At 43.8% G+C, this 230,686-nt stretch carries 200 protein-coding genes and 5 pseudogenes (2 of these 205 running past the window's edge); 104 read left to right on the top strand and 101 right to left on the bottom strand.

The genetic code is table 11. The features are described 5' to 3' along the window. Together HRQ85_RS04085 and HRQ85_RS04080 are read left to right on the top strand one after the other, a co-directional pair. A protein-coding gene (locus HRQ85_RS04085; protein ID WP_172378775.1) for an IucA/IucC family protein crosses the window boundary here: on the top strand, positions 1 to 720 show its 3' portion. Its footprint begins 1,146 nt before the window's first position; the window shows 720 of its 1,866 coding nt (coding positions 1,147–1,866); its start codon lies beyond the left edge, outside the window; its stop codon occupies positions 718 to 720. After that, complete coding sequence (locus tag HRQ85_RS04080; protein ID WP_172378774.1) at positions 713 to 1,915, top strand: type III PLP-dependent enzyme; 1,203 nt, start codon at positions 713 to 715, stop codon at positions 1,913 to 1,915. Before HRQ85_RS04085 ends, HRQ85_RS04080 begins: the two co-directional genes overlap by 8 nt. A 169-nt stretch (positions 1,916 to 2,084) precedes the next feature. On the opposite strand, the gene HRQ85_RS04075 is transcribed toward HRQ85_RS04080, so the two are convergent. Further along, entirely contained in the window at positions 2,085 to 3,110 is a 1,026-nt protein-coding gene (locus HRQ85_RS04075) for a zinc-binding alcohol dehydrogenase family protein (RefSeq protein ID WP_172378773.1), read from the bottom strand. 156 nt (positions 3,111 to 3,266) lie between these two features. Continuing rightward, entirely contained in the window at positions 3,267 to 4,034 is a 768-nt protein-coding gene (locus HRQ85_RS04070; protein ID WP_172379340.1) for a glycine betaine ABC transporter substrate-binding protein, read from the bottom strand. Positions 4,035 to 4,302: 268 nt separating this feature from the next. On the opposite strand from HRQ85_RS04070, the gene HRQ85_RS04065 reads away from it, so the two are divergent. Continuing rightward, positions 4,303 to 5,241, top strand: a complete 939-nt coding sequence (locus HRQ85_RS04065) for a LysR family transcriptional regulator (protein ID WP_172378772.1) — start codon at positions 4,303 to 4,305, stop codon at positions 5,239 to 5,241. 142 nt (positions 5,242 to 5,383) lie between these two features. Here the strand turns inward: HRQ85_RS04065 and HRQ85_RS04060 are convergent, their stop codons facing one another. Both HRQ85_RS04060 and HRQ85_RS04055 read right to left on the bottom strand, forming a co-directional pair. Continuing rightward, the gene (locus tag HRQ85_RS04060; RefSeq protein ID WP_050620552.1) at positions 5,384 to 5,770 is read right to left on the bottom strand and encodes a hypothetical protein; all 387 of its coding nucleotides are present in this window, start codon (positions 5,768 to 5,770) and stop codon (positions 5,384 to 5,386) included. 167 nt (positions 5,771 to 5,937) lie between these two features. Further along, entirely contained in the window at positions 5,938 to 7,131 is a 1,194-nt protein-coding gene (locus HRQ85_RS04055) for a benzoate/H(+) symporter BenE family transporter (protein ID WP_172378771.1), read from the bottom strand. Between the two features lie 102 nt (positions 7,132 to 7,233). On the opposite strand from HRQ85_RS04055, the gene HRQ85_RS04050 reads away from it, so the two are divergent. Further along, positions 7,234 to 7,800: a helix-turn-helix domain-containing protein gene (locus HRQ85_RS04050; protein WP_172378770.1), complete on the top strand. Its 567-nt coding sequence runs from the start codon at positions 7,234 to 7,236 to the stop codon at positions 7,798 to 7,800. 78 nt (positions 7,801 to 7,878) lie between these two features. Here the strand turns inward: HRQ85_RS04050 and HRQ85_RS04045 are convergent, their stop codons facing one another. After that, positions 7,879 to 8,928, bottom strand: coding sequence for a cysteine synthase A (locus HRQ85_RS04045; protein WP_172379339.1), 1,050 nt, complete (start codon positions 8,926 to 8,928; stop codon positions 7,879 to 7,881). A 170-nt stretch (positions 8,929 to 9,098) separates the two neighbouring features. Between HRQ85_RS04045 and HRQ85_RS04040 the strand changes: the two genes are divergently transcribed. From HRQ85_RS04040 to HRQ85_RS26190, 3 genes and pseudogenes are all read left to right on the top strand, one after another. Next, positions 9,099 to 9,314, top strand: a complete 216-nt coding sequence (locus tag HRQ85_RS04040) for an acetyltransferase (RefSeq protein WP_172378769.1) — start codon at positions 9,099 to 9,101, stop codon at positions 9,312 to 9,314. A gap of 488 nt (positions 9,315 to 9,802) precedes the next feature. Then, complete coding sequence (locus tag HRQ85_RS04035) at positions 9,803 to 10,165, top strand: NirD/YgiW/YdeI family stress tolerance protein (protein ID WP_172378768.1); 363 nt, start codon at positions 9,803 to 9,805, stop codon at positions 10,163 to 10,165. 599 nt (positions 10,166 to 10,764) lie between these two features. Then, a pseudogene (locus tag HRQ85_RS26190) lies at positions 10,765 to 10,895 on the top strand (carboxypeptidase); the annotation flags it as partial. Between the two features lie 52 nt (positions 10,896 to 10,947). On the opposite strand, the gene HRQ85_RS04030 reads toward HRQ85_RS26190, so the two are convergent. The 9 genes from HRQ85_RS04030 to HRQ85_RS03990 form a co-directional block, all read right to left on the bottom strand. Further along, on the bottom strand, positions 10,948 to 11,400 hold the full coding sequence (locus HRQ85_RS04030; RefSeq protein WP_108194590.1) for a hypothetical protein: 453 nt from the start codon (positions 11,398 to 11,400) through the stop codon (positions 10,948 to 10,950). 155 nt (positions 11,401 to 11,555) lie between these two features. Next, positions 11,556 to 14,726, bottom strand: a complete 3,171-nt coding sequence (locus tag HRQ85_RS04025; protein WP_108194591.1) for a type III restriction-modification system endonuclease — start codon at positions 14,724 to 14,726, stop codon at positions 11,556 to 11,558. 10 nt (positions 14,727 to 14,736) lie between these two features. Further along, on the bottom strand, positions 14,737 to 16,572 hold the full coding sequence (locus HRQ85_RS04020) for a site-specific DNA-methyltransferase (protein WP_108194614.1): 1,836 nt from the start codon (positions 16,570 to 16,572) through the stop codon (positions 14,737 to 14,739). 44 nt (positions 16,573 to 16,616) lie between these two features. Next, the gene (locus tag HRQ85_RS04015) at positions 16,617 to 17,399 is read right to left on the bottom strand and encodes a hypothetical protein (protein ID WP_108194592.1); all 783 of its coding nucleotides are present in this window, start codon (positions 17,397 to 17,399) and stop codon (positions 16,617 to 16,619) included. 23 nt (positions 17,400 to 17,422) lie between these two features. Continuing rightward, positions 17,423 to 18,271 (bottom strand): DUF4391 domain-containing protein, encoded by an 849-nt coding sequence (locus tag HRQ85_RS04010; protein WP_172378767.1) that lies wholly within the window; start codon positions 18,269 to 18,271, stop codon positions 17,423 to 17,425. A gap of 10 nt (positions 18,272 to 18,281) precedes the next feature. Next, entirely contained in the window at positions 18,282 to 21,509 is a 3,228-nt protein-coding gene (locus HRQ85_RS04005; RefSeq protein WP_253918827.1) for a helicase-related protein, read from the bottom strand. A gap of 131 nt (positions 21,510 to 21,640) precedes the next feature. Further along, positions 21,641 to 21,877 carry an HTH-like domain-containing protein gene (locus tag HRQ85_RS04000; RefSeq protein WP_108194595.1) on the bottom strand — a complete coding sequence of 79 codons (237 nt, stop codon included), beginning with the start codon at positions 21,875 to 21,877 and terminating at the stop codon, positions 21,641 to 21,643. Positions 21,878 to 22,199: 322 nt separating this feature from the next. Beyond that, positions 22,200 to 22,478: a hypothetical protein gene (locus tag HRQ85_RS03995; protein ID WP_108194596.1), complete on the bottom strand. Its 279-nt coding sequence runs from the start codon at positions 22,476 to 22,478 to the stop codon at positions 22,200 to 22,202. Then, positions 22,471 to 23,154 carry a hypothetical protein gene (locus tag HRQ85_RS03990; RefSeq protein ID WP_108194597.1) on the bottom strand — a complete coding sequence of 228 codons (684 nt, stop codon included), beginning with the start codon at positions 23,152 to 23,154 and terminating at the stop codon, positions 22,471 to 22,473. Before HRQ85_RS03990 ends, HRQ85_RS03995 begins: the two co-directional genes overlap by 8 nt. Before the next feature lie 811 nt (positions 23,155 to 23,965). On the opposite strand from HRQ85_RS03990, the gene HRQ85_RS03985 reads away from it, so the two are divergent. The 3 genes from HRQ85_RS03985 to HRQ85_RS03975 are packed head-to-tail and all read left to right on the top strand — an operon-like array spanning position 23,966 to position 26,091. Then, the gene (locus tag HRQ85_RS03985) at positions 23,966 to 24,346 is read left to right on the top strand and encodes a hypothetical protein (RefSeq protein ID WP_108194598.1); all 381 of its coding nucleotides are present in this window, start codon (positions 23,966 to 23,968) and stop codon (positions 24,344 to 24,346) included. Position 24,347: 1 nt separating this feature from the next. Next, positions 24,348 to 24,785 (top strand): hypothetical protein, encoded by a 438-nt coding sequence (locus tag HRQ85_RS03980; protein ID WP_108194599.1) that lies wholly within the window; start codon positions 24,348 to 24,350, stop codon positions 24,783 to 24,785. Beyond that, complete coding sequence (locus HRQ85_RS03975) at positions 24,775 to 26,091, top strand: relaxase/mobilization nuclease domain-containing protein (RefSeq protein WP_172378766.1); 1,317 nt, start codon at positions 24,775 to 24,777, stop codon at positions 26,089 to 26,091. Before HRQ85_RS03980 ends, HRQ85_RS03975 begins: the two co-directional genes overlap by 11 nt. Before the next feature lie 291 nt (positions 26,092 to 26,382). Here the strand turns inward: HRQ85_RS03975 and HRQ85_RS03970 are convergent, their stop codons facing one another. The 6 genes from HRQ85_RS03970 to HRQ85_RS03945 form a co-directional block, all read right to left on the bottom strand. Continuing rightward, positions 26,383 to 27,207: an ADP-ribosylglycohydrolase family protein gene (locus HRQ85_RS03970; protein WP_108194601.1), complete on the bottom strand. Its 825-nt coding sequence runs from the start codon at positions 27,205 to 27,207 to the stop codon at positions 26,383 to 26,385. Next, positions 27,204 to 27,650: a hypothetical protein gene (locus HRQ85_RS03965; RefSeq protein ID WP_108194602.1), complete on the bottom strand. Its 447-nt coding sequence runs from the start codon at positions 27,648 to 27,650 to the stop codon at positions 27,204 to 27,206. Before HRQ85_RS03965 ends, HRQ85_RS03970 begins: the two co-directional genes overlap by 4 nt. 15 nt (positions 27,651 to 27,665) lie before the next feature. Further along, on the bottom strand, positions 27,666 to 28,052 hold the full coding sequence (locus HRQ85_RS03960; protein WP_108194603.1) for a hypothetical protein: 387 nt from the start codon (positions 28,050 to 28,052) through the stop codon (positions 27,666 to 27,668). A gap of 165 nt (positions 28,053 to 28,217) precedes the next feature. Next, positions 28,218 to 30,032 (bottom strand): recombinase family protein, encoded by a 1,815-nt coding sequence (locus HRQ85_RS03955; RefSeq protein ID WP_108194604.1) that lies wholly within the window; start codon positions 30,030 to 30,032, stop codon positions 28,218 to 28,220. Between the two features lie 173 nt (positions 30,033 to 30,205). Beyond that, the gene (locus HRQ85_RS03950) at positions 30,206 to 31,399 is read right to left on the bottom strand and encodes an acetate/propionate family kinase (RefSeq protein ID WP_172378765.1); all 1,194 of its coding nucleotides are present in this window, start codon (positions 31,397 to 31,399) and stop codon (positions 30,206 to 30,208) included. A gap of 731 nt (positions 31,400 to 32,130) precedes the next feature. Then, positions 32,131 to 34,200 carry a DEAD/DEAH box helicase gene (locus tag HRQ85_RS03945; protein WP_080582207.1) on the bottom strand — a complete coding sequence of 690 codons (2,070 nt, stop codon included), beginning with the start codon at positions 34,198 to 34,200 and terminating at the stop codon, positions 32,131 to 32,133. 308 nt (positions 34,201 to 34,508) lie between these two features. Between HRQ85_RS03945 and rnb the strand changes: the two genes are divergently transcribed. Next, complete coding sequence (gene rnb / locus HRQ85_RS03940; protein WP_172378764.1) at positions 34,509 to 36,515, top strand: exoribonuclease II; 2,007 nt, start codon at positions 34,509 to 34,511, stop codon at positions 36,513 to 36,515. 158 nt (positions 36,516 to 36,673) lie between these two features. Next, on the top strand, positions 36,674 to 37,504 hold the full coding sequence (locus HRQ85_RS03935; protein WP_172378763.1) for a helix-turn-helix domain-containing protein: 831 nt from the start codon (positions 36,674 to 36,676) through the stop codon (positions 37,502 to 37,504). Between the two features lie 201 nt (positions 37,505 to 37,705). Here HRQ85_RS03935 and HRQ85_RS03930 read toward each other — a convergent pair whose 3' ends face one another. Beyond that, entirely contained in the window at positions 37,706 to 38,068 is a 363-nt protein-coding gene (locus HRQ85_RS03930; RefSeq protein ID WP_172378762.1) for a DUF3024 domain-containing protein, read from the bottom strand. A 253-nt stretch (positions 38,069 to 38,321) separates the two neighbouring features. Between HRQ85_RS03930 and HRQ85_RS03925 the strand changes: the two genes are divergently transcribed. Beyond that, positions 38,322 to 39,137: a phosphate ABC transporter substrate-binding protein gene (locus tag HRQ85_RS03925; protein WP_019826410.1), complete on the top strand. Its 816-nt coding sequence runs from the start codon at positions 38,322 to 38,324 to the stop codon at positions 39,135 to 39,137. Between the two features lie 76 nt (positions 39,138 to 39,213). Here the strand turns inward: HRQ85_RS03925 and HRQ85_RS03920 are convergent, their stop codons facing one another. The 3 genes from HRQ85_RS03920 to HRQ85_RS03910 form a co-directional block, all read right to left on the bottom strand. Continuing rightward, the gene (locus tag HRQ85_RS03920) at positions 39,214 to 39,900 is read right to left on the bottom strand and encodes a MaoC family dehydratase (RefSeq protein WP_172378761.1); all 687 of its coding nucleotides are present in this window, start codon (positions 39,898 to 39,900) and stop codon (positions 39,214 to 39,216) included. 334 nt (positions 39,901 to 40,234) lie between these two features. Further along, positions 40,235 to 43,387, bottom strand: a complete 3,153-nt coding sequence (locus HRQ85_RS03915) for an efflux RND transporter permease subunit (RefSeq protein WP_050632928.1) — start codon at positions 43,385 to 43,387, stop codon at positions 40,235 to 40,237. An 11-nt stretch (positions 43,388 to 43,398) separates the two neighbouring features. Further along, positions 43,399 to 44,535, bottom strand: a complete 1,137-nt coding sequence (locus tag HRQ85_RS03910; protein ID WP_172378760.1) for an efflux RND transporter periplasmic adaptor subunit — start codon at positions 44,533 to 44,535, stop codon at positions 43,399 to 43,401. Positions 44,536 to 44,794: 259 nt separating this feature from the next. Between HRQ85_RS03910 and HRQ85_RS03905 the strand changes: the two genes are divergently transcribed. Further along, the gene (locus tag HRQ85_RS03905) at positions 44,795 to 45,238 is read left to right on the top strand and encodes a dCMP deaminase family protein (RefSeq protein ID WP_004737813.1); all 444 of its coding nucleotides are present in this window, start codon (positions 44,795 to 44,797) and stop codon (positions 45,236 to 45,238) included. A gap of 117 nt (positions 45,239 to 45,355) precedes the next feature. Here the strand turns inward: HRQ85_RS03905 and HRQ85_RS03900 are convergent, their stop codons facing one another. The 3 genes from HRQ85_RS03900 to pepT form a co-directional block, all read right to left on the bottom strand. Then, entirely contained in the window at positions 45,356 to 46,198 is an 843-nt protein-coding gene (locus HRQ85_RS03900; protein WP_019825095.1) for a mechanosensitive ion channel family protein, read from the bottom strand. Between the two features lie 135 nt (positions 46,199 to 46,333). Next, positions 46,334 to 46,801 (bottom strand): DM13 domain-containing protein, encoded by a 468-nt coding sequence (locus HRQ85_RS03895; protein ID WP_172378759.1) that lies wholly within the window; start codon positions 46,799 to 46,801, stop codon positions 46,334 to 46,336. Between the two features lie 76 nt (positions 46,802 to 46,877). Beyond that, on the bottom strand, positions 46,878 to 48,110 hold the full coding sequence (gene pepT / locus HRQ85_RS03890) for a peptidase T (RefSeq protein WP_172378758.1): 1,233 nt from the start codon (positions 48,108 to 48,110) through the stop codon (positions 46,878 to 46,880). A 348-nt stretch (positions 48,111 to 48,458) separates the two neighbouring features. Here pepT and HRQ85_RS03885 point away from each other — a divergent pair, with 348 nt between their 5' ends. The 3 genes from HRQ85_RS03885 to HRQ85_RS03875 all read left to right on the top strand — a co-directional run bounded on the left by HRQ85_RS03885 (position 48,459) and on the right by HRQ85_RS03875 (position 50,938). Further along, positions 48,459 to 48,605 carry a hypothetical protein gene (locus HRQ85_RS03885; RefSeq protein ID WP_172378757.1) on the top strand — a complete coding sequence of 49 codons (147 nt, stop codon included), beginning with the start codon at positions 48,459 to 48,461 and terminating at the stop codon, positions 48,603 to 48,605. A 371-nt stretch (positions 48,606 to 48,976) separates the two neighbouring features. Beyond that, on the top strand, positions 48,977 to 50,029 hold the full coding sequence (locus tag HRQ85_RS03880; protein ID WP_172378756.1) for an aldo/keto reductase: 1,053 nt from the start codon (positions 48,977 to 48,979) through the stop codon (positions 50,027 to 50,029). Positions 50,030 to 50,203: 174 nt separating this feature from the next. Next, complete coding sequence (locus HRQ85_RS03875; protein ID WP_017067486.1) at positions 50,204 to 50,938, top strand: RNA methyltransferase; 735 nt, start codon at positions 50,204 to 50,206, stop codon at positions 50,936 to 50,938. Positions 50,939 to 51,034: 96 nt separating this feature from the next. Here HRQ85_RS03875 and fdxA read toward each other — a convergent pair whose 3' ends face one another. After that, positions 51,035 to 51,358, bottom strand: a complete 324-nt coding sequence (gene fdxA / locus HRQ85_RS03870) for a ferredoxin FdxA (protein WP_010431058.1) — start codon at positions 51,356 to 51,358, stop codon at positions 51,035 to 51,037. A gap of 255 nt (positions 51,359 to 51,613) precedes the next feature. Here fdxA and HRQ85_RS03865 point away from each other — a divergent pair, with 255 nt between their 5' ends. Further along, the gene (locus HRQ85_RS03865) at positions 51,614 to 53,245 is read left to right on the top strand and encodes an NAD(P)/FAD-dependent oxidoreductase (RefSeq protein WP_048606003.1); all 1,632 of its coding nucleotides are present in this window, start codon (positions 51,614 to 51,616) and stop codon (positions 53,243 to 53,245) included. A gap of 81 nt (positions 53,246 to 53,326) precedes the next feature. Here the strand turns inward: HRQ85_RS03865 and bluB are convergent, their stop codons facing one another. After that, positions 53,327 to 53,995 carry a 5,6-dimethylbenzimidazole synthase gene (gene bluB, locus HRQ85_RS03860; RefSeq protein WP_172378755.1) on the bottom strand — a complete coding sequence of 223 codons (669 nt, stop codon included), beginning with the start codon at positions 53,993 to 53,995 and terminating at the stop codon, positions 53,327 to 53,329. 167 nt (positions 53,996 to 54,162) lie between these two features. Between bluB and HRQ85_RS03855 the strand changes: the two genes are divergently transcribed. The 3 genes from HRQ85_RS03855 to HRQ85_RS03845 all read left to right on the top strand — a co-directional run bounded on the left by HRQ85_RS03855 (position 54,163) and on the right by HRQ85_RS03845 (position 56,588). Beyond that, entirely contained in the window at positions 54,163 to 55,359 is a 1,197-nt protein-coding gene (locus HRQ85_RS03855; protein ID WP_172378754.1) for a DEAD/DEAH box helicase, read from the top strand. 133 nt (positions 55,360 to 55,492) lie between these two features. Further along, positions 55,493 to 55,894 carry a PPC domain-containing DNA-binding protein gene (locus HRQ85_RS03850; protein ID WP_050632918.1) on the top strand — a complete coding sequence of 134 codons (402 nt, stop codon included), beginning with the start codon at positions 55,493 to 55,495 and terminating at the stop codon, positions 55,892 to 55,894. Positions 55,895 to 55,964: 70 nt separating this feature from the next. Beyond that, positions 55,965 to 56,588, top strand: a complete 624-nt coding sequence (locus tag HRQ85_RS03845) for a 3'-5' exonuclease (protein ID WP_050632917.1) — start codon at positions 55,965 to 55,967, stop codon at positions 56,586 to 56,588. A gap of 72 nt (positions 56,589 to 56,660) precedes the next feature. Here the strand turns inward: HRQ85_RS03845 and HRQ85_RS03840 are convergent, their stop codons facing one another. Beyond that, positions 56,661 to 57,497, bottom strand: coding sequence for a DUF6279 family lipoprotein (locus tag HRQ85_RS03840; protein WP_172378753.1), 837 nt, complete (start codon positions 57,495 to 57,497; stop codon positions 56,661 to 56,663). Positions 57,498 to 57,800: 303 nt separating this feature from the next. On the opposite strand from HRQ85_RS03840, the gene HRQ85_RS03835 reads away from it, so the two are divergent. Continuing rightward, the gene (locus HRQ85_RS03835) at positions 57,801 to 57,974 is read left to right on the top strand and encodes a hypothetical protein (RefSeq protein WP_017064349.1); all 174 of its coding nucleotides are present in this window, start codon (positions 57,801 to 57,803) and stop codon (positions 57,972 to 57,974) included. A gap of 140 nt (positions 57,975 to 58,114) precedes the next feature. Here HRQ85_RS03835 and dbpA read toward each other — a convergent pair whose 3' ends face one another. The 4 genes and pseudogenes from dbpA to HRQ85_RS26185 form a co-directional block, all read right to left on the bottom strand. Further along, complete coding sequence (gene dbpA, locus HRQ85_RS03830) at positions 58,115 to 59,494, bottom strand: ATP-dependent RNA helicase DbpA (RefSeq protein ID WP_017064348.1); 1,380 nt, start codon at positions 59,492 to 59,494, stop codon at positions 58,115 to 58,117. 148 nt (positions 59,495 to 59,642) lie between these two features. After that, positions 59,643 to 60,551: an aldo/keto reductase gene (locus HRQ85_RS03825; RefSeq protein ID WP_172378752.1), complete on the bottom strand. Its 909-nt coding sequence runs from the start codon at positions 60,549 to 60,551 to the stop codon at positions 59,643 to 59,645. A 217-nt stretch (positions 60,552 to 60,768) separates the two neighbouring features. Next, positions 60,769 to 61,356, bottom strand: coding sequence for a hypothetical protein (locus HRQ85_RS03820; RefSeq protein WP_172378751.1), 588 nt, complete (start codon positions 61,354 to 61,356; stop codon positions 60,769 to 60,771). A gap of 210 nt (positions 61,357 to 61,566) precedes the next feature. Further along, positions 61,567 to 61,680 (bottom strand): annotated as a pseudogene (locus tag HRQ85_RS26185) (PstS family phosphate ABC transporter substrate-binding protein); the annotation flags it as partial. A 97-nt stretch (positions 61,681 to 61,777) separates the two neighbouring features. On the opposite strand from HRQ85_RS26185, the gene HRQ85_RS03815 reads away from it, so the two are divergent. Next, complete coding sequence (locus tag HRQ85_RS03815; RefSeq protein ID WP_172378750.1) at positions 61,778 to 63,625, top strand: M3 family metallopeptidase; 1,848 nt, start codon at positions 61,778 to 61,780, stop codon at positions 63,623 to 63,625. A gap of 91 nt (positions 63,626 to 63,716) precedes the next feature. On the opposite strand, the gene HRQ85_RS03810 is transcribed toward HRQ85_RS03815, so the two are convergent. The 3 genes and pseudogenes from HRQ85_RS03810 to HRQ85_RS03800 all read right to left on the bottom strand — a co-directional run. After that, positions 63,717 to 64,028, bottom strand: a complete 312-nt coding sequence (locus HRQ85_RS03810) for a hypothetical protein (protein WP_050646422.1) — start codon at positions 64,026 to 64,028, stop codon at positions 63,717 to 63,719. Between the two features lie 165 nt (positions 64,029 to 64,193). Further along, positions 64,194 to 65,228: a porin gene (locus tag HRQ85_RS03805; protein ID WP_172378749.1), complete on the bottom strand. Its 1,035-nt coding sequence runs from the start codon at positions 65,226 to 65,228 to the stop codon at positions 64,194 to 64,196. A gap of 158 nt (positions 65,229 to 65,386) precedes the next feature. Next, positions 65,387 to 65,485 (bottom strand): annotated as a pseudogene (locus HRQ85_RS03800) (DUF3187 family protein); the annotation flags it as partial. Positions 65,486 to 65,833: 348 nt separating this feature from the next. Here HRQ85_RS03800 and HRQ85_RS03795 point away from each other — a divergent pair. Then, entirely contained in the window at positions 65,834 to 66,628 is a 795-nt protein-coding gene (locus HRQ85_RS03795) for a response regulator transcription factor (RefSeq protein ID WP_048609708.1), read from the top strand. A gap of 87 nt (positions 66,629 to 66,715) precedes the next feature. On the opposite strand, the gene HRQ85_RS03790 is transcribed toward HRQ85_RS03795, so the two are convergent. After that, positions 66,716 to 67,549 (bottom strand): regulatory protein RecX, encoded by an 834-nt coding sequence (locus HRQ85_RS03790; RefSeq protein WP_172378747.1) that lies wholly within the window; start codon positions 67,547 to 67,549, stop codon positions 66,716 to 66,718. A gap of 191 nt (positions 67,550 to 67,740) precedes the next feature. Continuing rightward, positions 67,741 to 69,345: a mechanosensitive ion channel family protein gene (locus HRQ85_RS03785; protein WP_061038039.1), complete on the bottom strand. Its 1,605-nt coding sequence runs from the start codon at positions 69,343 to 69,345 to the stop codon at positions 67,741 to 67,743. Positions 69,346 to 69,597: 252 nt separating this feature from the next. Here HRQ85_RS03785 and HRQ85_RS03780 point away from each other — a divergent pair, with 252 nt between their 5' ends. Then, positions 69,598 to 69,846 carry a hypothetical protein gene (locus tag HRQ85_RS03780; RefSeq protein ID WP_017062732.1) on the top strand — a complete coding sequence of 83 codons (249 nt, stop codon included), beginning with the start codon at positions 69,598 to 69,600 and terminating at the stop codon, positions 69,844 to 69,846. Positions 69,847 to 70,385: 539 nt separating this feature from the next. On the opposite strand, the gene HRQ85_RS03775 is transcribed toward HRQ85_RS03780, so the two are convergent. Continuing rightward, on the bottom strand, positions 70,386 to 70,610 hold the full coding sequence (locus HRQ85_RS03775) for a hypothetical protein (RefSeq protein WP_253918826.1): 225 nt from the start codon (positions 70,608 to 70,610) through the stop codon (positions 70,386 to 70,388). A 159-nt stretch (positions 70,611 to 70,769) separates the two neighbouring features. On the opposite strand from HRQ85_RS03775, the gene HRQ85_RS03770 reads away from it, so the two are divergent. The 3 genes from HRQ85_RS03770 (at position 70,770) to HRQ85_RS03760 (ending at position 74,253) form a co-directional block, all read left to right on the top strand. Further along, positions 70,770 to 72,833 (top strand): protein-disulfide reductase DsbD family protein, encoded by a 2,064-nt coding sequence (locus HRQ85_RS03770; protein ID WP_172379337.1) that lies wholly within the window; start codon positions 70,770 to 70,772, stop codon positions 72,831 to 72,833. Positions 72,834 to 72,836: 3 nt separating this feature from the next. Then, positions 72,837 to 73,406, top strand: a complete 570-nt coding sequence (locus tag HRQ85_RS03765; RefSeq protein ID WP_172378746.1) for a protein disulfide oxidoreductase — start codon at positions 72,837 to 72,839, stop codon at positions 73,404 to 73,406. A 127-nt stretch (positions 73,407 to 73,533) separates the two neighbouring features. After that, entirely contained in the window at positions 73,534 to 74,253 is a 720-nt protein-coding gene (locus tag HRQ85_RS03760; protein ID WP_048610734.1) for a DsbA family protein, read from the top strand. A 315-nt stretch (positions 74,254 to 74,568) separates the two neighbouring features. Here HRQ85_RS03760 and HRQ85_RS03755 read toward each other — a convergent pair whose 3' ends face one another. Continuing rightward, positions 74,569 to 75,585: a succinylglutamate desuccinylase/aspartoacylase family protein gene (locus HRQ85_RS03755; protein ID WP_050647845.1), complete on the bottom strand. Its 1,017-nt coding sequence runs from the start codon at positions 75,583 to 75,585 to the stop codon at positions 74,569 to 74,571. A gap of 377 nt (positions 75,586 to 75,962) precedes the next feature. Between HRQ85_RS03755 and HRQ85_RS03750 the strand changes: the two genes are divergently transcribed. The 3 genes from HRQ85_RS03750 to HRQ85_RS03740 all read left to right on the top strand — a co-directional run bounded on the left by HRQ85_RS03750 (position 75,963) and on the right by HRQ85_RS03740 (position 78,646). Continuing rightward, a complete protein-coding gene (locus HRQ85_RS03750; RefSeq protein ID WP_172378745.1) occupies positions 75,963 to 76,916 on the top strand; it encodes a porin in 954 nt (317 codons plus the stop codon). Positions 76,917 to 77,069: 153 nt separating this feature from the next. Next, a complete protein-coding gene (locus tag HRQ85_RS03745) occupies positions 77,070 to 77,960 on the top strand; it encodes a DMT family transporter (RefSeq protein WP_172378744.1) in 891 nt (296 codons plus the stop codon). 68 nt (positions 77,961 to 78,028) lie between these two features. After that, the gene (locus HRQ85_RS03740) at positions 78,029 to 78,646 is read left to right on the top strand and encodes a glutaredoxin (RefSeq protein WP_172378743.1); all 618 of its coding nucleotides are present in this window, start codon (positions 78,029 to 78,031) and stop codon (positions 78,644 to 78,646) included. A gap of 153 nt (positions 78,647 to 78,799) precedes the next feature. On the opposite strand, the gene HRQ85_RS26375 is transcribed toward HRQ85_RS03740, so the two are convergent. From HRQ85_RS26375 to HRQ85_RS03730, 3 genes are all read right to left on the bottom strand, one after another. Beyond that, positions 78,800 to 78,934 carry a hypothetical protein gene (locus tag HRQ85_RS26375; RefSeq protein ID WP_010431176.1) on the bottom strand — a complete coding sequence of 45 codons (135 nt, stop codon included), beginning with the start codon at positions 78,932 to 78,934 and terminating at the stop codon, positions 78,800 to 78,802. A 285-nt stretch (positions 78,935 to 79,219) separates the two neighbouring features. Beyond that, positions 79,220 to 79,570 (bottom strand): hypothetical protein, encoded by a 351-nt coding sequence (locus HRQ85_RS03735; RefSeq protein WP_017057980.1) that lies wholly within the window; start codon positions 79,568 to 79,570, stop codon positions 79,220 to 79,222. A gap of 100 nt (positions 79,571 to 79,670) precedes the next feature. Next, positions 79,671 to 80,876, bottom strand: coding sequence for a multidrug effflux MFS transporter (locus tag HRQ85_RS03730; protein WP_172378742.1), 1,206 nt, complete (start codon positions 80,874 to 80,876; stop codon positions 79,671 to 79,673). Positions 80,877 to 80,984: 108 nt separating this feature from the next. Here HRQ85_RS03730 and HRQ85_RS03725 point away from each other — a divergent pair, with 108 nt between their 5' ends. Both HRQ85_RS03725 and HRQ85_RS03720 read left to right on the top strand, forming a co-directional pair. Next, a complete protein-coding gene (locus HRQ85_RS03725) occupies positions 80,985 to 81,881 on the top strand; it encodes a LysR family transcriptional regulator (RefSeq protein ID WP_048610723.1) in 897 nt (298 codons plus the stop codon). Positions 81,882 to 82,023: 142 nt separating this feature from the next. Further along, positions 82,024 to 83,868 carry a putative bifunctional diguanylate cyclase/phosphodiesterase gene (locus tag HRQ85_RS03720; protein ID WP_048614759.1) on the top strand — a complete coding sequence of 615 codons (1,845 nt, stop codon included), beginning with the start codon at positions 82,024 to 82,026 and terminating at the stop codon, positions 83,866 to 83,868. A 134-nt stretch (positions 83,869 to 84,002) separates the two neighbouring features. Here HRQ85_RS03720 and HRQ85_RS03715 read toward each other — a convergent pair whose 3' ends face one another. The 3 genes from HRQ85_RS03715 to HRQ85_RS03705 all read right to left on the bottom strand — a co-directional run bounded on the left by HRQ85_RS03715 (position 84,003) and on the right by HRQ85_RS03705 (position 86,647). Further along, positions 84,003 to 85,292: a peptidoglycan DD-metalloendopeptidase family protein gene (locus HRQ85_RS03715; RefSeq protein WP_172378741.1), complete on the bottom strand. Its 1,290-nt coding sequence runs from the start codon at positions 85,290 to 85,292 to the stop codon at positions 84,003 to 84,005. A gap of 277 nt (positions 85,293 to 85,569) precedes the next feature. Beyond that, positions 85,570 to 85,869 carry an isoamylase early set domain-containing protein gene (locus HRQ85_RS03710; RefSeq protein ID WP_009845720.1) on the bottom strand — a complete coding sequence of 100 codons (300 nt, stop codon included), beginning with the start codon at positions 85,867 to 85,869 and terminating at the stop codon, positions 85,570 to 85,572. Between the two features lie 124 nt (positions 85,870 to 85,993). Further along, a complete protein-coding gene (locus HRQ85_RS03705) occupies positions 85,994 to 86,647 on the bottom strand; it encodes a hypothetical protein (RefSeq protein ID WP_172378740.1) in 654 nt (217 codons plus the stop codon). Positions 86,648 to 86,679: 32 nt separating this feature from the next. Between HRQ85_RS03705 and HRQ85_RS03700 the strand changes: the two genes are divergently transcribed. The 4 genes from HRQ85_RS03700 to HRQ85_RS03685 all read left to right on the top strand — a co-directional run bounded on the left by HRQ85_RS03700 (position 86,680) and on the right by HRQ85_RS03685 (position 91,919). Next, positions 86,680 to 87,162: a GFA family protein gene (locus tag HRQ85_RS03700; RefSeq protein ID WP_170926836.1), complete on the top strand. Its 483-nt coding sequence runs from the start codon at positions 86,680 to 86,682 to the stop codon at positions 87,160 to 87,162. A gap of 175 nt (positions 87,163 to 87,337) precedes the next feature. Further along, positions 87,338 to 88,012, top strand: a complete 675-nt coding sequence (locus HRQ85_RS03695; protein ID WP_172378739.1) for a YoaK family protein — start codon at positions 87,338 to 87,340, stop codon at positions 88,010 to 88,012. Between the two features lie 228 nt (positions 88,013 to 88,240). Continuing rightward, a complete protein-coding gene (locus tag HRQ85_RS03690; RefSeq protein ID WP_048609722.1) occupies positions 88,241 to 89,611 on the top strand; it encodes a YjiH family protein in 1,371 nt (456 codons plus the stop codon). Positions 89,612 to 90,047: 436 nt separating this feature from the next. Continuing rightward, entirely contained in the window at positions 90,048 to 91,919 is a 1,872-nt protein-coding gene (locus HRQ85_RS03685) for a methyl-accepting chemotaxis protein (RefSeq protein WP_048610713.1), read from the top strand. Between the two features lie 145 nt (positions 91,920 to 92,064). Here HRQ85_RS03685 and HRQ85_RS03680 read toward each other — a convergent pair whose 3' ends face one another. Together HRQ85_RS03680 and HRQ85_RS03675 are read right to left on the bottom strand one after the other, a co-directional pair. Further along, positions 92,065 to 93,450, bottom strand: coding sequence for an alpha-amylase family glycosyl hydrolase (locus tag HRQ85_RS03680; RefSeq protein ID WP_172378738.1), 1,386 nt, complete (start codon positions 93,448 to 93,450; stop codon positions 92,065 to 92,067). Positions 93,451 to 93,856: 406 nt separating this feature from the next. Then, positions 93,857 to 94,756, bottom strand: a complete 900-nt coding sequence (locus HRQ85_RS03675; RefSeq protein WP_172378737.1) for a LysR family transcriptional regulator — start codon at positions 94,754 to 94,756, stop codon at positions 93,857 to 93,859. A gap of 108 nt (positions 94,757 to 94,864) precedes the next feature. On the opposite strand from HRQ85_RS03675, the gene HRQ85_RS26180 reads away from it, so the two are divergent. The 3 genes and pseudogenes from HRQ85_RS26180 (at position 94,865) to HRQ85_RS03665 (ending at position 96,305) form a co-directional block, all read left to right on the top strand. Further along, positions 94,865 to 95,383 (top strand): pirin family protein, encoded by a 519-nt coding sequence (locus HRQ85_RS26180; protein WP_301540141.1) that lies wholly within the window; start codon positions 94,865 to 94,867, stop codon positions 95,381 to 95,383. 45 nt (positions 95,384 to 95,428) lie between these two features. After that, positions 95,429 to 95,692 (top strand): annotated as a pseudogene (locus tag HRQ85_RS26175) (pirin family protein); the annotation flags it as partial. A 19-nt stretch (positions 95,693 to 95,711) separates the two neighbouring features. Continuing rightward, on the top strand, positions 95,712 to 96,305 hold the full coding sequence (locus tag HRQ85_RS03665; RefSeq protein WP_172378736.1) for an isochorismatase family protein: 594 nt from the start codon (positions 95,712 to 95,714) through the stop codon (positions 96,303 to 96,305). Between the two features lie 134 nt (positions 96,306 to 96,439). On the opposite strand, the gene ppiC is transcribed toward HRQ85_RS03665, so the two are convergent. Beyond that, on the bottom strand, positions 96,440 to 96,718 hold the full coding sequence (gene ppiC / locus HRQ85_RS03660) for a peptidylprolyl isomerase PpiC (RefSeq protein WP_017062750.1): 279 nt from the start codon (positions 96,716 to 96,718) through the stop codon (positions 96,440 to 96,442). 283 nt (positions 96,719 to 97,001) lie between these two features. Between ppiC and HRQ85_RS03655 the strand changes: the two genes are divergently transcribed. Then, positions 97,002 to 97,916 carry a chemotaxis protein gene (locus HRQ85_RS03655; RefSeq protein ID WP_017062751.1) on the top strand — a complete coding sequence of 305 codons (915 nt, stop codon included), beginning with the start codon at positions 97,002 to 97,004 and terminating at the stop codon, positions 97,914 to 97,916. Between the two features lie 94 nt (positions 97,917 to 98,010). On the opposite strand, the gene HRQ85_RS03650 is transcribed toward HRQ85_RS03655, so the two are convergent. The 4 genes from HRQ85_RS03650 to hutW all read right to left on the bottom strand — a co-directional run bounded on the left by HRQ85_RS03650 (position 98,011) and on the right by hutW (position 101,350). Continuing rightward, positions 98,011 to 98,571, bottom strand: coding sequence for an ATP:cob(I)alamin adenosyltransferase (locus HRQ85_RS03650; RefSeq protein ID WP_137001455.1), 561 nt, complete (start codon positions 98,569 to 98,571; stop codon positions 98,011 to 98,013). A gap of 113 nt (positions 98,572 to 98,684) precedes the next feature. After that, complete coding sequence (hutZ, locus tag HRQ85_RS03645; protein ID WP_004731858.1) at positions 98,685 to 99,215, bottom strand: heme utilization protein HutZ; 531 nt, start codon at positions 99,213 to 99,215, stop codon at positions 98,685 to 98,687. Between the two features lie 155 nt (positions 99,216 to 99,370). Further along, positions 99,371 to 99,892: a heme utilization cystosolic carrier protein HutX gene (hutX, locus tag HRQ85_RS03640; RefSeq protein WP_172378735.1), complete on the bottom strand. Its 522-nt coding sequence runs from the start codon at positions 99,890 to 99,892 to the stop codon at positions 99,371 to 99,373. Between the two features lie 48 nt (positions 99,893 to 99,940). Next, positions 99,941 to 101,350, bottom strand: a complete 1,410-nt coding sequence (gene hutW / locus HRQ85_RS03635) for a heme anaerobic degradation radical SAM methyltransferase ChuW/HutW (protein WP_172378734.1) — start codon at positions 101,348 to 101,350, stop codon at positions 99,941 to 99,943. Between the two features lie 161 nt (positions 101,351 to 101,511). On the opposite strand from hutW, the gene HRQ85_RS03630 reads away from it, so the two are divergent. The 6 genes from HRQ85_RS03630 to HRQ85_RS03605 all read left to right on the top strand — a co-directional run bounded on the left by HRQ85_RS03630 (position 101,512) and on the right by HRQ85_RS03605 (position 106,413). Beyond that, the gene (locus HRQ85_RS03630) at positions 101,512 to 102,318 is read left to right on the top strand and encodes an energy transducer TonB (protein WP_172378733.1); all 807 of its coding nucleotides are present in this window, start codon (positions 101,512 to 101,514) and stop codon (positions 102,316 to 102,318) included. Between the two features lie 2 nt (positions 102,319 to 102,320). Beyond that, a complete protein-coding gene (locus HRQ85_RS03625; protein WP_048610699.1) occupies positions 102,321 to 103,022 on the top strand; it encodes a MotA/TolQ/ExbB proton channel family protein in 702 nt (233 codons plus the stop codon). Beyond that, positions 103,019 to 103,432, top strand: a complete 414-nt coding sequence (locus HRQ85_RS03620; protein WP_019826831.1) for an ExbD/TolR family protein — start codon at positions 103,019 to 103,021, stop codon at positions 103,430 to 103,432. Before HRQ85_RS03625 ends, HRQ85_RS03620 begins: the two co-directional genes overlap by 4 nt. 149 nt (positions 103,433 to 103,581) lie before the next feature. Then, positions 103,582 to 104,469: a heme/hemin ABC transporter substrate-binding protein gene (locus HRQ85_RS03615; RefSeq protein WP_048614733.1), complete on the top strand. Its 888-nt coding sequence runs from the start codon at positions 103,582 to 103,584 to the stop codon at positions 104,467 to 104,469. Positions 104,470 to 104,593: 124 nt separating this feature from the next. Then, the gene (locus HRQ85_RS03610; RefSeq protein WP_172378732.1) at positions 104,594 to 105,631 is read left to right on the top strand and encodes a FecCD family ABC transporter permease; all 1,038 of its coding nucleotides are present in this window, start codon (positions 104,594 to 104,596) and stop codon (positions 105,629 to 105,631) included. Beyond that, entirely contained in the window at positions 105,631 to 106,413 is a 783-nt protein-coding gene (locus HRQ85_RS03605) for a heme ABC transporter ATP-binding protein (RefSeq protein ID WP_050620596.1), read from the top strand. The genes HRQ85_RS03610 and HRQ85_RS03605 overlap by 1 nt, the downstream gene beginning before the upstream one ends. 403 nt (positions 106,414 to 106,816) lie before the next feature. Here HRQ85_RS03605 and HRQ85_RS03600 read toward each other — a convergent pair whose 3' ends face one another. Then, positions 106,817 to 107,278, bottom strand: a complete 462-nt coding sequence (locus tag HRQ85_RS03600) for a TetR/AcrR family transcriptional regulator (protein ID WP_004731875.1) — start codon at positions 107,276 to 107,278, stop codon at positions 106,817 to 106,819. Between the two features lie 532 nt (positions 107,279 to 107,810). Between HRQ85_RS03600 and HRQ85_RS03595 the strand changes: the two genes are divergently transcribed. Further along, positions 107,811 to 108,110, top strand: a complete 300-nt coding sequence (locus HRQ85_RS03595; protein ID WP_017062761.1) for a YfcZ/YiiS family protein — start codon at positions 107,811 to 107,813, stop codon at positions 108,108 to 108,110. Positions 108,111 to 108,146: 36 nt separating this feature from the next. Here the strand turns inward: HRQ85_RS03595 and HRQ85_RS03590 are convergent, their stop codons facing one another. Then, the gene (locus tag HRQ85_RS03590; RefSeq protein ID WP_050643300.1) at positions 108,147 to 108,443 is read right to left on the bottom strand and encodes a YnjH family protein; all 297 of its coding nucleotides are present in this window, start codon (positions 108,441 to 108,443) and stop codon (positions 108,147 to 108,149) included. A gap of 103 nt (positions 108,444 to 108,546) precedes the next feature. Here HRQ85_RS03590 and HRQ85_RS03585 point away from each other — a divergent pair, with 103 nt between their 5' ends. Further along, complete coding sequence (locus tag HRQ85_RS03585; RefSeq protein WP_172378731.1) at positions 108,547 to 109,146, top strand: hypothetical protein; 600 nt, start codon at positions 108,547 to 108,549, stop codon at positions 109,144 to 109,146. 134 nt (positions 109,147 to 109,280) lie between these two features. Here HRQ85_RS03585 and HRQ85_RS03580 read toward each other — a convergent pair whose 3' ends face one another. Continuing rightward, positions 109,281 to 110,387: a 1-acyl-sn-glycerol-3-phosphate acyltransferase gene (locus tag HRQ85_RS03580; RefSeq protein WP_172378730.1), complete on the bottom strand. Its 1,107-nt coding sequence runs from the start codon at positions 110,385 to 110,387 to the stop codon at positions 109,281 to 109,283. A gap of 175 nt (positions 110,388 to 110,562) precedes the next feature. Here HRQ85_RS03580 and HRQ85_RS03575 point away from each other — a divergent pair, with 175 nt between their 5' ends. Then, positions 110,563 to 111,189 (top strand): AraC family transcriptional regulator, encoded by a 627-nt coding sequence (locus HRQ85_RS03575; RefSeq protein WP_172378729.1) that lies wholly within the window; start codon positions 110,563 to 110,565, stop codon positions 111,187 to 111,189. Between the two features lie 141 nt (positions 111,190 to 111,330). On the opposite strand, the gene HRQ85_RS03570 is transcribed toward HRQ85_RS03575, so the two are convergent. Together HRQ85_RS03570 and HRQ85_RS03565 are read right to left on the bottom strand one after the other, a co-directional pair. Next, on the bottom strand, positions 111,331 to 111,816 hold the full coding sequence (locus HRQ85_RS03570) for a hypothetical protein (protein WP_048609737.1): 486 nt from the start codon (positions 111,814 to 111,816) through the stop codon (positions 111,331 to 111,333). A gap of 27 nt (positions 111,817 to 111,843) precedes the next feature. Further along, positions 111,844 to 112,365: a nicotinate-nicotinamide nucleotide adenylyltransferase gene (locus HRQ85_RS03565; protein WP_017067428.1), complete on the bottom strand. Its 522-nt coding sequence runs from the start codon at positions 112,363 to 112,365 to the stop codon at positions 111,844 to 111,846. Positions 112,366 to 112,474: 109 nt separating this feature from the next. On the opposite strand from HRQ85_RS03565, the gene nadE reads away from it, so the two are divergent. Further along, entirely contained in the window at positions 112,475 to 113,305 is an 831-nt protein-coding gene (gene nadE, locus HRQ85_RS03560) for an ammonia-dependent NAD(+) synthetase (RefSeq protein ID WP_050650923.1), read from the top strand. A 100-nt stretch (positions 113,306 to 113,405) separates the two neighbouring features. Here nadE and HRQ85_RS03555 read toward each other — a convergent pair whose 3' ends face one another. Continuing rightward, positions 113,406 to 115,262 carry a hybrid-cluster NAD(P)-dependent oxidoreductase gene (locus HRQ85_RS03555; RefSeq protein WP_172378728.1) on the bottom strand — a complete coding sequence of 619 codons (1,857 nt, stop codon included), beginning with the start codon at positions 115,260 to 115,262 and terminating at the stop codon, positions 113,406 to 113,408. 218 nt (positions 115,263 to 115,480) lie between these two features. Between HRQ85_RS03555 and HRQ85_RS03550 the strand changes: the two genes are divergently transcribed. Both HRQ85_RS03550 and pyrC read left to right on the top strand, forming a co-directional pair. Then, positions 115,481 to 115,639 carry a YqaE/Pmp3 family membrane protein gene (locus HRQ85_RS03550; RefSeq protein ID WP_008215717.1) on the top strand — a complete coding sequence of 53 codons (159 nt, stop codon included), beginning with the start codon at positions 115,481 to 115,483 and terminating at the stop codon, positions 115,637 to 115,639. 192 nt (positions 115,640 to 115,831) lie between these two features. After that, positions 115,832 to 116,860: a dihydroorotase gene (pyrC, locus tag HRQ85_RS03545; RefSeq protein ID WP_048609740.1), complete on the top strand. Its 1,029-nt coding sequence runs from the start codon at positions 115,832 to 115,834 to the stop codon at positions 116,858 to 116,860. Between the two features lie 153 nt (positions 116,861 to 117,013). Here the strand turns inward: pyrC and HRQ85_RS03540 are convergent, their stop codons facing one another. Then, positions 117,014 to 117,919: a DUF808 domain-containing protein gene (locus HRQ85_RS03540; protein ID WP_172378727.1), complete on the bottom strand. Its 906-nt coding sequence runs from the start codon at positions 117,917 to 117,919 to the stop codon at positions 117,014 to 117,016. A gap of 174 nt (positions 117,920 to 118,093) precedes the next feature. Here HRQ85_RS03540 and HRQ85_RS03535 point away from each other — a divergent pair, with 174 nt between their 5' ends. After that, positions 118,094 to 119,020, top strand: a complete 927-nt coding sequence (locus HRQ85_RS03535) for a M14 family metallopeptidase (protein ID WP_172378726.1) — start codon at positions 118,094 to 118,096, stop codon at positions 119,018 to 119,020. A gap of 203 nt (positions 119,021 to 119,223) precedes the next feature. Here HRQ85_RS03535 and HRQ85_RS03530 read toward each other — a convergent pair whose 3' ends face one another. The 10 genes from HRQ85_RS03530 to xsc form a co-directional block, all read right to left on the bottom strand. Next, on the bottom strand, positions 119,224 to 120,831 hold the full coding sequence (locus tag HRQ85_RS03530; RefSeq protein ID WP_172378725.1) for a BCCT family transporter: 1,608 nt from the start codon (positions 120,829 to 120,831) through the stop codon (positions 119,224 to 119,226). Positions 120,832 to 121,317: 486 nt separating this feature from the next. Then, positions 121,318 to 121,890, bottom strand: coding sequence for a hypothetical protein (locus HRQ85_RS03525; RefSeq protein ID WP_172378724.1), 573 nt, complete (start codon positions 121,888 to 121,890; stop codon positions 121,318 to 121,320). 235 nt (positions 121,891 to 122,125) lie between these two features. After that, on the bottom strand, positions 122,126 to 123,046 hold the full coding sequence (locus HRQ85_RS03520; protein WP_009845767.1) for a cache domain-containing protein: 921 nt from the start codon (positions 123,044 to 123,046) through the stop codon (positions 122,126 to 122,128). Between the two features lie 11 nt (positions 123,047 to 123,057). Next, on the bottom strand, positions 123,058 to 124,398 hold the full coding sequence (locus tag HRQ85_RS03515) for a TRAP transporter large permease (protein WP_017057942.1): 1,341 nt from the start codon (positions 124,396 to 124,398) through the stop codon (positions 123,058 to 123,060). Between the two features lie 37 nt (positions 124,399 to 124,435). After that, on the bottom strand, positions 124,436 to 124,978 hold the full coding sequence (locus HRQ85_RS03510; protein WP_017097758.1) for a TRAP transporter small permease: 543 nt from the start codon (positions 124,976 to 124,978) through the stop codon (positions 124,436 to 124,438). Positions 124,979 to 125,142: 164 nt separating this feature from the next. After that, positions 125,143 to 126,144 carry a TRAP transporter substrate-binding protein gene (locus HRQ85_RS03505; protein WP_172378723.1) on the bottom strand — a complete coding sequence of 334 codons (1,002 nt, stop codon included), beginning with the start codon at positions 126,142 to 126,144 and terminating at the stop codon, positions 125,143 to 125,145. Between the two features lie 120 nt (positions 126,145 to 126,264). Continuing rightward, positions 126,265 to 127,731, bottom strand: a complete 1,467-nt coding sequence (locus HRQ85_RS03500; protein ID WP_172378722.1) for an NAD(P)/FAD-dependent oxidoreductase — start codon at positions 127,729 to 127,731, stop codon at positions 126,265 to 126,267. A 48-nt stretch (positions 127,732 to 127,779) separates the two neighbouring features. Next, positions 127,780 to 128,217 (bottom strand): nuclear transport factor 2 family protein, encoded by a 438-nt coding sequence (locus HRQ85_RS03495; RefSeq protein WP_017633372.1) that lies wholly within the window; start codon positions 128,215 to 128,217, stop codon positions 127,780 to 127,782. 262 nt (positions 128,218 to 128,479) lie between these two features. Then, on the bottom strand, positions 128,480 to 129,286 hold the full coding sequence (locus HRQ85_RS03490; RefSeq protein WP_172378721.1) for an FRG domain-containing protein: 807 nt from the start codon (positions 129,284 to 129,286) through the stop codon (positions 128,480 to 128,482). A gap of 429 nt (positions 129,287 to 129,715) precedes the next feature. Beyond that, a complete protein-coding gene (gene xsc / locus HRQ85_RS03485) occupies positions 129,716 to 131,527 on the bottom strand; it encodes a sulfoacetaldehyde acetyltransferase (protein WP_017057935.1) in 1,812 nt (603 codons plus the stop codon). A 262-nt stretch (positions 131,528 to 131,789) separates the two neighbouring features. Here xsc and HRQ85_RS03480 point away from each other — a divergent pair, with 262 nt between their 5' ends. Further along, entirely contained in the window at positions 131,790 to 132,773 is a 984-nt protein-coding gene (locus HRQ85_RS03480; RefSeq protein WP_172378720.1) for an AAA family ATPase, read from the top strand. 3 nt (positions 132,774 to 132,776) lie between these two features. Further along, positions 132,777 to 134,495 carry a cobaltochelatase CobT-related protein gene (locus HRQ85_RS03475; RefSeq protein WP_172378719.1) on the top strand — a complete coding sequence of 573 codons (1,719 nt, stop codon included), beginning with the start codon at positions 132,777 to 132,779 and terminating at the stop codon, positions 134,493 to 134,495. 84 nt (positions 134,496 to 134,579) lie between these two features. On the opposite strand, the gene HRQ85_RS03470 is transcribed toward HRQ85_RS03475, so the two are convergent. Both HRQ85_RS03470 and pta read right to left on the bottom strand, forming a co-directional pair. Further along, a complete protein-coding gene (locus HRQ85_RS03470; RefSeq protein WP_172378718.1) occupies positions 134,580 to 135,344 on the bottom strand; it encodes a sulfite exporter TauE/SafE family protein in 765 nt (254 codons plus the stop codon). A 71-nt stretch (positions 135,345 to 135,415) separates the two neighbouring features. Next, positions 135,416 to 136,489 carry a phosphate acetyltransferase gene (gene pta, locus HRQ85_RS03465; protein WP_172378717.1) on the bottom strand — a complete coding sequence of 358 codons (1,074 nt, stop codon included), beginning with the start codon at positions 136,487 to 136,489 and terminating at the stop codon, positions 135,416 to 135,418. Between the two features lie 154 nt (positions 136,490 to 136,643). Between pta and HRQ85_RS03460 the strand changes: the two genes are divergently transcribed. After that, positions 136,644 to 137,432 carry an IclR family transcriptional regulator gene (locus tag HRQ85_RS03460; RefSeq protein WP_017065657.1) on the top strand — a complete coding sequence of 263 codons (789 nt, stop codon included), beginning with the start codon at positions 136,644 to 136,646 and terminating at the stop codon, positions 137,430 to 137,432. A 216-nt stretch (positions 137,433 to 137,648) separates the two neighbouring features. After that, a complete protein-coding gene (locus tag HRQ85_RS03455; RefSeq protein WP_172378716.1) occupies positions 137,649 to 139,076 on the top strand; it encodes an NAD-dependent succinate-semialdehyde dehydrogenase in 1,428 nt (475 codons plus the stop codon). A gap of 209 nt (positions 139,077 to 139,285) precedes the next feature. Here HRQ85_RS03455 and HRQ85_RS03450 read toward each other — a convergent pair whose 3' ends face one another. Together HRQ85_RS03450 and HRQ85_RS03445 are read right to left on the bottom strand one after the other, a co-directional pair. After that, positions 139,286 to 141,469 (bottom strand): malate synthase G, encoded by a 2,184-nt coding sequence (locus HRQ85_RS03450; RefSeq protein ID WP_172378715.1) that lies wholly within the window; start codon positions 141,467 to 141,469, stop codon positions 139,286 to 139,288. A 155-nt stretch (positions 141,470 to 141,624) separates the two neighbouring features. Further along, complete coding sequence (locus HRQ85_RS03445; protein ID WP_172378714.1) at positions 141,625 to 142,578, bottom strand: LysR family transcriptional regulator; 954 nt, start codon at positions 142,576 to 142,578, stop codon at positions 141,625 to 141,627. Positions 142,579 to 142,719: 141 nt separating this feature from the next. Here HRQ85_RS03445 and HRQ85_RS03440 point away from each other — a divergent pair, with 141 nt between their 5' ends. Continuing rightward, entirely contained in the window at positions 142,720 to 144,318 is a 1,599-nt protein-coding gene (locus HRQ85_RS03440) for an isocitrate lyase (RefSeq protein ID WP_012600243.1), read from the top strand. A gap of 252 nt (positions 144,319 to 144,570) precedes the next feature. Then, the gene (locus HRQ85_RS03435) at positions 144,571 to 145,149 is read left to right on the top strand and encodes a hypothetical protein (RefSeq protein WP_172378713.1); all 579 of its coding nucleotides are present in this window, start codon (positions 144,571 to 144,573) and stop codon (positions 145,147 to 145,149) included. Positions 145,150 to 145,252: 103 nt separating this feature from the next. On the opposite strand, the gene HRQ85_RS03430 is transcribed toward HRQ85_RS03435, so the two are convergent. Continuing rightward, a complete protein-coding gene (locus HRQ85_RS03430) occupies positions 145,253 to 145,627 on the bottom strand; it encodes a cystatin domain-containing protein (RefSeq protein ID WP_050632865.1) in 375 nt (124 codons plus the stop codon). A gap of 666 nt (positions 145,628 to 146,293) precedes the next feature. On the opposite strand from HRQ85_RS03430, the gene HRQ85_RS03425 reads away from it, so the two are divergent. Continuing rightward, positions 146,294 to 147,523: an acyl-homoserine-lactone synthase gene (locus tag HRQ85_RS03425; RefSeq protein WP_172378712.1), complete on the top strand. Its 1,230-nt coding sequence runs from the start codon at positions 146,294 to 146,296 to the stop codon at positions 147,521 to 147,523. Next, positions 147,516 to 150,125, top strand: coding sequence for a quorum-sensing autoinducer 1 sensor kinase/phosphatase LuxN (gene luxN, locus HRQ85_RS03420; protein WP_172378711.1), 2,610 nt, complete (start codon positions 147,516 to 147,518; stop codon positions 150,123 to 150,125). Before HRQ85_RS03425 ends, luxN begins: the two co-directional genes overlap by 8 nt. Positions 150,126 to 150,240: 115 nt before the next feature. Here the strand turns inward: luxN and HRQ85_RS26170 are convergent, their stop codons facing one another. Together HRQ85_RS26170 and HRQ85_RS26165 are read right to left on the bottom strand one after the other, a co-directional pair. Further along, on the bottom strand, positions 150,241 to 150,516 hold the full coding sequence (locus HRQ85_RS26170) for a hypothetical protein (RefSeq protein WP_050633040.1): 276 nt from the start codon (positions 150,514 to 150,516) through the stop codon (positions 150,241 to 150,243). A 441-nt stretch (positions 150,517 to 150,957) separates the two neighbouring features. Further along, positions 150,958 to 151,293, bottom strand: a pseudogene (locus tag HRQ85_RS26165) (DUF1254 domain-containing protein); the annotation flags it as partial. Positions 151,294 to 151,421: 128 nt separating this feature from the next. On the opposite strand from HRQ85_RS26165, the gene HRQ85_RS03410 reads away from it, so the two are divergent. After that, entirely contained in the window at positions 151,422 to 152,348 is a 927-nt protein-coding gene (locus HRQ85_RS03410; RefSeq protein ID WP_172378710.1) for a LysR family transcriptional regulator, read from the top strand. A gap of 39 nt (positions 152,349 to 152,387) precedes the next feature. Here the strand turns inward: HRQ85_RS03410 and HRQ85_RS03405 are convergent, their stop codons facing one another. Beyond that, positions 152,388 to 153,314: a LysR family transcriptional regulator gene (locus tag HRQ85_RS03405; protein ID WP_050650941.1), complete on the bottom strand. Its 927-nt coding sequence runs from the start codon at positions 153,312 to 153,314 to the stop codon at positions 152,388 to 152,390. A gap of 129 nt (positions 153,315 to 153,443) precedes the next feature. Here HRQ85_RS03405 and HRQ85_RS03400 point away from each other — a divergent pair, with 129 nt between their 5' ends. Both HRQ85_RS03400 and HRQ85_RS03395 read left to right on the top strand, forming a co-directional pair. After that, positions 153,444 to 154,232: a hypothetical protein gene (locus HRQ85_RS03400; RefSeq protein WP_172378709.1), complete on the top strand. Its 789-nt coding sequence runs from the start codon at positions 153,444 to 153,446 to the stop codon at positions 154,230 to 154,232. 112 nt (positions 154,233 to 154,344) lie between these two features. After that, positions 154,345 to 155,856, top strand: coding sequence for a DUF1214 domain-containing protein (locus HRQ85_RS03395; protein WP_172378708.1), 1,512 nt, complete (start codon positions 154,345 to 154,347; stop codon positions 155,854 to 155,856). Between the two features lie 138 nt (positions 155,857 to 155,994). Here HRQ85_RS03395 and HRQ85_RS03390 read toward each other — a convergent pair whose 3' ends face one another. Further along, positions 155,995 to 156,633, bottom strand: coding sequence for an RpiB/LacA/LacB family sugar-phosphate isomerase (locus HRQ85_RS03390; protein ID WP_172378707.1), 639 nt, complete (start codon positions 156,631 to 156,633; stop codon positions 155,995 to 155,997). A gap of 53 nt (positions 156,634 to 156,686) precedes the next feature. Beyond that, positions 156,687 to 157,448, bottom strand: a complete 762-nt coding sequence (gene kduD, locus HRQ85_RS03385; RefSeq protein WP_172378706.1) for a 2-dehydro-3-deoxy-D-gluconate 5-dehydrogenase KduD — start codon at positions 157,446 to 157,448, stop codon at positions 156,687 to 156,689. Between the two features lie 318 nt (positions 157,449 to 157,766). Between kduD and HRQ85_RS03380 the strand changes: the two genes are divergently transcribed. The 3 genes from HRQ85_RS03380 to HRQ85_RS03370 all read left to right on the top strand — a co-directional run bounded on the left by HRQ85_RS03380 (position 157,767) and on the right by HRQ85_RS03370 (position 160,544). After that, positions 157,767 to 159,098, top strand: a complete 1,332-nt coding sequence (locus tag HRQ85_RS03380; protein WP_172378705.1) for an MFS transporter — start codon at positions 157,767 to 157,769, stop codon at positions 159,096 to 159,098. 143 nt (positions 159,099 to 159,241) lie between these two features. After that, a complete protein-coding gene (locus tag HRQ85_RS03375; RefSeq protein WP_172378704.1) occupies positions 159,242 to 160,123 on the top strand; it encodes a DMT family transporter in 882 nt (293 codons plus the stop codon). A 175-nt stretch (positions 160,124 to 160,298) separates the two neighbouring features. Then, positions 160,299 to 160,544 carry a hypothetical protein gene (locus tag HRQ85_RS03370; protein ID WP_050632849.1) on the top strand — a complete coding sequence of 82 codons (246 nt, stop codon included), beginning with the start codon at positions 160,299 to 160,301 and terminating at the stop codon, positions 160,542 to 160,544. A gap of 53 nt (positions 160,545 to 160,597) precedes the next feature. Here the strand turns inward: HRQ85_RS03370 and HRQ85_RS03365 are convergent, their stop codons facing one another. Next, complete coding sequence (locus HRQ85_RS03365) at positions 160,598 to 161,785, bottom strand: GGDEF domain-containing protein (RefSeq protein WP_172378703.1); 1,188 nt, start codon at positions 161,783 to 161,785, stop codon at positions 160,598 to 160,600. 305 nt (positions 161,786 to 162,090) lie between these two features. Here HRQ85_RS03365 and HRQ85_RS03360 point away from each other — a divergent pair, with 305 nt between their 5' ends. From HRQ85_RS03360 to HRQ85_RS03350, 3 genes are all read left to right on the top strand, one after another. After that, complete coding sequence (locus tag HRQ85_RS03360; protein ID WP_017059991.1) at positions 162,091 to 162,879, top strand: phytanoyl-CoA dioxygenase family protein; 789 nt, start codon at positions 162,091 to 162,093, stop codon at positions 162,877 to 162,879. Between the two features lie 20 nt (positions 162,880 to 162,899). Continuing rightward, complete coding sequence (locus HRQ85_RS03355; RefSeq protein ID WP_172378702.1) at positions 162,900 to 163,889, top strand: zinc-dependent alcohol dehydrogenase family protein; 990 nt, start codon at positions 162,900 to 162,902, stop codon at positions 163,887 to 163,889. A gap of 301 nt (positions 163,890 to 164,190) precedes the next feature. Then, the gene (locus HRQ85_RS03350) at positions 164,191 to 166,095 is read left to right on the top strand and encodes a bifunctional metallophosphatase/5'-nucleotidase (protein WP_172378701.1); all 1,905 of its coding nucleotides are present in this window, start codon (positions 164,191 to 164,193) and stop codon (positions 166,093 to 166,095) included. A 342-nt stretch (positions 166,096 to 166,437) separates the two neighbouring features. Here HRQ85_RS03350 and HRQ85_RS03345 read toward each other — a convergent pair whose 3' ends face one another. After that, positions 166,438 to 168,075, bottom strand: coding sequence for a hypothetical protein (locus tag HRQ85_RS03345; RefSeq protein WP_172378700.1), 1,638 nt, complete (start codon positions 168,073 to 168,075; stop codon positions 166,438 to 166,440). A 452-nt stretch (positions 168,076 to 168,527) separates the two neighbouring features. Between HRQ85_RS03345 and HRQ85_RS03340 the strand changes: the two genes are divergently transcribed. Genes HRQ85_RS03340 through HRQ85_RS03330 form a run of 3 tightly spaced genes read left to right on the top strand, consistent with a single transcriptional unit; the run spans position 168,528 to position 172,902 of the window. Continuing rightward, positions 168,528 to 169,226, top strand: coding sequence for an ABC transporter ATP-binding protein (locus tag HRQ85_RS03340; RefSeq protein ID WP_172378699.1), 699 nt, complete (start codon positions 168,528 to 168,530; stop codon positions 169,224 to 169,226). Positions 169,227 to 169,234: 8 nt separating this feature from the next. Then, the gene (locus HRQ85_RS03335) at positions 169,235 to 171,769 is read left to right on the top strand and encodes an ABC transporter permease (RefSeq protein ID WP_172378698.1); all 2,535 of its coding nucleotides are present in this window, start codon (positions 169,235 to 169,237) and stop codon (positions 171,767 to 171,769) included. After that, on the top strand, positions 171,769 to 172,902 hold the full coding sequence (locus HRQ85_RS03330; protein ID WP_172378697.1) for a lipocalin-like domain-containing protein: 1,134 nt from the start codon (positions 171,769 to 171,771) through the stop codon (positions 172,900 to 172,902). Before HRQ85_RS03335 ends, HRQ85_RS03330 begins: the two co-directional genes overlap by 1 nt. A gap of 204 nt (positions 172,903 to 173,106) precedes the next feature. Here HRQ85_RS03330 and HRQ85_RS03325 read toward each other — a convergent pair whose 3' ends face one another. Further along, positions 173,107 to 173,370 (bottom strand): hypothetical protein, encoded by a 264-nt coding sequence (locus HRQ85_RS03325; RefSeq protein WP_253918824.1) that lies wholly within the window; start codon positions 173,368 to 173,370, stop codon positions 173,107 to 173,109. 385 nt (positions 173,371 to 173,755) lie between these two features. Between HRQ85_RS03325 and secD the strand changes: the two genes are divergently transcribed. The 9 genes from secD (at position 173,756) to HRQ85_RS03280 (ending at position 183,518) form a co-directional block, all read left to right on the top strand. Then, complete coding sequence (gene secD, locus HRQ85_RS03320; protein ID WP_060980575.1) at positions 173,756 to 175,543, top strand: protein translocase subunit SecD; 1,788 nt, start codon at positions 173,756 to 173,758, stop codon at positions 175,541 to 175,543. After that, positions 175,543 to 176,445, top strand: coding sequence for a protein translocase subunit SecF (gene secF, locus HRQ85_RS03315; protein ID WP_172378695.1), 903 nt, complete (start codon positions 175,543 to 175,545; stop codon positions 176,443 to 176,445). The genes secD and secF overlap by 1 nt, the downstream gene beginning before the upstream one ends. Positions 176,446 to 176,748: 303 nt before the next feature. Continuing rightward, positions 176,749 to 177,840 carry a calcium:proton antiporter gene (locus tag HRQ85_RS03310; protein WP_050632839.1) on the top strand — a complete coding sequence of 364 codons (1,092 nt, stop codon included), beginning with the start codon at positions 176,749 to 176,751 and terminating at the stop codon, positions 177,838 to 177,840. Positions 177,841 to 177,897: 57 nt separating this feature from the next. Then, the gene (locus HRQ85_RS03305) at positions 177,898 to 178,554 is read left to right on the top strand and encodes a DedA family protein (RefSeq protein ID WP_050632838.1); all 657 of its coding nucleotides are present in this window, start codon (positions 177,898 to 177,900) and stop codon (positions 178,552 to 178,554) included. A gap of 45 nt (positions 178,555 to 178,599) precedes the next feature. After that, positions 178,600 to 179,991, top strand: a complete 1,392-nt coding sequence (locus HRQ85_RS03300) for a magnesium transporter (RefSeq protein WP_172378694.1) — start codon at positions 178,600 to 178,602, stop codon at positions 179,989 to 179,991. 36 nt (positions 179,992 to 180,027) lie between these two features. Beyond that, the gene (locus tag HRQ85_RS03295; RefSeq protein ID WP_172378693.1) at positions 180,028 to 180,678 is read left to right on the top strand and encodes a MarC family NAAT transporter; all 651 of its coding nucleotides are present in this window, start codon (positions 180,028 to 180,030) and stop codon (positions 180,676 to 180,678) included. Positions 180,679 to 180,834: 156 nt separating this feature from the next. Beyond that, entirely contained in the window at positions 180,835 to 181,512 is a 678-nt protein-coding gene (locus HRQ85_RS03290) for a hypothetical protein (RefSeq protein ID WP_172378692.1), read from the top strand. Between the two features lie 75 nt (positions 181,513 to 181,587). Continuing rightward, a complete protein-coding gene (locus HRQ85_RS03285; protein ID WP_172378691.1) occupies positions 181,588 to 182,289 on the top strand; it encodes a hypothetical protein in 702 nt (233 codons plus the stop codon). A 296-nt stretch (positions 182,290 to 182,585) separates the two neighbouring features. Then, positions 182,586 to 183,518, top strand: coding sequence for a LysR family transcriptional regulator (locus HRQ85_RS03280; RefSeq protein WP_017091760.1), 933 nt, complete (start codon positions 182,586 to 182,588; stop codon positions 183,516 to 183,518). Positions 183,519 to 183,653: 135 nt separating this feature from the next. On the opposite strand, the gene HRQ85_RS03275 is transcribed toward HRQ85_RS03280, so the two are convergent. Further along, the gene (locus tag HRQ85_RS03275) at positions 183,654 to 185,387 is read right to left on the bottom strand and encodes a mechanosensitive ion channel family protein (RefSeq protein ID WP_253918823.1); all 1,734 of its coding nucleotides are present in this window, start codon (positions 185,385 to 185,387) and stop codon (positions 183,654 to 183,656) included. Positions 185,388 to 185,676: 289 nt separating this feature from the next. Then, complete coding sequence (locus HRQ85_RS03270; protein WP_172378690.1) at positions 185,677 to 186,717, bottom strand: alpha/beta hydrolase; 1,041 nt, start codon at positions 186,715 to 186,717, stop codon at positions 185,677 to 185,679. 408 nt (positions 186,718 to 187,125) lie between these two features. Between HRQ85_RS03270 and HRQ85_RS03265 the strand changes: the two genes are divergently transcribed. The 3 genes from HRQ85_RS03265 (at position 187,126) to HRQ85_RS03255 (ending at position 189,558) form a co-directional block, all read left to right on the top strand. Further along, positions 187,126 to 188,964 carry an alkyl sulfatase dimerization domain-containing protein gene (locus HRQ85_RS03265; RefSeq protein WP_041473037.1) on the top strand — a complete coding sequence of 613 codons (1,839 nt, stop codon included), beginning with the start codon at positions 187,126 to 187,128 and terminating at the stop codon, positions 188,962 to 188,964. Between the two features lie 205 nt (positions 188,965 to 189,169). Continuing rightward, a complete protein-coding gene (locus tag HRQ85_RS03260) occupies positions 189,170 to 189,379 on the top strand; it encodes a hypothetical protein (RefSeq protein WP_172378689.1) in 210 nt (69 codons plus the stop codon). Beyond that, the gene (locus HRQ85_RS03255; protein WP_059017506.1) at positions 189,376 to 189,558 is read left to right on the top strand and encodes a hypothetical protein; all 183 of its coding nucleotides are present in this window, start codon (positions 189,376 to 189,378) and stop codon (positions 189,556 to 189,558) included. The genes HRQ85_RS03260 and HRQ85_RS03255 overlap by 4 nt, the downstream gene beginning before the upstream one ends. 100 nt (positions 189,559 to 189,658) lie before the next feature. Here the strand turns inward: HRQ85_RS03255 and HRQ85_RS03250 are convergent, their stop codons facing one another. Next, on the bottom strand, positions 189,659 to 190,447 hold the full coding sequence (locus HRQ85_RS03250) for an AraC family transcriptional regulator (RefSeq protein WP_012600208.1): 789 nt from the start codon (positions 190,445 to 190,447) through the stop codon (positions 189,659 to 189,661). A gap of 98 nt (positions 190,448 to 190,545) precedes the next feature. Here HRQ85_RS03250 and HRQ85_RS03245 point away from each other — a divergent pair, with 98 nt between their 5' ends. The 4 genes from HRQ85_RS03245 to HRQ85_RS03230 all read left to right on the top strand — a co-directional run bounded on the left by HRQ85_RS03245 (position 190,546) and on the right by HRQ85_RS03230 (position 194,678). Next, positions 190,546 to 191,439, top strand: a complete 894-nt coding sequence (locus HRQ85_RS03245) for a DMT family transporter (RefSeq protein ID WP_048610626.1) — start codon at positions 190,546 to 190,548, stop codon at positions 191,437 to 191,439. 194 nt (positions 191,440 to 191,633) lie between these two features. Next, the gene (locus HRQ85_RS03240; RefSeq protein ID WP_172378688.1) at positions 191,634 to 193,256 is read left to right on the top strand and encodes a peptide ABC transporter substrate-binding protein; all 1,623 of its coding nucleotides are present in this window, start codon (positions 191,634 to 191,636) and stop codon (positions 193,254 to 193,256) included. Between the two features lie 408 nt (positions 193,257 to 193,664). Beyond that, positions 193,665 to 194,168, top strand: a complete 504-nt coding sequence (locus HRQ85_RS03235) for an acyl-CoA thioesterase (RefSeq protein ID WP_019822926.1) — start codon at positions 193,665 to 193,667, stop codon at positions 194,166 to 194,168. Between the two features lie 237 nt (positions 194,169 to 194,405). Further along, positions 194,406 to 194,678, top strand: coding sequence for a hypothetical protein (locus HRQ85_RS03230; RefSeq protein ID WP_019822928.1), 273 nt, complete (start codon positions 194,406 to 194,408; stop codon positions 194,676 to 194,678). 561 nt (positions 194,679 to 195,239) lie between these two features. On the opposite strand, the gene malG is transcribed toward HRQ85_RS03230, so the two are convergent. The 3 genes from malG to malE all read right to left on the bottom strand — a co-directional run bounded on the left by malG (position 195,240) and on the right by malE (position 198,979). Next, on the bottom strand, positions 195,240 to 196,130 hold the full coding sequence (gene malG / locus HRQ85_RS03225; protein WP_048609790.1) for a maltose ABC transporter permease MalG: 891 nt from the start codon (positions 196,128 to 196,130) through the stop codon (positions 195,240 to 195,242). A gap of 11 nt (positions 196,131 to 196,141) precedes the next feature. Next, on the bottom strand, positions 196,142 to 197,713 hold the full coding sequence (gene malF, locus HRQ85_RS03220; RefSeq protein WP_172378687.1) for a maltose ABC transporter permease MalF: 1,572 nt from the start codon (positions 197,711 to 197,713) through the stop codon (positions 196,142 to 196,144). Positions 197,714 to 197,794: 81 nt separating this feature from the next. Next, complete coding sequence (gene malE, locus HRQ85_RS03215) at positions 197,795 to 198,979, bottom strand: maltose/maltodextrin ABC transporter substrate-binding protein MalE (RefSeq protein ID WP_050647783.1); 1,185 nt, start codon at positions 198,977 to 198,979, stop codon at positions 197,795 to 197,797. A gap of 664 nt (positions 198,980 to 199,643) precedes the next feature. Between malE and malK the strand changes: the two genes are divergently transcribed. Next, complete coding sequence (gene malK, locus HRQ85_RS03210; protein WP_048609791.1) at positions 199,644 to 200,756, top strand: maltose/maltodextrin ABC transporter ATP-binding protein MalK; 1,113 nt, start codon at positions 199,644 to 199,646, stop codon at positions 200,754 to 200,756. A gap of 239 nt (positions 200,757 to 200,995) precedes the next feature. Here malK and HRQ85_RS03205 read toward each other — a convergent pair whose 3' ends face one another. Both HRQ85_RS03205 and HRQ85_RS03200 read right to left on the bottom strand, forming a co-directional pair. Then, positions 200,996 to 201,196 (bottom strand): hypothetical protein, encoded by a 201-nt coding sequence (locus HRQ85_RS03205; RefSeq protein WP_010431457.1) that lies wholly within the window; start codon positions 201,194 to 201,196, stop codon positions 200,996 to 200,998. A 208-nt stretch (positions 201,197 to 201,404) separates the two neighbouring features. Further along, complete coding sequence (locus HRQ85_RS03200) at positions 201,405 to 203,321, bottom strand: methyl-accepting chemotaxis protein (RefSeq protein WP_172378686.1); 1,917 nt, start codon at positions 203,319 to 203,321, stop codon at positions 201,405 to 201,407. A 453-nt stretch (positions 203,322 to 203,774) separates the two neighbouring features. Here HRQ85_RS03200 and HRQ85_RS03195 point away from each other — a divergent pair, with 453 nt between their 5' ends. The 6 genes from HRQ85_RS03195 to HRQ85_RS03170 are packed head-to-tail and all read left to right on the top strand — an operon-like array spanning position 203,775 to position 210,735. Beyond that, a complete protein-coding gene (locus tag HRQ85_RS03195) occupies positions 203,775 to 204,731 on the top strand; it encodes an AAA family ATPase (RefSeq protein ID WP_172378685.1) in 957 nt (318 codons plus the stop codon). 10 nt (positions 204,732 to 204,741) lie between these two features. Next, positions 204,742 to 205,668 (top strand): DUF58 domain-containing protein, encoded by a 927-nt coding sequence (locus tag HRQ85_RS03190; RefSeq protein WP_172378684.1) that lies wholly within the window; start codon positions 204,742 to 204,744, stop codon positions 205,666 to 205,668. After that, positions 205,665 to 206,150 carry a DUF4381 domain-containing protein gene (locus HRQ85_RS03185; protein ID WP_172378683.1) on the top strand — a complete coding sequence of 162 codons (486 nt, stop codon included), beginning with the start codon at positions 205,665 to 205,667 and terminating at the stop codon, positions 206,148 to 206,150. Before HRQ85_RS03190 ends, HRQ85_RS03185 begins: the two co-directional genes overlap by 4 nt. Then, entirely contained in the window at positions 206,143 to 207,150 is a 1,008-nt protein-coding gene (locus HRQ85_RS03180; RefSeq protein WP_172378682.1) for a vWA domain-containing protein, read from the top strand. Before HRQ85_RS03185 ends, HRQ85_RS03180 begins: the two co-directional genes overlap by 8 nt. Beyond that, complete coding sequence (locus HRQ85_RS03175) at positions 207,143 to 209,053, top strand: vWA domain-containing protein (protein ID WP_172378681.1); 1,911 nt, start codon at positions 207,143 to 207,145, stop codon at positions 209,051 to 209,053. Before HRQ85_RS03180 ends, HRQ85_RS03175 begins: the two co-directional genes overlap by 8 nt. Positions 209,054 to 209,055: 2 nt before the next feature. After that, positions 209,056 to 210,735 carry a BatD family protein gene (locus HRQ85_RS03170; protein WP_172378680.1) on the top strand — a complete coding sequence of 560 codons (1,680 nt, stop codon included), beginning with the start codon at positions 209,056 to 209,058 and terminating at the stop codon, positions 210,733 to 210,735. A gap of 115 nt (positions 210,736 to 210,850) precedes the next feature. On the opposite strand, the gene HRQ85_RS03165 is transcribed toward HRQ85_RS03170, so the two are convergent. From HRQ85_RS03165 to HRQ85_RS03145, 5 genes are all read right to left on the bottom strand, one after another. Beyond that, entirely contained in the window at positions 210,851 to 212,995 is a 2,145-nt protein-coding gene (locus HRQ85_RS03165) for a sensor domain-containing diguanylate cyclase (protein WP_172378679.1), read from the bottom strand. A gap of 336 nt (positions 212,996 to 213,331) precedes the next feature. After that, positions 213,332 to 214,081, bottom strand: coding sequence for a phosphate ABC transporter ATP-binding protein PstB (pstB, locus tag HRQ85_RS03160; RefSeq protein WP_004732036.1), 750 nt, complete (start codon positions 214,079 to 214,081; stop codon positions 213,332 to 213,334). Between the two features lie 90 nt (positions 214,082 to 214,171). Next, complete coding sequence (gene pstA, locus HRQ85_RS03155) at positions 214,172 to 215,035, bottom strand: phosphate ABC transporter permease PstA (RefSeq protein WP_017064256.1); 864 nt, start codon at positions 215,033 to 215,035, stop codon at positions 214,172 to 214,174. Positions 215,036 to 215,050: 15 nt separating this feature from the next. Further along, entirely contained in the window at positions 215,051 to 215,980 is a 930-nt protein-coding gene (gene pstC / locus HRQ85_RS03150; RefSeq protein WP_017064255.1) for a phosphate ABC transporter permease subunit PstC, read from the bottom strand. 111 nt (positions 215,981 to 216,091) lie between these two features. Next, positions 216,092 to 216,913, bottom strand: a complete 822-nt coding sequence (locus HRQ85_RS03145; RefSeq protein ID WP_048609800.1) for a phosphate ABC transporter substrate-binding protein — start codon at positions 216,911 to 216,913, stop codon at positions 216,092 to 216,094. Between the two features lie 470 nt (positions 216,914 to 217,383). Here HRQ85_RS03145 and HRQ85_RS03140 point away from each other — a divergent pair, with 470 nt between their 5' ends. Then, positions 217,384 to 219,027, top strand: a complete 1,644-nt coding sequence (locus tag HRQ85_RS03140; protein ID WP_172378678.1) for a methyl-accepting chemotaxis protein — start codon at positions 217,384 to 217,386, stop codon at positions 219,025 to 219,027. 106 nt (positions 219,028 to 219,133) lie between these two features. On the opposite strand, the gene HRQ85_RS03135 is transcribed toward HRQ85_RS03140, so the two are convergent. Then, on the bottom strand, positions 219,134 to 220,027 hold the full coding sequence (locus HRQ85_RS03135) for a lipase secretion chaperone (RefSeq protein ID WP_172378677.1): 894 nt from the start codon (positions 220,025 to 220,027) through the stop codon (positions 219,134 to 219,136). Between the two features lie 38 nt (positions 220,028 to 220,065). Continuing rightward, positions 220,066 to 221,007 carry a lipase family alpha/beta hydrolase gene (locus tag HRQ85_RS03130; RefSeq protein ID WP_216655499.1) on the bottom strand — a complete coding sequence of 314 codons (942 nt, stop codon included), beginning with the start codon at positions 221,005 to 221,007 and terminating at the stop codon, positions 220,066 to 220,068. Positions 221,008 to 221,496: 489 nt separating this feature from the next. Between HRQ85_RS03130 and HRQ85_RS03125 the strand changes: the two genes are divergently transcribed. Next, the gene (locus tag HRQ85_RS03125; protein WP_172379335.1) at positions 221,497 to 222,744 is read left to right on the top strand and encodes an SGNH/GDSL hydrolase family protein; all 1,248 of its coding nucleotides are present in this window, start codon (positions 221,497 to 221,499) and stop codon (positions 222,742 to 222,744) included. 132 nt (positions 222,745 to 222,876) lie between these two features. On the opposite strand, the gene HRQ85_RS03120 is transcribed toward HRQ85_RS03125, so the two are convergent. Beyond that, positions 222,877 to 224,208 carry a DEAD/DEAH box helicase gene (locus tag HRQ85_RS03120; protein WP_048609810.1) on the bottom strand — a complete coding sequence of 444 codons (1,332 nt, stop codon included), beginning with the start codon at positions 224,206 to 224,208 and terminating at the stop codon, positions 222,877 to 222,879. Between the two features lie 361 nt (positions 224,209 to 224,569). Between HRQ85_RS03120 and HRQ85_RS03115 the strand changes: the two genes are divergently transcribed. Further along, positions 224,570 to 224,836 (top strand): Lpp/OprI family alanine-zipper lipoprotein, encoded by a 267-nt coding sequence (locus HRQ85_RS03115; RefSeq protein ID WP_017061882.1) that lies wholly within the window; start codon positions 224,570 to 224,572, stop codon positions 224,834 to 224,836. Between the two features lie 178 nt (positions 224,837 to 225,014). On the opposite strand, the gene HRQ85_RS03110 is transcribed toward HRQ85_RS03115, so the two are convergent. Beyond that, complete coding sequence (locus HRQ85_RS03110; protein ID WP_019821668.1) at positions 225,015 to 225,989, bottom strand: L,D-transpeptidase family protein; 975 nt, start codon at positions 225,987 to 225,989, stop codon at positions 225,015 to 225,017. Between the two features lie 346 nt (positions 225,990 to 226,335). On the opposite strand from HRQ85_RS03110, the gene deoD reads away from it, so the two are divergent. The 4 genes from deoD to HRQ85_RS03090 all read left to right on the top strand — a co-directional run. Further along, the gene (deoD, locus tag HRQ85_RS03105; RefSeq protein WP_172378676.1) at positions 226,336 to 227,046 is read left to right on the top strand and encodes a purine-nucleoside phosphorylase; all 711 of its coding nucleotides are present in this window, start codon (positions 226,336 to 226,338) and stop codon (positions 227,044 to 227,046) included. A gap of 82 nt (positions 227,047 to 227,128) precedes the next feature. Next, a complete protein-coding gene (locus HRQ85_RS03100) occupies positions 227,129 to 228,598 on the top strand; it encodes an IS1 family transposase (RefSeq protein WP_172378675.1) in 1,470 nt (489 codons plus the stop codon). A gap of 186 nt (positions 228,599 to 228,784) precedes the next feature. Further along, complete coding sequence (locus HRQ85_RS03095; RefSeq protein ID WP_172378674.1) at positions 228,785 to 230,254, top strand: hypothetical protein; 1,470 nt, start codon at positions 228,785 to 228,787, stop codon at positions 230,252 to 230,254. Beyond that, a protein-coding gene (locus tag HRQ85_RS03090; protein WP_172378673.1) for a GGDEF domain-containing protein crosses the window boundary here: on the top strand, positions 230,254 to 230,686 show its 5' portion. The gene runs 1,148 nt beyond the window's last position; the window shows 433 of its 1,581 coding nt (coding positions 1–433); the start codon lies at positions 230,254 to 230,256; its stop codon lies off the right edge, out of view. Before HRQ85_RS03095 ends, HRQ85_RS03090 begins: the two co-directional genes overlap by 1 nt.

Below are 230,686 nucleotides of genomic sequence, written 5' to 3'. Positions count from 1 at the left end.
CGAGAATCATTTGGTATTTTATATCGAGAGAATTTCAGTTTAAGTGAAACCGATATTTTGCAACCAACGTTAGCGGGTGCGCTCTTTGCTTACGACACTGACGGGAACAGTTGCATCGCCACTCAACTCAAACAAAAAGCGCAAACAACACAAAGCCAATATGCAAATATCGCCACGCTGTGGTTTGAACGCTATCTGCATTGTTTGATTCCTGGTGTCTTTAACTACTACTTCAAACACGGAGTTGCGTTTGAACCTCACCTACAAAACACGCTGATTGGTTTTGAAAAAGACATGCCATGCTGTGTATGGATTCGAGACTTAGAAGGCACTAAGCTGCTACCCGAATTTTGGCCATCAGAGACACTTCAGCAACTTTCAGAGCGTGCTCGTCAATCGGTGTACTACAGCCGTGAGCAAGGTTGGAACCGCATAGGTTACTGCACCTTCATTAACAATGTTAGTGAAGCTATTTTCTTTATCGCTGAGGGGGACTCGGCACTTGAGAATACGTTATGGGGAACTTTAAAAGACGCTATCGTCCGCTGGCAGTCGATCAATGGTCAGCAACCAGAACTGATGGCATTGATTAACGATGGCCACTTCCCAAGTAAAAATAACTTCACAACCCGTTTGATGCAAAATGCCGATAAAGAGTCTGGGTACACACTAGTTGCTGCACCTTGGCCGACTCACAAAAGAGGAGCTCAACATGCTTAATTCGCCTCAACTTCCTGAGAACATCCATCAAGAAATCCACCAATTGGCCAAGCAACAAACTCAACCATTATGTGCTTATCTTTATGATCTCGATGCATTGAAGCTGCACATTAAGCAGATGCGCCATGTATTACCAAAAAACGTAGAGTTATTTTATGCCGCGAAAGCGAATCCTTCAGAACCAATATTACGCACTTTAGCTCCTTATGTTGATGGTTTCGAAGCGGCATCAGGCGGAGAGCTTACACACCTCCACCAGCAACAACTCAATAAACCACTGATCTTTGGTGGCCCTGGGAAAATGCCAAGTGAATTAGAGCAAGCAATTGAACTCGATGTTGATGCGATTCATGTGGAGAGCCTCACTGAGCTACAACGCATTGGTGCTTTAACTCAGAGGTTGAATCGGCCCGCTTCGATCTTTTTGCGTATGAACATCGACATTGGTGACATCACACTGAGCAAATTAGCCATGGGGGGAAAACCCACTCCGTTTGGACTCGATGAGGGTGAACTCAATAACGCCTTGATGTATCTACGCGACTTTCCCTTGATAAAGCTAAAAGGCTTCCACTTCCACTTAATGTCGCATCAACTTGAAGTCGATCGCCACCTCGCCTTGATGCAACGTTATTTCCAAGTCGTCAAACAGTGGCAAAGAACATTCTCACTCGATGAGCTGATCATCAATCTAGGTGGAGGTATGGGAATCAATTACCAAGACCCGCATCAACACTTTCCTTGGATGGAGTTCTGCGACAAGTTGGAATTCTTGATTGCTAAAGAACATATACAAGACTGGAAGCTACGTTTTGAATGTGGCCGCTATATCACGGCACCGTGCGGCTATTACGTGATGGAGGTACTGGATATTAAGCAAAACCTTAGTGAGAACTTCGTGATTGCTCGTGGTGGAACACACCATTTCCGTACACCTGCTGCACAGAACCATGACCACCCTTTTGTTATCGTGAAAAGTAATCAACAACCCACCATTTCACATCCGATAAGCTATGCTACAGCCACACTAGTTGGACAACTTTGCACTCCAAAAGATGTGATGGCACGAAATCAACATATCGACCAGGTCGATATCGGTGACTATGTGGTGTTCACCCTAGCAGGCGCTTATGCTTGGAACATCTCGCATCAAAACTTCTTAATGCATGAACCTCCGGTGTTTCATTATTTCTAGGCACCCCGCTGTGCTCTATGATTTCTAACTGACGGTTTGAGTTGAACATCCATAGAGCCAGCTAAAGACACTAAATGAAAAAGGCGTTAGTAAACTCAGGTCTACTAACGCCTTTCTTATGTTTGTCTTAGCCCTTTTTCCAAACAACTACAGACTCAAACATCAAAGACTAGTATTTGATGGCTGTTTTACCAATCGAGGCACTGCTTTCAATACGTTGGTGTGCATCTTTGATTGTATCCACACTAAAGCCATTTAGGGTCGTGGTAAGCGTCGTTTTAATGCGGCCCGTATCAATCAGATTTGCGGCTTGGAATAGGATGTCTTGCTGCTTCTGGATATCTTCGGTGTTAAATAGTGAACGTGTGAACATCAGCTCCCAAATAAAGCCCGCTGATTTGCCTTGCAGCGCTGATAAGTCAATGCCACCGTCAAACTCTACGATCGAACTGATCATGCCTTGCGGTGCGATCAACTCAACCATCGCATCCCAGTGCCCTTTTGTATCAGCAACATTGAAGATGTAGTCGACATGTTGAATGCCTTGCTCTCGCACAGATTCGACAAGGTTACGGTGGTTCACCACATGATCCGCCCCCATATCTCTTACCCACTGCTCCGTTTCAGGTCTTGAAGCTGTAGCGATAACATTGAGGTTGGTGAGTTGCTTAGCCAGTTGAATAGTGATCGAGCCTACACCGCCCGCTCCACCAATGATCAGGATAGACTTTTTCTCTTCAGGACGAACACGCAGGCGGTCAAACAACGCTTCCCACGCCGTAAGTGTTGCTAATGGCATAACGGCTGCAGCTTCATCAGAAAGGCTCTTAGGCGCTTTAGCGGTAATACGGTAGTCCACAGCTTGGTATTCTGCGTTAGCACCCATGCGTGTTACGTCACCCGCATAGTACACACGGTCACCGACTTCGAAACCTTCAACGTCAGCACCTTTACCAACAATTTCACCGACTGCGTCATAGCCCAGCACTTTTGGCTGCTCAAGAGTTTTGTCTTTAGCATTACGAATACGAATTTTTGCGTCAGCAGGATTGATAGAAGTCGCGCTCACTTTTACCAGCAAATCATTATTTTTTAGTTCTGGCAGACTCGTTTCAAACTCAAATAAACTGTTTTGCTCTGTAATCGCAAGTGATTGAGTAAATCCGATCGCTTTCATTTTTGATGGTACTGACATTGTGCTTTCTCCTTGAATTAGACGAGTTAATCTTAGTCAATTCTCACCCTAGATAAACCGCCTAATATTTGAATGATTTTCAAATAATTTTTGATAATAGTGTTGCCGTTATCTGGGTAATGCAGACATCTCACAGCATTACCAACGGCTTAGAGGTTAAATCAGGCCTTTCTCAATCAACCAATCATGTGTGACTTGATCTTGTGGTTTACCTTCACGGCAAACTTTGTAATCCAGCTCTGCGATGATGTCGTTCGAGAAGCGCAGGGAATCCAACTTCTGAATCTGTTGTTCGCTGAACAGATGCTGCTTGTCGTCTCTCAAAAGAAGCACTGCTCTGTCCACAATTCCAAGTAGGCCTTTTGGTTCTTTGAACTCACGAATATCGTAACGATAGTGCAAGAACTGAGGTTTCCACAGTGGCACTACCACCCACTCTTTGTTTGCGACCGCACTTTCAAAGGCACTGAAACAATCGTCTTCACTGCCAGGAAAGAACTCGTAGCCGGCATCGCTCAGGCCATAATCTTTCACCATCTGGATAGAGAAGCGTGTGATACCAGCGCCGGGGTTGATGCCTTGGATGGTCGAGTTCATTTTCTCGATCACTTCAGCTTTTAGTAAATCAGAGACTTCAGAAACCGCCGCTTCAGGCACATAGTCTGGTACGCCCCACAAAGCATAAGGTTCATAATGAAGTCCAAGCTCGATAAGTGGCTCAACTTCTTCAACGCCCGCTTTGTAGATACCGTGACTTGATGGCAGCCACGCAGAAGAAAGCATATCCACTTCGCCTGTTTTCAGCTTTTCAAAGTTCTCCTGATGTGGAGAGAAAATACGCTCTACCTCAAAACCCATGGCTTTCAATACATTGGCAACCAATGATGCGGTCGTACGGTGGAACGACAAATCCGTTACACCCATTGTGATTTTCTTAGTCATCTTATCCCCCTAGATCGTAGGCTTCGTCCATACAGTGCGTACTGCGCTACGTTGTCGATATGGAAAAATGATAGTGATAAAATTACTAATGAAAAACAGCCTCATATTTGAATTATTATCAAATTAGTTTTGACAATTAAATGTTTGAAGCTAACTTAGAAGCGATAAGTAGAGATAACCCATTTGCAGATTGTGATGGGGAAATATCCCAACGCCATATTTAGAACATAATTCAATACAGGTAGATAATATGCTTCTTGAAGACTTACAGGTCATTTTGAAAGTGGCGGAGTTTCGCAGTATCACCGCAGCAGCCACCAACCTTGATATGCGTACAGCCACAGCGAGTGCAGCAGTAAAACGCGTTGAAGCAGCACTCGGTGCGGAGTTATTTATAAGAACCACGCGCCACCTAAGGCTCTCTTCTGCAGGCGAACGTTATTTACCGGAATGCGAACAAGCCTTAAAGATGTTGGAGCAAGCAAAGCTCAACATGCGCGAAGAGCTCGGTATTCTTGATGGTGAAATTCGAATAGCGCTTTCATCGGATCTAGGACGCAACCTAATCACACCTTGGTTAGATGAGTTCTTACTTGAATACCCAAAGGCGACGCTTCGCACTAGCATCAGCGATAGCAATATCGACTTCTACCGAGATTCCGTCGATATGGCGCTGCGTTACGGCTCCCCGACCGATGCGAACATGTATGGTTTCAAGATATGCGATGTGCCGAGGATATTGTGTGCGGCTCCTGAATACTTGGCTGAAATGGGCACACCAAAACACCCGAGTGACTTAGCACAACACAATGGTTTGCTTTACCAACTCCATGACATGTTGCAAGACGAGTGGGTGTTTAACGATGGTACTCAAGACCATAAAGTGAAACTAAAAGGAAATCGCGCTTCGAACGACGCAGACCTTGTAAGACGTTGGTGTATCGCGGGTAAAGGGGTGGCAATAAAATCTTGTTTAGACATGTCACCTCATCTGCTTTCAGGCGAAGTGGTTAAAGTTATGCCTGAATTTAAGCCGACCCCTACCGAGCTCTGGTTAGTGTGTCCAAGTCGCCAATCCATCACCCCTACTGTGCGTCTACTGAGAGATTTATTCAGAGAGAAGACCGCAGAGATCCTTTCGCAACTGAGCAAACAAGGCATTATAGAAAGCACAACATCTTTAGATTGAACGCCGCTTAAAGATAAGAAACAGAGAGACAAAAAAGGCGTTAGCGAACTTCAATTCGCTAACGCCTTTCATCATTAGAACATCATAGCCTCATGATGAACCTTAATAAGAGTACTTAGTTTAATACTCTTAATACAAAAGCTTAGTTTGACTCGTCTTCAACATCGCAGTCTGCACAGCACTGAAGAGCAATCTCATGTTCGAAGGTGATAGTGTCTTTACCTTCTTCTACTAGCTCTGCGATTTCGTCTGCCACTTCTTTTTCATCATCCGCTTCGATTCCGCTTGCTAGCTCTTCTTCTGAATAACCAAAGAAATTAAGCAGTAAGTACTCGCGAGCTTCTTCTTTCGTACAAACCACGTCTGCTGAAAGATCGGGTGTAACCTCGCCTTGTGCAAGTGTCGCTGTCACTTGTGCGATAGCATCGTCTTTCATCGCAGGCGTTAACCAACCAAGATCAGTACTTACTGTCGTTTTTTTACAGTCGAAGCAAGGCAATTGGTGAAAGTAGTATTGAAACGTAGTCATAGGAATATCTTCTTTAAATATTGTATAGCGAGATTATGCGCGTTTTGTAGCAAAATACTATCTCAATCACAACCAAAGGCTTGTTCAAGCAGAATATTTGTACCAAGTTTAGAGTTGCATGATGAGATTCAATAAACTCGAGCTTTGCGTAGGTAAACTTTCCATCATTAAGACTGAGCTTGTGAAGCTCTATTATCCCCATTCGTTCTGACTTTGTAATTGTGTAACCAGCAACAAAGTAAACCAATACAAAGCCCCCAGAACGCACTTCCGATACCCAATAAATTCGTACCAGAAGCTGTAAATAAGAACGTAAACAATGCAGGCTCTCGATAGTGGGTGTCTGCCATCGAAACAGCTAAACAATTCATCAAGGTCGGCATCACCGCTAAGCCAGCAACTGCAATGACAATCTCGGAGGGCACAGCGCTAAACAGCGACACAAATGACATCCCCATCACGCCAGCTAACAAGTAAAACCCGCCCATACAAATCCCCGCCATATAACGTGTCTTTGGATTACTATCCGCATTAGGGCCCATACAAATAGCGCCCGTAATCGCTGCAAGGTTATACGCAAAGCCACCAAACGGTGCGAAAATCAAACCTGTCACCCCGGTGGTGGTAATGATCTTCGATGAATCGACTTGGTATCCATTCGCTTTTAGAACCGCAAATCCCGGTAAGTTCTGTGAAGCCATCGTCACTATAAACAGTGGGATACCCGCACTGAACAACGAAAAGAACTCAAAATCGGGCGTGATGAACACTGGGGTCGTTAATCCCATAGTCACCTGACTGACATCGAGTTTGCCAAAACCCACACACATGACCAGTGCGATGATGAAAATGCTTGGGATCAGTAAATTTCCTAACCGCTCTTTCGCCAGAATAAATACAGCGAGCATGACCGCTACGACTTGTGCCTCTTCAATTAACGACGTGAACAAACCTAATCCGAATTGCAATAGAATCCCTGCGAGCATCGCAGAGGCAATCGATGTTGGGATCTGTTTTAGAACTTTCTCAAATATCCCCGCTAATCCAACTAACGTGATCAACATCGAACTGAACAAAAACACGGCCACAGCCTGATTCATTGTCAGCCCTTCAAGAGATGTGATTAACAACGCTGCTCCAGGCGTCGACCACGCTGTAACCACTGGCTTCTTGTAATGAAACGAGAGCAGCATTGTGGTTATCCCCATGCCAATCCCCAATGCCCAAAACCATGACGCCACTTGTTCTTCGGTTGCTCCAGCACTCATCGCGGCTTGGAAAATGATCGCCGCGGCGCTTGCATACCCAATAAATACAGCAATAAAGCCCGTACTAACGTGGGAAAATTTTAGCTTAGTCATGTTATTTTATTCCTATGTGCGTTATAACGTCCATAAGCTAAACCTAGCACTTGTGCGCTATAACGCACAAGCTATTTGTAGATAAAATCTTGTAGAAAAAGTATGCAAACAGAAATTAAAGTCGGTACTAACTTAAAACGCCTACGCCAAGAAAAGGGCTGGAGCCTAGATAAAGCAGCAAAAGCGACAGGCGTAAGTAAAGCAATGTTAGGTCAAATTGAACGTGGGGAGTCCAGCCCAACCGTCGCTAAGCTCTGGCAGATCGCATCTGGGTTTGAAGTGTCATTTTCCAGTTTCATCACAGAAAGTTCGAACAATGAGCTGACGAGTTTATTCAGAGATGCAAACGAGTTAAGGCGTGAAGAATATAACGTTGGTTTCTTCGTCAGCTTATTATTTCCTTTTGAAGAGGCACTTGGGTTTGAGATCTTCGAGCTAACCCTCGCCCCTGGCTATCAGCATGAATCCGACCCGCATAACACTGGTGTCACTGAACATATATTATGTATTTCCGGAGAGATGGCCGTGCTTTTTGATGGTGAATGGCAAACATTACAGGCAGGACAAGCCGTTCGCTTTAACGCTAACCAGAGCCATGGCTACAAAAATATCGGTGAAGGTAATGCCGTATTTAATAATGTTATTCACTACCCGAATAACAAGCAATAGTGCCAGACTTGGCGCTAACGGATGTTTAGCGCTCACGAAAGGGGTGGCAAACCACTGGCCAGTATTAACTTAGAACAACTATACGTTGACAACCATGCTGCCATCTTCTGCTTGATAACGAGCCCATAGTTGAGAAAGGTTTTCTTTATCAAGCTGTATCTCTTTTTCTTTCAGAAACGCTTCGTTGTGCAGCTTCGAATACGAGCGCTCAGCAAGGTCACAGCTAAATGTAACGATGGTTTTCCCTTTCCCCATTCTAGCCGCAGCGTATAGCGCACCTGCTGCGTTCAATGACGAACTGCTTCCTAGAAGAATACCGTCATGCTCCGCAACAAGTCGGGATATCGTCACCAAATCCTGATCGGGAAGCGTGATTGCACGATTGATTTTTGCCTGCCTGAAATTTTCAACCGTTCGCATGATCCCTATGCCTTCCGTGAACGAACTTCCCGTTGATTGATAGTGCCCATTACGTAGAAACGAATAAATGCCGGACCCCTCTGGGTCAACTAACCAAGTTTCGAGATTGGGTTGCTGCTCAGATAGATAATGTGAGTTTCCGGCAATGGTTCCACCCGTCCCCACCACAGAAACTAGAGCATCAATTTCCCCTTGAGTTTGCTGCCAAATTTCCGGTCCAGTATTTAAATAGTGCGCTCGATAATTACTGAGATTTTCGAACTGATCTGCCCACCAATAATTCTCATTTTCAACGCCTATCCGCTTGGCCGTGTGGTAAAAGTGTTCAGGGTTTGCAAACGGACAAGGGTCGACCAATAACAGCTCAGCGTTATAAAGCGAGATCATACGCTCTTTCTCTTGTGCCTGCCCTTTTGGCATCACCACCAACATTTTATAACCGAGGGATTTAGCGACTAGAGCAAGGCCGATCCCTGTATTTCCTGCGGTACCTTCAACGATTGTCATCCCTGGCTTAAGCTTGCCAGCTTCTACGGCATCCTTAACAAGCTGAAGAGCTGCTCTATCTTTAATCGAACCACCCGGATTCTGGTGTTCGCACTTAAGAAGAATCTCACAACCTGATATCTCTGAAAGACTGTTGATTCTAACAAGATCAGTATCGCCAATCAGTTCGCTGAGATTGTTTGCAATATGGGCAGATGACATCGCGACTCCGTTTATTTGTTGAGGATAGGTTTGTTCTTCGATTGGTTTGTCGATGACCATAAGCGTAGCTCTGAGACCTGCTTAGTCAAGAAGTGCCGGAATTGAAAACACTCTCATTTTCCAAATAACAATTATAATTAAGGGTGATCGATTAGATTGAGGGCAAAAAAATGTTTCTAAAAGAGAAAAAGAGCGGTGACCTCGTAGACGTAACTGAAATGACTAAATTAACCAACTTATTTCAAGACAGTATCGAAGGTCGGTTTCAAGCAGGTGAAGAACAGCAAGACCCTGAGATGTTTAAAAAATCCGAACTGATGTTTATGTCAGGGGAAGAGTTACCTCGATGCTGGACAGATCCAAACTACCGCTCAGGGGCTAAATAACCTTAGCTTTTCTAGAGCACCCGATGAGTCGCTATCGAAGCTCTGTTCTAAAACTGTTTGACGAACACCTTATAGGCTATCCCCCTGTTAAAACGTTCAGACGCATCTTTACTAGACACAAAAAAGCGAGCCACTTGCAACTTGGGCTCGCTTTTCGTTATCTGGTTTTCTTAGACTCTATTACAGATTATTCAGTTGGTGCTTGTAGCTTGGAAAGCGATTCCGCTCATAGTTCATTGCTGAACTAGGGTTGGATAACAAAGATCAAACACCCTAGAAGATGAATAATTTTCGTAATAAGTAAAATTCTTCGATTAATATTTTTATTAAAATGATTTTTAATATCAAATACTTAAAAACATTACATGTATCATGGTCCCACGTATTTTCAATATGAATAGATTATGAACGCTACTTTCATCCGCGATTAATACTCCCCCCTGCATAGTACACCCATCAAAACAAACTATGACTATTTAGAGGTTCTTATGAAAAACATACTTATTGCTACTACACTAGTTCTGACTTCAGGCTTCGCAACAGCAAACACTTTACCAACAACGGACGGATTTAATGGCCCGACGGCTAGTGCTCCTGTTACGGTTGCTCAAGTTCTAGAAGCAAGAGATGATACCCAGGTTCAGGTGACGGGTAACATTGTGCACTCTCTGGGAGACGACGAGTACAAGTTTACTGATGGTAAAAACGCAATTGTGATCGATGTGGATGATGAAGCTTGGGCTGGTTTGACGATCGCTCCGAATGATCAGATAACGATTATTGGCAACGTAGAAAAAGATAATTGGGAAGAGGCAACAATTGAAGTTGATAGAATTACAATTGGTAGCTAAATCGATTGAATACAGTGGTTTCTAAAGGACAACTGTCCCTCAAAGGAGCTCATGTGGCTCCTTTAACGTTTAGACCTGTAATAAATAGAACACTGTATTTACTTTGTGTTCTCGCTCATAGCTAAATTGCTATGCTCGTCTAACGCTAATTCAGAAAACGTTCACTTTCTCTAACAAAACCAGATTCTTAGGTTACAGACTGAATTTTGGTTCTACCGAGCCCTTTTTTGAGCTTGGAAACAAATGTAGAAGTGACTCACTTTGGGGCATAATTAAGTCAATTCTAGCCTCGTTGACTCGAAGATCTACTAGACGAAGAAAGCATCGTTCGGGATGATTTAACCAACATATAAAACAAAAAAAGCGAGCCACTTGGGCTCGCTTTTCATTATCTGATTTTCTTAGAATCTATTACAGAAGTTCTACTGACTGTTGAGCAATCACGAATTCTTCATTAGTTGGAAACCTATTAGTATCGCTTACTCCAAAACGCCTCTGAGCAGAACCTTGTTACGAACTTTAAAAGGCTGAAAGATTTCGGATAACGTCTGCTATTGCAAATAATTCAGATAGCCCATAGAGTAACGACCACCTGTATTTTGAACCCAATCTTTTCTTGGCTATCCGACAATATTTGGGGGAAAGACTCACTGTTAACAACAGATTAACTGGTGAGCTACTTAACCCTGCATACTTTAAAGCTCACCTAGAAAACCGATACCTTAGTTAAAAATTTCAAGGTATGCAGCGAATTTTATCCCGCTGTATGCCTTTAATCCACGTTAAGGGCTAACCACAGGTGAACTCTGTTGAAAACTTGTTACGATTCCCTGTAAGTTTTCCAATGACTTTTTCGTAAACATATCCTCGTTCTGTACATTGACCACAATAACCCCCCACTCTAAGAGCTTAGTCAATAGATCCACAGCACTGTGTGTGTTGGAGTCATTAAATCGATTTAATGAGTCAACTATGAGTACAGATCCTTGAGGTATTAGATTGCTTTTTACTCCATTAATAAAACGATCTAACTCGCCCGAAGAGCTATATTGTGCACGAAAAGCCGATACTCCTTGAGTATCGAGTTTAAAATCTTCATTAACTTCAAGCTGAAATGTATTTACTAAACGACTTTCTAGCGCCTGTGTCCGGTCAACATCTAGCACATCAGTTGGGCTTAAGTTTAATAATTTGTACCAAGAGAATATTTGAGGCTTTGGATTAACTTCTGTCATAACTTTACTCGCGAGATAATAGAAAGCACTAACTTTAACACTCGATTAACCAATAGCTAATTGAACCATTAACATTTTGCAATTCGGATCTACTATTCTAGTGAGCATCTGTGTTTCATGTGGTAGCCACCAAAATGACTACCACATATCCCTGCTTATTCTTCTAAATGCGTTGCAAAAGTATTATAGCTATCTGCCTTCACGAACTTAGCTGGATTATCTAAAGCTTTACCGTCCTTGCCTTGAGACAACGCTTTAAAGTGTTCAATGCCACAATCAATTTTAGCTTGCTCAGAAGCACGTAAATCGTCAGAAAAGATACTAGATTTAGTTTCAACTACAAAATAGAGCTGATCACCCATACCATCTTCTTTATCAATCAATACCGCCCAATCAGGGTTATAACTGCCTAATGGAGTATCAATCTTAAACCACGCTGGTAATTTGGCGTAAAGCTTAACGTCTGTTGATTCTTCAAGCTTTTCTGCAAACTCAAACTCTGTATCTGAATCACAAATAATGTAATCGTAAACAGATTTGTTCGCCTCAACCATATTTTTAAGATAACCAGTAAGCTCTTCTTCTTGGAACAACTCCTGAGCGTAGTAATCTTCATCTCCAATTCTGTGATATGAGATACCATCAACAATAGCTAAACGCATTTGCTTACGGATCACTTCACTAGCAAGTTCGATGAATCGCTGTGGGTTATTCTTGAATGCTTCTAACTTATCACCTAGTCCAAGCAGAATATCTACCACCGTCTTACGGGTTAGGTTCGTGTTTGATTCAAGATACGTTACTACGTCTGGAAGTTGGAAGTTTCGATTACGGTAGTATTGGATTTTTGACTCTTCATCAAAAGTCTCAAGTTCCGCTTCTGTTACCGCTACTTTCACTTTTTTATATTCAAACTTCGCACTAGCAACCGCAACTGACGCTCTGATTTCCTTGATGCACTTCTGCACAAGCTCACCAACGCTGAAATTCACTCGATAAGTCGTCTTATACTTAATTCTGTCCCAGAGTGCTTTAAAATCATCCCCAAGCACGATTTGCTTACCATTATCTTCACGAAGTGTTGCCGTTTTCTTCTCTTCATGTTTTTTAATGCTTAAGCCTTTAGCAACCTTAGTTAAAGTTGCAAGAATCGCATCAGAATGTTCTTGAACACTTTCAGGTAAACTAACCGTATTATCAACCAGATCAGTTTTAAGAGAATCTAAGATTTTGCCTTTCTTGTCGATATAACCTTTATCCGCTAAGTGCTGATAAATCTCTTCTGATTTTTTAGCACCAAGAAACTCTTTAGTGTCATGCTCATCAGAAATAACAATATTTGCAAATTGGTGTTTTTCAACTGCACCAAACTTGATCCCTTCCTCTTCTTCAATTTCTTTTTGAAGAGCAGCAACAAACTGATCATAAGACTCATTCGCCATTACAGTAAGAGTATTTACCTCAAAACCATACGGTACACGTTCACCCGACTGATCTACTGCTAAACGTAAACCACGCCCAATCTCCTGACGCTTCTTCATCACAGAGTTAGTTTCGTTCAACGTACAGATCTGGAATACGTTAGGATTATCCCAACCTTCTTTCAAAGCAGAGTGAGAGAAGATAAATCGAAGCTTTTCGTCCATAGATAAAAGCTTTTCTTTGTCTTTCATAATCAAGTTATAAGCAGATTCATCAGCAGCCGTTTTACCACCCTCGCCTTTCGCTGAAAGTCTAGATTCTGCAAATTGAAGATTACCTGACGCATCTTTTTTCTTATCTTGAGCAAAGTAGCCATTGTGAACTGAACTCGCTAGTTCCTTGAGTGCATGTTCATTTAAGGTTGGCTTACCTGCATCATTCTTATCCCAAATAGAAGGATATAAAACACGATACTTTGGCTTTCTGAGCTGTTGTGCAAACTCTTCTTCGAACCACTTGGCAAACTTACCCTGAATAGGTATTCCATCACTTGAATAGCCACGGTAATTCGCTACTTTATCAATGAAGAACAGGCTCAAAACCTTGATACCTTTCTGGCTCAAAATCTTGGAATGATCCATTACATCTACGCCAGTAGTAATTTTTCTATAGAATTTCAACTCTTTTTCAAGGTGTTCTTCAACGGTCTTAGATACTTGCAATCGCTTATAAGTATCTTGATCAACTTCACCTATGGATTGACTTTGTTCTATGATGTCATCACGACTCGTAAAGTCGATATACTCGCTACCTTCTTCGCAGTAAATGTCGTTGATTACATAACCTTCGTAAACAGTTCGTCCACCAGAAGCTTCAAATAAATCCGTTCCACTCTTAACTGTGATTGATTTACGTGCTTGTAGCTTTCCTGTTTTAGTTTGAGCGTCAATTTCAATTTTAGCTGTGATTGGTGATTTCTTATTATCAACACTAATCAGCTTGATATACGCTTGGTTATGATTGTCTTGAACTTCCAATGAAGCAACTTCAATCTGTTTAACCAGCTTACGCTCATACGCATCTATCGAATCGAGCTTATAAAGCATGTTGAAGTTTTCAGTCAACGTTGCTGAGTAACGGAAAGTGCAAAGCGGATTTAAACTCGCAATTGCTTTTTTACGGTTAGCTGTAGATGCCACTGATTGAGGTTCATCAATTAGAACAACAGGATTTGTTGCTTGGATAAACTCGATAGGCTTCATACCGTTTAGACGATCATCAGTTCGGTGAATCAGGTTAGCTTTCGTCTCTTTCTCTGGATCAGTGAAAGACTTACTGAAAGCATCAATGTTGATTACCATAATTTGAATATAATCATTCGTAGCGAAGTTTCTTACTTGCTCACGCTTTGAAGAATCATAGACAAAGTAATCATATCGAACGTTCTTATACTCTTTCCTGAAATGATCTTCAGTCATTTGCAGAGATTTATAAACACCTTCTTTAATCGCTACCGATGGTACAACGATGATGAATTTTGTTAATCCATAACGGTCGTTCAGCTCAAAAGCACTACGCAGGTAAACGTATGTTTTACCTGTACCAGTTTCCATCTCAATAGTAAAATCAAGGCTTGGAAGCGCTTGTTTCGTAGTTTCAGTCTGAGGTAAGCCATTAACTAACTGAACATTACGAGTATTCTCATATAACTCTTCTGGTAACAAGCTCAGCGCATTAGCAACACCAATACCATCATTTCTCTCAAACATATCTGCTTGAACAGCGTTTGATACAGAGAAGTTAGATTGAAACGTTTCTTGTCCTTCAAATACACCAACAACTGCGTTAATCGCATCTTTTTGGTGAGTAAGATCAGGGTTAAACTTTATCTTCATTTCAGACATAATTTATCCCCTAAATGCTTTTAACATCGTCAATGCCAGCTTGCTTCAAAATCTGAATAGCATTAGTTTTTACGTTGCTATCAGCAAATCCAGCATCTTTGAATACAACTTGAGTAGTTTCTGGATCTAGCTCTTCTTTCAGCTTGGCAATACCTTCTACAGTTTCACCAGTAATCTCATCATCTAAACAAACAATCAAAGCACCTGCACCGACAACAAAGACCTGCTTACCACTCACTGTTTCAGTCTCTACTGGTGTCGTTAGGTCATAGCCATACTTTAGGAATATTTCATACAGAACATCTTCGCTTGAACGATCAGCCTTGATTGATTCAGTTGCTTGTTGCAATACAAGCTCAAGGTTGTCAAAATCAGCATCCCAAGGACGAATATTTGTATCATCAAGCTTGAACTTCATTGGGTCATTGTAGCCTAGAGCTTTACTTGCTCTATGGATTCTTTCGTAAGTGAAATCTGAAATGTATTCAAAATCATTTTTTCCCGTTGGCTCAGGTAACTGAACAGTAATGAACCGTCTAGTTCCCTCATCTGTAATATTCTTTTCCATTACCGCGTGAGCCGTAGTTCCACTACCAGCAAAAAAGTCTAATACAATCGAGTCTTTATCTGCCCCAATGTCTAAAATTCTACTTATCAACGAAACAGGCTTTGGCGTGTCAAACACCTCTTTGGTCTCAGGGAACAGTTTTTTTAACTCCTGTTTAGCCGTTTGATTATGCCCTACCTCTTCATAAGTCCATAATGTTAAAGGGGTTACACCATTTTTAACTTCAGTAATAAATTTCTTTAATGAGGGGACATTATTACCATTAGAGCCGAACCAAATTCTATTATCTGCTACAAGCTCTGAATATTTATCCTTATTCACACTCCAACATCTTGATTCGGGTGGCGATACAACTCTTCCTGAAGGCGTTGTAATTTCATAATCATTATTACTAGCATACGTTTTAACGGACAAATCAGTAGCCTTCCATACTCCACGAGGATCATCGTCAGGATTCTTATATGCTGTGTTTTGTTTTTCGGTTCTAGCTAATAAATTAGGTCGCCATAATTCTTTGTTTTTTGCATAACACAGAATAAAATCGTGGTTGTCAGATAACCATTTAGCATCATTTTGAGGAGAGTATTTTTTTTGCCAAATAATATTATTTACAAAGTTATCCTCACCAAAGATTTCATCACAAATTTGCTTCAGATTACTTTGCTCGCCATCGTCAATAGAAATAAAAATAGCACCATCATCAGCTAAAAGATTTCTTGCAAGCTTGAGTCTAGGATACATCATTGATAACCAATCGGAATGGTAGCGACCGGACGTATCAGAATTTGTACTTAATTTTCTTCCCGACTCATCCAACTGTCCAGTTTGTTGGAAGTAATTATTTAAATTGCTATGAAAGTTATCTTTATACACAAAATCCTTACCAGTATTGTATGGTGGATCAATATAAATAAGTTTAATAGACTTATGATATGACTTTTGCAGAAGTTTTAGAGCTTCTAAATTATCAGCCTCAATAAAAATATTTTCTGATAGTAAAGAAGAATCAGCAACCTTAAAACAAGGTATTAAAGTTCCTGTAGAAGTTGTTTGAGCGATCTTTTTTGACTGATTCTTACCAGCCCAAGTAAAACTAAAACGCTCTTCGTTTGAGTCAACAAAACCAACATCTTCCTTAGAAAGTAAAGATTTCAAGATATCAAAGTCAATAGCCCCTTCGCTAAAGGCTTCAGGAAAAATATTTTTTATCTCATTAATATTACTTTCTAAAACATTCATACTAGATGCTTTTTCACTGTTCTTTGTAATTTTTTTCACTTTAACCCCACATAGCCTTTGACATCTCATACACCTTCCGAAAGTTATAAGTTGTTTAACTTATACTTTAAACTCGTGAGGTCACGGAACGTGTGACCCTCTAACAAAGGTGCTATCCACATACTTTTTCCGAAAGAAGTCCACGTTATACGCTGATTTTTTTTAATTTTTTCATTTGTTTTCTTAACGATGTCTTCCGAAAAATTCCATCGAGATAATATACAGTTACTATATCTAGAGTAAATCAGCAGTCTTTCATCAATTATCTTGCAATTTTCTCTATGAACAATAGCTTCAAGAACATCTTCATGAACAATATTTAGGTCATCAAGTTGAGTCTCATTTAATCCATAATACACCTGAGTCTCAATATCAGCAGTTAAATCCAAACCAATTTGATTACTATGTAGGTTAAATATTTTAAAATCTCTAGTATTAATTGCTCTATTAATATCATCTCCTCTAGGTAATCGTGATGATTTTACAGATATAGATAATGCAAAGCTAGGAACTGATGTAGGCTCTTGAGTCGTCTTAGCCCAATGATAAAGATTCTCCTTACTCGTTGCTACTACAACATCCCATCCGGGATCAGGTGCTTTAAAGTTATCAACTCTAATTTGATCATAAGCAATTGCAGCTAAACCTACATCACGTAGATGTTTACATACTGCGATAGTTGCAACATCACCCATAATTTTATCGTCTAATGCTTCAGAAATACCTCGCCTATTCATATTCGGCCTATCAATAGAGTTATCTAACTTTTTACAAGCCCACTCAATTGCAGCTAGCCTGTCATTTCCTATATTTTTATAAATTGGCATATAACTTACCTACTATTAAATATTCAAATTTGTAATTTCAATTTTTTAATATCATCTTTAATCATTTTGGACTTAACATTAAAAATCAATTTTTCTTTCATTTGGTGGCAAGAAGAAATTAAGCTTTTCATTCTCATTAATTCAGCCTCTAATTCTTTGATTTTTACAAGTACTGCTTTTCTATCTTCATTTTTACTGTAGTGGATATCAAACAACTTGTTTTCTGAAGTATATGTGCTTAATGAAATATATTCACCGGATATATCACTTATCTCCAGATTAAGTAGCATTGAGATGAAATCTTGATACAGCTCGTAATAGTTGACGCTTGATACATTTTTAAGCGTAAAATCGTTCAAAAACTCTTTTTGATTGTTCTTCAAGCTTGCAACAGTAAACCATTGGCTATTGTAAAAATGCTCTATAACCAGTTTTGAACTATCAGACTGATTGATTCGCTTATCCGCTAGGCTGATCGCTAACTGGCCGTCTAATTCAATCATTAAGATAACGGGATATGGGATTAGAGTGTGAAAGAGCTTCGCAGTGTTCTTCAACTTGCCAAGGTTTGAACTATCAGGTTTTAAAATGACTTTGAGAACGGCTACTTCAATATACTCAACCGTTTCAGTAACGTAAGTAGATATGTTCAACGTTTCAGGTTTAAGCGTATTAACCCACTCCACTAATTGAACAACCTCATTGACCAACTTCTTATCACTAGCTGATAGATCGTTGTTCACTAGAATCATCTTCTTGGTGATACGAGTACCAAGAAAGGTTGAATCAGGTAAGGCTAAGTGTTCATAAACAGCACCAAACAGGGCCTCATTATTTACCTCACAAGAGTGAAAATCAATAACATTGCTCATTGTAACGCCCCTATAGAATGACCATGTAACTAACAACTTCAAAATCATTGACGTTTTGAGTGCTTGATGCAGATAAGACCGTTCCACCTCTATTGAAGAGACTCGTTGCTCCAATCTCTTCACTCTTACCAGCAATGTTTTCTACCGCTTTAGCGAGAAGGTTCTGGTAATGCTTCATTTGTTTACCGTTTTTAGAACGTCTTGCAAACTGATTGTAAGCGTCTGTTGATTGGTCAATATTGGTTAACTCTGAACCTAGTTTTTTACACAGATCGAGGATTTGTTTTGACTGAGTAAACGAAAATAAAATTTCTTCTTCATCAGAAACATAGACCAGATAGTAAGGTGCAAGCGAATAGCTTTCTTCAACTTGAACTTTTCCTTTAATGTCTTTCAAACAAAAGATCACACCTGATTCAATCTCATCACCAAGACCTGAGAACTGACTTGATTCAGATTCAAATGCTTCTTTATTTATAACCACTGGCGCAAACAAGCCTATTGGCGATTGTTCCAATACACTAGTATTGTCATTATCTTTACTACTCAGCTCTTTATTGCTTAGGAAGCCCGACAAATCCATTCTAAAATCATTTAGTGTCAAATCAGTAATAGATACACCACCTGAAATTTCTTCAAGATCAACAACTGCATTTTGAAGTTGCTCAAGCTGTTTTCTACGATACTCTAAATCATTCATTCCTTTGTTAATCTTAGGATCTTGCTCTATAACGTTTTCTTCACCTGTTGCTGAAATATCAAGTAGTACCATTCGCCCACTAACTCTTGCTTCTAGGTTGATATACTCATCCAACTCCATGTTTGGCCAAAAGTTAACAAGCTGGATCACATCATTTACAGAACCTAAACGGTCTATACGTCCAAAACGCTGAATGATACGAACTGGATTCCAATGAATGTCATAGTTGATTAGGTAATCACAATCCTGAAGGTTCTGACCCTCAGAGATACAATCGGTAGCTATAAGAATATCGACTTCTTCTTTAAACTCTGGAAAGACTTTTTCACGCTCTTTTGATTTAGGTGAGAAATGAGTTAAAAGGCTATTCAGGTCAGTTTTGAACTTTTTACCATCCGTTCCACGCAAGGTCGTTTCAGTGCGTTGACCTGTAATAATGGCAGAGTGAAGACCCAACTCTTGAGAAGCCCAAGATGATAAGTTTTTGTATAGGTACTCTGCGGTATCAGCAAAAGCAGTAAAGATAATAACTTTTTTATTATTACCATTTATCGGGTTCTTACATTTCTCAAGATACGCTTCTTTCAACATAGAAAGTTTGGCATCACGCTCTGAGTTAATGCTTTTTGATTCTCGAACAATCTCTTGAAGGAATACTCTATCTGCTTCAAGATCTTGGGCGAAACGAATCAGATCCATATCTTGAATACGCACTTTGGTTTTATTACCAATTAGATATGGAGCGAGTTCTGGCGAGTTAAATTCTAGATCATCAATCTCTTCTATTGGCGGAGCAACAAACTCTTCTGTTAGTTCATCACTAACTATTTTTTTATTGATATGGGGCTTAATATTAGCGTTAAAATTATGAATTTTGTTTAGTAGTGTATCTACCTGAGTAAGCACTTTTTCTGATGTTAGCGTGAACGAATGGATTGAGCTTTCCATACGCTTAAGAAGATTGATACGGATAAGATGGATCAAGCTTTCTTCACGGTCTACTTGCTTAAATACACTTTTACCACCTTTAACCTCTTGGTCATATCGTCTCGCGTACTCTGCTTTCTTATCCATTCTCACGTATTTCATAGGTGAGTAGAACGCAAGTGATAACCTTCTAATGGTCTTATTCACTTCTTCCAGTGGTGGGAACTGGTCTTTAAGATCAATTGATGCTTTTAGGTTTACAGGTAATAGTCTGGTCGGGAACTTTCCGATATCAGCAGTACCATAATATTTTTCAATATGCTTACGAGAACGAGCTATTGTGTAAATATCCAGTAGTTTGAAATAATCGAAATTCATCGAGTCTAAAAGGTCTTTCGATGTTCGAATATCAGGATCTTGTTCAGCCCACTTAGAGAAGCGAGTTTGAGCTTGTCTTAGCGTCCCCTCAATACTGTTGATACCGTGATCATGTAAAGCTTGGTCATTCGCCTCAGAGATAAACGCTACTTGATTTTTCATATCATTTAGACGGTTATTTACGGGCGTAGCTGAGAGCATCAATACCTTCGTTTTTACCCCTGCTTGAATGATATCTTCAAGTAATCTCTGATAACGGTTTCGACCGTCTTTCTTAGGGTTGTTGTTTCTGAAGTTATGAGATTCATCTATTACTACAAGGTCGTAGTTACCCCAATTGATAGTCTCAAGATTGATATCGCCTGAGTAACCACCCGTTCTACTCATATCTGTATGGTTAAGAACATCGTAGTTAAAACGATCACTAGAAAGTAAGTTTCTTTTGTCGTTTTGCGTATAGATTAGCCAGTTATCACGTAGTTTCTTAGGACAAAGCACAAGAACCTTATCATTGCGAAGTTCGTAGTATTTGATTACAGCCAGGGCTTCAAATGTCTTACCTAAACCAACACTATCAGCGATGATACAACCATTGAAGTGCTCAAGTTTGTCGATTGCACCTAATACACCATCTTTCTGAAACTTATACAGCTTGTTCCAGACAGTCGTATCTTTAAAACCTGTTTTAGTTTTCAGGATCTTGTCTTCTTGCAGATCACCCACAAAATCTTTAAAAATATTATATAACGTAATGAAGTAGATAAACTGTGGTGTTTGATCAGTCGTGAATTTGGCAAGCTCCGCTTGTAGAAGTGCCTTTGCGTCTTTAACTTGTGCTTTGCTTCCCCAAACTCTATTAAAGAACCCTAAAAGCTCTTTAGCTTGATCTGCATTAGCAAGACTAATCATGTCAAAGCCATTCGACTCTGTTAATCCAATACCTTGACCATTGAATTGAGCACCGTTTATCGCTATTGATTCTGAATGTGAATTTACGTGCGTAATGTGCTGATGAACAGCTCCAGCTTGTTGCACTAAACGAACGGATGCCTTTTCCTCTAACCAATGAGCAAACTCTTGTGCTATTGCTTTTTGATTTAACTGGTTACGGAACTTGTTTTCTAATGCAGAACCATTCAGCGCACCGAAAGGCGATTCACTACCTAGTGAATCAAATGAATCAAACCCTTTAGCTTGAGAGAATAACAATCGTGCTGAATCTAACTGACTCAACGAATCTTTTAGATGTTCGAAAGCATAGATGGAGAAAAGCCCTGTCATTACAGACAGCTTATCGTTAGTTTGAATCGAATTGGAAAGCGTTTCTGATACTTTAGTTGTTACGTTATCAATTAGCATACTGACTATATCTTCCTTATATCTAAACCAGCAGCTTTAAGCCGTGAGGTAAGGTTTCTCATCTTACTAAACTCTGTACCATAGCTAGGTTTTATCCCTAACTCTTCACAAAATTCTCTTGCGGTAAGATTGCTTAGTTCATCAGCATATTTGATAGATTGTAGACAGAACTCAGTCATGTACTGATTACGAGGAGCTGAAGCGAGTGCCAGCTTGATTTCTTCTATAATTTCTTTGTTCATAACGTATCCAACACGGGTCAAAACAACTTCTAGCTATTTTAGCTAATTTTGCAAAAATAGCTATTGGATACTAACGATATACTCGTTTATTAAACGGCTACTAGCATAGAATGCGTATCACAAACAAAGGTAACGTATTTGAAGGCCTAATTTGGGGCAAAGTTAAACAACATCATATTTTTGGATATTTATATTCGCGAACAATACACTGTATTGCTCGCGAGTTTTCTAAATAGTGTCATGTTTGAAAATCCACTATAAGGCTTTTTGTATTCGACCTTGTTCTAGGTAGACCGACGCAAGCGTCGCACTTAACCCAACTTTAGTTTGCCTTTTCGTAGTCACATATATCCCCAAAAGGATTCTCTGGGTGAATATGATCGAGAATGAAAAATGCAATTGGTCTATTTCTGTGATCCAACATGTTGATATCATCTAACTTATAATGATGTCCAGTATACAAACAATAAACAAAATGTCTGAGCCTCGGCTGATTTTCAACCAGTTGTACAATTTCGTTCCAGTCGGAATCAGGATCTAGCCTGTTCAAACGCCTAGCTTTTGCACGCTCAACAAGCATTGCTTTCACTGAGTTATCCATAGTGCGCCTCTTCACTGCTTTCCGCTTCTTTGTCCAAGCGCTTAAACTCGTAGTGGGTCTCTGCACTGGAGTACTTTTTGAACACCTCAATAGGAACCTTCATTCTAAAGACAGTGCCTTTTCCCCCAGTGGTAACCCAGTTTTCCGCACTGCCTCCACTACTGAATCCACCTTTAACTACAAATACATCTCTGGTTATTTTAGCGCCTGAATCTCGATTCTGTGCAAAAGCGACTGAATACCCGAGGCAATAGATACCTTCATGTTTGGCTTCTAGATTACTAGGTAAACTCACTTCAATAGATATCAACGTTGAATTGAAACAGAACTCAAGTTCCTCGACCTCTGATTCAACTAAATCATTAAAAGCCCAATGTTTCGCTTTTTTATCCCAAACGCCACCTAGTTGATGACACTGTTCGATAAAATAACGATTAAAGGGTGTGGATACATGGATGAAGTCGCTCGCTTCTGCTATCCCCGTCTTTCCAGTTAAACAAAACTTCAACTCTTTGCCCCACTGACTTTCTGTCGATATGTCCTCAACATCAAGCATATACTCACCAAGTTCCAACTTTTTCGATAAGTTATCAATTTTCAACTTACACTTACGCCCTTCTACTTCTGCGGCGAACCAAACACGATTTTTTTTCTTTAAATTAAGTATCTTTAACATTTTATTTCTCCATTCTTCACAAGCGACTATCACCTGTTGTCATTTACAATAACGTTCACACAGCACCCCGTCAATACCTTAAGTTATTGTTTTTAAAAGGATTTTTGAAATTGGTATACGATATCAATCTACCTAAATCAGAGCAAATAATTGACTTTAAGCAAGCTCAGCACTCAGATCTTAAAGCTTTCAACATTGACTAAAACTTCATTTTTCTTTAACTGATAGCGTCTCAAATGATTGCCAAATACGTGACAATAATCACACTTAGTAATCTCTAGCTTGAGCTCTCGCGTGCGTGTGAGGAATACGGCCAATGCGGATGGTATTAAATGATATTGATTGTCATGTGCTGAAATATTGATAAATATAGATAATTTAGCAGTGACTTAAATGAATAATAAATTAGATAAAATATTTAACTTGACAAAAAATTCAAAAAACTTAACATAATAATTAGAATATTTAATAAAAATAATTAATAAAATCTCAATTATTTATAGTTTTGGATTTATTCATCATCGTATGATGATGGCCAAATAAAATGTTTTGATATCAATAAACATGATTGATTATTTTTTAAAATTAAAATCAATCGTAAGTTAAAAAACCTCCTCCCGTACATACTGAATTTTATTAACACTCTACCATTCAAATTATTATTGGAAGCGTCATATTCTAAAGCTCTTTTTTAAAACCAATAATACTCCTTACTTCCACAGCCTTAGATTAAAAATAAAATTTCAGTTAATAAACCAACAAATTTAATGCGATAATTAAGTACACATAGCCGTAGAATCACAGGATTAAAATGTTACTTAACTATTTAAATAAATATAACGACACTTCAACAGAATTAATACACAAGCACTGTGAAGAAGATAAAGTCAACTATAAATCAACAATGTATTACGCAGAAGTAATATATAAAGCTAATGGCGCATTTATATCAGAAGCCTTATTTGCCCCTAAAGGCTTAAAGAATGGCGATTACCTTTACTTTCAATCAGAAAGGAAAAGTGTGCCTGAATCATTTAATGCATTACAGTTGAACAAATCAAATATAACTCGAACGATTGGCCAGCAATATTTTGATACACACAAAATTATTATGTGTGTATCAAAATTAAAGTACATGCTCAAACCTTTCAGGTTCTGCGCTAATAACAATACAAAAAGGGATAAAAATTAACATGTTAAATAAATCAGGAAGACCTAAAAAAACAGAGTGGGAAAAACGCAACAAGAAGATCCAAATATCATTAACACAAAAAGAATGGGAATATATCTGTAAAAATGCTCAGAAAGCCAACCAAAAACAATTGGCAACGTATTTACGCACAGTTTTACTTTCATGTGTATCTACAGGAGGCATTAATTATAAAGTACAGAGCAAACAATCTATTCAGTATATGAAGCTGTTCATTAATGCGTTTAATAATCTTAATCAATCAACAAAACAGATAAATACCGCTTATCGAAACAATGTTTTGTCACGCAGAGATTTATTAATTCACGCCAACATCATTAATAAGCTAGAGAAAAGAACTGCGAATATCCAAGAGCAGGCTCAGCACTTTGAAGAATATGCAGCCATATTTGAGGATGGAGAGCACAACTATGACACATAACCCAAAAGAGCTTCGAGCGGGCTATGAAAAGACACTACTTTATATTTTCAGAGGTGACCGACATGAACATGAGTTTAATCCCGATGACATCGATCCTATCGCTGGTACCGTAGGTAGTTTACCCCGATGGGTAGACGGAGCATATGAACTAGAAGGGGTGTCTATCGCCTTTCAGAGTAGCCAAGAACTGCACACCGGTAAAGGTGAAAAACTCTACAAACATTTTGTCATCAGTTTAGCGCCAAACGAGCACCTCTCCTCACAAGAATGGGAAAAGGTCTGTCAAGAATACATGTCAAAGCTTGGCTACGATAAATGCCATTGGATAGCGTGTAAACATAGTGACAAGATTGAACATGTCCATATTTTAGCCTCCCGTGTCAAGCTTGAATTAGGAGGGCCATTAGTCTCAACCTACAAAGACTATGAAAAAGGTTGGCCTATCATGCGTCACTTTGAACAAGCTTATAACTTAACAAAAGTCGACAACCCCTATGAAGGTTTTGGACACAACTATACAAAACCTCAAATTAAGGCCGCTGGCGGTCGTATACAAGCCCAAAAATCCGACTCTGCCCATTCTATTCGCGTTGCTATTAAGCTGCTATACGCTCAACACGGAACGCCTAGAAGCATGACTCAGTTTGTGGGTATGCTCGCCAGCAAAGACATCGCAGTGAAAGCAACATTGAACAACGAAGGCGAGATAAGAGGTCTTTCATATTCGAACAAAGAAGGGCTGTGGCTATCCGGTACACGAATTAAAAAAACACAGTTAACATTCCAAGCATTACTGAAAAATGGCGTGAGCTACAAACCGAGCCGTGACGATTTTGCTTTAGGGCTTTCTCAGGACACTCCGCTATATGCGCAATTTAGTGTAAAAGTGTCAAAGAAAGAAGTTGAATGCATAAAAAGAGTAAACGCCCCCTTATTCGTCAGGAAGAGAAACAATAGCGCTTGGGCGGATTTTACGATGATGACATCTCGTAGAAAAAAAGAACAAGCGATTGCTGTGGCTAATATGCTGCTACTCATGAAAATGATTTTTGGGCTTGACGATGAATCGATTGAGTTTAGAGCGTACTTAGACAAACTCTCTCTTCTAACGTACCAACAAAATTTACTCCACTGCTCGTCTCATCAGCATGTCTATAAATCCAATCACAACTTTGATGCGATGAAACAAGAAGTCGATGAGCAAACAATGTCCTGGCGAAATCAGACGTTTAATGGTGAAAATGGAGCGAACCATTGTTCAAACTCCGCTTCCTACCAACAATGGATGCGACGTTACTCATTCTAGCCTCCGTATGGATAAATACAGCGCCAATCGACTATTAACGTCGGTGGCGTGGTATACCGCACAAAACAGCGAGTATGAAAAACGGACTCCCAAAAAAGATATAGCTGATGATAGTATTTCTTTTTAGTTCAAAATATAGAGACTTCACCCAGTCATAACGAAGCCATGACCAATAAATGTCATTGACTAAGCCAGCCGCTATATCGCTAGCAAACTCCGAGAAAAAGTGCCCCAAAATGACAAAAAACAATAACCCAGGTGATATCGGCATATTTAAATCTCCTCATCATTTCAAAATGGCAATAAATGAAATTGCTCATATTTCGCTTCAAATTGCTCTAAAGTCTCTAAAATTTTGGGTGTCTTTTTCCACAAAATTCGCTTTGCTTGTGTTTCCCATTCGGGTGGAATAGTCTCATATTGAGCTTTTATCAAGCCAGCCATTGAGGCCATCGTGTCAACATCACCTCCGATATAGTGCGTGCTTCGAATTGCCTTCACAAAAGTGGTCGCACTAAATAAAGCGATGAACATCGAAATAGGCACGGTATTAACTGCTGACGAATCAAAGCCTCCATTCATGCGAATTCCGAGTAGATCATGTGAAGGTTCAGGTGAAACGTAGTAATTCCAACGTTGATATAACTCCTGACTGATTTCATCCTTTGATATGCCTTGTCTGACCGCCCAAATAACCCACGCCATCGATTCTGCACCTGCTACGCCCTCATCATGCTGATGTGATACTTCCGCCGATTTACGTGCCATGTGTAACACGTCACTTTCGCTAGTCAGATAACCAAGGACACCAGCTCTTACCGCTGCACCATTGCCAAACGATTGGTATTCCGCATTCTCTCCGCTGAGCCAACTCGAAAACCCCGGACCGTAACCCGCACTAGGGTGTTGTTGCGCAAATCGTTTATAGTACAAAGAAAAATCATCACTCTCATCAAGCATCGCTTGAGCCGTCGCTGCTAGTAATACACTATCATCCGTTGCTCTTGCACAACCTGAAAAAATCTTGCTCATCGGTAAATTATATGTTTTTAGCTCAACTCCTCTCTGGCCTTCAAAACAGCTTCCCGCAATATCGCCGATTACACCTCCAATCATAATTTTTCTCCCGTGCTATCCAGTGTGAGCGTTACTTTGAACTCAATGTTGCTCAATACATCACCGCGAATATCTAACACAGACACGGGCTTTGAATCACATAGGTAATCAACCTGCCAACAAAGCAATAATTTGTAGTAAGGAACGAACCCCACTCTCAGCGTATCAAAAGTATGCTGAGGCTCCCGCATATCAATCGATTGGTGGATGGAGTCTTTGATAATCGCTTTAGCGTTAGTTGATAGCTTTTCAAATGTTGGATGAAATTCAACCGTAAGGCTGGCACCGCTTAAACGTGCAACCTGTTTGTTTTTCGCATGAACAAGAGTCGATAAAATGTGTTTGTTAATGTAGAAAAGAAGCTGTTGTTGTCTTGAAAACCGCAGTGATCGGGGACGTTGTTTGAAATAATTAGTTCTAGTTAGTTCAATAATGAAGTTCAATCGCACTCCTTATAACTAAGTTAAGGGGGAATCGATCTCGCACACTTGTCTATGAGTTGACAATAATCCGAACTCCTTTTCCTCTTCATCCAAACATAGGCAGATAGAAAACCCTGTGATAGAAGCATCCTCTCTTGATACCTCGACTACCCCGAAGACTAGTTGTACTTGCTGCACTCTATCCTTAAGCTTTAGATATCCAATGTGGCCATTCAAAGTTGTGTAGGACAGATACTTAACAATATGCTGTTTAGAAATACCTTTAGACTCCATCAGGTTGCGTAAACCTATCGAAAAAGAAATTTCAATTAATTTGTATTCAAACAAATATTGAGTCAGGACTTCATCATTAGCAGCATATTTAATGAGCTGAAATAATCTAGCAGAAGAAGCTTTATTCATGTGTACCTCAAATCAATGAGACAATACTACCCGCAATACATCGAAGATATGATTAATGAACGGATTAAGAAGGAAGAACGCAATAATAACACAAAAACCTCTTGCTGTCAACTGAATTGTATGCTAAGGGATATTTCATACTGATAAATCGAAATAATATAAGTATTAAATTACTCTTCCAGCTAAAGGAAGATGGGCATTTTTAGCGATCTTAAGCCACTTGGTGGGGTTAGCTTTCACTGCTTGCTGCAACTCAAAGTAGTATCGAATTTTTTCGCGAACATCTTGAGCTAAAGGTGGCGTTACATCCAATATTTCTTTAAGTTGTTCATCAAAAGTAAGGACTTTTGACAAAGAAATTGTTCTTGTCACATTAACGTCTTTAACATTTTCTTCTCTTGTATATAATCCGCTAACAGCATTTTCGTTCTCTACCAATTCACCGTTAAATCCAAAATCAACCTCTCCAACTGATTGCGCTTTGAATACCACTCTGATAAACCTAGGGCTATCTTCCAAATCATCGGTAGCCACAATATAGCTAACGAAATTACGAACAAATTGATTATACTTTTCTCGGTCTTCTGGTTTTTCAAGCTTTAATTCATTGACAACGGACATATCATAGTCCTGTTTAACAACAATCAATTGCTCATACCTACTACGTTCCATATCTATTTTATCGAGAATGGCCTTTATTTTACTTCTAAAAACAACTTGAATCCTTACATCGTCTTCATCAAGAAAAGCGCTTTCGACTGCTTTTTGTTGCTCTTCAAGATCAGTAATAGTAGCTTCTAATAAACTAATCTCTTTTTCCAGCATCGCGAAGCTTTGACTGTTAATCTTTGCATAATCTAACCCGGAAAGAGCAGCAATCAAACGCTTTTCAAGAACCTCGTAATTGAGGGCTCTTTGATTACAACCTCGATTGTCAATTTGTTTTCTACAACGAATCTTAATTTTTCCACGATTAGGTTTAAAATAGCTCATCGCTGTTCCGCATGTTGGGCAGTATAACAAGTTACTATATAGGTTTTTATAAGCCCCAGTTTGCCGACCTCCGGCTCTCTTAAATGATTTTTTTAACCGTAAAAATGTTGCTTCATCTATAATTGACGGATAATAATGTTTTTCTAGTGCCCCTAATGGTTTTTTTCTGATGACCCCATCTTCATCACGGACATGCTCTACTCTTTGAAAGGAGCCAACCAACTGTTCCATTTTTAAATACTTCTCAACGAGCTTTACTTGCCATTTTTTTCCAGAAAAGTTTAAGATACCTTCCTCATTTAGTGATTTTGCTATACGAAGGCACCCAATACCATTTAACTTCATATCTATCATTCGTTTCAAAACTGCTTCATGATTTGGAATCAATTCAAAAGACTTTTTATCATCAGATATCCTCATCCATGCAGGGCAAATTGATGTCCGTTTCTCACCTCCTTTTTTTTCCTCACCTCTCTTATATTCGAACCTGGCCTTAATTCGTTTTGATTTCTGGTCACTCTCTAAATGCGCTAAATGAATTGCTGCTGTCAGCAAAAGATCATGTTCAAGTTTTGTACTCTCATTATGATGAATAATAATGCCAAATTTGACTATAGCGACATCTACACCATAAGTTTTAAACTTGCTGAAGATCTCTCTTGCATCATCTGCTGGCAAACGACTAATTCTATCTATTGCTTCAACCACGAGTAAAGACCCCTTCTCGATCTCTCCTTTTCGTGATGCCTCTAAAAAAGCACCTAATCCAGCATTCTCTTCTGTATTTAGCCCTTTATACGCAGAGAGCCCTTTATCAATAATAAGGCTATCTGCAATATGATACGTGTAACCACCATTACGTCGATTGGTCTCATTTGTTGACTTTATAAAGTTCGTAGCGGATTCAATTTGCCTTCTCAAACCATCTCCTTTTGCTTGAGCTCCTTTACTAACGCGAGAGTATATATATGCTGTTCTAAACTTCATGTAGCCTCCATGCAATACTATTACAACAAAAAATACACTGTACTACGTATAGCCATAAACTAACTACAAATTAATTCCTATTTAGATAAGCCTACCTTAAAACGTTCTAGCCTAGGCAAAAAAAGGGCTGAACCCCTTACGAGGTTCAGCCCTTAGTTATAGATTATAATAAGTTACAGTAACTCTAACGATTGCTGTACTATTACCAACTCTTCATTGGTTGGGATAACCATTGCTACTGCGTCTAACATTTCAGACTTAGCGATGATGCCTTCAGCGCCAAAGCGAGCAGATTCGTTACCTGCTACATCTTCAACAAAACCAAGAATCTTAAGGTTGTTTAGGATTTCACGACGAATTGGTAGAGAGTTCTCGCCGATACCACCAGTGAAGATGATGCCGTCTAAAGAATCTAGCGTTGCAAGGTAAGAAGCAACGTATTTAGCTACGCGGTAAGTAAACACCTCAAACGCAAGCTTAGCGCCTTCGTGGCCCTCTTCCATTGCTTCTAAGATGCCACGAGCATCGCTCGTAAGACCAGACACGCCAAGGAAGCCAGACTCCTTGTTTAGAGAGTTAAATACTTGCTCTTGTGACCAGCCTTTCTTAAGTAGGTATTCGATGATGCCTGGGTCTAGGTCACCACAACGTGTGCCCATCATTAGACCAGAAAGTGGTGTGAAGCCCATTGAAGTATCAACACTGTTACCGTCTTTGATGGCACATACAGATGCGCCGTTACCTAGGTGAACAGAGATAAAGCTAGATTTTTCGATAGGCTTGTTAACCATCTTCGCTGCTTCACGGCTAACGAAGTAGTGGCTCGTACCGTGGAAACCGTAACGACGTACGCCGAAGTCTGTGTATAGCTCTTTTGCGATTGCACCAGTGAATGCACGTTGTGGCATTGTTTGGTGGAAAGCCGTATCAAATACAGCAAATTGAGGTAGAGAAGGGAAGGCTTCAATCGCAGCACGAATGCCGACAGCACCTGCAGGGTTATGAAGCGGAGCTAGATCAGATAGGCTTTCAATTTCGTTCGTTACTTCTTCAGTAATACGAACGGTTTGAGTGAACTTCTCACCACCGTGAACGATACGGTGACCGATAGCCACGATATCAGCAGTGAAGCCTAGATCTTCCATCAAGCCAACCAATTTGCCAATGGCAATTTTGTGGTGGTTATCTTCGCCTTGAATGGCAATTTCAGTTTTCTCGCCTTGATATTTCCAGCTCATACGAGCATCTTCAAGACCAAAACACTCCCCTAGGCCACTTAATACTGCTTCACCAGAAACAGAATCGATTACAGCAAATTTTAGGGATGAACTACCCGAGTTAATAACCAGAACAAACGAATTAGACATTGGATATGGATCCTGTTTCAGTACGAATTGGATGAAGTGTTTACTTCAATTTTAGTTAAGTCCATTATTCAATAATTTTTGAATCTTTCAACTTTTGTTTTGAAAAAATCACTAAATGAACACAATTAAGTTGATCTTAGTCATCAAATTATTTATTTCGAGAGCGAAATTAAAAAATAGTTGAATAAGAAAATTAATGAACAGGTGACGCAAACGAGTGCTCACGTTATTTTTAACTTGATTCAGTTAATTAGAGCGACTCGAACAAATGCAGGTAATCCGCTTAGAAAACAACCACCCTTCCCTTTCGTCTGCTTATCATTACCGATAACTTTTTGCTCGATTTCTCAATTGCTCAGTGTTTGCATCAAAAAGCTCACTGGAATTGAAAGTAGTGATTTGATTGCCTTCGAGCACAACTCTACAAATAGATGCACTGTAACGTCGCTTAGATAGCCTTCACTCTTTGTTTTAGCATCTTGTAGCACGTTCTTTCAGTATAGGCTTAGAACGCGATACAGCTAAGTTTAGGCACTAACATTAGTTCTAGGCGCGATGCCTAGTTACATGAACGAAGCATAGTTACAGGGACGAAGCTTGATTAAAGTAAGCTGGCTACGAATATCGAACCAACCAAAGCTTAAGTTCAAATAGCAGGCACAAAAAAGCCGAGCATTACGCTCGGCTTTTAAATTCAGTGTCTAGACTAAAGCGTCTAAGCGACAGGTTGATTAACCTTCGTTGCGCTCTGGACGACGACCACGGTTACCACCGCCATTGCCGTTACCATGGCCACGTTCGCCACGGAAGTTACCACGGTGATCGCCACCACGGTTACGGTCGAAACGACGTTCGCCATCACGTCCGCCAGCAGAGTTACCATCGCGAGCACCATCACGGTTGCCACGGTATCCACCACGACCGCCTTCACGGTTACCACCTTCGCGGTTGCCGCCTTCACGGTTACCACGGTAGCCGCCACCATCACGACCGCCACGGTTGCCACCACGGTTGCCATCACGACCGCCGCCGCCACGACGAGGCTCACGGAAGTCATTGAAATCAACAACTACAGCGCCAGCTTCTTTTTGACGAATGCGAAGTTTGCTTAGCTTACCAGCAGTTTCAGAGTTCATTGCTTTTGGCAGTTGAACGTAAGTAGAACCTTGGTCTAGCTTGATAGCACCGATAGAACCTTTAGTTAGGCCAAGTTCGTTTGCTAGTGCGCCAACGATGTCTTTAACCTGAACGCCTTGCTCACGGCCAACTTGTAGTTGGTAAGTATCCCAATCTTGAGTATTGAAGTTGCGACCACCACCGTCACGGCCGTTGTCACGATCTTCACGACGCTCTTTGCGACGGTTCTTATCACGCTCAATAGCAGCGATCATTGGGTCTTCGCCAACGTAGAATAGTGGGCTCTTACCTTGCTGACGCTTAAGAAGCATTGCAGCTAGAGTAGCAGCATCAACTTCTAGAGACTCTTGAAGAGTAGAGATAAGACCTGCAAAGTTTTCTAGTGCTTTGCTTTCTTTCTCAGTTTCAAGTTCAGCGCCAAGCTTAGCAACACGTGCAGCAGCAACTTGGTCACGTAGAGGAAGTTGGATTTCTTCCATTTGAGACTTAGTTACGCGCTCGATTGTGCGAAGCATACGAATTTGGTTAGTGCGAACTAGTAGGATCGCTTTACCTTTACGTCCAGCACGGCCAGTACGACCAATACGGTGGATGTAAGATTCAACATCGAATGGGATGTCGTAGTTGAATACGTGAGTGATACGTGGAACATCAAGACCACGAGCTACAACGTCAGTTGCAACTAGGATGTCGATAACACCTTGTTTGATGTGATCAACAGTACGCTCACGTAGAGACTGAGGAATATCACCGTGCAGTGCAGCAGCTTTGAAGCCACGTGCAGATAGCCAATCAGCTAGACGCTCAGTGTCTTGACGAGTACGTACGAATACGATTGACGCGTCAGTTTCTTCAGTTTCTAGAAGACGAGACATTGCTTCGTCTTTTTCTACGCCTTTAACAACCCAGAAGTTCTGCGCTACTTTATCAACTGTGTGGTTAGTACCAGCAACGTCAACTTTAGCCGGGTTACGTAGGTAACGGTCAACAATAGTCTTAACCATTGGAGGCATAGTTGCAGAGAAAAGTACACGTTGTGCAGATTCTGGAGCTTGCTCTAGGATCCAAGTAACGTCATCTACGAAGCCCATTTTCAGCATTTCATCTGCTTCATCAAGAACAAATGTGTGTGCTTCATCTAGGTGTAGACGGTCACGAGTTAGTAAGTCTTTAACACGACCTGGAGTACCAACAACAATGTGAGCACCGCGGCTTAGAGCACGCATTTGGTCAACAATTGAAGCACCACCGTAGATTTCAATAACTTTAAGACCTTTGATATCACGGCCAAGGTTTTTGATTTCCGCAGCAACTTGAATCGCTAGCTCACGAGTAGGAGCCATGATGATTGCTTGTGGTTTGTGTTGGTTCAGGTTGATTTTGTTAAGTAAAGGCAGAGAGAATGCTGCTGTTTTACCAGTACCAGTCTGTGCTTTACCTAGTGCGTCACGGCCTTCAAGAAGAAGAGGAATAGCTGCTGCTTGGATTGGAGTCGGAGAAACGAAACCCATGCTATCAAGAGCTGAAAGAATGTTATCGTTTAGGGCTAATTCATTAAATTGAATTACAGATTCGGACATTGGGATCCCACTATATATAAGTAAACAAAAGGTCCCGGGAGCTCTATCAATTCCAATACTGATCCAATCAGATACTGATTCCATTCAGAGTTACGAAGCAGTAATAAAACACTTCAAGCCATTAGGGACGTCTAAGGGAGGCGGATTATTCCCTAAATGCATAAAAAAAGCCAGAAAAAATTGAAATACATCACATATTTTTCGGTTTTCTATCAATACTGGCTATCATATCGTCAAAACTTGATGAATATCTCGTCAGGGCGATAGAGTTCGACCAAATTGATAGAGTTAAATAAGAGGGCAATTAATTTACGCTCTCTTCGGCTTTAAGTAGTAATCGGGCCTCGCAATGATTATAGTGTGCTCAATTGTTCTCGTTAGATAAAAGTCAAATGTTTCAAGATAATCCTCTACTCGCTCAGCTCAAGCAGCAAATCCAAGAAACACTCCCTAAAAAGGAAGGTACTATCAAAGCCACTGAAAAAGGCTTTGGTTTTCTCGAAGTTGATAGCAAAACAAGCTTCTTTATCCCACCTCCATACATGAAGAAATGTGTGCACGGTGACAAGGTGATTGCCATCATTCGCACAGAGAAAGAGCGCGAAGTAGCAGAGCCTGAGGAATTGGTTGAACAAGGTCTTACTCGCTTTATTGCGCGGGTTAAGCTTTTCAAAGGCCGATTGAACGTTGTTCCTGATCACCCGCAGCTCAAAAAACTGCAACTTAAAGCGAAAGCAATGAAGGGTCTAAACCCTGAAACGCTTAAAGAAGGTGACTGGGTTGTTGCTCATATCGTTCAACACCCATTAAAAGGTGACAATGGCTTCTTGGCTCAGATCTCTGAGAAAATCACCGACGCTGACGACAAGATTGCACCTTGGTGGGTAACGCTGGCACAAAACGATCTACCAAACAGCGAACCTGAAGGCATCGACAACTGGCTAATCAATGATGACGCCGATCTTGAACGTGTAGACATGACGCACGTCCCTTTTGTGACTATCGATGGCGAAAGCACAAAAGATATGGATGATGCGCTTTACGCGAAGAAGAAAGAGAACGGTGATTTTGAACTGACTATCGCAATTGCTGATCCAACGGCTTACATCTCTCCAGATGATGCGATGGATAAAGTGGCTCGCGAGCGCGGTTTCACTATCTACCTTCCTGGTCGCAACATCCCAATGTTACCTCGTGATCTTGCTGACAACCTATGTTCACTGATCGAGAACGAAGTTCGCCCTGCACTTTGCTGCACAGTAACGGTATCTAAAGATGGCGTTATCGGTGATGACATTAACTTCTTCGCTGCAAACATCAAATCTCATGCTCGTCTTGCTTACGACAACGTATCAGACTGGCTAGAGACAGGTGCATCAGAGAAATGGCAACCATCAGAAGAGATTGCTGCAATTGTTTCTGATCTTCACCAATTCGCTCAAGCACGTTCAGCATGGCGCTCAGCAAACGCTGTTGTGTTCCCAGATCGCCCTGACTACCGCTTTGAACTGAGCGAAGATAACGATGTGGTCGCTATCCACGCAGACATGCGTCGTAGCGCAAACAAGCTGGTTGAAGAATCAATGATCAGCGCGAACATCTGTGCGGGCCGAGTACTAAAAGAAAGCTTCAACCAAGGTGTGTTTAACTGCCACTCTGGTTTCAAGGCTGAGAAAATCTCTGACGTTCTTGAACTGGTAAACCCGCAAGCGGAAACGCCGTTCACTGAAGAGCAAATCGTTTCTCTAGAAGGTTTTGCTACTCTACGTCGTTGGTTAGGTTCTTTAGACAACAGCTACTACGACAACCGTATTCGTAAATTCCAAGCGTACAGCGAGATCAGCAATGAGCCTGCACCGCACTACGTGATGGGTTTAGATATTTACGCAACTTGGACTTCTCCAATTCGTAAATATGGCGACATGATTAACCACCGTATGCTGAAAGCACACATCCTAGGTAAAGCGCCAATTCAAACACCAGATGAAACCATTGGTGATGAACTTGCTCTGCACCGCCGTCACCACGGCATGGCTGAGCGTAATGTTGGCGATTGGTTGTATGCTCGCACTCTAGCCAATGCTCCAGCAGAAGAAACTCGTTTCCAAGCTGAGATTTTCGATATTAACCGTGCAGGTATGCGTGTACGTTTACTTGAAAATGGTGCTGCTGCATTTATCCCTGGATCTCTCATTCTTAATAATAAAGAAAGAATAGAGTGCAACGGTGATATGGGTACTGTATCTATCGATAAAGAAATGGTATACAAACTGGGAGACGTTTTAGAAGTAGTTCTCTCAGAAGTTAATCAGGAAAACCGTAACTTAGTAGCAAAACCTACTCAAGTATTTGCGGACTTGCCTAGCGAGCCTGAAACGACAAACGAAACCGAAGCTTAAAGGCTTTAACAGCTACGGCTTTCAAGGTCAAAAGCTTCAAAGGTTCACTTCTAAAGGCGCTAATTATTAGCGCCTTTTTTGTAAATGTCTCATGCTTAAACAATACTTAAAAAAAACAATCAATAAGCAATCAATTTACAACGTCAAAGAAGCTCACTATGTCATCAATCACAGTTACTCAGTTCAGAAACTTCATTCCCAGGAGACGAGAACGTTATCCTGCCTCTAAAAACGGTATCTTTATGGTATCGAAAGGCAGCATTTCTTTTGTGTTACCCAATGGTACTCAAGCCTCGTTGCAAGCCGGAGATTTCACCCTTTACAATTCTGGTCAGATTAAAGACATCACGGTTAACACTGAAAATGGCGAATTCAGTGCAACCTGCTTAGATTTTGATTTGGCTATCTTTCAGAAGTTCATTAATCAGTTCAGCGATTTAGAGTCCGCTCGAATCCCAGACAAGTACATTAAGTTCAATCAAACGGATACTGAGCTCTGTCAGTTGAAAGATCTCATCATGTCACTCGCCAACTCTTCTTCTCAGAATGACTACGCACTCACTCAATTAGGTTTAAGTTTGCTGTCTTTGATGGTGGAACAGTACCCTGCTCTATTGGCTATTATTGCTCGAGCTTCAAGGTTAACCGTGACCCAAAGAGTCATTCATTACATCGAGCAAAACATTGAAAACAATATCTCTTTGGATACGCTCGCCAATTACATGGGAATGTCACCGGCTACGCTTAAACGTCGCTTATCGGCTGAAGATCTGTCGTTCTCAAACTTATTAAAGATAAAACGTATTGCTCATGCGGCCACTCAGCTAAGAACATCGGATAAGTCGATCACTCAAATCGCGTATGAGTCCGGTTTTAAAAGTGCCGCTCACTTCAGTACAGCCTTTAAAACGTATCACGGAAAAACACCAAAAGACTTCCGATCGCTAGTGGCACAAGCACAACTGCAAAGCGTAAAGCCGCAAGTTTAAACAAAGCGATAGATTGATGTGAACGTCTTAGTTGGGAACGGGTGTAAACCAAGTGGCTTCAATATTAAGCCACTTGGGTGTGGGATGAGATCATTTGGCTTTGGGATTCAGTGGTTGAGTTTTGAAACTCATTGATTCAGCTTTGGGGTTCAGGGGTTTAGCTTTGATAACAGGCCACCAGCAAACGTGAAAACAGAGAGACTATGACCAGAAGTACGATTTAGGGTCTTTTTCTATTTCCGCCAAAATAGCATCAAGATCCTTCGATTTAGGCAGGTACGGATAAGGTCCCCAATTCACAGAGTCGGATTCGACATCCCCTTCAAGTGGCACCATCACTAACCAACAAGATAACGACTCATCAAAAGTTACACAGGCGATCTCGTTTGTATAATCGCTATGAGATGAGTCGAGCAGATAATGCGCCTGAGAAAACAGCACACCCCCCTCACACTCTTCATATAGGGATTTGCCTAGCTCGACAGGTAAACTGCGATTTCGAGATGTACAGAGCCTCTCAGCCCCAATTAAAAGACGATTCAGTTCGATATGAATGACGGACATAACACCCCTTGTAACTTCATAGAAACTTCTAAGTAGTGAATTCCTCTACTTAGCTTAGGACTCAACAAACATTTTAGCGAACAAGCGCAAACAAAATACCCGCCCTGCTCCCAGAAACGAATCCTGCTTTCGAAAACCCCAAAAGCTATCACTCATCAATCAAACAGCTATGCATCGAGCGTATGGAATTTCACAAAAGTGTCATATAACCGACCTATCATATGCGACAAATGTTATTAACTAGGAGTTGTTTATGTTACGAGTCGCGCTTGCCTCTCTTTTATCCTTAGCCCTGTCTTCTCATGCTGCTTTTGCACAAGAAACCACCATTTCGGGCTCCACTTCAGTATCACGAGTGATGGATGTATTAGCTGAGGAGTACAACAAGACTCACCCTGATAACTATATTGCGGTTCAGGGCATTGGTTCTACAGCAGGTATTACCATGGTTAATAAAGGTGTCTCTGACATCGGTATGAGTTCGCGTTATTTAACCGACCGCGAACAAGACGAGAAGTTGAAGGTATTTCCAATTGCCTTTGACGGCCTAGCTGTCGTAACTAACCGCTCAAACGCTGTAAGCAACGTTACACGTGAGCAGCTGTTCGATATCTACAAAGGCAAAATCACGAACTGGAAAGCTGTGGGTGGCGCAGATCAGCCTATCGCAGTTGTCACTCGCGAAGCGTCTTCTGGTTCCCGCTACAGCTTCGAAAGCTTGCTTGGTTTAACGAAAATCATTAATGACCGTCTAGTGTCTGACATCAACCCAAATAACTTGGTTGTAAACAGCAACAGCATGGTTAAAACGATTGTTAACCATAACCCGCACGCGATTGGTTTTATCTCTGTTGGTTCGATCGACCGTTCGATTAAAGCAATTACATTTGAAGGCGTAGAGCCAACATCTAAGAACATTGCTAACCACAGCTATGAATTGGCTCGCCCATTCTTGTTGCTGCACAAGACAGACTCAGTTTCTGACGAGAGCAAAGACTTCATCAAGTTCGTGAAGTCAAAGCAAGGGCAAGACCTTATCGAAGAGTACGGCTACACTCGCATTAAATAAGTGAGTGAGTTTTATCTTATGAAAAAAAAGAGAGAGCATTAAGCTCTCTCTTTTTTTTGGAATCTATAGAGTTCGTTTAGAAGTGAAGTTGAATCACGGAAACGATCACAGCGCCAGGACGACGAATACCTTCGATTTCTACGCGAATTTCGCGTTCAATCTCTAGGCCTTTCTTGATTGGTGTTACTTTTGTTAGCGTACTCTTAGCACGAACGTTACTGCCCGATTTAACAGGGTATGGGAAACGTACTTGGTTAAGACCAATGTTTACGACCATCTTCGCTGTTGGGAATTGAGACTTGTCAGGGTCAACACTGTCAGTCAATCGAGGAAGCAGAGATAAAGTTAAAAAACCATGTGCGATGGTTGTTTTGAACGGAGAGTCTGTTTCCGCTTTTTCAGGCTCAGTGTGAATCCACTGCATATCTTCAGTAACAAGGCCGAACTGGTTAATACGGTCTTGACTTACATTGATCCAGTCGCCAGTATGGATGACTTCACCGATCTGTTGACTAAGCTCATCAAACACAAGTTGTGCTTCTGGCTTAAGTAAGATCGGCTGTTCAACCGGCATCTCTGGTGCATCTTCATTGACAGCAGGTTTGTGGTGATCACGAACCCACGCAAAGAAATGACTATTTTGCGTACGATTAAGAAAGTCGCCCCAGTAATCTCTAAGAGCTGGAGACATCCATTGCATAAACTCTGAGTGTTGCGAAGACATGCTATCGCCTCGGTGTTTAAATAAATCAATGACTTTCATAAGAACCTCAATGCACAAAAAATTTCAATATAACTTCGTAATTTTGAAACACTTCACACTATTGTGCAAATGTTTTCGAGCATACAACCGTTAGCTGAACCTTGTTAAAATCATATTAAACATACACTTACCAATAAAACATCATTTTATTACAAAACCCAAATTAGAGTGTTAGCTCTATCACATAACAAACTTTTGCTTATATAAAAGGCGTTTTTATTCATCAGTGGAATAAAAAAAGGCTTAGCGCAATGCTAAGCCTTAGTTTTTACAAGGAATTAATTTCCCAAGGGTTGGTCTTGTAAGAGACGAATCTTACAAGACACTCAATCCCCTATTCGTCATCAAGCGGAACCAGCTTGGTATTACCACCGTGTGCTTTCTCACGCTTACGTTGCACGAATGCGTAGAAGCCAGGGATTAGGAACGTACCCGCCAGTAACACACATAACAGGCCGCCGATCAGTGAAATACCCAAAGAGTTCTGACTCACGTGACCTGCGCCCGCAGCAAAGATAAGCGGGAAGATACCTAAGATGAACGACCAAGACGTCATGTTCACAGCACGGAAACGTAACGTACCGCCCTTCACCGCCGCATCTTCAATCGGTGCGTCTTTCTCTTCACGCTCAACCTTTGCGAATTCCACAATCAAGATTGCGTTCTTCGCGGCCAAGGCTATCAAGAGAACCAAACCAATCTGTGCATATAGGTTCAACGGTGTGCCCGTTAGATTCAATGCTAAGAAGGAGCCTAAGGTTGCGACAGGTACCACGAGGATAATCGCAATCGGTATTGTCCAACTCTCGTATTGAGCCACCATAAACAAATAGATGAAGATCAGAGCCAGTGCGAAAGCAAAGATCGCTTGGTTACCTGCTAGTACTTCTTGGTAAGCCATGCCTGTCCATTCGTACTGATAACCCTGAGGCAATACTTCTGCAGCTACGCGTTCCATTGCCGCAATCGCATCACCACTTGAGTAACCTTCTGCAGGTTGACCTTGAATCACGGCACTGCGGTACATGTTGTAACGCCATGCTACATCTGGTTCGAAGATCTGGTCGTAAGTCACCAATGTGCTTAACGGGATCATCTCGCCATTAGACGAACGAACGTGGAATCGTTGTAGGTCGTCCATGCTGCTACGGTGTTCACTGTCAGCTTGCATGGTTACGCGGAAGTTCTTACCAAACATAGTGAAATCATTCACATACAGAGAACCTAGGTTACCTTGTAGTGTTTGGAAGATTTCCGACAACGGAATACCAAGTTGCTGCGCTTTCTCACGGTCAATGTCGACATAGTAGTGCGGTACATTGGCACGGAAGGTACTGAATGTATGTGAAATCTCAGGCTGTTTAGCGGCCTCAGCAATCACGTCATTCATAACCATCGCGAGATCAGTACGGCTACGACCTAATGTATCTTCAAGAACGAACTCAAAACCAGAAGCTGCACCCATACCCGGTACTGCTGGAGGTCCCATTGCAAATACAATCGCTTGAGGCAATTCTGTTGCTGCTCGACCGTTAATACGTTGTGAGATAGCTTGCGCTGAATGTTGACCGTCCAGTGCGTTACGCATATCCCAATCATGCAGTTTGATAAATAGCGACGCGCCATTCGAAGCAGAAGCGCCCGTCATGAATGCATAGCCATTAACCAGTGTTACGCCATCAACACCCGGCTCTTGCTCAACCATCTCTAGCAATTGCTCAGTCACATCTTCTGTACGAGACAGTGATGCCGCGTCAGGAAGCTGCACGTTAACCAGCAAGATGCCTTTATCTTCTTGAGGTACAAATGCCGTAGACGTAGTTTTCGCGAAGTAAGTTACCGCCGCTAGTGCCACAACAAAGAAGGTAAACAGTAGAACACCCTTTTTCACAAGGAAGCCTGCAATTTGACCGTACTTGTTGGTTACGGATTCAAGACCACGGTTAAACGCTTGGTACCAACGCGCTGTGTTACCACCGCCCTGTTTAAGAACCAATGAACACAATGCTGGTGATAGCGTTAGTGCGTTAATAGAAGAGATAACAACCGCAATACAGATAGTCAGAGCGAACTGACGATACATGATGCCGGTGATACCTGGCAGCATCGCTACTGGAATGAATACTGCTAACAGAACCAATGTAGAAGTAATGATCGGACCCGTTACTTCTTTCATCGCGATGAGCGTTGCTTTACGCGGCGAAATGGTTGGGTCTTTAGCCATCGTGGTATCAACGTTCTCGATAACCAAGATCGCATCATCTACTACGATACCAATCGCTAGTATCAAACCAAACAGGGTTACCGTGTTGATGGTGAAACCCGTCATCTGCATGATGGCAAACGTACCAATCAAAGATACCGGAATCGCAACCACAGGAATCAAGGTTGCACGCGCACTACCCAAGAACAGGTACGTTACCGCAATAACCAGCAAGATAGCTTCGATAAGTGTTTTGACTACGCCTTTAATCGACTCAGCAACGAAGAGTGTAGTGTCATAGCTCGCCTCATAAGCAACGCCTTCAGGGAAGTTTTTGCTTAGATTGTCCAGCATCGCCATTACCGCTTTACCACTTTCAAGTGCGTTAGCGTCTGATTGAAGTGACAACGTTACGATTGAAGCGTCTTGACCACGGTATTTACCATTGCCGTCGTAGAACTTTTTACCAAGCTCAACACGTGCGATATCTTTTAAGTAAACCGTTGAACCATCTTGGCTAGCGCGAAGCACAACATTTTCAAACTCATCAGCCGTTTCTAGTCGGCCTTTGGTTACCAAGTTGAACTGCACTTCTTGTGCGTTGTCGTAAGGTGCTGCACCAATACGGCCAGCCGCTACCTGAACGTTCTGTTCAGCCAAGGCGCGATTCACGTCAGAGGTGGTTATATTGAGGTTAGCCATTTTCTCAGGATCTAACCAAACACGCATCGCGTATTCACCACCACCCAATACGTTAACTTCACTGATGCCCTTCACACGAGCCAGCTGATCTTTAATGTTCAAGTTCACGTAGTTGATCAGGAATTGGTCATTGTACTCACCGTTTGGCGAATAGAAGTTCAATACCATCAACAGGTCTGGAGAACGCTTCTTAACCGTTACACCCACCATTCTTACTTCTTGTGGAAGCTTCGATTCGATCTGAGCAACTCGGTTCTGAACGTTGACCTGAGCCATATCTGGATCAGTACCAACATCAAAGGTCACGTTAAGGTTGTATGAACCATCGTTAGCACTTTTAGAAGACATGTAGATCATATCTTCTACGCCGTTAACCGACGTTTCTATGGGGTCGGCTATCGCCTGTTCCACCACTTCAGCACTTGCGCCCGTGTAGAATGCCGACACACTGACCGACGGTGGGCTTATTTTTGGATATTCAGCCACTGGCAATATAGCGAGAGAAATCGCACCCGCCAGCGTTAAGATTATGGATATAACAAGGGCGAACTTAGGCCTTTGAATAAAGAAACGACTTAACATAAATAGCCCCCTTACTCAGCTTGTTCAGCAGAAGCTTGAATACGAACAGACATGCCATTACGCACACGCTGTAGGCCTTGAGTGATGACCGCGTCGTTTTTCTCTAATCCAGAATGAACAATCACGCCACCTTCAATCTGACGGCCCATCTCGATGTTTCTGCGCTCAGCAACAGGTTCAGCTTCGCTTTCAACCAATACCATCACGAAGTCACCTTCGAGGTCGGTTTGCACTGCGCGACGAGGAATAGTCACAACATCAATAGATTGTTTCTCACGTAGATCAACGCGAACGTGTTGGCCTGGAAGTAGTTGCTGATTCGGGTTATCGGCAATCGCACGCATCGCGATCGTACCAGTATTGAGGTTTATACGGTTGCCTAAGAAGTCAAGCTGACCTAGGTGTTCGAACGCTTCACCGTTCTCAAGCATGATCTGAACTTCAACACCTGCAGAGTCGCTGCTGCCATCGCCTTCGATGCGGTCCATACCCAGCTCAATACGCTCACGCTCACTGATGCTGAACGATGCGTGGATTGGGTCTAGGCTAACCAACGTAGTCAATACACCTGAAGACGGTGAAACCAGATCACCCGTGCTCACATTGGTATCGCTAATACGGCCAGAGAACGGCGCGATGATTTTGGTATGAGAAAGCTGAACATTCGCAGCATTTAGCTGTGCTTGGCTTGCTTCAAGCTGTGCTTGAGAACCTAACAAGTTTGCGGTTAATGCATCAAATTCAGATTGAGAGATACTGCCTTTCGGGAGTAGATTTTTACCACGATTAAAATCAAGCTCAGCTTTTTTAAGGTTCGCGTTCGCTTGAGCAACAGACGCTTTTGCACTTGCTACTTCGGCTTCAAACGAAGAAGGTTCAATCGAGTAAAGCAATTGACCCTTTTCAACCATTTGGCCTTCATTGAAATGACGGCTTTGTAGATAGCCCGAAACTTGCGCTGTGATAGCCGTGTCTTCAACGGCTTCAATACGACCGATATACGACTTACTTTGCTGGTGAGAAACAACGCTAACATCCTGTACAGCTACGAGAGGTAGAGGCGCTTGCTTGGCATTTTGAGCATCTTGCCCACATCCAGCAAGAATAAGAGAGCTTGCAAGAGCCGTAAGGATCAACTTTTTACGCATGGTTATACCGTCACTTATTAGTATTTGAACAGCATAAAATTTACGTAACACACTCGTTACCATTGTCCGAGGAATATCAATTATAACTAGCTAAAGTGTATCAATATGTTAATTGAAACCAAGTGCTTATAAAGTAATTACAAACACGCTACAATTCCTAAGTAAATCAATCTCTCAGCTTTTGTTCTCTATGGATATTGTCTAACATAATGTATTGTCAGGCAGATAAGCATTCACATTTAATTGTTAAGGAATTTTCATGATTTCAAAATGGGCTAAACGTTTCTATCAAATGGCGGAATTGGTCGGTTCTTGGAGTAAAGATCCTTCAACTCAAGTCGGCGCCGTAATCACTAAGCACAACCGTATTGTTTCCGTTGGTTTTAATGGCTACCCACATGGCGTGTCTGATAGTGCGGATACTGATGACAGAGAGATGAAGTACCTCAAGACACTTCACGCTGAAGAAAATGCGATCTTATTCGCCAAGCGTGATTTGGACAGTTGTGAGATCTGGGTGACGCATTTCCCTTGTCCAAACTGTGCAGCAAAAATCATCCAAACAGGTATTTCAGCAGTACATTGCCCAGAGCAAAGTGAAGATTTCCTTTCTCGCTGGGGCGACAAGATTAAAGTTAGCCAAGATATGTTTGAGCAAGCTGGTGTACAAGTGGATTGGTTACCACTCGCTGATCTAGACTAAACTAATAGATAGCAAGAACAAAAAAGCCGAGAGTCGATAGTATCGCTCTCGGCTTTCTTATGTTTGGACGCTATAGTTTAGAGGCTATAGCTTGGTCACTGTAAACGGATGAGCAAACTAAGCGCTTGTTGGGAATGCTTCCGCGTACGCTTCCATAAAGTCTTTACGAATATCTTGCTCTAAATGAATCGCTTTTTCGGTCGGACAGAAGATCATAAAGTGCACTTCTTGCTCACCTGTCGAACTGCTTGTGATATGGATGTGAGGCTCAGAACCCGGAAGGTCAACACCGGCGTGCTTTTCAATCACACCGTTGTAACGGCGGGCAACATCGATAAACTCTTCACAGTGCTCTTCAATTTTCACAATAAGACCCGGCAGCATAGGGTATAGGTTTACAAAGTCTTTCACCGTCACGAAAAAGTTATGATAAACATAACGCTTCATGAAGTTGAGGTTCTTAACCGGGTAAGTGAAGAACATGCTATTAGGCAGCGTGGCTGTCTTGCCAGTGAAATGATATTGCCCATGATACAAATCGATTTCTTGAATCACAGTCGCCATCAAATTGTGTTCAATCACCTCACCGCTGATTTTACCCACTTCGATCCAGTCGCCGATTCTAAATGAACGAGAACTCGCACGTTGAATAGAACCGGTGAAACACAAAATGATCTCTTTAGATGCGACGACTATAGCAACAGCAATGGCCGTTACTGACAGCGCAAACTCGCTGATTTCGGATTTCCACAACACAAATAACGTTACAACAATAATCGCGAATGTGCCGTTTTTGGTTCGTGACATCCAGTTACGTTGGTCTTCGCTAAGGAAAGCAACATCACCTCTTATTTGAGATAAGGTGATTCGGCGAATGATTAATATAATAGTGATAATCAACGCACTAAAAATAAACTTATGAGCGAGTAGAAAATCAATTACTTGCCACAACTTTTCCATTACTTATTCCTTTAGCTTTATAACGACGAGCTTTACAACAATTAGCATTTTCACGATTAGCGGAGACTTCGCTATGAAAAAGCGCTCAATTGTTGAGCGCTCGATTTCATTCTGGTATTAGCCAAGCTAAGGCTATCATTTTATCTTGGCAGAAGTAATAAATTGACCAAAAGTTTCACACCAAATCACAACCGTATTAAACCGATTAAGATCAGTACCTTCGGGAAGCTCAACCATAAAGCGGTCGAATGTTTTTACATCTCCGACTCTCAGCAACTCATTCTTGCTGTCATTGAAAGCTTGCTCGGTTTCAATGAACTTAGGTGAAAGGTAAACCTTGTAATCAGGTCCCGGCGACAATTCACCTTCAAAAGCGATCGCACTTTCAGACACTGAAATGATGCCTTCTCCCCAGTGCAAGAAGTCACTGTCTTGTCGATCTTTAGTGAACTCACCCGTGTAGATAGCCTGCTCACTGATCGCTTCAACAGAACTTGAAGAAGGAGAATCTGGCTCAATCAAGATAGGTAATGCGTAGACACCCAGCCCAAAACCAAAAGCACCCACGGCTAAGTGGGTGCAAAGTAAAACTAACTTTTTCATCGCGTACTCCCTTATGCTTAAAGAGAGTATTATTGAATACTCTCAAAAATACAAAGAGATATAACGCTCTGATGTTCTATTTTTGGTAATGCGTCGCTGTACGTTGAGACAATTCAACAATCACTTTTACCGCTTGCTCCATGCCTTGAATGGTAATGAACTCATGAATACCGTGGAAGTTGTAGCCACCAGTAAAGATATTCGGACATGGTAGCCCCATGAAAGATAAACGAGCACCGTCTGTACCACCTCGGATAGGCTTGATCATTGGCTCAACATCGCACTCAATCATCGCTTGCTTCGCTAATTCAATAATATGTTGATGCGGTTCAACCATCTCTTTCATGTTGAAGTAGCTATCGGTTAGCACCAGCTCAACACGGCCTTTCTCAAGACGTTCATTCAGCTCATCGACTTTCTGTTGCATGAATGCCTTCCGCGCTTCTACACCCTCACGTTCAAAATCACGGATGATGTATCCCAGTTCAGAGCGAGCCACACCCATTTCCGCCGATTTCAGGTGGTAGAAGCCTTCATAACCTTCTGTGCACTCAGGTGTTTCTTGCGCAGGCATCATCAATTGGAATTGCGCGGCAATGTTCATCGAGTTCACCATTTTACCTTTTGCGGTACCCGGGTGAACGTTCACGCCATGACAGATAACATCAGCGCTCGTGGCATTGAAGTTCTCAAATTCCAACTCCCCAACTGGGCCACCATCGATAGTGTACGCCCACTCGGCGCCAAACTTTTCAACGTCAAACAGGTTCGCACCGCGGCCAATCTCTTCATCCGGCGTGAAACCAATGCAGATGTCACCGTGTTTGATGTCTGGATTCGCTTTTAGGTAAGCAATTACACTGATTATTTCAGCGATGCCTGCTTTGTTGTCGGCACCAAGTAAAGTCGTACCGTCAGTCGTAATCAGGTCGTGACCATGTAAAGAATCAAGATCTGGGTACTGGCTTGGGTTTAAGCTCTCGCCACTGTCACCTAATTCAATCGTTCCACCTCGGTAATCTTTAATCACTTGTGGTTTCACGTTGGCACCTGATGCGTCAGGAGCGGTATCCATGTGAGCCACAAAGCCAATCGCAGGCACTGGATAATCGACATTCGACGGCAGTTTCGCCATCAAGTATCCATTATCATCTAAAGACACATCAACTAAGTCTAATGCCACCAATTCTAACTTTAAGGCTTCAGCAAAGGTAATTTGACCCGGTGAACTTGGGCATTGCTGATTAGAAGGATCGGATTTGGTATCAAAAGTAACGTAATTCAGAAAACGTTCTACAAGCTTTTCCATAATTCATCTCACCATGGATTAAGTAATTGATTTACTGACTTAATTATTATGTCGATAAGTGATACATCGTTAAATAAATACGAGCACAGAGTCAGTAGCGAGGGTTTTCATCTTACGCCCCTGACCATGTATGTAATTGCTCTAAATCATTATTGTGCGAAATTAGATGCGCTTCCTATACTTGAAAACAGAGGGTTTCGTCAGTTCAACATTGCATACGGATGATAAGAGATCGCTTTGTACGCATTCTACGCCCTTCGCTCTCAGCCTAACAAAAGTACAAAGTGGATGATGATCACAATTTATCCTTGATGCAGAATCTGTCATACGTTACACGGAGACACAGTTATGACGATTAATAAATATTTCATTTTCTCTCCTCAAGCCTCTGAGGAAACGCTTCAACCAGTACTAACTGAGAAAGAAGTTCAAAGGCAGGAAGCTCTAAGACAGGCGCAAACCCAGGGTGGGTTAGACACAAACGCGACCTCGTAACTCAATGAATACCTAGCACTATCAAGACCCCTATAAAAAAGCTCTACGCTCTATCCTGTAGAGCTTTTTTTCTTTTTGATCTGTTCTCCTATCCCCCACTCCCAAAAAACTGAACATTAAACCTTCACTCATTGCTTGTTGTTCTTCACTTCTCGCTCACCGTTTGTCTCATAGTCTCTCGCGAATGTATTTTCACGCATTGCACACGCTAGCTTGCAGCGCTGAGAAATGACTCACTAAACTCCCCGATGCCATACCTTATCGTGTCATTTTATGCTAATAATTCATATTCGTTTTCATTCCTCACTCGCCCTCTTTTCAAAACTATAATGCGAGCACCAGAGAACCTAACCACAGGAACCCCGAATTCAATGGAATATTCAAAGCTAGGAAGTAGTCAAATTCCCGTTTCCCGTATCTGTCTTGGCAGCATGACTTGGGGGCTACAAAATACGCAACAACAAGCAGACCAACAGATCGAATACGCATTAAGCCAAGGTATTAACTTTATCGATACCGCAGAGATGTACTCGGTTCCACCTTCTCCAGATACCTACGGCAAAACAGAAGCAATCATTGGTAACTGGTTATCGCGTAACCCACAGCGTCGCCAAGAGTTGATCATCGCGAGCAAAATTGCCGGACCTGGACTTCCTTGGGTTCGAGATGGTGGACCGATAACCGGTGAAGCTGTGATCGCAGCCGTCGACGCATCATTAAAACGCCTACAAACAGACTATATCGACCTTTACCAACTTCATTGGCCAAATCGCACAACGCCTCACTTTGGTAAGCATTTTCCGAATCACATTCGATTCAGTGATATTGACCGAAAGCAACATGAAGCTGAGATGTTGGAAATCCTACAAGCACTGGCAACCTGCATTAAGGCGGGTAAAATTCGCCATGTCGGGCTTTCAGATGATTCTACTTGGGGCATTAACACATACCTCAAGCTGAGCGAGAAACACGATTTGCCACGTATGGTTTCGATTCAGAATGAATTTAGCTTGCTGCACGCAAAAGACTGGCCATATCTGATTGAGAACTGTGTGCATGAAGATGTCGCTTACCTGCCATGGTCACCTTTAGCTGCAGGCATGTTGAGTGGAAAGTACATTGATGGCGCAAGACCGGAAGGCAGCCGTTGGACTTACATGCAACGTAAAGGCATTTTCCGTGACACTGAATCTGCCAACGAAGCGGTTAAAGGCTATGTTGAAGTCGCGAATGCTCACGGTTTCACTCCAAGCCAACTGGCATTAGCTTGGTGTAATCAAGTTGATGGGGTGACGTCCACCATCATTGGTGCAACCACCATGGAGCAGCTAAAAGAGAACGTAGCCGCTTTCAGTAAACCGTTATCAGAAGAGATCCTGACTGATATCAACACAGTATTTAAACGCTACCCGGCTCCGTATTAGGCTGTCAGTTCAGCTTAACTTAGGTAAGTAATCCCATAAGAGCGCGCTATTTAGTGCGCTTTTCTTTTTTAAGTGAGTTGCTTTTGCTTTTTATGTAGATCGCATTGAGTCATCACGCTTTTGGTTCGCCAACCTTTGCTCTATAATGCGCGGGCTTATATCTAGGATAAAAACATGATTTCAAAAAACCAATTAAAACTCCTTCGTGCTTTGGGCCAAAAGAAACAACGTAAAGCCCACGGCCTGTTTCTAGTTCAAGGTGAAAAGAACGTTCTTGAGCTGTTCAATAGTGACTTAGTCGTGAAGAACGTCTTTGCTACCGCTGATTTCTTATCTGAAAATCATGCTTCACTGATTGAGTTTGATTGTGTTGAAGCCTCACTGGATGATCTAACCAAAGCGAGCACTTTGGTAAGCAACAACGCCGCGATTGCAGTTGTTGAGATCCCAACGTTTGAATTACCAGAAGCAACTGGGTTGATGATTGCACTTGATGGCGTTTCAGACCCTGGCAACCTAGGTACGATTATTCGCGTAGCGGACTGGTATGGCATCAAGCATATCGTTGCGAGCAGTGATTGCGCAGACCCATACAACCCTAAAACGATCAGCGCGACTATGGGCAGTTTTGGCCGAGTTCACGTAAGCCAAACTGACTTACCCGCTTACTTAGAGCAAGCGAACCTGCCTGTTTACGGTGCTTTCTTAGAAGGCGAAAGTGTTCATAAGACTGAGTTTACTGCTAACGGCATTTTGTTGATGGGCAGTGAGTCTCACGGCATCCGTGAACACGCGGCTAAATACGTGACGGATAAGATTACGATTCCAGCATTCGGTGGCGCAGAGTCATTAAATGTGGCGATGGCGACAGGTATCATCCTCGACAACATGCGTCGTCAGCATAGCTAGACCTCTAAGCTAACTAGCCAATCGACAGTGTTCAGATATTAAAAAAGGCGTATTGATTAAATCAGTACGCCTTTTTATTTGAGTTCTTTTCAACAATTACTTTTCTAACATTGCCAATTTATCAGCGACACCATTCCACTTTTCAGCGTCATCCATTGGTGCTTTTACTTCCGTTTGCACAGGCCAAATCTCAGCAAGCTCTGCGTTCACTTCGATAAAGATCTTTTGATCTTCTGGCAGCTCATCTTCTTGGAAGATCGCTTGAGCATCACATTCAGGTACACACAAGCCACAATCAATACATTCGATTGGGTTGATTACCATGAAATTTGGGCCTTCATGGAACGCATCTGCGGGGCACACTGCCACACAGTCTGTGTATTTACATTGAATACAATTATCGCCTACGACAAATGCCATGATGCTCTGCTCTATAAGTTAGTCAAAATTGAAGAATGGGGATAATACTCATCCCAAAGCAAAATTCAACATCATACGGCTCTAATATCGTGTCTATTTGCTCCATGTTTCCAAATTAGTATGACAGATAAATCAATTTCTCGTAAAATGCGCGCCATTGTGAGCTTATCGCTTCTTTGAGCATCAGCGTTTTCATCAAACTCTGTATTAAGAATACGATCTAGCTAAGACACCTATAAAAAACGAGACATCGAAATGATACGTTTAACCGAAATTAAACTCCCACTAGACCATGAAGAGTCTGCGATTCAAGACGCTATTGAAGCGAAACTTGGTATTAACTCTGATCAGGTACTCTCTTTTAATATCTTTAAACGTGGCTACGATGCTCGTAAGAAATCAAAGATCTTACTTATCTACACGCTTGACGTTCTCGTTGAAAACGAAGCTGAGTTGTTAGAACAATTCATTAGCGACCCGCACGTAAAAGTGACTCCTGATATGGAGTACAAGTTTGTTGCTAAAGCGGTTGAGAACCAAACTGAGCGCCCTGTGGTTATCGGTTTTGGCCCATGTGGTCTATTCGCTGGCCTAGTGCTTGCTCAAATGGGTTTCAACCCAATCATCGTTGAGCGTGGTAAAGAAGTTCGTGAGCGTACGAAAGATACCTTTGGTTTCTGGCGTAAGCGTACGCTGAACACTGAATCAAACGTGCAGTTTGGTGAAGGCGGCGCAGGTACATTCTCGGACGGTAAGCTATACAGCCAAGTTAAAGATCCAAAACACTACGGCCGTAAAGTAATTGAAGAGTTCGTTGCAGCGGGTGCACCAGAAGAAATTCTATACGTAAGTAAGCCACACATCGGTACCTTTAAACTGGTTACCATGATTGAAAAGATGCGCGCTTCTATCATTGAACTCGGCGGCGAAATCCGTTTCAGCACTCGTGTTGATGACGTTCATATGGAAGATGGCCAAATCACAGGCCTAACGCTTTCTAACGGTGAAGAAATCAAATCTCGTCACGTGGTATTGGCTGTTGGCCACAGTGCTCGTGACACGTTTGAAATGCTGTACGATCGTGGCGTTTACATGGAAGCGAAGCCTTTCTCTGTTGGTTTCCGTATCGAACACAAGCAATCAATGATCGATGAAGCTCGTTTCGGTAAGAACGCAGGCAACCCAATCCTAGGTGCTGCGGACTACAAACTGGTTCACCACTGTAAGAATGGCCGCACTGTATACAGCTTCTGTATGTGCCCAGGCGGTACTGTAGTAGCGGCAACGTCTGAAGAAGGCCGCGTAGTAACGAACGGCATGAGCCAATACTCTCGTGCAGAGCGTAACGCAAACAGCGCAATCGTTGTAGGTATCGACCCAGAACGTGATTACCCAGGTGATGCATTGGCTGGTATTCGTTTACAGCGTGAACTAGAAAGCGGCGCTTATGTTCTTGGTGGTGAAAACTACGATGCACCAGCTCAGAAAATCGGTGACTTCTTGAAAGGTCGCGACCCAAGTGCAATCGGCGAAGTACAACCGTCGTTCACGCCAGGTATCCACCTGACTGATATTTCAAAAGCGCTGCCTGATTTCGCTATCGAAGCGATTCGTGAAGCAATCCCAGCGTTCGAGAAGAAGATCAAAGGTTTCTCTACGCCAGACGGCCTACTAACCGGTGTTGAAACTCGTACGTCTTCTCCTGTATGCATCAAACGTGGCAAAGACTTCCAAAGCATCAACCTTAAGGGCTTCTTCCCCGCTGGTGAAGGTGCAGGCTACGCAGGCGGTATCCTGTCTGCTGGTATCGATGGCATTAAGGCTGCAGAAGCGCTAGCACTATCAATGGTAGAGCAGAACCAAGCTGAGAAGATTGAGATCGCTTAAGATCTCAGTTTAAAGCAGGTATCAAAAAGGGCTCAATGAGCCCTTTTTTAGATCTTAGTATCAGTCTTCCTAGCGTAGCTGTTACTTTTCATCAGTCTCTAACTGCCTAGGATTCCACTTACCTTCATGAATCGCTGAATTGACGTCTCTTCTTGGTAGCCAACCCATGGTTTCAAGTTCTGGTTTATCTTTGAAGTGATCAACGTAGCCAATACACAGATACGCCACAATATCGATGTTTTCCGGGATATCGAGGGCGTCTCGCAGTACTGAATCGTGAAGAATGCTCACCCAACCTAACCCAAGGTTTTCAGCTCTTGCTGCGAGCCATAAGTTTTGAACCGCACACACGGTGCTGTACAGATCCATCTCTTGTTTGATGGTTCTGCCTAAAACTACTTTTCCGGTTCGGTTTCGGTCGCAAGTCACACAGATTCCGATAGGCGATTCAACAATACCTTCAAGCTTTAATCGCTTATACATCGCCTGCTTTTCATCGGTGAACATTTCCGCTGATTCGGCATGCGCTTGATTAAAACCCGCTTTGATCTGTTGCTTGGTTTCGATATCACGGACAACGACAAAATCCCAAGGCTGCATAAAGCCAACACTGGGAGCATGGTGCGCTGCGGTTAGCACACGCATCAACACATCTTCAGGGATCTCTTCTGGTAGAAACTGCCCACGAACATCTCGGCGAGAAAAAATCGTTTTATATACTGCATCGCGTTCATTCGGCGTAATTTCCATACATCCCTGTCTTATCGTCGTCTTATTGAGTCAGTATTATCCAACTAAAGTGTCTATGTTACTAGCGGTACACAAGCAACATGGTAGAATGCCGCCATTAATCTTATCCTTGTATAAGATTGTTGAACCTTTCCATCGCTATTTAGCCAAATCATACCGAGAAACTTATGCCATTTTCCAAGCTTGGATTAAGCTCACCTATTGTTAAAGCCGTTGCAAAACAAGGCTATGAAAAGCCAACCTCTATTCAAGAAAAAGCAATTCCGATTGTACTTTCTGGTAAGAACCTTATTGCGGCAGCACAAACAGGTACAGGTAAAACTGCGAGCTTTGTTCTCCCTATCTTAGAAATGCTAAGCAAAGGTGAAACGCAGCGTAAAAAACGTATCCGCGCAGTTATCCTGACGCCAACGCGTGAGCTGGCAGTTCAGGTTGAACAGAACATCACTAAGTACGCGAAGTTCCTAAACCTAACATCACTAGCGATGTACGGTGGCGTGTCTTACCAACACCAGAAAGATCGTCTTATTGAAGGCGTCGATATTCTTGTGGCAACACCAGGTCGTTTGATCGACATGTACGGACAACGTGCCGTTCACTTTGATGAAGTGGAAGTACTGGTTCTAGATGAAGCTGACCGCATGCTAGACATGGGTTTCATTGAAGACATCAACAAGATCATCGCACGTCTACCACAAGACATCCAAAACCTGCTGTTCTCAGCAACGCTTTCAACGCCAGTACGCGCGCTAGCGAAAAGTGCTATCAGCGAAGCAGAAGAGATTTCGATTGCCAAGACTGATGCGTCTAAACCGAACATTGAGCAATGGTTAGTGACCGTAGATAAAGACCGTAAGTCAGCACTACTGAGCCACATGATTACCGAAGGTAACTGGGACCAAGCGCTTATCTTTATCGAAACCAAGCACGGTGCGGCTAAGTTGGTTGCTCAACTTGAGAAACGTGGTATTCAAGCGGAAGCTTTCCACAGTGGACGTAGCCAAGCAATTCGTGAAAAGATTCTGGCTGACTTTAAGAAAGGTCGCCTAAAATACTTAGTCGCAACGGGTGTTGCAGCTCGTGGTATCGATATCGACAACCTAAGCCGCGTAGTGAACTACGACATGCCTTTCCCAGCAGATGATTATGTTCACCGTATTGGTCGTACAGGCCGTGCTGATGCGTCTGGCGAAGCGATCTCTTTCCTATCGAAAGATAACTTCAAGAACCTGTGCATCATTGAAAAACGTCTTGGTCACTTGATTGAACGTCGCGTTGTTGAAGGTTTCGAACCACGCAAAGAAGTACCCATTTCGGTATTGAACTTCGTTCCTAAGAAGAAAAGAGAACAGCAACAAGACTAAGTAATTTCAGCGACAGAAAATGCAAAGTTGCATTAACCAAAAGAAAAGTCGCGTTAACCAAAATGAAAATAAAACGAAGCCCTATGTGGCTTCGTTTTGTTCTTTGAAATACATATAACGTTGAGGCAATAAGATGATCACTCCTATCGCAACGAGATTAACCCGCGGCCAAGACCTAAAGCTTGAGATCCAAAGGTTAGTGACCACACACAACATCTCTGCAGGCTCTATCGCATCTTGTGTCGGTTGTGTCTCTCAACTCAATATTCGTTTAGCTAATGCGAACAACACCAAGCTAATCACAGCTCCGTTCGAAATAGTCTCTGTAATGGCAACGCTAACCCCAAACCACCAGCATGTTCATATATCCGTTGCCGATGTGAATGGCAATGTAATTGGCGGTCATTTACTTGAAGGAACAATAATAGCAACCACCGCTGAATTGATTGTTCACCGCTACGATACTTTGACCTTCAACAGAGAGCATGACGATTCGACGGGTTACACTGAGCTTGTTATCGGCACTAGCAAATAACTGATTTAGCCATAGCAACACCAAACGCCCCATATAAAGCGATACTACCAAACAGCAATTAGGAAACACGATGGCTTCAAACTCCGCAGATTCCGTTATCGTTCTCGATTTCGAAACCACAGGCTTATCACCCAATATGGGCGACCGAGCGATTGAGATCGGTGCGGTAAAACTCGTTAACGGCGAAGTCGTCGACACCTTCCAACAACTCATGAATCCAGGATTTCGTGTGAGTGGCTTCATTGAAAGCTACACTGGCATTACTAACCGCATGCTGAACACCGCGGCCAGTTGCAGTGAAGTGATGGATGAGTTTGCAGACTTTATTCAAGACAGTCAGCTTGTTGCTCATAATGCATCGTTTGATAAACGCTTTCTCGACGCAGAATTAGACGATATTGGACGTGATTACAACGGACAGTTTGCATGCTCGATGTTGATTGCTCGCCGTCTCATCCAAGATGCTCCGACTCATAAACTCGGCGACCTTGTGCGTTTTAAGAATATCGACAACGACGGTACTTTCCACAGAGCGTTAGCCGATTCAGAAATGACAGCAAGGTTGTGGTTATTAATGATCGATGAGCTGCAGAGTGACCACGGTATTAAACAGCCGAGCTTCCAATTAATGCAGAAAATATCGAAGACAGCCAAAGGTTCAATTCCAAAACTACTGATGAGCAACAGGGGTTAGGTTCCGAAATTCACCTTAAACTTTGGTGAAAGGCTAGCTCGACAATAATCGCTAGCCTTTAAAAGAGACGCTTTACTCTTGCAATGACTTCAACGTTCCTTTGAGGCTTTCTAATTCATTCATAAAATACGCCCACTGCTTGTTACTGCTGGTCGCGGCGATATCTACTAAAAACTTGGCTGATGTTTCCATATTTTGGTTAAGCTGCTGCTCAAGTTCATCAGGATAATAAGCTTCATTGTTTAAAAGTAACTTCATAATAATTGGCTGAGCAATATGCAGGTCGCTCTTCTTTGCCATCAGCGTCGTTAGCTCTTCATAGATGTTGTTTTGATATTGTCGCCAGCTATTATTGGTGTTTACCCACTCTTGAGACCAAGCCACAATAATCTGTTTTTGTTCTTTCGACACCGAACCTAACCACCGTTCTGCACGCTCTTCTATTCTGCTTCGGTATCGCTCTCTCGAATCGGCATCGTTCAACGACAACCTTTCTTCATAATAGTCTTGCTGCTTTTCACGAAAGTTCTTTAAGAACTCCCTGTCTTGCTTAGGGCTAAGCTGCATACTCAAGGCGTAAACATCGGGAGCGAACTTATTGACGATTGAGCGAATATGCTCTTTCGTTTGTTCACTTTGACCCACAATAAAAGCGGGATTCATATCCGACCGATCTACGTTTTGAATCGCTTCTAATTGCGAGATATACAGAGGTAGCTGAGTTTCTTTATGCCATTTCTGTAATATATCTAATCGCTCTTCAAGCTCGGACTCTTGGCTATTTGAGAGGGAGACAAAATCTTCTATATAGCTAACAACAAACCAACCTATATTGTTATAGGCGAACTTGGTCCCGCACCCAGTAAATAGAAAACAGATCACTAAAACTAACCACCGGCACTTTCTCATTCTACCCTCTCACGACATTCAACAAAGCCACAAACCGATTAACTCATCTCTTTAAGGTTAGCCTAGTTCTTATAACGCTAATTCCAGCTCTTATAAAAGTAGCCTTAATAAACAGTGATCGTAAAAACTTTGAGATAAATTGAGAGCCAAACTTGCTAATCTAGCTATTTAGGCAAATGATTAAACTAAAAATAATTAATGGCAGTGATGTAACTTGATTTTATTACTCATTTGACGTGATACGAGCCCTATAAATGAGTTGGGTTGACGTATTTAAAATGATTGATATTTGGGAGGGAAGCTATGGCCGCTATTCCTGATCATCCAAGCGATTTAGAATATGAGCTTTGTTATTTTGACGATGGTTCAATAACCACAATCACGATATTGGTTCACAATCGACAGGAAGCGATGACTTGGTATCTTAGCGAAGGAAAACATATCAACGACCTTTATTCGATAAGACCCGATGAATAATGCTTTGGTATAGAGGACTAGGTCGATAAACCTAAGAGAAGAAACTTGAGTGGCATTTTGTGGAACACCCTTTACTGCAATGCCATTAATTAGCAATGTCGTTAATTAGACATATCGCAGCAAAGGGATTCAGTCTCGAATTACTTCAGGATTCGGGCGCGGAATTGACGACCCTTCATTTTACCTGATTCGATTTTGTTCAGTGCTTTCTTAGCCACAGATCTTTCTACCGCTACGTAAGCACGCATTGCGAACAGATTGATCTTACCTACTGATTTACCATCAATGCCGCCTTGGCCCGTCAGTGCACCAAGAATATCACCAGCACGAAGCTTAGCTTTCTTACCGCCATCAATCTGAATGGTAACCATGTTTGAGTAGTACGGCTTAGCAATTGGTTTTGCTGGCAGTTCAGATGGCTCGATTGGCATGTCCATGTACTCATCGATTTGAGCAACACGGTACATCTCTTTTTCGCTAAAGAAGCTAATCGCTACGCCTTTGCTTCCTGCACGGCCAGTACGACCAATGCGGTGAACGTGAACTTCAGGGTCGCGAGACAATTCAAAGTTGAACACAGCATCTAGGTTATCAACATCAAGACCACGAGCCGCAACGTCTGTCGCCACTAAAATCGAGATGGTTTTGTTTGAGAACTGAACCAAAGCTTGGTCACGTTCACGTTGCTCCATGTCGCCATGAAGTTCGATAACACTGAAACCACGGTGGCTTAGCTCATCGTTTACGTTCTGCACTTCTTTCTTCGTGTTACAGAACACAACCGCAGATTCTGGTTGGTGATGAAGTAACAGCAACTCTAGAGCGTCATCACGAGCTTCAGAACCTTCTAACTTGTAGAAGTGTTGTTGGATGCTTGAGTGATCGTGTGTTGATTCAACCTTCACCATTTCTGGGTTACGCATGATGCGGTCTGCAACAGATTTGATCTGTTTAGGGAAAGTAGCACTGAATAGCAGAGTTTGGCGTTCTTTTGGCGCCGCTTCAATCACAGCATCCAAAGCGTCTTGGAAGCCCATTTCTAGCATGCGGTCAGCTTCATCTAACACAAGTGTGTTCAGCTCAGACAGATCAATACGACCTTTCTCTAGGTGATCCAAAATACGACCAGGTGTGCCCACAAGAATGTGTGCGCCATGCTCTAGTGAACCAATCTGTGGGCCCATTGGCATACCGCCACATAGTGTCAGCACTTTAATGTTGTGAATACCACGAGCAAGAGTACGAATCTCTTTTGCTACTTGGTCTGCAAGCTCACGAGTCGGACATAACACTAAAGACTGAACACGGAAACGCTTAACGCGTAGGTTCTGCAGCACGCCTAAACCGAAAGCAGCTGTTTTACCTGAACCCGTTTTACCCTGACCGATAACGTCCTTGCCATTTAGGATAGTAGGAAGACTTAACGCTTGGATAGGCGTCATTTCAGTATAACCAAGAGAATCTAACGTGTTTAGAAGCTCTGGTTTAAGGGCGATTGAAGAGAATTTTGAAGTGCTCAATGGAAATATCCAACTGGTGAAAAACAGAGTGCATTATGAGTGTTTTTGAAAATTATTCCACCTTAATCACATTTTTGGAGAAACATGTTAGGCGAACACAAAAAAGCCAGCTTACTTAGCTGGCTTTGACCTCTAAACGAATTGCTTTCTATGGTACACCGTGACCTTTAGATGCCACCCATACGCGATACCACTGTTCGCGCGTCAGCTCGATTTTTAGTGCATCAACCGCAGTCTTCACACGCTCAATCTTACCTGAACCAATAATCGCGAGCGGATTCGATGGTAAACGACGAACCCAAGCGTAAATCACTTGATCAATGCTGTCTGCACCCACTTCTTGACGAATCGCCTCTAGTTCATCACGAACGCGAATTGCTTGCGCTGAATCGCCACTGAAGATGCTACCACCACCGAGACAAGACCATGCCATCGGACGAATACGGTTCATCTGCAGTTGATCTAGCGTGCCATCATGAGCCACTTCAAAGTTCAATGGGTTGATTTCAACTTGGTTGGTCACTAACGGCTTACCGAGTCGAGATTGAAGCAGTTCGAACTGACGCGGTGAAAAGTTAGAAACACCGAAATGCTTAACTTTGCCTACTTTGTGTAGCTCTGCGAACGCTTCTGCTACTTCATCTGCATCCATTAACACGTCAGGGCGGTGAATCAACAATACATCGATATCGTTAACACCTAAGCGCTCTAATGAGTTATTTACTGATTGGTAAATATGCTGCGCGCTGGTGTCATAGTGATTGATCTTACGATCTGGAGTGTGGTCACCACATAGGTTGATATCGCACTTGGTGACGATTTGAATATCATCACGAAGGCTTGGTTCAAGCGCTAACGCCTCACCAAACAACTTTTCACATTGGTAGTTACCGTAAATATCCGCGTGATCAACAGTTGTGATGCCAAGATCAATATGTTGCTTCAGGAAAGTCAGGCGTTGTTGCGGGGTCATGCCCCACTCTGCTGTACGCCAGTATCCTTGCACCAACTCAGAAAGTTCTGGGCCTTGTGGCGCTATCGTTACTCTTGCAACCATGGGTTGTCTCCTTTATCAATACTGAACGTATCCTAAGCTCGTTTTACCGAAGGCTCAACGTATAACAAATGGCAAAGGTAAACGCTTATTAAAAATGTGAGAGCCGCAGAAAAACGAACACTTAAATGAATTATAACTTGCTGTCTGCCCGTGAGCCGTTCTCCTGAAAGGCTTGTTTAGCCCAAGAAATAACGAAACTATCTATAAATTTGAGCAATTAAAAACGATTAAGTTCAACCGTTAAGTTGTCACCATCACTCTGTAACTGAACCCGAGGAGAAGTAGAGCTAGAAGAAGATAAGCTAGGCACATTCCACACACTCAGTTGCTCTGCTGAACCGTGAGGCGCGTTGATAAATTCGACCAGCTGTTTATCCACCTTATCGAAACCAACACCTTCATTTCGAGCTTGTTCAAGTTGAACAGTAACATCGAATTCATCTTCACCAATACGAATTGAACTGAGAGCAAAGCCATCTTGGCGAAGGTATGCCTGAAGCTTTGTGTAACTTAGGTGCGAATATGGCAGGTTTAAGCGAACTGTTTCAACGCTTGAGTCGCCCAACTCCAGTTCAACATACACATCCAAATCGTAATATTGGGTTAAGTCACTGCACAACAGAGTACCTTCAATCTCACCACAATCCATCAAGTCGATATCGTTAATATAGTTTTGAGAATTCGGTTGACTTGGACTGCTGTTAAATACTGTTCTTAGCCACCAGCTTTCGGTTGCTTGCGCTGAAAATGAAATAGCATTGAGGGACAGCATTAGAGGCAAGATTAGAACTTGAAAGATTTTCATCGACTGGGCTTATTTAGCGCTATATGAAGCGTCCATTATACGTGACCAATCGACAAACAACCGCTCGAGTCGCAAATTTTAGGCGAAAAAAAACGGGCATACATGCCCGCTAGATAAATTCATCACCGAATAACGTAATCCGTCACGTTGAGAACCATTACGAAAGAGAGAATATCACTCTCCCACAATAGTTACAACACACCATTCCTATTACTTATAGCCACCTTCAATCGCTGGCTCTTCAAGCGACAATCTCACTTTATTACGTTGAATAGCTTCTGGCGGTAAACTGATGAAACCGTATTGGTTCAACACGCCTTGATGATGAGGTAACTTCTATGCCGTTATACTTAACATCACAAAATACATTCAATGAATATGTCATAATGTTGAAATTACTGGTTAATTTTCAAGGAATGTCATGACTGCAACGAACTATCTCAACCAATTGAATCAAAAGTATCTTGCGACTCATAAAGCGAAAGAAGACTTCTTTTGGGATACATATATGGGGATCAGTGACGACCACGATGGCTCGACACTCGCGCAGACTCAGTGGACTGAGTTTCTAAGCTCTGCCGAACAGATTGCTGCTATCGAAACGCAACTAGCTGCTATCGACAAAATTCACGATCCCCTAGAAAAAGAGAGTACGCTAACAGGCTTGAATGGTTGGTTAGCGACCTTTAGATCTCACGCTATTGAGTCTGAGCAGTCACAGAAGCTTAAAGCCGAACTCATAAAGTTTGAGGCTGAACTGTTTGAGAAGAAACAGAATCATGTGATGACTTACGTAAATGAAACGGGTGATGAAACAGAAGGGTCACTGCCCGTTTTAGGTTCAGCCGTTAGAAGTAATGGTAATGAACAAGTTAGGCATTCTGCACATCAAGCACTATTAGATTTAGAGCAATGGCTGCTGGCTAACGGCTTTATTGAGCTGATCAAAAAACGTAACCAATTTGCTCAATCACTGGGGTTTAAAACCTTCTTTGATTACTCGGTGGTAAAAACCGAACAGATGACGACAGAACAACTGTTTACTATTCTGGATGACTTCGAAGCACGCACACGCGATAGTCATCAGCAAAGTCTAGCCAATTTGGCAGAGCAGAAAGGCGAGAATGCACTTCAAGCCCATAACTTTACCTACTCTTTTGCAGGTGACGTTATGAATGATCTTGATCCTTATGTTCCGTTCTCAAAGTCACTTCGACGCTGGATTGAATCTTTTGGTCGCCTCAACATCGAATACTCTCAAGCTACATTAAAATTGGATCTGCTTGACCGCAAAGGTAAGTACCCTAATGGCTTCTGCCATGGTCCTATCCCTTCTTTCTACGATCAAGACACATGGGTAGCAGCTCAAGTTAACTTCACGAGCAATGCAAAGCCCGATCAAGTTGGCAGCGGCTATGATGGCATCAACACGCTATTTCACGAGGGTGGTCATGCAGCACACTTTGCTAACGTAAAAATGAACGCACCATGTTTCTCTCAAGAGTTTGCACCAACCTCAATGGCTTATGCCGAAACGCAATCCATGTTCTGTGACAGCTTGTTGAACGATGCCGATTGGCTCAAACAATACGCGCTTAATGCAGATGGCCAAGCAGTACCTGACGAGTTAATCAAAGCCATCATCGATAACAAACAACCCTTCAGAGCTTATCAAGAACGCAGTATTTTAGTGGTTCCATATTTCGAGCGAGCACTTTACGAATTGGCGGATGAAGATCTGACACCGGAAAAGATCACTGCTCTTGCTCGTAGCAGTGAGAAAACGATTCTTGGATTAGCTTGTAGCCCTCGCCCATTAATGGCGATCCCGCATCTGTTGTCGGATGAAGCCTCTTGCGCGTATCAAGGTTACCTGCTGGCTCATATGGCGGTGTATCAAACCCGTGCGTATTTCACTGATAAGTTTGGTTACTTAACGGATAACCCAGAGATCGGCCCTTTGTTAGCTAAGCACTATTGGCACCAAGGAAACAGCGTGAATCATAATGGGACAATCGAAAGCCTGACTGGGGAAGGTTTTAATGCCAAATACCTCGCTGACGAGTGTAACTTATCGCCAGAGGAAGCTTGGGCTATTGAGGAGCAAAAAATCAAACAACTGTCGACAAGAGAACGTGCACCAGTCGCGGATTTGAATGCGAAGATATCGATCGTTGATGGTGCAACCGAGTTAGCAAATAATGACAAATCAAATCATCAGATGTGTGATGAGTTTGAGAAATTCATTGTTGGGCAATACGGTCGATAACGGGTTCTAAGCACCTGTAACCAAGGTTGAACCAAAACTCAAAGGAAAAAAGGACGATAATTTATCGTCCTTTTAGTATTCAGCTTTGGATTTATTCCGTTACACATGTCGAGCGAGTTTCAGTATCAAACTCAACATCAACAGAATCAGCACTTCGCAATGATTTTCGATGAATGCCAAATACTTGCCCCGTCAAAACAATATAAAACTTTTCTGTTTTGAGTAGACTCCAAGCTTCATCAAGAGATTCAGCATAAACCTTATTCTTGAGATCTTGTGGGCGAGTACCTGCGACTCTTCCATGTTTACGCGCCAATTCAAATAATCCATTACGATTCGGTTTACACGTAAACAGGGTATCATTTCCATAGATAACACCCTTGGCTGTAATGCTTTTAATCATTACATTTCTCCAGATAATAATTTCACTCGTAGCACTTGAGTGACAAACCACATATCAATCTGTGGATGCTTACACTGCAAAAAGAAGAGAACATGGTGTAACGACCGGGCAAGCTATTACACCATTACCATCAAATGTCTTAGAAGTTCTTAAGAGGTCAAGTTCTTAGAAGTAGTAGTAAGCCGCTGAAAATACGTGTGTTTCTTCGTCGTATTGTGCGCTAGTTGAACCAATGCGCGCACCATCGATGTCTTGCTTGATATCGATACCCATGTCAGCGTTGTCAGCGATACGGTACATTGCCGCGATGTTGATGTAAGAAGCATCTACATCTGCTTGGCCATCAAGTTCATTGTTGCTAAACGCGTAACCTGCTGCGATTGTTAGGTCTTCAGAAACTTTGTAACCACCTGAAACGTAGTAGCCTGTGTTCTTAGCAGAATCACTCTCTTCAATCCAAGAGTTCATACCCAGTTTAAGAGCACCAACCTTCACGTTACCTGTTACTGTGTAAACTTCGTAATCAGCATCGTCATCACGAGCTTCATAACCTGCGTATAGGTTGAATACCTCTTGCTCTAAACCGATGTAACCATTAATGCCTTTATCCGCATCATTATGATCATCACCTGTTTCAAAGTAAGAAATACCGTAAGCGATACCGCTTGTCGCACCTTGGAATTTAACAACATTGAAGCCGTCAGAAGCATCACCAGCAGAAGCGCCAAACTCGTAAGTGTTGTCGCCTGCGCCATCCACTTTATCTAGCGCTGTGTCGTTTTCCCAACCGAATGAAGCAATACCATAGCCAGTATCGAAACCTAACCATGCTTTATCTACATCTGTTGCTGGACCAGTATCAATACCGTTTGTCCAACCAGCTGTTGCTGCGTCATTCGCAGATACGTTGTTGTCTGTCGTGTAGTTCACCATTAAGTCAGTTTCGAAGTAACCAACAATACGGTTGTTACGGTAGTTAACTGCAAGAGTAAGGCCTGTTGCCCAGTCATCGTAGAACGCTTTAGAGCCAGTATCGTAGTAACCACCAACACCGAAAGAGCCTGATACTGAGAATTGATCTTTGTGCATTGAATCGAATGCAAACATGTCTTCGTTTTGGCTGTTTTGGCTGCTTGTGCTTACAGCGAAAGCTGAACTTGAAATGCTCGCAATCGCAAGTGCTACTAATGTCTTTTTCATGATAACCACTACCTATATATATTGATTCGGCCTTGTTAGTCCGGCCTTTTGGAGTGGCGCTATTGTTCAAAAAAACACGTTATTGATATACCGTAAATTTACTGAAAATTTTATAGCTTTGGTGAATTTCATGAAATAAGAATATATTAATGTGTCGTTTATATTGAAAAAAGTAATCCGAGTGTAAAACCTATATCGGTGCTGTTATCCATATTACGGATGTTCTCAATCATCAGCGCTTCGACTGCGAGTTTGTGTTGAAGTACATTTGAATGAATGGGTGACTGAGCGTACACAAACATTGGAGAATTATTTGCGCGTGTAGTCGGATGAAAAAAGCTCAACATCGAGACTGAAATAGACAGTAACGTCCTTAAACTTATCACAGTGTTTACTCGGTTATAGAAATGCCCGATTTTATTAAAAAACACCGTTCAATTAATGCAGTAGATGTACTGCTTATCACCCCTCCAGATAGAACCAAGAGTTATAAAAAACTTTAGATTAGAACCTATGATATATATAAGAATCTTATCTTGCACTGAGCGACTCGAACGAATATCTTCTGTGCATTGATGAAATGAATGTATCTATAAAGGAAAAATGTGTCTGCTTTAAAGCTAAGTTTTGAACAACTGTTAATGAAACAATCGACATCTCTCATTAATAGCGATCCAAAAAACTTTCAAACAACTTGGTCAGAAGCAAGCTTTGATGTACTCGATTGGTTTGGGATTGATCGTTTGACACTCTACCCTAATTCAATGGTCTTACTTGAAGAAGGAAAAACGTGTTCAGTTTCCAAAGCACACATTCCTCCTGTTAATATAAAAAGCTTAGTCGGCGGTAACTACCTTGATTACCTCAAGCTTTTAAAAACCAATGAAACCTACCTCGCTTTTACCAGCAACGAACTCGTTTCAAGCAAAAACTATGTGTTAAAGAAACTCTATAAAGAAGGGGGAAGATGGCACTGCATCATTCCTTTGCAGCTCTTTAACCAACGCTGGGGTGCATTGTCTTTTACTAACTTTCACGGCAACGATACTACCTTCAATCTCGAAGACATCCAGCGCTTAAAATTAGTCTGTGAACTTTGGCTCTGTTATTGGCAACATTCAACGTTAGCCAGAACACTAAAGCAAAACGAGAACTTACTAGAAGATGACAGTGAGAAGCTATTGTTGCTCACCAAAAAACAAACCAAAGTTCTGGCGCTGATTGCTCAAGGGTTTAGTGCAAAAGAGTGTGCTGATAAGCTTCACTTAAGCTCACGAACCATCGAGTCGCACAAATACCGCATGTTAGGTTTGCTGAATCTAAACAGCCACAATGACCTTATTCAGTTCGCCTTACGCAATGGTTTGGGGATTGCAGAGAACATACACACGACACGTTAGGACAAGTTGTTCGATGCCCTTCTGCTGTTTATATCTTAACGTTCGATGTTTCTTGAGCTCAACTTTTCTTAAATTCAATTACGCGCGCTACTCATTACCTTCACTCAGAGCAAATTTGATCTCGTCTGAAGAGAACCCCTTTCGACTTAGCATCGCGTAAGCCTTGGAGCGTTCTTTATGATCGTTTAGGTCATAAGACTTCTTCTGCAACTGTTCTAAACAAGAAAAATAGAAATCTAGCTGCTCTTCATTAATCAATCGGTCGATGAGCGATGACAGCTCACTGGTGTCGATTTGTCGTTGTCTAAGTTCTTGCTGAATGGCGGTCAGGCCCTTGCCTTTACGAGCGTACTTGAGCACCTCTTTTTCCAAATCGGCTTTCTCGGCCTTAAGTTGAATATTACTTTTCAGTTGATGTGCTTGTGGGTGCTGGTCAATCGCTACCTTAACTTGTTGATAGCTAAAGCCACGCTTTTGCAGTGTCGCAACCAGCTTTTCACGGCTCATGGTAAAGCTTGAGTAGTAATGGTTGATTCGGTCTATCAAGATGGTTTGTTCATCAATAGACTTTTCGAACGACACTTTATGGATTGCATCAGAAATCACTGAATCGCTCAGGCCCTTCTTCTTCAGTTTTTCGACAATGTATCGAGAACCGAATTCACCAGAAAAAGCTTGTTCCACGAATTGTTCTGCAAACACTTGGTCAGACTTGAGATACCCGAAGCCTTTCAATGTCCCTAAAGTTTCATCGATCCATTCTTGATTGTCGGTTTTCACTTTGAGCTTCGCAATCAACTCGCTTTCCGTCATGTCTCTCTGAGTTAAATGCCACATCGCAGAGTTCATAACGCTTTCAATTCGCGTCGCTTTTCTTACCGTTGTATTTCTACTATTCGTTTTTTTCTGTGAATCATCCATTCGCTTTCAAGTGTCCAAACTAAACCTGCCCCATCATAACTCAATTCTAAGGCGGTTGAGTGACATAAAAGAATGAAGCTAAACATAAGCGGCAGCCAATAAAAATGGACGCTTGTTCAGCGTCCATTTGATATCACATTAAGAATGTCGACTCTAAGCTGCGCTTAGCTTTGTCGTAATAGCTTTTTCGTTTAGTTCTCTTCGTGATTGTAAATATGTACATCTCGTTGAGGGAATGGAATCGTGATACCTTCTTCATCGAAGCGTTTCTTCACGGTTTCCGTTACATCCCAGTACACATCCCAATAGTCATCAGTCTTAACCCAAGGTCGTACTACGAAATCAACAGAAGACGTATTTAAGGTATGAAGCTTGATCATATGCTCTGGTTTTTTCAACACTAGAGGGTGTGCAAGAATGATGTCGTTCAATACCGCTTTCGCTTTATCGATATCATCTGAATAACCAATACCGAAAACCATATCAACACGTCTTACACGTTCTGCCGTGATGTTGTTGATCACGTCACCCCAAATCTTGTTGTTTGGGATCACCAAGCGTTGGTTATCAATGGTTTGAACAGTCGTCGATACTAAGCTCATGTCTTTTACCGTGCCTTGCACGCCTGCCACTTTAACCATGTCACCGACGTCATAAGGACGGTAGATCAAGATCATCAAACCCGATGCAAAGTTAGATAGTGTGTCTTGCAATGCGAAACCAATGATGACACCGGCTACACCGAAACCAGTAAGAAGAGGGGCTAGCTCTATCCCTATTTGAGACAGTGCGATAAGCAAACCAATAAACACGACCGCTTTAGATGCGATGGATACAAAGAAGTCCTGCATCAAAACACTGAAGTCCATTTTAGAGTGCGAGACACTCTTACGAACGGTCTTACGAGCCACGTTAGCAATAAGGCGAGTTACATACAAAATACCGAGAAACAGAGCGAGTTTAACGATAAAAGAAGGGGTATTTTCAAAAGCCCATGAACTGAACGAACGAAGCCAACCATCGAACAGTTCCAGTGCAACATCAACATCCAACACATCGGCGTTAATGTCACCTGTCGTCGCTAGCAAAACACGTTTGTATGAAGTCACATCCACGCCAAACGGCTCCATTAGCGTGATGGTTTCTTCTAAGCTCGCGACCATAACGCTAGTGCGCTCGCTGAAACGCTCAAGCTCCTTTTTAATGGTCGCTTTCTCTTCTTCATTCACAAAAGACAAACGCGCTTCTAGATCTTGTCGCTGTGTGTCTGTGTAAAGAATCGCATTTGTCAGGTATTTAGAACGAGCAATTAACGCCGTTTTAAGTTCACCTTCAGGAACAGCAACATCAACACCACGCTCTTTCGACCAATTTAAGGTCTTAGCGAGCTGCTGATAATAGACATCCATCATTCCGATTCGTTTTTGAATACGCAACTCAAGGCGTTTTTTAGCGTCACCCTCAGCGGAACGGTTTTCTTTACTCATTGAAACGATTTTAGTTTCATTCAACGACAGCAATTTTTGTAGCAGTTCAACCTGCTGAGCAAGAGTGACATCCAGCCCCTCTTTTTTATCTGACGATAGCTGTGAAAAAATCTCTTCGCGTAGGCCCTGGTTCTTACGCCTTAAGATATCTTCAAGAAAGGGTTTTTCAGCATCATGCGCCGTTTCTAATGTTGCTAGATCGAGCATTAACTGATCTTGTACTTCTGCGATTTTCTCAACGCTCTGCGCATAACTTCCAAATGCGACAAACGCCAACATTAACAATAGACAACGCCAAACCTTCATCATATTAATTCCTATTACTGTCTAAATTGACCCTATAAATAGTAGTAAAAAGAATATGGATAACAAGCATTTAAACGTATGTTATGTTAAAAATTCGCAAATTATCAGCCTGCTTCTAATATTTGAGAGTTCCAATCCCCTCTTATGACCTGTAGAGTACGCATCCAACAAAGAACAACAGCCAATATCTTCATTCGAGCACATGCACTAAAGCGCCCTAAATACGATGTTGGCTCACAGCAAGAGAGCATAAAAATGAACAACGAACTTGATATTATTGAGTCTCTAGAAGAACTAGAGCAATTCCTAATTTCAGTGGAAGCTGGCGGTTTAGGCCTTGAAGGCGTTGAAGGTGTAGGCATGGCAACCAATAATTCAGATGGTCGTCACTTCGTTGCTGTATTCAACAGCAGCCACAAAGTTCTGCTTGCTCGCTGGATCACCAAAGAAGTGTTTGATAACGGTAAAGACTTGGTACGTAACGGCCCTCGCCGCACTCACTAAGCCTTTCCAATAGCACCAATGATTAAAGCCCAACACGTTCAACGACGATCTGTTGGGCTTTTTTTATATCGCCTGTCCCATCCTGATAATGAATAAACCACGCGATACAAAATAAATTAGCGATAACTTTCAGTTGTTGTGAACTTTAGCTACAGCTCAATGTCGTATTCGCGTGAATTGGTGTTTATGCATCGTTTATCGTGTATCTGCCGTTTCCCGCGTTTATACATAGTTTCACTTTAACCATTTTATGACTTGTGGCGCGAAGAGAACTTATCTAAGCTAGCCACAATTCAACGAGCTCGCTTTAACGACTAACAAATTTGATTACTGACTAATTTGCTGAACACATCGCTACTTTTCTTATCCACACAGAACCGCCGACAAAAGCATTCGCTTTGGGCGCTCTTCCTTACCGGACTGGTTATCGTAACTTGTCTGGCGAGCACTCTGGCCGTAAAGAAAGTATCGTTATCTGCATCCGCTAATGGTCAATCAGTCCTAGTTGACGCGCAAACTCATACTGAAACCAGTAATCCTCAAACCGACATCGCTTCTTCAGAAAAAATGGCCACTCTATACGCCAGTGTTTTCGGCTTAGAAGCGTCAAAAATGCTAATGTCCCCCAATTCAAGTTCATGCAGCCTGAGTTCGAAAATGCTGACCTTTGCCGCCCCAAAAACCGGCTGGCTGATCCCATTCGTACTTATTATTGCTGTTGCATTTAACTTACCTCCCCACATATCGAGATTATCTAGAGACAATCATCGCTCTACTCGACCGACAAAACACAGATTGCATCTAAAGCACTGTATATTTAGAGAGTAAATAACCGGGCTACTACACCCTTTTATTTATTTTTTGGAGATACATTTGTGTACAACACACTACTAACTAAGTTTGTCGATTCATTGGCATTCTCTATGCGTACATGCGCGAAAACCTTAGTCACTGCCCTTTTGGTTATGACGTCATTTACCGCCTTGGCACAGACAACAGGCTGGCTTAGTGTGCCTGAGCATCCGCCTGTGAAGATGCGAATGATGTCGACGGGTGAACAGTCGGATGACGGCTCTAAGATCCAAACCGTGCTCGATGTCGTGCTCGACGGCGACTGGAAAACCTATTGGCGCAGCCCAGGCGAAGGTGGTATTCCGCCAAGCTGGGACTGGTCTGGTTCAACAAACATTGAGTCAGTAGAGTGGCACTGGCCGATACCTAAGTACTACGAGCAGCTTGACGTCATGACGTTAGGCTACAAAAAGCATGTCAGCTTTCCTGTCACGTTAACCCTGAAAGACAACACGAAGCCTGCAATATTCAGGGCGTCGTTTACCTTTCCGTCGTGTACCAATATCTGTGTGTTAACCGATTACGATATCGAACTGCCGATTGACCCACAAACCTTAGCGCTCGATGAAGAAGCGATGTTCTTGTTCAACCAAGGCATGAGCCAATCTCCAAGAGAAGCTAATCGCACTTCGGTCAATGGTCTATTTTGGGACAAGAGCAAGCAGCAACTGGTTACTCAGCTGACGAGTAAAGATGGCTGGGATAAGCCGATGGTGTTGATTGACGGGCAAGAAGTGAATGATGACTTCTTCTCTCAACCAAGCGTCCACATCACAGACAATACAATGACGGCCGTATTTGATGTGAGCAACTGGATAGGTGAAGTCGACTTAACGGATCGCACCGTTAGTGTCACCGTTTCAGACACTAATTTTGCCGAAGAGATGACGGCTCAAGTTGGCTCAGAACCGATCGCTTACCAAACAAGCAACAACGGCTTTCTAGCAATGATTGGCTTTGCTTTAATTGGTGGTTTGATCCTCAACATCATGCCATGTGTGTTACCAGTATTAGGAATGAAATTAAACAGCATCATTCAAAACCAAGGTGCATCTAATCGTCATATTCGACTCTCATTCTTAGCTTCTGCTTCAGGTGTCATTACATCATTTGCGCTGTTAGCCCTAGGTATGACCGCTCTAAAAATGGGTGGTAATGCGATTGGTTGGGGAATCCAATTCCAAAATGTTTGGTTCATCGGATTCATGCTGATCATCACTTTGCTGTTCTCAATTAACTTGCTTGGGTTATTCGAATTCAGACTACCATCAGGTTTAAACACTTGGATGGCAACCAAAGGCGATGACTCACATTCAGGCCACTTTGTTCAAGGTATGTTTGCGACGCTACTAGCAACGCCGTGTAGCGCGCCATTCCTAGGAACCGCTGTCGCGTATGCACTTGGAGCAAGCTATCAAGAGTTATGGGCTATCTTCATCGCGCTTGGTATCGGTATGAGTGCGCCTTGGTTGATCTTTGCACTATTCCCAAGCCTAACCAAATTGCTTCCAAAGCCTGGGGCGTGGATGTTCAAAGTTAAGCTGGTATTTGGCTTAATGATGTTCATTACCAGCCTTTGGCTAACAAGCCTTCTGAGTCCATTCATTGGTAAATTCCCAACTATCCTGCTGTCGCTATTTATCGTGATTTCGGTGCTGGTTTGGATTGGTATGAAACTGGGTCGCAAGGTACTGATTCCTATCATGGCAACCACAACCTTGGTGTTTGGTGCTGCATTGATCGTCGGTAGTGTCACCGCTGATAACTGGGCGACTCCGATTGTTGACGATCTCGCTTGGCAAAAGCTGGATGCGAAGCAAATCCCTCAGTTAGTTGATGAAGGCAAAACGGTGTTTGTTGATGTGACTGCTGATTGGTGTATCACCTGTAAAGCCAACAAGATCGGCGTCATCCTTCAAGACCCTGTCTACAGCCACCTACAGCAAGAAGACATTGTTTTGATGAAAGGTGATTGGACAACACCAAGTGAAAGTGTCACTCAATACTTACAAAGTAATGGGCGATTTGGTGTGCCATTTAATATCGTCTATGGTCCGAGCTATAAAAGCGGTATTCCACTGCCTGTCATTCTCAACAGTGACACTGTCGTTCAAGCCATCGATGCTGCGAGATAACTGATGAAGACTCCCAACAATGAAGAGAAATCTAGCACGACTGAAGACAACGCTGTAAAGGGTGAGGCCAAAAAGCCAAGTCGTCTTAAGAAGTGGGGAAAGGAACTGGTTTCAATGATATTGATCGTTGGCGTGGTTTCATTTGCCATGGACTTTTATCACAGCAGAAGCATGCCTCAAGGCGACGCGATTCCTATTGTGGGTCAGTCGCTCCAAGGCGAAGGTATTGATGTTATTGAGCTAAGCAAAAATGGTAAGCCAGTCATTGTCTATTTTTGGGCGACTTGGTGTGGTGCCTGCAAATTTGTAAGCCCAACCGTCAATAGCTTCAGCGATTCCCATCAGGTGGTTTCGGTCGCTCTATCGTCTGGTCCAGACGAACGTGTCCAGCGCTACTTGGATGCAAAAGAGTATGACTTCCCTGTTATCAATGATCTTTCTGGATCAATCAGCAGAAGTTGGGGCGTTAATGTCACTCCAAGCATCGTCATCATCAAAGACGGAAAGATTAGCAGTATCGCAACAGGCGTTACTTCTCCTATAGGGCTGTGGTTAAGAACCTACTTTGCCTAACTCGCTCACAAAGAAAAACAGAGCAAAGCTAAGTGAATAAACCGACTCAGCCAGTTTAACAAACAATATTAATGTGAGCGCAACCCAATAAGCGCTCACGATTATCACGAATTAGAGAAAAGACAATATGAAAAAGCATCTGATAAGCACACTGATTTTAGGCTCACTAATGAGTACTAATGCCTTCGCAGAATTAAACAAAGAACAAACTCAACAACTTGAAGAAATTAATCAATTCCTGAAGGAAAACCCATCGACGATCTCTGGATTGCATACCAGTTTAGAGCAGTACGTAGCAGGTCAAGAGCAAGCGAAGAAAGCCCAAGCGGAAAGCCATGATTGGTTATACAACAATGACGCTCATCCGATCCTTGGCAATCCAGATGGCAAATCGGTCATCGTTAATTTTACCGACTACAACTGTCCTTTCTGTAAGCGCTTAGAAAAAGGGTTAACTCAACTGACCTCTGAAAATAGCGACATTAAGGTCATCAATGTCTACCTATCATTTAAGCAGCAACAGGTTTCGGGTCTAAACACCAACGCAGCGCTATACGCGATGAAAGTATGGAAAGATAATCCAGAAGCGTTCCCAGAAGTAGACCGACTATTAATGGCGAAAAGCGGTAGCCACACAAAATCGTCACTGCAAGCTGTAGCCAAGAAGACAGGAACAGAAGCACAACTAGACACCACCACAGAACAAAGCAACACGCTAATGACCAACCACCAAACCTTTAGCGCATTGGGTTTAACTGGCACACCAACATTAATGATGAACGGGCAGGTCTTACCGGGATACGTGCCTTACGACCGATTAAAAGAGATCGTGGATGACGCTTTTTAATCGAGTGTAGATAGAGATAAAGATTCGAAAGAGAAGTAATAAAAAGCCGACTCGCGTAACTCGCAGTCGGCTTTTTGATGAGGTTAAGATAATGTTTTCAATATTATTTTTGAAATAGAAAAGCAGTCGAAGTGTCACTATCTTGCAATGGATTCTTAATCTAGCCTCGCTACTCTAAAAGCAGTTCTCTCGATGAGTCCAAGACGTGCTTACTCTAGACAACTGTCCTTTGGCCGAGCCTAGCTCGGTCTTTTTTTTACGTGTTTTAGATAGCAACACAGTGCATTAACACGGAAACGTCCAACCGACTGAGCCTTAACTTAGCAAGCGACAAACAAGCGCACCCGGCTCCCTTAACGCATCCACGTTATAGCTAAGGACACGTCCAGCAGACGGCGCGTGATAACGGCGACACTCATTACCAAAAGCGTCATATTGAATGGCCAATAAATCATCTTGTTCTACGCTCTGTAGAAGCTCAACCTGCGGCAATACAAAGCCACCAATATCAGCGCGGATAGAAACCACATCATTACCCTCTATCCAATCCATGCTCGGCAGTTGCATGTTCTCGGGATGATTTATTTCAATCTCGAACATTTCATAATAAGACAGCATGTTAAAAACACCGTCTACCGCTCGTTGAATCATGTCAGGCTGAGTAAATTTCCCCATCCCAACTTCCACCGTGATGCTCGGAATTCCACTTCGATTCCAAACTGTTTCTAAAATACCTGGGTCGCCAGGGTCATTCAGAACACAATCGGGCTGCATCAGCCTCGCCATCTCCAAACATTGTTCTATACGGTAATCAGCAAACACATAAAGTGGGTAGACTGCACCACGAGTCTGAGTGTGGAGATCAACGGCGAAGGTGGCATTATGCTTAAGCAAACGCTCCCACAAAGACGCAACAAAGCGCTCCGCTGCCAAGCCATTAGCATCACCCGGAAAGAGTCGATTAAGATTAGCAGGACAAGAGCCCGGATCCGAAGAGATGAAATCACGGCTATGGTTCAGCAAGCCAGACAAATTCACAGTAGGCACAATCGTTACCGTACCTTTGAGCGTTTTACCGACTAAGTCCCTGATAATTTGCTGTGCAGCCAACACTCCGTTTAGCTCATCACCGTGAATACCGGCGGTGATCATCAACTTAGGACCTTCTTGACTGCCTTTGAAAACAGAAACCGGCATGTTCTTAGGTTGCCCTAGCCCATCACTGGTGACTTGAAACCAAAACTGGTGCTCTCCAACGGGTAGGTCTTCAACATTCAAGGAGCCAATAACCTGCCTACCTTGTAAAACATCGCCTAAGTACTCTGTTTTCATCCAACGTCTCCATCTTGTTGAGCAGAATCTATTCTCTTCTAAGTTTTTGCATCATAGAGGATATCCTAACCAGTACAAGCAGTTAATCAGATTAACAAGCCCTCAAGCGCTACCAAAATTCATCACCATCGACATCCGTAAATCCAAGGTAAAACTTGTCAATGTGACCTTTGAAATACACGCAACTTGTATATCTATTCATAGAACACTTAATCGCATGAAATAAAAATGCAATAAAATCAACACTTAAAAAAGTTCCCCATTCACGAAAATGTAATTTTATGGAAATGAAAGCTTAATTTATCTGCTCTAAATTAGCTTCATATCGAAACGGAGAGCACATTGCTCACGGATTTTAAAATACAAGGTAAGTGATTATGAAAAAGGCAGTTCTAGCTTCTGCAGTGGTAGCGGCACTAGTTTCAGGTTCATCTCTAGCAGCAACAGTTTACAGCTCTGATGGTACTGAGCTTAAGATTGGTGGTCGTGCTGAAGCTCGCTTCAACATCTCTGACAATAATGAAAGTGCATCTGATAGCACTTTCAAAGATAAGTCACGAGCTCGTCTAAATATATCTGGTAAAACTCAAGTTTCTGATGAGCTATACGGTTTCGGTAAGTATGAAGCTGAATTTACTGGAGATACGGCAGTTGGTGTAAATGGCGAAAAAACAGATTCACTTACTAACCGTTATTTCTACGCTGGTCTTGGTACAAACTTTGGTGAGTTCTCTTACGGTAAGCAAGATTCTGCACAGGTAATGTTAACTGACATTACAGATACAATGGCTACATTTGGTGCAGATGCTGCTGATGCCGTTGATGGCAACAAAGATAAGCGTGAGAATAACTTCCTTTACTCTGGTGAGTTTGACGCGTTGACAGTACAAGCTAACTACATTGCCGCAAACGAAAAAGATGCAGATAGTTTTGGCCTCGCTGCTATGTACAACCTAGGCGCTTTTGACCTTGGTGCAGGTTATGTTTCTCAAAAGAATGGTAACTTCGATGACGATCAAATCAACCTTGTAGCTCAGTTCTCTATGGATGCGTTTACTGTTGGTGGCCTATACACTATGGCTTCAGTTGAAGATGACGATTACACAGGCTACGAGCTTTCAGCCATCTTCAAAGCAACTAAACAGCTATCATTAATTGGCGTATACAACTACGGTGAGTTAGATAAAGCAGATGAAGAAAAAGCAAACAACTTTGCTATCGAAGCTGTGTATAAATTCAACGGCCACATCCGTACATACGCAGGCTACAAATTTGAACAACTAGACGACCTAGATGACCAACTACAAGCTGGTATTCGCTACGACTTCTAATCTAAATCGACTTTAGATACAGACTAAAAGGTTGGGCAATAGCTCAACCTTTTTCATATTCAAATATTCTGACTAACTTCATCAATGCTTTTTCTGGTTAAGTGGTGCTAAATCCGTATCATAGGTGGACCACATCAAATAATTAGAAGCATCATGTCACAACACCATCCGATCCAAGGCGCTAGCTGGATGCTAACCGCAGGCCTAGCCTTTGCCGTTATTAACAGCCTAACTCAAATTGCTAGCATTCATTTCGGACTTACTTCTACCACCGTCGCCGTTATTCAATACGCCATCGCGTTGTTCGCTATTCTTCCTTATCTGAAAACGCTGGGCATTCGCCGTGCGCTAAAAACCGATAACCTCAAATTGCACATATTCCGTGTCTTCTTATCGGTTATTGGTATTCAACTTTGGATATGGGCACTGGCTTACCCAGTACCTATTTGGCAAGGCATTGCCCTTCTCATGACGTCGCCATTGTTCGCAACCATAGGCTCAGGGCTTTTCTTAAAAGAAAAAGTTGGGGCTGCTCGCTGGGGCGCGACCTTAGCAGGCTTCGTGGGTGCGATGGTGATTCTAGAGCCGTGGGCTGCAGATTTTAACTGGGCAACGTTATTACCAGTCGGTGCCGCTTTCTTCTGGGCATGCTACTCACTCATGGTGAAAAAGCTATCTTCGCAAGACAGCCCTTCAACCATGGTGGTGTACCTGCTGCTATTAATCACACCATTTAACATCCTGCTTGCCGCGCCAGACTGGCAGACGCCAAGCGGCGGTACAATTTGGGCTATCTTGATTGTTATCGGGGTTATGACGGCACTCGCTCAATGGGCGATTGTAAAAGCCTACTCGGTCGCTGATGCTTCGTTTGTGCAACCATTTGACCACGCCAAATTGCCGCTAAATGTTTTAGCCGGTTGGATTGTGTTTAGTTGGGTTCCACCGGGTCGTTTATGGCTAGGTGCTGCTATTATTATTGCGTCAGTTGCATTTATAACGCACTGGGAAACCAAAAAACCTTCAAAAGTGAAGAAAGTTTAAGGTTGGTGAAATAAATAGTTCGACTGTCCGTTCTATATGGATAAGAGAATTCAAACGAGGCCGTAACCATGAAGAAACCAGTCAAGATTACACTATACCGTTGGGCAGGCAGCTGGGGTCCATTTAAAGTTAATATCCCATGTGGGGAATGTACCCTTACCAAAGACATTCTGAAGGATACTTTTGAGAATGAATTGGCCGATGTCGATGTCGAATTGGAAGTGAAAGATTGGTTGTCTCACTGGTGGGAGCCGCTAAAACTAGGCTCTTGGCATGCTCCAATCCTTGTTGTTGAAGGCAAGGTTGTCAGCCAAGGTGAAGCGCTGAATCGCGGAGTCTTGGTTCAATCTGTGATTAAAGAGTGGACCAAACGAGACAGCCTAAAAGGCAACATCGTTTATGGTAAGGCGACCTGCCCATTCTGCGTCAAGGCGAAGAAAGTGCTGGATGAAGCGGGTGTCGAATACCAATACCACGATGTCGTAAAAGACAGCGCCGCTTTGTACCGTATGATTCCAGAGGTAAAAGCACACATTGGTGAGAAAACACCGGTCACCGTCCCGCAGATCTGGCTTGATGGTAAATACATCGGTGGTGCCGACAACTTAGAAGCGTGGATGAAAGAGAATGGCTTAGATAGCATCCCTAATAATGTGGTCGACTTATCCAATCAATCTGCTGGCTGAATTCATTAAAAGCCATTAGTCAGAAGCTTAATTAGTGTTTTTTGTGTCCATCCACAACAAAACAAAGCGATAACGTTCACCAATCGCTAAAACGAAAAAGGCCTTAAACTTCATCGAGTTTAAGGCCTTTTAAAATTCCGTTTTTAAAAATGCTTATTTAGCCATTTTCTTCATCATTCGCTTAAAGAACGATGGTTTCTTTGGCTTTGAAGTGCCGTACAATGCTTCGTGCATCATATTTTTTGCTGCCATTTGACCAAGGTATGCGTGGCCTAGTTCGTAATTCATGCTTATCTCCGCACATAATCAACTTTCTTTAGCGCGGATTTTACACTTAAAACGCCCAAAAACAAGATCTAAATCACACTTTAATGCAATATTAAGTATTGATTTGCAATTAGCTTAATTTTGTCTGTGTGCTAATCAGCATTGTATTTGTATATCAATAAGTTAACCTGAATTCCGATTTGAACTTAATGCTCCATTCCTAATAACAATCCAAGACATTAGTTTAGACACTGATAAAAAAAGCAGCTCAAGAGAGCTGCTTTCTAAAATACTTTACTGAGAAACCTAGCTGCGCTTCGGCTGTCTGTAAGTTTTACCGGCAATTTGGTATGTGTCTTTTTGCTTCAATTCAAACATTGTTTCAAAGAACCAAGCTGCAAATTTGATTAAGTCATCGCCTTCATTCATGACATGTTCGATGTACTCTTGCTCTTCGCCTTGTTCATTTTCTTGAAGCGTCACGTGGTAAATACGCTTTTCGCCTTCCACTTCAGCAAGTGCAAATTGACCAGTCAGTGATGCAGCAGCCTCAGCGACTTCTGTATCCTCATTGGATTTCAATAGCTCAAGCGCTTGAGGCAGGCCATCTAGTGCGCAGATAGCTTTTACCAGTACTTCAAATTCATTTTGCTGCATTTTGTTTTTACCTATTCAATGGACCGAAGCATTGTAGAAAACCATCAGCACAAATACAACGTATTAACGATGGTGCGTTAAACGATAGTGAATTTAGTGTTTAGCTATATTCCACTTCAACAGTATCGCCTTTGCTGTTCATTTTGGTTGAAGACCAAAGCACTCCGCCCATTGCTGCGCCAATAATGAGGTAGAACACGCCTAACTGTAGATGAGTCGTGACCCAACTCTCTACTAGATACCCACCCAATAAACCCGCTAAACACATCTGAATTGAGCCAGACAATGCCGACACTGCGCCCGCTTGTTTCTTATGAGGTTCTAATAACATGCTGATTGATAATGGGAACGAGATGCCTTGTGCTATCGCCAACCAAGTAAACGCCCAAACCAAGTTAAAGATGGATAACTCATGAGTAAGAAGCCAAGTTCCCGACGCCAAGATAATCAAAATTGCTAGGCTCATCAATTGGGGCGTACTAAACCTACGATTGAGTAAGTTTAAGGCGACACTACCTATCAGTAAGCCCGCCGAAGGAACAATCATCAATGAACCATATTCAGCGGCGGTCAATCCCAATTGCTCTTGCATTAAGAATGGAAACAACGACAGCGATACCAAACTTGCCATGTAGCTCATCCAGTTGTAACTGGCACTGGTCAACACTTGGCGATTGGTCAACAAGCGCCCGTAGTTCTTCACAACTTGGCAGGCATCAAAGCGGCTCTTTCCGTATGGTAGAGTTTCATGCAGAACAAAGTAACCCAGTGTGAATATCGCTAGTAGATACAATAAAACGAACAGGAATACCGCCTGCCAACCGAGGTGAAATGAAATCCAACCACCGAATACCGGCGCAATGATCGGCATGATCGACGCGGTGATCGATATATAAGACAACGCTTTGGTAAGCTGTGAACCATCATAGCTGTCACGAAGCACACTTCGTCCAAGAACCGAGGCACTACCCGCCCCTAAACCTTGCAGCAAGCGACCAACTTCTAGCGCCGTCATATTGTCAGAAAACACAACACAAATGACTGTACCAATCAAATAAACACCCTGACCTAACAAGAAGATAGGTCTTCTTCCCACCGCATCAGACATTGGTCCGTAAAATAGCTGAGACAAGCCAAAACCCACCAGAAACAGCGTGACGAGCAGCTGTACATCTACTTGAGTAGTACTTAAGTCAGAAGCAATTAACGGCAATGCTGGCAAGTAGATGCTCACACCTACCTGCCCCGTAGCAATAATCATCATTGCTAAGAGTAACGGCGTTTTTTTAAAGGTCGATTGGCTCAAAAAAATCCCTATTCGTTTGATATTTGTTCATTAGATGAGTTTACATTCAAAACCAATAATTGATAATTAGCTAAATTGGAATTTTATTAAGTCCCAACAGGAAATAATATGGATTGGATTCTTAACGTAAAAAGCTACGTCAGAGTAGTCGAAGAAGGCAGCTTCAATGGTGCAGCTCGAAAACTAAACACCACCAGCTCGGCGATCAGCAAAAGAGTCAACTGGCTAGAAGAACGTATTGGCACTCAACTGTTAAAGCGCACCACACGCTCAATTAGCCAAACCGAAGCCGGCGCACTCTTTTACCTGCGAGCCAAGGATCAGCTCGATAATTGGCAGTCCATAATTGATGAAACTCGCTCGGTTAACCAAACCCCAGCAGGCCTGTTAAAGATAGGCGCGACGATTGCGGTTGGATCTAAGTTTCTCGTGCAATACATGGACGACTTCTTAGAAAAGTATCCGGACATTAAGGTGCAGCTGATCACGACCACGCCAGGGCAATTGCCAGAACTGGGCTTGGATCTGGTAATCAGTCGCGAACTGGAACAGCTCAACTCGTTAAGCTTCAAGAAAACACCGCTGTTTGAACACAAAGCCAGCTTCTATGCAGCGCCAAGCTATTTAGCTAAACATGGTTACCCCACCAACGAGCAGGACTTAGAACAACACAACTCTTTAATTTGGGGAGAGCGCCCTACCCGAGAAGTCACACTTACCAAAGGGCAACGCATCACCCTCAATGGTAACTTTGCTACCACCAATCCAGAGGCTTTGTTTCATGCTGCGAAGCGAGGAATGGGCGTACTGTTAACCATCAAAGCGATGATCAAAGAGGATCTAAAACAAGGGACATTAGTTCCAGTATTGCCAAATATTACTGCCGACGAAGTGATGGTTTACGCGTACTACCCTAAGCTTGATTACTCACACACGCGAACCAAGCTCTTTTTGGACCATCTGAAAGATAGACTAGACAAAGAGCGTAGCACGCAAGCTCTGTGAAATAAGTCACATTTTAATTTGAAAAGTTATACGACACGGCCGATAATAAACTTGACGCATATAGATTGTACAAGTTCGCACATATACAAGATAATACGTATACCGCTTACACCGTGAATCTGGTTAACTAGGGATGGTGACTATGACTCAACATACGCACAACAGCATGATAGACACAGAGCGCATTGGCCGTTTGCTGAAATTGGAAGGTATCGACCTTTTAGAGTCAGCTGTGCTTACTTTACATCAGACCTTTGATACTCAATACACTAGCATCATTGAGAAGAAGCACTTCCCTGACCAAATCGTTCCCTTGGTGATCGCCCATTCTGACCATGTATTGCATGACAAAATCAATGCGCGCCATGGTCACATCTACCAACAAGCCGTCAATCAAAGACACCCAGATTGCTCGTTTGCTCAGTATGTAGTCCAGTCATTGCCAACATCGGCATTTAGGCAGGAAATCACCTCACAAAACTCCATCGCGATCCCGACTCGAACTCAAAGTGGCGAAGTGATGGGCGTGCTGTTTTCAACGTTTACCTCGCCTCTTAGTCCTGATCAGCAGCAAGACGTAATAAAGCATCATCAATTGTTCGCCGACATCATCATTCACACCTTACGTGAAATGTGGTTTAACGATCGCTCCGAACAACTTGTAAATCAGCTTAGTTATGAGGTGTCACACGACAGCCTAACCGGGTTGCTCAACCGAAGCTGTCTATCAGATACCTTAGAGTCTATTACTCAACAGAGCGTCACTCCGTTTACATTGGCTTTACTCGATATCAATAGCTTCAAAGCCATCAATGACATGCACGGCAATTATATTGGCGATAAAGTGCTTCAATTTGTCGCAGAAACCTTGCGTCGAACCTTACCCGAAAGCAACCTGACTTTCCGGACTGCTGGCAACGAGTTCGCCTTCATTACCTACCATTCCGATCCAATATCCGTTTGCGAACAAATATTGGCTAAGATTAAACAAGGTTACAGCAGTGTCGATATCAAGATCGATGTCAATCTCAGCATTGGTATTGCGCGCTCAGACGGAGACATCAAAGACATTGAGCAGATCATCTTCAACACCAGTTTAGCGCTTAAAGAGTGCAAACATAGCCAAGATACTCACATTCAATGTTATGACACCCATCTAAGGGTACGCTACCAAAGAAAGGCTGAGTTAGTCGCCGCTTTACGAAATGAGCTTGAAAACCCAATTTCAAATAATTATGTACCTAGTGGCAATGGTATGTACGTGGTTGTGCAGCCAATTGTCAGTCAAGGTGATACACAATGGGAATACTTCGAGGTACTGACTCGCTGGAAAACCGCCAGACACGGTGATATATCGCCTGTGGAATTCATTCAAGTGGCTGAAGAGTCTGGGCTGATTGTCGAGCTAGGTGAGCGTATTATTGAGTTAGTGTGTCGCGCTAAAACCACCTTAGAGCAAGGCTTAGGTTACAAGGTTAAGCTTGGGATAAACTGTTCCGCTCATGAGCTTACCGACTCGAAACGCTATATTTCCTACCTCACTCGAACCATTGAGGAACATCACTTTAAAGCTGAAGAGTTTGTTATTGAGTTAACCGAAACGGTGTTGTTATCTCCAACCCAAGAGACCAAATCGGCACTTAACTTTTTGAGAGGGCAAGGCTTCACCATTGCGCTCGACGATTTCGGTACGGGATACTCCAGTTTGAACTACATCCACAGCTACCCTATCGACTGCATTAAAATTGATGCCACCTTTATCCGTAACTTGCTGACTAGCTCAACATCGGAGAGCGTCGTTTGGTTGATTGTTCAGCTTGCTCATAGGCTCGATGTTTCACTAGTTGCGGAAGGCGTAGAGAAGCGAGAGCAATTGGAAAAGCTGCACGCTATGGGATGTGACAAGATACAAGGTTACCTCTACTCACCACCGATGCGGCCAGAAGCTATCGTCAGCCATATCACGCATTCAGAGCCCTTAGCTTAGACCGCTATCCTTGTTTTAACCTAGGATCAAAAAAACCGCGAAAACATGACTCTACTCGGAGTGATGCTCTCGCGGTTTTAGTTGGCTGCTTGGTGAGTAACAGCCTTATTCAGGGTTATCTCTAAACGATCTGGCTAGCTGTTATTAGCTTGGGCTAACGCGACCTTTAGCAAATTATCAGCTTCATCTCTTGCTGCTACAAACGTCGCTTTTTCCTTTTTAGGCACAGAATCTGCCATCGGGATATTTGCTGTCATTGCATTCACAGGACGACCACGTTCAATCAGCTCGTAGTGCAAGTGTGCGCCGGTCACTCGGCCAGTTTTGCCAGACAAACCAATACGCTGACCACGAGATACCGTTTGTCCTTTACGAACCAGAATCTTACTCAAATGTAGGTAACGTGTTTTGTACGTGCTGCCGTGCTGAATGACCACATAGTTACCCGCGTACGGGTGCTTACGCGTCATAATCACTTTACCATCACCCGTTGCTTGAACCGGCGTGCCAATTGGCGTCGCGAAGTCGGTACCGTTATGCGGTGAGACTCGGCCTGTCACGGGGTGTAAGCGCTTGGGGTTAAACTGAGAACTTTGGCGCCAGCTACTGCTCACAGGGTAACGTTGGAAAGCTCGTTGTAAGCTATCGCCATTGGCATCGTAATATTGACCATCAGTGTGCAAGTACGCTGATACAACGCGGTTACGATTCATGATCTTAATTGCTTCAATTTCACGTTTTCCGGTTGCAACACCATCAACATATTGCGCTTTTTGAAGCACTTCAAACTGATCGCCAGCGCGCAGATCTCGGCTAAAGTTCAGCTTGTCTTTAAGAAGAGTCACAATATGGTCAATCTCAAGACTGCTCAGGCCAACCTTGTTCGCCGACATAGAGAAGCTGCCTTGAATATCACCGACTAAAGGTTTTTGCTTCCATTCACCCGGAATAGAAATGTCTTCGAATTCGTAGCTGCCGTCATCAAGCAGTCGATAAACCACTTTGTCTGCGACGCTAAATTGAAGTTCCATTTTAGAAAGGTCGCCGGTCGCTTCATCACGCCAAAAGCGTAATGTATTACCAGGGCGAAGCGTATCTAAAGCAAGGAAGTTCAAATCGGTTTCCATCACGCTCATCATCGATTTATAAGAAAATCCAAGTTGCGTGAAGATACTACTCAAGTTATCGCCAGATTGAATTTGATACTCAAATGTCGGCGGCTCAATAACGGTAACAGAAGATGGTGACAGAATTGATTCAATAACGGTTGAGTCTGGTAGATCAAGTTCGATCGTTTTCGTCAGATTTGATTGCGAAGATTGCAGAGCAACTCCAATCGCTGCAATAAGCGGCAGTCCTAAAATAGCTACTTTTTTTACAGGTGAAAGCTCGGCAAACGGAGAGGAAAATATTTTTGAATACACGGTAAACAGGTCTTTCTACGATATAAAGGCATAGGATATGCTTTTCAAACGCATAAATCATCAATGCATTGTCATAATATGATGTGAATCTGCCCAACTTAACCTAAGTCATTGAGTTGCCGTAGATGAAGGGCCACTCAACAAGAAATAAAATTAACCGCTAAATTTAAAAATAAAAAAGCAGAAACGGCTAGTTTCTGCTTTCTATTGGTTGACGTTATCCCGTTTCGAATAATTAATAAACGAAGCGAATTAGTCGCTGATTTTAAGGCAAAGACTATGCGTTAACCGTCGACACTAAGCAGTTGTCTTCACCAAACTCATTTGGGATGTAACGGTCAGCGTTCGCATCGTTCACCCATTGTTGGTCATCAACTAGGTAGCGGAATTGAAACTCGCCATCTTTAGGTAGGCGAGTTTTAAACTTGTAAACCTTCCCTTTGGCTAGTTTTTTCATTGGGGTAGCTTTCCAATCAAGAAAGTCAGCAACGATGGATACAGAGTTCGCTTCCTGAGCTTCTAGCTCGAAGGTCACTTCAACTTCATCTTTCGTCTTAAAAAAACGTTTATTAATCATTCGCAAGCTCCATTTGTAAAAATAAGCGGACACAAAGCTAAGTGTGTCTAAATTTCATTCATCTAACTAAGATAATATGTAATTTGGCTCACATAAACAACAGATCCTTACATTCACGCAAACGTTATTGCTTACCAATTGATTGCGTATCAAAAGAAAAACTCATTAACACCTTTTCAGAAGGGGGTTCTGCAAATGATTGTTCCGCAGAATGCTGAGTAAAGCCGATAAAACCTTCCCCAGTGAGTTTATTCTGTGATTGCGAATCTGGCTGCTGAGCGACCTCCAATGTCTGAATTTGTATACGATCACCCAGTAAAAGTTGGTCGACTAACACCACACGGCTTCGTTGCTGGTCATGTTTAAACAGGCCTAGATAATAGAAAACACCGCTGCCTTGGTTAGATATCCACATCGGCGCGACAAAGAAACTCGCCTTGCCCAGCGTGGCGGCTGAAAGATTATTGGTGTCTACCGTTACCACACCGCGCTCAACACCTGAGTCATAGCGTCCAAACGCGATGGCTCTAGGCTCATCAACTTCATTGATAAAAGCGTAGGCGTTAGTTTCAGGAACTTTAATTGTCCATGGGTTGGTCGTCTTCAAATCAAAAACGGTTTCTACGACTGAGTCATAACTCACTTGAGAAGAAGGAAACTTCGCCAAGATCTCTTCATCACTTAAGCTAAAGCGATAAATACCCGCTACTATCACCACAACCAGCATGACAATTGGAATCAGTAGAATCAGAGGGATAGGTAAGATTTTCTTTTTCATGGGCAATTATATTCTTTTGTTTTCATCCAGTTGTGCAGACCATAAAGGGCTTTAGTATAATTATCAATACAGGGTTAACCAGAAGTGGAGCATGGATGGATATCAATCATATTAAAGATAGAAATATCAGAAGTTGCGAATGCCGCTGTGGAGCAGTCAACCTAGTATGCCGAGGCGAACCTCAACGTACATCTGTCTGCCATTGCTATGAGTGTCAGAAACGCACCGGAAGTGTGTTCGGCGTTCAGGCTCGGTTCCCAATAGAACAAGTTACACTCAGCGGTGAAGTGACCTCTTTTTCACGCATCAGCGATACGGGTAATGAAGTCACCTATCAGTTTTGTCCCAAGTGTGGCACCACCATGCTTTTGCAGTCGGTTGCCGCCGCCGATTTTTATATCGTCCCGCTCGGATTATTTAAAGAGCAAGACTTCCCACTGCCGAGCTTTTCGGTTTATGAAGAACGCAAACACGGTTGGGTTAAATTCGACCACCAAATGAGCCATTACAACTAATTCGTCATTGAGCGTAATCTTTATCTCGTTATTGACCGTTATCTTTATAGAGCAACAGTATTAAAACAAACTGCAATACTGTTGCCTAAGATCAAATATCAACGCTCCACAACGCTAGCGTATCTTTTGTCTAGCGTTATAATCTTGCTCCTCTATTTAACCCAGGGTGAACCACATGATTTCTAAGCTACCTCGCTGGGTTGAATACGGCGCCCTTTTGTTAGCCGGCCTTGCTGGCAGTGTTAATGCTATCGGCTTACTTGGCTTCCAACATCAAGCTATCTCCCATATCTCCGGCACCATGTCTTTGCTAGGCAGTAGCCTGCTTACACCGACCTCGGCTTCTGTTCACCTCCTATTGGTGATCATGAGCTTCATGTTAGGTGCGGCGTTCAGCGGGTTCTTTATTGAAAACCAAGCATTGAAGTTAGGACGCCGTTACGGTGTTGCGCTATGTATTGAGGGTGGATTGCTGTTCTTGGCGCTGTGGGCACTGTTGCAAGGCTACACTTCCGGCCAGTATTTCGCTTCAGCCGCGTGTGGTTTGCAGAACGCGATGATCTCCACTTACAGCGGGGCGATCATTCGAACAACACACATGAGCGGGATCATTACCGATCTGGGGATCATGATTGGCGCTCGCTTAAAGGGGATGCCTTTTGACCGTCGTAAAGCCAAACTGCTGATGTTCATTGTGGTTGGCTTCCTGTTTGGCGGTTTAAGTGGCGCTTGCCTGTTCCAACGCTTCGAAATCTTGGCATTGGCTTTCCCTGCCTCTTTTGCTTTCATTATTGCGTTTAGCTACTGGTTATACTTGACCTATCGAACTGAAACTCCAGTCAATTTATAAATATCTGGCAATATAACCTCAAACTACGTAACATCCGCAACACTTTATTCTAAACTCTTAATACGTTGCAGAATAACCAGCATGAATATTTAGCGATATTTGATGAATAGTATTGCAAGCAATATTAATACTGGGTAATCTTGCACCCAATGAGAAAATACGGACGTTTAGTGAATAAAAATGCCAAGGATGTGGCTTTTTTACGTGTAGAAATTCGAGAACAATAACATGTCTAACAACACGAATACTGCTCAAACAGAGAAATCTAAAGGCAGTTTCTGGGTTTTCTTAATCCCATCATTGATTGGTTTATTCCTTTTCATGGCGCCAATCAGCTATCAAGGTGATCTAACTATCCCTGTAGCTATCTTAGCCAAATCAATTCAAGCGGTTTTCGGTGAATATCTAGTCCCTATCATCACTGCGATCGTTGCTTTCATGTCTGTAGCTTCAGTTTTAAGCACCATTTTTAAGCCTACATTCATTACATCAAATTCATTTTTAAACGGCCTTTTCAACCCATCTCCACTGTGGTTGCTGGTTCGTTTAATTGGTGGTGCTGCAGCCGTTATGGCTTTTTTCCAAGTTGGCCCTGAGGTTATTTGGGAAGAAAACACCGGTGGTCTGGTTCTAGAAGGCCTGCTTCCGACACTGTTCTCAGTATTCATCTTTGCTGGTTTGCTACTTCCGCTTCTACTTAACTTTGGTCTACTAGAGCTGTTTGGCACGCTACTAAGTAAAATCATGCGTCCAATCTTCAACCTCCCAGGTCGTAGTGCGATTGACTGTATGGCTTCTTGGTTAGGCGACGGCAGCGTTGGTATCCTGCTTACAAGCAAACAGTACGAGAAGAAATTCTACACTCAGCGTGAAGCTGCGGTTGTTGGTACGACTTTCTCAGCAGTATCTATCACATTCAGTCTTGTGGTTATTGCTCAGGTAGAACTAGAGCACCTGTTCCTACCTTTCTACGCAGCAATCTGTTTAGCGGGTATTGTGGCAGCGGTAATCATCCCTCGCCTTCCACCACTAAGCATGAAGAAAGATACTTTCATTGATGGCAGCAAGCCTCACAAAGACGCTGACGCTATCCCAGCAGGTCACTCAACATTCTCTTGGGGCCTTGAGCTAGCAGTAAGCAAAGCATCACAAGTTAAGTCTGCTAAATCAGTATTTGCTGAAGGCATCCGTAACGCCGTGGATATGGTATTTGGCGTACTGCCTGTTGTTATGGGCCTAGGTACGATGGCGCTGGTTATTGCGGAATACACGTCTGTATTCTCATTCCTAGGTCAGCCTTTCATTCCATTCCTAGAACTACTTGGTGTTCCTGAAGCGGTTGCAGCATCTGAAACGATTGTTGTTGGTTTTGCGGACATGTTTATCCCAGCAATCCTTGCGGCTTCTATCGACAACGAGATGACTCGCTTTGTTATTGCAGCAATGTCGGTAACTCAGCTGATCTACATGTCTGAAGTAGGCGCTCTGCTTCTAGGCAGTAAGATTCCAGTGAACATCTTAGAACTGTTTATTATCTTTATTCTGCGTACGTTAATTACACTTCCAGTTATCGCTGGTGTAGCGCATCTAATATTCTAAATTAGATACTACTTATATAATTCAATAAAGATTCAGTTTATAAAGCCTCACTTTTGTGGGGCTTTTTATTAGCACAAAATATATACACAGTATTATTTGGAGTTCAATTAATTTATAAGTTCTGCATATCATTTGATTTCATATCGTTTATTCACCCCGCCTCTTGTTAATAGAAAACTGAACGCATAACTATCAAATTAATACATTCTTAATTCCCCCTTAAACTACGTCTAGCCCCATTCCCCAACTCATTGAACCAAATACTAAAAGTAACAAATATGTGATTTAGTGAATTTTGTATTGTTTAGGTTGTTGTATTTTTGTAGTCTATTTTGTGAAATTACATTCAAGTAAAATTCAATCGAGTCGATATATATAATTACAAAAACACGATTAACTTTAGTCTTCGCAAAGCCTGTGAGAAGGGGAAAACTCAATGAAATTTAGCCATAAGGTGGTTGCTGCATCATCAGCCTTGCTGCTAGTGACAGTATCATTGCTTTCAATACAACAACTTTACACTGTAAGAAGTGCAGTAGAAAACCACGTCAATGCGAGCCTAGAAGAGATGGTCTCGGGCGTGAAAAATACCGTCGTATCGGAGATGAACGCCAAGAAAGCGTTGGCTCAATCGACGACTGAAGTCATCGAGATCAACCCTGAAGATCGCGCTTACGTTAAAGAAATCCTAGAAAAGCCAAAGCTTAAAAACAGCTTCCTAGCGGTTGGTTTTGGTTATGAAGCAAACGGTTTCGTTATTGAAAATGATGATGGTTGGGATGCAGGTCCAGATTACGACCCGCGAATTCGTCCTTGGTACATTGATGCTAAATCCAAAAACAGTTTAGTTGTTACCGCTCCTTATGTGGATGCATCGAGTAAGAAAGTCATCATCTCTGTGGGGACGCCAGTTAAAGACAATGGACGCTTCACTGCAGGTATGTTCTACGACCTAGAACTGACGAACCTTGCTACCTTGGTCAACCAAGTGAACTTGTTTGATGCGGGTTACCTGTTCCTAGTAACAGCGGACGGCACCACGATTGCTCACCCGAATGCGAAAAACAACGGTGAAACGCTTTCGAGCTACATGCCTCAAGCGACTATTCGTGAAGGCTCTCAAGAAATTGAAGTCGACGGCAAAATGTTCCTAGTTAACTTCACCCACATCCCAAGTGAAGATTGGTACATCGGTGCCATCCTTGATGAAGAGATCGCTTTCCAAACGGTTGAAGAATTGAAGAACAGCTCAATGATCTACTCATTGATTGCGGTGATTCTAAGCATCATTGCTCTAACAGTTCTGATTCGTGTGTTAATGCGTCCACTGGATGCACTTAACCAAGCAATTCAAGACGTAGCAAGCGGACAAGGTGACTTAACTAAACGCCTAGATACCAACACAGACAAAGAGTTCTCTGATCTAGCGAAAGGCTTCAATACCTTTACCGAAAATCTGCAAAATCAGATCATTCAATCGAAAGCGATTGGTGTTGAGATTAAACGCGGTACTGAGATCACAGTGAAAGGTGCGGGCGAGTCAGCGAAAGCAATGAATACCCAGCTGCAAGAGCTTGAACAGTTAGCGACTGCAATGAACGAGATGGCGGTTACTGCAACTGAAGTTGCAAACAATGCTCAAGGCGCAGCAGCGGCAGCCCGTGAAGCAGACGAAGCAACGCTAGACGGCACATCTGTCGTAAGCGACACCACTCAAGCGATTGATAACCTTTCAGCACGTATCGACCAAGCGGTTGCCGAAGTACAAGTACTTGAATCAGCAACAGCCAACATCGAAACGATTCTAAAAGTAATCAACGATATTGCAGACCAAACCAACCTACTGGCATTGAATGCGGCTATTGAAGCGGCGCGTGCTGGTGAGTCAGGCCGTGGTTTCGCAGTCGTTGCCGATGAAGTTCGCACTCTGGCGCAACGTACTCAAGAATCGACTACTGAAATCCGCAACATGATCGAGCAGCTCCAAGCGGGTGCAAGCTCAGTATCGAACGCGATGAACCAAAGTAAAGACACAGCCACTGACGCCGTTGAACGCGCTCAGCAAGCGAACTCTTCACTTGACCGTATCCGTGACGCGATTCAACGCATCTCAGATATGAACATCCAGATTGCTTCAGCGGCAGAAGAGCAGAGCTTGGTAGCGGAAGAGATCAATAACAACACAGTTAAGATCAAAGACCTTTCAACACAAGTGTCCAACGCAGCTCAAGAAGCGAACACAGCAATGCAGGTTCAAACGGACAATGTTCGCCAACAAGACGAGCTATTGAACAAGTTTACGGTTTAATCGCTTTACCGTTGAACTAACACTCTGTTTAGTAACTAATAAACAGCTTCAAATAAAAAGCCCCGCTTACTGATTGCCAGTAGCGGGGCTTTCTTTTCAATCTTATCTTTCTAAACGATTAGACGTAACTCATAACAGATTCGATCTAGTTGGTCGTCAGCATCATGCACTGGTTAGGCTCAACCTTGATGGTTAACTCCTTACCAACACAGTCAAACACTTCTCCAGACAACAAGTCGGTCACTGCACCAGTCCAATTTAATGAGGCTGTCTTGCTTCGTTTCGACTTGTTAATCACCACAATGCCTTTATCACCACGGACAAACACCAACAAATCATCATTCGCTTCAACCACACGCATCGCTTCGCCATGAACATGGTTATGGAATTGAATCATGTTTTTCATGTAAGGCGCTTGCCAGTCGTTGAGCCAACGAGGCTGACCGCTCTTGTCCAGAATACCGCTGGTGCTCAGTTCACTGTAAACAAGCGGCACACCGCCGTCTCGACCAAGAATGAAAGCATGAGCCAATCGCTCATCCACTTCATCCATCACATGCTCCAAAAACACCTCGTTGTTTGGAATATCATGAGTTACCGCAAACGTGATGGCTCGCATATTCGACAGAGCTTGACCAAAACAGTAAGGGTTAATCAAAGACTTAAAGCTGCCCTGTTCTTCAAATGCTTTGAAGATGGTGTTGAACAACGGGAAATCGTACGCCCCTAAGCGAGTGTGTTTGAGATATGGCTCAAGGAACAGCTCATACTCTTCTTCTGTCGCACCGCCATCGGTAATGATCTCACCGAAGATGTGCATTTCTTCGCAGATGTCATCAGTCCACACCTTGCGTAGGTGTGCCAGTGTCATGTGCTTTGCCGCGTCAATACGAAATCCTTTCACACCAATGTCTTTCAGTGCTTTTAGGTAGGCTCTTTGTTGTGCCACCACATTATCGTTATCTAGCAGCGTTGGCAGGCCAGGATCGCTCGCGCCACCGGTAATACGCCCGTTTTGCACTTCCCACGTGTCTTTCCAGTTCTTGATACCAAACGCTTCCACGAAGTCGTTTTCATCGAATAAAGGCTCAGAAAGATCACCAAACAAACGTATGGATTCATAATAGTCAGCATCTTTTTGATAAGACGCCATGTCTTGCTGATTGGGATACGTTAGATCACCGCGGATACCCGATTCGTTGGCCATATGGTTAAACACGACGTCTACATAGGTACGAAGCCCGTGTTGCTTTAACGTGTTCACCATCGCAGTGAAGTCTTGCGTGTCACCAAGTTGATTATCGATCACACGATAATCTTGGGGTTGATAGCGCTGCCACCATTGGGTGCCAGAATTTCGGTCGCAACCTTTAGGGCCGCGCAGCGATTTCATCGCCGGTGATACTAAAACAGATTTATAACCCAACTCTTGGATCAGTGGGGCGTTCTTCATTACGTCAGCGTAGCACCAGTCAAAGGCATGCAATATGACATCTGTCGCTGGGTTGCTTAACATAGCTGAACTCTCCATGTTGTTCTCCTACCAAACTCGTTTACAGCTTTCTAGATAAATACAAAGGCTAAAAGGCAAAGCTGCATAAATTTCCTTAAGAATGGTATTTATTATATGAGTTACTCATTAAACCCCCTCATCCTCCCACCGATTAGTCACGGCGGATGGTTAAGGGCGTAGCGCCAATTATCGCATAACGTCTGGGATGAACACTCAACCGTAGTACTTTAAAACGCGTAAAAAAGTCACAAAAAAGAGCGTATAAGCTCTCATTTAAACTCCATTCGATGCATATGATACAACAGTTTTACGACAGAACTTCAGTTACATACTTTACAAGGGCATGGCCTTGAGGCGAGATATTCTTGATAAACGCCCAGAAACAAACATCGAACAATCCAAACAAAATGCAGAATCAAGCGCATTAACCTTCCCAAGGCGCATTTGGCGTCACTTTCTCCATCACAAAATCGACAAAGAGTCGGGTCGGTTTTGCCATGTATCGATGAAATTGATAGACCACAAACATGTCTGAGGTTGGTGTGTCATATTCAGTGAGCACTGGCACTAAGTGGCCATTTTTCAGGTATGGGGTCGCTAATGCAATTGGAATATAAGCGACGCCGAGCCCTTGCAATGCCGAGTCAATAATTAACCTGGCACCATTCGCCGCATAGAAACCAGTAACTTCGACATGATGAGCCTGTTCAGCTTTCGTAAAATGCCATCGGGTATGGGCTATTGAGTGGCCCATCACCAAACAATTAACCTTCTGAAGGTCCTCTGGCACTTTAATCTTCCTCGTCTTTGTCAGGAACTCTGGGCTAGCACAACAGATATTCTTCTTGGGACCTATCCTTCTCGCAATGAGTGAAGAGTCTTGCAGCGACCCCGAGCGAAACGCGATATCCATTCGCTCTTCCACCATGTTGACATAGTCATCTGAGGTATCGAGCTCGATACTGATATCCGGGTATTGATTTAAGAACTCGACGATCCAAGGTTGTACGTATTGAATCGCAAATTCTAATGGCGACGTGATACGAATTTTGCCTTTCGGCTCTAGCTGAGTTTGCTTGATCTGTTCATTAGCCTCTTCTAGAGCAGCAAGATGTTGTTGGCACGATTGGAAGTATTGGTGCCCTGCTTCTGTCATAGAAAGCTTACGAGTGCTTCTATGAAGGAGCTTAACGCCCAAGTCAGCTTCGAGCATCTGCACCTTCCTACTTACCGTCGTAGAAGGCATCTCCAAAACTTTACCTGCACCAGCAAAACTCCCGGCCTCTACAACGTCAATGAACACCTTGATGTCATTCAGATTCATCCTTATTACCCTCAATAATGGGATTAACAAAACCAAATATACCATCTAATCAAGTAATGATTCTTTTATTAATATTATTTTCAGCAATCAAATTTAAGGACTAACAAAATGATTAGACAAATACATGAAATCAGAAATGGTCGAAATCACGGCCCCGTAAAGAGCTATGTAAGTTCATCGAACCTCACAGATCTCAACCCTTTTGTGCTTTGGGACCACTTTAAAATGTCGAATGTGAAGGGAACCGCCGGTTTTGACTTTCACGGACATTCAGGCGTAGCGACCATAAGCTATCCACAGATTGGGGCTATTGCTCACAAAGACACCGGCGGCCATTCAGGCTTATTAGAAGCAGGAGGCATCCAAATCATGTCTGCAGGTTCAGGAGTGCTGCACAAAGAGACCGTTCATCCGGACAACAAAGTTGCGGATGCATTTCAGCTCTGGGTTGCCTTACCCGAAGACGAACATGAATTGGGGCCTGTCACTTATTCAACCCAGCAACAAGAGCAACTCCCAGTTATTGAAGAGGCTCATTCAACCACCAAAGTGCTTGTGGGACGATTTAACGGCAAACAAAGCAAGGCTCTCACTCCTGTTGATATGACGTATTTACACATCAACTAAGATGCCGAAAACACATGGCAATACGCAGGAGAACCATCACAGACAACAGCCTTTATTTTTGTACGCCATGGCTCTGTCAGAGTCGGAAGTAAAGACTTATCAGCGGGTGAGTTAGGTGTGTTTGATAAGAATACATCGCTAATCGCTGTCGCTGCATTAGAGAGTAATGCTGAGTTTGTGATCGTCTCGGGAACCCCATTAAAACAAGACTTCATTAGTAACGGAGCATCGTTACACAGCAGCACTAGCAACTTAATCGCAGGTGTTAGACGAATAAAACAACTGCAATCCCAGCAAGTAAACCAATAACTAAAAAAGGAAGTCCATTATGAATACTACAACATTCACTCCAGAAAACTCTGTGATGCTACTGATCGACCATCAAGTCGGCACCATGGGTTGGGTTGGCTCAGCTAACCTAGAAGAGATCAAAAACAACACGGTCGCATTAGCTCGTGCTGCACATGTGACCAAGATGCCGCTGATCCTAACATCGAGTATGGAAGATCAAGCACAAGGCCCTCTTTTTAATGAACTGATTAACGCAGTACCAGAAGCTTACGAGAATCGTATTCTTCGAGGAGGAGTTGTCGATAGCATGAAAGATGAAAACTTTGCGGCTGCGGTTAAAGCAACTGGGCGCAAAAATATCATCATTGCAGGGATCACCACGGATGTATGTGTTGTTTATCCAGCGATTACAGCCATAGCTGAAGGTTACAATGTACAGGTCGTGGTTGACGGGTCTGGATCTCCAACAACATTAGCTGATGAAACAGCACTAAGAAGAATGGAAAAACACGGTGTTACCCTAACTTCAACCAATCAGTTGATTGCAGAACTGGCGCAAGACTGGAGCACCGACTATGGTAGCAAGCTAATCCAAGTGTTATTCGAAGAGATCATCTCGAAACAACATTGATTCACTAAACTGCCGCTACATAACTTTGGTTGCCTTATAACGACCAAGTTACATAAGCGTTTAAAGTGCGTCAGATGGATACAAAAAAGGAGCGTATATACGCTCCTTTTATTCAATCTAACACATAATTATAACTAAGTTCTGTAAAGAACCTTCACGACGTGCCAGCCAAATTTTGTTTTCACAAGGTGGGGTACAAGCGTCTCGCCAGAGAAACAAACCTTATCAAACTGAGGCACCATTTGACCTTTTTTGAACTCACCTAGGTCGCCGCCCTTCTTACCAGATGGACAGGTTGAATGTTTCTTCGCTAGCGTTTGAAATTTAGCGCCCTTTTTAAGCTGCGTCATGATGTCTTCTGCTAGTTCTTTATGCTTCACCAAAATATGAAGCGCTGCTGCTGTTCTTGCCATGATAATTCTCAGTTTGTTGCGGCCAGTTTACCTACGACGATTGCTTAGAACATCGTGAATGAACTGACTGTTGTAAATCTGTTTGCCGCTAACGGCTTATCGACATAAATTCATCGACAGCCAGCGTTTAGCGTGATTTTAACCCAAGAACCGCTATTCTTCACTCTATAACCGAAAACAACTGCCTTAAAGGTCATTAAAACCGCATCGCGACTTGCTGCGGCTTCCATTTCCCTTTAAATTAATCCTTATAAATTAAGCGCGTATTAAGTAGGAGCCACTTATGGCCAAACCGATCAGTAAAGCGAGTCAGTCACAGGGAATGTTGATGTTCAAGTTATCCCTCACTCAAAGTTTTGCGATTGGCACGCTTAAGGTCAGAGAAATCGTCCCTTTTCAGCCGATGACTCAGATCCCCTACTCCCATCATCACGTGATTGGTACAGTGACTATCCGCGACCTTACGGTTCCAGTTATTGATATGTCCGCTGCGATTGGCTTCCGCCCGATAACACCCGCTGAATACCAAGATTGTGTACTCATCGTTACTGACTGTTTGAGAACAGTTGTGGCGTTCTTGGTTCGTTCGATTGATAAAATCATTGAATGCGACTGGAAGAGTATTGAGTCTCCACCCACGAGTGTGGGTCGCAATGTGTTTGTTACCGGTATTACACGTTTCGAAGACCGTATTGTGCAAATGCTCGACGTGGAACTGCTGCTTTCTAAGATCTACCCAGCTTATGAGAATGCGCACATCCCAATGCTGACCGATGTGGAAAGGGAACGCCTCAAAGCGTTGAACATCTTATTGGTGGATGACTCTTTGATTGCGCGTAAACAGTTATCAGATGCCTTAGACAGCATCAACATCCCTTACAGCATTTGTAACAACGGCTTAGATGCCATCGACCTGATGCGACGCCAAGCCAGCGCTGGCAATGCCATTGATCTTCTGGTGAGTGATATCGAGATGCCGGGATTAGATGGTTATGAGCTTGCATTTGAAGTGCAAAACGACAGCGCTTTAAGTCACGCTTACTGTATTTTGCATACCTCACTATCCAGTGAGATCTGTGTTGACCGTGCCAATCAGGTGGGGGCGCATGAAGCTCTTGAGAAGTTCAACGCGGGTGAATTAATCGAAGCTATGCTACGCGGTGCAAAAGTCTTAAACGGCGCCTCTACGGCTGCTTAGGCTCTGTTTTAGAAGCTAAACCTAGCATAGTGCTCAATGGTTTAGCTTCTTAGTCTCTTCTTTCTTCAAATCTTAATAAGAATAGAGCTAACCGTTAGTCTTTATTTTCTGGCATAGACTTTTTCGGCATAGAGTAGCTCTTACTCACAAATTCCACTTCCTCGACTTCATTGACATGATTGGTAAAAGAGGCCAATGCATAGAGAGTGTTCGCCACTAGGTTTGCGTATTTAAAAAGAATCGGGTCTGGCGATTTTTTACTTTCATGATGCTCAATACTCACCAAAGCTCGCACAACTTTCTTAGCCTGACAACGACACAAGTGAAGTTCACTAGACACTCGGTGTCCACCGGGTAAGACAAAACCTTTAAAACCACCTTCTAGCTGATCGCGGATACGATGATAGTCTTGCTTGAGCTCGACCAATTCAGACTCGGTGATGGCAAGCTTACCGCGCACAGAGCCATTCAAGTGATAGATGTTTGGCTGCAAGCGTTGCAGGATCTCACGAACCTGAGGCTCTAGCTCTAAAGACAACACCAATCCAACTCGGCAACAAAGTTCATCCGACAAAATCTCAAAATCACAGATAGGACTGTCTTCATAGATAAACGGATAACAAAACTCGTCCCAATCTCGACTTACTGGTTTCACGTACCGATCCTTACACATAAATAGTCATCAAACGTTAATATACCAAACTCTTTGATTTAGACATAAAAAAGCCCTCACATTGGAGGGCTCCTGAAGAAATCGGTTAAACGAGATTACTCGTTAGATACTTTTTTGTGGCCTTCTTGTAGGTGAACGAAGTCCACCAGATCGTCGCCTGACACTTGGTATGCCTGACCGAAGCCTTTAACGAATAGGCCGTTCTCTGCTTTAAGGTTGAATAGAGAGAAGTCTTGAAGTTGGCTCAAACCATCAATGATTTCACCAAAACGCTCTTGCATCTGGCCAATCACTTGAGTCCAAAGTTCCGTTTCACGCTCCACAACACTTGCTTGAGCATCAAACGTTAAACGCTTACGTGCGTAAAGCTGCTTCGAGCTCTCTTCGTCTTCAATCATCATCAAAGATACCTGAGGATTCGCTTTCAAGTTACGAGCATGACGAGCAATATCAGAAATTAGAACAAAGTAACCTTCTTGGTTCTGAACGAAAGGTGCGTAACTTACGTTCGGGCGACCTTCTTCATCAACCGTTGCAAGTTGAAGGGTACGGCGCTCTTGGCGAAACTCTTTAATTTCTGGACCTAAGCGACCTTGTAGACGTTCTTGTTTTACTTGCTGTTCCATGGGTAATTCCTTTCTTCACTTTCTCTGATTTATTATTTTTGCCCGAGGTTGAGCGATCATTAGCGAACTAAACGATCCTCGAGCATTGATGTCTTGTTTAAGCCAGTTAGCAACCCTATGTCAGATTGCTGCTGATTATTTACTATTGACTGTACTTAAGCTTGTTCTTTTAACGCTTTGAAGCGTTCTACTTGGTCGGCAATAAGCTCACGCTTTTCGTTACGGCCTAGGTAAATCTTAAAAATATTTTCGCCGGTTTCACTGAAGAAGCCGAAGTAATGACTTTCACGACCCATAAACGCCTTGCTCACCAAACCGATATGTTTAACGTTATCAAGTTTAAGGTGGCCATGAAGCTCGCCCTCTTTGCCCATCAGATTGTAGTAACCACGCGCTACTTTACCTTTCGGGAATGGCGCTTTAACTTCAAAGATAGAACCAAATGAGTGCACGATAGTAGTCACAGGGCCCCAACCCACTAAACCTTCTAGAATCTCTTGAGCACGGCTGCCATCTAGCATTACCGCCATGTCGTTTGGAAAAGCAGCAACCACTTCAACTTCTGAAACACCTAGCTTCTCAGCAATTACTGTTGGCAGTAGTTTTGGCTCTTCTTCTAAAATTAGAGCTACGCGTTGTTCTAGAGTTTCTGTCATTTCTAATGTTGTATCTGTCATTGAATATGTTCCGTATAAACGAGTAAGTTATAAACTAAAAATTCGATATTAAGCGTGCTTCAAACTAGCATGCGGGTGTACGCCCGAACCTGACGCTTTAGGCGCTGGATACATAGCTTGGAATTCAGCGTTAAGCACTTGAATTACACTCTGCGTTAGGCTTACCGCCCAAAAGCTGCCAGCAATAGTCAGGCTCAGATAATCTTCCGAAAGCTCAACTAAACCGTTCTTTTCCCAATGCGCGAACAGAGGTTTTAGGTAGTCGAACGTGTCTTGTCCCATAAAGCTCGGTAGCGTACTTCTTCTAACAACACCAGAATCGAAACCTGCCTTTAATGTTGAGAAGATAGGCTCTAATGAGCTTTGCTTCGTCATCATGGCGATAGGTAATTGACCTTGCTTTATAGACTCCATGTAGCTGTCTAAAGTTCGATGCTGCATCACACCATGACCGCCGATGTTGCCACCAGCCCCACAACCAATGGGTAAGACTTCGGCATAAGTTTTCGCTAAGCTGTTGTAAATGCTGCGTTCGCGGTTATCACGAGTCCAGTGGTTTACGCTCAGTTGCTTGACCTTATTTTTTGCCATGAACTCCACACCCGCCAAATACATGCTCGCCTTATCTGGCGTATTCGCAGGCGGTGGGATTTTTCCTTTCTCAACAAGATTAAGCATAGGTGCATTGCCCGTAACAATCAGTTGGTAGAGGTCAATGCCGTGCGCGCCAGTAGACATGTAGTCTTCTAAATCCTGTTGGAACACTTCCATAGATTGGTGTGGTAATCCGTATAGCAGATCAAGAACGATTGGCGCTTGTTCTGTACGGCTCAGTGAACTGATACGTTCTAGCACAACCTCTCGGTCATCTAGGCGCTTAGCACTACGTCGAACCTGAGTATTGAAACTTTGAATACCGAATGAGAAACGATTGAAGCCTCCTTCAAGCGCACGATCAAACATCTCGTCACCAAATCGATTGATGCGCCCTTCCAATGTCATCTCAACATCGTTTGCTAGTGGGAAATATTGACGAATCGCTTTACCCAGCTGCTCAACTTGCTGAGGCGACAAATCGGTGGGTGTTCCGCCACCAATATAGACAGCGTGAAATAGTCCAGACTGAGCCCAAGGCGTTTTGGCTTTCTGCTTTAGTTCGACCATCAGTGCATCGAAATACTCATCCACTAATTTACGGCTTGCGGCATTTTGGAAGAAATTGCAGAACGTACAACGCACACGACAGAAAGGAATGTGGATATACAAGCAACGCTTATCCTGTTTTTTCCCTTCACTCAACATCAATTCGTCAAAGAGTTCTAACTTCTTACTGGGGTCGACCGGAATTGAACTTCCTCCGGCGTGTGCAGAATGCTTTTTCGCAAACGCAAAACGAAGCGGATCAGGGCTAGAAACGCCCAAGATTGATTCGTCAAATTTATAAATATTAAGACTCATATAATCTCTCTAAACACTTACATAGCAAAGTCTGGAAGACTATTCGCTAAAAACTGAGAGAATCATAAATACACGTAAATGATAATGCAATTGATAATTGATCTTATTTAGATTCTAAGCAATAATCCGATACAGAATTTTGATTTGGTAAAGGATTGATTGTGAACGTTCCTAGATATGTTATTGCAGGCGGTGCATCGTTAGTGATTCATGCCGCGTTGTTGTTTGTCGCTCAAGAATCCAAAGTATTTGCGATGCCTGCAGGTAGCCAATCGAACACGGTATCGATCAACTTCACTCCTAAGAGCGTTCCTTCACAAGCTCAGCAAAAAACAATCACAGAGCCAGTTGAACCAGAACCAGTAAAAGAAACCGTCTCACAAGCCGAACCTAAACCAGTCGAACCAAAAACGGTTGAGCCAAAGCAAGCTAAGCCAACCCCAAAGAAAAAAGCGATCACCAATAAACCTCAACCAAAGAAAGTTGAGAAAAAAGTGATTGAGAAGAAGGTTGTCAAAAAAAAGCCTGTTCAAAAGAAACCAGTGACTGAGAAAAAGGTGGTCAAGAAAGAACGCCCAGAACCAGCACCACAACCAGAGAAGCTAGCCGACAAGAAAGTCGATAAGAATATGGACGAATCTGCCAACCAGCCTCAGGAAGTAAATCAAGGCGTATCAAACCAAGAGCCAGTTTTGGTCACTAAGCCTTCGTTCTCTGCGCGTCCTACCCCACCGAATTACCCTCGCCAAGCAAGACGTCGTGGCGTTGAAGGTGTCGCGACTTATGAGATCTGGCTAGACGCTGAAGGCAAACAAATTAAACAAGCATTAGTAAATTCATCAGGCGCACTAATGCTCGATAACGCCGCATTAGATGCCATTAAACAATGGAAATTCTCACCTCACACTGTCAATGGTCGAGCGATTGCTCACCGAGTACAAATACCTGTTCGTTTTAGGTTGGATTAATCATGCAACAAATCAGTTACTTACAAGATCAACTTGGCTTAATGACTTGGCCTCTTCTTATCTGTTCGGCATTAACAGCAATGATCATCGCTGAACGTGTCTTCCAAGTCATGCTCAGCATTGGTGTGGGCAAACGTGCTATTCGTCGTGAGCTTAACCAAATTTCACCAACCAACAGTAAAGAGATTGAAGCGCTTGCTCAGTCGATTTCAGGTAAACGCCCGCTACTGTACAAGGGTGTGTCAATGTTGCTTGCTCACCACTCTTTCTCAAAAGGGTTACGTGAAGATGCCGCTGGGATCTGGCTACAAGAAAAACGCCACCAGCTTCATGCAGGTTTAAGACTACTTGGTTTGATCGGCGTGATCAGCCCACTCATCGGCTTGCTTGGTACGGTACTTGGTCTTATTGAGATGTTTAAAGGCGTTGCCGCGACAACAGGCAGCATCACGCCTAATGATTTGGCAGACGGTCTTGGATTAGCAATGAGAACCACAGCAGCAGGTTTGATGATTGCGCTTCCTGCCATCTCTGGTGCTCAGCTGTTAGGCCTTTGGGCCGATCGAGTGCTAGCTCAGCTAGAACATACTCTGAACTATGTGAATGTGTGGCTAGAAGGCATGTCGATTCAAACCAATCAGTCTGATGATACTCAAGGCAAGCCTGTCAACAAATCTTCTATCGGTGATGTGAGCCAAGCATGATTAAAACGCCCCACTCATCGAACACACAGAGCCTAGCGCCGGACTTAACACCGCTGCTCGACATCATTTTTATCGTGATGGTTTTTCTGTTGCTTACGGCATCGGTAAAGCTGGAATCGCTAGAAGTTGAGCTGCCAAGTTCGGATGTCAAAAACGTTTCTGAAGTCCACAAGGATTCGATTAGCGTCAATATTTTAGACCGCGAACCCTACTGGGCAATTAACGGCCAAGAATACATCGACTGGGAAAACTTCAAGATTGCCCTGTTAGAAGAGACTGGTTCAACGGATAAAAAACCGATCATCATTGGCGCGGACAAAGCCGCCAACGTTGAAAACCTAGTGAAGTTGCTGTCATTCCTTCAAGAAAACGGAATACCAGCGACTCAACTGCTAACGGACGATGGTTAGAGCGACACTCAATTTTCACGAGGTTTGGCTTCTGGTTGATAAGACTAAACAACCAGAACTAAGCCTATCTATCGATTCGAACTCACAATGCGAACGGACTGCTCACTGAGTATCTTCGCGATACAAAAAGAAAATATAAAGAACTTATTATGAACAACTTAAACGTGCTCAATAAATTAAAGACCAAGACACATCTCCTTTCAGTTGCCGCTATGAGCTTGGCACTTAGCGCACCCGCAATGGCCAACGACGCTGAACAACCTCGAATCATCAGTGCCGGTAGTGCCGTTACTGAATTGGTTTTGGCATTAGGAGCTGAAGAGCAGCTAGTCGCTATTGATGTGACCAGCCACTTTCCTCAAGCAGACAACCTGCCAAAGATTGGTTATCACCGAAACCTGTCTGCGGAAGGCTTACTTGCCCTAGAACCGACCACGTTGATTGGCTCAGATGAAATGGGACCAGACAACGCGATTTCTCAATTAAAATCGGCAGGCGTCGATGTAGAGATCGTCAACACCGAAGCAAATGTTGAAGGGCTGTTAAAGCGTATTGACCAAATCGCCAAGATTACCCATACCGAAGCACACTCACAGCAAGTTAAAGCTGAAGTAAATCAAAAGATTGCTGCACTGAAAGCGAACCAAGTACCAAGTAACGAAGCGAAGAAAGTACTTTTCCTATTGCTGCACGAAGGTCGCCCTGCGAATGTTGCTGGCGGTGAGACTTCGCCAAATGCAATCATCGAGTTAGCTGGCGGTATCAACCCTGCAGCTCAAAGCCTAACGTCTTACAAGCCACTGTCGATGGAATCACTGGTAGAAATGCAGCCAGATGTGATTTTAGTCAGCGGTCGTAGCTACCAAAAAATGGGCGGTGCTGATGCCATCCTGAAATCGCTACCTATGTTAGCGGCGACTCCTGCGGGCATGAACAAGCAAATCATTACCGTTAATGGCAGTGCTTTGGTTGGCGGACTTGGCCTTGAAAGCCTTTCTGAAGCTAAACGATTAAACGCACTTATCTATCCGCTATAACTTATCTACCCGCTATAACGCGACTACCCTATTCTTACTGTTGCTAGTTCAATGCCCGTCACCAGCCTACTTTCGCAATGTTGGTGATGGATATTGAAGTTAGCGACGGACATTGAGGCCCTTTATGTTGTTACGATCCGTCCCACTGAAAACATCGATGTTAGGTCTAGGTGCTACCCTAGTCTTCGTCGCACTGTTTTCAATCACCGTTGGGCCAATGAACATTAGCTTGGCTGACAGCGCAGCGAGCTTACTTCAGCCAAACAATGATTTAGCCCCCCACATCAACTTAGTGATTCAAGAGATTCGCTTACCTAGAACCATTTTGTGTATGTTGATTGGTGCGATTCTCGCGTTATGTGGTTCTGTTATGCAGGGCTTATTTCGAAACCCGCTTGCTGAGCCTGGGATCATCGGTGTGTCTGCTGGTGCGGCGCTAGGTGCAGCACTGGCCATCGTACTTTTCTCTGAGCTATCACTTCAATATCCTGCTTTCATGAACTTTGCTGCGGTTCCTGTGTTCGCTTTTCTTGGCGGCGCTTTAACCACTCTATTGGTGTATAAGCTGGGCACGGGTAAATTCGGTACTTCTGTCACCATCATGTTGTTAGCGGGCGTGGCGATCAGTGCGCTATCCGGCGCTGGTATTGGCTTCTTGAACTTCATTGCTGATGACCAAATGCTGCGCGATCTTTCTTTGTGGTCGATGGGTTCATTGGCAGGCGCTAAGTGGTCAGGCATTTTGCTGGCTGCTGTCACGCTCTTTGGATTGTTTGTTGTCTTCTACCGCCAAGCGATGTCTCTAAATGCTCTATTACTGGGCGAGTCAGAAGCACAACACCTTGGTATCCCAGTTCAAAAGCTTAAACGAAAGCTGATTCTACTGACGGCTGCGGGCGTTGGTATCACGGTTAGTCTGTCTGGCATGATTGGTTTTATTGGATTGGTTATCCCACATTTAGGTCGCATGTTAGCTGGCCCTGACCACCGAGTTCTGTTGCCACTATCAGCGGTACTAGGCGCACTGCTGCTAACCGCCGCAGACATGTTCTCACGTGTGGTACTTGCTCCGGCAGAGCTACCTGTAGGTATTGTCACTGCGATTATCGGCGCCCCATTCTTCTTATATCTACTATTTCAACAGAAAGGGAGAATCCTTTAATGTTTCCTTCAGCTTTAAAAGCGACCGATATCGAAGTGAAGTTCGGCAGTAAAGTGATATTAGATGGCGTTTCTATTGAGATTGAAGCGGGAAAGGTAACCACACTGCTTGGGCCAAATGGCGCAGGTAAAAGCACGCTGCTTAAAGCTTTGTGCCAAGAGATATCAAGCAACGGCGATATCCAGTATTTTGGACACAGTAAAGATAAGTGGCCTTCTCACAAGTTAGCTAAGCACCTTGCTATGCTTCCTCAACACAGCACATTGACCTTCCCATTCTTGGCACATGAAGTTGTCGAGCTTGGTGGGATTCCCCTGCAAGAATCCAACAAGAAGCTGACCAGCATTGCTAGCCAAAAAATGGATGTTGCTGATGTGACTCACTTGAGTGAAAGGCTTTATCCTTCGCTATCAGGAGGTGAAAAGCAGCGAGTGCACTTGGCTCGAGTATTAACTCAGCTTCACCACTCTGGTGACCAATGTATTTTGATGCTTGATGAACCAACGTCTGCACTGGATCTTGCCCACCAGCACAACACCTTAAAGATTGCGAGAGAATTAGCCGATAACCACAATGCCGCGGTTATCGTGGTTTTGCATGATCTCAACTTAGCCGCACAATATTCCGATCGATTGGTGGTATTGAAAGATGGTAATTTGGTGTGTGATGGCAAGCCTTGGGATGCGCTGAAACCTTCGATGATAGAAGATGTGTATGGTTACAAAAGTATCGTAGAAAAACACCCAACCATGAGCTTCCCTCAGGTTCACCCCGCACAATAAATCCGATTAAGGAGCGACTCGTTTTGAGTATTCGTTCTTGATAACAATGACGTAATCCTAAGCCTCGATTTGTTCGGGGCTTTTTATTGGCTCACAGCCACTCTCTCGGCTTAAACTCAATTTTATTAAAACCACAAAAGCAAGCACCAAAGCGACTCACCTTGAGCATTTGAGGCTCTAGAAATGAACTCTACTTGTTAGGGTTACTTAGCTTTTAACACTGAAGAGAAAAACAAGCCGCGGGCGTAAGCATATAAAAAGAAAAGAAATAACATCATTCAGCATCAATCAACATCATTCAGCAAACAGCAACATCGGTGTGGGATTGAGAGAAAAACGCACAAGAAGTGAAACTGCAGGCACAAAAAAAGCCCCCGCAGGAGCTTCTTTTATTGAGTGCTGATTATTGGCTCATACGAATCAATGATTTACCAATCAACCACTCTAGTTCTTTACCGCTAGTATCGCCAAACTGAGTTTCAGTCAGCTTGTATAGACGATCAATACCGTTTGCAGCGAACTCATGTGCGCTCTCAGCAGTAACGATATGATGGAAAAGTAAACGTAAGATTGCTAGGAACTCAGCGTCTTCAAGTGCTGCAACCCAGCTTGCTGAAAATGCGTCAAGGCCATTTTCGAAGTCAATGTGTTCCATGAACATCTTGAAAATACGACCGTCTAGAGCAGCAGTAAAATCCGTTTTCTTTGGAAAGTGATGACTTATACCTGTACGAGAAACACCCGTTTGCTGACTCAACGTCGTGTATGACATCTTGTCGTAACCCAATCTTAGTAGCTGGTCTACAACGGCATCCATGATTTTCTGGATCGTGATTTCTGTATCTTCTTTACTACGCTTTGGCATATTCAGGCTCTTCTCTTTGTAAATCCATCTAACTCAATCAAATGAAGTCAGAATGAAAATCGTTATCAGCATTATGTGAGCAAGGTATTTTTTCGCAAGTATTTCCATTAAATACCAACAAATACTTTGTACGAACAATTTTACAGTGCTGCCTCTTTGGGCACTTTGTCTAATTATTCTTCGAAAGTCACCTTACCTCTCTAAGTGGTTAATCTAAAATAACAACTTAGAATATCAAATACCCAACAATAAATTCATTGTATAAATACCTATCAAGCAATAGATAGTCTTATAAAATTAGTTACGACGCAACTAACTGAATGATATTCTAACAAATTAATGACACTGCTTATCAACAAAACATGAGATAGATCACATACATATTTGGCGACGCGAATGTACACATTCATTTAACCCCTTCAACAAACAACATAGCATACCAGTACAAATTAGTTCAAAGATTTTAATTTTTGTAGATACAGTTCAAATTGCTCGTTAGAATAACCTCAGACTTTGTAAGAGGATTATTATTATGAGCCAAGATATTGGTAACAACGATGTATGTGAGGCTTGCGGCTGTGCAGGCGAAATCGGGTTCATCATTAAAGAAGGCGACGATGTTGCTGAAGTAACGGTTTACGGAAACTCAAAAGCACTTATTGAAGCTGAGTTTGCTAAGTACGTTGAACTTGCTAAACAAGTGTCTAGCAACGTTGAATTTGAAGCATCAGAGATGACTGAAGAAAGCACAGAGTTGCACGCTCGCTTTAAATTTGAAGTTAGCGCTGAGAAGATTATTTTTGAACTTAAGACTCGCTCTCTAGCGCGTTAATATAAGCATTTATATTCTTATTAAAAGACGAGTGAATTACTCGTCTTTTTTTAATTGAACCCAAGCCAGTGAACCATTTTGCTCAAAATCGTTTTCTGCAGCACACTGAATCACTACGCCCCCTACCTCTAACACCGCCCCAATGCTATAAGCCTTGTCATCGTAATAACAAACTCGTTGCTGTTGACCGCCTTGTGTCACCACCACCGCAGCTTTACCGGGCGTTGAAATTACTTTGTTCGCACTCGCAGACATTGAGCCAAACATTGAAGCGGCTATCAGAAAGACCTTAACAATTCGTATATTTACTCTAATCATTGATTTACCTGCCATCTTTGTTCCATTCCTCGTTAATCTACCGCCAAATGGGTAAAACACTATGCGAGATTAATTTTTCCATTATAGTGTAAGCGTCTATCGTAATAAGAAGCCTGTTATGCTCAGAATAATTGCACTTATTATTGGTTCCTTAACCATAACAAATGTCAGTGCTGAACCACTCGATCACTATCAAATATTGAACCATCTCGATAATTACGGAAACTTATATCTACGAAATAAGCCTTATACATCACTTCCAACGGGCTTGGTGGTAGATGGTAATCTCAATATAGAGAATACTGCGATCACACGCCTACCCAAAGGGTTAGAAGTGAACGGCAGCCTAAAAGGCTCTAACAGCCAACTCGCTCGAGTCCCGAGCGGGGTTAAGATAAAAGGTTACGTCGACTTGATTGGCAGCCAAATCACTAGTTGGCCAAGAGGTGTAAGAGTGGGCGGCTTTATCAACCTCACCGATACTCCACTGGAAAGGCTACCGAATGGCTTTAGAGTGAAAGGCGATCTGAGCGTGATCCGCACTCCTTTGACTGAGCTACCCAACGGGATCGTGGTTGATGGCGACTTATATATAGGCGGTTCTGGGATTACAACATTCCCCGAGACCATGACAGTCAAAGGCAACATCTATCTGGGCGGCAATATTGTAACCACATGGCCAACCAATCTAGAGCTCGGTGGCGCAGTCGCTCGCTAATTCAGGCTAAAGCTCTATTGCTCTAATACTCGGTCACAGCAGCAAGTAGCGATTCAGAAACAAAAAAAGGAGCCCAAGGCTCCTTTTTCAATTCAATCGAGTTGCTAATCAACTAGCAAGCTAACTAACGCGCGTTAACCAATGTTCTTCACTGGGTTCGCATAGCTATCGATCAAGTACTGACGCGCACCCTGTGGCAGGCTAGATAGTTTAGCGTCAAACTCTTGCTTAACGGCCGCTGTAATCGACTCGTCTTCTTTTTCTGCTGCCAGCAAGTTTACTGGGAACAGTTTGTAGTTATCGTGGATCTGACGATCGATCTCTTCAGCAAGCGCTTCAGGGGTATCAAAATCTTGGTCGATAACCTGACCGAAACCAACGTGAACGCGTCCTTTATTACCGATGATGCCTTGAATGATACTTTCGATATCTTCAAACTCACCCTTTTCGTAACTGCCGTTTACGTCTTTCTCGAAAAGCTCTATCGCTTTAGCTGTGTCACATGGGTCGTTCTCGTAAGAAATAGCCACAGGAACAATCTTCAATGACTTCACGTATTCAGGGAAAGCAATTTTTTGCTTACGTCCTTCAACGTGGAACATTTTCAAAATTGCTGGCTCAGTAAAATCGTTACCGTCTTTCGCACGACCTTCCTTTTGAGCGATCCAGATTGAGTTGCCTGTTTCTAGAGAGTGCTTAATGTAGGAAGACAACTGCCCTAGCGCTTTCATCATCTCACGCGGTCCTTTCAGAGAACGCTTTACGATGAAGCTCTTGTTTAAACGCATCAATTCAGTCGCACATGGCTTCTTCAACAGGTTGTCACCGATAGCGATACGACAAGTCTGATGATTATTTTGATGCAGAGCGTAATTTACTAACGCAGGATCCATAGCAATGTCACGATGGTTTGATACAAACAGATAAGCTTGGTTCGCATCCAGTGACTCGATACCAGTGTACGTCACACCGTTAGTGGTTTTCGCTAACGTATCGCGTAAGTACTTTTTCACTTCAATCTGAATGGATTCAACGCTAGTCAGCTTGCTCCATTTCATTTTTAAGTACACACGCAAAATCGGGCTCATTAATGCTTTGAACCAAGACGCATGGTTTGAAAAACGGTAGTGCAAGATTGCACTGATAAATTCTTCATCATTAATAAGACGGTTTAGTGCCGCTGGAATTTCATCATCGCCGTAAGGACGAATATCAACATATGGATCGGTTGGAGAGGTCATTTTTTAATTCATATAATAAAAAGCTGGCTCATTCTACGCGTTGTTTTGACTTCTCGCAGCTACAGAGCCCATACTTTTGACAAGGTCAGACCAGAAACATTGAAAATCCCCTGTTATTGTTGGCATTCTTTAAGATTAACGGTAATCTTGACGCCCCAAAATTAAGGTACTATCTATGAACTTCGCTATTGAATATACATCGGCTTACTTTTCACACTTGGTGATCACACCACGCAAGAAAGTACTTAAACATAGCCTTGTATCGGTTCAAAGTGGCTTGGTTTTGATTAAGTTAGGTAAACAAGAGTATGCCGTTGAACCAGGACAAAGCGTCTGGATTCCACACGACTGCCTAACGTCACTGACCTACTTTCCAAACACTCAGGTTAACCGTGTCGATTTTTCTGTTCGTTTAACGGATTCATTCCCAAGACAAGCGGGTTACATCACGCAAACTAACCTCTCTTCGGCACTACTAGAAAAGCTAGAGCAAACCAAAGCTCGTGCTTCCAATGCCAATAATACGGAACAAGCGTTTAAAGATATGCTTTCTGTCTTGAAGCAAGAAGTGTTGTCGTTTAAACCCCTGCTTTGCGAAAGTGCTCTTTCTCAGCGATTCAATCAATGGAACATTGATGATTCAAACCTACCACAAGAGCACACTCTGGTGATGGTGATGCGAGAAGCGAAGAAACGCATGCAGTCAGGCCAGAAACGTTCACTTGTGATTGATGACCTGTTCTCAGGTAAAGAAGAAGAGTTCGATCAACTGTGTATGCTTGTTTTTGGTGAAGATTTATAGCTTGGCAGTAAGTGAGTGTTGGTATTTAAACTCGCAAGCCAGATACTAAAAAGCCGCAAAAACTGAGTTTTTGCGGCTTTTTTAATTCTTACTATTTAGACGCAGATAGCAATCTATCTATGTCTCTATGTCACTACCTGTCTAGAATGGCAACTCAACCTGCATCATTAGGTCGGCGTCACGTGAGTCGTGCCAACGATAATCAAAGCGCATACGCGGCTGCCCTTCTACTTTCTCGCCAAAACCGATACTGAGTTGAAGACCATGATTCATCAACCACTCTTCAGTCGACATATCATACTGCTCATCTTCAAGGTCTTCTGGAAACCACATACCCAAGCCAACATAGTTTGACTCAATGCTTTGTGTCAGCAATGGCGAGTCTTTACTTTGAAGTACCCAATCAGACCAATAGTCCGGTGTGCTTTCAGGTTCATCATCGCTCAGCCCGCTGATTTCCATCATACGTTGGCCAAAAGACTCGATGCTGGTCGAGAAATCTAGACAGTTGTCATCTTCATCAGAAGTCAGCATAATTGAATCTAGGCTAAAAAAATCACACTCAGCATACGCTGGCATACTGCATGCTGCCATGATCAACGTCGCTGGTATCGCGCTCTTTAGCATAGTCCTCTGACCTCTTGATTAGTGAACTTACATTATCTGATACAGTCCACTATCTTGCAACATCTTTGTAACTGACTTTGTACTCAGTTTTGCCACATCGCTTCCACTTATCAGTGCATTACGTATGTCTGTGCTGCGAATTTTCACTTTTTCAGGGCAAGCCATTACAGACCACTGCTCGGTAATCTCATCTGATTTATAGAAAGATGAGAACTTAAAGAAGTTATCTGGGCCAATAACAAATGTCAGTTCAGCGTCACGATGTAACTTTTGAAGTTCACTGAGCACCGCGTAAGTCGTGACGCTTTCACCTGGGGTAAATAGGCTCTTTTCGATCAAAGAAAGCTCCACTTGATCCAGTGAAAGATCGCTAATAAATGCGTTAACTAACTGACATCTCGTATCAAAGTCTAGCATCTCTTTTCCCCAAGCATGGGCAATACTTGGAACGAGTAGAATTTTGTCAAAGTGAGCCAACGAATCAATCACACTTTTGTGCCCTAAGCTCGGTGGATTAAACGCACTACCGAAAATGGCTATTTTTTCCATTATTTATTACTGCCTTCTCTTTCTAAGCTTGTGCAAAGAGGTTTTTAAATCGGATGATTTAGGTATGATAACACTAGATTTTTAATTTGCTTGCAGGAAAGGAATACGAATGGAACAGTTAATTCGTGACGAAATGCGCGTACTACCTTCAATTGACCCTCACTTCGAAGTGACTCGTCGTGTGGACTTTATCAAAACGAAACTTCAGCAGTCAGGCTGCAAGTCTCTGATCCTTGGTATCAGTGGCGGTGTGGATTCGACAACTTGTGGCCGTTTAGCACAAATGGCCGTTGATAGCCTAAATGAAAACGCTGGTAGCAACGACTACCAATTCATCGCGGTTCGCCTGCCTTACGGTGAACAAAAAGATGAAGACGAAGCGCAACTTGCTCTCTCTTTCATTCAGCCTTCTCAATCTGTTTCTGTAAACATTAAAGCGGGTGTTGATGGGCTTCACGCTGCATCTCACGTTGCTCTAGAAGGCACTGGCCTGCTACCAACAGATTCAGCAAAAATCGACTTTGTGAAAGGCAATGTGAAAGCTCGCGCTCGCATGATCGCACAATACGAAATTGCCGGTTACGTTGGCGGTCTTGTAATCGGTACAGACCACTCAGCGGAAAACATCACGGGGTTCTACACCAAGCACGGTGACGGCGCATGTGATTTAGCACCGCTGTTCGGCCTGAACAAACGTCAAGTCCGTGAACTAGCAGCTACACTGGGCGCTCCAGAGCTACTGGTTAAGAAAGTACCAACTGCTGATCTAGAAGAGCTTGACCCACAGAAAGCCGATGAAGCAGCATTGAACCTTTCTTACGATCAGATCGATGATTTCCTTGAAGGCAAAGCCGTTTCTCAAGACGTATCCGATCGCTTAGTGAGTATCTACAAAGCAACACAGCACAAGCGTCAACCAATCCCAACGATCTACGATTAATTCGTTTTTGAATTAGTCTCAGAATCAAAAAGGCCGGAAGCTCATTCACGAACTTCCGGCCTTTTCTATTTAGTGCTTTTCCTTTTAAGCGAACGCGTCGTTAATCGACAACTTCGATATCGGTTTGAGGCACACTGCAACACGCCAGTATCTGACCCATATTGCGTTCATGTTCTTGCAATGCAGGCACATCCGGTTGGTGAACTTGCCCTGACTCAAGGGTCACTTTACAAGCGCCACAGAAACCAGCACGGCAACTTGAAGCGATAGACACACCCGCCGATTCAGCTTGCTCTAGCAGGGTTGATTGGTTATTACCTTCGAACAAGTAGCCATTAACACTTAACTGCAGTTGCTTCACCGCCTCTTCAGTAGACTGAGCAATACCAAACGCTTCTTGGTGGTAATGCTGAGGGTTCAGCCCCATTTGAATCAGCAATTTTTTGGCATTATCCATAAAGCCGTCAGGGCCACACACGAAGGCTTGGCGTTTGTGTAACTCTTCAATTTTGGCAACATGAGACACGCTCAAACGTCCTGATAAACCATCCCACTCTTTCGTTGGTTGGCTTAGGGAATAAATAACCTGTAAGCCTGAATGTTCGTTGGAAATTTGATCGATCTCCGCTTGATAAGGGATATCTTCTTCGCTGCTGCATTGGTGATAGAAAACCACATCATCAATCTGACCATGGTCGGCTAAATAACGAAGCATCGACAACATTGGCGTAATGCCGCTACCCGCAGACAAAAGCAGTAGTGGATGCTTAGGGTTTTCTTCTAAATAGAAAGCACCATCTGGATTTTGAGCAACAAGCGTGTCACCGACTTGGAAGTGATCATTGAGCCAATTTGAGATTTGACCATCGTCCACTCGCTTCACGGAAATCGCCAAACGACCTGCACGTGAAGGGCTCGAAGATAGCGTGTAACGACGAGACACTTTTTCGCCATCAATCACCATCTCAATCGGTAGATGCTGCCCCGGCTGATAGCTTGGTAATGAATGGTTCTCTTTCGCTGGCTCTAGCCAGAACGTCGTGAAGTCGCGAGCGATCTCTTCACGCTCGACGCAAGTTAAGTGCAGTGACTCTACCCAAGTGTCTTCGTAGTGTTCTTTCTCTTTGGTTTCAAGTACCTCAACCACGTCACCCGCTTTCACCAGACCTTCATTTTTTGCCACAAGGTTCTGACCAAAGAAAACTCCACCACGCTCGTTGGCTCTGAATGTAGAGAAGGTATTAAGAGGCTCTTTTGTCGCTCTGAATTCGCCGCTCTCAACATCGACTGTCGTCAGGATACAACGCTCACAAGGCTTCACCGCTTCGAATTCAACCTCACCAATTCGGATACGCTTCCAACCGTCTTCGGCAAAGGCTTCTGTATTTGAAACCACAAAGTTGGTGCGGAACTGATCCATTGAATGGGTTTCAGGGCTGCGGCGATTGAGCTCATCTAGAGAGGCTTGGCTGATCACCAACATTGGATAGCCGTCAGCGAAACTGACATTCTGACCAAGCTTTTCTCGAACACGATTGGATTGCTCACCACAGAATAGCAGTTCTACGCGAATACCAAGCACATCGCTAAACCAATCATCCGCCTCGTCGTTGGTGGTATACGCAGTGAAGCTATCTTTCCACACCGTTGCAGGCGCTTCTTGCATCTTGAAGTTTGTATATTTCAGGCGCAGCGGCTCTTTACCTTCATAAGTAAAAATCAAACCGTCTGGCTGCAAGCTTGAAGACACCTTGACCATTTTAGGGTACTTACGCGCCGTCACCATTGAACCGTCAGCCAACGCCAACATAAAACGTCTGTCGAAGGTAAGGCCCTGTTTTTCGACCCAAGCAGAAGAGAGTGCAATCCCGCCTACTGATTTAACCGGAAACACGTTGATTTGAGATAAGGAAGGAGCTTGCTCTAAAGCCTTTCGATCTATAGGTGACTGCGACATAACGATTCCAATGTTCTGTTGTTTGTCCCAATGCTAACAAATGGTTATAAATAGATAAACTGGCAGGCATTAAACACTTGATACTAAGCTAATATCTTGAGATGTTTAAATCACTGCCTTGTATACATTAAGACAGCAATGCATTAACACTCTCCATACGTTCTATAATGTGAACACGGTTATCGCATTGAACTTTCATTGAATAAAAAGGATTTATCATGAACAAACTCGTCATTATCATTTTATGTGTACTGCTTCCGCCTGTTGGCGTGTTCTTCGCTCGTGGTGCAGGTAAAGATTTGCTGATTAACATCGTCCTGACCTTCTTCTTCTGGGTTCCAGGAATGATTCACGGACTCTGGGTGGCGACTCGCTAACCCGTATCCAAAAATAAATACCGAATTAAAAACCCATAAAAACAAGCTCCTAGCCCTGAAGAGTTAAAAATAGGATGAAATCAAAGTGCTTTTCCACTATCATCCTGTCGCCTAAACGTAAGCGATTGCTTTCACAGATTTCGCCGAGTTTAGGCTCCAACTACATAACACTTCAAATGGTGGGAGCCTTCAATGACACAACTTACGATTACTCGTCCTGACGACTGGCACGTTCATCTACGCGATGGCGAAGTATTAAAAGATACAGTGCGCGATATCAGCCGCTACAATGGTCGAGCGTTAATCATGCCAAACACCATCCCACCGGTAACCGATACCGAAATGGCTTTAGCTTACCGTGAACGCATCATGGCAGAGCAGCCAAGCGAGCAATTCCAGCCTCTAATGGCACTTTACCTGACAGACAACACCACACCTGAAGAAATTCGCAAAGCGAAAGAGTCTGGTGCAGTAGTGGCAGCAAAGCTTTACCCAGCGGGCGCGACGACTAACTCTGATTCAGGCGTGACGTCAGCACAAAAGATTTACCACGTGTTAGAAGCAATGCAAGAAGTGGATATGTTGCTACTGGTTCATGGTGAAGTTACCACTCACGATGTTGATATCTTCGACCGCGAGAAGCAGTTCCTAGACACAGTGCTAGCTCCGATTGTGAACGACTTTCCTAACCTAAAGATTGTTCTTGAGCACATCACAACTGCTGACGCAGCAAACTTCGTTAAAAACGCGAACGACAACGTAGCGGCAACCATCACCGCTCACCACCTACTTTACAACCGCAACCACATGTTGGTTGGCGGCATTAAGCCACACTTCTACTGCCTTCCAATTCTGAAGCGCAACACTCACCAATTAGCGCTTATCGAAGCTGCAACGAGCGGCAGCAAGAAGTTCTTCTTGGGTACAGACTCTGCACCACACGCAAAAGGTGCTAAAGAGTCAGCATGTGGTTGTGCGGGTTCTTACACAGCGCACGCTGCCGTTGAACTGTACGCAGAAGTGTTCGACTTAGAAGGTAAGATTGAGAACCTAGAAGCTTTCGCGAGCCACAACGGCCCTGACTTCTACGGTATTCCACGTAACACGGACACCATTACTCTTGTTAAAGAAGAGTGGAACGTTGCTGAAACTATGCCTTTCGGTTCAGACATTGTTGTGCCAATCCGTGGCGGCGAGACGATTGCTTGGTCGGTAAAGTAAACGCTTAATCGGTAAATAAGCGCTTATATTGCAAAATAAGAGCGTGGTGTTAATTAAACACGACCCATTAGATTAAAAGGGGCACCATAATGATTATGGTGCCCCTTTTTCGTTTCGTGGAGATATGGTTTTATTAAGACCAATAATGAGCGATTACTTACCGCGAATTTTTCCAATCACCGTCCAAACTGCAACGACGAACAGTCCAGCTAAGACACCGATAACACCGTTCAATAGCGTTGGAACAACCGCTGTCGCAATCGTATGTCCACGAAAATCCATAATAATCGGCTCAATTAAGTGATGAATCGCAGGAACGTTGTGCACCACAATACCGCCACCAACCAAGAACATCGCGGCTGTGCCGACCACAGCAAGCGTCTTCATTAACTTGGGAGCAAACGCAACTAGCCCGTTACCCAATTGAGTTTTAATGCCACTGCCATTCGATGTTCGCTGCAGATAGAAGCCTAAATCATCCAACTTAACGATCCCTGCCACTAAGCCATAAACACCAATCGTCATCACAACTGCAATCAAACTCACGACAAGAATCTGAGTAACGATGCTTGTACCTGTCACGGTGCCCAGTGCTATCACGATGATTTCTGCGGATAATATGAAATCGGTACGAATCGCGCCTGCGACCTTTCTCTTCTCATATTCCTCTATGGATTCACCAGTACTTGTGTCCTCCCCCTTTTCATCATCTTGATGAGCATGAGGAAAGAGCTTCTCTAAGATTTTCTCTGCCCCTTCAAAACAAAGAAACAAGCCACCAATCAAAAGCAAAGGCATGATCAGCCAAGGAATGAAGGCACTGATCAATAATGCCGCGGGCACTAAAATCAGCTTGTTTTTAAATGAGCCTTTGGCAACCGCCCACACCACTGGGATCTCTCGTTCAGCAGAAACACCGGATACCTGCTGAGCGTTCAGCGCTAAATCATCCCCCAACACACCAGCGGTTTTTTTCGCTGCGACCTTAGACATGAGTGCGACATCATCCAACACGGTTGCAATGTCATCCAATAGCGTTAATAAACTTGCTCCAGCCATTTTATGGTCTCTTTTAAGGGATTAAACAATTGATAAAATGTAACACCATCAATCCACTCATCAAAGTTATGAGTCTGTAAAAAATAGAGTCACAAGTTGTGTTTTCTATTGCCGTCTCAGCTAGACAGGACTAGTCTGTCTTCATCTTTCGCGAACATAAAAGAAGAAGTATAGATGAAAAGTGAATACTCCTACCCAATTGGTAAGCCAGGACAAAAATGGCAAGAAGCAGAACGTCAAGCATGGTTCGCTCAAAGAACTGTTAAGCGAGAATACCAGCAAGAAGTCGTGCCAAAAATCCAAGCATTGGCAGACCGCTTTGACATCGAGCAATATGGTGCACTGAGCTACGATGAAGCTCGTTTCCCGCTTTTTGCAATCAAAAGCAAAAACTGGGACGCATCAAAACCGACGATCCTTGTAACGGGTGGTGTTCACGGTTACGAAACCAGTGGTGTGCATGGCGCGATCAAGTTCGCCGCAACTCAAGCAGAGAAATATGCAGCGCACTTCAACATTGTTGTTGCACCTTGTGTGAGCCCTTGGGGTTATGAAGTGATCAACCGTTGGAACCCAAATGCTGTCGATCCAAACCGCTCTTTCTACGACGGTACGCCAGCAGAAGAATCAGCAAACCTACGTGCATTAGTCGCTTCTTTACCAGAAGTGTTGGTTCACGTTGATCTACATGAAACGACGGATTCTGATGAAACAGAATTCCGACCAGCACTCGCAGCGCGTGATGGCATTGAGTACATCGAAGGTATGATCCCAGACGGTTTCTACACGGTTGGCGATACTGAAAATCCACAGCCTGAGTTCCAAGCGGCGGTAATTGCTTCAGTTGAAAAAGTAACGCACATTGCGCCAGCAGATGCAGACGGCAAGATCATTGGTTCTGAAGTTACCCAACATGGTGTGATTAACTACCCAATGAAGAAGCTTGGCTTATGTGGCGGTGTGACTGATTGTAAGTACGGTACAACCACAGAGGTTTACCCGGACAGCGACAAAGTGACAGACGAAGAGTGTAACGACGCTCAAGTTGCTGCGGTAGTTGGTGCTTTGGATTACGTAATTCAACACGAACTAAACGCGTAAGCTAATAGCTAATCCCTAAAGCTAAAAAAGAGCCACAAGTGACGATTCGCTTGTGGCTCTTTTTTTGTCTCTTTCTCTTACTTGTCATTTCTTCTCAGGCATAAAAAAGCTCCCTTACACACGGTGCAAGAGAGCTTTGAAATAACGCTTCCTCAGGAATAAGTCGTTAATTATCTACTGACTTACTCAGCGGCTTAGCTACTTTATTTCACTGTTTCGCTAACGCTTGCTTGTCCTTTGTCTACTTCAGTCAGTAGACCTTTCAACAAGCTGAAACAACCAATCAGAAGAATGATCGTAAACGGCAATGCAGCAATGATCGTGATCGATTGCAGTGCTTGGATAGATTGAGTACCACCAATCCACAACATCACCATTGCGATAGCGCCTGAGATAACCGCCCAAACCACTTTCTGTTTAACAGGAACTTCAAGCTTACCGCCCGCCGTCATGCCATCGATAACGATAGAACCTGAGTCTAGTGTTGTAACGAAGAACACGATGATCAGTGCTACAGCGATAACCGATAGAATGCTACCAAACGGGTAAGCGTCTAGCATGTAGAACAAGCTTAGAGATACGTCTGTGATGCCTTGGTCGAGGCCAAGTTGCCCCACATGACTGATCACTTGCTCGATAGCCACGCCACCAAAGATAGACATCCAAGCAGACGTTACCAGTGTTGGGATAATCAATACGCAAAGTAGGAATTCACGAACCGTACGGCCCTTAGAAATACGCGCTACGAACATACCGAAGAATGGTGCATACGCAACCCACCATGCCCAGTAGAACACTGTCCAGCCATGCAGCCATGTTGTGTCTTCACGGCCAGAGCTTTGGCTCAGTGCAATGATGTTTTTCGCATAACCCGTCACAGCCGTCGCGACAGAATCAAGCACAGTTGTGAAGTTCAAAACAGCGATCAGACCAAGGAATACGAACGCAATAACCATGTTCAGGTTACTTAGGAATTTAACACCACCGTCCATACCACGTAGCACAGAGATGATCGCTAAGCCCATGATCAGAACGATGATAGATTGCTGAAGGAAGATGTTGTTGTCCAAGCCAAACACGTGGCTGATACCACTTGCTGCTTGTGTACCACCTAAGCCTAGTGAAGTCGCAAGACCAAACAGAGTAACCAGTACCGTTAGTACATCGATTACATCACCCGTTTTGCCCCATACTCGCTCACCCAAAATTGGGTAGAACACAGAACGCATTGATAGCGGTAAGCCTTTGTTGTAAACAAAATACGCAAGGCAAAGTGCCGTCATGCCATAGATAGCCCAAGCATGGAAACCCCAGTGAAATACGGTCGCACCGAGTGCCAGTTCACGGCCAGCTGCTGTGAAAGGTTCTGCATCGAGTGGCGTTCCGAACCAGTTCGTAAAGAACGCGGTTGGCTCTGCAACACCCCAGAAAATAAGTCCAATACCCATACCTGCTGCGAACAACATCGCAATCCAAGATGACATTGAATAGTCCGCAGTCGCGTCTTCGCCACCTAAGCGAACTTTACCTAAAGGTGAGAATGCAAGAATAACGGCAAAAACTAACATGATGTTGGCTCCCCACATAAAGAGGAAGTCAAACTTTGATAAAACAGCACCCTTGATAGAATCAATCGCAGCTTTGGCATCTGCAGGAGGAAGAGCAAGAAGAGTGATGATGAAGAGAAGAGATAAGCCTACTGAGGCTACGAAGACTGTGTTATGGACATCCATGCCCCATTTACTGACGTTATCTTGACCAACTTGATAGTCAGTAGAATCAATACTGTATTTTTTTGATTTAAAACTCATAAATTATGATGTTCGCATATCCGAATCAACGAATATAAGGACGCTCTCCGTATCCAATTACTACTTGATTGGCTCGCCGAACCGCCTAAATAAAAGGCAATAAAAATCACAATAGTTAGTGATAAATGGACTTACTGGCTCAATCCCAAGGCGCACATTATAGCACAGCTCAAAGCATTTTGACTGAGTTTTAGCTCAATAGTCACCCAAACCACCGCTGATAGTGATAGTTAACCCAATAAACACAGAATAAAATAAAAGAACAAAAACCTTCAAATACAACCATTTAAATTAAAATGACGCACCGTAAAATCACATCCAAACTTTTTGCAGATAATTTTAATAATCACCCAATTTACTTATAGCTCTAATAAAAAAGCCCCGCTATAGGGGCGGGGAAAGTTACCAAAGGTAAAAGAGAAATCAGTGTTCAAATGTCAGTGCTGCGTCTCACAGATCAGCACTGCACATTTCAAAGACAGTACATTAGATTGCGAAGCAAAAACCTAGGTTATAGTCTTCACCATTTTTCGCCGTGAACTCTTTGTCTTCACTTGATGCATTCGGGCGGCCACTTTCATCGCCTTTTACTAAGCTCACCCAGTGACGAATACCTGACGAGCGGCTAGCCTCAGTTTGACCAAACGTGGTGCACGTCTCTAATTGAATATCTTGAATATCAACCAACTCCAGACGGCCTGTTCCTTTACGAGCGCCGATTGTCGCTTCAACGTGCGTACCGCTTTCATCACGGAATAGGATTGCTGAAGGCTTAGATTTATCACCTGTGTAAGCCACAAAGTGTTTAGCGCGTTTCAGTCCAGTATGTTCACCATTCTTGAAGTAAACCTGAACGTGTCGGTAATCGATCTCGTAGCTCACTACATCTTCATGTGAACCCGTCTCTAGAGGGAATAGAGTATCAAGCAACTGTTTCGCCATTTTTTGTTTTTCGAGTTGCTTGTCTGCTTTCACCATTTCTACGGCAAAGACAGCTTCAGCAATAAATGTTGAATGGTTTCTGTGAAGTTCTGTTTTGTCTAGTGTCAGCATATTCATAATCTTTCCCTCTTACGGCTTTGAATTTCATGTAGGTCAAAAATCCTGATTGACCCTTTTCAAATGTGTTCTTTACTGTGTCGCTTCCATGTATTTCATACTACTTGTATTTTTTAAACAATTTCACAACAAAAATTTCACAGTGTGAATTTTACTAAATTGATTTTTTACACAAACCGGAACTTCCGCCCCCAGCCCTTTATCTAATTGGGCTGAGAGCTCATTAGACACACTTTTACGTGTTGTTTGATTTTGTGTAATAACCGACCCCAACCAATTTATTGTCGATCACTCGATAGTAGGTGTGCTTGGTTTCGACTTTGCTCGACAGAGGATTTAGCCATCGATAAGTGTAAACACCACGGCCATTTTCTTTGGCGAGATTTAACATCTCAGTGAGAATTGGCTTATCGTCAGGGCTTAGAATTTCGTTGTGTGAACGTCCAACAAGCTCAGGGGATACACCATGTGCAAGTAGCTTTCCGGAGCTCATGTCCATCACAAACACATACAAATCTCCTTCAACAAAGCTACCCTCAGCGTCATTGAACTCAGTCAGGCTCTCTTGTTCTGACTCCACTATCGCTGTCATGGCTCTCGCCAATAAATTCTTCGCCTCAGCAGCACTCGAACGTTCTGGGTAATAACCCACAGCGACGATCACATCGCCCACTCGCTCAAAGAAGGTGGTTTTAGGCTCTCCCATGCGATCAGTTGGGTTGGTCCAGTGATACTTAACTTCACCAAAACCGTTGTGTACTGCTTTAGTGATCATTTCACGGAAAAATGGATTGCCGTAAACGTCCTGAGTGTCTAAAACACTGTCGCCCACCAACACCATTGAAGAACCGCCACTGGCAAGGAATTGGCCATCAATCCCCAAAGCGAATACATACAACTCACCATCTATGTATTCAGCATCGCTCATAAAGTCTTGAACGCTTTCATCGCCTTCTTTTTGAACGTGTACTACAGCTTTCGCAAGCAGGGTTTTGGCTCTTCTTTCAGCGTCACTGACCACATGTGGTTCTGAAATATCGAGCACATTAACTGGCTCGTTTTCTTTCGCTGTTTCTGAATGTTCAGCACGCAATCCAATGCCACTGATCACTGCAAACACGGCACAACCAATAAGGATAATTCTTGATATATTCATAGTGACTTCTCTTAATAGCCCACTAGGGACGGTAGCCAAAGCGTGATTTGTGGGAAGAAAGCGATAACGAAAACGCCCACGACAGACGCGAGTACAAAGGGATGGATCTTCGCGGTGATCTGCTCGACCGTAGAGCCACCAATCCCCGAGGCGACAAAGATATTTTCACCGAGTGGAGGCGTAGCAAAACCTATCGAGAGCGTACACACCACCACGATACCAACGTGAGTAGGATCGGCGCCCAGCATGTACATGATTGGCAGCAGAACAGGCACAATGATCATGATCGCCGCCAAGGTTTCCATGAACATACCGATGAACAGCAGCAAGGTGATCGTTAGTGCCCACACCATGTACATGTTGTCGGTGAAACTGAGTAGCGATTCCGCCACAACAACTGGGATTTTTTGTTCAATCAATAGACGACCAAATACAGTAGCGGCAAAGAGGATCAATAACACACGTCCGGTGATCCATGTGGTGGTCGATAGCGATTTCATCACACTTTTAAACGACAGTTCGCGGTGAATGAAAAGCCCAACAAACAACGAGTAGAATATCGCTACAACCGCAGACTCTGTTGGTGTGAACATACCGCTGTAGATACCACCAAGAATCAAGAATGGCGCCAGTATCGACCATAAACCTCGACGCAAGTAATGCCTTACATCCCCAAATGACCAGGTTTCGGTCAGCCCTTTATAGCCTTCACGCTTAGCAATAAAATAGTTAGTGACTACTAGTGTCGACGCCATAATGAAACCCGGCACAACCCCAGCGACAAACAGTTTTGGAATCGATAAGGAAGCAAACTGGCCGTGTTGAGCAATGGCTTCTGGTGGCGCCATTAAGCCCATTGCCGAGATACCAAAGATAACCAAAGGAATGGATGGCGGGATGATAATGCCCAAGCCTCCGGATGCAGCCGTTACGGCCGAAGCGTAGCTCTTATCGTAATCACGTTTAACCATCGCAGGCACCATTAACATGCCTACTGCTGCGGTGGTTGCCGGACCTGAACCCGAGATAGCACCAAAGAAAAGACACGCCATTACTGTTGCCGCACCAAGGCCGCCTGTTACGGGACCAGCTAAGCTTTCTGCGATATCCACCAGACGTTTGGAGATACCCGCCGCCTCCATTAATGCACCCGCAAGAACAAAGGCTGGCAGCGCCATTAATGGGAAGTTGCCCACCGAGGTAAACGCGATTTGTACTAAGGCGATGGGATTTTTATCGAGCAACATATAGGCCGCCATCGAAGCGCCGGCCAGTGATACTGTGATTGGTGCGCCTAGGATTAACAGCGTTAAAAAGCCACCAAATAAAATTAGAGTTAAATAGGATTCCATTATTACATCTCTCTATTACGACTATTCTCTGTGATGACTACTGCGCTGACTTTTGTGCCGTCATTTTTCGCAGCTCTTTGACTTCTGGATCTTCGTTGGTTGCGCCTTTGAATAAACGCTCGTAGTTGTTCCAGATAATTCGAATCATCATTAGGGAAAACGCGATAGGTAAAATCATGTAGAAATACTTCATCGGGATGCCTGTGGTTTGAGATTTCCAAAACAGGTTCATTTTGTTAAACACGAAGTCGTAACTGAGGTAAACAAAGTAACCGTTGAAGCAGAGCCATAAGAAGTCAGCGATGGTTTCGCTAACGGTTTGCACGATTGGCGGAAAGAATTTGAAGTGAAAGCTCACTCGGTTATGAGCCGACATTTTGGCCGCTACAACCGCTCCCAAGTAAGCAAACCAAACGAACATGTAGGTCGCCACTTCATCACCCCAAGGTATGGAGTAATCAAAGAACTGACGAGTAATGATTTGTGTGAACAGCAATAGGACAAAGCTTGCGAGCAACAGACAACAGGTATATTCCTCAATGTTGTTAAGATGCTTTTTAATTGTTTTAGCGACTGACATATAACCTCCAATGTTGATTTCCACATGACAACCAGTCGCTCACGGTCCTAAAAAGATCAGGTACAGAACAGATCAACGAGTAAAGCCATGTAAATGCCCTATCTCACTGTTCTATCGCTAGGTGATTAAGTAGCGAAGAACAGCAGATAGGGCGAATCTAATCGTTACTTTCTACCTAGTAACTCAAGAACGTCGTCTAGCTTGTCTTTGCCCCCAATGCTTGAGTAGAACTTAGGCCAAACTGACTTAGTCACCTTGCTGATCCACTCTTGCTCGTTATCTGCTGGGTCGGTGAATACCATGCCTTTCGCTTGTAGTTCTTCACGGATTTTGTTTTCAGTATTTTCTAGATAAGTAAAGCTGTGCTCTGTCGCTTCCTGACCCGCTTCAAGAATGATCTTTTGCATTTCAGGAGTCTGTTGTTGGAAGACCGTTTCACTCACGATTAGAGGTTCTAAAGAGAAAATGTAGCGAATGTTGGTCACGTACTTTTGTACTTCGTTGAATTTCATCGCGTGGACTGTGATGTAAGGGTTATCTTGACCATCTACCACACCTTGTTGCAGGCCAGTGAAAGTCTCAGACCACGCCATTGGTGTTGGGTTTACACCCCATGCTTGGTAAGAAGCAATCATGATTTCGTTACGAGGAACACGAATCACCAGCCCTTTAAGATCCTCTGGCGAAGCGACTGGCTTTTTCGAGTTAGTCAAAACCCTAAAGCCTGAATAAGCCCAACCAACGATACGAACACCAGCATCACGAATCGTGTTATCGACGAGGTCGTGGCCAACTTGACCTTGAGTCAATAGAACCGCTTCTTCTGCGCTTTGAATCACGTAAGGCATGGTCAATAGACCAACAGTTGGAGAGAAAGGGGTTACGTTGTTGATCGCCAATACAGAGAAGTCGAGAAGACCGATTGCCGCATCGTTAACGGTGTCTTGCTCATTGCCTAATTGACCATTCGGGAACAGATCGATTTTCACTTTACCGTCTGTTTTTTGCTCCATCAGTTCAGAAAACGATGTCGCCAATTCCCACTGCGTACCACCAGCAGCATCGCCGATAGCCATTTTAAAATTCGCTGCTGCCGCGGTATGAGATAGCACCGCTGTTGCTACAATGGTGACACCAGCAATAATTTTATTTTTAATAAATTTCATAGTCTTAACCTTTCCTATCATACAGACTTCCTGCCTGTACTTTGCTCACAAGGTGACCTGGTACAACTTTCCTGGTCGTAGTTCTATTTCCCTATTTTGGAAACAATGTTCGAGTCGCTATTACAGCTTTTCATCCTTTAACGAATACCACTGATAAAGGAACCGCTGCCCCATTCTGCGAAACGGTGCAAACATCTCTGATTCCACCACTTCCCTCACGTTGGGGAACGGAAGTTTTGATTCAAATATTGGCAAGTCCAACTTGTGGCCTTCACCTGCAATCCACTGAGCGAGGCGCTTACCTGCTTGAGCGGAATACATCACGCCATTACCGCCATAACCCAGCGCGTAGAAGATGGATTGCTTTGGATTAGGCTGATAGATTCTCGGCATCATGTCGTGGCTAACATCCACCCAGCCCCACCATGAGTAGTCGATTTTGATCTGATCGAGAGACGGGAATTTTCGGGTTAAATCCGCTGTCAACATGTCTTCGTATTTCTTTTCAGGTGCGTTCTTGCCACTGATGGCACTGCGTGTACCAATCTGCACTCGGTTATCTGGTAACAAACGGTAGTAGTGGCGCAGAATTCGAGTATCAGTAATCACTTGATTGGTTTTGAAGTTACACGCCGCGATTTCGTCTTGAGTTAACGGACGTGTCACCATCGAATTAGAAAGTACCGGCAACAAGCGATTCTTAAGCTCGGAATGCAAACCTTGGCTTGTGTATCCACCCGTACACACCCCAACAGAGCGCGCCTTCACAACACCACCTGGCGTTTTCAAGTAATGCACACCGCCACGAGTTTCCCAACCCATAACTGGGCTAGACGGGTGAACTTTAACGCCGAGTGCTCGTGCCTTTCTTAGATAACCAAACGCCAGTTTTCCAGCATGAATGCCAATCCCTTCGGGTTCATGCATCGCGCCTGCCGCTTCTTGGTCACCAACGTAATCACGCTTTACAGTTTCCGCATCTAAGATCTGCGCATCGTAATCGAACGTGTCACGCAGCAACTTGGCTTCTTTCTCAAGCGTTGCCATTACTTTTGGACGATGAGCCACATATAGGTGACCACCCGGTTGTGGGTCACAATCGATGTCTTTGATCAGTGACTTGAACGTTTCCATGCCATCCACACACTCGCGGTGCATTTTTAGCGCTGTTTCTAAGCCCCAGCGTTCAATCCATTGAGAACGCTTCAAACGCCCAGAAGCACACTGTGCTTGACCACCATTTCGGGTGCTGCAGCCCCAACTCATACGGTTAGCTTCAATCACAGTCGCTTTAATGCCGTACATTTCAGCAAGGTGTATCGCGGTACTTAGGCCTGTGTAGCCTGAACCGATTATTGCCACATCGACATCCATGTCTGACGTGATTGGGCCATCATCTTCAGGTGGTGCGCCTGCGGTATCTACCCAATAAGTCGGGGCGTATTCCTTACCATGGCCTGGGTTCTTGTCTTTAAGTGGATCGTATTTTGGATCGTATTTATCTTTTGCTTGGGTACTTTCTTTTGCCTGGGTGCTTTTCACCTTTGGCGGCACATCGGCTGCCGGTTGTTCCATTACTAAACTCATAATTCGACTCTCCTAGTCATAACACGTGAACGGGTTGTGGTTTCGTGTCTAGCTTTTGGGAGTATTGTTGGGAGTCAAAAGAGGTCGTGTTTTACGGAAGGCATTTTTTACGCTTATTTTTCCATCTTTCAGGGTAAACACGTCGACCATGCGAGCTTCGATGACGCTGCCATCTGGGTTAGTCGCAGAGAACGTTGATTCACTCACCGCACGGTCACCACACACAAAGTGGACAGGATCGCTCCAAGCCGCATCTGGAAAGTTCTGCCAAACCAACTCAAAGCTATTTCGAACCGCTTCGTACCCTTCGATAGTGTTTCCAAGCAAGCCTTCTCCTGCCACGGTGTGGAATACACAGTCTTCTGTCATGAAAGACATCAGCGCTTCAATATCATGGTTATTCCATGCATCACTAAAAGACTGTAAAAAGGCGGTGTCGACTTGGTTTTCCAGCACGAATGTCGCTGCATTGGTTTGCATATTCATATTCCAGAATCCTTTATGTTTTCGTTATTGGTTTAAATTTCAGTAGCTTTGCGCCACTTTTTTATTAGAGTGTTTAAACTAGATCTGTGAAAATTTAACAAATTGATAACAAGGTTCATCACTCTAACTTCGAGTTAGGTTATAAACAATATCTAAGCTCACAGATTTCATCTTTTTATAAATTAATTAGTGTTCTAATTTTATTTACTCAACTTTTCACTCACGATATAAGATGTATAATTAAATTAGAACATGTTAGCCTTTAGTCGAAATCAAAGTCTTGATGATACTTTCGACCATACTGTTCAAGTTGACGATCATGAGTATTAACTTGCAATTCGATATTACCGTCACCTTTATTTATGACTTGGTTGTTATCTGCATGTGCTTCGTTTTTTAAATCCGTCAGTTTCTCTTCGACATACTCTGTCGGTTCATTTAAAACATTCATGGATATTAACTCCTTTATCAGGTTTACTTTCACTGATGGAAGAATATGAACGGACACTAGACCGTTTGAATTTTCTTTCTCATCGTACAAAGGCTGAATGGCATCATTGCCACCTTCCTTAAATGGGTGAATGGAATACCACTTGTCCTTGCGTGGCTCTTGCTGATCGCAATCCGCCACATTAAATATCTGAGTTTTGTTGAGATAACACGGCGAGCTAAAAACACTAACCCGCTGATAATCAATAGCTTTAATTATGTTTATGCAGTCTTTACTTTGGCTGTGACACACCGACCAAAGCGCATTTAACAGGTTATCGGTCCATTCCAGTAAACGGGTGGGAAAGCCCTGCTTTTTGGCTAAACACATCAATAACCAGTCATTTATGTCGTTAGAACTCAGCGAGTGACCACCGTAAACTCTCACTGTTGAAAGCAACTCTTGTTCGACACGGCGTATGTTCTTACGATTGGAACGGCCTAAACTTGGCATTAGATTATTATTTTCATAATCACACACGTTATACATCAAACCACGTTGGTCACTGCATTCATTCATCAATGAATCAATTATTTTATACAGTTCTTCGAGCGTGCTGATATAATATTTATTGTTCATATTTGGTTCCGACTACTCGACAATATAAATAACTAAATTTAAATTTACTCGTTAAAAACTGACATGTAATAAAATACACAGACTAAAGTCTAATAACTCTATCGGCTTATCGGTAATTACTATTTATAAGTAACTCATAATAATTATTGATAAGCCTCTATCACTGAAACCGAGCACCGATTCATCTTGGTTATTTCATTAGGGCTCTAATATTTAGAGCGAAATAATAGAAATATATGACCCAATACTTAGATAACAGCACTATTAAGAATCTTTGAAAACCACTCGGTCGCTGAGCCATTCTGTTTCATCATCTAATTTAGAATTAATGGCTAGTGTTAGAGCTTAATTTGTTTGCCCGACCACATTCTCGATAACTCTTTATCTAGCATTCACGAGACTACTTTGGCCGGACAAACTTCCTATGACTTATACGTAATCTTTGTATTTATCTAGGAAACGAACCGGCGTTGATAGTGCATCTCGGCGGAACGGGTCGCCCAATTCCTGAGTACACATGATTTCAATGATGGTTGTTTTGCCTTCGTTCATTTGCATGTCGATGGCTTTTTGCAGAGTTGGACCTACATCTTCTAGCTTATCAACCGTGATACCTTCAGCGCCCATAGCTCGTGCAATCTCTGCAAAGCTTTGGTTATCCAGCTCGCCGGCAACAAAGCGTCGGTTGTAGAAGTCGACTTGGTTCTTCTTCTCAGCACCCCATTGACGGTTGTGGAATACCACGGCTGTCACAGGAATGTTATGACGAACACATGTCATGGTTTCCATCAGGCTCATGCCCCACGCACCGTCGCCTGCATAAGAGATAGCTGGACGATGAGGTGCCGCTGCTTTCGCACCAATGATGGTCGGGAACGCGTAACCACAGTTACCAAAACTCATTGCAGCAAAGAAGCTACGTGGTTTTTCAAAGCGTAAGTAGCTGTTCGCCACCGAGTTGATGTTACCGATATCCGTCGAGACCATTACGTCTTCAGGCATCGCTTTTTCTAGCTCACGCAATACTTGGCGCGGGTGTAGGTATTCACCACCAGAGAACGGAGTCTCGTGAGAGTTTTCTTCAATCATATCCAAGCTGAAAGAGTCACGTTCGTGAGTCCACTCATCAAGCTCTTTTTCCCAAAGTGCTTTCTCTGTTGCGACGGTGTCTTGGCGAGCGCCTTTATTGTCATCACACAACAGTGCACGGCCTTCCAATCTTTCAGATAGAGCAACCGCTGCTGCTTTTGCATCACCACAGATACCAACTGAAATCTTCTTAACCAGACCTAGCATCTTGTTGTCTGCATCAATCTGAATGATTTTCGCGTTCTTCGGCCAGTAGTCCATGCCATGTTGAGGCAAGGTACCAAATGGACCAAGACGTGTACCCAAAGCGATAACCACATCTGCTTGAGCCATCAGTTTCATTGCTGCTTTCGAACCTTGGTAGCCTAAAGGACCACACCATAATGGGTGACTAGCAGGGAAAGAGTCATTGTGCAGGTAGCTGTTCACTACAGGTGCACCTAGTCTTTCTGCTAATGCTGCACACTCTTGAACGGCATCAGCCATAACCACGCCGCCACCAGAGATGATGACTGGGAATTTCGCTTCAGCAATCAGGTCTGCCGCTTCATTCAGAGATTTCTCGCCACCCGGACCACGGTCTAAACGCGCAGGTTTAGGGATCTCGGTTTGAGTTTCACCATAGAAGTAGTCACGAGGAATATTCAGTTGAGTCGGACCCATTTCGCTCATCGCGCGGTCAAAACATCGACCCGTGTATTCCGCCATACGGTCTGGGTGTGTTACGTGTCCTTGATACTTAGTAAACTCTTGGAACATTGGAAGTTGGTTACACTCTTGGAAACCACCTAAGCCCATTGTTTTAGTACCAGTCTCTGGCGTCACAATCACGACTGGGCTGTGTGCCCAGAATGCAGCTGCAATCGCAGTTACACAGTTACTAATACCTGGGCCATTCTGCCCGATAACCACGCCATGGCGACCAGATACACGAGAGTAACCATCTGCCATGTGAGCAGCACCTTGCTCGTGTACCACTGGGACCAATCGAATGCCAGCAGGAGCAAAGATATCCATTGCGTCCATAAATGCTGACCCCATGATGCCGAACATGTCGGTAACATCATTAGCAACCATAGTTTCAACGAACGCTTCTGATGGTGTCATTGTTACTGTGCCGGAAACAACCGTACGTTTTTCTTGCTCACTCATTCTTCCATTCTCCTTGAGTTAACCAAAATTTCATTTTTCGGAATGAATTGTCTCTTTTTCGAATTCACTTTCACCTTAGTAGTAGAATTTTTGCGCGTCAACTTTTTATATTAAATTGGAACAATTCATTCTAATTAATAAAACCGGATCACATTATTGGTAGTTTTTCGTACAAAAAGTGCCATTAACTTAAGAGGAGCTGTTAATAATCGATGTCATATCGCGATAGCAGCGACAAGTGATGAGCTATATAGAGGGAAATATGATGAAAGAGGCGGAATTGATACCAACGCAACCAGTAAGTGTGAGAGAACGCTTTGGGATCGACAACAATCTAACCGTGATGGCATTTGAACATGCGGGCGAATATGTGCCGAAAGTCGACCCTAATTACTGTTTTGACCCCGAAGTGACGCTGGCTATATTGGCGGGGTTCACCTCCAATCGTCGCACACTGATTCAAGGAACACATGGGACGGGCAAGTCATCTCACATTGAGCAAATTGCCGCGAGATTGAACTGGCCATGCTTGAGGATCAACCTAGACGGACACTTAAGTCGCTTGGATTTCATAGGTAAAGACAGCATCGTCATTAAAGACGGTATGCAGGTGACTGAGTTTAAAGAAGGCATTCTTCCTCAGAGCATTCAACAACCCATCGCATTAGTGTTAGATGAGTACGACGCTGGTCGCCCTGACGTGATGTTTGTGATTCAGCAGCTATTAGAGCAAGACGGAAAATACACCTCTTTAGAACAAAACCGAGTGATCACTCCTCACCCTTCTTTCCGCCTGTTTGCTACCTGCAACACGCTAGGCTTGGGTAACTTCTCAGGATTGTATTCTGGCACTCAAGTGCTTAACCACAGTCAGTTAGATAGATGGAACATCATCGCCACGCTTAACTATTTAGATCCACAGCATGAAACTAAGATCGTGTTATCCAAGCTTCCAGAGCTGAATAATGAAAGTGGCCGACAACTGGTTGAGAAAATGATCGCAACGGCAGGATTAACGCGTAACGGGTTTCGGGCTGGCGACCTTTCAACGGTGATGTCTCCACGAACGGTGCTTACTTGGGCCGAAAACATCCAAATATTCGACGATGTAGCCACCGCATTTAGGTTGTCATTCTTGAATCGCTGTGAAGACGAAGAAAAAGAACTGGTTAGCGAATATTATTTCCGTTGCTTTGGTGAAGATTTAGAAACGCCTACTCAAAACTATTCGCACTTGGAGTCGTAAACCATGGCCAATGTTTCTTCTCAGCAGAAAAAGATCCTCGATATTGGTGTGTCTGTCGCCAGAGCAATCAGTGGTGAACTCGATCTGAACTATCGGGGAGAACGACTCTATAAAGGCAATAGCCCCTGTTATTACCAGTCTGCTCACACCAACGATCTCACCTTTGTGTCTCGTCATGAGCTGAAAAAAAACAAGCTATCGATGCAAGGTAAGATCGATTCATCGGCACTGCGACTATTACTTTCAAATGCTGATCTTCACTATTCATTACGACCGAAAAACGAAGTCGAACGTCTGCTTTACGACTTCTGTGAACAGGTCCGAATTGAATCTCAAGTCCCGCCTTATCTAAAAGGCGTGACCACCAGTATCCAATTTAACTTTGCGTATTGGAGCGACCAATATCATCAAAATGGCTTTACCGAATCACGAATAGGCCTCTTGCTGTTTACACTGATGCAAGTCATCCACACCCGTTTAACTGGCGTTCCGGTGTCTGAGCCTATCGCTGAGACCATTGAATCGACTCGCGCCGGTATCGTGCCTACTTTTGGGCATTGCCTGAAGCTCTTGAAGCAACATAGAACCGACCAACAACAGTTTGCTCACTGCGCCAATGAGTTAGCAGCCCTTGCACAAGAGCTCATCAACCAAGAGCAAGAAAGTGATAACTCGCCCACGCCAACGGTCGAAGAAGACATTAAGATCCTTGCACAGCTTGCCTTGATTGTTGATGGCGACATTCAAGATCAAGACGTCGATACCGACATCACGGGCAGTAGTAAGGTGTTTGAACTGTCGGGCGCCAATTATCAGGTCTTTAATTCGGAGTTTGATCAAGTCATCGCCGCAGACAAACTCGTCAGGCGCGCCCTATTACTCGAACTGAGACAAAAGCTCACCGATGACATCATGGCGAGACAAGTAAACACTCGCCGTTTAGCCGCTATGCTCACCAGCTTTGTCGCCACGCCACAGAGGAACCGACGTCAGGACCATTTAGAAGAAGGCATTGTTAATGCCACTACCATCACCAAGCTCATCACTTCGCCATTGGATCGCACGGTCTTTTATCAGCCTGACATCGGTGCATCTCATCAATGTGCCATTACTTTTTTGATGGATTGTTCAGGTTCAATGCAAAAACACAGTCACAAGTTAAGTTTGTTGATGGATACCATTCTCAAATCTGTTGGACTGGCAAACATCCCTTTCGAGATTATTGGCTTTACGACCAATAACTGGAACGGTGGCAAGGTTTATCGGCAGTGGCTTAAACAAGGTCAACCAAAGCACCCAGGCCGCTTAAACGAAGTTCGTCATATTGTATTCAAGGATTTTGATACGCATTGGAGACGCGCTCGCCTTGGCATTGCGAGTCTTCGTAAAGCCGACATCTTTAAAGAAGGGATTGATGGCGAAGCGGTTCAGTTCGCTAGCCATCGATTGCAGCAGCACACCGCCCAGCGAAAGGTTTTGATTGTGTTCTCAGACGGCTGCCCAATGGATACTGCCACCAGCACTGCCAACGATCAGTTCTATTTGGACAACCACCTAAAACAAGTGATTGAACGTGAGTCGACCAAAAACGGTATTGAGATTCATGGCGTGGGGATGGGCGTGGATTTGAGCCCATATTACCGCAACAACATTACCTTGGACGTACAAGAGAGCTGCTTGTTTGGGCTATGTAGAAACATCTTTGAGATGCTAAAGCGCTGACGTGTCAGTGAGGAGGGTGTCATCAAACATTAAACGAGAATCAAGCCCTCCTCCTTCAAAGGTGACTTTGATAAAGAAGACGTTCTAAGCTGCAAACAAAGACCATGCAGAGACAGCCATCAAATATCCGCCTATCAGCATTAACACCGTAAACACTAGCTTTCTGAATTGATCATTGGACAACGGTGGTGGAAAACGTCGAGCAAACATTGTGACAAGTGCCACCAAAGGAACAGCGATAGCAGATAACCACAGTATGCTCTGTTCCATGTCGCCTGCCGCATAGACATTGACCGTACGGGACATCGACGTACAAGCGAACACCATCAGCAGTGTGCTTCGCACCAGATCGAGCGTAAAAGGTTGCCGATAGAGATGATAAACAATCGGTGGACCTGCCATCCCAAACAACCCACCCGCTAACCCAGAGCTAAATCCTGAGACAAGGAAAGATACGGTTGCCGAACGGACCGTTCTGGTTTTAGGTTTGAACATAAAGCTCAAGCCTGCGAACAACACCATGGCACCCAATAGTCCCCGTAGGATTTGGGTTGCTGACTCGCTCAACGCGTCCAGCAAGTACACGCCCATCGATACGCCGGGAATAATGCCGATGACTAACACCACCAGAATCTTGAGTTCCCCAAGCAGTGGCTTACCCATCAACGCCACCAAGCAATTGAACAAGGTCACAATACTGACCACAGCGGCAATAACGGGTAGGGATACCAAATTAAGGCTGACCGTTAACCCAATCACGATGATACCGAGACCAAATCCAGTGACAGTTTGGAAATAAGTACCTACCGCAATGGTGGCAAGAATGGCGAGTAAAACAGGTAACTCCATTAGCTATCCTAATTAGGTTGTTTGGGGGTAAATATGAGTGCAAGATTCAGCATTAGTTTAAGCAACGAGTGTTAATACCGGAATTCAAACTCCGACTCTTGGCTCTCTACAACATCAGTTTCTGCATCAACCGCTGATTTTTGTGTTTTCCCTTGTTGCGCTTGCACCGCGGTAACGGCAATGACATTAAAGATATCTTCGGCACTACAGCCTCTGGACAGGTCATTCGCTGGTTGATTCAGCCCTTGCAGCAACGGGCCAATCGCAACTGCCCCACCTAGCCTTTCCGCAAGCTTATAACCTATATTCCCCGCTTCTAAGTTAGGAAATATCAACACGTTAGATTGACCTTTCACCTCTGAATCAGGCAACTTTTTCGCCGCTATTTCAGTGACAATCGCCGCATCAAGTTGGACATCTTGATCGACGGCGATTCCGGGACAACGTTGTTTCACGAGTTGAGCGGCATTACGAACCTTATCGACCGATTCGTGTTTGGCACTGCCGTTGGTCGAAAACGACAGCATCGCTACCTTAGGCTCTTCCATCAGTAGCGTTTGAGCGCTGTTTGATGCAGCCACAGCAATCGATGCCAGCTCGGTTTCATTGGGGTTAATCACTAAACCACAATCGCTGAAAATCATACCGCCTTTAAGATTATGGAAAGGCTCACACAGCATCATCAAGAAGAAACTCGACACCAATTCGCTGTCCGGTGCAGGGCCGATAATCTGCAGCGCAGCTCGCACCACATCAGAAGTGGTATAAACCGCGCCATTAACTGTGCCGTCGACCAGCCCTTCTCTGACCATCAAATTGGCAAAAACAAGTGGGTCTTGAACCAACTCTAGAGCGTCATCATAAGTCATACCTTTGGCTTTTCTTAATGTATACAGCCGCTCAGCGAGCACCTCTTTGAGTGACGACGCCTGGGGAGAAACAATATGAATGCCAGCGAGGTTAATGTGGTGAAGTTCTGCAGCAGCGATGATCGCCGATTCATCGCCCACAAGTGTGATGTGAGCGAGCTGTTTGTCGATTGCCATTCTTGCAGCAGCTAGCACTCGCGGGTCCTCCCCTTCACTCAAAACAACACGCTTACGATCTAAATGAGCTTTATCAATAATCCGTTCAATCGCCTTCATCTTAAAATTCCATTTATTGAGATTAATTGTTCCATAATTTATATTTATATTATTGGAATAATAAAAAAGGTCAAACTTTATTCAGATAATTGAAGAATAATGAATTGGTATGTACACTCTTAGGCATAGACATATCGCAAGGATGAATCACTGTATGCAAACAGAAACACCGCAAGTTCAAGGGGATACACCGACCCTCCGACTTTTTGCACTATTAGAGGTGATAGCGCAAAAAGACGAGTTTATTTCTCTGCAAGGTTTAGTCGAAGAGACTGGATTGCCAAAACCCACGCTGCACCGAATGCTTCAGCAATTAGAAGCGGCGGGCATCATTCAACGAGACGGCGACGAAAAGCACTACAGCTCAGGCATTCGACTCAGAAAACTTGCCGAAAACCTACTTTTGAATAGCACCATGCACAGCGCCCGACGCACCATCCTTGAAAATCTAAGGGCAGAAGTCGGTGAGAGCTGTAACCTGACGGCTCTTTCAAGTGGTGAAATCATCTATCTCGACCGTGCAGAAACTGAAGCTCCCCTTCGCTTTCACCTGCACCCCGGCTCTCGCGTTCCCGTGCACTGCTCGGCTACCGGCAAACTGTTTTTAGCACACATGTCTAAGTCGCAGCGCAGACGATTAATTGAAAATGTGCCGCTGACTCAATACACAGTAAACACGATTACCGACTATTCGACTCTAGAGAAAGACATTGAAGAAGCGAAAATCCAAGGTTTTGCTATTGATGACGAAGAGTTTTTACCAGGCTTAGTCTGTATCGCTGTGCTGATACCCTCACCAACAGGTCAATCAAACCTAGGCCTCGCGATACAAGCACCTGTGATTCGAGTGAAACCAGATGAAGCAATAAAATTCTTGCCCGCACTTCAAAAGGCAGCAAAAGCGCTAGCGAAGATCGAAGCTGATAATTGGAGTCAGCAGTAAGCACTTTCTTAGAGAATCTCGAAGTCCATGACTTAGCTGATCATGGATTTCGAAAGCCCTACTTTGGTAAACAATGCTTGCGCAAACAAGGGCTTCAAAACTATCGAATTAACGACCACAATCTGCGACTAATCAACATTTGGTCGAAGTGATCTGAACACTCGCCAACCCGCACATCAGCAACACGTCTAAAGTAATCACGACAAAGGAATCACGATGCTAAACATTGATAACCAGCACTTACTCTCTTTTATGGTGACAGAAGCGAACAACGCAGTTGCAGTCACAAACCCAGCAACGGGTGAACTCATCGGGCACGCACCGGTATCATCAGAAACAGAGTTATCGAGCGCGATTGAACGAGCTCATGTAGCGCAAAAAGAATGGGCAAAAATCCCTGCTAAATCTCGTGCTGCACTACTTCATCGCTGGCACCAGTTGATCCTCGAAAACAAGAATGACCTTGCTCGAATCATGACAATGGAACAAGGCAAGCCGTTAGCAGAAGCTACGGGCGAAGTGATGTATGGCGCGAGCTTCATTGAGTGGTTTGCAGAAGAAGCGAAGCGCACTTATGGTGATTCCATTCCTAGCACAGTCGCTGGCAAACGCTTGGTGACCATCAAGCAACCGATCGGAGTGGCGTGTGCGATTACGCCATGGAACTTCCCGATTGCAATGATCACTCGTAAAGCAGCTCCTGCCTTAGCTGCGGGTTGTAGCTTTGTCGTGAAACCTTCGGATGAGACACCGCTTTCTGCGTTTGCTGTGGTTGAATTGGCTTATCAAGCGGGTATCCCTAAGGATCTACTTCAAGTCGTTCTTGGTGAAAGCCCGGAACAAGTGGGCAATCTATTCACTTCGCATCCGTTGATCAAAAAAATCTCTTTCACTGGGTCGACCCGTGTGGGCAGTATTTTGATGGCTCAAGCGGCAAAAGGTATCAAGCGTACCTCTATGGAGCTCGGTGGCAATGCACCTTTTATTGTGTTTGACGATGCTGACATCGACGCTGCCGTTCAAGGCGCAATGGCGTCGAAGTTCCGTAATGCAGGTCAAACATGTGTCTGTGCAAACCGATTCTACGTTCACAGTAAAGTGTACGATGAGTTTGTGGCTAAATTCGATCAAGCGGTTCAGCAGCTTAAGATTGGTAACGGTTTAGATGAGGGTGTCACGATTGGACCTGTTGTCAGCCTTAATGCGAAGAACAACATCCAAGCTTTGATAAACCGAGCGATTGAACAAGGTGCTGCGCCTGTCACGCCAACTAAGGAGCTTAATGGGCTTTTCATTCAGCCAGTTGTTCTTAAAGATGTAAAACACAGCATGGACATCGTTCAACAAGAGATCTTTGGCCCAGTTGCGCCTGTGATGAAATTCGACACGGACGAAGAGCTTATCGAGATGGCCAACGATACGATTTATGGTTTGGCGTCTTACTTCTACAGTCAGAACATCCACCGAGTGTGGAACATTGCAGAAGCGCTTGAGTACGGTATGGTCGGCATTAATGATGGTCTAATCTCAACCGAAGTCGCACCTTTTGGTGGTGTAAAACAATCAGGTATTGGCCGTGAAGGTGCGAAAGAAGGCATCGATGAGTACATGGACATTAAGTATCTTTGCTTTGGCGGAAAATAAGGTTGGTAGTAGCTAAGTTCTGGCAGTGATTAGGTTTTGGAAATAATTGAGTCTTAGTGAGCATTAACCTGCCCCATTCTCCCCCCTTCCCGCCACAAAAATAAATCAAAAAAAAGCCGCGCTATAAAAGCGCGGCACCTTGGGCTCGGTTAAAGGGGTTTCTTTTTTTAGTATTTTACATTCTCTGTTTTTGTTATTCGGTTGCTTCGCTATTCCTGCGCTTTCAGTTTTAGACGCATCGCGTGCAGTACTGGCTCGGTGTAACCGCTCGGCTGAGCACAGCCTTCAAATACCAACTGACACGCCGCTGAAAATGCAATGCTGTTTTCAAAGTCAGGCGCCATGTTACGGTAATTCGGGTCACCAGCGTTTTGCTCATCCACCACTGCGGCCATACGCTTCATGGTTTTCATTACCTGAGCTTCCTCGCAAATGCCGTGACGTAACCAGTTCGCAATATGTTGGCTTGAAATACGCAGCGTCGCGCGGTCTTCCATCAAGCCGACATCGTTAATATCTGGTACCTTCGAACAACCAACGCCTTGGTCAACCCAACGAACTACGTAACCCAAAATACCTTGGGTGTTGTTATCCAATTCACTTTGAATATCTTGCGCGGTAAGCTTTTGATCGCCCAGTAGCGGGATAGTAAGAATATCATCAACATTGGCTCTCACTCGCTCACGAAGCTCTTTCTGACGGCTTGGTACACTCACCTTGTGATAGTGCAGCGCGTGCAAAGTCGCGGCGGTTGGAGAAGGAACCCAAGCAGTATTAGCACCCGCTTGTGGATGTCCGATTTTCGCATCCATCATCTTCGCCATGTTGTCTGGCTCTGGCCACATACCTTTACCAATCTGGGCTTTACCTTGCAGGCCACAAGCTAAGCCAAGATCAACGTTTTGATCTTCGTATGCGCCAATCCAAGTCATGGTTTTCAGCTGTGTTTTAGGAGCAAAAGGCCCCGCTTCCATACTGGTGTGAATCTCATCACCCGTTCGGTCTAAGAAACCTGTGTTGATAAACACAACACGATCTTTAGCTGCACGAATACATTGTTTAAGGTTAACCGAAGTACGACGCTCTTCGTCCATGATGCCGACTTTTATCGTGAATCGATCTAGCCCTAATGCATCTTCAATACGGCCAAACAATTCATTAGTAAAGGCGACTTCTTCAGGGCCATGCATCTTAGGTTTTACGATGTTGATACTGTTCGCAGTCGAGTTTTGGTACGCGCTGTTGCCTTTTAAATCATGCATCGCAATTAACGAAGTGATCATGCCATCCATAATGCCTTCAGGCACTTCATTACCTTCGGCATCAATAATCGCAGGGTTAGTCATCAAGTGGCCGACATTACGGATGAACAACATGCTGCGGCCTTTTAGTGAAATCTCACCACCCGTCACGCTGGTGTATTGGCGATCGGGATTAAGGTTACGAACAATAGTTTTGCCGTTTTTCTCTAGTGATTCTTGCAGATCACCTTTCATCAAGCCTAACCAGTTACGGTAAGCCAATGCTTTGTCTTCACCATCAACTGCAGCAACCGAGTCTTCGCAATCCATAATGGTTGTTAGGGCAGCTTCGACCAACACATCTTTAATACCCGCCACATCAACGCTACCAATCGGTGCGCTTGGGTCAATTTGAATTTCGATGTGCAGATTATTGTGTTTAAGAAGAATGCACGAAGGGGAACTTGCGTCACCTTGATAGCCAATGAACTGGTCGCTATCAATGAGAGTGACTTCTTCGCCGTTATCGAGTGTCGCTATGAGCTTATTGCCGATGCTAGCGTTACTGATGCTGTATTTGGTCACGTCTTTATGAGAGACACCGTTTAATGGCGCTGCATCATCAAGGAACTCACGAGCATAAGTCACTACTTTAGCGCCACGAGCAGGGTTAAAGCTTCCGCCCTTTTCCGCGCCATCACTTTCACTGATCACGTCCGTTCCGTAGAGCGCATCATATAGACTGCCCCAACGCGCATTGGCTGCGTTAAGTGCAAAGCGTGCGTTCATGATTGGCACCACAAGCTGCGGCCCTGCTTGTGTTGCGATCTCAGGTTCTACGCTGGCTGTCGTCACTTGAAAGTCATCGCCTTCAGGAACCAAATAACCGATCTGCTGTAAGAACTGTTTGTACTCTACAGGATCTAGCGTTTGCCCGGCACGCTCTTGGTGCCAAACGTCAATTTGATGTTGAAGATCTTCACGCTTGATAAGCAATGCGCGATTTTTTGGCGCCAAATCTTCAAGGATGGTTGCAAATGATTGCCAAAAGTCTTCAGCGACAATGCCTGTTCCAGGAATCACCTGCTCATTAATTAATTGGTAGAGGGTGCTATCAATGTTCAAGCTTCCCTGTTGAATACGACTGCTCATAAAATCTCTCTCAAACTAATTGATGGCTACTCAATAAATTTTCGTGACTAGCTCAAATTTACTTTACTGATTTAAACTTACTTAACGGACATGAATTTAGCTAATTTATGCCGGTTATATTGGATATTCATATAAAAAATACCCTACAAACTATGTTATTCCGTCACTCCACTCTCGATTTCGTTAGCGACACTTTTAATCAAACGACGCATCCACTGATGGTCTGGATTGGTTTGTAACAATGGACTCCACGCCATCTTCACCTCAAAGGGTTCAATCGCAAATGGCGCAGGCTTGATCAACAATCTAGGGTTGTTGCGCTGCAGTTGAGCGGCTTTGGTAGGAATAGTCAGGATCAGGTTCTTCTGCTGAGCGAAGAGAATCGCCGACAAGTAGTGTCGCGTAAACACCGTGATGTTACGGGTTTTACCAATGCGCATTAGTGCTTCATCGATCCAACCCAGCTTTTGTGCTTCGCTTGGGTTGATCCCCACTCCCGTTCCCATACCTGTCTTACTCACCCATATATGTTGTGCCTTTAGATATGACAAAATATCGAAGTTGTCGGCTATCGTGTTGTCACAACTAAAGAGGCAAGAAAACCCGTCGTGCCAAAGGCTCATCTGGTGAAACGACTGAGGAATATCGTCAAATCGGTTGATAATTATATCAACGGTACCTTGCTCTACATCCTGATAACTCACGTCACTTGGCGTCATGATATCCAGTCGTATTTTCGGTGCGATCTCACTTAGCCTTTTCAGAAGAGGTTGAATAATGGTCGACTCTGCATAGTCACTCGCCATGATACGAAACACGCGTTCACTGTCTTCTGCATTAAACTCTGTGGTCGGTTGCAGTGTCTTCTCTACATTCGCCAAGATGTTTCGAATCAGTGGCTGCAACTTATGCGCGCGTTCGGTCGGTATCATCCCTTCACTTGTTCTTACTAATAGCGGGTCTTCAAACAGATCACGCAATCGGCGAAGGCCATTACTCATCGCTGGCTGAGTAATACCCAATTGATTTGCTGCTCGTGTAACGTTTCTCTCACGTAGCAACATGTCTAAATACACAAGTAAATTAAGGTCTATACGAGCAATATTCATAAGAAAAATACCGAATATAATAACTATAAATTAACAAAATTATCACATACATGATTATTATTTGTCCATGGTTAGATTTAATCCAAATCAAATGACCTCGCCAAATTGGCCAACATGTCCACGTGAAACTAAGGAATAGTTATGTCGCAAATTACACAAGATATCGAAATGATTGAAGTTGCAAAAAGCGCTGCTGGTGCTCCATGGGATGCAATTAACCCTGAATCTGCTGCTCGTATGCGAGCTCAAAACAAATTCAAAACAGGTCTGGATATTGCGCAATACACGGCAGATATCATGCGTGCAGACATGGCGGCTTACGACGAAGACAGCTCTCAATACACTCAATCTCTGGGTTGCTGGCATGGTTTCATCGGCCAACAAAAGCTGATTTCTATTAAGAAGCACTTTGATGGCAAGACTGACCGTCGTTACCTATACCTTTCTGGTTGGATGGTTGCTGCACTTCGCTCTGATTTTGGTCCACTTCCAGACCAATCTATGCATGAGAAAACATCGGTTGCTGGCCTAGTAGAAGAACTATACACCTTCCTACGCCAAGCCGATGCTCGTGAACTGGGTGGTTTATTCCGTGAGCTAGACGCTGCGCGTGAAGCGGGCGATGTGAACCTACAAGACCGTATCCAAGACAAAATCGACAACCACGTGACACACGTAGTGCCAATCATTGCCGATATCGATGCTGGTTTCGGTAACGCAGAAGCGACTTACCTAATGGCTAAGCAGATGATTGAAGCGGGAGCTTGTTGTCTACAAATCGAAAACCAAGTAGCCGATGAAAAACAATGTGGTCACCAAGATGGCAAAGTTACGGTTCCACACGCTGACTTCCACGCAAAACTTCGTGCGCTTCGTTACGCTTTCCTAGAGCTAGGCATCGACAACGGCATCATCGTTGCTCGTACCGATTCTCAAGGTGCTGGTCTAACAAAAGAAATCGCGGTAGTGAAAGAGCCGGGCGATCAAGGTGACATCTACAACTCTTACCTAGATGTTGAAGAGATTGATGTTGCAGATATGGCTGAAGGCGATGTTTGTTTCAATCGTGACGGCAAGCTAGTTCGACCTAAGCGTCTACCTTCAGGCTTATACCAATTCCGCCAAGGTACTGGTGAAGATCGTTGTGTATTTGACTGTATCGAAGCTATCAATGCAGGTGCTGACCTACTTTGGATTGAGACTGAGAAGCCACACATCGGTCAAATCAAAGAGATGATGGACGGCGTACGTGAAGTTCACCCTAATGCGAAACTGGTTTACAACAACTCTCCATCATTCAACTGGACGCTAAACTTCCGTCAGCAAGCTTACGATGCGATGGTAGCAGAAGGTAAAGATGTTTCAGCTTACGACCGTGCAAGCCTAATGAGCGCGGAATACGATGAAACTGAACTGTCTGCAAGCGCTGACGAGAAGATCCGTACATTCCAAGCAGACGCATCACGTGAAGCGGGTATTTTCCACCACTTGATTACGCTACCGACTTACCACACTGCTGCGCTGTCTACTGACAACCTAGCGAAAGAGTACTTCGGCGACCAAGGCATGTTGGGTTATGTTGCGAATGTTCAACGTAAAGAAATCCGCCAAGGCATCGCATGTGTTAAACACCAAAACATGTCTGGTTCAGATATGGGTGATGACCACAAAGAGTACTTTGCTGGTGAAAACGCACTAAAAGCTGCAGGTGAAGCGAATACATCGAACCAATTTGATTAATCGCTAACGCTTTTGATTAACCGCTAAAATTTTTGATTAATCGCTAACGCTAAAGCCTCCCCCGCCCTTCTCTCTTACTTAGGTAAGATCCGGGGGAAGGCTTTGAGATAAAGCTTGTACTGCCAGCTTTATCTCAAAGCCTCAGATTTGTGTTCCGCACCACGGTTAACCGAACAACTTCTGTTTAAGCTAACTGTATACATATTTGTTCAGATTCCTATTTGTTGAGATTCTTATTTTTTGAGAGTGCCTATGACTTCAATACCTACACACCTACAAGATGCAAAAACACTGTTATCAGAGAATGGTTTCGCGACGGGTGATACTTGGTATCACGGCACATCTTCAGCTTTATTAGCTTCTATTCAAGGCCAAGGCCTAAAACGCTCTGGTGACAAAGCGCTCAACGAAGCAGCTTCAAAAACCATGGCGACCATCGGCAACAACTATACCGAATCGGTTGATCCAGTGTTTCTCACTCAGAGTAAAGAACTGGCGTATTACTGGGCTCAACAAACCGTTCGTGACCGAGGTGTTCGCTTCGAAGGAGAAGAACAGCCTATCGTATTAGCGGTAAACCTATCTGGAAAGCAACGCGCCAAAGTAAGACCGGACGTGGGCGCAATGAGCCTATTGATGATGAGTGTGGGCGAGCAATTCATGTCTCACCTCACTGAAATTTATCAAGCCAACAACATTGCAGGCCCCGACATCGAGCTTCGCACTGCCGATCGCATGGACTACCTCAATAAACTCGGTATGGCCTACATTGATGAAGACATCAGCCGAGCTTGTGTTCAGGAGTTAGCTGAGCCCGAGCTGGCCGACTGAAATCGTTCAATAAATCAATCTTCTTAGAAACAAAAATGGCTCCCAATACGGAGCCATTTTTATTTGCTATAAGCCTATCTCACAAGGTACAGGCGTATCTAGACTATGAGCACAGAAGACCTTTCTGTGCAGGTTGCGTCATTTCGATGTCACCTTGAAGAGAACGGTAAACGATGGTATTCCACACTTCACCATTATCCATTTCAAACTCAATAGCGTAATTCAAACCCGCGACAACCTGAGTTCGAACACTCAAGATCTGTTTGAGCTCAGCTGAAGTGTTCATTTGACCAAGAACTGCGTTTAAAGCTTGCTTAGCTTCTGGTGTAATCTCACTTTGCGACCAACCACCCGTCAGGTTTTTAGTACTGCAGATAGGGTTCGCATTCTCTTGTGGTTGAGTCGGTACCTCTGATTTCTGACTACACCCAGCTAACGCCGCGACACTAAATACGGTTACCAATATTACTTTCTTCATAGTTATCTCTACCTCTATCACTCACGAGAGGTTACTCGCAATGATGTTTCATATGCAGACAAGCTTAAGCCTCGAATGTCATCACTTCATCAGAGATTATGGTGTAACTACTCTATAAACACAGAAGATTGTCAGGAAAACAAAGCCGAGCACTGGAGCACTGCTTTTATCCACCTGATATTTAAATCAATACAATGGGTAGCGAAGGAATAAGCGAGTATAAGACAGATACAATGCATCAGTTAATTACATATCTCTCACTAAATATATTCACACTGTAATTAACAAGATAAGCTCATGTTGATTTGGGTTATGATATTGGTTCAAAAAATAGATATTTGAGATTATTTTATAAATTCAAAAGTTTATGCTCGGCTTAATCATGTCTGATTTTAAACTGTGATCCAACCCTACAAGTTGTTGATAATAATGTATTTTGTTCACCTTTGAATTAATTCAAATATGGAAAATCTTTATTGTTAAAGGTGGGGGCAAGTAGTAAAATCTCACCCGATTATGCAACTTACTTCTCACACCATGGACACAAGTAAAGTTACGATTAGCTCTCTCAAAGTAACGTAACTTCAAACACATACCTAAAATCAGTGTCCTATAGATAGTGCAGATCAAATAAAAATAATTATATAAACCTAGGCTAGGTTAAACATGAAATTAACGTCGTCTTTAGGCTCACTGTTGGCTAGCAGTCTGTCTATCGAAATAAAACAGCGAGCGCTGATAGAGCTCGTCATCAGCTCTTATCAGCCACATGAGCGCACTGAGCTTTTTCAAAGCGTGACTGAATATCGTAGAAGCCAATTAGAATTGCTTTTCCCAGAGCATCAAAACAAAAGCTACTCTGTATTGTTTGAGGTGATGGACTACCGCGATCTGATTCTGCGCTATCCAAATACACTATCTGCAGAGATTGCTCTTCTAGAGCAGGCCGTAGGGCAGTGCTATATGCATTGGCTAGATTTCTGGTGTGAGTGTGAAATTGCTGCGATCAAAGCAAAATCTCCATTAAATCCAAGCTCCATTTCTCATGTCGACCTCCCTATCAATGACAGTGCTTATTACGGTGCGATCATCGAACAGATAGAACATGAGCCACTTTTGGTACAAACACCGAGTCACCCACAAGGAATGCCAATCAGCGATGCCATTGCTTTAAGCAATCTCGAGGTGTTTATCAAGGGTGAAAAATGGTTTGAGATGCTGCCTTTATTACACCTTTCTCAGGCAGGTAAGCATTTTATTCTGCTCAAACATCCAGTCGATGAAGCCTTTCCAACACTGGTTTCCTCTGCGCTGATTCAAGACTGGTCTAAGAATGACACTTGGCTAAGTTACGCACCACCGTTCAGCAATGAGCAATGGCAATACTGTTTACCCAATTACGGCTACGATGAACTCGCAGGGTTACAACTTTTCACACCGCCTACACTGTCAAAATGTTATTCTCTCCCAGAATTTGACCAACAATTCCAGTTACAATTGTCCGACAAAGATGCCCTGTGTGAGGTGTTACGTCTGACAGTCAGTGGCAATACCCAACAAAAGCTCTATTTCCTCTACCTTGCTCAAAAAGAGCTGATGAGTGTGTTACACCAAATAGGCTATAAGATTGGCTTCACTATTATCGAGCAACCTTTCATGCTTCAGTTTTATCAAACCATTGATTCCAATGCATACTTCCATTCTGGATATTGCGAATTAAATGACGATGGCACAACAATTTATCGTGGATTCTGGAATTTTGAGATGATGGTAAAAGCGTTCAATAATGTCGATTTTCGAAGCTACAAACGCGCAGTGCGAGAAAGCAGAAAGTCATTAGAAAAGTCGCGATCGGCAGGAAAAACTAGCTCGGTGAAAAAGGATGAACATGTTTGATTTCGGCCTAGAGGCGATCATCTATGCAAAAGCAATCACACTGCTTGCAACCGTGGCTGTGGTTGTCATGTGGTTGTTCTATTACTGCTATCGCCTGAAACAGAAGAACGAAGTGATCGCAGGGACACACCATGCCCCTTACATCGCGTATTCGATCTGCATTGTTGCGTGGATCAGCAGTAACGCTTATTTCCATACCGACTTATTACCGGAGCTTGGGGCCTCGGCTGCTGTGTTCGCCGCAAAGTTTGCCAACCTCGCCTCTTTCTTTGCGTTTGCCTTTGCCTATTACTTCTCGTGTAAGCTCGCCGCTGAACAACGTAATGGTAAGGTTCATGTGTGGCAACAAGCCATTTTCGTCACCCTAACCGTCTACTCCTTCTTTATCAATTTAAGTCCGGGGTTAACCGTTGAACACGTCACCATTGCAGGCCCAAGCCAGTTCGTGATTGAGTTTGGCCCACACACGCCGTACTTCTTCATTGGGATGATAAGCTTTGTAGTGCTAACACTACTCAACCTGGTGGCCATGCGCGCCAACAGCAGCAAGCTGACCTTAGCCAAAACCAACTACATGATCGCAGGCATTTTAGTCTTCATGCTGTCTACTGCGACGATCCACCTAGGCATGACCTACTTCTTGCGTGATTTCTCGCTCACTTGGCTGCCACCAGCTTTGTCGATAAGTGAAATGTTGTTCGTTGGCTATGCCCTGCTGACCTCTCGCTTCTACAGCGTGAAATACCTGGCGTACATGAGCCTAAATGCGATGTTGGTTTGTGCTATTTTGGTGATCCCTTTTGGCGCGATATTTATCCCGCTGACAGACGACAGTCAATGGCTTGTTGCTATTCCAATCTGTGCGATTATCGGCATCACTTGGCATGTTCTCTACAAGCGAGTGAGCCACTACGCCTCGTTCTTTGTCTACGGCAACAAGAAAACGCCAGTACAACAAATCCTCTCACTAGAAGACGATTTTAAGCTGTCGATTGATGATGCCATGCGTCGACTAGGTAGCCTACTGCAGATCCCAGAAGACAAGTTGCGTCTGGTGAACAGCAACTACAACGAAACTTTCTACGAAGATTACCTGTCTACCAACAAGTCCGTTTTAGTGTTTGATGAACTGTCTCAGGAGCTTGATTACACCGCGCCAGCCAAGCGATCGATTAAAGCCCTGTATGACAAGATGAGTTCAAACGACACCGCTTTGGTGATGCCTTTATTTGGTCAGGGGAAATCGGTCACGCACTTATTGGTCTCGTCACACAAGAGCAACGATAAGATGTTCTCTAACGAAGAGATCTCTGCCCTGCAAACCTTGTTAACTCGTGTACAAAGCACCATTGAAGCCGATAGACGTATTCGCCAAAGTCGCGCTCTAGCTAATTCTATCGCTCATGAAATGCGTAACCCGCTGGCTCAAGTGCAGCTGCATTTTGAGGTGTTAAAGCAGCACATTGATAACCAAGCCCCAGCCAAACAAATCCTAAAGGATATTGAGAATGGCCAAGCGGCGATTCAACGCGGGCGACAACTGATTGATATCATCCTGCGCGAAGTCAGTGACAGTACGCCTGAACACGGCCCTGTGACCATGACCTCTATCCACAAAGCCGTGGATCAAGCCGTAAGCCACTATGGTTTTGAGAATGAAAAGAGCATTGAACGCATTCGTTTACCACAACACGCTGATTTTGTAGCAAAACTCAATGAAACCTTATTCAACTTCGTCATTTTCAACCTGATACGTAATGCAATCTATTACTTTGATTCTTATCCAGAAAGCCAAATTGAGATCAGCACCAACACAGGACCTTACGAGAACGTTCTAATATTCCGAGATACTGGCCCCGGCATTGACGAAGCCATTACGCATAAAATTTTTGATGATTTCTTCTCGTACCAAAAAAGCGGTGGTAGCGGCCTAGGGCTCGGTTATTGCCAACGTGTAATGCGTTCATTTGGCGGCCGAGTTGAGTGCCACTCTAAACTTGGGGAGTTTACTGAGTTCCACCTGTACTTCCCGGTGGTACCCAATGCACCCAAAGCAGACGCACTTCGTACGCCTTACTTCAATGATTGGAAACACAATCAAACCACAACTGAAAACAAATCCAACGCAGAAGTTAAGCCAGATAACCAAGCGGAAACGCAAAGTTCAGAGCCAACAAGTACGCTAACCCCAGAGAATCATCTCGCCCCCACCGTGCTTATCGTCGATGACAAAGAGGTACAACGCACGCTTGTTCAGATGTACCTGAGTCGACTTGGCGTCAATAGCTTGCAAGCCAAAAACGGGGAAAATGCTGTCGAACTGTTCAAAACACACAAGGTCGATTTGATCTTAATGGATGTACAAATGCCGATAATGAATGGTTTTGACGCAAGCCAAATCATCAAGGCACGCTCACCTCAAACACCAATCATTGCTTTGTCTGGCGAATCAGGACAGCACGAGTTAGATATGATCAGCAAGTTGATGGATGGTCGCCTAGAGAAACCAACCTCTTTGAACGCGCTGCAACACGTGCTCGATAACTGGCTAGAAAAAGGCTGGGCGTCGAATGCTCCCAAAGAAACCGAAAGTGAAGAGTAGCTAATGGCTAATAGCTAATAGCTAACAAGTTAATCAACGACTGATAAAAAATCCCCTCAAGAAAGGTTCTTGAGGGGATTTTTATTTGGGAACATTTCAGCCATTAGAAAAGATATTAAAGCTCTTTAATCTCAATCTGACGCAGCGTCTCCATGTATTCCAAAGTTTCATTCACATCGACTGGCTCGTACAAACGTAATACACCAGCCCAACCTTCAGACACTTCAAAATCATAAGCTGTACCGGTACCACAATTGAATGTGACAGACACCGTGCCATCACCGTTATCTCGCATGGACTCACCCGACGCATAGAAATGCTCAGAATCAATCCAACCGTCCGCACCATAGGTTGTCAAAGAGTAATAACCACCACGCCCTTCAAAGTCCAAGTTCGGTGTTGGAATCGTCCATTCTTGGCAGGTTGTTTTGCCTTGTCCCGGAACACGCTCTAAATACTGTGCAGTGTCTGCTGGTAGTCCGGCATAACCAAATGCCGTCACGTATTTAAAGTGGTGATCTTCTACGTCATCCAAAGTCGCACCAAATCCTTTTAATCCTTCAATAGGCGCGCCATGTTTCATCACGTTATTGATCAATTTCAATCGGTAGTTTTCAACGTCACTTGGGTTGTAGCCTTTGCCTTGATAAGGCTTGTTAGAGTTCGCTTTGATAGAAAGCAGACTCTGACGACGCTTGGTATCTTCGATTGATTCAGCGATACGTGTTCTTGCTAGTACATGAACATGAGTACCCATCGTTAGATCATCGGCAGTCAGATTGAGCGTTTCACCGCGGCGAACCACTTTATGAACAAGGTGGTTTTCGTCCATGATATGAATAATCTGGAAGTAGTCATTGTCCTCGTCCGGCACATGGAACGTCGCACCTTCTGATACATCCACAACCATGGTTGAGTAAACGACATCACGATTAGAGCGAATCACCGTTTGCGCGTCTTTAGATACTGGGTCTGCGTGCAGCCAATGGTTAACACCGACTTTGTTTTGCAAGCCAAGGAAGTTCCAATCAGACTCCGCTTCAGGGTAGTTGTCCCAATTAACACCACCGATAGCCGCGTGGTCATAAACCGCTGAGCTGTTATTGTCTGCAGCCGTTGCGCCGAATGCGGTTAACGCCAAGAACGTCACTAACGTTGTTTTCTTCATAATGGTTTCTCATGTTTGTTTCGATGAGCTCAGTATGTAGATGCTGCGTGATATGCTCCAATTGATTATATGAAATCAAGATATACAATATAGGTATATCTAAACCATTTCGATGATGGAGTCCCTCGATGATGAGTAACCGGTTTAAACAACTAGACCTAAATTTACTTAAAGTATTGAAGGTGTTGATAGAAGTGAAAAATACCCGCAAGGCTTCAGAACTGCTGTTTACCAGCCAACCTTCAATCAGTCGCTCACTACAAAAGCTACGCGATTACTTTGACGATGAGCTGTTCATACGCTCCCAACATGGCCTAGAACCAACCGCCAAGTTGCTTGAAATTAAGCAGACTTTGTTACCCGTGTTATCGCAGTTAGAACAAGTGCTTGAACCAGAATCTGAATTTGACGTTGCTCAGTTTGATGGCACGGTGAACATCGCGATTAACGGTTTTATTGCCAACAGCATCTCAGCAAAGCTAACTCAGATATTGTTAGCACAGGCACCACAGGTAAAAGTGAATATTGTAGATTGGGGAAGCCATACGTTAGATTTACTCACCTCTGGCGAGGTTGATTTAGGGGTCAACTATTACCCACTAGAACTATCTAAACAGGTTTACCAAAAACGTGTCGCAAGTGATGATTTTGTATTGGTATGCCGCACAGGACACTCGCTTGCCAACACATTATTGAAAAGTGACCAGCAAGAACCTTTGCAATTAGCGAGCTTGGTCGTCAGTGATTGGAACGACAATATTGCGTTAGCACCGAACGTGTTAGCTGATGTCGGCATCAAGACTGAGGTCAAAATACGTTCGACTTACTTACACAGCTTATTGTCTATAGTGAAGCAGAGCGACGTATTATTCCCATGTTCAAAACTACTGGCCAACTCGCTTTCAGATGAATTTTCCTTTGTGCAGTTTCCCCACATGCCCAACATGCCCAACATGCCAAATGGCGATATTGGTATGACTATCGGGCGTAAACATCGCAATCAACCGAAAATGCGCTGGTTAGAATCGTGTATCGAAGAGGTATTCAGAGGTTAGCTACCGTGCCTCTAAAAAGTAGACAAACAAAGCTAGCTCTTACTGGTGATTAGCCTCTGCCATCGCCGTTTCAATCAAATCCAACAGCCATTTGAATTTGGCTGAGTGCTGGTTTTTCTTATGAAGATAGGCGAACACCTCCATCTCTTCGGTTCCCTCTTCCAGTCCTTCAATCGCGATTGAGCGTAATACCCCTTTGTGTTGTTCAATCACCGGAGGCATGCAAGGGGCGATAATATTGGAATGCTTGATCGTTTCAATTAACCCAACAATAGAAGTCGTTCGCAGTGCCATGTTAATTGTTTTACCTTGGCTCAACACTTCCTCTTCCAACCGTGAATGTTTGTTTTGGTCGAAATAAGCAAGGTCAACGTGAGCAAATGGAAACGACAACAAATCATCAATCGTCGCGATGGATGCCTTGAAAGGATGATCTTCTCTTACTGCCAATACAAACTTTAAGTTCACGAGAGGTACTGCAATGATCTCAGCAGGTAAATTCTTAGCTTCGAAATGAATGACAAAATCAATCTCGTCACTCTTAAGCCTTTCTAAAGAGTTTTGGGAACTCGTATGGCTGATCAATCTTGAAAGTGGACTTTCTACTGACAGCTGATGAAACAGAGCGGGAGTCAACCAAGGCAGAACATGGGGATTCGCCTCAATCTTAAAATCATCACTGAGGTCCGCGGGATTAAACTGTTTTCCTTCTTCTATCGCCGTAACCAATCCGTCTAATAGCGGGAAAACGCGCTGATAAAGGTCGTCCGAATAAGGCGTTGGTAAAAACTGTTGATGAGACAGCACAAACAATTCTTCACCTAAGGACTCCTTAAGCTTCTTGATGCTTTGGCTAACCGCTGGTGTCGAGACAAACAACTTCTCAGCCGCTTTTCTCAAGCTCTTCTCCTGATACACCACCACAAACACTTTCAATAAGTTCAGATCGATATTGTTCAGTTTCACGAGACACCATAAATCATTGCTTAACGAATGGTTAAGTTTATATGAATTAACTTAACAAAGTCCACTTTGTATAGTTATCCCACCTTCACGAAGTACACGGATGTAGTGAGATAACTCTATGAGGCAGCTATGTTATTACAACGTTCGATCCTTTCTCTAACCCCTCTTTTGTTAGCTAGCGGTGCTATCGCTGAAGAAACAGAAGTTCAAGATATGTCAGACCCATTAGCGGTCTACACGCAAGCAGGCTTCGGCTACACCGATAAGGGCTTAAACCTAAAAGTAGGACAAACCTACGACACTGGCAGTGATACCACCATGGGCATGAATGTGTTCGAAATCAAAGGTATCGCTGGTGAGGCTATTGGTTGGAACGGTCGAGGTGCAGACGACAGTATTGATTCTTTCCGCTTTAGAAACTTCGGTGTAGACCTAACTAATGGCCGAGGCTCGCAAGTTGATATGTCTTGGGATTTCGATAACAACCAAGGCAGCGCGTCTTACAGCTTTATTCAAGCTTTACCACAAATGGGCATGTTTAACTTTTACCCGCTCGCTGGTGTCGGTATCGCAGCAGGTGAAGAGTTGGTTGAAGGCACTGGAGGCGATATCGATGCCAATCAACTTCGTGACCGCTACAACATGCACGGTACTTTCTACGTCGCAGGTATGTACGCCAAGATGCAACTGACTGACAAAGTTTGGCTGAACTATAACCCAATGTATTTAGGCACAATGTCAGGGTCATCAACGTTCAAAGATTTTGGCTTTGAGGGCAGTGACTCAGTACTCGCGCATGAATTTGCAGCGAGCTATCAGATAACTCCAAGAGCCAACGTTCGTTATTTCGCAAACTGGACTGAAAATACCAGTATCGAAGACGGTGATCACCGTATCGAATTTAACTATCAGTTTTAGCAAAGCCATTTTAACTGAGCATTTCTAACGAACGGTTTCAACTTCAAAGAACAGTTTCAAATTAAAAACCAAGTTTCGAATAAAAAAAGTTTCGAATTTTTGAGGACACAACATGAACATTTTATCTAAAGCGACAGCCGGTACTTTCACCTGCCCACTTCGATCGACAGCGATACTCGTTTCTGTAACGGCTTTGTTTTCAGCAACAGCGATTGCTGGAAACGATAACCCAACAGAAACCCTTCAAACACGTGCGGGAGACTTCACCTTCGAAACTGACTTTCTTCATGGTATTCCAACACAAGACAGTTCAGCGAAGCTGTTTGAACTGATGGACTATCAACGTGCGTCACAAGCTTACATTTGGTCGGTGCCTTTGGTTTCAAACTACGCATGGAAACAAGCTTATGCCGACATGGGTGCAGAGGACGGTCAAATTACTTATGTTGAGTCCCATGAATCTAAGCTAGGAGGTTTAACTTACAACACCTCTACGCCTTACGCGATTACTTGGTTTAACGTAGAAAAAGAGCCCGTTGTTATAGAGATTCCCACAGATGAACTGCGCGGTGCTGTGCACACCATGTGGCAAATCGGTATTTCTCAGATGACAGAGCCGGGCGTCTACGTGGTAAAAGCCAAAGGAGCAGAAACACCGACTAACCTGCCAAAAGGCGCTAAGGTTTTTGAGTCAGACACCAACTATGTTTTCTTCGGCGTTCGCTTAATGGCAGATTCAGACCAGCAACGTATGAAAGACTTAGAGGCCCTGAAAATCACCGACCTTAACGGCAAGCCACTGAGTGATAACGGCGTAAACTTCCCTGAGCGTGGTGAAGATGCCAAACACCCAAGAGGTATGGCATTTTGGAATACGTTGAATGAAGCCATTCAAGCTGAGCCAGTAGCAGAGCGTGATCGCATGATGCACGACATGTTACGCGCACTGGGTATTGAGAAAGGTAAGACGTTTGAACCATCAGGTCAGCAGCGTGAGATTTTAGAGCAAGCTGTAGTGATGGGGGAGGCTATGGTTAAGAATATCGACTTCAACAAAACAGAACGCTTGCCACACGCAGCTTACGGTAAGGAAGGCAACTTTTGGGAAGTCGCGACGGCTTCAACACCAAACCAAGATCGTTACTACGGTATGGATCTCGATGGACGCGCAGCTTGGTTCTATGAAGCTGTAACTAACGACGTAGCAATGCACGGTTTTGAAAATGGCGGCTGGGGTCAGATCTACCTAGACAACTACCGTGACGACAATGGCAAAGGGCTAAATGGCAGTAACCACTATACTTTGACGCTAGACGGGGATGTAAATTTCGCCGATTTGTTCTGGACAATTACAGTCTACAACGTAGAGAACCGCGCCATCATCGACAACGATATTGAGCGTGCCGACGTGGGTTCTAACATTGAAGGAACAGTTAAAGATGCACAAGGCAATTACACCTTCCACTTTTCACCAACTAAGCCAGCGGGCGTTAATGAGGCTAACTGGGTGCAAACTCGAGAAGACGAAAACTGGTTTGTTTACTTCCGCGCATACTCACCAAGTAAAGCATTTGTAGCGCAGCAGCCAGAAACCTTACTGCCTAACTTTAAGCGTGTGGACTGATCATCTAGAGCGAATCACAGATCATTTATCTATGCGTCTAAAAACTAACAGGCTCATAGAGCAAAAGAAAAGAGGAGCCTCAGGGCTCCTCTTTTTCTTTTCTATCTTCACTAATAACCAAGTAAGACCTTGATAGAGTTAATCTAAAAGTGAACGAACGTAGTCTGCAATGTCTGGGTCTTGGCAATGATCAAACAAGCATTGTTGGAAGCGCTCACTGCCAACCGCTGTTTTCACGAGATCTTGGTCGATTGCTCTTAGTGAATCAATAAAGTTATCTTTTACCACCGCCGCTTTCACTTCATTCAAAATGGCTGCATTACGTTGCTGTGGTTCTGCACGCTCTAGTGGATACCCATTACCACGCTCGCCTGTGAACGCTTTTTCAAAGATATAACGAATGTTGAGTTCACCTGCCCAGCCAAAGCCTTTAGCAAAAGCGAGTGCGAGAGCATTACCGTTGTTAATTTGGTTAAACAAGAAAGCATCTGATGGCTCTAGGCAGTAACCACAAACCACCCCCGGATGCAGGTTCAGTGACATCAAAGCACCTTGCCCTGTTCCACATCCCGTCACAACAAAGTCCACAGCCTTTGAGTTGATGAGAATACTCGCCATGATACCTAAGTGGATATACGTTAAGTGGTGATCATTCTCGTCGGTCATACCTAAGTTGAAAACATCGTGACCAATGCCACCTGCCACTGACTCTAGCTCAGCTGCAACCATAGCATTTTTACCTGCCTGACTGTTTTCCATCATTAAAGCGATTTTCATTTATCTTCTCCTGCAAGATTGCTGCAAACTCAAAATTTAGAATAAAAAACCAATTAGCGTGCTAACCAACCACCGTCAACAGCAATGGTATAGCCGTTAATATAATCCGATGCTGATGAGGCTAAGAACACACAAGGACCTGCGATATCTTGCGGTTTACCCCAACGCTCAGCAGGAATACGTTCAAGAATCGCTTGATTGCGCTCAGCATCTTCACGCAGAGCTTGAGTATTGTTCGTTTCCATATAACCGGGTGCTATCGCATTCACGTTGATATTGTCTCGCGCCCATTCGTTCGCCATTGCACGTGTCACTCCCATAACTGCACTTTTTGAGGCAGTATAAGAAGGAACTCGAATGCCACCTTGAAATGAGAGCATCGATGCAATATTAATGATCTTTCCGCCAGTGCCTTGAGCCTTAAACTGCTTTGCAACAGCCTGAGACATAAAGAACACGGTCTTGGTGTTCACGTTCATTACGTCATCCCAATCTTGCTCTGAGAACTCAATAGCATCTTGGCGACGAATCACTCCGGCATTGTTCACGAGGATGTCGACTTGACCAAACTCAGCCAAAGTGCGCTCTATAACCCCGGGAATGCACGCTTGATCGAGAAGGTCAGCACGAACGTTTAGGAACGTATGGCCTGCTGCATTCATTTTCTCAATAGTCTCTTCAGGTTCCGTACGGTTAACACCGACAACTTTGCTACCTGCTTCTGCTAGGCCTAATGCAATACCCTGCCCAAGCCCTGTGTTACAGCCCGTCACTATCGCTACTTTCCCTTCCAGATTGAATGACTCTAAGATCATGCTCGCTTCCTCAATTACATTGGATTCATTGCGTATCGTTATTACCAATAATTAAATCATACAATAAGATGTAAATGCGAGAGCGACGTTGTAGAAGTTCGATCTTGAACCAAAATCCGTCTTACAAAATGAAACGAGCACAACAAAATGAATGGATGAGATAATGATTTGAAGAGGAGTGAATCTGTAACCGATGAGAAATAGGGAGCCTGAAGATTCTCTAAATCAGATAATTTGGGATTATGACAACAATTCCATGATTTAAAAGAGTAAAAGGGTTATACATAATGATGTGTTATCTAAATTACTGAAATTATCATGACGCTCAAAGAGATCCTTAAAATTCCCAATGTCCGCTACTTCTTAATGTTTAGAAGCAGCTACTTTGCGCGTTTTTACTACCCTATATTCACCCTACTTTATTTAGATTACGGGTTAACCCTGTCTCAATTCGCGATGCTCAATGTAGTTTGGGCGGCCACCATTGTGCTTGCTGAAGTACCGTCGGGCGCATTCGCCGATACCTTAGGCCGTAAGAAACTGGTGGTGCTGTCTTCGATTGTGATGTTTGTTGAGATCGCCATGATAGCGCTCGTACCAACCGGAAACCCCGACTTGGTGTTCATAGTCTTTCTGATTAACCGGATTCTCAGTGGCTTAGCGATGGCACTGGCCAGCGGTGCTGACGAAGCATTGGCTTACGACACCTTAAAAGAACAAGATAATGAAGAGTTGTGGCCTCGAGTGCTGCAAATCCAGCTTCGTGTCGCCTCAACGGTCGGTATCTTTGTCACACTAATTGGTGCGGCGATGTACGACGTGAATTTTATGACGAACATCTTTCATTTCCTTGGACTAGCCGAACCCGAAAACACTAAAGATCTGATGCGTATTCCTGTGTTCGCCACCCTATTTGTTGCGATGATCGCTATCTATGCCGCGATTAATATGCGCGAAGAGAAAAAGGTGATGCCAAGCGACCAAACCAAATTGGCAACCACCATCTCAAGTCTCAAATTGACGATCGATGCGGGTAAATGGGTATTCGCTACGCCTTACGTGCTGTTCATCTTGCTCTACTACAGCCTATTCGAACACACCTCACGCATGTTCCTAACCATGAACAGCCAATACTATCTGGCGATTGATATTCCAATTATCTACTTTGGTTTTATTGGTGCGGGTATAAGTTTGCTTAAGATTATATTGGCAGGACAAAGCCGAAGATTAGCAGAGAGCATTGAACCTAAAACCTTCATTGTAGTTATGGGATTGGCCAGCATGGCGACTTATTACTGGATCAGTTTAGGTTGGTCGATTTACGGGGTCATTCCGGCACTGGTATTAATCTTTATTATAATGACGATGAACATTTTCATCAGCTACCACCTGAATAAAAAGACCGAATCGCACAACAGAGCCACCGTTCTTAGTTTCAAAGGTTTGATGTTTAACCTCGGATACGGGCTGATCGGGATCTTGTACGCTTACTACTATAAGTTGGTGTCTCAGGGCTACACCGAACAAGAAATAGAGCAGAACCTTGCCTTCTTGGCCTCACTGTCTTCGTTTTTCTATTACTTCACCTTACTGTTCATTTCGATCAGCGCGCTGTTCTATTTCAAAAACAAGAAACAGCCGATCTTCTGAAGAAAGCATCGAACTGTTGAAGAGATCTCTACTGCCGAATAGAGAATAAAAGTGAGCCTGTGGCTATAAACAGATCATGACACTTCTTATCATGTGATTTTTTGTTAGTATCACCACCAAATTACATCACTCATGGAAGCGTCATGTCTTTTAGTTGGATCACCTTTACTCTCCTTGCCGCCTTTAGCCAATCTTGGCGCAATGCCTTTCAAAGTAAATTAAGTGGTACCATGAGTGTGGCTGGCGTGACGTTGGCGCGTTTTATTTGGGCTGGCCCAATCGCCCTTATTTACCTCTACGCCCTCTATCAATGGCAGCCAGTCTCCGCACCGGATTTTTCGGGTGAGTTTGTTTTCTACATTATTGCAGCAGCCATTATGCAGATCCTCGCGACCGGCTTAATGGTGATGTTATTTAAGCTAGAAAACTATGCGATAGGCGCAGGATTAGCCAAGTGTGAAGCTCCCGTTTCTGCAGTGCTCTCCGTGTTGTTTTTTGGCACCGCATTAACAATGACAGGTTGGGTTGGCGTACTTATTGGTACTTTAGGCGTGTTAATCATGAGTAGTGCTTCTGGTTGGCGAAGCTTGTCCCCGAGAGTGTTCTTATTAGGTATGGCTTGTAGCACCGCCTTTGCTTTAACGTCTCTTTGGGTACGGGAAGCAAGTTTGAGCATAGGGTTGCCCTTCCCTCATAGCGCTGCTTGGGTGCTGTTCCTCGTCATTTCCCTTCAGACATGCATTATCTGCACGTATCTTTTCTTCAAGGAACGCGACACGCTGCGCCTGATATTCAAGAAGTCGAAACTGGTCGTCATGACAAGCCTAGCGAGTGTTATCGGTTCTCTGGGTTGGTTTAGCGCAATGTCACTTCAAGCCGTTCCGTACGTAAAGACGCTTGGGCAAGTCGAAGTGATCTTCATGGTGTTGATATCCTACTTCTGGTTAGGGCAAAGCATCGCACGCAAAGACATTGTTGCACTCATCTTACTCTCTATCGCAGCGGTATTGGTGATGTGGCAGTGACTTGAACGTCGCCATACTTAGAGGTTGGATCAAAGAGAACTGGAAATCATACCCAAGTGACATATTCATCCACCGTATAAATATTACCGTGGCGTAAAATGATAAGAACGGCCTCCACATAATTTTTATAGTGCACGTATCAGCTATTAATCATTACCCAATAGGATACAGCCCAATGAAAACCCTTACTCAAATCGCACTAGCAACGATCTTTTTTACAACCTCAATGATGGCATTCGCCGAGCCCGCGACAACAAACCAAGCCCAACTAGAAGCGTCAACCACAACAGTGAAGCATGAAGGAATGACCGTGACGCTAACAGATAAGCATTTTACGCCTGCAGAAGAAACTGAAGCCACTGCTTCACAGACTTTAACGCAAAGCCAAAAAACAGACTCAGCGCCACAGCCAACAATATAATGGCTGTATCAAAATAGTGGCGGGGCAAACTAACACATAAAGACCTGTCATCATCAGGCAGTGACGAGCTCGTTAATATGGCTAGGACAAATTGAAGTCATATTGCGACCGTTTGTTTTCGCTTGATACAACGCTTTGTCGGCTCGGCTAATAAACCCATCCCAATTCTCATGTGGGTGAAGCTGAGCGACACCGAAACTCGACGTCAGAAACATCTCATTCCCTTGCACGGCTGAGATCTCTGAAATAGACAATCGCAGCTTACAAGCAATAGCCTGTGCTTGTAGGAAATTAACATTGGGCAATAAAATCATTATCTCGTCTCCGCCAAAACGGAACGCGCTGGCTGTTGGCGATGTTTTGATTGCACTTTGAACCATTTCAGCAAAAGACTTGATGACGAGATCACCCACAATATGTCCGTGTTGGTCATTGATCGACTTAAAATTATCAATATCCATCATAATGGCACTAACAGGCTTAGTCCCCGCCTGCTTCATGATGACGGGAACCATTTCATCTAATGCTCTGCGGTTTCCAAGTGCCGTTAAAGGGTCGCTGTAAGATAGGTCATGAATAGACCTAAGCAACCTTGCATTAATCAACCAGAGCATCGTGAAGCTCATCGATACGATAAGAACAATACTCACTAAAAAGGCAAGTTGATGAATGAGCGCGGCCGCCATGAAATCCTGCAGCTCAGCCGAAAATAGCGTCACCATTACTCGGAAAGCCATAAACCCGCCATATATCAAAAATGACAAGGCCATCATCCGAGTTGCTAAGGTCAAGTCATCACGTTGCCCCTTCAATACCGCAAAAGCAGTACAAAGAGTCACAAAGGCTAAATAGAAACTAATGAGGATGATTCGAGCCTTGATGGAAGGTTCGTAGTACGTGAAATAAATAAAACATGGTAAAAGAGCCAACATCATCAGACTGCTGAGGTAGGTGCATTTTAGGGAATATTCTCGAAACAGGCACAAGCTATACAAAGCGAGATGAAAGCCAAGCGCAATGACCATGTTGGCGCCAATAACAGTGATCCAATCAGGGAGTTCCCCTCTTAGGCTCAACATCAACGGCCCACTTCCAATAACAAATATTGAAATGGAAAAAATTGAAAGCCCTTTAATGGACTGTTGGGTAAATTGGAACAGCAACAAGCCAATGCAGTAAATGAAAGAGAACAAAATAATAATAAAATTAAGTGTTCTAATATCCAGCGAAAAACCATCCATGATTTACTCTCTTCCCTAAGCCAATTAAATCACAATATGGTCAATAATTATCTAAACCATAAATTTATTCACCATATGAATTATTACACTTTGTAAAATAGGGGATGTGTCACATATAGGGAGATCGGTATCACATGAGTCCATGACATGGATAGGCACGTAAAGCTCGCCCCCCATATGGCTTCATAGCATCACTGAATCTACAGGCTTCTGCACTCGTTACTTGGTTGAATGACGACTGTCTGGCATTATGCGCCCAAGAAATCTGTGGTTATTACACAGCAAAGAAAGAACGAAGGTAGTCAGTGGTAGAAAACAGCCAACAATTAAGTGACCGTTACGACGAACATGGTTACTTTGTTATCAGAAATTATTTCAATGAAGCTCAAATTGCATCGCTTAGAAAAGTCGTGCTGAAATTTCATGAATCATGGAAAGCAGACAATGAAGAATTCTATAAAGAAGAAGCATTTAACTCGTCTTTAATTACGGGAAGCGAGTATTTGCCTGCGGACGATAGAAGCGTGCTTTTCGACTTCATCAGCTCGAAACAAGTGATGGACGTGGTTGATGCGGTGATTCCGAACAAACCGGCATTCATGAATACACAGCTGTTCTTCAACCCAGTAAATCCGCAACAAAAAGACTTCTGGCATCGTGACTGTCAATACGACTACGACATTGATGACCAGATGAAAGTCATCATGGAAACCCAGGTATTGCATCTGCGAGTGCCCCTTTTTGATGAGCCAGGTATGGAACTTATCCCTGGTACACATAAGCGCTGGGACAACGAAGAAGAGTACAATGTTCGCCAAGAAGAAAACGGCAAAGTGAGCAGCGATGACATCTCTGGCGGTAAGCAGATACCGTTAGCCGCCGGTGACTTATTGGTGTTTTCAGCGGATATGATCCACCGAGGCCGATATGGCTTGGATCGTTTGGCTTTGGATATTTTGATCTTCGATTCGGCGGCAGATTATGTCGACTACGTTGATGACGACTGTTTACCAACACCAGCTATGTTGAGCAATATTAGCGATCCAAGGTTGTTTATGAACACGCTACACTTAAAATCAATGCAGTACTCATAATCCATAAAGGTGCCCGAACTATGACTGACACTAAGCAAAATACCCGAATTAGCCAGTTCCGTTTCGGTCAGCCAAAAGAATCTCTCAAGTTAGAACATGTCGCTTTGGGGGCACTAGACAAAGATAAAGTTCGCGTACAAATTGAAGCGACTAACATCAACCCTAGTGATCTGTTGTCGATTTATGGTGTGGGCCAATACAAACATAGCCATCAGCCGCCGAGAGTGCCGGGATTTGAAGCGGTAGGAAGGGTTGTAGAGTCCAATCATGCTGAGTTTGCAGTAAATCAACGCGTGCTTGTGGCAACCAGTGGAACATGGCAGAACTATGTCGATGTATCACCAGATGATCTGTTCCAAATTCCTCAGAATTTAGACAATGGCTACGCCTGTCAGTTGTACATTAATGCGCTAACCGCATGGGTACTGACGACAGAAGTAGCCAAGTTGACCCAAGAAGATGTGTTGATCATCAACGCGGGCAGTTCAGCCATCGGTAAGATCTTCTCCCAGTTGTCAGTGTCACTCGGCTTCAAAATCATTGTCGTTACATCACAGCCGACACAATACCCAACCACTTCCAGTTGGGTGTTAGATGCAAACGACGATTTAGCTTCGCAAATTAAGGCGTTAGGCTTGCCGATGCCAACCGTTGCCTTTGATGCGATTGGCGGCTCACCCGGAACCGATCTTATTCACACCCTTGGCAACAACGGGCGCTTTATCAACTATGGGACGCTGTCTCTGGATTTTTACGAACCACGCTTCTTTGAGTACGCGAAAAGCCAAGACATCGATTTCAGCACATTCTTCTTGCGTTATTGGGAGGAAGCGGAAGGTAAAGATGTTCGCCGTGATAAGTTCACGACCATGCTAGATCACTTCATCACAAACGACATTCAGCTCGACGTTGACCGCTATCTGCCATTCGATGAAGTGCAAACCGCGATTGATCTCATTGAATCGAAAACTACACGCTTGAACGGCAAGATCATCTTACTGCCACAGTAAGTGAGAGTTGGACGATATATACCTTGTTTATTTCAACAGGCAAGATGTTCAACGGCTTACAAACATGCTTATTAATACCCCAACGCTTAGAAAGTTTGATTCAAGTAATTGAGTATTGAGAACGCAGTAAAGAGTTGTAATGCATTTCTCCATAACTTAAGTGGTTACGAGATAGTCATGAGTCACATTTATTTGAAACATCAATAAGTTGTATCACTAGAAATATGATACTGATCACCCATAAGATAACCTCGATTCTATATGGTAGCGTCATACTTAAAACCACGATGTGAACATACTTATGAAAAGACACATACTATCAAGCGCCCTCCTACTCTCTCTAGCCTTTCCCACCTTTGCAGCTGATGGCGATATACACGATGTCACGATACTGGGTACTTCAGATATCCACGGTCATTTTATGGCGTGGGATTACGCGGCAGATAAACTCAACACTCGTGGTAGCTTGAGCCAAATCGCGACCAAAGTTGGTGAGATCCGCAAAGAGCAATCTAACATTATCCTTGTCGACGCTGGCGACACGATCCAAGGCAACTTCGTCGAAACCTTCAAAGACGAGCCCGTTGATCCAATGATGCTTGGCTTTAATCACATGAAATACGATGTGTGGGTTTTAGGTAACCACGAATTCGACTTTGGCCTTAAAACGCTCAACAGAGCCGTTACCCAATTTAAAGGGCTGTCTCTCGGTGGCAACATCAAGAACAAAAACGGAAACCCATTCTTGCCGGGTTACACCATCCTTGAACGCGGTGGTATTAAGATCGGCGTGATCGGAATGGATACCCCAATGACGGAGGTCTTTGCGCAAGGTACCAACCGTTTAGAAGGCGTAACTTTCACCAATCCAACCTTGGAAGTGAAGAAAATCGTCAAAGAGATTGATGGTAAAGTGGATGCCATCGTATTGGTTGCCCATATGGGGATTGAGAACGAGAATGACATTGCTGACACCGGTGTCACCGACATTGCCAATGCAAACCCAGAGCTTGATGCCATCGTCGCTGGCCACATGCACACTCGCATCGATAAGGCTGTTGTGAATGGCGTTATTATTACTGAGCCCGACAAATATGGCCGAGCCCTATCTCGTATTGATCTTCAATTTGAAGAGCGCGATGGCAAATTCACTCTCGTTAACAAAGACAGTTTCACCTATAAAATTAAAGGTATAGATTCTGACGAGAATATGGACGAGCTATACCAGCCTTATCATAAACAACTCCGAGAAATGGCGAATAGACCTGTCGCTCAGCTTACCGGCGTTGATTTAGTCCCTGAAAATGAAATCCGCGGTATCCCTCAAGTCCATGTTCAAGACACAGGTATTAGTGCGCTATACCAAGAAGCGAGCTTCTTCTATGCACCCAAAGCCAATGTCATCGCACTTCAAATAGACAACGACAATGCAGAGCTTGATGTTGGTCCGATCAAAGCTAAAGACATCGCGTACAACTACCAATACGCAGGTGGCGAAATCACGGTCTACCAGATGACAGGCAAAGAGCTAAGAACCTATATGGAATGGTCTGCGGGCTATTTCAACTCAGTGCAACCCGGTGATGTGACCTACAGCTTTAACCCTGAACGCAGAGCATCAAAATACTCAACCAATGACTTTTTCGCAGGCGTAACTTATACCATCGACCTCACTCAACCTGCAGGTACCCGCATCACTAACCTTGCGTTTGCTGATGGCACACCGGTTACTGATCAAACAGAAATCCGTATTGGTATGAATAGCTATCGAATGGGTCATCTAACCAAGAAAGGCGGCGTGCTAGAGGGTGAATCGTTCCCTGTACTCTTTGATACTGAAGCCGAGTATGGAGAAGAAGCAGGCACAATCCGTAACATGACCATCAAGTATCTTAAAGAAGAAAAGAACGGTCAGTATGAAGGTAAACCTCAACAACGATGGGCACTTTCTGGTTTAGAAAGCCGTTATAATGAACAGCGTGAGATCGTAAAGTCATTGATTAACGATGAAACCATATCAATCCCGACCAGTGACGATGGCCGCTACACAAACATCGCTTCTATCAACGTGAAAGAACTGATGTTCAAATCTGACGAAGCCAAACAAACAGCCATAACCACACGCGAAAAGAAACTGGCGCAGGCGACTGAACAAGAGAGTAAGCAAATCAAACGTGAAATCACTCTGATTGAAGCGCTCAATTAATCCCTGACCTCAAACCAATAACGACTTAACAACGCTTGGAGCGTGGTTAAGTCGTTGTCGTTCCCGCCCTACAACACCACATCTGTACTGAGTAAAACGGTTGATATTGGATGAATGAGCTGCAAAGGCTAACTCATAGTTGGACAAAACTTTCTTAGCAACAATAGCTAATTCGATAAGAAGTTAAGTATTGACCAAACTAAACTCAGATATAGCAAAAGCACCAAAGACTTGTACCTTTGGAGTTGTTAGTTCTTAGACTGTCGAAAGCGGCAACTCAGACACCTGACATACGCCTAACAAAATGCAATTACGCGCGATATGATAATGCGTAATCGCATATCACCGTCTAAATTTAGCCATTCGAGATTTGTTCAATTCAGTAGAAGCGATTCTATCTAACACCTCACCTACTTTCTTCCCTAGTTCGGGGCTACTCGAAGACAACAGCATGAACGTCCTAATGTTAGAAGTAAGGTCATCTCCCTTAAACCCTCTGAACATTTCCTCGATTTTCTCTGTTGATAGTTCATTAAAAATCTCAACCTCTGACGTATTGTAAGAGTTAGAACCTTTTCTCATTTCAAGAATTTCCTCCACAGTGGGTTTAGGCTCAAACTCCAAATAAGCCTCCTTCAGTTTCTCTTTAAACTTTTCATCTTTGATACCGAAAGGGTTAGCTACGATGCTGTCTACATCAAATATCTCCGGGTTCCCTTTCCTAGATTTAACAAAAACATCAATCAATTCGTCAGCTTTTTTATCTTTCCCTAGCTCCCGCAACACCATCAATCCACTAGAAAATTGAGAGCAAGAGGTTGAAGCAGCTATATCCCTCATTCCTGCTTCCATTGCCTCAGCGACTTCTTCTTCATTCGCATCAAACGAACCGTGAAATAATTTCCAAGCCTCATCCCATTTAGTACTAGCATGTTGAATTTCAACTTCTTTCTGCTTATGCCTACAAAGAGGAATCAACTTTTCTTTGTCAAGAAAACCTTGCTCAATACCGCGAGCAACAGCCAAGTCGATTTCATCGGTAAATCCGTAACCATATCGATTTAACGTCATATTCCAACGAACGGTTATTTCTTTCGTCCATCCCGATTCTTCGTTTTCCTTTCTAGTCCCTGATTGGTTTACAAACGCAAACTCTGGAATGTGCACCTCATCAGCACCATGGCAGTAGTAACACCAACTGAGCACTATAGTGGAGTGAATCACTTGCTTCTTGATACTTTCATCGAAGCCATCAACAAGCTCCAAAAACTCATTTGTGTGCTCGACTATCTTTCTGATGACTCGTTTGTTTTTGATGTTCAATCCAATACAGCAATCACGAACATAATCTCTAAACTCGAAGTCGTCAGCAAACATTATATCGAAGCACTGTTCAGCGGTTGGTTCGAAGTGAAGTTGTCTATCTACGATTTTCTCTTTGTACTTCCTGTAATCTTTGAAAGTATCGTCACCAGCTTCCTCATTAAGCAATAAGACAACCTTGCAACCTTTTTGCTCCTTGAAGAAAGAAACTAACCCCATGAAATCTTTGATAGTGATTCCCTTGCTATGACGCTCTAAGTCATCAAAGCAAATTATTGTCTTGTTCATCGCTAGCTGAGAAACTGAATTAATAAGACTGCCAATACCCCCGACATACTTACTCACATAGGGAATTTTTGTATCCTTCACCAAATCAGCAACTTTCTTTGAATAGCCTTTGATGTTAGGCGCTTCTCCAATTCGCTTGGTGTCAATCGTGTTTAAGAACGTAGTTTGCTTTAGCTCAGCAATAGAGTTAATTCCAAACAATGAAACGTATGAGTATGATTTTAAAGTGCACTCGCCTTTGAACTCTTCGATGTACTGCTCCCAACTATAAGTCTTACCGACCCCCCAATCACCTTTGATAGCAAGTACTTCGGGAGTATCGGTGGAAAGGAACCTTCGAATTTGCTCTTTGACTAATTCAACTGACATGTTTGCAAATATCCTTACAAAACAGAATGGTACTCCGACAACTATAAACCTGTTAATCAATCTATTGAATAGAAAAAGGTGTGTTCATAGGCATTCATCAAAAAAGCGCAGGGGGCAAAAACAAGCTAGTAAAACAACACCAACCCTACCCCACTTTCATAAATAAAACGTTTAATAATTTGAGCCATGATTTATTGCACTTAAACATGGTCACCAACCGTCTGACGAAAAATCCAAAAGCCCCTGAGGTGACTCTAAGCTCCCACTAACATCCTTATTCCTCCCCACACTGATCTAATTCCCTCTTTTCGAAGTACAAGTTATTAATAATTCGATATAAATCGCTCTATTGTTTGAAATTGTTGTCTACAGTTTTGTAGAGCTTGTCGCTTCGGTAGTTGCCACAAGTAACGACACCTTTTGATGGTAAGTTTTGGTTATGAGGAAAGGAAATGGAAAGCCCAATTGTCACACTCAAGCACGCCAGCAAAAGCTTTGTTGATGGCAAAGATACCCATCACGTGCTGGACAATGTCGACTTCGCTTTGGCGACAGGGGCAAGCGTGGCTTTGACAGGAGCGAGTGGTAGTGGAAAGAGTACTTTACTCAATCTAATCGCGGGGTTTGAACCTCTATCTGGTGGTGAGTTGTGGCTCGATGGCGAGAACTCATTAGATTGGAAAGACCCACAGTGGAGCCGATTCCGCCATCAAAAACTAGGCGTTATCTTTCAACAGTTCAACTTGTTAACCCCGCTCAACGTAAAACAAAACATCGCGTTTCCTCTCCATTTAAATCAACATAAATGGAGTGACTGGTGCGACTATTTGGTTGAGGCATTAGACATCAGCGAGCTACTCGAAAGACATGTATCCGCACTCTCTGGCGGTCAGCAACAACGAGTCGCAATAGCGCGTGCGCTGGCCCATAAACCCAAACTATTACTTGCCGACGAGCCCACTGGCAACCTTGACCACAAAGCAGGCATTGAGGTAATGAAGCTGCTGAGTGAAATCACTACACAAGGCAACACTGCCGTGCTTTTGGTTACACACAGCCCAGAATGCGCCAGTTTTATGCAGACAAAATTGGTGTTAGATGATGGTTGTTTAAAGAACGCAGATATAACCCCAAGAGCAGCAGCGTTGTGAGTCATTCAATGAAGCAAACTGGCTTCGCTCAGACCCAGTTCACCCATACCAAACTGACTTTGAATCTATTCGCGGCGCACTATCGTCAATCACCATTGCAAGCCGCAGCGATTCTGATCGGCATTGTGCTAGCGGTCACCTTGTTTGTCGCAGTGCAAGCCATCAACCTCAATGCCAAGCGCAGTTATGCAGAATCGACCGAGCAACTTAGCGCCCAAGCGAACAACCTTATCATTCCACCAGCAGGGCAAAACTATTTGCCGGAATCGCTCTACTTCGGCTTAAGACAAAGTGGATTAAGCGCAGCGCTACCTGTTATAGAAGGGCGAGTAAGAGACGAGCAAGGTCGACGCTGGTCAGTTCAAGGCAGTGAGCTGATCGCCGCCCTCACTTCAAGATCTCGTCACGCTCGCGTCGACGAAAAAAGCAATACTCAAACCAAAGAACCAAACATTTCCCTGTTCGACAATTCCTTACCTTTACCGCAACTCTTAGCGGGTGAACCCATTGTGATGATGAGCCAATCACAACACCAGAACTTGGGAGAAGTAGACGCACTCACTTTGGATGAAGTGCTCACTCAAGTGGTAGTGCTACCAGATGAATGGCAGCTAGGTAGCCGAATGTTGATGGACATTGGATTCGCTCAGCAATTGCTTAACAAGCAAGGGCAACTGAGCTATATCGCTATTTTTGACACCAAGAGCGACACTAACAGCAATACTCAGGATAAGTGGCGAAGCCTTATCGGCAAACAGGGACAATGGATTTCCAACAACCAAAGCACGGATCTCGGTTCAATTACCGATAGCTTTCACCTTAACCTCACCGCCATGAGTTTGTTGGCGTTTTTGGTTGGCCTGTTCATCGCTTACAATGGCGTGAAGTACAGTTTGCTGAAACGTAATCGGCTGTTGGTGCAAATTCAACAAGCTGGGATTGCGCCAAGCATCGTATTTTCAGCTCTGCTAGTCGAGCTGGTTCTTTTAGTCACAATGGGCGCGTCGCTTGGTTTCATTCTCGGCATTCAACTCAGCCATTGGCTACATCCCACCGTCGCGATAACGCTTGAGCAACTTTATGGTGCAACACTGCTTCCCGGTACATGGCAGTGGCAATGGTTAATTCAAGCACTGCTGCTCACGCTGGCCGCAACGCTTGTCGCATGTTGGCAGCATTTTAAACAGCGGGTGCGACAACCCCTCTCTTCCCATGGAGGTTTCTATCAAGCACCAGAAGCGTCTAACGAAAATCAGCTGTTTGTTATCGGGCCAGTATTAACCATTGTCGCGTTAGCAGGGTTATGGCTGAGCGAACATCATCGCTTTACCATGGCATGGCTAGGCGTGTTAGTGGTGTCGATTCCCTTGTATCTACCCAAAACGCTCAGCGTGCTAGCGAACTGGAGCGAAAAACGTACTCAATCTGGGTTAATACAATACCTGTTCGCTGAGCTGCGTGAACTTATCTCCCCTCTTTCCCTTGCCATGATGGCGTTCCTTCTCGCCGTCACCGCCAACATCGGAATGAATACCTTAGTCGGCAGCTTTGAATCCACGTTAAAGCAATGGCTTGAACAGCGCTTACATGCCGATATTTACGTTAGCCCTACCCAAGGTGAAATTGCCAATGTCGAACGTGCGTTAGAACAGTTTGATAATGTTGAAACCGTCTATAAGCAATATTATGTCGACGACAACTTGCAGGGCTTACCGACCTTACTCGGCACCAAAGACAAAGACACACTTGAGCAAACCATGGTGTTCCAATCCTACCTTGATGATTTCTGGACGCGCTTTTACCAAGGTGAATTCGTGGCAATCAGCGAACCCACTGCGGTGAAGCTCGGCTTGTCCCTTGGAAGCCAACTCAAGCTCGACGCGATCCAAGACAAAACACTCATCGTCGGGGCGATTTTCCACGATTACGGCTCACCGAATGGCGAAGTGTTACTTGCACCTAATTTTTGGTTCGAAAACGGATTTACTGACTTACCCACCAGCTTGGGAATCAAAGTCTCTGGCGACCCACAAGTGGTGTACGAACAGCTGCGCCAGCAACTGAACCTGCACCCAAGTCAGCTTTACGATCAAGCACAGATCAAATCGATCGCTTTAGATATCTTCTCACAAACCTTTGCCATCACTCGGGCGCTTAATGGCGTCACCTTAATGGTGGCGGTGATCGGCTTGTTCTGTGCCTGTTTCATGTTGCTCGATGCACGCAAAGCCGCTATTGCAAGGTTGTACGCGCTCGGTGTTAGTCAGCGAAAATTGATGGCGATGGTGGTCGGGCAAATCGTTGTTCTGGTCGCCTTCACTCTGGTTATCGCCATACCGCTCGGCGCTATGGTCGGTTATGTATTGACGGACATCGTTACCCTGCGCGCCTTTGGTTGGAGCTTAAATTACGTATGGAATTGGAGTGATGCACTCAGCATCGCAGCCATCACCATTTTAGTGGCTGTGTTTGCGACCTTGATTCCACTGTGGCGTTTGGTCAGCAAACCCGTGGTATCCAGCTTGCAAAGTGAGGTGTTGTGATGAATCGATCAATGAGAGTTTTCGTTCTCACATTTGGCATCTTACTCCTTTTAGGGTGTGAGGAGTCCACTCAACCATCAGCTCAAAATATGGGTTCGATACTTGGCGCAGAAACACAAACCGACGATGAAACACAAAAAGAGACTGAGCAATTCGCGCCGGTAGTAAAAGGCGTGGAGATCACCTTCCCTGCCGACCATCAAGCACACCCTGATTTTCGTCATGAATGGTGGTATTTAACCGCAAACTTGATTGATGAAGAAGGCAATACGTTAGGCGTGCAATGGACACAGTTTCGCTTTGCGGCTGCACCACAGGAAAGTGGCAATAGCACCAAGGAAACTACGTGGCAAAGTCAGCAAATTTACATGGCACACAGCGCTGTCACCACTAAAGACAAACACTACGCCGATGAAAAGTGGTCTCGCGACCAAGCTGAACTGGCAGGTGTCAGCACTTCACCGTTTCGGGTCTATCTTGATGATTGGCAATGGACGTCGACGACCGATGACCTGTTCCCAGCCACATTGGTCGCCAACTCGGATCAATTTGGATATTCGCTTAAGTTAACCAACAACGCGCCATATCAAAAGCAAGGCGAACAAGGCTACAGCACTAAAAGTAGCGATGGCAAAGTGGCTTCCTATTACTACAGCCAACCATTCATTGATGTATCGGGCGAGGTAACCATTGATGGAGTCACTCATCAGGTTTCCGGTACAGGTTGGATAGACCGAGAATGGAGCTCTCAGTTTTTACTCGACTCGCAACAAGGCTGGGATTGGTTTGCGCTAAGGCTTAATGATAAAACCAGCTTGGTGGTATTTCAGCTTCGAAACTCAACAACAGGCAAAGCCAGTTATTCCCATGCGAGGTTGATGAATCAAGATGGCTCCGGCATCACGATTAAGCAGCAAGACATCAGCTTGACCGCTATTAATCAAACGGAAATCGATGGACGTGACTACCCAACAGAATGGCAAGCTTCGATTCCAACTCAACAAATCGAACTGACCGTCTCGGCACTCAATCCAAATGCCAAAATGCCGCTGTCGGTTCCCTATTGGGAGGGGCCAATCGTGATTAAAGGTTCTCATTCCGGAGCTGGCTATATGGAATTGACTGGGTATTAAGCCAACAGCATATTTCTGAAATGAGAAGCTTAAATTTTTAATTTTTAACAGACAAACAAGAATAAAATCAACCGTTACATCGACCGCCATAAATATCGTTTACCCAGCTTGGGTTATCAATACAAGTTGCTCTAGTTTGTCACTCCCCAACAAACTAGAGCAACTTAAAAATCAACGCCGTAGACAAACATATCAATAGGTTTTCTATTCAGTCGATAGTGCTAGTGCAGAAATCCCTTGGAATATTTCTTGTCCTTTACCTGTTTTAATTTCAAAATCATCGAGCCAATAGATATCAGTTAATAACCGAACATCTCCGATTAATTCACAGCGATCCTTTTCGCACAGTGTGTCGATTTCTCCACTCCAACATGTTGATATATCGATGACTATCATTCTTTCTATCTCAAGAAACTGGTGGCTAAAATGCTCATGCAATGACTCTATACCTTCTGCGTAACTAAGCACTAGAGTGCATCTCCCTTCACCAATATCGCAAACTCTATATTTGCGATCGTTTAAATATATTGTGCAATCCACGTAGATTTATCCTCAATCATTAATTCAGATTACATTGTTTTAAATAAATCGAATCTCTGCGAGGAATTAGAGAAATTCATATATGCAAAGTCGAGCAAACCAAATATGAATTTCTCTAACCCATAGTTCTATTGAATCAAGAAACTAAGATAGCTCGGTAACCAACAGTTAGGTTTATCGATAAAACCGAAAGCGCCATCGATAACCTTTAGGATCCCTTAGTTTCAACTCATACATGATTAATACTGGTGCTTATTTAATAAATAAGCTTGGTGCTATTTACGTATGCGTTAATCAATAAGATGCAACCAAAATGAAGTTAAAGCGCTCAATCGCACCCATAAATTATTCAGCTAAATGGAAGGTCATCGTTCTCGTGTTGTCTGTAGTACTGATGCTTCTCAGTGCCCTACCCTCTGCATTTGGTGAACGTGAAGCTTTGCACATTTCAAACCAAACGCATTCGACACACGCTGATGATGTATATCGTTATCTTGTGGACAATAGCATTGATGTTCACAGTGTTAGCGAAAACAACGATAGGTTAGTTGTGACGTTTGCTTCAAGCGGACAACAAGCCCCCGCACAAGCTTTGATGTCCGATTTTATCCAATCATCGGAGACCGTTGCCCTCACGCTCGAACCTTCAGCTCCTTCTTGGCTAACCTCGCTGGGCTTTCAGCCGATTAAGTTTGGATTAGATCTGCGCGGTGGTGTGCAATTTCTCTTAGACGTTGACCTCGCCCCTGTCTTTAATGCTCACGCGCAATCAGTGATCGACGACCTTCGTCAGGAGTTTCGTGTACGCGGTCGTGTAGAAAGCGGTGAGGTAGTCATTGCTCGATATAACGAAGCATTACTTGGCGATATTCGAACCCACTTAAGAACACAGTATCCAAATTGGACTCTGAGCCAATCTGGTGAGCGCTTAATGATCTCAATGGATGAGGAAGAGAAACGCGCGATTCGAACTTTGACCGTGACACAAAATCTTCAAACAATGCGAGGCCGCATAGAAGAGCTAGGGATCACGGAAGCCGCAGTCCAACGCCAAGGTGAAAATCGAATTCGCATCGAACTGCCAGGAGTACAAGACCCGACATCCGCAAAAAACATTATCGGCGCCACTGCATCGTTAGCGTTTTACCATGTGGAGCCTAATGTCAGCGCACGAACAAAATCCATCAATGACCAAAATGGTAGACCTGTCATTCTGCATAGAAACAGTATCTTAGGGGGCGAGCATATTATCGATGCACGCGCCAGCCTAGGAGAAATGGGAACACCCGAAGTTAACATCACTCTTGATAGCACGGGGGGGCGGCTGATGACCAATCACTCGCGCAGCAATATCGGAAACCCGATGGCGACTCTGTACAGTGAATACAGTCAATCAGAGACAGGACAATCCATTGAGCAAAGCGAAGTTATCAGCGTAGCGACAATTCAATCAACGCTGGGTAACCGCTTTCGCATCACTGGCGCGGGGTCAATGGCAGACGCTCAAAACCTGGCTCTTCTATTGAGAGCTGGCTCACTCACCGCTCCTGTTACCATTGTTGAAGAACGCACAATCGGGCCAACTCTTGGTGCTGAAAACGTCAAAAATGGCTTTGCTGCACTCGCCTTGGGGCTTGGTTTTACATTGGTATTTATCGCTTGTTGGTATCGACGCCTTGGCTGGGTTGCGAATGCTGCACTGACTATCAACTTAGTGTGTCTGTTTGGCCTATTGGCGCTCATTCCTGGCGCTGTGCTAACGCTTCCGGGCATTGCTGGGCTCGTGCTAACCGTGGGGATGGCTGTCGATACCAACGTGCTTATCTTTGAACGCATCAAAGACAAAATGCGAGAAGGCAGAAACTTTTCCCAAGCCATAGATCGAGGGTTCGATAGTGCATTCTCTTCAATTTTCGATGCCAACCTCACCACTATGATCGTTGCCATCGCTTTGTATGCAATAGGTAACGGCCCAATTCAAGGCTTTGCGATCACACTCGGATTAGGCCTACTGACTAGCTTATTTACCGGCGTATTTGCGTCTCGAATTCTTATCAATTATTTGTGGGGAAGAGACACCTCACATGAGGTAAAACTGTAATGACCAAATCAATTAACGTCACCAAAATACGTCAATTGATGACGATGATATCTCTGATTTTTTTGACGCTTTCCATTACATCGATCGTTGCAAGAGGGTTCAATTGGGGACTCGACTTTACGGGAGGTGTTGTCGCTGATATTCAAACAAAACCAAACGTAACTCAAGTTCAGCTCAAATCTCACCTCGACTCAGCACTGAGCCAAGATGTTCAAGTGACAGCGGCAGGCAGTGAGGGAAATTGGCAACTGCGTTTCAATGATACAGACCTCGATTTGCGAGACGCACTTAACCAAGCACTGTTGCCAATAGACAGCAATTTTCACATTGCTAACAGCAGCGTAATTGGCCCTCAGGTTGGGTTAGAAATGGTCGAACAAGGCGGTTTAGCGATTTTGGCTTGTTTCGTTCTTACCTTGCTGTACTTGAGCTACCGATTTGAATGGCGATTAGCGCTAGGTTCAATTGCGGCGTTGATTTACGACATTGTTATTGTGCTAGGGCTCTTTGCGGTGACTCAAATTGAATTCAACCTAACCGTGTTGGCCGCTTTACTGGCAGTGATGGGCTACTCCCTGAATGACTCGATCATCATTTCAGATCGAATCCGTGAGGTATTTCGTGCGAAGCCAGACGGTGAAACCGATGCCCTTCTCGATCAGTCCATCGTGTCAACGTTGTCACGAACGCTTGTCACATCAGGCACCACCTTAGTCACAGTCTCAGCATTGTGGTTGTTAGGAGGGAGCGCACTAGAAGGTTTCGCCATTGCACTGTGTGTCGGGATTTTAAGTGGGACATGGTCTTCTATCTCTATTGGCACACTCTTGCCAACTCGTGTGGGCTTGAAACCAACCCACTATAAACCGGAAGAAACTGAATCCCTTGAAAGCATGCCTTAGCTTTTACTTACTGCGCTCATTGCTTACTGCTTACTGCTTACTGCTTACTTAGCACGCTATTAGGCGAATGTCGGTCGTCTGATAGCAACAAAGAATTTCTCTAATTCATAGTCTGAATCATCGGTTCACCTTAAGTTAGCAACATGGTTAGACGCATAGCTTTGTAGATATCGTTTTAGATGCAAAAGCTTAAACGCATAACTTGAAACGAACCGTTTGCTGCACAGGAAATTGCAGTATTCACCCGATTTACTCTCGTTAAAGGACATTAGCGAGCCTTCGGTTACTCAATAAAGGCTCAACATGCTCAACGTACTCAAACAAGAATACAAACTGCCACTTGGCATCGTTGCCGTTCTATTTTTCAAACTAATCGGCGACAACTTACTCACAGGAGAGCTGTCTCAGTTCGCCTACATAATGATTACTGCGGTGCTGTTTTACTCGGTGATGAGCGCCATTTTTTCGGTTGTTCGCCACTCAGATGCACTGGCGATCAAGCTTGGCGACCCATACGGTACTCTTATATTAACGCTGTCTGTTGTCTTGCTCGAAGTCATTATGGTCTCGTCCGTTATGCTGACTGGAGAATCGAATCCCTTCCTAGCGCGTGACACCATGTTTGCTGTCGTGATGGCGGTGCTTAATGGCTTTGTCGGTATCACCTTGTTAATCGGTGGGATGAAATACCATACCCAAACCTACAACCTTGATGGAATAAAAGCGTACTTGGTGGCCATTATTCCACTCTCATTACTGTGCTTGGTACTGCCTAATTTCACCAGTATGGATTCGCTGGGTAACATGTCGACCAGCCTAACTTGGACATTAGTGCTCGCTTCGATCGCTTTGTATGCCGTATTCCTGTTCATCCAAACACGCAGCCATACCGACTACTTCATTGATGGTGATAATGAAGATCATCACGAACATCACGGCCCTCTGCACAGCAATATATTCCACACGATTATGCTGGTGAGCTATTTGATGGTGGTGATTTTGTTAGCGAAAAGCCTCGCGATTCCAATTAACGATGGCATCACGGAAATGGGCGCACCTGCGGCTCTAGGTGGTTTGATTGTTGCCTTGATTATTCTCGCACCTGAAGCTGTTGGTGCCGTTAAAGCCGCCGTGACCAATCAATTACAGCGTGCGATGAACCTCTTCTTTGGCTCAGTTCTCGCCACTATTGCACTAACCGTTCCTGCTGTTCTGTTGATTTCAGGGGTAATGAACGAACCCATCCAACTCGGCCTCGCCCCAGCAGAAATGGTGTTATTAGGTGCAACGCTATTAATGACAAGCGTGAGCTTTAGCAGCGGGAGAACTAACTCGCTCAATGGTGCAACCCACCTCATCCTGTTCTTTGCCTACATCATCTTGATGTTTGATTAAAACGCATTGTGGGCTCCGGCTATCAACAGCCAGAGCCCACGTTAACTTGGAGTTTCCATGCAAGAGATTATTTCCGCGATTTGGCTGCAAGACTTTGATGCCTTACTTGAATTGAATTCACTGCACGTTTTATTGCTTTTGCTTGGTGTCGTGCTTTTCCTTGAGTCGAGTTTTGTTTTCTTACCACTACCCGGTGACGGCCTAGTGCTGTTTGTCGGGGGCATGGTTGGTTTGGGCGCGATTGATTTTTCAAGTGCTCTAATGCTTCTAACCAGTGCCTCTTTTTTGGGCAGTATCATTGCCTACCTTCAAGGGCGCTGGCTGCACAATACTCCGTTCATGCATAAAGCTGAACAAACACTGCCAGATGAATCGTTACCCAAGGCAAAAAAACTATTAAACCGATTCGGGTTTTTGTCCCTGTTCGTTTCGCGGTTTGTCCCATTTGTTCGCGTACTGACCCCAATGTTGATGGGCGTTGCACAACTCAGCGCAATAAGAACGCTGATTGTTAGCTTCACTAGCTCGATTACATGGGTCTTTAGTTTATTGCTGATAGGAAAGTGGATCATGCGACACCCATTCGTCTCTCAATATCAAGAGTTGATTACAAAGTGGTTCTTAATGGGCAGTTTAATCCTGATGGTTACTGCATTTATCGCCCTCTTTATTCGGCTTGCGACCAAGAAGCGACAACCACAAACATCAGAATAAAAATCGCTTCAATTGTATTCTCACTTATTGTCAAAGGTCTAACATATGACATTAATTACATTAGCTTTTTCATCAGAAGGGGCGGAAAAGCTGTACCTGAAAATACTGGAGTGTCTAACTCTAAGAAAGGCTAAACGACTGAATCAAACGCTTCTAGAGGCTGAACCCGTCGAACTGCCATCAGTATTAAGGAAGCTCTCTGACCAGCAACGTATCGCCACTTGGACTCTATTAAGCGAAGTAAACCCAAGCCTTGCTGCCAACTTACTTGATCACTTATCTGATCCCGAGCTTCTATGGCTGATCAGTCAACTATCTGAAAGTAGCACCATAGTGCTATTTCAATATTTGCATTCCGCAGACCGCCGGTTGCTACTCAATGAGCTGCCAAGTGACCTACAAAAACAGCTCAGGCAAGCCCTACCTTCAACATGGAAAGACGAAGAGCGTGCAGCCTTGATCTACCCACAAGACTCTGCCGGAGGGATTTGTAAAAGCGAAGTTCTCAAACTGGCAGCAGACGCTACCATCGACAGTTTGAGCGCAATATTAAGCGCAGAAGAACACAACTTAGATCGACTAGAGTGGCGCTACGTTTACTTGCATGACACTGAAGGCAGCTATTTAGGCGGGCTGAAGATCCGTGATGTACTGCTGCTACCACGTGGTACGCCATTAAGGGGATACATAGATACCACAGTGCCCGTTATCAGCCCTGACACGGATCTAAATACGATTAAAAGTACGCTGGACACCACTTTACACCCCGTTGTTCCCATCGTTGATGAACAAGGTTTCCAAATAGGCATCGTCGGTTTTAAACATCTCAATGAAGCCTTATGCCAACGTTCGAAGCAGCAAATGCTGGAGCAATCCGGTGTATTTGGAGGTGATGAGTCTCGCACCATGCCAGTACTAAAACGTAACCTACGTCGACTCGCCTTTTTATTGCCTTCAGTCGCCTTAAGTTATGCCGCGATTTCAATCATTGCTATTTACGAACCCATCATTGAACAAATTGCCGTCTTAGCGGCCGTGTTGCCGCTTGTCGCCAATCTTTCTGGTGCGGCTGGGAATCAATCCGTTGCAGTGTCGATACGTGAATTATCTATGGGCCAGATCTCAGCCAAAGACCTGCTGTATGTGGTCGCGAAAGAGATTCCAATCGGCGCGATCAATGGATTGCTAATTGGTGGTGTTCTGGCTCTGCTTACGTTGTTCACGCTTGGCGGGGATCACTCTGGATTGCCATTGGTTATCGCCATTGCTTACACACTTTCTTCTACTCTTGCCGTCGTGATTGGAGGTACATTGCCCTTGCTACTAAAACGGCTCAACTTCGACCCAGCCATGCTATCAAGCCCAATGCTGACAACCTTAACCGACGCAATTTCGTTCTTCAGTGTTCTGTATCTAGCACACGCTTTTTTACTGTGATTTAACTTTTTCTTCCACCACAAAATGGGGATTCTTATGCATTTAGAAACATTGTTCACCTATATGACACTCACGGTTCTTGGCCTATTACCCATCATGAACCCACCCGCAGCAGCAACGGTTTTACTCGGTTTGAGTAAAGGACGAGATAAGAGCTATATTGTGTCGCAAGCCAAAACGACTGGAGTCTATCTTTTCATTGCCTTGTGCATCACCTTCTTCATTGGTGCATCGGTACTCGAACTCTTCAGTATTTCAATACCGAGCTTGCGTTTAGGTGGTGGCATCATCATTGTCGCGATTGGTTTCAATATGCTGTTTCCTCGCCCCGATAATGAAGCCGCCCCCTCTGGGCAAGATTCAATAGCACTAGTACCTTTAACTATTCCTTCACTGTGTGGCCCTGGTTCTATGGCGATGATCATCAGCCTGGCCGCTCAAATTGCTACTTATGAAAACCACACAAGTATGACTAGCGTCTATGGTGGTGTAGTCGCAGGGCTTGCTGTCGTTGCACTTATTGCGACCTTCACATTAACCATGGCGTACCCTCTGCTCAAGGCGCTTGGTCAAAATGGCATCAATGCATTTACCCGAATTATGGGCTTCCTATTGATCTGTATGGGAGTGCAGTTTTTCACTCTCGGGATTCAAGAAATCGTTCTTGAGATCAATGAACTCTTATAAGTAAACAAACAGCCCAATTTTGAGCCTCAGCCATTTTTGGTTGGGGCTTTTTTATGTCTATACGTTTAGCAAATATGAATCGCTGTAATTCATAGTCTATTCCACGGTCAGTAAATAAAATAGCGGCATAAACAAACACAACTTGGACTTATATTTATGAAACTAACTAAAACATCTCTATTAATTGCATCACTTATTTCTTCACCTTTAGCACTTGCAAATACCAATGTTGATTTCTCTGACTCTAAACAACATTATTCGGGGTTTGATATTGGTTATGGCAGCAACGATTTTGATATTGGTCTTCAATATGCAAAGTCACTAAATAACGATTGGAGTTTGCTAAGTTCATATAGCAGTGACGACAATTTTTATAACCACGAATTGGGATTTGATTTTCAAAGAAGCGATGGCTTAGGGCTTGCTTTTGAGTATGAACATGATACCAACTTCCAATCCGATAATTTGCGCGCGAATGACTATAGCTTCAGTCTCTACAAGGCCAATACGGTTAACGAACAGTTTTCTGTTGTACCTCAAGTAACGCTTGGCAACCTGAAGCATCAACAGATGAGCAGCAGTGTTTACTACACCAGTGCATCACTTGATATGACTTACAACCTGAACCCAAGCATGTGGGTAGGATTCACACCGGAATACACTTACAGCTTAGGTAAAGTGAAAGAAAAGAATGGCAACCAATCGACGCTTAGAGATTGGGATTACACGGCAGAACTTGGTTATCAATTAAATAGCACAAGCGCGTTCGTCTATAGCTATCAATATGATGATGGTAATAACCTTTCATTATTCTCTTTTAAACATTCATTCTAAATCATTAGAGCTGCCGGTAATAGTCAGCTCATTTTTTAATACCTAATCTTAAAATATTTAAATAAGTGAGCCACTTTGAAAACTAAACTAATATTACTGAGCTGTATTATCAGCGCTTATTCCATTGCTGATGAAAACGCAATTGATTTTGAATCCGCGGTAGAAGAGTTTACAGAAGCGACCATTGAAACAACCCCCATTGATTTCACCGACCCGACTGCCGCTTATAGCTCCCTTCAATTAGGGTACAGCAATGAAGGCCTTGATGCCGGATTTGGATATGCTAGAGCAATCAATGACGATTGGGCGGGATTGATTTTTGCTCAGTCTCTAAACAGTTTTGACACATACAGAGTCAGAGCCGCGGCACTGAGCACCAATTTCGGTAGTGGCGTTATGGGAGACTATTTATATGATGACCGACATGACACACACACTTTCGTATTGAACGCGATGCAAGTCCTGCCGCTGCATGAACGATTACTGATTGCACCGACTCTTGGCGCGGGTGTCATATCCAGCGATAACCTTAATAAAGACGTACCTATTGCTATGGCGCAATTGTACGGTGTCGTTACCATTACAGAGCAAGTCTCTATGATGATAGCACCTATCTACACGACGTCTTTGAGTGACAAAACACTTAAAATCAACACGTTAGACTGGGAAGGTAATTTTTCATACCAAATCGCAGATAACCAAAATATTTCATTTAAGTATAGTATCTACGATGAAACCGACAACAAGGTGGGCATTCACTACACCTATGCGCTGTAGCTACACTCATTCACTATAATGCCCTTGACTCTACCTAAAACGAGTACTCTAACTCGAAGCTCTTGTATCACATCAAGCCCTAAGCGCCTTTAGTAACACGGATGTTGCTAGCCCTCCTTTTACTTACTCAAGATATTTAGAACGCCTTTCGTTGAAAGCTAACTTCTGCTCACAGCGCATTGCTGCGAACCGTATCAAACAATCTTTAACACATATCGTTCTTAAACTATTGAACAAAGGCTAATTTCCCTTATTCTTAGGTTACGCTTTCGAACTTCATTACGAAAAGGTAACCCATGAAAGAACTTCAAGACTTAGACCTAAATCTGCTCAAGTTACTTAAAGCGGTTGTTGAAACTCGTAATACCCATGCAGCAGCAGACAAGCTTGGTATATCGCAAACCAGTGTCAGCAGAGGGATGGCGAAGTTAAGAGAAACTTTTGGCGACCAGCTTTTTCTTCGTAAAGCACACGGCGTCGAGCCTTCAGAATTGGCAGAGAAACTAGCCGAAGCGGCCGATGAAATGTACTCCCCTTTGATAAAAGTGGTTGAGTCCTACCACAACTTTGACCCTAAAATATTTACCGGCGAAGTCACCATTGCATTAAACATATTTCTACTTGAACTGTATGGCGATGGGGTTTTTAAGGTTCTACAAGAAGCTTTACCACAAGCGAGCTTTAAATTGGTCTACTGGCAAGATAAAAGCTTGGTAGAAGTACTGAATGGACAAGTCGATTATTTACTACAACTTTCAGGCATTCCATTACCTCAAGATATCTACCAACATAAGCTCACCGAAGTAAAATTGAGCCTAATTGCGCGTAAAGATCACCCAGTGTTAAGTAAAAGCAGTGAATGGGAAGACATTCATCACCTACCAATAACAAGAATCTTAATTGATGGCATTAACACCAAGCGTGCTCCGATTGAAGATCTCTATATATCAAAAGGCTACAACGCGAATATTGTGCTGGCGACGCATAGCCTCACAGTATTACGAAGCAAGCTCAGAAATTCAGATGCCTTCTCTTTTGGCAGCAGTTTTATGACGGAAGATGATTCGGAACTCCGCTGTTACCCATTACCTAATTTACCAAAAGAAATGCGCCAAATTGGTGTAGAGGGCGGCTACCTGCAATCCAAGCGAGGCTTCCCACTTCACCAACTATTGCATCAAACCATGCAGAGCTACTTTGATAGTATTGTTCAACCTGACGGTCGATAGCGAGCGGGATTTCTGGCCTCAATTAAAAAACTATTAACGATAAGCTCTGGCCCCTAAAGCGATATATAGGTCGCTTTAGAGGCACGTTGTCTTTAGGGGCAAGGTGTCTTTAGGTTAATCGTGTCTGAGGCTGCTTTAAGCAGAAGGTGGCCGCACAGCAGAGGTTGCCGCCGGATACATGATGGTATTTTTAATTTCGTACTTATATTCAAAGCTGAAATCAGGAAATGGGAAGGCTTGCTCTTCATGCCACTGCGCAACAACCTGTTCGGCTTTTCGTTTCTGTTCCTCATTGTCATTGGCATTTACATCCACAAGTTGATATTGCGTAGAGTGAGCTATCTTCGCACCAATGCTCTCGACTTGGGTCAATACAGAAAACAAAATATCCTCTTGGACAGCCATGAACTCTTCATGGTCACGACAGCTAATGTAAGCCATCAGATTAATATTGATGGAGTATTCCCCAACACCCATGAGCCTCACTCGAACTGGATCTTCTTCGATGATTGGATGTTGTAGTAACAACCGGCGCAGATTAACGATCAGTACGCGTAATTGCTCAAGGGTGGTTTCGGAACGCAATCTCAACACATGATCCATGCGTCGCTTATCACGTCGCTCCAAGTTATCAATTTCCATGTTGGCAAATTCCGAGTTAGGAATGGTAATTAAAGAGCGCTCTAGCGTCCGGACTCGAGTCGAACGCAAACCAATACTCTCAATGGTTCCTAGTTTGTCTCCATAACGACAAAACTCACCAATCTTTACGCCCCCGTCAGCATAGAGCGTTAATCCGTTGATTACGTTCTCCAATATAGGGCGAATGGCCAGTGCAACCGCCAAACCACCCACACCCAAACCTGCCAATATTGGGGAGATTGAGAACCCCATAAATTCGATGACATAAATGCCAAGAATCGCGATCGTCAACCCGCCAAATATACGTGCTAATACGGTAATCAGTGACGAATCTACGTGCTTTCCATTGTGCTTTTTGAATACATAAATATCAGCGAAATAGTTGAAAATGGCCATAATAAGCCATGAGACGAAGAAGAACTGAGCCAGTAGGAAGAAGGTGGTGAACAGCTGATAAACACCACCTGTAATCCATATCCCATCATCAATCACCCATCTTGCTAAAAACAGCAAATTCACCACGCCCACCAGCGACAACAGTCGACCTGCCCGCCATTTAAAGCCTTTTCCTTCCCAGCGACGATTCCAGCGTTCACCAAGCAAAAAGCTAATTCTTATCATTATCTTACATAGTGACAAAACGCCAGTGAGTGCAAGCCATTGCCATAAAGGAAGCGGCCCATAAAGTTGATTAAAAGATGAAGGTAAAGAAAGAACAAATTGCTTAGAGAACATAGGTCCGGGGCTAATCAGAAATTCCTGATAATAGTCTGGACGTGCTTTGCCATAGTACGGAAGGACTGACATCGTTCTATACCACCGAGAAAGGCTTTGAATGGTGTTAGAACTAAATAGGAACTGATCGGTTCGATCGCCTAGAGTTTGGCGAGACAATACGATCTCAGTGTTGCCTAAACGCCAGTGATCAATATCTTCTCCCCTTATTTGCTCGACATTTGGCACTAGCTGATGAGTACCTTGATCAATTCGATCCAACAACTCACGAAGAAGAATTATTTTCTCCATCACGACAACTGTTCGGCTTCGATTCGGAACCATAGACAAATCCATGGTTCTGATCACTTGTGAATAAGCATGCTGCGCTTCTTTAAGATGCAGTGTTTCATTTTTCCAATGCTCGATAACCACACTCGAATCCCTGATGAAGCTCGAAAGAGTATGTTTGGGGCTCGACGTGTCAGCGAGCTCCAAAGCAATACTTGGCATGGCTAGCGCATTAGGTATGGTTAGACATAAGGGTATGGTTAGAAAAACGGCTACTAACATCGAATAAAAACGTCTTATCACAACGATCTCCCGTCATCACTTTGTTCCAATGAAAACATAGGGGTAAGCGAATAAGAATGATCCATGACAGATTGATGTTGAGAGTAATGATAATTAGCTTGTAGTAACGTGGATATACATTTTAAAAGTGAAGTGAATAACGTTGTCATTATATCCTCCAAATAAAAATTCACATCCGTGTGATTCAATATTAGCTTGCTGAAATAAACTAGTTGATATGTTTATTAAAGAACTGGCCTAACTCATTAATAGCATCTTCAGACTCTGGCATATCGATTAAGATACCATTCATATAATCACCATGAGATTGGCCATCATATATATGCAGGTCAGTTTCTACGTCTGCACTGCGTAATAATCGATGCATACGAACCGTATCACTTAACAAGAGATCTCGAGTACCTGAAATGAATATCGTTGGTGGGAATTCATCAATATCAGCGTATATTGGTGAAATAAGAGGATTATCAAGCGCTTCTCCACCAGCATAGACATCGAAAGTGCCCTCAATCAGCCCTTCTCGCTGACCTAGAGGGTCTAAGCCTTGCATCGTTAACCATGAATCCGATGTCTCTTTAAGGTCGACGGAAGGGGTCCCAACAAACAATGCGCCAGGTGCGGGAAGATCGAGCTCTTGCAGTTTAAGTGTCGTTGCTAACGTTAAGTTACCGCCTGCGGATGTGCCAAAAATCGCTGTTGATTCTGGTGATTGAGTTTTTATTAGCTCTTTCCATACTGCAACTGCATCATCAATTGCCGCTGGGAATGGATGCAGTGGCGGTTGACGATAGTCAACAGAGATCACCTGTGCACCAAGCCCGTTCGCAACCCAAATAGCTTCTCGTAAAGCTGATTCACCCCCACCGAAAACAAATGCACCACCATGGATATGTACTAGCCACTTATCTTTGTATTCAGGGGCGATATTCTTCGGCGTAACAAAGAACGTATCGACTCCGGCAAACTGCTTAGCTTCATAAGTAACGTCCAAGCGCTCTAGAGCTTGTTGAGCAATCTTAATACCTGGCGCATCAAATTGGGCTTGTAACGCCAACCACTCTGCCGTGTTGTTAGGAACAGGAATTGCCGGTGAGATAACTCTGTTCTCAAATAACTGAGCAAACTCTGTCGATATACCTGCTGGGGTCGGAACCTTTCGCTCTTGCAGTTCCATTCCAGCGAACGCCGCTGTGCTTGATAAGCTGAGTAGCAATGCAGGAATAACAGTGCGTAGTGATTTGGTTTTCATAGTAACTCCGGTAATGAATCTAAAAGCCGTGATTGGCGAACTGAGGCTATTATTCACGTCCGAACCCATTAGCACTATGAATTAGAGAAATTCAAATTTGATTATAGCTAAGTAGCAATAATGAATTTCTCTAATTCCTACTAAGTCTAAAAATCAAATGCGATATTAAATGAAGAAAAGATAAGGAGCTTACATGAAATACTTACCAGCAAGTATGGTATTAACAGGCTATTTGGTTTTCTTATTTATATTGGTTATGCGTCTAAATAGCTAAACAATATAAAAAGAAAACACTCAATCACTTATTTAACTTCTTACTAGTTTGATAAATAAAATAGTAAGAGGAACATTAAATTTAGTATCGGTCATCAGAATTAATTCGGACAGTATTAAACCATGAGAAAACCAATGAAACTTAATTCAACAACAAAATCAATCAAGCTATTCATTCTGACAGCTTCATTAAGCGCAACTGCCATCGCTCAAGACACGATGTTTACCTCTCCACAAAACGTATATAACGACAGTGAAGTAGTGCTGACTAAGTATAACAATGGCGGAGTAGTGAATGCTTCGGTGATAGAAAACGTAGCAAAGACTCAGCCTGAAGAGGCGTACATCAAACAAGTAACAGATGGAGTTTGGGCAATCACTGGCTATCATTTCGGCTACAAAACAGTTATTGAGGGCGAAACTGGCCTTATCATTTATGACTCTGGTGACGACATTGAAGAAGCAACGGAGATCTTGGAATTAGTACGCAAACACATTAGTGAAAAGCCGATCCACACCGTCATTTATAGCCATTCTCATTATGTATTTGGTGCACAAGCGATTCAACAAGCCTTTGATGGCGAGCTCAAAGTGATTGGTCATCCAGAGATCAACAAAAACGTTCTAGAAAGCGGCGGCTTAGGTGCGTCGATTCCTGAACTATCACCAACGCTAACAGCCCGTGCCTATGAGCAATTTTCGGTGCTCCTGCCTGCTGAGGGGCCTGATGCAAAATCCCCAACACCGATAGGTAAAACACAAGGGTTTGTGCCAGTAAATACTCCTGTGACACAAGGCCAAACAATGACTGTTGATGGTGTCGAGATGGTTTTCTACACCGACTTTGATAGTGATACCGACGATCAAGTGATCGTCTATCTGCCTGAGTCCAAAACGGTACTCAACAACCACCTATGGCCAACTTACCCGAACTTCTACACATTAAGAGGTTCAGTGTATCGTGATCCGACAGTCTGGGCTGAAGGTATCCGCCTTATCAGAGACTTAAATCCAGAACATCTTATCAACACGCACACTGAACCACTCAGTGGCCATGATGAGATCCAAACCACATTGAACGGTTACTATGATGGAATTATGTACCTCTATGACCAAACTATTCGAGGGATTCTGCAAGGTAAAACACCTGAAGAGTTAACCTACTCGGTTCAGTTACCACAAGATCTCGCCGAATTACCCCATAACCAGATGACTTATGGTGAGTTTTCTTATTATCCGAAAAACATCTATTACCATGCGCTTGGTTGGTTTAACGGTGAAGCTGAAACCTTGAACCGTATTGAGCCGAACCTTCAAGCTAAGAAAATCATTGAAGGGTTTGGGGGAGTAGACGCGGTAAAACAAGAGCTAAACAAGACTATTGCCAACAATGAACTCGCATGGTCAGCAGAACTCGGCGGCTACTTAGTCCGTGTTGTCCCGAACGATGAAGAAGCTAAACAGCTTTTGGCAGACACATTAAGACAAATGGGCTACCAAACAGAGGCATCAATCCCCCGATCTTGGTATCTAACCAAGGCTCTTGAATTAGAAGGAAAAGTCCAAATACCAAGCGTGGTGTTTTCAGATGCTAATTCAATCATAGGATCCCCAGCCGAGACGTTGGTGGGCCAATTTCGAGTGCGTCTAGACCCAATCGCAAGCTATGGGGAAGACCAAATGATGGCAATTACGATAAAAGACTCGGATGCCCCAACAATGGGATTGCATGTACGTAGCACTGTCGCTGAGTTTATCTCAGACACCGAAGACTACAATCGCCAAGCTGACCTTGAAATCAGCGTATCTAAACGCACTTGGGCAGAGTACTTTGTTGGGGAGAAGAGCTTAGATCAAATGCTAGAAAGCGCTGACGTGAGCACTAACCACAAAGATGATGTGAGAGGATTCTTTAGCCTCTTTGACCAATTAAACGAATCGAAAACCCGGTTTGTATCGCCATCACAGTCTTAGACTTGAGCTTCGACATAGACTTAGTTTTTGGGCTTAAACATAGCGATAGCCATGGACTAAACCACTTTTAACCAAAGCCTCCACGACGGAGGCTTTTTGCTATTCATCGTGTTCTATTTATCTAAACGCTTGTTACAAAATATCTAATTTAACCAAACACTGAGCTCCCCTAAAATACCAGTCAAATGATTAGGGGAGATAGAACATGATTAGCTCAGTACACAATGACGAACTCAACAGATACATAGAGAAACTAGACTTAAACCTTACCAAAGCTCAGGTTCGTGAACTTGGTTGGCAGCAAAGTAATGAAGAGGTAGGAAAAGAAAAAACAGTATTAGGCTCGTGGTTTTTCTTTTCTTTCCTTGGCTTATGTACGTCTGTATGTCTTGCTCTGCTGATGTATATCTCATGAAGATAAACAAAACAATGACCACGTATAACCAGCATGGAACGTTCAATTGGTTCGAGGTCGATGGAGAAACGTACATACTGTTCAAAGTGGGCAGCAACAGTGCTCTATTGAACCAACATTATGAGGATATCACCGAACAACAGAGCGAAATATACGGGTTGTTAGGTGCGATTCCATAAGCTCTTACTGCACGTATTCACTTATGGTGTATTTATTCACTTGTTGTCTATCTACTCACTAACTAGTGAAAACATCGGTTCTTTTAGGAACAACAACGAACTACAACAAACGGTTCTTATACTGTTCCGGCGTTTGGTTCGCATAACGTTTGAACATGGTGATAAATGGGCTTGCTTGGTTATAACCCAATGTAAGAGCGACCTCTTTAACCGATTGGCCGTTTCTCAACAAGTCCATTGAGTAAAGGTAGCGCACTCGCAGCCGCCACTCGGTAAAGCTCATTCCAAGTTCCGTCTGGCAATGGCGAGAAAGGGTTCTTTCCGTGGTGTGGACACGTTCAGCCCAATCTTTCAGCGTCACTTCATCGGTTGGGTTCTCTTCAACAGAAGCTAATATTGGTGCTAGATACTTATTGTCGGTTGAAGGCAAGAAGTGGTGTTCAACCTCACGCTGCGCAAGTTGGTCAAGCAGTACCTGAACAAGCCTTTGATCTTGCTCTGTTTCCGCAACATTGATCCCACGATCGCGAAAATCATCGATAATAGAAGACACAATCGGCGTGATCTTTATAAGGCTGGTTTTATCTGGCAGGTGTTGCGTGAGTTCTGGGGCGATATTTAGCGAGCAGTAGTCCAAAGGCTTACGGTTATAACTGCAATGCATCACCCCGGCTGGTACCCAAATAGCCAAATGTGGTGGCGCCAGAAATCGGGTGCTTTCCGCTTCCATCTCTAATATACCGCCACTGATCAATTGAACCTGTCCCCATGAGTGGCTATGAACTCGGGTTTCAGTGTTCGAAAGAAACGCTTCAAAATTCATAAATACGTTGGATGGTGCCTTATCAATTGATAAGGATGGATGAAGGTTTCTGGAGTGTTTTTTCAAACTTGTCTTCCTATCGCGCCTGATGTCTTTCTAAAGATACTTGTAAGTATAACGACCTGTCAAACTAGCCGCATCAACTCATTCGCCACGGAATTCACATGCATTACCTCTTACCATTTTTTACAGTCTGTATCTGGGGCGCCAATGCAATCGTCAACAAGCTTGCTGCAAGCACCATAGAACCGAGCGCGATGAGTTTTTACCGCTGGTTTTTTGCAATGTTAATTCTCACGCCTTTCTGTATTCGCCCAGTCATGAAACAGTGGGCTGTCATTAAGCCAAACTTATCTAAATTAGCGTTCCTCGGCTTTTTAGGCATGGTGTTGAACCAATCTCTAGGTTACTACGCCGGCTTAACCACAACCGCTTCCAACATGGCATTGATCACGTCTTTAGTCCCGTTGATCAGTGTGTTTCTAAGCGTTCCCTTATTGCACAAGTCTATTTCTAGTTTGAGTATTGTTGGCGGTGTGTTATCACTGTCAGGCTTAGCTCTGATGTTAGGTAAAGGCGATCCGTTATTCTTCATGCATCAAGAATTGACTCAAGGCGATGGCTATATGCTAATTGCAGCCTTTGTTTATGCTTCTTACTGTGTGCTATTGAAACGCTGGAAAATGCCAATCAGTAGCTGGGTGGTGATTTACATTCAGGGTCTGTTTGCTGTCGCGATGCTTACGCCACTTTGGCTTACCAGCGAACAACTTTTACCACCGCAACAAGCGCTCCCATTGATAGCTTACGCCGCGGTTGCCGCTTCAATTTTAGCGCCTTGGATGTGGGTGAAGGCGATTGACACGATTGGTGCTGACTCAAGCGCGATGTTCATGAACTTGCTTCCGGTTGTTGCGATCGTATTAGCCGCGACATGGCTTGGCGAAGAAATTAACCAGTTCCACATCATTGGTGGCGTGATGGTGATTTCCGGTGTCATCCTTGCTCAAATAAAAAGAAAACCAAGGCTTGAGGCTCCTCTCCCTCAACAAAGCTAAACGCACTACCCAGCGCTCACATTAGGGTAAATATTCAAACTCACTTTTCTCACAGTACCTACTTCCGAAGTAGGCACTGTTGTTTTATTCACAAGCCTTTCAAATGCTTTTAATACGCGTTCATTGTGGTTGCAACATGTTACCGACTCAGGTTTAATGCATTGAGTACTGTTTAAGTTGTAAAAGGAATTACAATGACTCAACCAACGACCCCTGTGATCATCTCGTCCCTGCTGGCTTTATCCTCTGCTTCAAGTTTTGCGGCCACTGTTCCTGCTAATGCACCACTAGCTGAGGAACAACATTTTGTACGTGGCAACGGTGCAGAGCCCAATACACTAGACCCAAGCTTCGTAAATTCAGGTATGCCCGGTGACATTATCGTCAATGATATGTTTGAAGGCTTTGTGATTGAGGACAGTGACGGACAAATCATCCCAGGGCAAGCCAAAGAGTGGTCTATCAGCAAAGACGGCAAAACAGTGACGTTTGTATTGAAAGAGAACCTCAAATGGTCGAATGGCGATCCAGTCACTGCATCTGATTTTGTGTTTGGTTGGCAGCGTGCTGTGTCTCCGAAAACAGGTAACAACACGGGTTTTGTTTTTGCGACCGCTAACATCTTGAACGCTAGCGAGATTCTATCAGGAGACAAAGATCCCTCTGAGCTTGGCATCAAAGCATTAGATGAGCGCACGGTTGAAATTTCACTTTCAAAACCTACGCCCTACTTTATGAGTTTAATGAGCATCAAAACCTTCTTCCCTCTACCCGCTGAATTGGTGAAGAAGAAAGGCGAACAATGGACTCGCGCAGAAAATATCGTGACCAACGGTGCTTACACTTTGAGTAAATGGGTGCCTAACGAATACGTTGAAGTCATGAGAAACCCAAATTATTGGGATAACACATCGACAGTCATCAACAAGGTGACCTATTTGGGCTTATCATCTCAAAATGCCGAGCTTATCCGTTATCAAGCGGGTGAAATTGATATGACCAATCGCGTCCAGCTTGAGTACTACCAGAAATTAATCCAAGAAAGCCCTGAACAGATCAAAGCGCAAGCTCTACTAGGTTCGTACGTCTATTCATTCAATACACGTCAAGCACCCTTTGATGACGTAAGAGTACGCCAAGCACTGAGCATGGCCGTCAATCGTGAGATTCTGGTCGAGAAAGTTACAGGTCAAGGTGAGCCAGAAGCATACAGCGTGACGCCGAATAATATTCCTGACTACACAGCGCCTTTATCCGAATTCAATTCTTTAGACAGCACGCAGCGTTTAACAAAAGCCAAAACACTACTTGCTGACGCTGGATACAACAAGAGCAACCCACTCAAATTCACACTGACTTATAACACCAGTGAAAATCACAAAAAGATCGCTATTGCGATTGCCTCGATGTGGAAGCCGCTGGGTGTGAAGGTAGAATTGGAAAACATGGAGTGGAAAGCGTATGTTGCGGCAAAAGGCGCTGGTGACTATCAAGTTGCACGCTCATGGGCTTTTGGTGACTACCCAGAGCCTTCTGCACTGTTAGAGGCATTCACTTGTGGTCACACGGCAAACGAAAGTGGCTACTGCAATCCCGATTATGATGAGCTCTTACAGCAAGCGAGTAAAACGGAAGATCAGTCTAAACGCTTTACTTTATATCAGCATGCTGAGTCGTTACTCAACGATTCTGCAGCAGTTATGCCTCTGTATCATTACAATCACACACGATTAGTGCGAAATACACTAAAAGGCTTCCCAAACAATAATCCGAAAGGAAATATCTACGCGAAGGATCTATACTTTGTAAAACAGTAAAAGTGAGCTGATAAGAAAACAATAATAACTACCACTTTAGTGGTAACTGAGATACAGTCACTTTAACTAAACCAAATCAACAGCGGTTAGTTGGCTAGCACAAAAAAGGTACCGACATGAGTACCACACGGCTTAGAAACACCTAGCATTGCGCTAGGTGTTTTTTTTTGTAATCGACTTATCTAGCGACTTAATCAGTATTTCTAATCGCTTGCTTGATATCACTTCATCCATGTTTGCCACTCGCCTTATACGCCTTTAAACACCAATATTCATCAACTGATCATCTGTTTGAAAAAAATAGTCTTAACCGTGAGATTATCCGCTTTAACTTATGTCATCTTAAGTATATTGTTACTAGCAAGTAACAAGCATGTTATTCAGCAAAATAATAATGAAGGAAGATAGATGAGCAGTAGCAATAGCCGACAAGATGGTAAACGAGACGTTACTCTGCGTTTTTTAGCTGAACCCGGGGATGTGAACTTTGGTGGTAAAGTTCATGGTGGTGCAGCAATGAAGTGGATCGATTTAGCAGCCTACGCTTGTTCTGCAGGTTGGAGCGGTAAATACTGTATAACAGCCTATGCAGGAGGAATTCGATTCGTTGCCCCAATTCATGTAGGTAACCTTGTGGAGGTAAGTGCAAAGGTCATCTACACAGGTTCATCTTCAATGCATATCGCTATCGACGTGCAAGCAAGCGACCCTAAAGAGCTCAATAACCGCCTAACAACTCACTGTATCGTTATTATGGTCGCTGTCGATGAGAATGGTAATCCGACTAAAGTGCCAGAGTGGATACCAGAGACGCCAGAAGACATCGAATTACGAGATTCGGCTATTCGCCTAATGAACATGCGAAAACAGATTGGTGAAGAGATGGAAGCTCACGTGAAGTACCTGAAATAAGGTCCACCAGCAGCCCTCCCCCTACAAAACCTTATTACAATGCCAAGCGCCTGCTTGGCATTGATCTATTTGATACCTTCGTGCTCTACACCGCCAAATCCGCTGCACACCCAATATAGACGACAAGAGCGTGATACCCAGCCAAAGGTTGAAATGAATCGGCACTTGTTCACTGATTTATTTTGACTGTAATAAAGTCGTCATTTTGCTCTGATTAAATACCGCCAATCATAATAGATGCATTTGAATTTCTTGGAGCCACTCTTGAGCGTCATACGCCCCACTCTTAGCGAGTCTACACTGAACAATTTAAAGGCTGTTGAGTACCAATGGGTTAGAACTTTGTACGTCGAAGGCTACGACAGCAATGAAATCAACCACTATATCCAAACGTGTTTCGGCGGAGATCCGACATTTGCCGATCTATTTCGTCGCGTGGCACTCGATCAAGAAAGTATCTATGTGTTATTGCAACACTTAGGCTGTGCTCCATCGAGCAAAGAGTTCTGACTTCTAACTCCCGCCAAAAACCAGACATATAACTAAAACCACTTTCATAACCCTAACAAATACTACTTAAAGACTCTGTAACTACCTCTCGCTTCCCTACACATTTTCAGTGCAATTTCAGGTTTTGTTGCATACAAATCATTGAAGTATCACGCATTGGAATATTAGCAACATATCAATAGTGCAACGGCCACTTATACTGAGTGTCTGATTTGTGAGACTCGTTCATTTCTACAAGTAACCAAAATGAAGCGGTCGGTATTTAGGAGAGAAGTAACTCGAAACTTTGGCTTTTAAAGTAGATATGAGCGCGATAGTTGACGAGTAACGCTGAGACAAAAAACAAAAAGTAGCAGGCATAAAAAAACCCAAGTAAATACCTGGGTTAGAGTTACAAAAACCACTAATCATTAATAGCGTAAGGAACCTGATTAGTAGCCAGCTATGCGTAACCTGAGGGTTATTTTTATTACTGATCGGCGGCCAAACCAAATGATGTAATAAAAATGCCAATATAGAGCGACCTAACGGTCGCTCTTTTTCTTTCTTATAGAGTACAGCTTATCCTTTTACACCACCTGCCGTCAAACCGCCAACTAACCAACGTTGAGCAAGTAAGAACACGATAGTAATCGGAAGTGCTGATAGTACAGCCGCTGCCGCAAAGTCACCCCATAGGTAGTTCTGAGGGTATAGGTACTGCTGCATACCTACTGCTAGTGTGTAAGAGTTCACATCTGTAAGTAGGATAGACGCTACTGGCACCTCACCCACTGTCGCGATGAAAGATAAGATAAACACAACCGCTAGGATTGGCACAGACAGCGGTAGTAGTACCAGTCTGAATGCTTGCCAAGGCGTTGCACCATCAAGGGCTGCAGCCTCTTCCAGAGAGTTATCAATCGTTTCAAAGTAACCTTTAATCGTCCATACGTGCAGTGCAATACCACCAAGGTAAGAGAAGATTAGACCACCGTGTGTGTTCAAGCCTAAGAACGGAATGTATTGACCAAGTTTGTCAAACAGCGCGTAGATTGCTACTAGAGCCAATACTGCTGGGAACATTTGGAAAATCATCATCGCTTTCAGGATAGTTTCTTTACCTTTGAAGCGCATACGAGCAAATGCGTAAGCCGATGTCGTTGACAGTGCCACGATTAAAATCGATGTAACACCCGCCACTTTAATCGAGTTCCATAACCAAGTCAGTACTGGGAACGGAGGTGCCGTTACCGAGCCATCTGCGTTCGTCACTGAAATACCCAATGCTAGCTTCCAGTGTTCCAATGATGGGTTATCTGGAATCAAACTACCGGTTGCGAAGTTACCTTCACGGAACGAGATTGCGATGATCATCAGTAGTGGGAAGATAATCATTGCCAAGAAGCACCACAACACTGCATGCGTTGCCCACACTCGGTATTTAAGGCCTTTACCTTGTACCATAGCCATTGTCGAGCTCCTTAATCTTGAGACAGTTTAGTGAAACGAAGGTTTAGTAACGCTAGTGCACCAACCAATAGGAAGATAAGCGTTGCGATAGCACTTGCTAGACCGAAGTCTTGACCGCCGCCGCCTTCGAATGCAATTCGGTACGTGTAGCTTACAAGCAAGTCTGTGTAACCCGCTGGCTCAGAAGTACCAATCATGTTCGGGCCACCGTTCGTCAATAGTTGAATCATTACGAAGTTGTTGAAGTTAAAGGCAAACGCTGCAATCAATAGCGGTGTAAGCGGTTTAATCATCAATGGGAACGTAATGCGCTTGAAGTTATCAAGGAAGTTCGCACCATCGATTGCTGAAGCTTCGTATAAATCATCAGGAATCGCTTTAAGCAGACCCATACACAGAATCATCATGTATGGGAAACCTAGCCATGTGTTAACCATCAACACCATGGTTTTCGCTAAGATAGGATCTGAGAACCAGTTCGGGCTTAAGCCGAAGATATTATCGAGCACCATGTTGATCTCACCAAAGCTTTGGTTGAATAGACCCTTAAAGATAAGAATCGAGATGAACGCAGGTACGGCGTAAGGCAGAATCAGTAGAACACGATAAATAGAACGACCTTTCAACTCTTCCCATTGCACGATGTTAGCCAATACAAGACCGATAACTAGCGTGAACGCTACGGTACATACCGAGAAGATAACCGTCCAAATAAAGATGCTGATAAACGGTTCTTTAATGCCGTCATCTTTCCATACACGCTCAAAGTTATGCGTACCAATGCTAACCACAAAACCTGGAGAGATGGTATTACCCGTAAACTCACCGTTTGCATCAACAGGCTGGTAGAAACCCACATCCATATTTGGTTTGAGAACTTCACCCGTTTCATTGTTGATTAACGTTTCTTCATCGTCTTGAAGGGTGTAAAGCGGAGCAACAGAAGCAAACTTACGTAAGCCACTCATGCGGATGTCACCACCGTCCGGCAGATTGAAATCAACACCGCTGATCGCAGCTCGGTTTTGGATGATCGCTTTGATCTTCTCTTTTTCACCTTGCGCAGACTCGATGACAGATAGGTCCATCTCTGTTTCTGTCATATTGTCTAGAGAAAATACGTCAGTCGCTAACAGTTGGTCGCCATCTTTTACGACGATCTGGTGACCGTCATCTGTCTTGTACAAAGTAAATGGGTAGCTCTCACCGCTTTGGAAAGAACGGTCTAAAAGAACGGTTTGAGTACGCTCTAGAGAAAGCTGGTTTTTCGCGCTGTAGTTAGTAAACGCAAGCCCTACGGTGTATGCCAATGGGAAAAGAATGAACAAGATCATTCCGGCAATACCTGGGTAAATATAACGGTGGGCGTAAGTTTTTTTACTACCAAAAATGTAAAGTGCCAAAGCCGTTAAGATCACTGTAAGCAGCGCAAAAGCGAGCTCACCGCGAGAATACATTAGAATTGTAGCGTAGCCGTTTATTAAGCCAACGCTACCAAGCAACCCCCATTTGATGAAGACGCTTTTACTGCCTGGAAGGCTTGATGGTGCTGGGATAGCATCTGTACCTTGAACTGACTGCATAGAGGAACCTGCTAGCGATATAGATAAAAAATAGAAAAGTAAGGAGAGGTTACCCCCTCCTTAAAAGGTAGTGCCTAGGTGTTACTTAACCATACGACCTTCAGCAGCTTTTAGTGCTTGGTCTACTGATTGACGGCCGTCAACTACGTTGCCGATCGCTTCTTCCATGCTGTACCAGAATGTTGTGAACTGAGGGATGTTAGGCATGATTTCACCGTTCATCGCGTTGTCCATTGTTGCTGCAATACGAGTATCGCTGTCTAGTTGACGTTGGAAAGAGTTAAGAGCAACAGCGCCTAGTGGCTTGTCGTCGTTCAGGCTCTTCATACCTTCATCAGTTAGTAGGTAGTTTTCCATAAACTCAACAGCTAGGTCGCGGTTTGGAGACGCAGTGCTGATACCACCAGCCCATACACCAACGAAAGGCTTAGACGCTTTACCGTTGAACTTAGGTAAAGTTGTTACGCCGTAATCTACGCCAGCTTTCTTGATGTTTTCCCAACCCCAAGGGCCGTTGATTGTCATTGCAACGTTACCCGCAACAAATTCAGACTCAGCAACTGAGTAATCCATGTCTGCAGAGATAATTTTGTCTTGTACCATCTTCTCGATGAAACCTAGAGACTTCTGAACACCGTCAGTCGCTACGCCCGCATCTTTAATGTCGTAACCTTCTGCAGTCTGTTTGAATGCGTAACCGCCGTCAGCTGCAAGTAGAGGCCATGTGAAGTAAGCGCCGCCACGTAGAGGCCACATGATTGCTTTCTTGCCGTCTTTTTTAAGTTCAGCATCAAGTGCTGGGATTTCTTCCCAAGACTTAGGTGGGTTAGGAACAAGCGCTTTGTTATAAATTAGAGAAACTGACTCAACCGCTACAGGGTATGCGATTGTTTTACCTTCGTATGAAACAGCGTCCCATGCGAAGTCTACGATACCTTCTTTAGTTTCTTTAGAAGGTTTGATATCAACAAGAAGTCCCGCTTCTGCATAGCCGCCAAAACGGTCATGTGCGTAGAAGATCATATCTGGGCCATCGCCAGCTGCTGCTACTTGAGGGAATTTCTCTTCTAGCTTGTCAGGGAAAGCGACGGTTACTTTAACACCAGTATCTTCTTCGAAGCGTTTACCTACTTCAGCCATGCCTTCATAAGCTTTGTCACCACCTACCCAGATTGTTAGTTGTCCTTCTTCGATAGCAGCATTTGCACCAAAAGAACCCAGAGCAACTATTGTACCTAGAGCTACAGCGCTTAGAGCGTTTTTCATGTGAATATCCTTTTTATATTTATACGTAGGGCACATCTACCAAGACGAGCCAGTTTTCGGAGGTTATGATCTGAGAAAACAGACCCTAGCTCATCATCCTAGCCACTACGCCCTAGCTATTATGGCTTAAATTCGTGATCGCCATCCGGTCAGATTAGAGACTGCAATCACAAAATGCATACTCATCGTGATCAACATCACCGTTACGTGGTGGATTTATTTGAACTGGATCGCCAATTATTAATAACCCCATTTATCTACTCCTCCCCTCCTACTCCCCCTAGTTAATTTTCCATTAGGAGGATGTACCCTTACGCCATTTCACCGAAACTGCACTCATCCAAGAGTGGATAGTAAGAACCCTTTACCGGCAAGTGTTATGCGTTGACGCATTATTCATTTAGTTGGCTTCACTGCCCGCTGGTGTCTTATATTAGCATCGAGCTAAATCTGTGATTGAATCACGGGGGAGGTTTAGCTGGATGTGGGGGAAATGGGCATCAGTTTGGCTATGACGGGTGGGCTTGGTTAAAGAAGCCAAGTCTCACCCACTTTTTTCTTACTCACTCAATACTTACCAATTCCTACAGTTACTGCTGACCCAAAAATTTCTTATAATGATAAGCAGTAAAACTTAAAATTTGATCGATCGAGGACAAGCTAGATGGCGAGTGTCACGTTAAAAAACGTTTATAAATCATATGGTGATGTACAGATTTCTAAGGACGTAACCTTAGACATCAACGAAGGTGAATTCGTAGTATTCGTTGGACCATCAGGTTGTGGTAAATCGACGCTATTACGTTGTATCGCAGGTCTAGAAGACATTACGTCTGGTGATTTGTACATTGGCGACAAACGCATGAATGACGTTGAACCGTCAAAGCGTGGCGTAGGTATGGTATTCCAATCATACGCGCTTTACCCTCACCTTAACCTATACGACAACATGTCTTTCGGTCTTAAGCTAGCTAACGCAAATAAAGCTGAAATCGACAAGCGTGTTGAACATGCTGCAGAAATTCTTCAGCTTGGTCACCTTCTTGAACGTCAACCTAAAGCGCTTTCTGGTGGTCAACGTCAACGTGTTGCGATTGGTCGTACTCTGGTTTCTCAACCAAACGTATTCCTACTTGATGAGCCTCTATCAAACCTAGATGCTGCGCTACGTGTTCAAATGCGTTCGCAAATCACCAAGCTACAGCGTCAACTGGGTTGTACCATGATCTACGTTACCCACGACCAAGTGGAAGCGATGACAATGGCAGATAAGATCGTTGTTCTGGATGGTGGTTATGTATCTCAAGTGGGTAAGCCGCTTGACCTTTACCACTACCCTCAAAACCGTTTCGTTGCTGGCTTTATTGGTTCGCCGAAGATGAACTTCATGTCGGTACACATTGAACAAGCTGAAGCAGAACGCGTATTGGTACAACTTTCTAATGGCATGACTTTCTGGATTCCTGTTGACGGGACGACGGTTAATGCTGGCGATCGTATGTCTCTGGGTATTCGCCCTGAACACTTGATGTCTGCTGAATCAGGTGACGCGACGATTGAAGCTGACGTGATGATGGTAGAGAAACTAGGTAACGAAACTCAGGTTTACCTAAACCTTGAAAGTGCCGATGCTGATGTTATCTATCGCCAGCCAGACACGTTAAAAATCGAATCAGGTGACAAGTTGGCGATTGGTATTCCAGCGCACCGTTGTCACCTGTTCCACAGCGATGGCCGCGCATGTCGTCGTTTGTACAAAGAATACGGCACAGACTAATCGCTTAGCCTTTTAGGATATAACTTGCCCATATCGAATCCCTCTTACTCAGTAAGGGGGATTTTTTATGTGCTGGAGACGGTTTCACTTACATTGAATAGTTTATGAGTCAGCCATTCGATCTTTCGCTAGCGGCAATAAAAAAGGCCTAGCAATCGCTAGACCTTTATCTGTTAGTTAAGCTATCAGCCCAACCGCTAATATCACTTCTTTCAGACATGAAACCTGTCTAAATCAACTTAGTGAATTGGCGTATCATTCTGTTTGTTGAACTGGCCAAAATGCTTCTCTAACACTTCAGGTGTCAGTTTGCCTTCCGCTTCTAGTCGCTTGAACTCAGCAACAATTGCTTTTTGCTCTTCAAGTGATGGCAGTTTCACTTCAGGCTCATCGCCCATCTCTTGAGTCATCTGCTCTAGTTCTTTTTCAAAATCGCTCATGATACTTACCTAAATATTAAACCTAACGAGATTTTACTCATTTACGCCCTATGATGCTAGGGCGATTAAGTGCAAAGCCCGAAACCAGATCAAGCTAAGGTCCGTTAGAAGAAAACAAACCTACAAAATAAAAAGAGCTGGATTCACGATTAAATGAATCCAGCTCTTCGTCGATGTAACTATCTAAGCCATGCAATGACCCAAGGGATTAAAGCTTAAACGAACCAACCATCTTATCTAGACGAGACGAAAGGTCTCGAAGCTCTTGGCTCGCCTCAGCAAGTTGCTCAGCCGTGCCCGTTGTCACTTCGTTGATTGCGTTGATCTCTTCAATGTTCTGGTTGATTGTATGAACTACAGTTGATTGCTCTTCCGTTGCCGTTGCCACTTGAGTGTTACGGTCTGTGATATCAACGATACGGTCTGAAATGCCACTCAGCACGTCTACCGCTTCATCCGACGCCGATACACCTTCAAGGGTAATCACCTTACCCGCACTCATTGCCGTTACCGCATCTTTAGCATCGCTTTGCAGTTGGTTGATCATCTTTTGAATCTCTTCCGTTGAATCTGCGGTACGGCTTGCTAGGTTACGTACTTCATCCGCTACAACCGCAAAACCACGGCCTTGCTCACCGGCACGGGCTGCTTCAATCGCTGCGTTTAATGCGAGTAAGTTAGTTTGCTCTGAAATATCACGGATAACGCCCAGAATAGAACCGATGTCTTGAGTTGTAGAAGCCAGTTGCTCTACTACCTGACCCGTGCTTTCGATATCTTGCGCCAAACGGCTGATCGCGTCTTTTGCTTTGTTCACCACAGAGCGACCTACTTCCGTATTGCCTGAAGCTTGGGTAGCCGTTTCTGCTGCGGTTGCCGCGTTCGATGCGATCTCGCTGATCGTCATACCCATTTGGTTGATCGCAGCAACGACTTGAAGGGTTTGGTCACGCTGTTCTTGGCTATTGTCGTGGGTGATGTGGGCTTTGTTAGACACACTCTCTGCTGCCACTTGAAGCGCTTGGCTTGTCGAACACACCTCTTTCATCGACTCGTGAATCTTTTCAATGAATCCGTTGAAGCCTTTTGAAAGCTGTGCAATTTCATCGTTGCCTTTCACTTCAATACGCTGTGCAAGGTCACCGTCGCCTTCACCTAAGTCGCCGAAACGCTTAGCCAGAAGTTTAATTGGTTGAGTAATGCTGTTCGCCAGTACTACGCCCATTAGGATAAACACTAATGCCACAACCGCAGTCATGATCAACATCTTTTGCGCGGTCGCATCTAGCTCTGCAAACACTTCACCAGTCGGAACTACACCAATAACAAACCAGTCCATTGAAGACACATACAAGCTCGCCACAAACAGCTCTTGGCCTTGGCTTTCAGTGGTAATCAGGTTAAAGCTCGACTTGTTCAGTAATTGGCTTGCTTGAGGACCGTAAAGTTGTTGAAGTGAAGAATCACTGCGAGAACGCTCACGGTGAATTTGAACATCACCTTGGCTATCGGTTAAGAAGACAAAACCGGTATTTTCAATCTTGAAACCATTGAGTAGGTTAACCATGTCATCCATCGACTTTGATAGACCAGACATCGCCATACCAGAAGGCTGCTGATAGTTAGCAAACATCTTCACTTCGCCATTGGCTTCTTGGAACATGCTCACCATAGTCGGCTGTCCAGATTGCGTAAACCCAAAGAACCAGCCATCTTGTTGTTGGTTTAGCTGACGCAAGAATCCGTTTTGGTTCCAGTAATATGCCGTTTGACGGTTCGCTACCGATGCATCATTCAACTGATATTGGTTGCGAACATTGTTCAGCTGTTTAACCAGTTTATTTTCTAGTGCCGGATCGCGATCGGTCGATTCGATAGCGCCAGAAATAAATTCATTCGAAGCAATTTGTTCTGCAGCTAGCAATAGCTGAGAGACTTCACGATCAATCTCACCATTAATTCGCTCTAGCATTCCTGGGAGTTCAATATCGATCAATCGATGACTTAATACATCTCTTGCTTGCTGTTGCGCCATCGCGCCGACAATCACTGTCGATGCAAGAACCGCAAAGGTAATTCCAAGTACAACTTTTTGCTTGATACTCAGAGAGTTAGTTTTAAACATATTGGGACCTTTAAAAAGAATCGCTCGTTATCGGTATACCCTGAACAGGACTTTTTAGTGCACGCCAACAGCAATGCACAATCTGAGTGATGTATCGGCCACACCCCATAAAACTAGAGACTTTTCTCTCAAAAAATTGCAAATATGATGTAACAATTAGAAATATTCACCTTAAGTATGAATTAACTAAGCAAATACCGCATTGTCGAGAGTCGATTTTAGCTCTCAGCCCTTAGATCCAACCGAACTCAAACCACTCCCCACCGCCGAGCTTTTGTATATAAAAACCAATTGATATGGTAATAATCACAACCTAACGATGATTTTAGCTAACCACTTGTAAATCTTTCCAATTTTGAAAAAATAAATTACGCAAATGTACTGGAACTTTTTCCTCGAAATCAGTGACCAATACTCAAAATAAAAATCAAATGGATACCCAGAGAGTCCAAAATGCACAAAACAAATTTCGAAGTCCTTCAAAACTATCTAGAGTCTCAAATCATTGGTCAAAAAGAGCTCGTTAAGCAACTGATGATCGCCCTTTTAGCGGATGGTCATATCCTCGTTGAAGGACCTCCCGGCTTAGCAAAAACTCGCGCAGTAAAATCATTGGCTGATTGTGTTGAGGGTAACTTCCACCGTATTCAATTCACTCCCGATCTGTTGCCTGCTGATTTGACGGGTACCGACATCTTCCGCCCTGAGACTGGGGAGTTCACTTTCCAATCAGGTCCGATTTTCAACTCATTGATTCTAGCGGATGAGATCAACCGTGCTCCGGCGAAAGTTCAAGCGGCAATGCTGGAAGCAATGGCAGAGAAGCAAGTGACTGCCGGTCGAAAAACCTATGCGCTGCCTGAGCTGTTCTTGGTAATGGCAACACAGAACCCAATTGAACAAGAAGGGACTTACCCGCTACCGGAAGCTCAGTTAGACCGATTCTTGCTTCACCTAGAAGTTGAATACCCAGATATGGAAAGCGAGCTTGAGATCTTACGACTCAACCGTGGTGAGGCTCAAGGCAACGAATCAGCTCAGCCACAACAGATATCTCAGCAAACGATCTTTGAAGCGCGCCAAGAAGTGCTCAACATTCACATGGCAGACACCATTGAGCAGTACATCATCAGACTGGTTATGGCGACTCGCCAACCTAAGCAATACAGTGACCAACTTGATCAATGGTTAGACATGGGTGTCAGCCCGCGTGCAACCATTGCGTTAGACCGTTGTGTCCGCGCTCACGCTTGGCTTGCAGGACGAGATTACGTCACGCCACAAGACGTTCAAGCGATGGCATTCCCTGTGTTACGCCACCGTCTACTGCGCAGCTACCACGCACAAGCTGAAGGTGTCACCGCAAACCAAGTGATCGCACACCTTATTTCATTGGTTGGCAGCGCATAGGGATACGCGCATGAATAATCAACTACCCAACCATAGTGACGGTGTCACGTTAAATCTAGATGAGCTGCTGCAATACAAAGCGCAGTCTGTTCGCTGGTTGCCTCCAGCCAAGAGCCTTTGGTCGCAGCTTAACGGTCAACACGAGAGCAACCGCAAAGGTCGCGGGATGAATTTCTCTGAAGTTCGTCAATACCAAGCGGGCGATGACATTCGCAGCATAGATTGGCGTGTAACAGCCAGAACGGGCAAAGCACATACCAAGCTGTTCTCTGAAGAACGAGAGCAGCCTGTCATTTTATTCTTGGATCTATCAAGCAGTATGATTTTCGGCTCAACCTTGTTGCTGAAATCGGTTCAACTTGCACACTTTGCTAGCCAACTGTGCTGGCTTACTGTGGCTCAAAAAGACCGAATTGGCGCGGTGATCGATACTGGCAAAGAGGTCATTGATATTAAGCCAAGTGCAAGCAACCATGCTCCACTGCGTATTTTGCAAAAAGTCATAGAAATCAATAATGCGGCGCTGACTAATCACGACAATCATAATGACACAACCTTAGAGCATGGGCTGAAATCTCTGCACCAGCTTTGCCCTAAAGGAAGCGATATTATTATGCTCAGTGACTTTGTGCGTTACCAAGAAAGTGACTACTCACTTATCAGTCAAATTCGGAGGCACAACAGAGTACGTCTGGTGCATTTCTACGATCCGCTAGAGCAAGGTGAAACCTCCTATAAAGGTTCTAAACAGGTCACCGATGGCAGCAAAACTCAATGGTTTAATTTCTCTTCTAATAAAGAAAAGCAAAAGCTTAACCATGCTTTTTCGCTTAAGAAACAGCAGCTACAACAGGTGGGGTTGTCTCTCGCGATACCTTATAGCTCGCTGTCGAGTGCGCAGTCACTCATGAGCCAGATATCAGGAGCTCAGTCATGAAACAGCCCTTAGATTTAAGTCCGGTTATTGCGCCAGACGCACCGACTTGGTGGCCTTTGGCGTGGGGCTGGTGGGCAGTGATCATCACGGCCATTTCCCTGATTGCCTTGGTGCTTTTCATTCTAAAACGTAGAAAAAACAACCAACAGGCGAAGCAAGAAGCGCTGTCTTACTTTAGTAATAGTCAGTCTCCAGATGGCTTGTCTCCGAGCAAAGCTCAAGACATGGTTCGTCAGGCTGCACTGAGCTATTTCCCACGCGAAAAAATTGCAGGTTTGTCTGGTGATGATTGGTTGAAGTTCTTAGATGCGCAATTGGCGAAGCCGTTATTTGTAGCAAAACAATCCCAGTGGCAACAAGCGCTCTATCAAGATGTAGCCCTAATGAACGACGAACAGAAAAAGGTTCAACAACAATTAGTTAATGATTGCGAAACTTGGCTTCGCAAAGCCCTTCCTCCAAAGCGAGGTCGTTATGAGTGATATTCTAAGCACTATGTTTCTAAGCGGGGACTTGTTAAACATCGAGTTCGTTTGGTGGTGGATGTTCTTCATCGCGCCACTGCCGTTGCTCGTTTACTTATTCTCACCAAAGTCAGAATCAAGCAATGCCCTAAGGCTTCCATTTCTGCCCGAAGACAGCAATACCAAAACACCGAGCAGTCGCTTACCAAAGGCGTTGTCCGTTATTATCTGGCTTCTACTGGTTACGGCGAGCGCACGCCCTGTATGGTATGGCGAACCGGTGGAGTTTCAACCGAAGCATCGTGATTTGATGTTGGTTGTCGACCTCTCCTACTCTATGAGCCAAGAAGACATGCAGTTCAATGGCGAATACATCGACCGCTTGTCGGCTGTGAAACGCGTATTGAGTGACTTTATTGAGCGTCGTAAAGGCGACCGAGTCGGATTGGTGCTATTTGCCGATCACGCCTACTTGCAGACCCCGCTTACGCTAGATAGAGATACGCTTTCACAACAGCTCAATCAAGCGGTGTTAAAGCTTATCGGTACTCAAACCGCGATTGGTGATGGTATTGGCCTTGCCACCAAAACCTTTGTCGATAGCGATGCCCCTCAACGTGTAATGATTCTACTCAGCGACGGCAGTAATACCGCCGGGGTATTAGACCCATTAGAAGCGGCGGATATTGCAAAAAAATACGACGCGACGATTTACACCGTGGGTGTCGGTGCCGGCGAGATGATGGTCAAAGAGTTCTTCATGACGCGTAAGGTCAATACTGCTCAAGACTTGGATGAACGCACACTAATGGAAATTGCCAAACGCACTGGCGGTCAGTACTTCCGAGCGCGTGACAGTAAAGAGCTAGCGACGATTTACGACACCATCAACCAGTTAGAACCCGTGACGAACGCCACTAAGATCTGGCGACCACAACAAGAATGGTTTGTGTGGCCACTGTCGGCGGCAATGTTCTTCGCATTTATGCTGTTAGCCATTAGGAGAAACAATGTCTAACTTTACTTTTATCTACCCATATTGGTTCTTGGCGCTTGCAGCATTGCCCGCTATTTGGTGGCTGAGCAAGACACAATCTAAGCAAGGATTACTCGCGTCACACATCGCCCGTTATCTGGCTCCTGAATCGAGCAAGCCGTCGAAAAATCGCCGTACTTACTTCGGTATTTGGTGGCTGGTCGGCGTTATTGCATTAGCTGGACCAAGCTTCGAGAAAAACGAACAGCCAAGCTTTGAAAAAACGCAGGCACGAGTTGTGATCATGGATATGTCGATGTCTATGTATGCCACCGACATTAGGCCGAATCGCTTAACTCAAGCCCGATACAAGGCTCTGGATCTGCTTTCATTATGGAAGGAGGGGCTAACAGGCATGGTGGCGTATGCTGGAGATGCTTACACCATTAGCCCGCTAACCTCAGACATGAACACCATCAAGAACCTAGTCCCTAACCTATCGCCAGATATCATGCCTTATCAAGGTGGTGATGCTGCATCAGCCGTTAAGCTTGCGATTGATATGATGACTCGCGCTCATATCTATCAAGGCGATCTAGTTCTGATTGCTGACGATATTGATGCTCAAGAGAAGAAACAGATCGATTCCCTACTCTCTGGCAACGATTGGACATTGTCGATTCTAGCAGTAGGGACTGAAAGCGGTGCGCCAATCTCGTTATCTACGGGTTCGATGCTGCAAACCGACTCAGGACAAACCGTGGTGGCAAGAACCAACTTGAAGAACATGCGCGAGCTTACACGCAACTATGGTGGCACGTTCACTGAAGTTCAATTTGATAACTCAGATGTTGAACACATCGCGAGCTACCTCGACCGCGTTGCAACAACATCAGAAGTCACCAAGACCAACAACTCACTCAACACCAGAGTTAACAACGGTTTCTGGTTACTGCCTTTGCTATTGCTTCCGGCACTTGGATTATTCAGGAAAGGGGTTATTTGGTGTGCCTTAGCTGGAGTTATCTCTTTTAGCCAACCAAATACTGCGTTTGCGAACCCGTGGAAGACCGATGATCAAGTAGGCTATCAGCTGTATCAGGGCGAGGACTTCCAACAAGCTGCTGAACAGTTCACCCAGCAAGAGTGGAAAGGCATTGCTCAATACAAAGCCGGTGATTTCGAAGCCGCAGAGCAGACGCTGCAAGACCTTTCTGGTGAAGATGCTCGCTACAACCTTGCTAACGCCCAAGCCCAACAAGGTAAGTACGACCAAGCGATACAAGAGTATCAACGTATTCTTGAAAGCAACCCTGAGCATGCTTATGCCAAGAAGAACTTAGAGATCGTCGAACAAGCCCAGAAGCAACAGCAACAGCAACAGCAACAGCAACAGCAAGGCGATTCTGATTCCAAAGACCAGAAAAACCAAGGTCAGCAAGGTCAGCAAGGTCAGCAAGGTCAGCAAGGTCAGCAAGGTCAGCAAGGTCAGCAAAATAATTCTTCGCAAAACTCTCAGGATCAACAACAAAACTCTGCTGACAACGGCAAGTCACAAGATCAAAGCAGTAACCAAGATCAAAGTGACAACCAAGGTCAAAACGCAGCTCAAGACCAACCTGAAAATCACTCTGACTCTGAAAAGTCTAAACAAGACGACAAGCAAGCCGGTCAACAAAGTAAGAGTGATCAGCCAAAACAGAGTGACCAAGAAAGCGCTAAACCTCAAAGTGCTAGCGCGCAACAAGCTTCAAAAAAAGATGGTGAGCAAAATGGTCAGCAAGCTGTAGCACAAACCTCAGATCAGCCTTTGTCGAGCGATCCGGACATGCGAAAACTTGAGCAAGTAGAAAGCGCCCGTGACCCGAGCCAACTGCTTAAAGCGCAAATGATTTTACAAGCACGACAAAAAAGTGCTCCTAACAACCAGAACAAAAAGTGGTAACCATGCGATTTTTAAACAAGCCATTTTTATCCGTACTCCTAACATTGTTGTTGGGAGCTTTCTCGTCCTTCTCAGTATTGGCTGCAAACGCCGTGGCGAGTGTTTCACATAACAGTGTCACCAAAGATGAAGTGTTCCTTCTTAGAGTCGCAACCGATGAAAAGGTCTCCTCTGATGCTTTAGATCTAACGGCGCTCCAGCAGGATTTCTATGTCGGCACACCAAACTTTGGTTCATCGATGCGAATCGTCAATGGCAGCCGTTCGGTATCAAGTGAATGGAACATCAGCCTTGCTCCACTGCGTTTAGGCAAGATCCAGATTCCTAGCTTTGATATTGAAGGGGCAAAAACTCAGCCTATCACCATCAATGTTGCAATTAACAAAGCCGCTCCAACTCAACATGATATGGCTGAATTCCAGCTTAATCTCAGCAAGAACTCGCTATACCCACAAGAAGTGGCAGGGCTTGATGTAAAACTCATCATCAAAGCTGACCCAAGAAGGCTGCAAGACCCTAAAATTGCGCCACCGAGCTCGTCGGGCTTAGATGTGGAACCTATTGGTGAATCGAAGCAATTTCAAGATGTTCTCAATGGACAAGAGGTGACGGTAGTTCAACAGTCTTTCCGTATCTCTTCACAAAAGGCCGGACAGTTTAAGCTGAATGGACCGAAGCTGACTGGAGCCGTTGTTTACTCAACCAACAACTCCAGTACAACGCGTCTGTTCCAGCTCGACACGCCCGTTGAAACCTTAGATGTCACCGTCAAAGAGGTGCCAAAAGGCTACCAAGGTGAGTGGTTACCAACATCAAACTTCAAACTGATTCAACAATGGTCAGATAGCCAAGGCAATCAACTGGGAAATAGTAATGGTTTAGAAGGCGACAACCCATCCATTGAAATGGAAGCGGGTGACTCGTTAACTCGTACCATCACCATGACGGCTAGCAACTTAACGCAACATCAGCTGCCAAAACTGAATATCACCTACCCTAAATCGGTACGTGTTTATGAAGAGAAGCCGCAATTTGGCACAACTCAGTCAGGTGATTCTGTCGTTGTTTACAAGCAAGTATTGATTCCGAAAGAGTCTGGAAATATCTCGCTTCCTAATGTGTCTCAAGCTTGGTTTAACACCGATTTGCAATCAGAACAAACCAGTAAAGCGCAGGGGCTAGAGTTAGCGGTAAAAGCAAGTGATCGCGCAGCGTCAAGCACTCCACCAGTTACGGCTACGCCCGCCCAACAAGTAAGCCCGACAGTTGTTACTGTTGATAGCCCTGGGGTCTGGCCTTATCTCACCGCTCTGTTTGCTGTTTTATGGTTAATCAGCTCAGCGATTGCTTTCTATTTCTGGTCACGACGTGGTGTAACGACAAAACCAACACACATAGTTGAACGTCAATCAGATACGGCAGACGCGCTTATTGAAGCTCTAAAAACGAAAGATGGTGTGATGACCAGAACCTTGTTTGAACAATGGAAATCTGAAAACCCAGACTTGGATGATGAAACGTTAGAAGCCGTCGAAGCCGAGCTAAGCAAGCTCAACCAAAGCCTCTATGCTGAAGCTGATTCACCAAGTCAGTCATGGGACCCGGCTCAAGCAATCAAAGCAGTTAAGAAGCCAAAGCGGGTCACAAGCAAAGCACGCAAGAGCACATTGGAAAAGCTTTAGTTAACCAGCAATCTAAGTAAGCATAAATCTAAGTAAAAAAAGAACGAAGCCGTGATGACCACATAGTGGTCATCACGGCTTCATTCTTTTGCGTTAGGAAAAAACAGATACCACACTAAGAAATTAAAACTGCGACCTTTTTACGCTTTAAAGCAGAAACGATTCGATTTCTCCCAGAGTCTTTGGCTTGATACAAGGCTTTGTCTGCCTTGCAATACAGTAGGTCGAAGTCAAACTGGCGCTGATCAGAAGTTATCGAGGCATACCCGACAGATGCGGTTAGATACTGGCTGGTACTGCTTTCACAATGGAGGATCTTCGCCTCTTCAATGCATTTTCTGATCGACTCTGCTCGCCGCTTGGTTTCAGAGTGATGGGTACCGATCATCAACAACATAAACTCCTCTCCCCCAATACGACAGAAAGTCTCTTGTTCATTGTAAACATGGTTATTCAGTATCTTACCTATCGAGCGTAAGGCAGCGTCACCTTCGGTATGGCCATAAACACTGTTGTACAAACCAAAGTGGTCGAGGTCGACAAGGATCAATCCAAATGTGACTTCATGTTGTGTGGCAAACGCTCCTTGATCATCGCAGTTCAAATCTTCTAACACTTGCGACAACATACGGCGGTTTCCAAGGCGCGTCAGCGGGTCTAATTTAGAAATGATATCCAACTGTTCGTTGGCTCGTTCAAGCTCTTGAGTGCGTTTACTGACCTCTTGTTCAAGCGTTTCATTGAGCTTTTTAAGCTCCTCTTGCGCCATGGTTCTTTGCAGCACCTCAGCAAGGCTAGAGGCAAAGATACGAATCACTTCGCGAAGCTGGGAGGTTAAAGGGCTGCGTGTTAACAAGTTATCGGCGGCAATAAATGCAATCGGCTCACCCGTATTGGTGGTGAGCATCGTCATTGCCGTCCAACCTACCCCAACAATATTAAAGTCATGATAGATAGGTACTGACTCTTCAAAGGCAACTTGATTGGGACAAGCGCGAGCCGCTGAAACAATGTTGCGCTCCACCAGCTCTGAACGATAGTAGGACTCGTCGACAATATCGCCTTTTATGTCGGTGCCCCATGTACCTTGCATGTAGCTGCAATTCTTATCCGTCAGGAAAACCGCCAATCGGTCGATGCCTAAGTGTTGAATAGCAAAGCTAACCGCAGACTTACACACCTCACTAACACTGTCGCAGCGAGACAACTCAACCATGCTCGAGTGCAGCATGCGTATGTTCTGTTCTTGGCGTTTACGAATGTATATCTGAGAGAGCAGCGAGCCGAAGGACTCAAGCATCTGCTTTTGATAATTGGTAATGGGTGAACGGTGGATGTAGTTATCCATCGCAATCCAGCCGACCGGTTTATCCCCTTCACGCAAGATAAGCATCCCATTCCAGCCCTGCCCCACCACCTTGCCTTCGGTGTAGAGTGGCGCTTGTTCAATAGTGACTAAGTTGGTGTGGTTGTCAGACAGCGCCTCAATGTATTCGGCTTCAAGCTGGTGTAAATCATATTGAGTATGATGTTCACTGTTGGTTTTACCCGTTTCATCAGTGCCGTAAGTACCACTAAAGCAGCGCTTTTTCATATCAAGCAACATGAAGATCGCACGATCAAAGCCTAGGCGATCGCGTACGGCTTCTACTGATGCTTTATAGAGTGCATCTAAAGTTTCGGGATTAGAAAGCTCTAACGCCACCTGATGAACTAGCTTCATGTTCTCGACAAACAATTCACGAAGCTTAATCTCATCAAGGTATTGAGCTTCACGTGTGTCTCTGTGTTTGATCTCAAGTGCCGCGTTCTTCTCAGCACGAATACACTGCCAGCGAGCGGCTGCAAGTTGAAGAACATCTAGATCTTGGTCGAAGGTTTGATTGATCTTTTCGACATCGCAATTTTGAACAATTAAATAAGTTCTACAGGCAGGCGCATTGTCGAGCATCATGATGAACGACTCCCCACCGAGCACTTTTATGTGATCCCAGTTACAAGTATTGATTGCCATAGGTAAAACACCGTCTGCGGTATCAAACTGTGAAACCCAAGGCCAAAATGTAGAGGGGTAATTCTCAAGAGGGGTTAATTCACCGTAACAAAACAACGGCAACGAATCGCTTTCCGGTATCGGCTCAGCAAATATCCCAATCCCTTTTGGAGCAAGCATTTTAGCTAAGTACTCAAAAAGAGACTCTGCCAATAAACGGTGATCGCGCGTAGCAGATATTTGTTTTGCAAAGGCTTTTACAGGCACAACTTCTGTCCATTGGCTATTGAGAATACAGCAAAAATACAGAAGCCTTGATATGCAATCAATGTAACTAAAAATGAGATGTTAAGCGGGTCGCAATTTCACTTTTTACATTATCACAAGCATGAGAAGGACTACAAAAATGGGATTTCCTGCCCAAAATTTCATCGACATTGGGACTTTTTTAGAGGCATAAAAAAGCCCCACCTAAAGTGGGGCAAAACTTCCATCGCTTATAGTTATAGTGATAATTCTGTCGATCTATTCGATTATCTAACCTGCGTATCAGTTAGCGTACTGGTTTTGCTAAAAGGCCAAACACAGCACTTAAATAATCAATTAACCAAAGTCACCGTTTACGTAACCTTTAGTACGATCATCTTTTGGTTCGCTGAAGATAACACTCGTTTCATTGTGCTCTACAAGCTCTCCCATTAGGAAGAAAGCAGTACGGTCTGAAATACGACGCGCTTGCTGCATTGAGTGCGTTACGATAACGATAGTGAAGTCTTTCTTCAGGTCTTCCATCAATTCTTCAATCTTGTGCGTCGCGATTGGGTCAAGAGCCGATGTCGGTTCATCCATCAGGATTACATCCGGTTCCATTGCAATTGTACGAGCGATACATAGACGTTGTTGCTGACCACCAGACAAGCCAAATGCGTGTGCTTTAAGACGATCTTTTACTTCGTCCCAAAGTGCAGCACTGCGCAGTGAGCTTTCTACTACTTCATCAATGTGCTTCTTGTCTTTGATGCCTTGAGCACGTAAGCCGTAAGCTACGTTCTCGTAGATGCTCATTGGGAATGGGTTTGGCTTTTGGAATACCATGCCTACACGAATACGCAGGTCAGCCACATCAATATTGCCGTAGATGTTTGTGCCATCCATATCCAGCTTACCTTTGATAGTAACGCCTTCAATTAGGTCATTCATGCGGTTCAAGCAACGTAGTAGCGTTGACTTACCACAACCTGATGGGCCAATCAGTGCCGTAACCTGACGAGTAGGAATTGGCAGGTTGATAGATTTAAGCGCTTGGTTGTCGCCGTAAAACAGATCTAGGTTCTCAATATCAAATTTGTTCATGTTCGTAATCTCTAAATTCTTAAATTCGTGTCTAACTTGATGCTTTCTTTATCACGGGGGCTCTCTTTATTGATGAGCCAGCTAATGAGCTTAGTAAGTTGCCGTGTTGAAGCGTCTCGCAATCAGTTTTGTAACCATGTTGATCAAGAGAACCAGTACGATTAGGACTGTCGCCGTGCCGTAGGCTTGGTTCCACTCATCGATAGTAAATAGCTCTGTTGTCAGCTTATAGAGGTGAACCGTTAGTGTACGGCCAGAATCGAATACCGACTCAGGAACACGTGCCACCATACCTGCTGTTAAAAATACAGGTGCTGATTCGCCAATTACACGACCAATACTAAGAATGACCGAAGTTAAGATACCTGGCATTGCGCTTGGTAAGATCAAACGCCAGATAGTGTAGATTTTTGAAGCGCCAAGGCCATATGAGCCTTCGCGGTAAGTTTGTGGCACTGCCATCAATGCTTCTTCTGTAGTACGAATGATTACAGGAAGAATCAGGATACTTAGCGTTAGTGCACCCGACAGAATCGAGAAGCCAAGACCAAGAATCGAAACAAAGAAGGTCATACCGAACAGACCAAAGATGATCGATGGGATACCAGCTAACGACTCAGTACAGAATCGAATCACTTTCACCAATCGGCTACCTACTTTCGCATATTCAGTTAGGTATATCGCCGTCATGATGCCTAGTGGCGCGGCTACCGCAATCGATGCAATTACCATGTAGATCGTGGCAATGATCATTGGGAAAATACCACGTTCTTCACCAGTACGAGTGTAATCGTCAGTGATGAAGTTCCAATCTACGTATTGCAGACCGTTCGATAGGATGTACCAAATAATCCAGAATAAGAAACCAACGGTTACAGCTGCAGCTGCCCAGATAAAACCTTTTAGGATGTTATCTTTGGTTTGACGTGCTTGTTTTAGTTTTACGCGATCCATATTACTTATCCTCGCCTACTTCGCTTTTTCACGGTTAAGATAAAGTAGAGCACCATTTAACATCATGATGAACACTAGAAGTACAACACCTGTTGCGTACAGTGCGTTAGCGTGAACGCCACTTGCGTAAGACATTTCAATTGCAATGTTTGCTGTTAGCGTACGAGCAGAGTCCAAAATGCCTTCTGGCATTGCTGGCGCGTTACCCATAACCATGATGATTGCCATGGTTTCGCCAAGTGCGCGACCAATACCCAAAATCACACCAGTCATAATGCCTGAACGTGCAGCAGGAACGAGTAGCTTAAAAATCGTGTAGATTTTCGAAGCACCCAGTGCAAGTGAACCTTCTTTGTATGTGCGAGGTACAGCACGAATCGAAGTTTCAGAAACCGTGATAACGGTAGGAAGAATCATGATACCCAGAACAATGATACCCGCTAGGATAGTGTTACCCGCTGGTACTTGGAAAACGTTCTGAATCATTGGAACGATAATTACTAGACCGAAGAAGCCGTAAACTACCGACGGGATACCCGCTAGAAGCTCAACTGCTGGTCGAATAATATCTGCAAGACGCTTTGGAGCAATCTCAGCAATAAAAATAGCGGTTAATACACCAACTGGCACACCAACAACTACAGCTCCAAGTGTCGAAACAATCGATGCAACAATCATGGTTGCAACACCGAATAGAGCTGGAGGTAACCAGTCAACACCCAGAACGATGCCAGAAACACCAGCCTCTTGGAATGCAGGGATACTCTCTGCAACGATAAAGTAAGCGATAACGGCTAGTGATACGATGCCGATTACAGCACTCGATAAGAACAAGCCGTGGAAGATTCTTTCTCTCCAGTCGATGCGCTTCTTAGCACGTAGACTTGGCTTGTTGATTTGAGTCGCTTCAGTATTCATAAGCTTTTCACTATTTGCGATGGTCATATATAAAATCTCAAACTTTGTGGCTCAATAAGAGCTCGAAATAAACAAAGTTGAAAGAAAAGGCTCAGCCTAAAGCAGGCTGAGCAATAATTAAGATTGAGTCAGTTAAGATTAGTTAACTGTGATGTAGCCTTTTTTAGCTGAGATAGCTTGAGCTTCGTCTGCAACCATCCAGTCTAGGAATTGTTGAGTTTCAGCTGATGGAGCGCCATCTTTGTAAAGAACTAGGAAAGGACGAGCAACTTTGTAAGAACCGTTCTTAACGTTGTCTACAGTCGCAGCAGCGCCGTCGATAGTTAGAGCTTGAACAGATTCGTCAACTGTACCTAGAGAGATAAAGCCGATAGCGTATGGGTTGCTTGCTACAGAAACTTTAAGTGCGCCGTTACCGTTTGCAACTTGTGCACGTTGAGAGATAGCCGATACTTTCTTATCGCCAATCTTCTTCTTAAGTTTCATGATGTCTTCGAATGCACCACGTGTACCAGATGCAGTATCACGAGTGATTGCTACGATTGGCTTGTCAGCACCGCCAACATCTTTCCAGTTAGTGATGTCGCCTTTGTAGATTGAAGTGATTTGCTCAGCAGTAAGAGCAGATACTTCGTTGTTCGGGTTAACAACAACTGCGATACCGTCACGAGCGATAACTAGCTCTTTCAGGTCAGCTGTTTTCTCTTCTTCTTTTAGGTCACGAGAAGAGATACCAAGGTCAGCACTTCCATTTTTTGCTGCTTTGATGCCTGCAGAAGAACCTGGTGCTTGAATTTCGATGAACACTGGTTCGCCTTTATTCATGTAGGTTTCTGCAAAAACTTCAACCAGTGGAGAAGCACTGTTAGAGCCAACTACAGAGATAGTTTCTTTAGCTGAAGCTGTATTCACTGTTAGAGCGCCTAGTAGTGCGATTGCACCGATAACTGTCTTTTTCATCACAAATTTCCTTTAGTGGCGTTATTGCCGTAATGTTGTGTTTTGCTTGAACGAGGCCTACTTTAGAATCTGAATATGACAGTTGTGTTTCACTTAATTGAAGCCTATATGACAACTACAACTTATTTTCTTGTTTCTCCCCTACCAAATAGCCTTAAAGTAATAAATTAGCCCCACTCATAGGCACCGAAAATTCATTCCAACCTATTTAAGCTAAACCGCTCAATATCTCGCCATCCTTTTATTTTATTACCTAATACCACACAAGGTTCTGTGCCAAATAACCCTACCTTAAAAATGGCTAAAGCCTTGTTTGTACAATAAATATTCAAAATTTATCAAATATCTATCTCATATATCAAAATCGAATTCATTACTGATTGAATTGTCAGTCTCATTAGTTAGAATCGCCAACTAATTCTAATAATAATAATTCTCATCTTTTTATTTTATTCAAAGAAGGACATTACATGCGCCAACTTCTCAGTGGCTTATCAATCAAAATACAAATTCTTATACCCGTACTATTTTCCGTCGTTTTACTTTTAGCCGGTGTCATTATCGGTGGTGAAAAGCTAGAAAGTGCATTCAAAGATGTGTCAGTAGCAACCGACCAATTAATCTTACATAAAGAAGAACTCAGCGAAATCGTCGACAACAGCTATGGCATGCGCATCAAAGCGATTTACAGTCTATTCAATGCTGATGACGTAAAAACATTGGTTGAAACACTAAACCAAAAACGCGATCAGAATACTCGCCTACTAAATTCATTAGACACAGTGCCAGGCATGCAAGATGAAGTGGCCGCAATGAACAAAGCGATGAATCACTATGTCGATTTTTCTCGCACCACCATGCTTCCTCTCTTAAGAGCGAAACACGGCGATGCATCACTCTCTTCAGATTTTGAGAACCGCTACCAGATCGCAATTGACCAATACCGACATGCTGGTAATGAAATGGTGCAAGCGATCAACACTCTATCTAAAAAGCTGAACTTGCTTGCCACTCAAGAGGTCGACATCAACGGCCAGCAACACGCTAGCACGCTGACTACAGCGACCATTGCACTGTTGGTGATCCTGTCTGTAGCTCTAATTATCAGTTGGACGCTGGCTGGTATCATTGTTAAGCCGATCAGCAACATTCAAGAAACCATGCGCGAAGTAGCAAAAGGTAACTTGTTAGTTAAAGCAGAAGAGTATGGCGACAACGAAATCTCACGCCTAGCGCAAGACGTAAACCAGTCTGTTGAACAGCTGCGTGACACGGTAAGCTCGCTGTCTCGAATCAGTATCGAAGTGGCTTCTGCATCGACAGAACTAGCAGCGGTAATGACCCAATCAAGCGTTAACTCAGACCAAGAGAAGCAAGAAGTGGAGCAAGTTGCTTCTGCTGTGAACCAATTAGAAAGCACAGCAGCACACGTTAATGAGAACGCAGTACAAGCTGACTCAGCGTCTAAGCAAGCTGACGAAATGGCGACACACAGCATGAGCTTGTTTAATGAAAGCAACAAAGCCAATGAGCAGATGGCGATTCAGCTAAGCAAAGCTGCAAATGTAGTGGGCACGCTAAAAGAGCACTCTGAACAGATTGGTAAAGTGATTGAGGTAATTCAAAGTATCTCTGAACAAACTAACCTGCTGGCGCTTAACGCAGCAATCGAAGCCGCTCGTGCAGGTGAAAGCGGTCGTGGTTTCGCAGTGGTTGCTGATGAAGTTCGAATGCTAGCGGCACGCACACAAGATTCAACCAAAGAGATCCAAACCATCATTGAAGGTTTACAGGTTCAATCCGGTAACGCGAATGAAAGCATGAGCAGCTCACTGGCTATGCTGGAGCACAACCAAACTCTTGCAGGGGAAGTAAGCGCAGCGCTTTCAGGCATTGCTAACTCGGTAACGGACATGACTGAGATTAACACTCAGGTTGCCTCTGCCGCCGAAGAGCAAAGCCAAGTAACCTCAGACATCAACCGTAATATCTCAAACATCTACAGCCTAGTAAGCCAAAACGTAACCGGCATTACTCAAGCCGCAGCAGCAAGCCACGAGCTATCTAACCTAGCCGAACAACAGAAGCAGCAGTTGGACTACTTTAAGGTCTAGGGTTTAAGGTACGAAGTTCAAGGCAACAGATTCAAGCTGTATGCGCTTTAGAACTCGCCGATAAACAAAAAACCAGCCATCATGGCTGGTTTTTCGCTTTTAGACACTACTGACCAGATTCAGCCGCTCGAATTCTTTCAATCGCTTCTACCCTTCTAAGCTGTTCTGGTAGGAAATGTTCAGTTCGAAGTTGCGCAATTGTCTCTTGTTGTTCGGTTTCTGATAAGGCTGAGTCGTTCAAAACATCATTTCGCTCTGCGAAGTAGACCTCTAAAGAGTCTTCAAAGGCCGCTCTTTGTTTATCAAGTGCTTCAAGTCTTTGGGTCGCTTCTTCACCAACAAGTTCGCTTCTCTTTAAGTATTTATCCTGTTCATCGAGACCTTCAGAGCTAGAGAGCTGTTGGATTAACACCTGATTCTGGTGACTCGACTGAACATAATCAGGTTGCTCAGATAGATAGGATTCGAGTCTTTGTTGGTATTCTTCCTCCTCTAATCCCTCCTGTTTCAGAAGTAACTTTTCTAAGGCGATTGCTCTCATTCTGTTGTCGTGCGTAAACAGAATACTTATCTCGTTTTCATTGAAGAACTGAGCTTGAAGGTCAAGGAGCGCTTGATTGAGTGCACGTAGATCATCAGCGGAAATGGATGTGGTATCGAACTGCACATCCAACGATGTCAGTGCCGACTTATACTCAAGATATTTGGTAAACAGTGCTTCATCGACCACGGCTGTTGATGATTGCTCGTGGTGTTTTGCTACATTGTCGCGAATATCTTCAAGGGTTAGTTCGGTATTACCGGATACGAAATATTCCATCATGTCTTTTGCTGATGCGTTATCGATGTCGGTGTCTTGTTGAGAAGCGACTTTCAATGAGGAGACGCGTTGTTCGTTGTCATTAGGTGTATTGGGTTCTTCCTTTTTTAGATATAAAAAGACCGCCGTTGTACTCATCAGGGCTATCGTAGTTATCGACAAAATGGCGGTCTTTTTCATCATACTTTCCTTGTTTTCTTATTAAACGGCTTTGCAGACTACAAACCAGCCAACTTCAATCGATTGGCATGTTGACGATATAGAGTCATAGGATCGGTCTCAAACAAGTGGTGAATTCCCAATAACCCATTGATCTCATCTAGGTGGTTCATTTTGTAATCATCACCAATCACTTTGCCCAAATGGGCGCTGCATGCCCCTACTAACCCGTCATTAGGTTCATTGAAAGCTAAGCCTAAGATTGTCATCGCTCCGTCGGTAGGATCAAGAAGGTTGGTAAAAGTGGAAGACCCTGTCCATGAATAGTAATAAACGCCGTTACTTGCTTGCCACTCACCATCGCCACACTCAGACGTCGGAACGCCTTCAGGGTAAAACTGATTGAATGCAAGCGAGCCTTCTGTGGTCAATGCTTCAAGAGAAGCGAGGCCATCTTGATCGAGCTCCGTTCCACCAGATAAAAGGTTAATCAGTGTCGTTAATCCACCTGCTAATTTCACCGCGATACCTTCTGTGACAGAGCCTTCAGATACGTTCCCTCTAACGAGATCAGCAACCTTAGAACCTTTATGCACACCGCCAATACTGGTCACTGAAGCAACAAGATCCGGTCGAACCGACGCAACATAACGAGCCGTTGGCCCACCATGGCTGTGACCAACCAGATTCACCTTACTTGCTCCTGTTGCAGCTAACAGCGTTTCAACTTGGCTGAGTAACTGTTCACCACGGACCTCAGAACTGTTGGTTGCAGAGACCTGAGCGACGTATACGCTCGCGCCATCTTTAGTTAGGGATTCAGGTACGCCATAGAAATAGTCGACGCCCGCTAATGTATCGAAACCAAACAGACCATGTACCAACATAATGGGGTATTTAGTTTCAGTGTATCCGCTGGCTTCTAATGCTGATGCGCTCGTTCCGGCATATACGCCAAAACTGGATAGGCAGGCTATCGTCCAAATTAATATCTTTTTCAATGCTCTTTCCTTAAACAGATTAGACCTCTGATGAGTAAAAGAACCGTAGATGATAATTTTATAAAACAGAAAGTAACGACTTGATATTTGTGATGGCGAACTTGAATTAAACAGGTGTGATGAACATCAGACGAACAGAATTGGGAGAAAAACCAAAACCATAAGCAATTGATTAAATTAACATTTAATTAAGATTAACGAGATTCCTCATTCAACATCCCGACTCAAATATCAATTCAACATTCTCAATAAACCAAAATTATTCGACAAATAACCGTTTGGAAACAGGTATTTTTCAACCATAAACTCGTTGAAAACTTGATGCTTATGCCATTAACGACACACCAAAGCCCTGAATATATTGACGCTAATTATTGATTTTAGATATAGGTCGTACCAGTTATTTACTTATCCCCTTATCAACAAGCAACAAGCAACAAGCAACAACGTTTTTGTTTGGCTCATCTAAATATAAAAGAGAATACAGTGATGAAAAATACGGCTTTAATACTCACGTTAGCCCTGCCTTTTGGCGCTTATGCCGCTGAAGACTCAATACCAACACCAGAATCGATTACATCTGCACAAGTACTCAGTACACAAGGCTCAGAGACCTATTCATATGTTAGATGTTGGTATCGAACCGATGCCTCTCATGACTCCCCAGCCACCGACTGGAAGTGGGCAAAGAAAGAGAATGGTGATTACTACACGATCAACGGATATTGGTGGTCTTCTGTTTCTTTCAAAAACATGTTCTACAGTGATGCGCCTCAATCTGAAATCAAACAGCGTTGCGAACAGACGCTCGACATCCAACATGACGCCGCTGACATCACCTACTTTGCCGCAGATAATCGCTTCTCTTACAACCACTCAATCTGGACCAACGACAACGCTTTTCAAGCCAATAGCATCAACCGTATTGTCACCTTTGGTGATAGCCTGTCCGACACGGGTAATCTTTTTAATGGCTCTCAATGGGTTTTCCCCAACGCAGATTCGTGGTTTTTAGGGCACTTTTCGAATGGTTTAGTCTGGACTGAGTACTTAGCAAAAGCGAAAGATGTCCCTCTGTATAACTGGGCAGTGGGCGGCGCAGCAGGTACCAACCAATACGTGGCATTGACTGGTGTTTATGATCAAGTCACCTCTTATCTGACCTACATGAAAGTCGCCAAAAACTATCGTGCGGAAAACTCACTGTTTACTCTTGAGTTTGGTCTCAATGACTTCATGAACTACAACCGAGAAGTCGCCGATGTGAAGGCTGACTTTAGCAGCGCGCTGATCCGCTTAACGGAATCCGGTGCGAACAATATCCTGCTGTTCACCTTACCCGATGCGACCAAAGCCCCTCAATTCAAATACTCTACCGAACAAGAGATCATAAAAGTTCGTGGCAAGATCTTAGAATTCAACCAGTTCATCAAAGCTCAAGCCGAGTATTACCAAGGTATGGGGAAAAACGTGGTGTTGTTCGATGCGAGTGCGTTGTTCGCCAGCATTACCGATAACCCTGAACAGCACGGCTTTCGAAACGCGAGTGATGCTTGTCTTAATATCAATCGAAGCTCAGCGGCCGACTACCTGAAAAGCCACAGCTTAACCAATGATTGTGCGATCTATGGTGCAGACAGTTATGTATTTTGGGGCGTGACGCACCCAACCACCGCCACACATAAATACATTGCCGACCATATCCTAGCTTTTTCATTCTCGACATTTGATTTCTAAAGTCTTTAGAGCAACTCCGTAACCTGAGGCAGCACCTCTTAGGCACAAAAGTCAGATACAAAAAAACCGCCTAGTAATGGCGGTTTTTATTTATGTCAGTTTTACAAACAAACGCTTTTAACTGGCTGTTGATTACTCGTCGTCAGTTTTTGGAGCAACTTTCTTCTTAGGGATAAATACTGTATCACCCACTGCCACATTCTGGTGGAAGCTCTTATCGCGCTTAACTGGTTTCTTCGGCGTTTTCTTAGCTTGAGTGTTGGTTTTCTTCTTCGCAGGACCACCTTTAGCAAACGCAGGTTTACGAGGCTTAATACCTTTGAACTTACCTTTTAGGCCTTCAAGCACAGAGAAAGTCAGATCTTGTTGAAGGTAAAGCTCAACACGCTTGAAGCTGTCCCAGTCTTTTGGACCAACCAAAGAAATTGCATCGCCTTTGTTACCCGCACGGCCTGTACGACCAACACGGTGAACGTACTCTTCGGTGTGCTTCGGCATATCAAAGTTGATCACGTGGCTTACGTTTGGGATATCGATACCACGAGAAGCAACATCGGTTGTAACCAAAATCTTGTAAACCGCGCGCTCAAACTGACTCATGATCGCATTACGCTGTGTTTGGTTTAAGTTACCACTCAGTGCAACTGCTTTAAGCTTCTTCTCATTCAGCTTATCCGTTAGGCGATCAGTATCAGCACGCGTTGCTGTGAAGATCATAACCTGACGGTATTCAGCTTCTTCTAATACACGATCTAAAATCGCTTCTTTGTGATCTAGGTGATCACATAGGTAGAATTTCTGAGTGATATCAAGGTGCTGCTCGTTAGAAACACCCACCGAGATGCGCTTAGGTGCGTCTAGCATTTCATTGGCAATGCCATTCACTTCAGCGTGATCCAACGTTGCAGAGAACATTAGAGTCTGACGACGACGGTGCTTAGCCGCGTTTGCAATACGACGCAGTTCTGGAGCAAAACCAAGATCAAGCATACGGTCTGCTTCATCGAGGATTAGCGTTTCAACACCATCAAGGAACAATGAGCGGTGCTCTAGGTGGTCAGCAAGACGACCTGGCGTCGCTACGATAAAGCGAGGGTACTTACGCAATGCTTTAACTTGGTCGTTAAAGTTCTCACCACCTAAGATAAGCGCCGCTTCATAAGACAGACCACCAAGCATGCTACGCAATTCGCCGTAAACTTGCTTCGCTAGCTCACGAGTAGGAGCCAAAATTACACCACGAGGATCTTTAGCAGAAAACGCTTTTGTTTTTAATGCTTTATGTATCATTGGCAACACAAACGCCAATGTTTTTCCTGATCCCGTTTTTGATGAAGCCAATAGATCCTTACCAGCAATAGCAACAGGGATCGCTTTTGATTGGATCTCTGTCGCCTTCTTGAAGTCGTAATGTTTTAAGTTCTTCAGTAAGCGGTTATCTAAGCCTAAATCTTTAAAGTGCAAAGGACTCTCCAGTCATGATGGTATTGAATAAAATTAATTTAACGTGACATGATACCGCGAAAGTACTTTATAAGGATAGAGATCACAGTAAATTTATCCCTTTATCTATCTTTAGCTAGAACATTGTATGCATTGCTAGCAAAGGGGTGGCCCTCCAAAAACACCTTCAAGTCGTCTCTAAATCCTGCATCTCATAAGTGAGACAGAACGTGATGCTTAGCTAATTACCTCAAAAATTTAGCAATTTCTTTAGTTATTGTTTTTGCAGTTAAAAAATTAGTCGCTACAATCATTAATGAAGCGACTATATGATAAAGAATGTATAGCGCATCTTTTGATGATAAATAAGCAAGGAGTTCTTATGAATAAGACGTTAATCGCAGCTGCAGCATCAGTTTTCATTCTAGCCGGTTGTTCTTCAGAGCCAGAAGAAGCTGCAGTGTCAGAAATGGATCAACTAACTAACCAAGTGGCTCAACTTACAAGCGAAGTTGAAGCACTTAAGAGTGACAAAGCAGCCGCAGAAATGAAGGCTCAAGAAGCAGAAGCAGCCGCTATGGCAGCGAAAGAAGAAGCGGATCGTGCTAACGAACGCATCGATAACATCGCTGAGTCTTACACTAAGTAGTTTGAGATCTAATCGCGATTAAGCTGTAGATTAAATAAGTCGCAAAAAGCAGTATATAGACAGCACCACTTCTTAACGAATGTGGTGCTTTTTTTTGGGCGATACCAATTCGAGTAGAAGGTATTGATTCGAGTAGAGAAAAGATAAAACGCCCCTTGTTACAGAAGAGGCAGTCGAATTAAAACTCAATCACAGGTGGTGCTATCTCTACAGGTACGCCGTTTTGAGCAAAGATAACCGCTTTCGCCTTTGAATTTGGCAGTTCTGCGTCTTCAAGCCACCATTTTAGTTCCACAGGGATCTGTAATGATTTCTTTGAACCATCACTTCGAGTTAATGGCTCGTGCGCTTCAACAAACACACTTCTATCTGGTTCTAATGACACCTTAATCGGCTCATTGATAATGGTGACCTGTTCACCACGGTTCACTTGCTCAAATAGCCACTCAATATCTTTAGGTTCCATTCGGATACAACCAGAGCTAACTCGTAAACCTATTCCGAAGTCTTTGTTAGTACCATGGATCAAATAGTCGCCAGCGCCATAAGCAAGTCTCAAAGCATACTCACCCAATGGATTTTCCGGCCCAGCGGGAACCACTCTCGGTAATTCAATACCCTTTTCAAGATACTCTTTGCGGATTGAATTTGGTGGCGTCCATGTTGGATTCGGTCTTTTTTGGCTTATCTTGGTGATCATCTCGGGAGTATCGCGCCCCACTCGACCGATGCCGACAGGGAAAACATGCACCTGATTTTTCTCGGGCTCAAAGTAATACAACCTTAACTCAGCAAGATTGATGACGATCCCCTTTCTTGGGGTGTCAGGCAAAATCAAGCGGCTTGGAATGCTTAACACATAGCCTTCCGCGGGAAGAAAAGGATCCACCCCTTTGTTAGCTGCCATTAAAGAGAGAAAACCAATATCGTATTGCTTGGCAATGATGGCCAAGGTTTCGCCCGCCGCCACTTCATGCTGCTGGATTCTGCCCACAATGCGGCTTTCTGTCGGTGGCAATTCAAAGGTTGCAGCAGACACCCACGATGAAGCTATCCCGCTGGCAAGCAAAGTGGTTCTTACAACAAGCGACGCCGCCCTGTGAAGTCGTGTTTTCATTGACGGCAAAGGCGTCGGTTTAACGCAATACGACATACAAATCCTTGGTTTGTCTTTTATCAAAGTTTAGATTATCTCTGATCAAACGTCTCTACAACGTATTGTTGTCTCGAAACTGATAGGCAACAAGTTTATGTGTAGGCCTTTTCCTCTCATTCGCTTGCAATTTACCCATACAAAATCGATTGCCTTTACGCTTTCAACACATTTGGTTATCAATATTAATAAAACTATAATGGCAGACCTGTTTTGTGACTAAAGTCTCATGGAGCCACGTTCTAACTCGCTAATATTGCCTCAACAAAACGAATTCAATTCAACAGAATCGGTAATTGATTAAATCCTGTTCCTATAATTACCGTTTAAACTTTGGAGAACGACCATGGCTACACCTCATATTAATGCTCAAGCTGGTGATTTCGCAGAAACAGTACTTATGCCGGGCGACCCGCTTCGCGCAAAATACATTGCAGAAACATTCCTTGATGACGTGAAGCAAGTTTGTGACGTTCGCAACATGTTTGGCTACACAGGCACTTACAAGGGTAAGAAAGTTTCTGTAATGGGCCACGGTATGGGTATCCCATCATGTTGCATCTACGTACACGAGCTAATCGCTGAGTTCGGCGTGAAAAACGTAATTCGCGTAGGTAGCTGTGGCGCAGTACGTGACGACGTTAAACTAATGGACGTTGTTATCGGTATGGGTGCATCTACTGACTCAAAAGTAAACCGTATTCGTTTCAACAACCACGACTTCGCTGCTATCGCTGATTTCGGTCTTCTAGAAGAAGCAGTAAACCAAGCTCGTGCACAAGAAGTTGCAGTTAAAGTTGGTAACGTATTCTCTGCAGACCTTTTCTACACTCCAGAAGCTGACCTTTTCGAAAAAATGGAAAAGCTAGGCATCCTAGGTGTTGATATGGAAGCGGCTGGTATCTACGGCGTTGCTGCAGACCTTGGTGCTAAAGCACTAACTATCCTAACAGTATCTGACCACATCATCCGTGGTGAAAAACTAAGTTCTGAAGAGCGTCAAAAATCTTTCAACGACATGATGAAAGTTGCTCTAGAGACAGCAATCAACATCTAACGACTTGATAAAAGATACATTGAAAAGCGTTACCCCGCAGCCAAGCTCGCTTGGCTGCTCAAATAATCCCGAGGGGGAGATCGTGTCTAACGACAAGCTGCCAAAAGATGCGGATGGTTTGCAACTCAACTTTTGTAAAACATTGGCGTGTGACAACTTTGGCTTGAGCGATGCAAAACGGTATGTTTTGCAACACGCGAACCCTAAGCGTCCAGCGATGGTTTGTCGTGAATGTGGAGCTTTCCCCCCCTTACTTAACAATCGTGAAGTGTTAAGCGAACTTCATCGCCTAAGACAACTTCACAGCGACGGGCTTCCTGCTTGTCGTAATGATGATTGCGATAACTTCGGCTTATCAGTTCATACCCACAAACATCTTTATCATGCCTTCGGCTACAGTGGCGACAGACAGCGTTATCGATGCAAAGACTGCCAATCAACCTTCGTTGATAAATGGTCTGGGTCCAACAAAAAACTCCAATTTCAAGAGAACCTCATGGGCTTACTGTTCATGGGCTATTCTGTACGTGAAATCTGCCGAAAATTAGAGATCAACCCAAAGACTTTCTATGATCATGTTGACCATATCGCGAGCCGTTGTCGTCGTAAATTAGCGATGATCGATGCACGATGGGTTAACCATGCAAAAGATTACGAATTCGCATCTCACTACCAGCGTCTGCAACCAAAAAGTAACAACGGTGTGGTGTGGATAGCGACGGGCGAGGCGCATTCTGGCTATATCCTTTGCCAACACGTTAACTACTCTCAAAATGAAGAACCATCGGGGAACGTCGACCACAATCCTTATGATGATGTGGCACGATTTGTATCCAAAGAGCACTCTTCAGAAGCAAATCTCGAACTGCCTCAGCCCTCTGACAAACTAAAAGAGCGCATTGAACAGCAATACCAAGTGATTCTTGCGAGAGGTAACGTTGAGGACCCTATGGGTAACCTCACCACATTTAGCTACCCTTCAAAGGGTGCACTCATTCGACCGCCTTATACCTCTTATGCTCACTTCTTACATGTGTTGGATATGTGTAACGAAGACAAACATGTCGCCATCTATATGCCACAAGATCCATTACTAAGATCTGCCGCTTTAAGTGTATGTTTGCCGCGCATTCAGAGTCAAAATATTGACCTTATGTATGTAGAGGAAGATTCAGGCTGGCAAGACGATCAAAGTTTTGAAAAAATCGACATCGTTCACATGAGTTGGTGGCGAGATCGTTGGGCTATTGCTAATCAGGGTGATAACCAGAAAGGTATCTGCTACCTAACCGGTAACAATCCAGAACCAAAACAGTGGTTTAACACGGCCTCAATTCAACAAACTAAGTTCTATCAACAGCGCTTTCAGCTGTTATTTGATAGCTTTATCAATGAGCCCAGACGTAAGCTTCGTCCTGGGGGCATTCTTCCATTGCTCGACATATTTAGAGCTTGGCACAATCTGTGCTACCAAGATAAGCAAGGGCTCACGGCAGCACAACGCTTAGGCGTAGCGGAGCTGCCATTAACTCTAAAGCAACTACTTTCATAGCAACAAAGCCTTTAGATAATTATTCGGGAACTCATTGATTTTAAAGCGACAACATGAGGTAACACCCATAATTAGAAAAGATCGATGTTCCTTTGACGCTCTAGGAAAGATAATTGGTGCTTATCTCAAATCACACTCTTATAATGATTGTGTTATCAATATGTTCGATAATCATGGATGTAAGTCTTGGACAAAAATCAGTACCTTCTTGAAACAGAATTAGAAAAACTTAAAACTCGTGTCGACTCTGAGCCATCGGTGATCCTAGAGATTGCCCAGCAGTGCCTAGTCCGATCAGAGCAAGTTCTGTTTGAAGAGGGTGCCATCCAGTCATTAATGTTAATGGCAAGATGTAGCTGGAACCTGATGGATTACCAAAAAGGTTTAAAGTACATCAAGGAAGCCTACAAGCGCCAAAGCCGATTAGATACCGACCTTTTTCTCCCTGAAATCCTCCATTTACACGCGCTCCAGTTCTGGGGACAAGCCAAGTATTACTCCGCCCAACAGTTCTGGATCAATGCTTTAGAGCAGTCCGCGTTGGTTGATGAAGTCGAAATTCAAATTGAATGCCTCATTGGCCTTGGCAATATTTGGCGAATGACCCACGAATATAAACTTGCACGTTCTACCCACCAGCTTGCCGTTAAAGTGGCTAACAACAGCCGCATTGGTTGGTTAGAGGGTAAAGCCAGAATACTGCTTGCGTGGGATTACTACCTGCTCAACAACTACGTTGAAATGCTGTCGGTATTAGACGGTGCAGAAGAAGCATTAAAAGACCACAAAGATAACACTTGGCATGCTGAGGTGTGGGACTTCCGAGGCCTTGCCCTACTTGGTCTTGAACGCTTAGATGACGCAGAGCGCGCCACGGCCAAAGCGCACAATCTGGCAGTCGAACACAACCTAGTTTGGATGAAAGCGCACTCGTATATCAGTCGTGCTCGCCTAGAGTTGCTACGAAAAAGACCAGAGCAAGCCGCGGAACTGCTTAGGCTCGCTGAAGAGTCAGCAAACGAATTCGACAATGGCGAACTGCTCAGTCAGATCTGCTACCAACAATCTTTAGTCGCAGAAGAAAATCAAGATTTCAAAGCCGCATTAATCGCCTTTAAAAAGTACCGTCAATATTCTATCGGTATGCTCAAAGAGCAAACGACCCGCGTTGGGTTAGATAAAGCGCGCAGTTCAAAACGCCAGCTAGAACAGAGGGCAAGAAAACTGATTAACCGTATTCGTGGTCAGCACGAGTACGATCCTGAAAAGCACCTCTCTTATGTTGTCTCTGAAACCTTTTGGTGGGAAAAGTTGGTGTTGTTCAAGACAGAGCTTAAACGTTCAAACCACAGCATCATTATGTTCCATCATGTCGATACTGATTACTTAGATGTCTGTACCGAGATTGCTCATGCTTTATGTAACCAGAATGACTTCATCGCAAGACTAAGTTCTGAACGTGTGGCTCTTATGCTTTCCGAAAAAGGCGAAGCCGCAGAGCAAACCTTCCAAACTCTCAGCACCATGCTCGATATCTATCCATGGCATAGAAAAGGATTAAAAGGTTCGAAACCAACCGTCAGCCTCAATGATATTTTGACGTTCCCGTTCACGCTTGAACAACTCGAGGAAGACGATGCTGAGGTAATAGAATAATGGAAACTCTATTAAGCAAGATCACAGACGCCGGTTTAGATCCTTCATCGGTATCAGGTGAAGAAGCGATCATCTTCTGGAACCACATTCGTCAGCACGTTTCGACAACGCAAACAGAGCAAGCACACTGCTATATCATTAGCTCTGAATACCGTGCCGAGTTACAACAAAATCAAACCAGTATCGAAGAGTTGAGACGAGCACTCGATCTGCTCCACCTTCCTGCCGATATCGAAGACATTCTGACAGTCAAAACCAGCTTAAGTGACCGCTTAGTTGAAATTGGTGATTACACCTCAGCACTCAATGAATTCGTCAGTTCATCGACTATCGCGGTTGAACACGGTCATATCGATGAGTATGTATTAGCTATTTTAGGCATGGGCAACCTGTGTGATTCCTATGGCGATCACAACAGAGCCCTTCGCTACT

The sequence above is a fragment of the Vibrio sp. Vb339 genome, assembly GCF_902751245.1.
In the GTDB taxonomy this organism is placed as follows: domain Bacteria; phylum Pseudomonadota; class Gammaproteobacteria; order Enterobacterales; family Vibrionaceae; genus Vibrio; species Vibrio coralliirubri.
This window is presented reverse-complemented; position numbering and strand designations above follow the sequence as displayed.

Coding starts and splice junctions, on each gene's coding strand:
- HRQ85_RS04080 (WP_172378774.1), top strand. CDS start 713: ATGCTTAATTCGCCTCAACTTCCTGAGAACATCCATCAAGAAATCCAC.
- HRQ85_RS04075 (WP_172378773.1), bottom strand. CDS start 3,110: ATGTCAGTACCATCAAAAATGAAAGCGATCGGATTTACTCAATCACTT.
- HRQ85_RS04070 (WP_172379340.1), bottom strand. CDS start 4,034: ATGGGTGTAACGGATTTGTCGTTCCACCGTACGACCGCATCATTGGTT.
- HRQ85_RS04065 (WP_172378772.1), top strand. CDS start 4,303: ATGCTTCTTGAAGACTTACAGGTCATTTTGAAAGTGGCGGAGTTTCGC.
- HRQ85_RS04060 (WP_050620552.1), bottom strand. CDS start 5,770: ATGACTACGTTTCAATACTACTTTCACCAATTGCCTTGCTTCGACTGT.
- HRQ85_RS04055 (WP_172378771.1), bottom strand. CDS start 7,131: ATGACTAAGCTAAAATTTTCCCACGTTAGTACGGGCTTTATTGCTGTA.
- HRQ85_RS04050 (WP_172378770.1), top strand. CDS start 7,234: ATGCAAACAGAAATTAAAGTCGGTACTAACTTAAAACGCCTACGCCAA.
- HRQ85_RS04045 (WP_172379339.1), bottom strand. CDS start 8,928: ATGTCATCTGCCCATATTGCAAACAATCTCAGCGAACTGATTGGCGAT.
- HRQ85_RS04040 (WP_172378769.1), top strand. CDS start 9,099: ATGTTTCTAAAAGAGAAAAAGAGCGGTGACCTCGTAGACGTAACTGAA.
- HRQ85_RS04035 (WP_172378768.1), top strand. CDS start 9,803: ATGAAAAACATACTTATTGCTACTACACTAGTTCTGACTTCAGGCTTC.
- HRQ85_RS04030 (WP_108194590.1), bottom strand. CDS start 11,400: ATGACAGAAGTTAATCCAAAGCCTCAAATATTCTCTTGGTACAAATTA.
- HRQ85_RS04025 (WP_108194591.1), bottom strand. CDS start 14,726: ATGTCTGAAATGAAGATAAAGTTTAACCCTGATCTTACTCACCAAAAA.
- HRQ85_RS04015 (WP_108194592.1), bottom strand. CDS start 17,399: ATGCCAATTTATAAAAATATAGGAAATGACAGGCTAGCTGCAATTGAG.
- HRQ85_RS04010 (WP_172378767.1), bottom strand. CDS start 18,271: ATGAGCAATGTTATTGATTTTCACTCTTGTGAGGTAAATAATGAGGCC.
- HRQ85_RS04000 (WP_108194595.1), bottom strand. CDS start 21,877: ATGAACAAAGAAATTATAGAAGAAATCAAGCTGGCACTCGCTTCAGCT.
- HRQ85_RS03995 (WP_108194596.1), bottom strand. CDS start 22,478: ATGGATAACTCAGTGAAAGCAATGCTTGTTGAGCGTGCAAAAGCTAGG.
- HRQ85_RS03990 (WP_108194597.1), bottom strand. CDS start 23,154: ATGTTAAAGATACTTAATTTAAAGAAAAAAAATCGTGTTTGGTTCGCC.
- HRQ85_RS03985 (WP_108194598.1), top strand. CDS start 23,966: ATGTTACTTAACTATTTAAATAAATATAACGACACTTCAACAGAATTA.
- HRQ85_RS03980 (WP_108194599.1), top strand. CDS start 24,348: ATGTTAAATAAATCAGGAAGACCTAAAAAAACAGAGTGGGAAAAACGC.
- HRQ85_RS03975 (WP_172378766.1), top strand. CDS start 24,775: ATGACACATAACCCAAAAGAGCTTCGAGCGGGCTATGAAAAGACACTA.
- HRQ85_RS03970 (WP_108194601.1), bottom strand. CDS start 27,207: ATGATTGGAGGTGTAATCGGCGATATTGCGGGAAGCTGTTTTGAAGGC.
- HRQ85_RS03960 (WP_108194603.1), bottom strand. CDS start 28,052: ATGAATAAAGCTTCTTCTGCTAGATTATTTCAGCTCATTAAATATGCT.
- HRQ85_RS03955 (WP_108194604.1), bottom strand. CDS start 30,032: ATGAAGTTTAGAACAGCATATATATACTCTCGCGTTAGTAAAGGAGCT.
- HRQ85_RS03950 (WP_172378765.1), bottom strand. CDS start 31,399: ATGTCTAATTCGTTTGTTCTGGTTATTAACTCGGGTAGTTCATCCCTA.
- HRQ85_RS03945 (WP_080582207.1), bottom strand. CDS start 34,200: ATGGAATCAGTATCTGATTGGATCAGTATTGGAATTGATAGAGCTCCC.
- rnb (WP_172378764.1), top strand. CDS start 34,509: ATGTTTCAAGATAATCCTCTACTCGCTCAGCTCAAGCAGCAAATCCAA.
- HRQ85_RS03935 (WP_172378763.1), top strand. CDS start 36,674: ATGTCATCAATCACAGTTACTCAGTTCAGAAACTTCATTCCCAGGAGA.
- HRQ85_RS03930 (WP_172378762.1), bottom strand. CDS start 38,068: ATGTCCGTCATTCATATCGAACTGAATCGTCTTTTAATTGGGGCTGAG.
- HRQ85_RS03925 (WP_019826410.1), top strand. CDS start 38,322: ATGTTACGAGTCGCGCTTGCCTCTCTTTTATCCTTAGCCCTGTCTTCT.
- HRQ85_RS03920 (WP_172378761.1), bottom strand. CDS start 39,900: ATGAAAGTCATTGATTTATTTAAACACCGAGGCGATAGCATGTCTTCG.
- HRQ85_RS03915 (WP_050632928.1), bottom strand. CDS start 43,387: ATGTTAAGTCGTTTCTTTATTCAAAGGCCTAAGTTCGCCCTTGTTATA.
- HRQ85_RS03910 (WP_172378760.1), bottom strand. CDS start 44,535: ATGCGTAAAAAGTTGATCCTTACGGCTCTTGCAAGCTCTCTTATTCTT.
- HRQ85_RS03905 (WP_004737813.1), top strand. CDS start 44,795: ATGATTTCAAAATGGGCTAAACGTTTCTATCAAATGGCGGAATTGGTC.
- HRQ85_RS03900 (WP_019825095.1), bottom strand. CDS start 46,198: ATGGAAAAGTTGTGGCAAGTAATTGATTTTCTACTCGCTCATAAGTTT.
- HRQ85_RS03895 (WP_172378759.1), bottom strand. CDS start 46,801: ATGAAAAAGTTAGTTTTACTTTGCACCCACTTAGCCGTGGGTGCTTTT.
- pepT (WP_172378758.1), bottom strand. CDS start 48,110: ATGGAAAAGCTTGTAGAACGTTTTCTGAATTACGTTACTTTTGATACC.
- HRQ85_RS03885 (WP_172378757.1), top strand. CDS start 48,459: ATGACGATTAATAAATATTTCATTTTCTCTCCTCAAGCCTCTGAGGAA.
- HRQ85_RS03880 (WP_172378756.1), top strand. CDS start 48,977: ATGGAATATTCAAAGCTAGGAAGTAGTCAAATTCCCGTTTCCCGTATC.
- HRQ85_RS03875 (WP_017067486.1), top strand. CDS start 50,204: ATGATTTCAAAAAACCAATTAAAACTCCTTCGTGCTTTGGGCCAAAAG.
- fdxA (WP_010431058.1), bottom strand. CDS start 51,358: ATGGCATTTGTCGTAGGCGATAATTGTATTCAATGTAAATACACAGAC.
- HRQ85_RS03865 (WP_048606003.1), top strand. CDS start 51,614: ATGATACGTTTAACCGAAATTAAACTCCCACTAGACCATGAAGAGTCT.
- bluB (WP_172378755.1), bottom strand. CDS start 53,995: ATGGAAATTACGCCGAATGAACGCGATGCAGTATATAAAACGATTTTT.
- HRQ85_RS03855 (WP_172378754.1), top strand. CDS start 54,163: ATGCCATTTTCCAAGCTTGGATTAAGCTCACCTATTGTTAAAGCCGTT.
- HRQ85_RS03850 (WP_050632918.1), top strand. CDS start 55,493: ATGATCACTCCTATCGCAACGAGATTAACCCGCGGCCAAGACCTAAAG.
- HRQ85_RS03845 (WP_050632917.1), top strand. CDS start 55,965: ATGGCTTCAAACTCCGCAGATTCCGTTATCGTTCTCGATTTCGAAACC.
- HRQ85_RS03840 (WP_172378753.1), bottom strand. CDS start 57,497: ATGAGAAAGTGCCGGTGGTTAGTTTTAGTGATCTGTTTTCTATTTACT.
- HRQ85_RS03835 (WP_017064349.1), top strand. CDS start 57,801: ATGGCCGCTATTCCTGATCATCCAAGCGATTTAGAATATGAGCTTTGT.
- HRQ85_RS03825 (WP_172378752.1), bottom strand. CDS start 60,551: ATGGTTGCAAGAGTAACGATAGCGCCACAAGGCCCAGAACTTTCTGAG.
- HRQ85_RS03820 (WP_172378751.1), bottom strand. CDS start 61,356: ATGAAAATCTTTCAAGTTCTAATCTTGCCTCTAATGCTGTCCCTCAAT.
- HRQ85_RS03815 (WP_172378750.1), top strand. CDS start 61,778: ATGACTGCAACGAACTATCTCAACCAATTGAATCAAAAGTATCTTGCG.
- HRQ85_RS03810 (WP_050646422.1), bottom strand. CDS start 64,028: ATGATTAAAAGCATTACAGCCAAGGGTGTTATCTATGGAAATGATACC.
- HRQ85_RS03805 (WP_172378749.1), bottom strand. CDS start 65,228: ATGAAAAAGACATTAGTAGCACTTGCGATTGCGAGCATTTCAAGTTCA.
- HRQ85_RS03790 (WP_172378747.1), bottom strand. CDS start 67,549: ATGGATGATTCACAGAAAAAAACGAATAGTAGAAATACAACGGTAAGA.
- HRQ85_RS03785 (WP_061038039.1), bottom strand. CDS start 69,345: ATGATGAAGGTTTGGCGTTGTCTATTGTTAATGTTGGCGTTTGTCGCA.
- HRQ85_RS03780 (WP_017062732.1), top strand. CDS start 69,598: ATGAACAACGAACTTGATATTATTGAGTCTCTAGAAGAACTAGAGCAA.
- HRQ85_RS03770 (WP_172379337.1), top strand. CDS start 70,770: ATGCGTACATGCGCGAAAACCTTAGTCACTGCCCTTTTGGTTATGACG.
- HRQ85_RS03765 (WP_172378746.1), top strand. CDS start 72,837: ATGAAGACTCCCAACAATGAAGAGAAATCTAGCACGACTGAAGACAAC.
- HRQ85_RS03760 (WP_048610734.1), top strand. CDS start 73,534: ATGAAAAAGCATCTGATAAGCACACTGATTTTAGGCTCACTAATGAGT.
- HRQ85_RS03755 (WP_050647845.1), bottom strand. CDS start 75,585: ATGAAAACAGAGTACTTAGGCGATGTTTTACAAGGTAGGCAGGTTATT.
- HRQ85_RS03750 (WP_172378745.1), top strand. CDS start 75,963: ATGAAAAAGGCAGTTCTAGCTTCTGCAGTGGTAGCGGCACTAGTTTCA.
- HRQ85_RS03745 (WP_172378744.1), top strand. CDS start 77,070: ATGTCACAACACCATCCGATCCAAGGCGCTAGCTGGATGCTAACCGCA.
- HRQ85_RS03740 (WP_172378743.1), top strand. CDS start 78,029: ATGAAGAAACCAGTCAAGATTACACTATACCGTTGGGCAGGCAGCTGG.
- HRQ85_RS26375 (WP_010431176.1), bottom strand. CDS start 78,934: ATGAATTACGAACTAGGCCACGCATACCTTGGTCAAATGGCAGCAAAA.
- HRQ85_RS03735 (WP_017057980.1), bottom strand. CDS start 79,570: ATGCAGCAAAATGAATTTGAAGTACTGGTAAAAGCTATCTGCGCACTA.
- HRQ85_RS03725 (WP_048610723.1), top strand. CDS start 80,985: ATGGATTGGATTCTTAACGTAAAAAGCTACGTCAGAGTAGTCGAAGAA.
- HRQ85_RS03720 (WP_048614759.1), top strand. CDS start 82,024: ATGACTCAACATACGCACAACAGCATGATAGACACAGAGCGCATTGGC.
- HRQ85_RS03710 (WP_009845720.1), bottom strand. CDS start 85,869: ATGATTAATAAACGTTTTTTTAAGACGAAAGATGAAGTTGAAGTGACC.
- HRQ85_RS03705 (WP_172378740.1), bottom strand. CDS start 86,647: ATGAAAAAGAAAATCTTACCTATCCCTCTGATTCTACTGATTCCAATT.
- HRQ85_RS03695 (WP_172378739.1), top strand. CDS start 87,338: ATGATTTCTAAGCTACCTCGCTGGGTTGAATACGGCGCCCTTTTGTTA.
- HRQ85_RS03690 (WP_048609722.1), top strand. CDS start 88,241: ATGTCTAACAACACGAATACTGCTCAAACAGAGAAATCTAAAGGCAGT.
- HRQ85_RS03685 (WP_048610713.1), top strand. CDS start 90,048: ATGAAATTTAGCCATAAGGTGGTTGCTGCATCATCAGCCTTGCTGCTA.
- HRQ85_RS03680 (WP_172378738.1), bottom strand. CDS start 93,450: ATGGAGAGTTCAGCTATGTTAAGCAACCCAGCGACAGATGTCATATTG.
- HRQ85_RS03675 (WP_172378737.1), bottom strand. CDS start 94,756: ATGAATCTGAATGACATCAAGGTGTTCATTGACGTTGTAGAGGCCGGG.
- HRQ85_RS26180 (WP_301540141.1), top strand. CDS start 94,865: ATGATTAGACAAATACATGAAATCAGAAATGGTCGAAATCACGGCCCC.
- HRQ85_RS03665 (WP_172378736.1), top strand. CDS start 95,712: ATGAATACTACAACATTCACTCCAGAAAACTCTGTGATGCTACTGATC.
- ppiC (WP_017062750.1), bottom strand. CDS start 96,718: ATGGCAAGAACAGCAGCAGCGCTTCATATTTTGGTGAAGCATAAAGAA.
- HRQ85_RS03655 (WP_017062751.1), top strand. CDS start 97,002: ATGGCCAAACCGATCAGTAAAGCGAGTCAGTCACAGGGAATGTTGATG.
- hutZ (WP_004731858.1), bottom strand. CDS start 99,215: ATGGAACAGCAAGTAAAACAAGAACGTCTACAAGGTCGCTTAGGTCCA.
- hutX (WP_172378735.1), bottom strand. CDS start 99,892: ATGACAGATACAACATTAGAAATGACAGAAACTCTAGAACAACGCGTA.
- hutW (WP_172378734.1), bottom strand. CDS start 101,350: ATGAGTCTTAATATTTATAAATTTGACGAATCAATCTTGGGCGTTTCT.
- HRQ85_RS03625 (WP_048610699.1), top strand. CDS start 102,321: ATGCAACAAATCAGTTACTTACAAGATCAACTTGGCTTAATGACTTGG.
- HRQ85_RS03620 (WP_019826831.1), top strand. CDS start 103,019: ATGATTAAAACGCCCCACTCATCGAACACACAGAGCCTAGCGCCGGAC.
- HRQ85_RS03615 (WP_048614733.1), top strand. CDS start 103,582: ATGAACAACTTAAACGTGCTCAATAAATTAAAGACCAAGACACATCTC.
- HRQ85_RS03610 (WP_172378732.1), top strand. CDS start 104,594: ATGTTGTTACGATCCGTCCCACTGAAAACATCGATGTTAGGTCTAGGT.
- HRQ85_RS03605 (WP_050620596.1), top strand. CDS start 105,631: ATGTTTCCTTCAGCTTTAAAAGCGACCGATATCGAAGTGAAGTTCGGC.
- HRQ85_RS03600 (WP_004731875.1), bottom strand. CDS start 107,278: ATGCCAAAGCGTAGTAAAGAAGATACAGAAATCACGATCCAGAAAATC.
- HRQ85_RS03595 (WP_017062761.1), top strand. CDS start 107,811: ATGAGCCAAGATATTGGTAACAACGATGTATGTGAGGCTTGCGGCTGT.
- HRQ85_RS03590 (WP_050643300.1), bottom strand. CDS start 108,443: ATGGCAGGTAAATCAATGATTAGAGTAAATATACGAATTGTTAAGGTC.
- HRQ85_RS03585 (WP_172378731.1), top strand. CDS start 108,547: ATGCTCAGAATAATTGCACTTATTATTGGTTCCTTAACCATAACAAAT.
- HRQ85_RS03580 (WP_172378730.1), bottom strand. CDS start 110,387: ATGACCTCTCCAACCGATCCATATGTTGATATTCGTCCTTACGGCGAT.
- HRQ85_RS03575 (WP_172378729.1), top strand. CDS start 110,563: ATGAACTTCGCTATTGAATATACATCGGCTTACTTTTCACACTTGGTG.
- HRQ85_RS03570 (WP_048609737.1), bottom strand. CDS start 111,816: ATGCTAAAGAGCGCGATACCAGCGACGTTGATCATGGCAGCATGCAGT.
- HRQ85_RS03565 (WP_017067428.1), bottom strand. CDS start 112,365: ATGGAAAAAATAGCCATTTTCGGTAGTGCGTTTAATCCACCGAGCTTA.
- nadE (WP_050650923.1), top strand. CDS start 112,475: ATGGAACAGTTAATTCGTGACGAAATGCGCGTACTACCTTCAATTGAC.
- HRQ85_RS03555 (WP_172378728.1), bottom strand. CDS start 115,262: ATGTCGCAGTCACCTATAGATCGAAAGGCTTTAGAGCAAGCTCCTTCC.
- HRQ85_RS03550 (WP_008215717.1), top strand. CDS start 115,481: ATGAACAAACTCGTCATTATCATTTTATGTGTACTGCTTCCGCCTGTT.
- pyrC (WP_048609740.1), top strand. CDS start 115,832: ATGACACAACTTACGATTACTCGTCCTGACGACTGGCACGTTCATCTA.
- HRQ85_RS03540 (WP_172378727.1), bottom strand. CDS start 117,919: ATGGCTGGAGCAAGTTTATTAACGCTATTGGATGACATTGCAACCGTG.
- HRQ85_RS03535 (WP_172378726.1), top strand. CDS start 118,094: ATGAAAAGTGAATACTCCTACCCAATTGGTAAGCCAGGACAAAAATGG.
- HRQ85_RS03530 (WP_172378725.1), bottom strand. CDS start 120,831: ATGAGTTTTAAATCAAAAAAATACAGTATTGATTCTACTGACTATCAA.
- HRQ85_RS03525 (WP_172378724.1), bottom strand. CDS start 121,890: ATGAATATGCTGACACTAGACAAAACAGAACTTCACAGAAACCATTCA.
- HRQ85_RS03520 (WP_009845767.1), bottom strand. CDS start 123,046: ATGAATATATCAAGAATTATCCTTATTGGTTGTGCCGTGTTTGCAGTG.
- HRQ85_RS03515 (WP_017057942.1), bottom strand. CDS start 124,398: ATGGAATCCTATTTAACTCTAATTTTATTTGGTGGCTTTTTAACGCTG.
- HRQ85_RS03510 (WP_017097758.1), bottom strand. CDS start 124,978: ATGTCAGTCGCTAAAACAATTAAAAAGCATCTTAACAACATTGAGGAA.
- HRQ85_RS03505 (WP_172378723.1), bottom strand. CDS start 126,144: ATGAAATTTATTAAAAATAAAATTATTGCTGGTGTCACCATTGTAGCA.
- HRQ85_RS03500 (WP_172378722.1), bottom strand. CDS start 127,731: ATGAGTTTAGTAATGGAACAACCGGCAGCCGATGTGCCGCCAAAGGTG.
- HRQ85_RS03495 (WP_017633372.1), bottom strand. CDS start 128,217: ATGAATATGCAAACCAATGCAGCGACATTCGTGCTGGAAAACCAAGTC.
- HRQ85_RS03490 (WP_172378721.1), bottom strand. CDS start 129,286: ATGAACAATAAATATTATATCAGCACGCTCGAAGAACTGTATAAAATA.
- xsc (WP_017057935.1), bottom strand. CDS start 131,527: ATGAGTGAGCAAGAAAAACGTACGGTTGTTTCCGGCACAGTAACAATG.
- HRQ85_RS03480 (WP_172378720.1), top strand. CDS start 131,790: ATGATGAAAGAGGCGGAATTGATACCAACGCAACCAGTAAGTGTGAGA.
- HRQ85_RS03475 (WP_172378719.1), top strand. CDS start 132,777: ATGGCCAATGTTTCTTCTCAGCAGAAAAAGATCCTCGATATTGGTGTG.
- HRQ85_RS03470 (WP_172378718.1), bottom strand. CDS start 135,344: ATGGAGTTACCTGTTTTACTCGCCATTCTTGCCACCATTGCGGTAGGT.
- pta (WP_172378717.1), bottom strand. CDS start 136,489: ATGAAGGCGATTGAACGGATTATTGATAAAGCTCATTTAGATCGTAAG.
- HRQ85_RS03460 (WP_017065657.1), top strand. CDS start 136,644: ATGCAAACAGAAACACCGCAAGTTCAAGGGGATACACCGACCCTCCGA.
- HRQ85_RS03455 (WP_172378716.1), top strand. CDS start 137,649: ATGCTAAACATTGATAACCAGCACTTACTCTCTTTTATGGTGACAGAA.
- HRQ85_RS03450 (WP_172378715.1), bottom strand. CDS start 141,469: ATGAGCAGTCGTATTCAACAGGGAAGCTTGAACATTGATAGCACCCTC.
- HRQ85_RS03445 (WP_172378714.1), bottom strand. CDS start 142,578: ATGAATATTGCTCGTATAGACCTTAATTTACTTGTGTATTTAGACATG.
- HRQ85_RS03440 (WP_012600243.1), top strand. CDS start 142,720: ATGTCGCAAATTACACAAGATATCGAAATGATTGAAGTTGCAAAAAGC.
- HRQ85_RS03435 (WP_172378713.1), top strand. CDS start 144,571: ATGACTTCAATACCTACACACCTACAAGATGCAAAAACACTGTTATCA.
- HRQ85_RS03430 (WP_050632865.1), bottom strand. CDS start 145,627: ATGAAGAAAGTAATATTGGTAACCGTATTTAGTGTCGCGGCGTTAGCT.
- HRQ85_RS03425 (WP_172378712.1), top strand. CDS start 146,294: ATGAAATTAACGTCGTCTTTAGGCTCACTGTTGGCTAGCAGTCTGTCT.
- luxN (WP_172378711.1), top strand. CDS start 147,516: ATGTTTGATTTCGGCCTAGAGGCGATCATCTATGCAAAAGCAATCACA.
- HRQ85_RS03410 (WP_172378710.1), top strand. CDS start 151,422: ATGATGAGTAACCGGTTTAAACAACTAGACCTAAATTTACTTAAAGTA.
- HRQ85_RS03400 (WP_172378709.1), top strand. CDS start 153,444: ATGTTATTACAACGTTCGATCCTTTCTCTAACCCCTCTTTTGTTAGCT.
- HRQ85_RS03395 (WP_172378708.1), top strand. CDS start 154,345: ATGAACATTTTATCTAAAGCGACAGCCGGTACTTTCACCTGCCCACTT.
- HRQ85_RS03390 (WP_172378707.1), bottom strand. CDS start 156,633: ATGAAAATCGCTTTAATGATGGAAAACAGTCAGGCAGGTAAAAATGCT.
- kduD (WP_172378706.1), bottom strand. CDS start 157,448: ATGATCTTAGAGTCATTCAATCTGGAAGGGAAAGTAGCGATAGTGACG.
- HRQ85_RS03380 (WP_172378705.1), top strand. CDS start 157,767: ATGACGCTCAAAGAGATCCTTAAAATTCCCAATGTCCGCTACTTCTTA.
- HRQ85_RS03375 (WP_172378704.1), top strand. CDS start 159,242: ATGTCTTTTAGTTGGATCACCTTTACTCTCCTTGCCGCCTTTAGCCAA.
- HRQ85_RS03370 (WP_050632849.1), top strand. CDS start 160,299: ATGAAAACCCTTACTCAAATCGCACTAGCAACGATCTTTTTTACAACC.
- HRQ85_RS03365 (WP_172378703.1), bottom strand. CDS start 161,785: ATGGATGGTTTTTCGCTGGATATTAGAACACTTAATTTTATTATTATT.
- HRQ85_RS03355 (WP_172378702.1), top strand. CDS start 162,900: ATGACTGACACTAAGCAAAATACCCGAATTAGCCAGTTCCGTTTCGGT.
- HRQ85_RS03350 (WP_172378701.1), top strand. CDS start 164,191: ATGAAAAGACACATACTATCAAGCGCCCTCCTACTCTCTCTAGCCTTT.
- HRQ85_RS03345 (WP_172378700.1), bottom strand. CDS start 168,075: ATGTCAGTTGAATTAGTCAAAGAGCAAATTCGAAGGTTCCTTTCCACC.
- HRQ85_RS03340 (WP_172378699.1), top strand. CDS start 168,528: ATGGAAAGCCCAATTGTCACACTCAAGCACGCCAGCAAAAGCTTTGTT.
- HRQ85_RS03335 (WP_172378698.1), top strand. CDS start 169,235: ATGAAGCAAACTGGCTTCGCTCAGACCCAGTTCACCCATACCAAACTG.
- HRQ85_RS03330 (WP_172378697.1), top strand. CDS start 171,769: ATGAATCGATCAATGAGAGTTTTCGTTCTCACATTTGGCATCTTACTC.
- secD (WP_060980575.1), top strand. CDS start 173,756: ATGAAGTTAAAGCGCTCAATCGCACCCATAAATTATTCAGCTAAATGG.
- secF (WP_172378695.1), top strand. CDS start 175,543: ATGACCAAATCAATTAACGTCACCAAAATACGTCAATTGATGACGATG.
- HRQ85_RS03310 (WP_050632839.1), top strand. CDS start 176,749: ATGCTCAACGTACTCAAACAAGAATACAAACTGCCACTTGGCATCGTT.
- HRQ85_RS03305 (WP_050632838.1), top strand. CDS start 177,898: ATGCAAGAGATTATTTCCGCGATTTGGCTGCAAGACTTTGATGCCTTA.
- HRQ85_RS03300 (WP_172378694.1), top strand. CDS start 178,600: ATGACATTAATTACATTAGCTTTTTCATCAGAAGGGGCGGAAAAGCTG.
- HRQ85_RS03295 (WP_172378693.1), top strand. CDS start 180,028: ATGCATTTAGAAACATTGTTCACCTATATGACACTCACGGTTCTTGGC.
- HRQ85_RS03290 (WP_172378692.1), top strand. CDS start 180,835: ATGAAACTAACTAAAACATCTCTATTAATTGCATCACTTATTTCTTCA.
- HRQ85_RS03280 (WP_017091760.1), top strand. CDS start 182,586: ATGAAAGAACTTCAAGACTTAGACCTAAATCTGCTCAAGTTACTTAAA.
- HRQ85_RS03275 (WP_253918823.1), bottom strand. CDS start 185,387: ATGCCAAGTATTGCTTTGGAGCTCGCTGACACGTCGAGCCCCAAACAT.
- HRQ85_RS03270 (WP_172378690.1), bottom strand. CDS start 186,717: ATGAAAACCAAATCACTACGCACTGTTATTCCTGCATTGCTACTCAGC.
- HRQ85_RS03265 (WP_041473037.1), top strand. CDS start 187,126: ATGAAACTTAATTCAACAACAAAATCAATCAAGCTATTCATTCTGACA.
- HRQ85_RS03260 (WP_172378689.1), top strand. CDS start 189,170: ATGATTAGCTCAGTACACAATGACGAACTCAACAGATACATAGAGAAA.
- HRQ85_RS03255 (WP_059017506.1), top strand. CDS start 189,376: ATGAAGATAAACAAAACAATGACCACGTATAACCAGCATGGAACGTTC.
- HRQ85_RS03245 (WP_048610626.1), top strand. CDS start 190,546: ATGCATTACCTCTTACCATTTTTTACAGTCTGTATCTGGGGCGCCAAT.
- HRQ85_RS03240 (WP_172378688.1), top strand. CDS start 191,634: ATGACTCAACCAACGACCCCTGTGATCATCTCGTCCCTGCTGGCTTTA.
- HRQ85_RS03235 (WP_019822926.1), top strand. CDS start 193,665: ATGAGCAGTAGCAATAGCCGACAAGATGGTAAACGAGACGTTACTCTG.
- HRQ85_RS03230 (WP_019822928.1), top strand. CDS start 194,406: ATGCATTTGAATTTCTTGGAGCCACTCTTGAGCGTCATACGCCCCACT.
- malG (WP_048609790.1), bottom strand. CDS start 196,130: ATGGCTATGGTACAAGGTAAAGGCCTTAAATACCGAGTGTGGGCAACG.
- malF (WP_172378687.1), bottom strand. CDS start 197,713: ATGCAGTCAGTTCAAGGTACAGATGCTATCCCAGCACCATCAAGCCTT.
- malE (WP_050647783.1), bottom strand. CDS start 198,979: ATGAAAAACGCTCTAAGCGCTGTAGCTCTAGGTACAATAGTTGCTCTG.
- malK (WP_048609791.1), top strand. CDS start 199,644: ATGGCGAGTGTCACGTTAAAAAACGTTTATAAATCATATGGTGATGTA.
- HRQ85_RS03205 (WP_010431457.1), bottom strand. CDS start 201,196: ATGAGCGATTTTGAAAAAGAACTAGAGCAGATGACTCAAGAGATGGGC.
- HRQ85_RS03200 (WP_172378686.1), bottom strand. CDS start 203,321: ATGTTTAAAACTAACTCTCTGAGTATCAAGCAAAAAGTTGTACTTGGA.
- HRQ85_RS03195 (WP_172378685.1), top strand. CDS start 203,775: ATGCACAAAACAAATTTCGAAGTCCTTCAAAACTATCTAGAGTCTCAA.
- HRQ85_RS03190 (WP_172378684.1), top strand. CDS start 204,742: ATGAATAATCAACTACCCAACCATAGTGACGGTGTCACGTTAAATCTA.
- HRQ85_RS03185 (WP_172378683.1), top strand. CDS start 205,665: ATGAAACAGCCCTTAGATTTAAGTCCGGTTATTGCGCCAGACGCACCG.
- HRQ85_RS03180 (WP_172378682.1), top strand. CDS start 206,143: ATGAGTGATATTCTAAGCACTATGTTTCTAAGCGGGGACTTGTTAAAC.
- HRQ85_RS03175 (WP_172378681.1), top strand. CDS start 207,143: ATGTCTAACTTTACTTTTATCTACCCATATTGGTTCTTGGCGCTTGCA.
- HRQ85_RS03170 (WP_172378680.1), top strand. CDS start 209,056: ATGCGATTTTTAAACAAGCCATTTTTATCCGTACTCCTAACATTGTTG.
- pstB (WP_004732036.1), bottom strand. CDS start 214,081: ATGAACAAATTTGATATTGAGAACCTAGATCTGTTTTACGGCGACAAC.
- pstA (WP_017064256.1), bottom strand. CDS start 215,035: ATGGATCGCGTAAAACTAAAACAAGCACGTCAAACCAAAGATAACATC.
- pstC (WP_017064255.1), bottom strand. CDS start 215,980: ATGACCATCGCAAATAGTGAAAAGCTTATGAATACTGAAGCGACTCAA.
- HRQ85_RS03145 (WP_048609800.1), bottom strand. CDS start 216,913: ATGAAAAAGACAGTTATCGGTGCAATCGCACTACTAGGCGCTCTAACA.
- HRQ85_RS03140 (WP_172378678.1), top strand. CDS start 217,384: ATGCGCCAACTTCTCAGTGGCTTATCAATCAAAATACAAATTCTTATA.
- HRQ85_RS03135 (WP_172378677.1), bottom strand. CDS start 220,027: ATGAAAAAGACCGCCATTTTGTCGATAACTACGATAGCCCTGATGAGT.
- HRQ85_RS03125 (WP_172379335.1), top strand. CDS start 221,497: ATGAAAAATACGGCTTTAATACTCACGTTAGCCCTGCCTTTTGGCGCT.
- HRQ85_RS03115 (WP_017061882.1), top strand. CDS start 224,570: ATGAATAAGACGTTAATCGCAGCTGCAGCATCAGTTTTCATTCTAGCC.
- HRQ85_RS03110 (WP_019821668.1), bottom strand. CDS start 225,989: ATGTCGTATTGCGTTAAACCGACGCCTTTGCCGTCAATGAAAACACGA.
- deoD (WP_172378676.1), top strand. CDS start 226,336: ATGGCTACACCTCATATTAATGCTCAAGCTGGTGATTTCGCAGAAACA.